We start from the raw sequence: 224,960 nt of genomic DNA on the forward strand, positions 1-224,960 counted from the left end.
AACACCCCCTACGGCACCGGTGGCCGTCTCGACGGCTACGAGATCCGCACCGCGGCCGTCGCCCGTGGCGTCCCGTGCCTGACCACGGTCCAGGCGCTGGCCGCCGCCGTCCAGGGCATCGACGCCCTCAACCACGGCGGAGTGGGCGTGCGTTCCCTCCAGGAACACGCCCAGCACCTCACCGCGGCCCGCCGACGGGATCAGCCCGAACTGGCCGGGGCCGAGGTGTCCATGGCGACCGAGACGGCCAGCAGGCCGAGCGCCGTTCCCATCATGTAGCGCTGCACCTTGAGCCAGGAGGGGCGGCGGGCGAGGAAGACGGCGATGGTGCCGGCCGCCAGGACGATGGCCAGGTTGATGGTGAGGGCCACCGCGATCTGGACGGAGCCGAGCAGGATGCCCTGGAACAGCACGTGCCCCGCCTCCAGGTTGATGAACTGCGGGATAAGGGCGAGATACATGATGGCGATCTTCGGGTTGAGCAGGTTCGTCATCAGGCCCATCATGAACAGCTTGCGCGGGGAGTCGTGGGGGATGTCCTGGGGAGCGAAGACGGAGACACCTCCGGGCTTCAGAGCGTTCCACGCCAGGTAGGCGAGGTACGCCGCGCCGGCCAGCTTCACGGCGACGTACAGCTCGGGTATCGCGATGAAGACCACGGACAGGCCGAGGTTCGTGGCGAGCAGGTAGACCACGAACCCGAGGGCCACCCCGCCGAGGGAGACGACCCCGGCACGCCGCCCCTGGGTGATGCTCCGCGAGACGAGGTAGATCATGTTCGGTCCGGGGGTGAGCACCATCCCCAGGGCCACCATCGCGACACCGAGTACTCCGCTCAACTCAACCATGGCTGCCCGCCGCTTTCTGTGCGAATCCGTGATGCGCCGTCGCACCCGAGGAGTCCTCGTGGGTGCCGGGCGGCAGCGCGGAGAGGTCGTGGACGATGTCGTGCAGGAGAGCGGATCGGCCGCACCGGGGCGGCGGGAGGGCGGTCCGGCTCGGGGTCACGCGGGCCGTGGTGTTCACCGGCGGAAGGTTCCTTCCTTGCGGAGTGTTCTCAGTTCTTCTGGTCGAACCAGCCTTGCTGTTACGGCCGTTCCGGTTGTTCGCACTGCTTCTACGGTGCTTCTACGGTGCTTCTGCGGTGCTCCGACGTTGCCCCGACGGTTTCGACTGGCTCCAACTCAAGTAATTCCAGCGGCGGTTCGGGGAACTTCCGCTCGGTTGCCGAGCCGGGCGTCGGAGCAACTCGAGTGTAAGCTCCATCCTTTCCTCGGTTCAATCCGCAATATTGAACTCGGGGCAATCCTGTGCTTCGATGCGATCGGTACGGGAGGCGAGGGCAATGACGGACTATCGGAACGTCGCGGACGCGGTGGCGGAGGAGATCAGAGCGGGGCGGCTCCGAACGGGCGACCGGCTTCCCGCACAACGGGAATTCGCCCAGCAGTACGGCATCGCGAACTCCACGGCCACGCGCGTCTATCAGGAGCTCGCCCGCCGGGGCCTCACCGTCGGCCACGTGGGCCGCGGCACCTTCGTACGCGCCGCTTCCGCCGCGACCGCCGCCCCCGCCCTGTCCGAACCCGCGGACAGCCGGGTCGACCTGGAGCTGAACTACCCGGTGGTGCCCGAGCAGCCCGGGCTGCTCGCCGCCGGGCTCGGCAAGCTGCTGCACCCCGAGTGCCTGGAGTCGGTGCTGCGGCCGGTCGGCCCGGCCGGCACCGCCGCCGCGCGCGAGGCGGCGGCGGATCTGCTGGTACGCGGCGACTGGCGACCGGATCCGGCGCGGGTACTGTTCGCCGGGAGCGGCCGGCAGGCGATCTCGGCCGTCGTCGCCGCGCTGACGCGGCCGGGCGCCCGGCTCGGTGTCGAGGAGCTGACCTACCCGGTGCTCAAGGCGATCGCCACCCGGCTCGGAGTGACCCTCGTGCCCCTGGCGATGGACGAGGAGGGGCTCATCCCCGAGGCGGTGGAGGAAGCGCACCGCGCCGGCCCGCTGCACGCCGTCTACGTCCAGCCGACCCTGCACAACCCGCTGTCGCTCACCATGCCGGAGCGGCGGCTCGATCACCTGGCCGATACGCTGCTGACCTGCGGAATCCATGCGATCGAGGACGCCGTCTGGGCCTTCCTCCGGGATGATCTGCCGCCCCTCGCCTCGCGTGCGGCCGAGCGGACGGTCCTCGTCGACAGTCTGTCCAAGCGGGTGTCCCCGGGCCTGTCGCTCGGGTTCGCGGTGGCTCCCGCCACCGTCGCGGGCGCTGTCGCCGCGTCGTTGCGCTCCGGCGGCTGGGCGCCCATGCGGTTCCCGCTGGAGGCGATGGCCCAGTGGCAGGCGGACGGAACCGTACGGGCGCTGGTACGGGCCAAGCAACGGCAGGCCGCCGCACGGCAGGAGCTCGCCGAGCGCCATCTCGGCGAGTTCGTGACGCGCGGCGATCCCCGCTCGTACTACCGTTGGTGGGAGCTGCCGAGTCCGTGGCGTGCCGACACGTTCGTCGCCGCGGCGGCGCGGCACGGCATCGCGGTGACCCCGGCCGCGGCGTTCTCGGTCGGGCGCCACCGCGCCCCGCACGCCATCCGCCTGGGCCTGGCCTCACCCGGAACGGGGACCCTCTCGCGGGCCCTGGAGACCCTGGGCGACCTCGCCCGGTCGACCCCGGACGACCTCGCCCACGACTAGCGCCGACACGGCGGGCCGCAGGACGGCAATCCGTGCCGGCACCCTCGATTCGTCTCACATTATGAGACGAATCGAGGGGAAATCACGGGCGAAAAAGGGCCTGATAGCGAATTGCGTGGTCCGTGCTCTTCGTGTGTCAGCCCCAGGCCGAGTCGTACCGCACGTGAGGGGTGGGGGGTGTGGGCGTGGAAAGGCAAGTGTGTGCAGCGCTGACGGTCCAACACATATCGTCACCTTATCGATGTGATTGTTTCCACGTTTAACGGTGCGCGGTTCCTGTGCGTGAAACTACCGGTGCTGATTCTGATGAACCGGCTTCCGGAAGGCGTCACTTCTGTTTCGTTCGGCCACTTTCTTTGCGTCACATCCATCCTGCGCATATTCCGGCGGCGATGCGAGCCTGACTGCCATCCTGATCGCGAACTGCGGCAACACGAAGGATGGGCAAATGCGTCAACATTCGGACATAGCAGCAACTTCCGAAGTGGTACGCCTGTGTGAAGAGGGGTTGCGGTGGTACCGCGAGGCGCTGGAGGCGGGGACGGTGGCGGGGGATGTGCCCCGGTGCCTCATCCGGTGCGGGCTCCTGAGGCCGCTGCCCGGGGGACAGGACCTGTACGTCCCCGTTCCTCCGAAAATCGCGGAAGCGCAGCTCACGCGACCCGTGGAGCGCGACATCGAACAGCGCCGGAAAACCCTGGAGTCGCTGCGCTCCTCCTTTCTCACAGCGGAAGCCGTCTATCGAAAAGTGCAGCGCCAAGCAGAGCTGCCCATCGAGCACCTGGGTGGCGAAGAGGTCATCGGAGAGGCGTTGCGGCTGGCCGTCGGGTCCTGCAAGGAGGAGCTGCTCACCGCGCAGCCGGGCGGCGGCCGTTCGCCCGCGCTGCTCGCCGAGGCCCTGCCCCGCGACCTCGCACTCGTACGCAAAGGGGTACGGCAGCGCACGCTCTACCAGCACAGCGTGCGGTCGCACGGCCCCACCCTCGCGTACATCGAACAGGTCCTGGCCGAGGGCGCCCAGGTGCGCACGCTGGACGAGATCTTCGAACGCGTCATCATCTGTGACCGCTCGATCGCCTTCATCCCCGGTGCACCGGAGCGGAAGAGCGCCGCACTGGCCATCCGGCACCCCGGTGCGATCGAGTTCCTCACCAAGGTGTTCGAGCACATGTGGGAGCGGGCGGAGCCCATTGCCCTCGCCACCGAACAGCACCGTCCCGACCTGCTCACCAACTCCGTCCGCAGGACCGTCCTCCGCATGGTCGTGACCGGCCACACGGACGAGACCATCGCGGCCCGGCTGGGCGTGAGCGCCCGTACCGTCTCCACCCACATCCGGAAGGTCTCCGAAGCCCTGGGGAGCCGCAGCAGGGCCGAGCTGGGGTACCTCCTGTCCCAGCGGCGGCTCCTCGAACCGGAAGGCTCCCTCTTAGGCGAGACCCCACGCCCTCAGACGCGCCCACGCCGGCAGACCACGCGCGAACACTGCGGCTGACGACCCCGCTTCCCCGCCTCCGGAACGCGTACCCGGGTGGCCTGACATCGTTGTACCGCCGCCGGTGGACCCGGCGGCGCCTTCACGTCCGTACGGCACCGGGGCGCCGACCCCGGTGCCGCCCGCTCCCGCACGGCCGCTCACCTCTGCGCGACCGCTCACATCCGCTCGGCGCCCGCCTTGATCGCCTCGCGGATACGGGGGTAGGTGCCGCAGCGGCAGATGTTGCGCAGCGAATCGAGGTCCTCCTCGGTGACCTTGCGGCCTTCCTCCGCCACCCGGCGGACCAGCGCGACGGCGGCCATGATCTGGCCGGGCTGGCAGTAGCCGCACTGCGCCACGTCGTGGTCGAGCCACGCCCGCTGCATCGGATGCAGCTCCGCGCCCACCGTGGCCGCGAGCCCTTCGATCGTGGTGACCTCGTCGGTCGGGCTCAGGTCCTTGACGGGGACCGCGCACGGGTTGACGGCCCTGCCGTTGAGGTGGCTCGTACACGCCTTGCAGACGTTGATGCCGCAACCGTACTTCGGCCCGGTGACCCCCAGGACGTCGCGCAACACCCACAGCAGCCGCACGTCGCCGTCGACGTCGACGGTGACCTGCTCACCATTGAGGCGGAACGTGTACTCCGGCACGTGATCTCCAAGTTGTCAGCGGACGTGGTCCAGGCCGTCGGTGGGGGACTGGGGGATCGGCGGGACGGTCGGTTTGGGGATGAAGGAGAGCGTGCCGTGGTTGATGGGGAAGGTGGTCGGCATGGTTCCCGTGGCACGGCCGTAGGCACAGGCGACCGCGGCCATCGACGCGGCGACCCCGAGCTCCCCGGCGCCACCGGGCTCCCCCGTGGTGTCCGGCATCACGATGACCTCCAGCTCGGGTGGCGTGTTCCACTGCCGGGTGTAGAAGTAGTTGTCCCAACTGGCCTCCAGGAAGTACCCGTCCCGCAGGTGGAGGCCGGCCGTCAGCGTCTGGGCGATCCCGTCCATGACGCAGCCCATCATCTGCGCCTCCAGCCCACGCGGGTTGACGGCGAGCCCGACGTCCACGGCGACGACCGCTTTGGTGACGCGCGGTCCCGTCACGCCGTCGCGGACGGGACGGCCGACGGTCTCGGGCCGGCAGTCGATCTCCACCAGTACGGCGCTGACGGAGTGGTACTCCGAGTGGAAGGCGATGCCCTGCGCCGTGCCGGCCGGCATGGACCTGCCCCACTCCCCGGCCTCGGCGGCCTTCTCCAGCACGGCCCGGGCGCGATCGTCGCGGAGGAACGCGCGACGGAACCGGAACGGGTCCTTGCCCATCTTCGCGGCGAGCCGGTCGACGACGAGCTCCCGGGCGCAGGTGACGTCCGGCGAATAGACGTTGCGCATGCTGCCCGTGTTGAAGCCCTTGGCGGTTTCGCTCAGCAGCCGGCTGGTGACGCCGAAGTCGTACGGCATCGACTGGGAGAGCTGGAAGAACGTTTCGGCGAACCCGATGTCGCCCACCGGCAGCTGCGCGGCCATCGCGGTGAGGATCTCGCCGAGCCCGTGGCCGAAGTCGGTGGAGACGCTCGTGTGCCGCTGCTGGTAACCGAGGACGGTGTCACCGGCGTACGCGACGCGCACGCGCGAGGTGGCCATGGGGTGGGTGCGCCCCTGGCGGGAGTCGTCGGCCCGGTGCCACATGAGCTTGACGGGCTTGCCGATCCGCCGGGAGATCTCGGCGGCCTCCAGCGCGGCGTCGAAGAACAGCTTGCGCCCGAAGGAGCCCCCGCCTTCGGTGACGTGCACCCTGACCGCGCGCGGCGGCAGCCCGAGCTTGGCCGCGATGGTCTGCTGCGCGACGATCGGGGCCTTCAGCGACGCCCAGATCTCGGCGCGGTCGGGCCGTACGTCGGCTATCGCGCAGTTGGGCTCCAGCGCGCTGTTGCCGCGGAAGTGAAAGGTGAACCGGCCTTCCGCGACCGGGGTCAGCGGCGGCAGCCCCAGGGGCAGTTCGGCGGCCCGCAACTCCTTGCGTACGGACTCGTCGGACGCGCCTTCCACGGTGCCGGGCTTCCACGACACCCGCAGGGCGCGCACGGCGTCGACGCACTGGCCGAAGGTCTCCGCGCGCACCGCCACCCCGGTGGAGACGACCGCGACATCGGTGACGCCCGGCATGGCGCCGACCTCGTCGAGGTTGGCGACCTCGCCGACCCTGCCGTTGATGGTCGGCGGACGGCAGACCATGGTCGGCTTGGCGTTCGGTACGTCCAGGTCCATCGTGAACTTCTTGCGCCCGGTGACCGCGGCGAGCGCGTCGATCCGGTCGTGCGGCTTGCCGATCACGGTGAACCGCTCACGCGCCTTCAGCTCCACGGACATCCGCTGTGTCGCGGCGCTCGCGGCCTTCCCGGACAGCTCCCCGATGCCGATGCTCCGGCCCGCCGGGCCGGTGACGACCCCCGCCTCCAGGCTGAGGTCGGTGACGGCCGCCCCGAGTTCCCCCGCCGCCGCCTGCAGCAGCCGGGCCCGGGCCAGGGCGGCCGCGACCCGGATCGGCGTGTACGTCGAGACGGTCGTGTTCGATCCGCCGGTGAGCTGGTTGAACACGAGCTCCGGGCGGGCGTCGGCCAGCGTGACCCGGACCCGTTCCACCGGTACGTCCATCTCCTCGGCGATCAGCATCGCCGTCGACGTGGTGATGCCCTGCCCGACCTCGGCCCGCGGCAGGGCGAACGACACGGTGCCGTCCCCGTTCACCTCGACCGTGATCAGGTGCGCGGTCGGCAGGGCCGCCGCGGTCATCACGTCGTTGAGGTCGAGCAGTTCGGTGAGGTCCGGTGAGGGGATGCCCGCCGACGGGACGCCCGGTGCGGGGACGCCGGCCGCGGCGGCCCCCGGCGCCGGACCGAACTCGGCGGCGGTCACCAGGGTCGGAGCGGCCAGTACGTAACCGAGGAACCGGCGCCTCCCGAGGGCGGGCGCACCGGGCACGGGCTGACTCGTACGATCAGGACCGGTCATCTCCTCATCTTCCCCTCTCGTCACTCGATCCCGCCCGGGAGCGGCGGAAACCCGCGCCCCGGCGGCATCGGTCTGGCTTGGAACGGGCGGTTCGCGTCGGGGATTTCCAGCTGCTGTGGACCGCCGCCTCCACCGCACGGCGCGGCGGCCGAGGAGACGCGGCCGCACCGCACCCCTATGGCGTAACGGGCCGCATCCTCCGCCGGGGCGCGGCGTTGGTCGGGCTGTGACCAAGACGCAACGTGTATTCGCCGCCCTCGTCCTCGCCGCCGGCACCACCGCGCTGACCGCCCCCACGGCGGACGCGGTCGGCCTCCCCATCGGGCCGAAGGGGCCGTCCCTCCTCAGCCAGGCCGAAGATCTGATGATGAGCTCCATGCCCCCGGAGCGGCGCTCCGAGGTGCCGAGGGTGTCCCAGCAGCTCGGTGGGCTCAGCGGGCTGCACCGCCTCGGAGAACTCCAGCAGCTCGTCGCTCCGGTGGCGCCCGTGCTCGGTCTGGTGCCGGGACTCCGCTGACAAGGCACCCCGCTACTGTGGACGGACGGTCTCCCGGTGCTCCCGGGCGACCGTCCGTCTGTCGTACGAGCGGTCCCGGCCGGGAGGCCCGGACCACCGGAGGGGGTGGCCCCGTGCGGGTCAAGGATTTCGACCACGTGGTGCTCAACGTGGAGGACGTCGAGCGGTCCCTGGAGTTCTACTGCGGACCCCTCGGCCTGGAGCCGGTGCGGGTCGAGGAGTGGCGGGCCGGCAAGGTGCCGTTCCCGTCCGTACGGGTCAGCCCGACGATGATCATCGACTTGTTCAAGCGGCCCCGCGGCGAGTCCAACGTGGACCACATCTGTCTGGTGGTGGACCCCGTGGACTGGCAGGAGGTCATCGACTCCGGCCGGTTCGACGTCCTGGAGGGCCCGGTCAGCCGCTTCGGCGCCCGCGGCTCCGCCCAGTCCGTCTACGTGCGGGACCCCGACGGCAACACCGTCGAACTGCGCTGGTACCCGCAGGACGCACAGGACGCGCAGGACGCGCAGGACTGAGCCGGAGCGACCGGGCCCTCTCAGCCGATGGTGACGACACGCGCCCACGCCGGCGGCGTGGCCGGGACGTAGTCGGGGTTCCGCTCGCTCCTGGCGCGGGTGGGGCGGGGGAAGAGGCCGACGACCGTGCGACAGGGCGGTGGCGCGGACGGCCAGGGCGTCTGACCGTCCGTCAGGGCGACGATGACGTCCGGGCGCGGCCCGGAGCGGAGCGCCCGGGTGAAACCGGAGCGCAGGTCCGTGCCCCCGCCGCCGATCAGCTCCATGCTCTCGGCGCGGCAGAGCGGGACGGCGATCCGGGCCGCCGCGTCGCAGGAGATCACCGACACCAGGTCGCGCCGCCCGCCCACCGCCCGCGCGATGGCCGCCACCTCCAGCAGCGCGCTGCCCAGCTCCGCGTCGCTCACCGACCCCGAGGTGTCGATCACGACGCAGACCCGGGGCGGCGTACGGCGCAGACTGGGCAGCATCACCCCGGGAACACCGGCCGAGCGCCGGGACGGGCGCCGGTAGCTGTGGTTCTCGCCCGCGCCCGGCGCACCCACCGCCGAGCGGATCGCCGCCCCCAGCAACTGCCGCCACGGCTGTGGGGGGTGGAACGCCTCCTCCGCCCACCGGCGCCACCCCTCCGGCGCGCTGCCCGGCTTCCCCTTGATGCCCTCCGCGACCCGGAAGCGGACCGCGTCCCGCTGCTGCCTGGTCAGCCCGTGTGCCCCGTCGGGCCCCAGCTCCCAGGGGCGCTCCTGCCCGTCGGCACCACTGCCGCAGTCCAGCCAGGCGAGCTCCGCGACGAGCCCGGACATCGACGCCGTGCGCAGGTACTCCTCCATCAGCAGCCCGTCGGACAGCCGCAGCATGCTCGGGAGCACCACGCCGGCGGGCCTGGGCAGGCCATCGCCGTAGATGTCGTCGTTGATCTCGAAGTCCGCCGCGATGTTGCGCCGCAGCCTCTCACCCGGCCCGTACGCCTCGTGCTCGCGCGCGTACCGCTCGCCCCGCCCGTGGTGGTCCCGGAGCAGATGCGAGACCTCGTGCACCCAGACGCCCGCCAGCTCCTCCACCGGGGTGCGGGCCACGAAGGCGGGGGAGACGTAGCAGCGCCAGTGCGCGTCCACCCCCATCGTCGGCACCGACCGGTCCTCCACCACGTGCAGGGCGAAGAGCGCGTCGGCGAGGTAGGGGCGGACCTTCACCGCGTGCAGCCGGGCCGTGAGCAACTTCTCCATGTCCAGCGGGAGTACGGGCCCGCGGGCCGGCCCGCCGGAGCGGGGCGACGGCTGCGGCGCGGGTCGGGACATCGCAGGTGGCGCCGGACGTGGCGCCGGGTACGGGACCGGGCGCGGCACCGGGCGTGGACCCCGCAGTGGGCCCGGCCCGGGCCCCGGTCCCGTCACCGGGCGCTGAGCGGCGGGCCCCGTCATCGGCGCGCCCCCGCCGCGGTTCCGGCGCCGGCCGTCGCCGCGACGCGGCCCACCGACCGGTCCGCCCCCTGGGCGAGGCCGATCACCCCGGTCAGCCGCTCCACGGCCTGCGGCACCTCCCAGTCGTCGCGCCGCAGCGCCGCCAGCGTCGTCGCCGGAGCGACCAGCAGGTCCGGGGCGCCGGTCTCCAGCGCCCGGACGAGCACCGCCCACCCCGCCTCCCACCGCTCCCGCTCCGGCCGCGCCCCGACGGCGGCCACCACCGCCTCCAGCGTCGCCTGACGCAGGTCGCCCCGCTCCGGCAGCTCGGCGGTGGCCGGATCGGCCAGCAGCGACTCCGGGTCCGGCAGGTCCATCCGGTCCAGATGGGCGAGGAGTTCGAGCCCCGGCCCGTCGCCCACGGCTCCCCGCACCAGCAGCGCCAGCACCTCCCGGGAGGCGGAGGCCGCCGTACCGAAGGCCAGCAGTGTCAGCGCGGCCTCCCAACTGCGCGGCGACGGCCAGGCGCCACCGCGCCGTGTCTCGGTACTCGGCAGTCGGTGGATCAGCGTCGGCCGCGCCTTCAGGAAGCCGCAGACCGCGCGCCGGGCGAACGCCACCGCCTCCGGCAGCAGCTCCGGCACCAGCCGGGGCAGCTCCGCCCGCGGCCAGACCCCGCCGAGCCCGCGCACCACCACCTCCCGGTCGTGCACCCAGTACAGGTGCACGAACCGGTTGGCCAGCGGCGGGCTCAGCTCCCAGCCGTCCGCCGCGGACGCGCGCGGATTGGCGGCGGCCACGATCCTCACCCCTTCGGGCAGTTGCAGCTCACCGACCCTCCGCTCCAGGACGACCCGGAGCAGCGCGGCCTGCACGGCCGGGGTGGCGGTGGACAGCTCGTCGAGGAAGAGCAGACCCCGCCCGGCCCGTACGAGCTCCACCGCCCACTGCGGCGGCGCCATCGGCACGCCGCGTACCGCGGGGTCGTCGCCCACGATGGGCAGCCCGGAGAAGTCGGACGGCTCGTGGACGCTGGCGATCACGGTCGTGAGCGGCAGGTCGAGGGAGGCGGCGAGCTGCGTCAGCGCCGCGGTCTTGCCGATGCCCGGCTCACCCCAGAGCAGTACGGGGAGGTCGGCGGCGACGGCCAGCGTCAGTGCTTCGAGCTGCTCGTCGGGGCGCGGCTCGGTGGTGGTCGTCCGCAGGAGGGCGAGGAGGTCGTCGGCGACGGCGAGCTGGGCATCGGTCGCGGCGGCGCCGGTGGCCGGGGCGGGCAGGAGCGTACTCGTGGTCATGGGCATCACCTGGGTGGGAGAAGGGGACGGGACGGCCCGTCCCGGAGGTCGTGAAGGCATGCGGCGCTCAACACGCCGTACAGGGAAGGCGGAAAGGGGGCGGCCGTGGGCCGCCGGTCAGGAGATCAGGCCGGTACGGGGCCGGGTCCGGCTGCTCCGCTTGTGGCGCAGCACGGAAGGTGTCCGGCGGTCGAGCCGCGGGCGGTGGCCGGCCTGCGGATGGCCCGCGCCCGAGGAGTTCGCGGCCGCCAGCGCCGTACCGGAAGCGGGGTGTACGGGGACCAGCCCCGAGCGGAAGAGCCCGTGGTCGACGCGGCGGTCGGCGGCCGCCCGCAGTTCCTCCCGGAGCGGCCCGTCGCGCAGGACCGCACCGGGCCCGAGCAGGCCCTCGACCACGGCGAGCGCCCCGGCGACGTCACCGTGGCGCAGCCGCTCCCGCACCGCGGGCAGTGCCTCCGGATCGCGGTGCACCGTGTCGATCGCCCGCAGGCAGGGCAGCGGCGGCCCGCCGAGCGCCACCAGGAGCGCCTCGCGGCGCAGTTGGTCCGGGTCGTGGTCGACCGCCGTCAGCACGCCGTCGCGCAGCGCGATCCGGTGGATCTCGCCCCGGCACTCCACCCGGTGCGGATCACCGGGCTCGGACACCGGGCGGACGACCGAGGCGGAGCCGTACGGCGCCAGCGCCTCGGCGACGAGCGGATGCAGCCGCTCCGGCGCGATCAGCCCGGCCCGCAGCAACTCCAGGTCGGGCAGGGCCCGGACCGCGGCCTCCGGCAGCACCGGCAGCGCCGCGGCCTCGTGCGGCGGCAGCGCCTCCCGCAGCGACCGCACCGTCGGGGCATGGCCGTCGTCGGGGGCGACGAGCGCGAACACGGCGTGACTGCGCGCCCCCAGCCGCACGGTGAAGGCCCCGCGAGCGGGCCGGCCCTCGGCACGCAACAGCGACTCCGCCTCGGCGGCCCATCGTTCGGGGAACGGACCGCGGCCTGACGGCGGCTCGCCCGTACCGCACCGCCGCGCCAGTTCGCCGCTGCGTGCGGAGTCCCAGAGGTGCCGGTGCAGGTCCAGCCGGAAACGCCGGTCGGGGTGCGGGTGCGGGTGGGCATGCGGGTGGGCATGCGGCCCCTCCCACAGGGCGAGGGCCATCCGCTGTCCGGCGTCCGCCCAGGCCGGCGGTGTCCGCACCACCAACTGCGGCGACGGGCCGCCGGGAGTCCCGTAACGGGCCAGCGAGAGGGTGAGGCCGGGCCGGAGCCGCCCGTCGGGGGCTATCCGGGGCATGTGCCAGCGCAGCAGATCCGGCGCCAGTCGGCGCAGGTCAGCACGGAGGCGGTTGGCGAGTTCGGTGCCGTGGCGGTCGCGCACGGCGCGCAGATCGAGATCGACGTCGATCCGGGCGGCGGCGCAGGCCCCCGCCCAGTCACCGACCGCACGCCGTGCGGTCGCGGTCTCGATCATGGACGGTGGCACGGCGTACTCGCGCACGCGCTGCCACATCAGCAGGCGGGTCGGAATCCCGTTCGCGAAGTGAGGTGCCATCAGCACTCACCCTGAGCGAACGAGTCCCCCAATCCGTACGAGGAGAAGTAGTTCATCACCGGCATCGTAACCATGCCGTTGACGATCTGTCAGCCTCCTTTTCCTCTGGGCGCCCTGGCCGCACCCCTCTGCTCGCTCGCCCGGGGGCGGCCGGCCTCAGGTGGCCGCCCCCGCTGAACGACGCGGACCCCGCCGCGGGCGGGTGCCGTGAGGCGCGCCGCCGCGGAGGGGTCCGAGGTCCGGAGGGGTCCGGGGCCGGGATCAGACCGCCGGGTCCGGGGCCGGGTAGGTCGGGTACTCCACCCCGGAGACGTGCTGGACGACACGGATGACCTGGCAGGAGTAGCCGAACTCGTTGTCGTACCAGAGGTAGAGGATGGCGTTGTCGCCGTCGACCTTGGTGGCGCCGGCGTCGACGATCGAGGCGTGGCGCGAGCCGACGAAGTCCATGGAGACCGCGTCGGGGGCGGTGGTGAAGTCGATCTGGCGCTTGAGCGGCGAGTGCAGCGAGACGTCGCGGAGGTACTCGAGGACCTCGTCGCGGGTGGTCTCACGGCCCAGGCGCAGGCTCAGGATGGCGATCGAGACGTCCGGGACGGGAACGCGGATCGAGCTGCCGGTGATCGGCGCCTTGAGGTCGGGCAGCGCCTTGGCGACGGCGGAGGCGGCACCGGTCTCGGTGATCACCATGTTCAGCGGCGCCGAGCGGCCGCGGCGGTCGGCCTTGTGGTAGTTGTCCAGCAGGTTCTGGTCGTTCGTGAACGAGTGGACGGTCTCGACGTGACCGCGCAGGACGCCGTACTCGTCGTCCATCGCCTTCAGCGGCGGGACGATGGCGTTGGTGGTGCAGGAGGCGCAGGACAGGACCCGCTCGTCCGGCTTGATGGTGTCGTGGTTGACGCCGTGGACGATGTTCGGGACGTCGCCCTTGCCGGGGGCGGTCAGGACGACCTTGTCGATGCCGGGGCGCAGGTGCTTGGACAGGCCCTCGCGGTCGCGCCACTTGCCGGTGTTGTCGATGAGGATGGCGTCCTTGATGCCGTACGCGGTGTAGTCGACCTCGGACGGGTCGTTCGCGTAGATCACCTTGATCGCGTTGCCGTTGGCGACGATCGTGCTGGTCGCCTCGTCGACGGTGATGGTGCCCTGGAACTGGCCGTGGATCGAGTCGCGGCGCAGCAGCGAGGCGCGCTTGACCAGGTCCTGCTCCCCGCCGCCGCGCACGACGATGGCGCGCAGCCGCAGGCCGTTGCCGGAGCCGGCCTTCTCGATGAGGAGGCGGGCGACGAGGCGGCCGATGCGGCCGAACCCGTAGAGGACGACGTCGCGTCCCTCGCGGCGCTCGATCTTGTTGGCGCCGGTGGCACCGGCGACGGCCTCGGCGGTGAACTCCTCCACCGACAGGCCGCGGCCGTCCGTCTTGTACGTCGCGGCGAGCATGCCGATGTCGATCTGGGACGGACCCAGGTCGAGCGTGGTGAGGGCGCGCAGGAAGGGCATCGTCTCGGTGACGGAGAGTTCCTCACCGGCGATCTGCCGGGCGAATCGGTGGGTCTTGAGAATGCTGACCACCGACTTGTTCACCAAGGAGCGGCTGTGCAGCAGGACGGTGACGTCCCGCTCCCGGTGCAGCTTGCCGATCATCGGGATCATCGACTCCGCGATCTCCTCGCGGGTCTTCCAATTGGTGAACGAGTCGTCGTTGACAGTCACAGGTCCATCTTTCGAGCTAGGCGGCGCTCATATGCTAACCCCATGGTTTTTTGATCGTTCATGAGGGTGCCCCCATGGCCTCGCGGGCCTCGTCGGCCCCTGTGGTGCCGGTGCCGCGGCGGCTGAAAAACGCCGCGTCGCATGCGGTTCACATGGGCATGATCGGACCGCTCGCTACGGCGCGTGACGAGGGGGTTACGTGGGGTGGAAACGCCTGTTCGGCATGGGTAAGGGCCGCGGGGCCGGCGGTCGTGCCGGTCGTGACCGAAGCCCGTGTGAATGACGTCATCAGAAAGTTGGACGGTCAGACGGGGGCGCTGACGGCGCTCTCCGGCGCGGTGGCCACCGAGCACCAGCGGACCCGTGAAGCGATCCAGGACGCTGCCGCGAGCCTGCGCCGGGATGGCCTGGATGGCCGGGATAGCCGGGAGCTGGAGGCTTTGGACGGCCTGACGGGGGAGATCCGCGCCCTGCGGTGCGACGTCGTCGAGGGGTTGGGCCGCCTCGCCGACGCGCCGCGGCCGGTCCTCGAAGGCGGCGGCGACGGTGTCACCGGTGAGCACGACGACCACCAGGAGGGGACGATGGAACGCGACGAGGAACACGCCGAAGAGGCCGGCCCCAGTGGCGACGGGGGCCGGAACGGGGGCCGGAACGACACCCCCGGCAAGGACGCGGAGCTCAAGAACGTCATCGAAGCGGCCTACCGCGGCGAGCGCGTGCCTCCCGGCCCGGCGGCCGCCGGGCCCGGCGGCGACGGCGAGGCGCCGCCCGAGCAAGACGTCGTCCACGGCGTGCTGCTGATGAAGGCGGCCGGTGTGGCCCGGGCCCAGTTGGTCGTGCACCAGCACCACTGGGAGTTCCTCGCCGGGCTCGCCGCCCACCACCCCCACTTCCGTACGCCGCACCAGGTCGAAGACCTCGGCGGAGGCAGGCTGCGGGTCACGGTGTCGGGCATGTCCCTGATCGCCCTGCTCATCAAGGTATGGCACACCCGCGCCGACGCCGAGGTGCTCGGAGCCGAGTGGGCCGTGGCCGCCACCGTCTACGGCCGCATCGCGGACCGGCTCTCGGGTGTCGGCGGCCCGGGGGAGCCCATCACCGTCGTCCTCGACGACGGTGTCGCCCAGGCGTCCGAGGACACGGCCCCGCCCGACGCCGCGTAAGGCGGCAAGGGGCCGCCGCTCCTACGATGTCCGGAGGCGAGGGAGGGGACGGCACATGGGGACCGGATGGGACGCGCACGGGCGGGTGCAGCGCGCGCAGCGGTGGTCGGCCCGGGCGTCCCTCACCGCGGCGGCGCTCGCGGCGTTGATGCCGCTGCTGTACGCGGGCGTCGGCGGCGTCCTGCTCCTCCTGGTCGGCGTCGCCGGCCTGGCCGCCACGGCGGCCGCGCTGTGGTGGGCGCTGACCACACGCGGAGCGGTACGGGTGGCGGCCGCCGCGCTGGCGGCGGCGACACCCCTCGCCGTCATCGCCCTGTTCGCGGCCGCGGGCCTGCTGAGGGCCCTCGCGGTGTCCTTCGCCCTGTGGGGCGTGGCCGTGTGGACCGGCCGGTACGCGCTGCGGAGCACGGGCCTGCGTCCCGTACGGGCCAAGGAGCACCGCACGCCGCCGCCGCGCCGGGCCGTGCTGTTCATGAACCCGCTGTCCGGCGGCTCCAAGGTGGCGCGCTGCCGCCTCAAGGAGAAAGCCGAGCGGCTCGGCGCGCGCGTGGTGCTGCTCGACCCGGTGCGGCACCAGGACGTCGCGGAGCTCGCCCGGCGCGCGGTGGCGGACGGCGCGGACCTGCTGGGCGTCGCGGGCGGCGACGGCACCCAGGCGCTGGTGGCCGCCGTCGCCGCCGAGCACGACCTGCCGTTCCTGGTCATCTCCGCCGGGACCCGCAACCACTTCGCGATGGACCTCGGCCTCGACCGCGACGACCCCGCCGCCTGCCTGGACGCCCTCACGGACGGCGTGGAACTCCGGGTGGACCTCGGCTTCGCCGGCGGGCGCCCCTTCGTCAACAACGTCTCCTTCGGCGTCTACGGGGCCGTCGTGCAGAGCCCCGCCTACCGGGAGGACAAGGTCGGCACGGCGCTGGACATGCTGCCCGACCTGCTCACCCGGCAGAGCGGCCCCCGGCTGACCGCCCGCGCCGGCGGCACGGTGCTCACCGGCCCGCAAGCCGTGCTCGTCAGCAACAACCCGTACCGCAGGGACGAGCCGTTCGGCTTCGGCCGTCGTGAGCGGCTCGACTCCGGGGTCCTCGGCGTCCTCGGCATCCGCGTGGACGGCGCCGCCGCGGCCGCCGGGCTGCTGCTCGACCCCGAGGCCAACGGGCTCACGGTGCTCACGGCCCGCGAGGTCGTCGTCGACGCCGACAGCCCCACCCTCGAGGTCGGCATCGACGGTGAGGCGCTGGTCCTGCCCGCCCCCGTCCACTGCCGCGCCGCACCGGGCGCGCTGCGCGTCCGCGTACCGCGGCTGCGGCCCGGGGTCCCCGAGGCGCCCCCCGCGCTGGACTGGCGCCGGCTGCGCAAGCTGGCGGCGGCGGTGGGCCGTACGGCCGTGACCGGACGCCCCGGGGGGAGCTCCGGACGGCAAAGGTGAGAGGTGTCCCAAAGGTGTCCCAAAGGGCTGGCGTCTTACGGGCGTTGGGGTGATCATCCCGGGATGACCTCACAGACCATCACCGCGGCGGCGTCGGGTACCTGGACACTCGGCGACCTGGAGATCAACCGCATGGGCTTCGGCGCCATGCGCCTGCCGCAGACCGGCGAGGCGTTCGCGCCCGACGCCGCCCCGCGCGACCGCGACCAGGCCATAGCCGTCCTGCGCCGCGCCGTCGAACTCGGCGTGAACCACATCGACACCGCCGCGTTCTACTTCTCCCGGCTGCGCTCCGCCAACGAGCTGATCAACCGGGCGCTGGCCCCCTACCCGGACGACCTCGTCATCACCACCAAGGTCGGACCCCACCGCGACCCCTCGGGCGAGTGGTGGCACGCCGAACCCGGGCAGCTGCGCGGCCAGGTCGAGGAGAACCTGCGCCAGCTCGGTCGCGACCACCTCGACGTGGTCAACCTGCGCATGCTCGGGAACCGTTCGATCACCGACCGCTTCGGCGCCCTCGCCGAACTGCGGGACGCGGGGCTCATCCGCCACCTCGGCGTCTCCAACGTCACCCCCGAACAGCTCGCCGAGGCGCGGGCCATCGCGCCGGTGGTGTGCGTACAGAACCCGTACGGCATCGGCGTACGGCCCGAGCACGACGCGTTCGTGCGCGACTGCGGCGAGCAGGGGATCGCGTTCGTGCCGTTCTATTCGATCGCCGGTACCGGGCGCGACGCGGGGGCCGGTGGACCGGACGGCGACGAGGTGCTCGCCGTGGCGCGCGCCCACGGCGTGAGCGCGGCGCAGGTCCGGCTCGCCTGGACGCTGCACCGCGGGCCGCACGTGCTGGCCATCCCCGGTACGGGTGACCCGGAGCACCTCACCGCCAACGTGGCCGCCGGTGCGCTGCGCCTCTCCGAGGACGACCTGGCCCTCCTGGACCGCCTCCACCGGCGAGCGGCGTGAGCCGGCTGACGCGCGGGTGCGGGCGCCGGCGCGGCTGCGCGTAGGATCAGCCGGTTCCGCCGTATCCGCGCCCCCGCGCCCTCCCCCGAGGAGCAGCCCCCGGTGTCCTCCACCCTCACCTCCCACGCGCCGCTGCCGCCCGCGCTGGCCATGGAGCGGCTCTGGCACGTGGAGGACGGCATACGGCTCCCCGCGCTGGTGTGGCGTGCGGGAGACGGCTGGCGGATGGCCAGCAGTGCGGTGCTGGGCGGCGGCATCGGGGAGCGGGCGTGGGTCCTGAACGCCCAGGTGCCGCACGGCTACCGGCGTACCGACCCCGCCCGGCACCTGGCCGCGCTCGCCCACCGCGCCGGTGCCCGCGGTGCCGGGGTCGGGCTGATGACGGCCGCGGACGTCACGCGGTGCGCCCACGCCGCCGACGGCGGCGTCGAGGCGGCCGTCACCGTCGGCCTGGGCGTGTCGACCTGGGCCGCCTCGCCGGAGGACGGCGAGGCCGGCCCGCCGCCGGCCGGGACGATCAACATCGTGGTCGCCGTCCCGGCCGCCCTGACCGACGCCGCCCTCGTCAACGCGGTGGCCACCGCCACCGAGGCCAAGGTCCAGGCGCTGCTGGAAGCGGGGCACGACTGCTCGGGCACGCCCACCGACGCCGTGTGCGTCGCCGCCCGCGTCCCCCGCCCCGGCGAAGAGCCGCACGCCTTCGCCGGACCGCGCTCACCGTGGGGCGCGCGGCTCGCCCGCGCCGTCCACCGCGCCGTCCTGGCGGGGGCCGCGGCGGAGCCGGGCCGGCGTTAGCGGCAAGCCCCCCGGCACAGTCAGACCGACGCGACCTCGGCGGACTTCTCGGGCGCCTCGGGGGCCGGTTGTGCCGGGGCGGCCGCCCCCTTCTCCGCGCGCCGCAGCAGCGCCGCGGCCAGCAGGCCGCCCACCAGCACGGCCGCCGCCCCGACCAGCTGGCTGGTCACCAGGCCGGAGGCGAACGCGTCCGCGATCCGCTCCCGCTCGCCCGCCGAGTCCGCGGCGGCCAGCGCCGCCGGGAGCGAGGCGGCCGCCGGGACCGGAACCAGCGCGGCGAACCGGGAGTTGAGCACCGCGCCGAGGACGGCGACGCCGAGGCCGTTGCCGAACTCCGTGACTGTGCCCTCGATGCCCGCGCCGACACCCGCCTTCTCGCGTGGGATCGCGTTCAGGACCGCCACCGCCATCGCCGGGTTCGCCAGCGCGCACCCCGCCCCCATCAGGACCAGCCCGACGAGCATGCCGCCGTAGCCGAAGCCCTGGGAGTCGAGCACCGCGACGACCGCGAGGCCCGCCGCGAGCAGCCCCATGCCGAGGGCGACGGACCCCGGGATGCCCACGGCCCGGCTGGCGCGGGCCGCGACCCCGGTGAAGTTCAGCAGCACGACGGTCAGCGCGAACGGCGCCGTGCGCAGCCCCGCCTCCAGCGCGCCGTACCCGTGCACGAACTGCAGCTGCTGGGTCAGCAGGTACAGCGCGCCCCCGCTGCCGAAGGTGATCAGCAGCGCCCCGGCGATGGCGCCGGTGAAGGTGCGGTCGCGGAAGAAGCCGAGGTCCAGCATGGGATGGGCGACGCGGCGCTCCCACCGTACGAAGGCGGTCGCGGTGACGGCGACGAGGGCCGCGCCCACCAGCACCGGCCCCGAGGTCCAGCCGTGTTCGGGCCCGGTGATGACGACGTAGACGAGCGACGCCATGCCCACCGTGGACAGCAGCGCACCGGGCAGATCGGGGCGCGCCCCGCCCGGAGCGGTGCTCTCCGGTACGAGCACGGCGGCCGCGACCAGCCCGAGCGCCACCACCGGCAGGTTGACCAGGAAGAGGGCGCCCCACCAGAAGTGCGCGAGGACCACACCGCCGACCAGCGGCCCGGCGGCGAAGCCCAGGGCGTTGACGGCGGCCCAGATGCCGATGGCCCGTACGCGCTCCGGCTCCGGGAAGACCTGGAGCGCGACGGCGAGCGTGGTGGTCAGCAGCAGGGCGGCGCCGACGCCCATCCCGGCGCGGGCGGCGATCAACTGGCCGGTGGACTGGGCCAGTCCGGCCGCCAGCGAGCCCAGCCCGAACAGCGCGAGCCCGGTCATGAGCATGCGCTTGCGCCCGTAGCGGTCGGCCGCGCCGCCCGCCGTGAGCAGCAGGCCCGACTGGACCAGCGCGTAGGCGTTGATGACCCACTGGACATCGGCGGCGGAGGCGCCCAGGTCCCGGGTGAGGGTGGGCACGGCGACGTTGAGGATGGTGTTGTCGAGGATCACCACGAGCTGCGCCAGGCAGATGACGCCCAGAATGAGCCAGCGCCGGGGGTGCCCCTCGGATATGACGGGGTGCTGCGGGGACACGGACGGCATGCGGCTCCTTCACGAGAATAACTTAGGGGAGCCTAACCAATCCCCGTGGGGGTCCGCGGGCGGGGTGGCCGACGTGGTGTTCCGGAGAAAGCGCAGGTGGAGGGGGGCATCCGCGTTTCTCCCGGGTCCGGGGGGACGCTCTCACGGCACAGGCGTCGTTACGCGCCCCGGCTTTCTTCGTAATCGCCGACAGGTGGTGCCGACAGGTGGTTGCGGACCGTGGCCACGGACAGCGACAGCCGCTCGGCGATCTCCCGCGTGGGCGTGCCGTCGGCGGCCATGCCCAGGACCTGCACCTCCCGCCGGGTCAGCGGGTTCTCGCCCGCGTCGAGCGCGACCAGCGCGAACTCCGGGTCGATGAACCGCTGCCCCCGCCAGCTTGCGCACGCCGTGCACCAGGCGGTCCGCCGGGGCGTTCGTGCTGATGACACCGGCGGCGTGCAGGTCCAGCACGCGCCGCAGCCGCTCCGGCGTCGCCGAGGCCAATCATCAGCAGCGTTCGGCACTCCGGCAGCCGTGCGCAGAGCTCGCCGCACGAGGCGAGCCGCTCGCCCTCCTGGGAGTCGACGTCGATCACGGCCACGTCCGGGCGGCACGGCTGCGCCCGCGCGAGCACCTCGCCGTCCCCGCCGGCCTCGGCGACCACCTCGATGTCCTCCTCGCGAGACAGGAGCGCGGCGAGCGCCCCCCCGCACGAGGCGGGTGTTATCGACGAGAAGAACGCGTATCAATGTCGCTGCCACCCGACGCGGTCGTTGCCCTGGGCCACCCCCGCGAACGCCCCTCCGCCCGTTATCTCCGCGTTCCCCGCGGATTTCAGTGCGTGCCGGGCGGCGGCGGCGCAGGAGCCAGCGCCCACCGGATCGTCCTGGTCAGCGCATGCCCGCCGGGCCGTACGCAGGCCGCCTCCACCACCGGCAGGTACGGCAGCCGCAGCAGCCCGCGCGCCCAGCGCGGCAGCGTGGAGACGGCGTTCGCGGCGAGGACGGCGTACGGGGCGCGGGCGACGGCCGGCAGCGGCGGGCGCAGCAGGAGGAAGCGCGCCGCCTCGCGGGCCTCCGGCGTGGCGCGCAGCTCCGGGCGGTAGGAGGCCAGCCGCTCGGCGAGCCCGGCCAGATCGAGGGGCGGGTCGACCACGCCGAGCGCGGCCGCGACGCGTGCCGTGTCGGCGACGTAGGCGTCGCAGCCCTCGGCGTCCAGCGGGTGGGCGCCGTAGCGCTGGTGGGCACACAGGAAGCTGTCCACCTCGGCGACGTGCACCCACGCCAGCAGGTGCGGGTCGGCGGCGTGGTACGGCTCCCCGTCGGCGGTCACGCCCTTCACCCGCTCGTGCACGGCGCGGACCCGGTCCACCGCCCGCTGGGCGTCGTCCGCGGCGCCGTACGTCGTCATCGCGAGGAAGGTACTGGTGCGCTGGAGGCGTCCCCAGGGGTCGCCGCGGTAGTCGGAATGGCCCGCCACGGCGGCCATGGCCAGCGGGTGCAGCGACTGCAGGAGCAGCGCGCGCAGTCCGCCGATGAACATCGCGGCGTCGCCGTGCACCTGGCGGATCGGCCGGTCCGCGGCGAACCAGCGGGGCCCCGGCGCGCCGTGGATACGCGCGCGGTTCGCCCGGCCACCCGGCCCCGCGACCCGGGTGAACAGCGTCGTGCCGAGCCGCTCCCGCAGCTCGGTGAGACCCGGCGCCGAGAGGTTCATCCGTCAAGTATCCGCCCGGGGCCCACCCCCTCGGCAAGAGCCATGCCGGTCGTGTTTCCTGTCCGGGGTCGCCCGTTCGGTGAGCGCGGTCCCGCCCGGGCCCCGCCCCCTGGGCGAACCCGTGCCGGTCACGTTCCCGCCCGGCCCCCGCCCCTTCGGCGGGAGCCGTGCCGGTCGAGGGCCCTCACCGCAGCGCGTGCACCCCCGCCGCGAACACCGGGGGAAGCCGGGACGCCACCGGTACGACCAGCCGGGCCGTGCCCGGCCGGCAGCTGAGCCGGACCAGCGCCTCCGTCAGCAGCCGGTGCCGCCGTGACAGCCGTCGCCAGGCCCCCTCGTACGCGCGCGGGCGGCCCGCCCGCAGACACGCCACCGCCGCCTCGGCCGACGCCAGCGCGAGCGCGACGCCCTCGCCGGTGAGCGCGTCCACGTACCCGGCCGCGTCACCCACGAGGAGCACCCGCCCGGCCACCCGGGCGCGCACCCGCTGCCGGAGCGGCCCGGCGCCGCGCACCGCGCTCGTCGGCGCCGCGCCCCGCAGCCGGCCGGCCACCTCGGGGAAGGCGTCCAGGTGCCGTTCGTACCCGCGTCGCACCGTGCTCAGCACCGCCACACCGACCAGGTCGTCGGCCACGGGCGTCACGTACGCCTCCCCGTACGGCGACCAGTGGACCTCCACGAAGTCCGACCAGGGCGCCACCCGGTAGTGCCGCCGCAGCCCGTAGCGCCGGGGCAGCCGGGGGCCCGGGAGCTCCAGGCCGAGGGCGCGTCGCACGGGGGAGTGGAGGCCGTCGGCGGCGACCAGCCAGCGCGCCCGCAGCCCCCCGGCGCTCACCCCGTCCGCGTCCTGCCGTACGTCGCCGACCCTGCCCTCCACGCACCGGACGCCCAGCTCGGCGGCCCGGCCCGCCAGCGCCGTGTGCAGGACGGTGCGGCGCACGCCGAGGCCCGTACCGTCCCGGAAGGCCGCCTGCGCGCGGTGGGGGCCGTCGACGTACCGGATGCCGCGCAGCTCCCGCCCCGCCGGGGCGAGGCCAAGCGCGCGCAGGGAGCGGACGCCGCCCGGCATGACGCCCTCGCCGCACGCCTTGTCCACCGGGCCCGGGCGCGGCTCCACCACGACGGCCTCCCAGCCGGCGAGCGCCGCGTGGATCGCCGCGGCGAGCCCGGCGGGCCCGCCGCCCGCCACCAGCAGGTCGATCACCGGGTGGCCTCCACGCACGGCGCCGCCCCGGGCGCCGCCCCCGGCGCCGACCTCAGTGCCGCCTCCTCGCACCGGACGCGTACCGACAGCAGCACGGCGTTGACCACCGTGAACACCACCGCCGTCAGCCACGCCCCGTGCACCAGCGGCAGCGCCAGGCCCTCGGCGACCACCGCCACGTAGTTCGGGTGGCGCAGCCACCGGTACGGGCCCCCGGACACCAGGGGCAGGCCGGGCACGACGAGGACCCGGGTGTTCCAGCGCGTTCCCAGCGTGCGCACGCACCACCAGCGCAGGGCCTGCGCCGCCGCGACGACGGCCACCATGGCCCAGCCGAGCACGGGCGTGAACGGCCGCCCGGCCGCCCACACCTCGGCGAGGCAGCCGGCCAGCAGCCCGGTGTGGAGCACCACCATCACCGGGTAGTGGCCCCGGCCGGACTCGACGCCGCCGCGCGCCAGGCTCCAGCGCGTGTGGCGTCGGGCGACCACGAGCTCCGCGACGCGCTCCAGACCGACGGCCAGCACCAGCACCGTGTACCAGACCATGTTCATCTCCCGACTCCGTCTCCCCGATTCACCAGCGCAGCAGGACCAGTTCGGTACAGAAGCCGGGCCCCATGGCGAGCAGCAGCCCGGGCGTGCCCGACGGCGGCCGCCCGGAGCCGGACGCCAACGTGTCGCGCAGGACGTGCAGCACCGAGGCGGACGACAGGTTGCCGACCTCGGCGAGCGTGCGCCGGCTCACGTCCAGGGCGCACCCCGGCAGGTCGAGCGCCTCCGCGACCGCGTCCAGGACCCGGGGCCCGCCGGCGTGGCACACCCACGCCGTCACGTCCTGCCGCCCCAGCCCCTGGTCCGCGAGGAAGTCGTCGACGTCCTCGGCGAGGCTCTTGCGCACGAGGTCGGGGACGGCCGGATCGAGGACGACGCGGAAACCGGAAGCGGTGACGTCCCAGCCCAGCAGCCGCTCCGTGTCCGGATACAGCCGGCTGCGGCTCGCCACCACGGTCGGGGCGGATCCGGCCGCCGGCTGCCGCCGGGCACCGCAGGCGACGACGGCACCGGCCCCGTCGCCGAACAGCGCGGTCGCGACCAGGTTGGCCGGTGACGCGTCCGCCCGCTGGAAGGTCAGGGAACACAACTCGACGGAGAGCAGCACGGCCACGTCGTGCGGGCGGCCCAGCAGGTAGTCGTGGACCCGGGCCAGCCCGGCCGCGCCCGCCACGCACCCCAGACCGAAGACCGGGATCCGCTTGACGTCCGGCCGCATGCCCAGGAGCCCGGCCAGCCGGGCGTCCACGGACGGCGCGGCGATCCCCGTGACGGACGTGAAGACCAGCAGGTCCACGTCGCGCGGCGACAGGCCGGCCTCGCGCAGCGCCCCCGTGACCGCCTCGGCACCGAGCTCGACGGCGGCCGCGATGAAGACGTCGTTGACCTGGCCGAAGTCGTCGAACCCGCCGTAGCGGTCCAGCGGCAGCACCGTGTGACGCGTGTTCACCCGCGCGCCACGGTGCAGCCGGTCGAGCGCGCGCCGGTCGGCACCGGCGGGCAGGCAGGTGCGGGCCACCATGTCGGTGATCTCGCGCTGGGTGTGCCGGTGCGGCGCCACGACTCCGTGGACGGCTGCGATCCGCGTCATCAGGGCTCCAGGTCGGGGTCGTCGTGCCCCCATGCCTGCCACCTTCCGGCGCGGTCGTACCGCCCGATCGCCCGCCCGGCGCCTACGATCCCCGCGTGGACGCCACCACCGACGCCGTACCCACCCGCCGCCGAGCCGTTCGCCCGGGCCTGCCGAGGGCCTGTCACCCGCTGCCCACGGCGGCCGTCACCCTGCTGGTCACGGCGCTGGCCGCCACGGCCGGGCACGACGCACGCGGCTGCCTCCTGGTGGCGGCCGCGGTGCTCGCGGGCCAGCTGTCGGTCGGCTGGTGCAACGACGCCGTCGACGCCCGGCGCGACCGCGCGGCCGGGCGGTACGCCAAGCCGGTGGTGTCCGGTGCGGTGAGCGTGACGGCCGTACGGGCCGCGGCCCTCGTGGCGCTGGCGCTCAGCGTGCCGCTCTCACTGGCCTGCGGCGCGCTCGCCGGAAGCGTCCACCTCGCCGGGGTCGCCGCCGCCTGGGCGTACAACCTGGGCGTGAAGGCGACGGTGCTGTCCTGGCTGCCGTACGCGATCGGGTTCTCCGCCCTGCCGTCCTTCGTCGCGCTGGCCCTGCCCGGCAGCCCGTGGCCCGCGTGGTGGGTGGTCGCCTGCGGCGCGCTGCTGGGTGTGGGCGCGCACCTGGCCAACGTGCTGCCCGACATCCCGTCGGACCTCGCGGTGGGCGTACGCGGCTGGCCCCAGCGCCTCGGCCCCGCCCGGGCGCGGGCGCTGATGCCGGTTCCGCTGGTGGCGGCGTCCGCCGTGGCGGCGCTGTCCGGAGGCGCCGGCCTCCCCGGCCTGCTCGCCCTGGCGGCGGCCGTCCTGGTCTCCGTCGCCGGCGCGGTCGCGGGGCGTCGGCGCGCCGAGGCGCCGTTCCGGGCGGCGATCGTGGTCGCGGCCGTCGACGTGGCGATGCTCGTGGGGCGGGGAGCCGGACTGACGTGACGGCCCGTCACATAGGATCCCGGGAATCATTCCGATCAGCCGGACCCGGGGGGACCATCCGTGTCACGTCACTCGCTCAGCCGCAGAAGACTGCTGGCCACCACCGCAGGCGCGGGCGCCGCGCTGGCGGCCGGCCCGGCGGCGGGCACCGCGTCGGCCGCCGACGCGCCGACGCCCAACCCGTACCAGCCGAAGCTCCCGCACCAGATCGAGGCCGAGACCCTCGTCGACTACCTGCGGCTGCGGCCCTGGAGCGACGGCGCCAACCGCTACAAGGCGGCGGGACGGTTCCCGGACGAGAACTCCGCTCTCACCTGGGGCGCGCCCGGCCACCCGGAGCAGTTCTCCGCGCTCGCCCAGTGCTCCTCGTTCCTCACCATGGTCCTGCAGCGCGCCTACGGCACCGGAACGGCGTACGACTGGGCCACCAGGGAGTACTTCGGCCAGTACTTCAAGACCGAGGCCGGGAAGTTCTACCCGACGGCCGAGAAGTTCCGCGAGGGCTTCGCGAACGCGGCGTCCATCCCGCACTTCACCGGCGTCACCAAGCCGGTGAACCTCCGGCCCGGAGACCTCGTCGCCTTCGACTACGACGCGGACGCCACCACCGAGCCGTACACGGGGCACATCGTCATGATCCGCGCCCGCAAGGGCACGCTGGCGTCCCCGGTCGACAGCCAGGTCGGCGACGGCGTCATCCCGTACGTCTTCGAGATCGTCGACTGCACCAGCGACCCGCACGGCAACCCGGCCGCCTCCGCGGGCGCCGAGGCGACCTACCGCGCCTTCCCCGACACCCGTATCGAGGAGGCGGCCGACGGCACGACGGGCTGGACGGAGCACGACGGCGTCGGCTACGGCCACATGGTCTTCTACGCGGACCCCACCACGAAGCTCTTCGCCGGCTACCGCTGGAGCGTCAACTCCTCGACCCCGCGCAAGGCGACCGACCGCCCGATCGCGGCGGCCCGCGTCCACCTGGGCTGAGCCGGCACACCACGCGGCCGGTACGGCGGGGTCGTACCGGCCGTCAACCGATCGGTTGACCGCCGGTCGAGCGCGATGGCCGATACCGCCGGCGGCCTCCGCGGACGAGTCTTGGGCCATGCCCATGATCGAGGTTCAGGACCTGCACAAGGCCTATGGCGACCGGAAGGCCGTCGACGGCGTCTCCTTCGCGGTCGAGGAGGGGGAGATCTTCGGGATCCTCGGCCCCAACGGCGCCGGGAAGACCACCACCGTCGAGTGCGTCGCGGGCCTGCGCGCCCCCGACACCGGAACCGTGCGGGTCGCGGGGCTCGACCCCGTCGCCCGCCACGAGCAGGTCACCCGGCTGCTCGGCGTCCAGCTCCAGCAGAGCGAGCTCCAGCCCAAGCTCACCGTCCGCGAGGCCCTCGGCCTGTACGCGTCCTTCTACGACCGCCCCGCCGACTGGCGCGTCCTGGTCGAACGGCTCGGCCTCGCAGATCAGTTGACGACGCGCTTCGGCAGGCTCTCCGGCGGACAGAAGCAGCGGCTGTTCGTCGCGCTCGCCCTCATCGGCAACCCGCGTGCCGTCATCCTCGACGAGCTCACCACCGGACTCGACCCGCACTCCCGGCGCGACACCTGGGCGCTGGTCGAGGACGTCCGGGCGCACGGCGTGACGGTCCTGCTCGTCACCCACTTCATGGAGGAGGCCCAGCGCCTCTGCGACCGGATCGCGGTCATCGACAGGGGCCGGGTCACCGCCCTCGACACCCCCGCCGGGCTCATCGACCGCAGCGCCGCCGCGCGGACCGTCTCCTTCGCCGCCGACACCCCCCTTGACCGCGCCGACCTGCTCGCCCTGCCGGGCGCGGCCGGCGTGGAGACCCGGGACGGCCGGACCGTCGTCACCGGCACCGACGCGACCGTCGACGCCTTCGTCCACCTCCTCGCCCGCCGCGCCGTGACCGCCCGCGGCCTGCGGATCTCCGAGGCCACCCTCGACGACGCCTACCTCGACCTCACGGGAGCCGACCAGTCATGAACGCCGCACCTGCACCTTCCCCTGCCCCCACCGCTGCGGCCCCCACCGCTGTCTCCGCCTCCGCCGCCCGGGCGGTCCTGCGCGCCGAGGTCCGCCTCTTCTCGCGCGAACCCGGCACCCTGTTCTGGGTGATGGCCGCGCCCACGGTGCTCCTCGTGGTCCTCGGCCTCATCCCCTCCTTCCGCGAGCCCTCCGCCGATCTCGGCGGTCGCCGGGTGATCGACCTCTACCTTCCCGTGGCCGTGCTCTTCGCCCTCATCATGGCCGGGATCCAGGCCATGCCGCCGGTCCTGGCCGGCTACCGGGAGCGCGGCATCCTGCGCCGGATGTCCACCACACCGGTCCGCCCGGCCGCCCTCCTCACCGCGCAGTTCGCCCTGCACGCCGCCGCCGTGCTGGTCTCCTGCCTCCTCGTCGTCGCGGCCGGGCGGCTCGTGTTCGACGTTCCCCTGCCGGGCGACATCCCCGGCTACGCCGTGGCGCTGCTGCTCGCCACGGCCGGCAGTCTCGCCCTCGGTGCGGCGGTCTGCGCGGTCTCCCGCACCCAGAAGGCCGCCACCGCGGTCGGCGCGGTCGTGGCCTTCCCGGCCATGTTCACCGCGGGCGTCTGGGTGCCGGTCCAGGTGATGCCCGGTACGCTGCGCGAGATCGTCGAGTGGACCCCGTACGGCGCCGCCTCCCGCGCGTTCGACGCGGCCGCGGGCGGTGCCTGGCCGGGGTGGGCGGTGTTCGGGGTGATGGCCCTGTGGGCGGTGGTCCCCGCCGGTGCGGCGGTCCGCTGGTTCCGCTGGGAGTGACGAGTCGGGGGGCGACGTGAGCACGAGCGTGAGCAGGGGCGGGACGACGCTCGAGGAGCGCTGGCAGCAGTTCTTCCGCTGGGGCCCGTACGGCCTCCTCACCGTCGCCACCCTCCTCGCCGCGGTCTGGGCCTCGGCCGAGGATGCGGCCATGGACGGGCCGGAGACGGCCGCCGCCGGCGCCCTGACCGGCGCCGCGCTCGCCCTCCAGCTCTGGTGGACCGCCCACCAGCGCGGGCTGCCCGCCGCCGTTCGCGTACCGGGGGAGGGCGGCGCATGCGCACGGCCCGTCCCGGTCACCCTCGTCCCGGGCGCTCCCAGCCCCGCCTCGACCGGCTACTTCCTCCTGCGCACCGCGCTCGCGTTCGCCCTCACCTGGCTCAACCCCTTCTTCGCCGTGTACGCCTCCGTCGGTTACTTCGACGCCGTCCACCTCCTGCCGGCCCGGCCCGCTCTGGCGCGGACCGGGCTGCTCGTCGTCGCCCTGACCATGGCCGGTTCCCAGTCCGGCGGGCTCCCGCCCGGATCCGCCCTCCAATGGATCGCCTTCGGCGGCCTGTTCGCCCTCAACGCCGGCCTCGCCATCGGCCTCGCCCACCTGGGCACCAAGGAGGCCGAGAAGGCCGCGGAGCGCGCCGCCACCATCGCCGAGCTCGCCCGTACCAACGCCCGCCTGGAGCAGGCCCTCGCCGAGAACGCCGTCCTGCAGGACCAACTCGTCCTTCAGGCCCGGGAAGCGGGTGTGGAGGACGAGCGGCGACGGCTCGCCGCCGAGATCCACGACACCATCGCCCAGGGCCTCACCGGGGTCATCGCCCAACTCCAGGCGGCCGACGCGCGCACCGACCCCGCACATGCCCGCGTGCACCTGCGCCGCGCGGCCGACCTCGCCCGGCACAGCCTCAGCGAGGCCCGCCGCTCCGTCCAGAACCTCAGCCCCGTCGCCCTGGAGCACGACACCCTTCCCGAGGCGCTGAAGAAGACCGTCACCGACTGGTCCGAACGCACCGGCATCACCGCCCGGTTCACCGTCACCGGCACCGAGGAACCCCTCCACGACGAGGTCGCGTCCACCCTCCTGCGGATCGCCCAGGAGGCTCTCGCCAACGCCGAACGGCACTCCGGCGCCTCCCGGGCCGGTGTCACCCTGTCGTACATGGGCGACGAGGTCACCCTGGACGTACGGGACGACGGAACCGGCTTCGACCCGGCCGCCGTCCCCTCCCGCAGCGGCACCGGCGGATTCGGCCTGGACGGGATGCGCGCCCGCGCCGAACGCCTCGCCGGCAGTCTCGTGTCGGAAACCGAACCCGGACAGGGCACCGCGATCAGCGCTCGCGTACCGTTGGCCCGCCATGAGTGAGATCACCCTCCTGATCGTCGATGACCACCCCGTCGTACGGGACGGCCTGCGCGGCATGTTCGACGCCGACCCCGACTTCCGGGTCCTCGGGGAGGCCGCCGACGGTGTGGAGGGCGTCGCGCTCGCCCAGCGCCTCGACCCGGACGTGATCCTGATGGACCTGCGCATGCCCGGCGGCAGCGGCGTCGAGGCCATCGCCGAGCTCACCCGGCGCGGCGCCCGCTCCCGGGTCCTCGTCCTCACCACGTACGACACCGACACCGACACGCTCCCCGCCATCGAGGCGGGCGCCACCGGCTACCTCCTCAAGGACGCCCCCCGCGAGGAGCTGTTCACCGCGGTCCGCGCCGCCGCCGAGGGCCGCACCGTGCTGTCCCCGGCCGTCGCGACCCGGCTCGTCACGCGCGTGCGCAACCCCGCCGCACCCGTCGACGCGTCCCTCTCCGCCCGGGAGCGGGAGGTCCTCGAACTCGTCGCGCAGGGCACCTCCAACCGCGGAATCGCCGTCGAGCTCTTCATCAGCGAAGCCACGGTGAAGACCCATCTGACGCACATCTACGGCAAGTTGGGCGTCAAGGACCGGGCCGCCGCGGTCGCCGCCGGATACGACCGGGGCATCCTGGGGCGCCGCCGAGGCGAGCCCGGAGCCGCCGAGCGGTGATCGCGGCGACCCCTGAGCGCTTTGTCCTGCGTGCGGAAGAAGTAGGGAATCCGCGTGCGAAAGGGGTTACGCGCCCGGACCAAGCCCGCTAACTTCCTTGAAATGCACCGGTCATGAGCCGACGGCCGGTGACCTTCGGCGCGACGGCGCGCGCCGGTGCTCCCCCGGCAGGCCCCTTCCCCGGCCTGCCGACCCCCACGGACACCCACGGGAGACTCTGTGCGCAGAAAACCGTTCCGGACGTTCGGTTCCTCAGGGTTACGGCAGGCCCCCGCCCTCCTCCTCACCGCGCTGCTCGCCGGCGCGTTCCTCGCCCCCGCCGGGCCGGCCACGGCGGCGCCACCCCCCGATGCGCCGGCGGCGGCCGCCGCAGCCGAGGAGTTCCAGCAGGTCACCCTCGCCAAGGGCGTCGCCGAAACGGGCGAACCCATGACCATGGCGGTGCTCCCCGACCGCTCGGTGCTGCACACCTCGCGCGACGGCACCCTCCGCCTCACCGACGCCGCGGGCACCACCAAGGTGTCGGGCAAGCTCGACGTCTACACCCACGACGAGGAGGGCCTCCAGGGCGTCGGCGTGGACCCCGCCTTCGCCGCCAACCGGTACGTCTACCTCTACTACGCGCCCAAGCTCACCACCCCGGCCGGTGACGCCCCGGCCGACGGCACCGCCGCCGACTTCGCCCCGTACGACGGCGTGAACCGGCTCTCCCGCTTCACCCTCAACACCGACGGCACTCTGAACAGCGCCAGCGAGAAGAAGATCCTCGACGTGCCCGCCAGCCGGGGCATCTGCTGCCACGTCGGCGGCGACATCGACTTCGACGCGCAGGGCAACCTGTACCTGTCGACCGGCGACGACTCCAACCCCTTCGCCTCCGACGGCTACACCCCGATCGACGAGCGCGCCTCACGCAACCCCGCGTACGACGCCCAGCGCTCCAGCGGCAACACCAACGACCTGCGCGGCAAGGTCCTGCGCATCAAGGTGGCCGCCGACGGCTCGTACACCATCCCGGCCGGCAACCTCTTCGCCCCCGGCACGGCGAAGACCCGCCCCGAGATCTACGCCATGGGCTTCCGCAACCCGTTCCGGATGAGCGTCGACAAGGCGACCGGCACCGTCTACCTCGGCGACTACGGACCGGACGCGGGCACCGCGAACCCCTCGCGCGGCCCCGCCGGACAGGTCGAGTTCAACCGCATCACCAAGGCCGGCAACTACGGCTGGCCCTACTGCGTCGGCAAGAACGCGGCCTACACCGACTACGACTTCGCCACCGGCACCTCCGGCGCGGCCTTCTCCTGCGCCGCCCCGAAGAACACCTCGCCCCGCAACACCGGCCTGACCGACCTGCCCCCCGCGCAGCCCGCGTGGATCCCGTACGACGGCGGCTCGGTCCCCGAGTTCGGCTCCGGCTCCGAGTCCCCCATGGGCGGCCCGGTCTACCGCTACGACGCCGCCTCCACCTCGCCCGTGAAGTTCCCGCAGAGCTACGACGGCAACTTCTTCGCCGGCGAGTTCGGCCGCAAGTGGATCAAGCGCATCGCCCAGACCGCCGACGGCACCGTCCAGTCCATCAACGCCTTCCCCTGGAGCGGCACCCAGGTGATGGACATGGCCTTCGGCCCCGACGGCGCCCTGTACGTCCTCGACTACGGCACCGGCTACTTCAACGGCGACGCGAACTCCGCGCTCTACCGCATCGAGCACATCACCGGAGGCCGCTCCCCGGTCGCCCAGGCCAAGGCCGACCGCACCTCCGGCAAGGCCCCGCTCACCGTGGCCTTCTCCTCGGCCGGCAGCTCCGATCCCGACGGCGACCCGCTCACCTACCGCTGGGCGTTCGGTGACGGTGCCACCTCGACCGCCGCGAACCCGTCCCACACGTACACGGCCAACGGCCAGTACACCGCCACCCTCACCGTCTCCGACTCCACGGGCCGCAGCGCGAGCGCCTCCGTCCAGGTGACCGTCGGCAACACGGCGCCCACCGTGAAGCTCGAACTGCCCGTGGACGGCCGGATCATCGACCCCGGGGCGGCGGTGCCCTTCAAGGTCACCGTGACCGACCCCGAGGACGGCACGATCGACTGCTCCAAGGTCAAGGTCACCTTCATCCTCGGCCACGACAGCCACGGCCACCCGCAGACCTCCGCGACCGGCTGCTCCGGCACCGTGCAGACCATCGCGGACGGCGAACACGACCCGAACGCCAACGTCTTCGGCGTCTGGGACGCCGAGTACACCGACAAGGGCGCGAACGGCCAGCCCGCCCTCACCAGCCACGACCAGCACATCAGCCAGCCCAGCCACCGCCAGGCCGAGCATTACGGTGCCTCCTCGGGCGTCCAGGTCGTCAGCCACGCCCCCGCCCACGGCGGCAAGACGGTCGGTTACATCGACAACGGCGACTGGATCTCCTTCACGCCGTACGCCCTCGACGACGCCGAGCGGTTCACCGCCCGCGTCTCCTCCGGCGGCGCGGGCGGCACCATCGAGGTGCGCGCCGGCTCACCCACCGGCACCCTGCTGGGCACGGTCACGGTGCCGGTCACCGGCGGCTGGGAGACCTTCCAGGAGGTCGGCACCCCGCTGACCAACCGGCCCGCCTCCACCACCACCCTCCACCTCGTCTTCAAGGGCGGCACGGGCGCGCTCTTCGACGTCGACGACTTCCACTTCACCACCCCCGGCACCGGTACCCGGACGGGTGAGGTGAAGGGCGTCAACGGCAAGTGCCTGGACGTGGCGGGTGGTTCGTCGGCAGACGGTACGCAGGTGCAGGTGTGGACCTGCACCGGTTCGACGGCGCAGAAGTGGACGGTGCCGGGTGACGGCTCGCTCCGGGCGCTCGGCAAGTGCCTGGACGTGAGCGGTGGCGGTACGGCGGACGGCACGAAGATCCAGCTGTGGACATGCAATGGCACCGGCGCCCAGAAGTGGCAGGCCCGTGCCGACGGGACGCTGCTCAACGCGCAGTCGGGCAAGTGCCTGGACGCCGAGGGAGCGACCTGGAACGACGGCACGAAGGTCCACCTGTGGACCTGCCACACCGGGGCCAACCAGAAGTGGACCCTGCCGTAACCGCCGTCCCTGAGAAGGAGGTGTCACACATGCGCAACACATTGACCAGGGTGGGCTGCTGGCTCGCCGGAGCCCTGCTGTGCACGGCCGCGGCACCCGCGCTCGTCGCGGCCCCCGCCGCCCTCCCCCGGGAAGCGGCCCCGGCCGCCCCCGTCCGGGAAGCGGTCGCCGCCGACCCCGCGTACAAGGTCCTCGTCTTCTCGAAGACGGCGGGCTTCCGCCACTCCTCCATCGACGAGGGCGTCACCGCCCTGCGCGAGCTCGGCGGCGCCCACAACTTCACGGTGGACGCGACCGAGGACGCCCAGGCGTTCACGACCGGCAACCTCGCCCAGTACAAGGCCGTCGTCTTCCTCTCCACCACCGGCGACGTCCTGAACGCCACGCAGCAGACCGCGTTCGAGGGGTACGTCCAGGGCGGGGGCGGCTACGTCGGCGTCCACGCGGCCGCCGACACCGAGTACGACTGGCCCTTCTACGCGGGCCTCGCCGGGGCGCTGTTCCACTCCCACCCGCACAACCAGACCGCCACCCTCAAGGTCGAGGACCGCGCCCACGACGCCACCGCCCACCTGGGCACGAGCTGGCAGCGGTTCGACGAGTGGTACAACTACCGCACCAACCCGCGGACCACCGCCCACGTCCTCGCCTCGCTCGACGAGTCGAGTTACACCGGCGGGAACATGGCCGGAGACCACCCGATCTCCTGGTGCAAGGACTACCAGGGCGGCCGCGCCTTCTACACCGGAGGCGGCCACACCGAGGCCTCCTACACCGAGCCGGCCTTCCGCCGGCACCTGCTCGGCGGCATCCGCTGGGCGGCGGGCATGACCGAGGCCGACTGCCGTCCCGAGTCCGGCTACACCGCGCTCTTCGACGGCTCGGGCACGACGGGCTGGCAGCAGGCGGGGCCCGGCTCCTTCGCCCTCGCCGACGGTACGCTCACCTCGCAGGGCGGCCTCGGCCTGCTGTGGTACTCCGGGAAGGAGTTCACCGGCGACTACTCCCTCAAGCTCGACTGGCGCATGACCGACGACGACAACTCCGGGGTCTTCGTCGGCTTCCCGGCGTCCGGCGACCCGTGGTCGGCCGTGAACAACGGCTACGAGATCCAGATCGACGCCACCGACACCCCCGACCGCACCACCGGCTCCGTCTACGGCTTCAAGTCGGCCGACACCGCCGTCCGCGACGCCGCGCTCAACCCGCCGGGGGAGTGGAACACGTACGAGATCCGCGTCACCGGTGAACGGCTGGAGGTCTTCCTCAACGGCCGCAAGATCAACGACTTCACCAACACCGACCCGGCCCGCAGCCTCCGCCAAGGCCACATCGGCCTGCAGAACCACGGCGACGGCGACCAGGTCTCGTTCCGCAACGTCCGGATCAAACCGACGGCCACCACACCTCCGCCCACCACCCGCACGGGTGAGGTGAAGGGCGTCAACGGCAAGTGCCTGGACGTGGCGGGGGGTTCGTCGGCGGACGGTACGCAGGTGCAGGTGTGGACCTGCACCGGTTCGACGGCGCAGAAGTGGACGGTGCCGACCGACGGCTCGCTCCGGGCGCTCGGCAAGTGCCTGGACGTGAGCGGTGGCGGTACGGCGGACGGCACGAAGATCCAGCTGTGGACGTGCAACGGTACCGGCGCCCAGAAGTGGCAGGCACAGGGCGACGGAACCGTACGCAACCCGCAGTCGGGCAAGTGCCTGGACGCCGAGGGAGCGACCTGGAACGACGGCACGAAGGTCCACCTGTGGACCTGCCACACCGGCCCCAACCAGAAGTGGACCCTGCCCTAGGAGCGGGACCGGCCCCGGGAGCCGTTCGACTCCCGGGGCCGCCTCGGGTAGCTGCTTACGTGTTCGAACCCGCTGGTACAGTCCTGGGGCTTCCTCCACCCCCGAGCGCCCACAGGAAGAACAGGACAACGTGAGCCAGGTCAGCACTCCCACGCAGCCGATCCCATGGGAGGCGCAGCCGCCGAGCGTCACCCCGGCCAAGGCCGCGGCAGCAGGGGGCCGTATATACGCGCTCGACGGACTGCGGCTGATCGCGGCGGTCGTCGTGATGCTCTTCCACTTCCTGGGAGTGGACGCGGCGCTCAAGGCCCACTGGGAGCAGTCCCCGAAGGTCTTCGCCCCCAACGCCTTCGGCGTGGCCGTGTACGGCCACTACGGCGTTCAGCTGTTCTTCCTCATCAGCGGCTTCGTCATCTGCATGTCGGCCTGGGGCCGTACTCCGCGCCAGTTCGTCAGCGCCCGCTTCGTACGGCTCTTCCCCGCCTACTGGGTCTCCGTCGTCGCCGTCGCGCTCCTGTGGCGCCTCCTGCCGGACGGCCAGCGGCGCGTGCCCAGTCTGAGCGAGTCGCTGGCCAACCTCACCATGATCCAGAAGGCTCTCGGCGCCCGGAACCTGGCCGGCGTGTACTGGACGCTGTGGGTGGAGCTCTGCTTCTACCTGCTGTTCCTCATCGTGGTGTGGAAGGGACTGACCTACGCCCGGGTCTCCTGGTTCGCCTGGCTCTGGCTGCTGGGCAGCACCCTCGTGCCGGGCAACAGCGATGTCGTTCCGCTGTACGAGATCTTCGCCTCCCCGGGGAACGCGCCGTTCTTCGTCGGCGGCATCGGCATGTACCTCCTGTACCGCTTCGGCCCCGACCTGCAGAGCGTCTGCCTGGTCGCGGCCAGCTGGCTGGTCGCCCAGTACGAGACCTACGTCAGCCTGCGGATCAAGGCCGCCGAGGCGAAAGCGGGCGCCTTCGTCGAGAATCCCTACATCGCCGTGGCCGTCATCACCGGCTGCTTCCTCATCGTCCTGGCCATCGCCCTGCACCTCCTCGACGGCGTCAAGTGGCGCTGGCTCGCCACCGCAGGAGCGCTCAGCTACCCGCTGTATCTCATCCACGCCGAGTTCGGCTGGGCCGTCATCCGCGTCCTCGACGACCGCATCGGCGTCTGGCCCACCGTGGTCGTCGCCTGCGTGTCCATGATGGTCGCGGCAGCGCTCCTCCACTGGTGTGCCGAGAAGCCCCTCGCCCGCCGGGTCCGTCGTGCCGTAGACCGCGTGGGCACGCGCCACGGCTGACGCGGCGGCCCCCCGGCGGTCACTTCCGGCAACAGCGCCGCCGAGCTCCATCCCCGCCCCCGCCGGGCGGCATAACCGGCGCCGACGTGGATAGGACCATATGGCCGACGTGACGGCCGTCGGCTTTCCTCGTCGGGAGGACTGCTGCCATGGGGCACGCCCCCTTGTTGTCGGACGACCCGCCCCTGTACCTGGAGCCGCGGCTGGCGCCCCTCGCGGCGGGGCTGCTGGAAGGGGGTGGGGCGTTTCTCCACGCGCTCGTCGACGCGCTCGGATCACCGCTCAACGTGGTGCTGCCCGACCAGATCGCCGAGAACGCCGAGCGCTTCCGCGACGTCTACCGGCACCACAGCCTCGGCGGGCGGATCTTCTTCGCCCACAAGACGAACCGGTCCAGCGCCCTGGTGCGGCGGCTCGCCGCGACCGGGCCCGGCGTGGGCGTCGACGTCGCCTCGCTCGGCGAGTTGCAGCACGCCCTCGGCGCCGGGTTCGGGCCCGACCGGATCGTGGCGACCGGGCCCAAGGACCCGGACTTCCTCTGGCTCGCCGTCCTCACGGGCGTCACCGTCAACGCCGACGGAGCCGAGGAGCTCGACCGGGCCGCCGCCCTGGTCCGTACGCACGGGTTACGCCGCGTCCGCGTGCTGCTGCGCCTGTCGGACTTCGCGACCGGCACCGGCGTCAGACGTCTGTCCCGCCGCAGCCGCTTCGGTACGCCCGCGGCCTCGCTGGACCGGCTGCTGGACACGGCCGAGCGTCACCGCGACCAACTGGAGCCCGTGGGCGTCGCGTACCACCTCGACACCACCAGCCCCGACGAGAAGGCCACCGCGCTCGCCGGCTGCCTGCACGCCATGGAGGAGTTGCACAAGCGGGGGTTCGGCCCGCGCGCCATCGACATCGGCGGCGGCTTCGGCGTCGGCTACCTCGCGCACGCCGACCAGTGGGAGCGGTACACCACGGCGCTCACCGACGCCGTCATGGGCCGTCGGCCGCCGCTCACCTGGGGCGGCCACGGCTACGGACTCCACGCAGAGAACGGCACCCTGCGCGGCTCGCTCGGCCTGTACCCGGCCCACCGCGAGGTCACCGGCGCCGCCTACCTCGACGAACTGCTCTCCCGCCCGGCCCCCGGCCTGGATCGCCCGCTCGGCACGCTGCTCCTGGAGAGCCTCCACGACCTGTACACCGAGCCCGGCAGGGCGCTGGCCGACCAGTGCGGGCTGTCGCTCGCCCGGGTGCTGGAGGTGCGCCGTACGGACGCGGGCGAGACCCTCGTACGCCTCGCGATGAACGCGGGCGACGTGAGCCTGGAGGACCACGGCGTCCTGATGGACCCCGTCCTGGTGCCCCGGGACCCCGCGCCCGCCGGTCCACCGGAACCCGTGGGCGTCCACCTCATGGGCAACCTCTGCCTGGAGGCGGACCTGATCACCCGAAGAACCGTTTTCCTGCCCCGGCTGCCGCGCCCCGGCGACCTGCTCGCCTTCGCCAACACCGCCGGCTACTGCATGGACTTCGGCGCCACCCGGGCGCAACGGCAGCCCGTGGCCCGCAAGGTCGCCGTCCACCGCGCCGACGACGGCTCCTGGCACTGGTGCCTCGACGAACAGTACTGGCCGCACACACCCCCTGGGGGACCACAGGCATGAGGTACGAGAGCATCACCGACGCCATCGGCGACACCCCGCTGGTCCGCATCGACCCGGCCGTGCACGGACTGCGCAGCATCGACCTCTACGCGAAGCTGGAGATGATGAACCCCTTCGGTTCGGTCAAGGACCGGGCCGCCTGGAACATGGTCCGCGACGGCCTCCCCGGGGCCCGGGAGCGCGGCGAGACGATCGTCGAACTCTCCAGCGGCAACACCGCCAAGGCGCTCGCCCTCATCGCGGGCATGCACGGCCTCGGGTTCAAGAGCGTCACCAACCGGATGCGCATACCCGAGATCAAGGACCTGCTCCTCCTGCTGGGCGCCGAGATCGAGGAGTTGCCCGGGCAGAGCGAGTGCCTCGACCCGACCGCCACCGACGACCCGCTCACCCTCTTCCACCAGCGGCTCGGCGCACCCGGCAGCGCCCACCTCCACACCGACCAGTACTTCAACACCCGCAACACCGAGGCGCACGCCCAGGGCACCGGCCCGGAGATCGTGGCCGACCTCGACGGCCGCGCCCCCGACTGGTTCATCGCCTGCGTGGGCACCGCCGGCTCCTCCTCGGGCGTGGCCCGGGCACTGCGGGCACACGCCCCGGGCGTCGGGATCGTGGGGCTCGTCGCCGAGAAGTCCGACTTCATCCCCGGCATCCGCACCATCGACGAGGTCCAGGAGGTCGGCCTGTTCGACCCGGCGACGTACGACACCCTCGACACGGTGGGCGCGGACGACGCCATCGACGGCATGCTGACGCTGGTCCGCCGCTGCGGCATCCTCGCCGGGCCCACCGGGGGTGCCGCCTACCACGGCGCCGTGCGCCACCTGCGGGCGCTCGACGCGGAGGGGGCCGGGGGCCGCCGCACGGCCGTCTTCATCGTCTGCGACCGTGTCGAGAGCTACCTCGGCTACGTCCGCAAGCGCCGGCCCGAGCTGTTCGGCCTGCCGCCGGCGAAGAACTCCGTGGCGACGCTCTCGGACGGCGAGGTGCGCTCGGCCACGGTCATCGACGTCGTCGACGCCCGCAAGTGGATCGCGGCGGAGAACCCCCTCGTGGTCGACCTGCGCGGCCCGTTCGCGTACGGAGCCCTCCACATCGACGGCTCCGTCAACATCGTCGACGAGCTCTTCGACGAACTGGTCCGCGGCGGCCTGCCGTTCAGCAAGAGCCGGCCCGTGCTGCTCGCCTGCCCCGTCGGGGAGAAGTCCGCCCGGTACGCGGCGCTGCTGACGCGCATGGGGCATCCGGACGTCCGGAGCCTCGCGGGCGGCATCATCGCGTGGCGTGACGCGGGCGCGCCCCTGGTGCGTGACTGACATGGCGCACGAGACGGGACACGACACCGAGGGCGACCTGAAGGAGCTGGCGGAGTGGCAGCGCCCGCTGCGCGCCCAGTTCCCCCAGATCGCGGCCCATCCCGAGTCGGCGTACCTGGACAGCGCGGCCACGGCCCAGAAGCCGCGGGCCGTCCTCGACGCCGCCCACACCTATCTGACCACCTCGAACGCGAACGCGGGCCGCGGTTCCTACCCGTGGGCCAACCACACCACCGCGCTGGTCGAGGGCGCCCGGGACCGGGTCAAGCGGTTCCTGGGCGACCCGGAGCCGGAGCGCTCGGCGGTGCACTTCACCAGCGGGGCCTCGGAGGGGCTGCGCACCGTCGCCCGCGACTGGCTGCCGGAGCTGCTCCGCGACGGTGACGAGATCGTGGTGCCGTTCGCCGACCACCAGGCCAACCTCGCGCCGTGGCGCGAGACGGAGCGGCTGCTCGCCCGGCAGGGCGTGCGGATACACCTGCGGGAGCTGCCGTACCAGGCGAGCTCGGGGGACTACGACCCCGAGGCGCTCGCCCGCGTGGTGGGCCCGCGCACCCGCTTCGTCGCGGCCACCCACGTGCACCACGTCTACGGCGCCGACATGAACGTCCACCGCGTTCGCGCGGTGGTCGGCCCCGACGTGCCGATCTGTCTGGACGCCGCCCAGAGCGTGGGCCACCTGCCCGTCTCGGTCGCCGAGCTCGACGTGGACTTCGTCGTCTTCTCCGGCCACAAGGCGCTGGCCCTGCCCGGCACGGGCGCGATCTGGACGCGCGGCCGGCGCGGTCCGGAGTTCCGGCCGGGCGGCTGGGAGGGCACCCCGAACACGGCCGGTGTCGTCAGCCTCACGGCGGCCCTCGACTGGCTGGAGGAGGCGGGCACGGACCGCATCGAACGGTGGACCGTGGCCCTGGCGGCCCGGCTGACCGACGGACTGGCCCGGATGGACGCCTACGAGGTGCTCGGCTGCCGCTCCAGCCTGGACGCCGCCTCCACGGTGCAGCGCCGCAGACACATCGTCACCTTCCGGCACCGCGGGATCGGCTCGCAGGACCTCGGCTTCATCCTCTACAGCCACGGCTTCATGGTGCGCTCCGACAGCCACTGCCAGGCGGGGACGGACCCGGAGGACGGCTCGGTGCGGATCAGCCTGCACGTGTACAACGCACCCGAGGAGATCGACGGGCTCCTCGCCACGCTCGCCAGTCTGCAATGATTTCCATGACCGTTTAGAGGTGTGGTGAGAAGGCAGGGGCGCGAGAGGACATGAGTGTCAGTACGGTGGCGGCCGCGCGATGGGTGGACCGCTGGGAGAGGCAGCAGCAGCGCTACGCGGTCGACCGCGAGGAGGCGTTCACCGTCATCGCCGACGTCGTCGAGGGCGTGACGGCGGAGCGGCGGGCGCCCTTCGTCCTCGACCTGGGCAGCGGGCCCGGCTCGCTGGCCGCGCGACTGGCCCGCCGCATGCCCCGCGCCCGGGTCGTGGCGGTCGACGCCGACCCGCGCCTGCTGGAGCTCGGCCGGGCCTACTACGGACCGGCCGTGCGGTACGTGGAGGCCGTCATCGGCGAGCCCGGCTGGCTCGACGCCGCCGGGACGGACGGGCCGGTGGACGCGGCCGTCTCCACGACGGCGCTGCACTACCTCAGCGAACGGACCCTGCGCCGGGTCTACCGCGACCTCGCCGGGCGGCTGCGCCCCGGCGGGGTCCTCGTCAACTGCGACCACATCTGTCCCGACTCCGCCAAGGTCGGCGAGCTGGCCCTGCACATCGGGCGGCGCCGGGCCGAGCGGGAACCGGCCGTCGCGGACGAGGACTGGGAGACCTGGTGGTCCGGGGTCGCCGCGGACCCGGAGCTGGCCGCCCTGTTCTCCGCCCACCGCCACCACCGGCACCCGCGCTGCGAGGGCAACGACCTGACCCTCTCCGGGCACCTCGCCCTGCTGCGCGAAGCGGGCTTCGAGGAGGCGGGAGCCGTCTGGCAGTTCGGCAACAACCACGTCCTCGTGGCCGTGCGCTGACCACGCGCCGTAGCGTCACGGCTCCTTCACGCAACCGCCCCGCCCCGCCGGTCGCGCGACCGGCGGAGCGGGGTCAGCATGGGAACGTGACATGGGCATCGTGGACGACGGTCCGGGTCTACGCCGGACGCGGTGGCGTGAGCACCGACACGGTCGGTGTCATCACCGGTGAACTCGACGTGCACACGACCTGGGTCGACGGCGAGGCGCGGGTGGCCGTGCAGCACAGCGGGGCCTCCGACTGGTTCCCGATGAGCGGCAGCCCCGTGCCGTGCTCGTCGGAGGAGGCCAGCCGCGTGCTGCACGACGCCGTCGTGGAAGCCGTACGGTCCGGCGGCGGGGCGACCGTCCCCCGTCAGTAGGCGCCCGTCAGTAGGCGCCGAAGACGTTGTCGATCGACCCGTACCGGTCGGCCGCGTAGTTGCAGGCCGCGGTGATGTTGGCGACCGGGTCGTACGGGTCGGTCGACGTGCCGGGCACGTGGTACGCCCGGAACGTCGGGTCGATGACCTGGAGCAGGCCCTTGGACGGGGTGCCCGCGGCGGCGTTGGAGTCCCAGTTGTTGATGGCCAGCGGGTTGCCCGAGGACTCGCGCATGATGTTGCGGTGAATCCCGTCGTACGAGCCGGGAATGCCGCGCTCGGCCATGATGGCGAGCGCTTCCTTGATCCAGCCGTCGAGGTTGTTCGCGTACGTCGCGGGCTTCGCGAGCGCCGGCCGCACGGTGGAGCGGCTGGCCCGCTCGGCGGCGGCGGGCGCGGCGGGCGCGGCCTTCGCCTTGGCCTTCGCGCCGATGGTGAGCTTCATGCCGGGGCGAATGAGCGACGGGTTGTCGCCGACCACCGACTTGTTGTCCTCGTACAGCTTCTTCCAGCCGCCGCTGACGCCACGGTCCGCCGCGATCTCGGAAAGGGTGTCACCCGCGACCACGGTATAGGTGGCGGGTTTCGCCGGGGCCTTTTCCACGGCCGCGGAAGGCACCGCGTTCGGCACCGCGTTCGGTGCCGCCTCGGCTGCGGTCGCGCCGAAGAGGGGAAGGGCGAGTGCGGCGCCGCCCGTGCCCGCGGCGGCGACACGGCGGGCGAGCGGATTGTTCTTGGGGCGGCGGTGCTTACCCTGTGCGGGCATGGCGGATTCCTCTCCGTCGCCTGCGAGGTGAGCTGTCGGGTTCGGGCTGGAGATGCCCGGCCGTATCCGCACGCGACCGCGTGCGCACATGACTTCACCCCAAGCCGTTCCGTATACACGGACCGGCGGCTTACCTGGTTCCCCCGCTCCTGCCGTACGTCGGTGGTGGGTGGGTGCGGTTTCCGGACGGCGGCAGGATTCGGCGGTCCGACCGGATTGCGGTGACGGTAAGCGAGAGCCTCGGGCCGGAACAAGTCGTGAAGAGCGCACGCGCGATTACGGAAATGCCATGAAGGGAGTTCTGCCGGAAAGTCAATTCCCTGTCCCAGCAGGGGAAATGCGGTGCGGAGGACGTGCACCCCGAATAACGGGAGGTGAGTCATGTCACGGCGCGAGCAAATCGCCCTCGGGGTCGCCTTATCGGAGAACCGAGGCGAGTCGGACGAACATGTGTGAAACCAGAGATGTTCGGGCGAAAGGTGCGTCTTGTGGGGCGGGGGAGCGGTGAGTGTCGTGCCGGTTACTCGCGAGGAACGTCCGACGTCAACTAAGGTGAGCGCCCCGATCGGCTCCACCTGCGGATCTCATGCGCAAGGCGGCTTCGCCATGCCGATCGAAGGAAAGTCCTCCAACCAGGACGCACATCTCAGTGCAGGGCGACGTGGTGTCGGCAACTCCGCCAGACGTCGGCTCCGTACGGGCCGGCGAGGCCTCGTCCTGACACATTCCGGGCTCCGAGGCGTCGGCTCCTCTCTCATTCACCTACCTCTCGTAAGGCAAGGCAGAGATGGCACGAGTCTCCCGACGGCACTCCGGGACGCAGACGCATCCCGTCGACGAACTGCTCCCCCTCCCGCAGCTCACGCTCTACGGCTTCCAGCACATCCTCGCGTTCTACGCGGCGGCCGTCATCGTCCCCGTACTCCTCGGCAACGCCCTCGGGCTCTCCGACGAGCAGCTGGTCCACCTGGTCAACGCGGACCTGCTCACCTGTGGCATCGCCACGATCATCCAGGCGCTCGGGGTCTGGCGGATCGGTGCGCGCCTGCCCCTGGTGCAGGGCGTGACCTTCACCGCCGTCTCCCCCATGGTCGCGATCGGCATAGGCGCGGGCGGTGGTACCGCCGGTCTGCTGGTCGTCTACGGCGCGGTCATCACGGCCGGCATCGCCACGTTCCTCTTCGCGCCGTTCGTCGGCCGGCTGGTGAAGTACTTCCCGCCCGTCGTCATCGGCACGATCCTCACCATCATCGGCATCACGCTGATCCCGGTGGGCCTCCAGAACGCCGCCGGCGGCTCCCACCTCATCGGCGACCCCGCGTACGGCTCCGGGAAGAACCTCGCCTACGCGCTCGGCACCCTGCTCCTGATCCTGGTCGTGGTCCGGCTCGGCAAGCCGTTCCTCGGCAGCCTCGCCGTGCTCATCGGGCTCGTCGTGGGGACGGCCGTCGCCTGGCTCCTGGGGGACGCACACTTCGACGCGGTGGCGGACGCCGACTGGTTCGGCGTCACCACGCCCTTCCACTACGGCATGCCGCAGTTCGAGCTGCTGCCCATCATCGCCATGGTCGTCGTCATGCTGATCACGATGGTGGAGACGACCGGCGACGTGTACGCCATCGGCGAGATCTCCCGGAAGAAGGTCGACAGCGACACCGTCACGCGCGCGCTGCGGGCCGACGGCGTCTCCACGATGCTGGGCGGAATATTCAACTCTTTCCCTTATGTGGCATTCGCGGAGAACATCGGACTCGTCCGCATGTCCAAGGTGGTGAGCCGCTTCGTGGTGGTGGCCGCCGGTGTCTTCATGATCCTGCTGGGGCTCCTGCCGAAGGCCGGCAGCCTGGTCGCCGCGATCCCGCACCCCGTGCTCGGCGGCGCGGCGATCTCGATGTTCGGCATGGTCGCGGCGGTCGGCATCCAGATCCTCGCCAAGGTGGACCTGCGCGAGGAGCGCAACGCCATCATCCTGGCGGTGAGCCTCGGCGCGGCGATGCTGCCCACGACGGTCAAGCCGTTCTTCGAGCGCATGCCGGACGACGTACGGGCGGTGCTGGACAGCGGCATTACGCTGGGTGGTCTCACCGCCCTCGTGCTGAACCTGTTCTTCAACGCGTTCACGCGGCGCAAGGCGATGGAGATCGACTGGGAGGACTACGAGGACGAGACCCCGCCCGCCGGGCCCACCCACCCCGCCGCCCAGTCGGCCCCCGGCGCCGGCGCGTGGCGCTGAGCCCTTCTCGCGACGGCGCGACAGCGCAGCGCGGCAGGACGACCGACGGCCCCCGGACATCCGGGGGCCGTCGGCCGTCCTGCGCCTCCTGCGCCTCCTGCGCCTCCTGCGCCTCCTGCGCCTCCTGCGCCTCCTGCGCCTCCTGCGCCTCAGAAGCCGCGCGGCGGCGGCTCGTCGCCCACCTCGCCGATCAGCTCCCAGAAGTGGTCCACGAGCCGGTGCAGGAACGCCGAGCGCTCCGCGGCGACCTCCTTCAGCCGGGAGTCGTCGTTGCGGGCCATCAGGTGGCCCATGTACCGCTCGGCGAACCCCGCGAACTCCGTGTGCATCGTGCGCAGGGCGTCGCCCACCGAGGTCTCGTCGACGACGACGATCTCCGCGACGGGCGTCACGTACGCCTTCCAGCGTCCCTCGATGGCCGTACGCAGCAGCCCGGCCAGCTCCTCGTCGCGGCCCATGATGCTCACCAGCCTGCGCAGGGACAGCCCCAGGGCCTCCACCAGAGCCCTGGTCTGCCGGATGTCGCCGTCCCAGCGGTGCGCCGCCTCCGCCGCCCGGTACGCGGCGGGGTCCATGCCGATCCGGTCCGCCAGCCGCTCCACGCTCAGCTGCCGGGCCAGCCGGTGTTCCGCCAGCGTGCGCGGCTCGATCCCCATGAGCGCGGTGGCGGGGCACCACAGCACGTCGGCGAGGGCGAAGAGGTGGGTTTCCGAGGGGAGATGGGAGCCCTGTTCCCAGGCGGCGATCAGGTCCGGGTGGACGGGAACACCGCACGCCGCCATGGACTGGGCCACCTGTGAGGTCGTCAGGCCCATCCGGGCTCGCGCCGCTCTGGCCTCTCGGGGGGAGAAGGGAGTGCTGTACACGAAGGACACCTAAGGGAGTGGATGAACATCCAGGAGCGGGCAGGCTAACAGATGCTCCAGTGGTAGGAAGCGTCAACTTCCCTTAGATCGCAAGGCGATATGGCTTTGTAGGCTTTCGTTCGATGGTCGAACGTTTCCGGTCGGTAGTCGGACGGCGACGGTGCGGGCGGTCTTGCCGCGAGGGGTCCGCCGGCTGGAAAGTACGGTCATGACGATGGTCGTACTGGTGGGGACCCTGGACACCAAAGGGCTGGAGTACGGATGGCTGCGCGAGCGGCTGCTACGGCGGGGCGTGGACGTCCTGGTCGTCGACACGGGGGTGGCCGGATCCCCGCGGATACCCGCCGACGTGGAGCGCGCCGAGGTGGCCCGGGCCGCCGGCGTGGACCTGGAGGCGCTCCGCGCCCGGGGCGACCGCGGCGCGGCCGTGACGGCGATGGCCAGGGGCGCCGAGGCGACCGTCCTGCGGCTCCACCGCGAGGGGCGGCTGCACGGCGTGCTGGCCATCGGCGGCAGCGGCGGCACCTCCATCGCCACCCGCGCGATGCGCGCCCTGCCGCTCGGGGTGCCGAAGGTGATGGTCTCCTCGATGGCGGCGGGCGACGTCTCGCCGTACGTCGGTTCCAGCGACATCACCATGATGTACAGCGTGGTCGACATCGCCGGGGTGAACCGGGTCTCGGCCCCGATCCTCGCGAACGCCGCCGACGCGGTCGCCGGCATGGCCGAGGGCTTCGCGGCGGCCTCCCGGGCGCTGGTCCCCGCCGAGTGGGGCGCGGACGGCGGCGCGCCGCTGGTCGCGGCGAGCATGGCGGGGGTGACCACCCCGGGCGTCGACGCGGCCCGCGAGCGGATGACGGACCTCGGCTACGAGGTCCTCGTGTTCCACGCCAGCGGCGCCGGTGGCCGCACCCTCGAAGCGCTGGCCGGGCAGCGGCTGTTCGCCGGCGTCCTGGACCTGACGGTCTGCGAGCTCGCCGACGACCTGTGCGGCGGCATCCTCACCGCCGGGCCGGACCGGCTCGCCGCCGCCGGGCGGGCCGGCGTGCCGCAGGTGGTGAGCCCGGGCGCGCTCGACATGGTGAAGTTCGGCCCCGTGGACACCGTCCCGGCGCGGATGCGCGACCGGCACGTCCACGTACACAACCCGTCCATCACGGTGGTGCGGACGACGGAGGAGGAGTGCGCCGAACTGGGCCGCCGCGTCGCGGTCAAACTGCGCGCCGCCACCGGCCCGACCGCCCTGTGCCTGCCGCTGCGCGGGCTGTCCACGCTGGGTGCGCCGGGCGGGCCGTACCACGACCCGGCCGCCGACAAGGCGCTCTTCGACGCCCTGCGGGACGGCGTGCGGGGCAGCGCGGTCGAGGTCGTCGAGGTGGACACGCACCTCAACGACCCGTCGTTCGGCCGCGCCGCCTCCGAGCTGCTGCACCGGATGATCGGCGGCCGGTGAACCTCAGACGAGGGTCTCCGACTTGGCGATGAGCAGGTCCATGAGCGAGAGCAGCGTCTCGCGCACGTCGCCCCGGCGCCGCGCGTCCAGCAGGAGGACGGGGGTGCCGGGGTCGCGCAGCCGCAGCGCCGCCTTGATCTCCTCGGCGGTGTACGGCTGTTCGCCGTGGAAGCAGTTCGCGCCGACCACGAAGGGCAGCCCGCGGCTCTCGAAGAAGTCGACGGCCGCGAAACTGCGCTCCAGGCGCCGGGTGTCGACGAGGACGACCGCGCCGAGCGCGCCGTTCAGCAGGTCGTCCCACATGAACCAGAAGCGCTCCTGGCCCGGCGTACCGAAGAGGTAGAGGACGACACCGGCGTCGGTGAGCGTGATCCGGCCGAAGTCCATCGCGACGGTCGTCACGGCCTTCGACTCGACGCCCGCGAGGTCGTCGACGCCGATCCCCGCGGCCGTCAGCCGCTCCTCGGTGCGCAGCGGCTCGATCTCGGAGACCGTCTCGACCAGGGTCGTCTTGCCCACGCCGAAGCCCCCGGCGATGAGGATCTTGACGGGGGCCGCTTCCGGGAACGAGTCCGGGGAGGAGGAGTCAGATACGGGCAAGGTTGTCCCTGATTCTCATGAGCAGGCGGGTGTTGGTGGTCTCGGACTCCTCCAGGGGCGGCCGGTGGTGGACCAGCCCGCGGTCCGCGAGTTCCCCGAGGAGCAGCGTCGTCGGAGTCAGGCGCATGTGCATCCGGGCGGCGATCTCCGCGACCGCCAGACCGTTCGGCGGCGGGCACATGGCCAAGACGGCCTGCCACTCCGTGGGCAGGCCGCTCCGCGCGTCCGCGGCGGCCGCCGCCGTGATGGTGGTGTCCATGGTCAGGGCGGTGTGCGGAGCGGCCGTACGGCCGTCGGTGAGGGCGTACAGCCGCGTCCGCCGGCGGCCCGCGTCCTGCGGCTCGTCCGTCATGACGATGTGGGCGCCTGGGTGCGTTCCGGTGTGCCCAGCCACTCCCCGAGCGCCTGCGCGGTACGCACCGCCTCACCGCCCAGCTCGCCCAGTCGCGCCTTGCGGGAGGTCACGACGATGAGCGTGCTGCCCTCGCCGCACCCGACGATGCACAGGTACCGGTCGTCCATCTCGACCAGCTGGCGGATGACCCGGCCGCCGTCGATCTCCCGGGAGATCGCCTTCATCGTGGCGGCGATGCCGGAGGACGCCGCGGCGACGCGCTCGGCCTGGGGCCGGTCCAGCAGGTAGGCGCTGAGTTTGATGCCGTCGTTGGAGAGGAGCACGGCGCCCTGGATGCCGGCGATCCGGCTCAGGTTGTTGTCCAGGACGCTGTAGATCATGTCGTTCGATGCCGTCGTCATGGCTGATCCCGTCGGAGCTCTTGTTCGACTTGCTGGGTTCCGTGTTCGTAGTCCGACCAGGCGTCGGCCACTTCCTCGGGGGTCGCCGTGTCGGGGGCGACCGTTGCTTCGGGTGCGCGCGGTTCGAGCAGCTGCCGCGCCATGTGCGTCTGGGGGACGCGCTCGGGCAGCGGCGGCCGCGCGCCGCCCTGCCGCGGTGCCGGCACGCTCTCCCGCGGCGGGTCCTCGGAGGCGCCCCGCGCCCGCACCGGAAGCCGGTCCTGTCTGCGGCGCACCGGCAGGCCGGCCTCGCCGACGTGCAGCACCAGCTCGGGCTTGCGCTCCTCGACGCGCTCCTCCGCGCGGCGCGGCTCGGGCCGCTGTGGCACGGGCACGGGCGCCGGCCGCCGTACGGGGCCGGGCTCGGGTTCGGTCGGGACGAGGTGCTCGGCCGGGATGATCACCACCGCCGACGTGCCGCCGTACACGGACCTGCGCAGGGTGACCCGGGCCCCGAGCTGGTCGGCGAGGTGCCCGACCACGAACAGGCCCAGCCGGTGGGCGTTCTCGGCGAGGACGGCGTACGGCGGCGCCGAGTGCAGGCGCCCGTTCATCTCCTCGTACGCCGCCGGCGTGACGCGCGGCCCCCGGTCCTCGATCTCGACCGACAGCCCGTCGGCGACGAGTTCGGCCCGGATGACGACCTTCGACCGCGGCGGGGAGAACCGGGTGGCGTTGTCCAGCAGCTCCGCCAGCAGGTGGCTGATCTGGCTGATCACCCGCGGTTCCACGCTGATCTCGTCCAGCGCCTGCCGCTCGATCCGCCGGAAGTCCTCGACCTCGGCGGCCGCCTCGCGCAGCAGGTCGGCGACGCGCATGGGCTCGGTGTGCGGGTCGGGGATCTCGCCGCCCGCCAGGATGAGCAGGTTCTCGATCTGCCGCCGCATGCCGACCGTCAGCTGGTCGGACCGCATCAGCTGGGCCAGTAGGGTCTCGTCGTGACCGAAGGTGTCCTGCAGCTCCTCGGTCAGGGTCAGCTGACGGCTGACCAGGTTCCCGGTGCGCGAGGCGATGCCCGAGGCGAACATGCCGAAGCCGTGGCGCTCCGCCGCGAGCTGCCGGTGCCCGTCCACGGAGACCTCGACGACCCGTGCGAACGCGTCGCTGATCCGCCCCACTTCGTCCTGGTCCCCGCTGATGCGGGGCAGGGCGTCGGCGTCGACCGGCCGGCCGCGCTGGAGCCGGGCCACGACGTCCGGCAGCGTCCGCTCGGCGACGGTCACGGTGCTCTCGTGCAGCCGCCTCAGGCGCCGCAGCACCGTACGGGTGGTGAAGGCGACACCGGCCGCGACCACCAGCAGCGCGCCCGAGCTGCCCGCGATCAGCCAGGCGACCTCGGTCTCCAGCTCGTCCGCCTTGGCGTTGGCGTGGGCGAGCAGCGCCCGTGAACGCTCGGCGTTCAGCGCGTTCAGTTCCGGGGCCCATTTCGCGTGCGCGGCCCGCCACCCGCTCACCTCGCGGGGCAGTTTCACGCCGAAGTCGAGGTCCTTGTGGTCGGACATGACCGCGTTCTCGATACGGCCCTTGGTCTGCCAGGCGTCCGAACCGACGAGCTGCGTGTAGAGCTCGTTCTCGTCGGGGGCCAGGTACGGCACGACCCAAGTGTCGTAAAGGTAGCGGTGGGCGCCGACGGCGTTGACGAAGTCGGAGAAGCGGGTGTTGCTCAACTCCCGGGAGGGGCCCGCCAGCGCGAGGAGCGTGTCCTGCCGCGCCATCATCTCCGACGCCGAGAACATGGTGACGACCACCCGGCTCTCCAGCGTCAGCTCGGCGTCCTCCGTGTGGCTGAACTCGTCCTGGTAGAAGCGGATCATCTGGCCGATCACGCCGCTGTAGTAGACGATCACGCTGTCGGCGGTGCCGCTGCGGATGTCGGTGCGTTCCCGGTAGGCGCCCAGGTCGTCCAGACCCTCCGTCACCTCCTGCAGCCGGCGTTGGGCCTGCTCGGAGCGCGCGCCCCCGTCCGCCGTGGCGGCCCGGCGGAACACCTCCGCCGCCCGGTCGGTGGCCGCCCGCTGCCGGCGCAGCTCGGCCTCCGCCGGGGAGGTGCCCGCCCACCGCTCGGCGGTCATCGCCCGCTCGGCCTGCATCTCGACCATCAGCTCGAACAGGGGGGTGCCGATCCGCTCACCGGCCGCCACGTCGGCGCGCAGATGGTGCGACTGGGCCAGCAGGCGGTCCGCGGTGATGGCGACCTGCGTGCCCATCGCCACGGTGGGCACCACCGCGAGGGCGATGAGGAGGGTGCGCAGGCGCACGGGGCGCCGCCGACGAGGCTTCGGCTGGGGGCGGGGACCTTCGGGTTCTATGGGAGACATCCGTCCTCGGAGCGGAGAAGGCGGGGACTGCCGGCAGCCGGGTGCGGCACAGCCCTGGGGAGGGGCTCGGGGACGGCCGGTCCGGCTTCGGTGGGGACGAGCGAGAAGGATGCCGATCATAACCAGCCAGGGAAAGAAATGGAGCCGTTGCCTCCAGGGATGGTTTCTGGTATGAGGCTCCGGCGGCGCGCCGCCACGCACCGGTCCCGGGCCCCTGTCGAGAACAGGTCGATCAGGAGATATCTTGATGTCGAGCAATGTTGCAGACGTGGAGCGGAGCACCCGGTGACTGACTCGACCATCATCTATACGCACACTGACGAGGCCCCGGCCCTGGCGACCTACTCGTTCCTGCCCGTGGTGCAGGCGTATGCCTCGACGGCCGGTGTCACCGTGGAGACGCGTGACATCTCCCTGGCGGGCCGGATCATCGCGGTCTTCCCGGAGCACCTGCAGGAGGGGCAGCGCATCGACGACGCCCTCGCCGAGCTGGGCGACCTGGCCAAGACCCCCGAGGCCAACATCATCAAGCTGCCGAACATCTCGGCGTCCATCCCGCAGCTGAAGGCCGCCATCGCCGAGCTGCGCGAGCAGGGCTACGCGCTCCCGGACTACCCGGACGACCCGAAGACCGACGAGGAGCGCGAGATCCGCGCCCGCTACGACAAGGTCAAGGGCAGCGCGGTCAACCCCGTCCTGCGCGAGGGCAACTCCGACCGCCGCGCCCCCGCGTCGGTCAAGAACTACGCGAAGAACCACCCGCACCGCATGGGCGCGTGGAGCCCCGAGTCGAAGACGAACGTCGCGACCATGGGCCAGAACGACTTCCGCTCCACCGAGAAGTCCACGGTCCTCGCCCAGGACGACACCCTGCGCATCGAGTTCGTCGGCGAGGACGGCACCACCACCGTCCTGCGCGAGTCGGTCCCCGTCCTCGCGGGCGAGGTCGTCGACGCGTCCGTCATGCGCGCCGCCGCGCTGCGCGAGTTCCTCTCGGCCCAGGTCGAGCGCGCCAAGGCCGAGGGTGTGCTGTTCTCCGTGCACCTGAAGGCCACGATGATGAAGGTCTCCGACCCGATCGTCTTCGGCCACGTCGTACGCGCCTTCTTCCCGAAGACGTTCGCGAAGTACGGCGAGGCGCTGGCCGCCGCCGGCCTCTCCCCGAACGACGGCCTCGGCGGCATCCTCAAGGGCCTGGAGGCCCTGCCGAACGGTGCCGAGATCAAGGCGTCCTTCGAGGCCGAGCTCGCCGAGGGCCCGGAGCTCGCGATGGTCGACTCCGACAAGGGCATCACCAACCTGCACGTGCCGTCCGACGTCATCGTCGACGCCTCCATGCCGGCCATGATCCGCACCTCCGGCCACATGTGGGGCCCGGACGGCCAGGAGCACGACACCCTCGCGGTCCTGCCCGACAGCAGCTACTCCGGCGTCTACCAGGCCGTGATCGACGACTGCCGCGCCCACGGCGCCTTCGACCCGTCGACCATGGGCTCCGTGCCGAACGTCGGCCTCATGGCGCAGAAGGCCGAGGAGTACGGCAGCCACGACAAGACCTTCGAGATCGCCGGCAACGGCACCGTCCGCCTCGTCGACCAGGCCGGCAACGTCGTCCTGGAGCAGCCCGTCTCGGCCGGCGACATCTTCCGCGCCTGCCAGACCAAGGACGCGCCGATCAAGGACTGGGTCAAGCTCGCCGTCACCCGCGCCCGCGCCACCGGCGACCCGGCGGTGTTCTGGCTCGACGAGACCCGCGCGCACGACGCCCAGCTGATCGCCAAGGTCAAGCAGTACCTCACGGAGCACGACACCGAGGGCCTGCAGATTGAGATCATGTCCCCGGTGGAGGCCACGAAGTTCTCCCTGGAGCGCATCCGCCGCGGCGAGAACACCATCTCCGTCACCGGCAACGTGCTCCGTGACTACCTCACGGACCTCTTCCCCATCCTGGAGCTGGGCACCAGCGCCAAGATGCTGTCGGTCGTCCCGCTGATGAACGGCGGCGGCCTGTTCGAGACGGGCGCCGGCGGCTCCGCGCCCAAGCACGTCCAGCAGCTGGTCAAGGAGAACTACCTGCGCTGGGACAGCCTGGGCGAGTTCCTCGCCCTCGCGGTCAGCTTCGAGCACCTCGCGAACACCACGGGCAACGCCCGCGCCAAGGTGCTCGCCGACACGCTCGACCGCGCGACCGGCACCTTCCTCAACGAGGACAAGTCGCCGTCCCGCCGCCTCGGCGGCATCGACAACCGCGGCAGCCACTTCTACCTGGCCCTGTACTGGGCCCAGGAGCTGGCGAAGCAGACCGACGACGCGGAGCTGGCGAAGGCGTTCGCCCCGCTCGCCCAGACGCTCACCGACAACGAGCAGAAGATCGTCGACGAGCTGATCGCGGTGCAGGGCAAGCCGGTCGAGATCGGTGGCTACTACCACCCGGACCCGGCCAAGTGCGCCGCCGTCATGCGCCCGTCGGAGACGTTCAACCAGGCGATCGCGACCCTGGGCTGACGTCCTCGGCGTCGCGGGCGACGCCCACGGCGTACCGCGTGTTCCGCCCCGGCCAGGCACTCCGCCCGGCCGGGGCGGACCCGTGCCTGCCCCCCGGGGGCGCTCAGGGACCGGACCGGATGGTCACGCGCGGGCCGGGCGGCGGACCCGCCACGACCACCAGGGCCGGGCGCAGCAGATGGTCGCCGACCGCGTACCCCGGCCGCAGGACGACGGTGCACGTGGGCAGGTCGAACCAGCCGCACGGGTGGTACGAGACGGCCTCGTGCACCACGGGGTCGAACGCGTCGCCCACCGCGCCCACGGGCCGCAGGCCCAGGGCGGTCAGCTCGGCCTCCAGCGCCCGCGTGACCCGCTGGAAGCCGCCGGTCACCTCGCCCTGGTCGGTGGCCGCGTCGAGGGCGTCGAGCACCGGCAGGAGGCGGATGAGGACGTTGGCCACCGCGATCTCGTGGACGGCCGCCCGGTCGCGGTGCACCCGCTTGCGGTAGTTGTCGTACTCGGCCTTCAGCCGCTGGAGGTCGGCCGTGCGTTCGCGCAGGGCCGCCTGGAGTTCGGCGTCCCGGAGCGCCGCGAGGCCCTCGGGAGGCCGGGACGCGGGAGCGCCGTCCCGGGGGGCGTCGGGCCGCCGGCCCGTGCCGGTGATCATCAGCGGCGGGCCGGGGCCGCGGGAGACGTCGGTCAGGCGGTTCACCCCGTGTCCCCCTTCGGCTTCTCGTCGTCGACGATCTCGGCGTCGACCACGTCGTCCGCACCGCCCTGGGCGGCGCCCGGAGCCTCACCGGCACCGGCGGCCCCGCCCGCGGCCTGGGCGTCGGCGTACATGGCCTGGCCGAGCTTCTGGGAGACGGCCGCGACCTTCTCGGTGGCGGCCCGGATGGCCGTGGCGTCCTCGCCCTTCAGCTTCTCCTTCAGTTCGGCGAGTGCGGACTCGACCTCGGTCTTCACCTCGCCCGGGACGTTGTCCTCGTTGTCCTTGAGGAACTTCTCGGTCTGGTAGACGAGCTGCTCGCCCTGGTTGCGGGTCTCGGCGGCCTCGCGGCGGCGGTGGTCCTCCTCCGCGTACTGCTCCGCCTCGCGCATCATGCGGTCGATGTCGTCCTTCGGCAGCGAGGAGCCGCCGGTGACGGTCATCTTCTGCTCCTTGCCCGTGCCCAGGTCCTTGGCGGTCACGTGCATGATGCCGTTGGCGTCGATGTCGAAGGAGACCTCGATCTGCGGGACGCCGCGCGGGGCCGGCGGCAGGCCCGTCAGCTCGAACATGCCGAGCTTCTTGTTGTACGCCGCGATCTCGCGCTCGCCCTGGTAGACCTGGATCTGCACCGACGGCTGGTTGTCCTCGGCCGTCGTGAAGATCTCCGACCGCTTGGTCGGGATCGTGGTGTTGCGCTCGATGAGCTTGGTCATGATGCCGCCCTTGGTCTCGATGCCGAGGGACAGCGGGGTGACGTCGAGCAGCAGGACGTCCTTGACCTCGCCCTTGAGGACACCGGCCTGGAGCGAGGCGCCGATGGCGACGACCTCGTCCGGGTTCACACCCTTGTGCGGGTCCTTCCCGGTCAGCTCCCTGACCAGCTCGGTCACCGCGGGCATGCGCGTCGAACCGCCCACCATGATCACGTGGTGGATGTCGGAGAGCCTGATGCCCGCGTCCTTGATCGCGTTGTGGAAGGGGGTCTTGCAGCGCTCCAGCAGGTCCGCGGTCAGCTGCTGGAACTGGGCGCGCGTGAGCTTCTCGTCCAGGTGCAGCGGGCCCTCGGCGGACGCCGTGATGTAGGGTAGGTTGATCGTCGTCTCGGTCGCGGCCGACAGCTCGATCTTGGCCTTCTCGGCGGCCTCACGGAGGCGCTGCAGGGCCATCTTGTCCTTGGACAGGTCGATGCCGTGACCGTTCTTGAACTGCTTGACCAGGTGGTCGACGACGCGCTGGTCCCAGTCGTCACCGCCGAGGTGCGTGTCGCCGTTGGTGGCCTTCACCTCCACCACGCCGTCGCCGATCTCCAGCAGCGACACGTCGAACGTGCCGCCCCCGAGGTCGAAGACGAGGATCGTCTGGTCCTCCTTGTCCAGGCCGTAGGCGAGCGCCGCGGCGGTCGGCTCGTTGATGATGCGCAGGACGTTCAGGCCCGCGATCGCGCCGGCCTCCTTGGTGGCGGTCCGCTGCGCGTCGTTGAAGTACGCCGGGACCGTGACGACCGCGTCCGACACGTCCTCGCCCAGGTACGCCTCCGCGTCCCGCTTCAGCTTCTGCAGGACGCGTGCGGAGATCTCCTGCGCGGTGTAGCGCTTGCCGTCGATGTCGCCGTGCTCCGGGAACCGCCAGTGCGCGTCGCCCACGTGGCGTTTGACCGAACGCGCGGTCCGGTCCACGTTGGTGACGGCCTGCCGCTTGGCCACCTCGCCGACCAGCACCTCGCCGTTCTTCGCGAAGGCGACCACCGACGGCGTGGTCCTCGCGCCCTCGGTGTTGGTGATGACGGTCGGCTCACCGGCTTCCAGAACGCTGACCACGGAGTTCGTCGTACCGAGGTCGATACCCACTGCACGTGCCATGGGGAGCGCACCTCCTCACGATCTGGATAAAACACCGCGAATGCCATGTCAAGGCCGGTCCGATCCGATGCGGCACCGGGCCCCTGATCATGGACCGCCGACGGGGGTGCATACTTCGCTGCGGCGCGACCCCTTACGACACATGAGGAGCAGCCATGGCCGAACAGCCCGCTGCGGAGAAGACGACCTTCAAGCCGGTCTTCGAGGTGGGGCCGTCCCATCGGGAGCAGGCGCGGGGCATCGAGGGCGCGTTCCAGCACGCCATCGCCCCGGCGACCGTGAACTTCGACTTCGGTGAGATCAGCCGGGCGGCGAGCGCCATCCCGAACGGCTCCACCGTGAAGATCATCCGCGGCTGGGGCCTCCAGGAGACCGCACCCGTCAGCGTCATGGTGCTCTCCCTCACCGAGGCCGTGCGCCAGGCGCTGGGGCAGCCGTTCGCCAACGAGAGCTTCTGGGCGAAGGTCGAGGAGGCGTTCACCGGCGCCTTCGTCGGCCTGGGGGAGCAGGAGGGCACGCACCTCTCCTTCTACGAGGAGGGCGAGGACCGCACGAGCTACTACTACAACGTGCTGTTCGCGCTCCAGGACGAGGAGACCGGCGACCACCTGTACGCCGTCGCCCTCTGCCTCAACGCGACGCTGGGGCTGGGCGGGGAGAAGCTGCGGGCGCTGAGCGTGGGCGACACCGCGCAGTGCCACCTGCGCGTCAACGCCATCGCCGTACGACAGCCCCTGGAGACCGCCGGTACCCCGGCCTGACCCCGTCCGGCCTCCGGCCCGCCCCCGGGAACCCCGGGGCGGGCCGGTCCCGCCCCGTGATCGCGTACGCGTCAACACGCGCTATGATCACGCCCGGCAAGGCTGTAGCGCAGAGGTCGTCGCGCCCACGCAGCGAGCAGGAGGACGTCGGTTCGAATCCGACCGGTCTTGCCACCCTTAGTCGTGTTAGTCGTGGAAGAACGTCGATGGCGTCGGTTCGTCCGGAGCGGCGGGCGGACGGCGATGCCGGTTCCGCCGGGCCCCGGGCTCCCGGCGCGGGACCGGTGGAGTGGTGATGACGCAGCCAACGCCCGTACGCTGCCCCGCGATCGAGCACCCGGACATTCCCCTCGCCGACCCGGCGGACCTGGAACCGCTGGTCGACCGGCTCCGCTCGGCGCGGCCCGTCGAGACCGACGAGACCTTCCCGCTCGGCACCGTACGCGCGGACGGCCGCGTCGACCTGTGCAAGCAGGGACTCGGACCGGCGGGCGCAGCCCGCCTGATGCCCGTCGCGGCCTCGTCCCCGCACGCCGCGCACATCCTGCTCGGCACCAACTCCATCGGGGACGACGGCGCCCGCACGGTCGCCGACGCGCTCGCGGACGGGTCCCACGGCCTGCACACGCTCTACCTCGGCTGCAACCGCATCGGCCCCCAGGGCGCCGCCGCGCTGGCCGACCGCCTGGCCGCGGACACGGGCGTCCGAGCCCTCTGGCTCAAGCGCAACCCGGTCGGCGACGACGGCGCCCGCGCACTCGCCGCCATGCTCCGACGCAACACCGCGCTGCGCACCCTCGACCTCGTCAACACCGGCCTCACCACCGGCGGCCTGCGCGCCCTGCTCGACGCCCTCACCGAGCGGCCCGGGCCCGTGGAGCGCCTCTTCCTCGGCGGCAACGGCCTGGCCGCCGACGCCGCGCCCCTCCTTGCCGCACTCATCCGCGACGCGGGCGTACGGGAGCTGTACCTGCCCGCCAACCACCTCGGCGACGAGGGCGCCGCCGTCCTCGCCGCGGCCGCCGCCGACGCCACCGGCCCCGTCCACCTGGGCCTCGGCGGCAACGGCATCGGCCCCGCCGGAGCGCGCGCCCTCGCCGACGCGCTCGGCTCCATCGAGTCCCTCGACCTCGGCCGCCCCCGCTCCGAGCGCAGCCTCGGCGCCCCCGCCAACGCCACCGGCGACGACGGCGTACGCGCCCTCGCCGCCGCCCTGCCGGGCAGCCCCCTGCGCCGTCTGGAGCTCGGCCACACGGGCCTGACCGGCCGGGGCGCCAAGACGCTGCTCGCCGCCGTACCCGACCACACCCCGCTGGAGTACGTCGGCCTGGGCCCCGGACTGCCGCGCAAGGTGAAGCGTTCCTTCGCCGCGCGCCTGCGGCCCGCCGCCCGCACCCACCCCGACCTGCGTGCGATAGGGAGCGTCTACCGGTGATCGCCCTCGCGGCCGACGAGGCGGCCTCCTGGCGGGGCATCCGCCGCTACGCCGTACCCCGGTGGATGATCGAGCGCGCCACCGAGCACCGCCTGGCCGGCGACTGGGCCGCCGCCTGCGCGACGGCCAACGTCCGCGTCGCCTTCGACCTCGCCGAGGCCGCCGCCGCGTACGGCGCCGACGTCGCCGCCGCCGTCGAGGAGGACCTGCGCCACCTCGCGCCGGACCTGCTGCGCTGGCACCTGCCCCGGCTGCTCGGCGGACGGACGACCCTCGAGGCGGGCCGGACCGTCCTCCTCTCCCGCCACGGAGACCCCCACCGCCCCGACGTACCGCACCTCCAGGTCACCACGCCCGCCATGGCGTACGGGCCGCAGCGGCTCACCCTGCGGCTGAGGCCCGCGCCCGACGCCGGCGCGGCTGTCATGGACTGGACGACCGCACGCCATCTGTGGGACGCGCGGTACGCCGGCGAGCTGCGCGAGCGGTGCGGCGGCGGCCCGGACCGGGCGCCGTTCCTCCACCCCGACGGCACGCCGCGCACCACCGCCGAGCTGTCCGCGACCGACCCCGGTGCCGACGACCCGGCCGCCCGCACCGAGTGGCTCGTCCTGCACTACACGGCGGGCGACCTGGAGGACGCCTTCGCCGCCGCGGGCATCGAGCTGGACCTGACCCCGCCGCCCACGAAGCACTACTGGTCCGCCATCGATCCGCTGGGCGCCCTGGCCGCCCTGCCGCTCAACCTGTCCCGGCTGAAGCCTGAGGCGCGCAGGCTCGCCGACGCGCTGGGCACCGACCGCCTCCAGATCGTCCACGGCTGGCGCAGCATGGTGGATCTGGAGATCGTCTCCGGCGGCGGCCTGCGCGTCAGCGTCACCGAGCGCACCTCGGGTCCCGGCGGGGGCATCCCGAAGCTGCCCGAGGCCCTGTGGCGCCTGCCCGCCGACATCGCCCTGCTGCGGGCCGGCGGCGTCGAACCCCGGCACCTGCACCCGCTGGTCGCCGCGTCCCTGCTGCCGGGCCTGCCCCCGGCGGAGGGCCCCGTCGGCCCGCCCGGCCCGACCGCCCCCGAGCCCGTACGGGTCCGGTGCCGCGGCGAATGGCACCAGGTGGTCTCCCGCGACAGGGAGCTGAGCATGCCGCACTCCGAGGAGGAGCGGCAGCGCGAACGCGCCCTGCGCGCCTTCGGCGGCGCCGTCGCGGGCTGCTTCGCCGCGCAGCAGGTGTGGACGTCCGGCGAGGGCCGCCTGCCCCGGGCCCTGCGCGCCCAGCGGCAGGAGTTGTTCCTGCGGGCCCAGCACGGCGACACCCCGGGCGTCCTGGAGCTCCTCGACGCGGGCGTCGACCCCAAGGTGCGCGACGGCGGCCGGCGCACGCTCCTGCACATGCTGCCGCACCTCGACCACGAGACGCTGCTGCCCCGGCTGCTGTCGGCGGGCGTCGACCTGGAGGCACGGGACCTGCTGGACCGCACGCCGCTGCTCACGGCCGTGGCCGAGCGCGGGTCGCGCGCCCTGGTGGAGGCGCTCGTCGACGCCGGGGCCCGCCTCGACGCCGTCGACAGCATGGAGTTGTCGGTGGAGCAGCTCCTCATGCAGTACCAGCGGACCGACCTGGCGTTCCTCAAGGAGCGGCTGGAGGAGGAGCACCCCGGCATCGGCGCCGACTGGTGGGAGGACTTCGAGGGCGAGGAGATCGAGGACTGGTGAGCACCACCGACCGCACCACCGACCGTGAGGCCGACCGCACCACCGACCGGGCGACTCACCGCGAGGCCGGCCGCGCCGCCACGGACCGCGCCCCGGGCGCCGACGGCGCGCCGCGCCGCCCCGCCGGCCGCGCCGCCGACCCCCTCGCCGCCGCCGACGCGCTCAACCGCAGGCTGCGCGCCACCCGCACCGAGCCCTCCGCCAACCCCCAACTGGAGGCGCTCGCCCTCGCCGTGACGGCCAACCAGCCCGTCCTCCTGTGGGGCGAGCCCGGTATCGGCAAGTCGGCCGGCCTGGAGCAGCTCGCCGCGGGCCTCGGGCTCCCGCTGGAGACCGTCATCGCCAGCGTCCACGAGCCGTCCGACTTCGCCGGCCTCCCCATCGTCGGCGACGACCCCGCCACCACCGGCGTCCCCATGGCCCCGCCCGACTGGGCCGTGCGGCTCGCGAAGGCCGGGCGCGGGCTGCTCTTCTTCGACGAGCTGTCCTCCGCGCCGCCCGCCGTGCAGGCCGCGCTCCTGCGCGTCGTCCTCGAACGCCGCGTCGGCAGCCTGGTCCTCCCCGAGTCGGTACGCATCGTCGCCGCCGCCAACCCGCCCTCCAGCGCCGCCGACGGCTGGCACCTCAGCCCGCCGCTCGCCAACCGCTTCGTCCACCTCCACTGGACGCACGACCCGCGCACCGTCGCCCGCGGCATGGCCGGTACGTGGCCGGCGATGACCGTCCCCGTCGTCGACCCCGCCAAGGCGCCGGGCGCGGTCGCGCGCGCCCGCGGTGCGATTTCCGGCTTCCTCACAGCCCGCCCGGGCCTCGCCCACCACATCCCCGGCGACGCCGACGCCCGGGGCCGGTCCTGGCCGTCGCCCCGCACCTGGGAGATGGCGCTGCGGCTGCTCGCCGCCGGGTACGCCACCGGCGCCGGGCGCGAGGCGGTGGCGGCGGCGCTCACCGGCGCGGTCGGCGACGGCGCGGGCATCGAGCTGCTGTCGTACCTGGAGCACCTCGACCTGCCCGACCCCGACCGGGTCCTCGCCGACCCGGACGCCTTCTCCCTGCCGGACCGCGGCGACCGGCAGCTCGCCTTCCTCATCGCGATCGTCTCCGCCATCCAGAGCGACCTCACCCGCGAGCGCTGGGAGGCCGGCTGGGCCGTGCTGGCGAAGGCGGTCGACGCGGGCGTGCCCGACGTGGCGGCCCGTGCCGCCGTGGACCTCGCGGCCCTGCGGGACACCGCCTGGCCCGTACCGCCCGGCATCGACGGGTTCCTGGACCTGCTCCAGCTGTCCGGCGCCCTGCCCGGCAGCGGCTGAGGGGGCACCTTGGACGCGCCGCACGCGGCCGCGCCGCGCCTGGACATGACGAAGCTGCTCGCCGCCCGCTACCGGGCCGCGAGCGACCGCCCCTACCTCGCCTCCGCGCTCTACGCGCTGACGGTGGTGCCCAGCCGCGACGTACCCACCATGGGCGTGGACCGGCACTGGCGGTGCTACGTGTCACCCTCCTTCGTGGAGGCGACGCCCGTCGCGGAACTCGCCGCCGTCTGGATCCACGAGGCGGCCCACCTGCTGCGCGACCACCACGGCCGGGCGGACCGGCTCCCCGCCGCCGACCAGCGCGACCACCACCGCGTCAACGTCGCCCAGGACTGCGAGATCAACGACGACCTCCTCGCCGACGGCCTCCCGCTCCCGGCCGGCCGCATGGAGCCCGGGCTCTTCGGCCTGCCGACGGGCAGGCTCTTCGAGGAGTACGTGACGACACTGCCGCCCGACGTCCGCACGCACGACTGCGGCTCCGGCGCCCACGGCAAGCCGCTGCCCTGGGAGCTGCCCGGCACCGACGGCAGCCCCGCGCGGCTCGGTGAGGCCGAGGCGCAGGCGCTGCGGCGGCACACCGCCGAGGCCATGCGCGCCCACCGGCGCAGCCGCGGCACCCTGCCCGCCGGCTGGCAGCGCTGGGCCGACGAGGTCCTGGAGCCCACCGTCGACTGGCGCCAGGCCCTGCGGGGAGCGGTGCGCGAAGCGGCCGCCTGGGCGGGCGGCGCCGTCGACTACACCTACCGCCGCCCCTCGCGCCGCACCCCCGCCCTGCGCGGGGTCGTCCTGCCGAGCCTGCGCCGCCCGCTGCCGCGCGTCGCCGTCGTCATCGACACCTCGGGCTCGATGGGCGACGACGACCTCGCCGCCGCGCTCGCGGAGATCACCGGCGTGCTGCGGGAGGTCGGCGTACGCGGCAACCGCGTCACCGTGCTCGCCTGCGACGCCGACGTCCACGCCGTCTCGCGGGTGACGTCCACCGACCAGATCGCCCTCGGCGGCGGTGGGGGCACCGACATGCGCGTCGGCATCGCGAGCGCGCTCGCCGCGCCCGACCGGCCGAACATCGTCGTCGTCCTCACCGACGGCTTCACCCCCTGGCCCGACGAGACGCCCTCCTGCCGCCTGATCGCCGCCCTCATCGGCGCGGACGCCCCCGAGCCGCCCGCCTGGGTGGAGACCGTACGCGTCCCCGGGGGCTGAACGGGACTGAACGGGGCTGAACCTCACACCTGTCCGGGGCCCAGGCCGCCCTGGAGGCGTTCCAGATCCGACGGTCGCACCTGGATGACCAGGACGGCGATCAGCGCGGCGACCACCGTGAACACCGCCGCCAGGATGAACGCCGCCGAGACGCCGGACGTCAGCACCTGGTCGGCCCACGGCGGCGGCAGCTCGTGCGTGCGCTGGAAACGCAGCCGCTCCGCAGGCGTCGCCTGGGCCAGGTACGCCGGGATCTGCCGGGTCGCCTCGTTGGAGCTGGCCGTGCCGAACATCGTCACCAGGATGGACAGACCGAGGGAACCGCCCACCTGCTGGGTGGCGTTGAGCAGCCCGGACGCCGCCCCCGACTCGTGGACGGGCACGTTCGACAGCGCCATCAGCGTCAGCGACACGAACTGCATCCCCATGCCCATGCCGAAGACGAGCATCGGCCCCAGGACGCTGCCCAGGTAGGTGGAGTGGACGTCGGTCAGCGTCAGCCAGGCCAGCCCCGCCGCGCACAGCAGTGCGCCGACCACCATGAACGGCTTCGGTCCGTACTTCGGCAGCAGCTGCGAGGCGACGCCCGCGCCGACCGCGATGATCGCGCTGATGGGAAGGAACGCCAGCCCGGCCGCCAGCGGGCTGAAGTCGAGGACGTTCTGCACGAAGAGCGTCAGGAAGAAGAACATGCCGAAGATGGCGGCGGCGAGGCTCAGCATGATCCCGTACGTGCCCGCCCGGTTGCGGTCGGCGAACATGTGCAGCGGCGTGATCGGTTGCCGCGACCGCCGCTCCACGAGGACGAAGACCACCAGGGCCACCACCGCGGCGGCGAACGACGCCACGGTCAGCCCGTCGCCCCAGCCGTCCTGAGCGGCGCGGATGAACCCGTACACCAGCAGCACCATGCCGAGCGTCGAGCTCAGCGCGCCCGTGACGTCGAAGTTGCCGGGATGGCGCTCGGACTCGCGGATCCAGCGCGGAGTGGCCAGGACGATGAGGAGCCCGATCGGCACGTTGACGAAGAACACCCAGCGCCAGTCGAGCCACGAGACGAGCATGCCGCCCGCCAGCAGGCCGATGGCGCCGCCGCCCGCCGACACCGCGGCGAAGACGCCGAAGGCCCGGTTGCGCTCCCGGCCTTCCTCGAACGTCGTACTGATCAGGGCGAGCGAAGTCGGCGAGGCGATGGCCCCGCCGACGCCCTGCAGCGCCCGCGCGGCCAGCAACTGGCCGCCGTTCTGGGCCAGTCCGCCCAGCAGCGAGGCGAGGACGAACAGCAGCACGCCGAAGACGAACACCCGCCGCCGGCCGAGGATGTCGCCCGCCCGGCCGCCGAGCAGCAGCAGGCCGCCGAAGGTCAGCGTGTAGGCGTTGACCACCCACGACAGGTTCGTCGTCGAGAACTCCAGCGAACGCTGGATGTGCGGCAGCGCGATGTTCACGATCGTGATGTCGAGCACCACCATCAGCTGGCACGACGCGATGACGAGGAGCGCCATGCCCTTGCCGCCGCCGCCACGCCGGCGGGTGGCGGCGGACTCGGTCCCTGAGGTCAGTGGCTTGCCGTTCACCCATTCGACGGTACGACCGGGGCGGGGGCGTCACCACTCGATCAAGGAGGTCCGGGGCCTCAGGGGCAGGCGCCGTCGGCGAGGCTGTACCAGCCGGTCGGGGACTCCTTCAGGGTGTGCGTGACGAAGGTGTTGTACAGGCCCATGTTCTGCTGCGAGCCCTTCGCGAAGGTGTAGCCGCCGTTCGTCGTGGCGCGACCGGCCTGGACGTGCTGGTAGTTGCTGCTCGTCCAGCACGATGCGGGCACCGGGTCCGGGCCGGGACCGGGGCCGGGGTCCGGCGGGGGCGTCCCGCCGTCCGTGCCCGTCAGGCCGAAGAACGCCGCGATCCAGTGGCTGGAGCAGATCGAGTCGAGGAAGTACGCGGCCGACGTCGAGCCGCACTCCCGCTCCCCGGTACCCGGATCGACGGGCGTGCCGTGGCCGATGCCCGGGACCCGGTTCACCTCGACGGCGACGGTCCCGCCGGCCGCCGCGTACTCCTCGTGGCGCGTCGCGTTGGGGCCGATCAGGGACGTACGGGTGGGGGTCTGTCCCAGCCCGTGCACGGCGGTCCACTGGTCGCGCAGCTCGTCCGCGTTGCGCGGCACGACCGTCGTGTCCCGGTCCCCGTGCCAGACCGCGACGCGCGGCCACGGCCCGGTCCACGCGGGGTGGGCGTCGCGCACGCGCTGCGCCCACTGGGCGGGCGACAGGTCCACACCCGGGTTCATGCAGGAGTACGCGGACGCCACGTCCCGGGCGCAGTCGTACGGCAGCCCCGCGACGACGGCCCCGGCGGCGAAGAGGTCCGGGTAGGCGGCGAGCAGGACGGACGTCATCGCGCCCCCGGCGGACAGCCCCGTGACGTACACCCGCTTCGGATCGGCGCCGTACGACGCGACGGCGTGCGCGACCATCTGACGGATCGACGCGGCTTCGCCCTGGCCGCGCCGGCTGTCCGAGGTCTGGAACCAGTTGAAGCACTTGTTGGCGTTGTTGGCCGACGACTGCTCCGCGAGGACGAGCAGGAACCCGGCACGGGCGGCGAGTTCGGGAAGCCCGGAGTGGTCCGCGTACGCCTGCGCGCTCTGCGTGCAGCCGTGCAGCGCCACCACCAGGGGTGGGGCGGCGGGCAGGGACGCGGGGCGGTGGACGTACATCGACAGCTGCCCGGGGTTGGTCCCGAAGCCGGTGACCGGGGTGAGCGGGACGGCTGCGGCGCGGGCGGCGGGGACCGGCCCGGTCAGTACCGCGGCGACCGACATGACCAGGACGGCCACGCCGGCCCACAGGCGCTGCGCCGCGCGCAGCGGAGCCTGAGGCGAGAGGGGTGGGTGGGATTCATGGGATCCGTGGGATTCGTGGGGGAGGGGGGTGTGCATGGCGGCTCCTCGATGGCATGCGATGCCCCGGGCGGCCCGCGCCGCGATCGGCCGCGGGCGGCCCGGGTGAGCGGAACCGTAAGTCGCCCTCGTACGACGGTGTATGGCACGGGCCCCCACAGTCCGGTGGCCGCATGCCGACCACCGGGGGATTGCGCCGGGTGCGGCGCGGCTGCTATGGCCGGTCGGCCCTCGACGCACGGCACAGGCAGGCGCCACCTGGGACGCCTGCCTGACGAGCGGCTGCGGCACTACACGAAGATGTACAGGGCCCACCGGGTGCCCTTGCGGATGCAGGTGTAGTCGTCACCAGCCATCGACGTGCCGGCGATGTGGCACGCGGTGCTGCTGGAGTAGTACCCGATGAACACCTGGTCTGCCGCGGCGGATGTCGCCTCTGTCCCAGAGGACGCCGCCGGCGCGGCCTGAGCGGTGGCGGCGGTGGCCGCGGTGGTCCCGAGTGCGAGTGCGGCGCCGAGCGCCACGGTTCCCAGGACGGTGCGAAGACGCATGATGACTCCTTGGTGGCTGAGGGTCCGGACGCTTTCGCCGGGCACCCGCCGTCGCCCGACGGCGCTCCAGAGCTTCCTGGCGTCGAGCGGCCGGGGACAAGACCGGTCAGGTGTCCTGGACGGACACGGAACTGTCCGGGCACGTCAACCCGCCTTCTGGACAGCGTCCAGGACACAGGCGGCCCCGCGCGGTGTCCGGACGGCTGCCTCGCCGGCGGCGGGTGCCGGCGTACGGAACGCGCCCCGATCCGCGGGCCGGGCGGCCACCGTGCCGGGGCGTGTTGTCAAGCGCTGTGGGCCCGGCAAGGATGCTCGGCATGGGGAGCGAGGATGATGTGGATCCGGGCCAGGCACACGACGCCGCCGGGTTCGTCGAGCGGATGCGGTGGTTGAAGGAACGGTCGGGACTGACCTACCGGCAGTTGGAAGAACGGGCGGCCGAGCAGGGTGAGGTGCTCGCGCGCAGCACGCTGGCCTACACGCTGCGCACCGGCTCGTTACCGCGCGCGGAGACGCTGGCGGCGTTCCTGCGCGCCTGCGGAGAGGACCGGAGACTGCGTGCCTGGCTGGAGGCGCGCGACCGGATCGCCGCGGGCTCCCCTTCCGGCGGTGCGCCGGACGGGACGGACGGCGAGCAGGAGGCGGCCGCGGTAGGCGGTAGCGGTGGCGGTGGACCGGAGCTGCCTAAGAACGGTCAGGACGCGCGGCCTTGGGAGGGCGGCGTCCGGAAGGGAACCCGTTGGATGCGGGTTGCCGCGGCCGTGGGCGTGGCAGCGGCCCTGACGGCCATCGCCGGCGTCGCCGTCACCGCCTCTCCGCCCCAGTGGACCCCGCCGGTGGCCGAGCTCCCCCCGGAGCCGAAGGACACGCGCAAGAGCTGCCGGAACGGCACGTGCAGGGGGAAGGATCCGAAGGAATACCAGTGCCTCGAAAACGCTGAGACGACGGCCGGCGTTAAGACGGAGTACGGCATGGTCACCCTGTGGTACAGCGCTGTCTGCCAAGCGCTGTGGGCGGACCTCCTGCCCACCGAGGACGAACAGGTCCTCTCTGTGTATCTGAAATCAGATACCGGGGACGCTCTGTCGCTGAAGAGCAACGCATTGCTCGGGAACGCCATCGGCAGCAGGCACACGCCCATGCTGCCGTCCGAGTTCCGGCCCGAGCATGGTGAAGTGTGCGTCGGCTACCGCGCGTTGGAGGCATGCGCCGACAGTGACGGCGTCAGCAGGGTGAAGCCGTACCCGACACCGTCGCCGAAAGTGCCCTGAACCCGCGCGCCTGCGGGACCCAGCACCCGCCATCGCTGCCAATGCCGCTGCTCTCCCGGTCGAGTCGGGGGCACGCTCGCACCTTCCATGCACCCCGGCAGCCCTGTGCCATGGCTCTTACCCGGCTGAGCGCGCTGGCCGCGACGGCCGCCCTCGCCTCCGCCGACGGCCTGATCACCTGCGCCACTCCCGCCTCCGCCGCTGTCGCACCTACGCGGCGAGTACGGTGAGCGCGGCCGGCTCGCCGAGACGGGCGGCCGCGGTGCGCCAGGCTTCCGTGACCGCGTCGTGCGCCTGCGCCGTACGCGCGGCGCGGTCGCCCGTCAGCACGATCGGCGCCCCGACATGGACGTGCAGGGCGGGGCGCCGGACCGGCGCCGTGAGCACGCCCGCCAGCTGCTTGGCCCCGCTCCCCGACATGACCCGGCGCGCCCCGGCCTGCCCGACCGGCACGACGGGCGCGCCGGTGCGTTCGGCGAGCCGCGCCAACCCGCTGCGGAAGGCGGCCGGCGCGGCTTCCGCAGCGCCCGCGCGCGGCGGGATGCCGCCCTCGGGGTAGATGAGGACCACACGCCCCTCGTCCAGCGCGGCGGCGGCGAGGTCCAGTGCCCGCGCGGCCCGCCGGTCCCCGCGGTGCACCGGGATGTGGCCCTCACGGGCGAGCGCGCCGCCGAGGAACGGTACGCGCCACAGCCCGGCGGCCGCCATGACCACCGGCTCGGCCCCGAGCCGGCGCAGCGCGGCCAGCACGATGGCGGGGTCGGCGAGCGAGGTGTGGTTCGCCGCCACGATGCTCCCCGGCGCGATGGCGGCACCGGTGCCGCCATGAGTGCCGCGGCAGGCGCCGCCGCCGGCGCCCCCGTCCGCGTCGGACGACACGGACAGGCGTCCGGCCGTGGGCACCAGGGCGTGGGCGAGGCGGCTGAGCATGTGGTTCTCCCGGTCTCGACGATGGGACCCTCATCGTCGGCGAGCCGGGAGCGGCGGTCCTGAGCACGCGTACTCAGATTCCGCCGGGTACCTCGGGCCGTCAGGTGCGCGGCGTACGCAGGGTCGCGGGAGTGGGGCCTTCGGGTCGGACGGTGATGCCGTACGACGTCTTCGTGGGAACGGAGTCGAAGGCCACGGTATGGGCCGGAAGGAGGTGCTCGAGCAGCACGGTCGTCTCCCGCAGCGCGAACTGCGCACCGAGGCAGGCGCGGGGCCCGAGGCCGAAGGGGAGGTAGGAGCCCGGCCGGGTCGGCCGGCCGTCGGGTGTGGTGAAGCGCCGGGGGTCGAACCGCTCCGGGTCCGGCCACAGAGCGGGGTCCCGATGCGTGAGGTAGGGGCAGACCAGGAGGTCGGTGCCCGCCTCGACGGCGTAACCGGTCAGGGTGTCCGCCCGGGCCGCGTGGCGCGGCAGGATCCAGGCGGACGGGTAGAGCCGCAGCGTCTCGTGGATCAGGGCCTGGATCGCGCGGCGGCGTGGCGCCGACCCCTCCGCCCCGGCGGCGAGGGCCTGCTCGCGGTGGCCGGGGTGGCGGTCGAGCAGCAGGTAGAGCCAGGTCAGGGTGGTGGCGGTGGTCTCGTGCCCGGCCACGAGCAGGGTGACCAGCTCGTCGCGGACCAGTGCTTCCGTGTACTCCGGGTGCTCGCCGGCCGCGTCGAGCAGGACGCGCAGCAGGCCCGGCCCGTCCGGCCCGGAAACCCCGCGGCGGGCGGCCTCGATGGCGCACCCCGCGACCGCGTCGATCCGCGCGAGGTCGGCGGCGACGGCCTCCCGGGCGTCGGCGGCGTCGGAGGGCAGGGTCGGCAGGGCGGCGACCACGGCCGTCACCGAGGCCAGCCGGTCCTCGGTCTCGTCGTCGAGGGCGTACCCCGTGAGCGAGCGCCAGATCGAGTCGAGGGCGAAGCGGTGCATCTCCCGCCGGACGTCGAAGGTCCGGCCGGTACGGGCGTACTCCGCCCAGCGTTCGGCGGTCGTCCTGGCGGCGCCGGTGATGCGCTCCTCGTAGCGCCGCATGCCGGTGCCGGTGAACTGCGCGTGGAGCACGCGGCGCTGGCGCTTCCACGCCTCGCCGGTGGCGGAGAGCACCCCGTCGCCGACGAGGAGACGGGCGCGGTGGGAGCGCTTGACGTAAGCGTCCGGGTGGTGGGCGAGGACGTGCTGGACCGCCGCGGGCCCGGTGACGAGGACCGTGGGCGCCGGGCCGATGCGGAACGCCGCGACGCCACCGAGCCGCTCGCGCACGTCGGTCAGGAGGTCGACCAGTTCGCCCCCTCGGGAGCGCCACCGCTCCACCAGCTCCGGCTCGGCTTCGGGGACCGGTCGCCCGGCTCCGGGTGTGTCCGGGAGGGAGTCCGCACTGGCTTCGGTGGCCACAGTTCTTCCCCTGTTCGACGGCTCGGACCCGGCCCTCGGGCGCGGCGGCGCCGGGGACCGTACGGAACAGAGGTACCCCGGCGGCGGCTCGTCCTACGCCCTCAGCTGCGCAGCGCGGCGAGTTGGCGGTTGAGTTCGGCCAGGAACCGTACGACCACCCCCAGCTCCTCGTGGGTGAAGCGGCCGCGCGCCGCGTCCGTGCCCTGGGCGAGGGGCCGGAAGTAGTCCTGGGCGAGGCGCCTGCCCGCCTCGGCGTAGTGCAGGTGCACCACCCTGCGGTCGTCGGCGGCCCTCACGCGCCGCAGGTGGCCCGCCTTCTCCAGCCGGTCCAGGCACGCGGTCATGGCGCCGGAGGTGAGGTTGAGCTGCTTGCGCAGCCTGCCGGGCGTCATCGGCTCGGAGTCGCCGTCCCGGTCGCCGTCCAGGACCGCGATCAGCGCCTGGACATCCGTCAGGTGCAGCCCCTGCGCCTGCGCGAACTCCTGGGCGATGCGGTTGAACTCGCCGTTCATCTGGCGCAGCAGTACGGCGAACGCCTGCAGGCCGGTCGGATCGTCCGGAGGGAACGGGGAAGGAGGGGTGTCAGGACTGCGCATGCCTTCAGCATATGATCTCTTCATCATCAAGATAATCGACGGTTGAGATACTTTCTCAACCGGTTCTTCAGGCTGGGGTTCTCCTTCCGATGAGAAACACACCGCGCTGGTCCCGGTGGCTGGTCCCGCTCGTCCTCCTGATCGTCTGGCTGGGCGTGGGCGGCACCCTCGGCCCGTACGCGGGCAAGCTGGGCGAGGTGTCCACCAACGACCAGGCCGCGTTCCTGCCGCGCAGTGCCGAGTCCACCCGCGTACTGGAGGCGGGGAAGGCGTTCGACCGGACCGGGACGGTCCCCGCGATCGTCGTGTGGACGGCGGAGGGCGAACAGGTCGGCGCGGCGCAGCGGCAGGCCGCCGCCCGCGCGGTCGAGGTACTGACCGGCCGCCCCGGCGTCGGCGGGCGGCCCTCACCCCCGCTCGTCTCCGAGGACGGCGAGGCGATGCAGGCGGTCGTGCCGCTGGAACGGAACCTCGGCGACGAGCTGCCCGCCGTACTGGACCAGGTCCGCGAGGCGGCCGAGGCCGTTGCCGGCACCTCCGTGCACATCGCCGGGCCGGCCGCGAGCCAGGCCGACCTCTCCGACGCGTTCGCCGGCATCGACGGGCTGCTGCTCGGGGTGGCGCTCATCGCCGTGCTGCTGATCCTGCTGCTCGTCTACCGGAGCGTGCTGCTGCCCCTGGTGATCATCCTGGGGGCGGTGTTCGCGCTGGGACTCGCGTGCGCGGTGGTCTACGCGCTGGCGCAGCGCGACCTCGTACGGGTGGACGGGCAGGTGCAGGGCATCCTCTCCATCCTGGTCATCGGAGCCGCCACCGACTACGCCTTGCTGGTCACCGCGCGCTTCCGCGAGGAGCTCGCGGTACGGAAGGACCCCGTCGCCTCCGTACGGGCCGCCGTACGCCGCTCGTTCGGTGCCGTGGTCGCGAGCGCCGCCACCGTGGCGATGGGCCTGCTGGCCCTCCTGGCGAGCGACCTCACCAACAACCGCGCCCTGGGACCGGTCGGTGCCATCGGCATCGTGTGCGCGGTCCTGTCCGTGCTGACGTTCCTCCCCGCCGCGCTCGCCCTGCTGGGCCGCGCGGCCTTCTGGCCCTCCCGGCCCAAGCCGTCGGACGCCACGGTGGAGGGGCACGGCGTGTGGCGGCGCGTCGCCGCGCTGGTGGACCGCGCGCCACGTCGGGTGTGGGTCTCCACCGCCCTGGTCCTCACCTTCTTCGCGGCACTGTCACCCGGGCTGTCCTCCAAGGGCGTCCCCCTCGACGAGATCTTCGTCAACGACGCCCCGTCCGTGGCCGCCCAGCGGACCCTCGGCGAGCACTTCCCCGGCGGCTCCGGCAACCCCGCGGTGATCATCGCGCGCGCGGACCGCGCCGGGGAGGTCGTCGCCGCCGCGCGGGACACCGAGGGCGTGGCCGCCGTAACCACCCGCTCGGCGTCCGGCCGGCCGGACGGCCCGCCGCCGGTCGTCGACGGGCGCGTACGCATCGACGCCACGCTGGCGGACGCGGCGGACGGCGACGCCGCCAAGGACACGATCCACCGCCTGCGCGAGCGCGTCCACGCCGTGCCGGACGCGGACGCCCTGGTCGGCGGCTACACGGCGCAGCAGTACGACACGCAGCGGACGGCCGCCCGGGACCGGTCGGTCATCGTGCCCGTCGTCCTGGGCATCATCCTGCTCATCCTGGTGGCGCTCCTGCGCTCGCTGCTGGTTCCGGTGCTGCTGGTCGCGACGGTCGCGCTCAACTTCCTGGCGACCCTCGGCGTATCGGCGCTGGTCTTCGAGAACCTCCTCGGCTTCAGCGGCACGGACGCCTCGGTGCCGCTCTACGGCTTCGTGTTCCTGGTGGCGCTGGGCGTCGACTACAACATCTTCCTGATGTCACGCGTACGGGAGGAGGCGCTCGCCCACGGAACGCGGAAGGGCGTGCTGCGGGGCCTGACGACCACCGGCGGCGTCATCACCTCGGCGGGCGTCGTCCTCGCGGCCACCTTCGCCGCACTGATGGTCATCCCCCTGGCGTTCCTGGTGCAGATCGCCTTCATCGTCGCCTTCGGCGTCCTCCTCGACACCCTGGTCGTCCGGTCCCTCCTGGTGCCGGCGCTGGTGATCGACACCGGCCCGAGGGCGTGGTGGCCGAGCGCTCTGACCCGGAAGCGCTGAGGGCCGGCCGCGGCGCTCACCGACGGCCCGGCGCGCCCCACGGGCCGTCGGGCACCAGGGCGCGCAGCACGTCCGGCAGCTGCGGCGGCTCGACGGGATCCGACAACGCTCCCAGCTCGGGCCACGGGACCCAGGCGTGTGTGTCCAGGCTGGCCAGTTCGGCGGGGAGCAGACCGGACCGTGACAACGGGGGCCGCTCCTCGGCGAAACGGGCCACGAAGAAGAGCTCCGTGCCGGTGTGGTGCTTGCCGTTCCACCAGGTGTCGCGGTCGACCGGCACCGACCGGTCGAGGACGGCCGCCGGGTCGAGCCCGGTCTCCTCGGCCAGCTCGCGCCGCGCCGCCACGAGCGGCGTCTCACCGGGCTCGATCCCGCCACCGGGCGGCTCCCAGAGCCAGTTCCCGGAGTGCGGATCACGCCAGCGCATCAACAGCAGGCGGTGGGCGGCGTCCAGGCATATGACCCGGGTGGCGGGCCGGTGCGTCGTCTCCATCCGCCGACCCTACGCGGTGCGGCGGGCGTGCGAACGCCCGCCGCGGGGGCGGTGGTCGGCTCAGCGGGGGAGCACCGTCATGGGGACGCGGTCGGGGTGGGCCATGGCGGAGGCTGCTTCCCGGGGCGCGGGCGTTCCCGGTTCGGGACGCAGCTTCCAGCGGGGCAGGATCGTCGCCAGCGCGATAGTCGCCTCCGTCCAGGCGAAGGTGTCGCCGATGCACTTGCGGTTCCCGGAGCCGAACGGAACGAAGTCCTCGCGTCCCAGTGAGGCGCGGCGCTCCGGCGTCCACCGGTCGGGATCGAAGCGGTCAGGGTCCTCGTACAGCGCCGGGTCGCGGTGCAAGGCGTAGAGGCTGAACGCGATTTCGACCCCCGGAGGGACGGAGAAGTCACCTAGCTGGACCGACTCGGTGGTCCGTCGCATGAGCAAGGTAACGCCGTGCAGGCGGATGACCTCGTCCAGGACCCGCCGGATCGCGGTGAGCCGGGGCACGTCCTCGATGGTCACCGGCCGGTCCCCGACCACCTCGTTGATCTCGGCGACCAGCTGCTCCTCGACCTCCGGGTGGCCCGCCAGCTCATGGAACGCCCAGGACAGTGTGGAGGCGGTGGTCTCCGTGCCGGCGAAGAGGATGGTGACGAGCTCGTCCCGCACCTCCCTGTCGGTCAACGCCTCCCCGGTGTCCGCGTCCCGTGCGGCGAGCAACACCGAGAGCAGATCGGGCTGGTCGGTACCGCCTGCGCGGCGCGTGCTGGCGATCACGTCGTCGATGACCTGCCGCATGCTCGCCGATGCCGCGTCGAAGTCGCGGTTGGCGCGTACCGGCAGCCGGTCGAGGAACGTGGGTGACGCGGCACGTATCAGCATGTTCTTGAGAATGACGGGCAGGTTCCGGCGCACCGCCTCGACGGCGCGCCGCCCGATGTCCGTGGAGAACATGGTCGCCGCCAGTGTCTCGATGGCGAACTCGCCCATCACCTGCTCGACTGCGAGGCGCTGCCCCGGCGTCCACGACTCGGCGAGCGCCCGTGCACGGCTGCTCATGATCTCGGCGTAACCGGCGATGCGCTGATGGTGGAACATCGGCTGCATCAGGCGGCGGTGCCTGCGGTGGATCTCTCCACTCGCCGTCGCCAGACCGTCCCCGACGAGCGGGCGCACCCGGTCGTAAAGGCGTCCCTTCTCGAAACTGCGGGCCTGTTTGACGGTCACCTCGTGGACCATTCGTGCCGTCGTAGCGACGTACATGGGCATCGTGCCGAGGTCGACGCGGACGAGGTCGCCGCTCTCGCGCAGGGACTTGAGAAAGCCGAGTGGGTCTCGCCATAGTTTCAGTGCGTGCCCGAGGAGGGGTATCGCTCCCGGGGCGCGGGGAACCGACTGCAATCCGACTGACACGTGAGGAAGGTTCCTTTGCTCTAGGCGGCGCGTTGAGCGGGCCGGCGCGCCGTGCCCGAGGCGGGGGATGAGGGCGGAAGCGCCCACCACCAGGCGATTACGGGGATGTCCAGCGGTGCGCTGCCGGTGTCGGTGGGCCGGTCGCTGAAGGCCGACGGCATGTTCGCCGGGTCGTCCGGCGTGGTGTAGCGCACGGAGCTGATGCCCCAGTCCTGGGCGCCCCGGATGAAACTGGCCAGGCTCGCCAGGTACCGGCGCAGCTGCGGGCTCCCGTTCCGCGAGAGGTGCTCGGTGAGCCGCAGGAACAGGCACATCACCCGGTCCCGCTGCGCGATGGCGGTGGTCAGGGCGTCCTGCGCGGTGAGCTTCTCGTGGTGCTCCAGGACGCGCAGGACGTTGAGGTAGTAGCCCGAACCGGCCTTCTCCTTGTGGTACGAGAAGATGTCGTTGTCCCAGGTGATGATGAACGACGCCATCTCGGCGGCGGCGCGCACCGCCGTGTGGTCCCGTTCGTGGGGCTGGAGTTCGTAGCCGTACCCCATCTCCAGCATGGGCAGCACCACGGAGGTCGCTCCGTCGTACAGCCGCATGAGAGTGTAGTCGTTCAGGTCGGGCACGGTGCCCGCGCGGCGGTGGGACGCCTCCCAGACGACCGAGAAGAAGTACTCGCGCAGGGCGTCCACCCAGCGGGCCGCCTGCCCGGCGGTGCCGTACCGGTCGACGCGCATGCGCAGGTCGCGCAGGCCCGCGGCGAGGGGGTCGTCCGGGAGGACGGGGGCCTCGGGGTTCTGGGCGACTCGGAGCAACTGGTGCAGGAGTCCGGCGAGGTCGCCCGGTCGGTGGCCGAGCTCGCCCTCCTCGCAGTGTCCGTCGTCCACGCCGAAGAGCCACAGCACGAAGTCCGCGAGGAGGGACACCACTTCATCGCGGCCCTCGGGGAGGATGCGGGCGCAGAACGTGCCGATGTCCTGGCGTACGAGGCGCCCGCGCAGTTCCTCGGACCCGATGCGAAAAGTTTCCGCCCAGGCGGCCGTTTGTACGTCTATCTCCGCGTGGCGGGGATGTATCGCCGGTGGGATGGGGGAGTAGAGCGGCGGAACGATGAGCCCGGGGCCCACTACGGCCTCCCTCTTGTCAGGGGGTGACGCGTGAGGTCGGCGGTGTTGCCGCCACACGCGTCTCGTTCACCCCAGAGTGATCAACTGTGGCGCATCGTAGTGACCGGATTCCGATCCTCCAATAGGACAATCACCCAGGGAAACGGCGGCTCTTACGTGGTCATCGCCCTCGCTGGAAGATCGACTTCCACCACGGCACCCGCGCCGGACGCTCCAGTTCAGCCGTGGCGGGCACGGCGACCGGCACCGCTTCCGGAAGCGGGCCCGGCATGGTGGAGGCGAAGTCGGCGGGCTTCTTCCCGTTACCCTCCAACGCCTCTTGTGGTGGCGTGAACCGTACGGGCAGCGCCTCCAGGCGCTTGGAGAGCCATGCCGCGCGCGTCGTCAACTCCTCGTCGCCGACGGCCAGCTGAAGGTCCGGCAGTCTCGACAGCAGGGTGTCGATCCCGGTGTCCGCGATCGCCCGGCCGATGTCCTGCCCGGGGCACTCATGCGGACCGCTGCTGAAGGAGAGATGGGCGCGGTTGCCCTGCAGTGGTGCGGACAGGTCGGGCCGGATCTCGGGATCGACGTTGCCGGCCGCCACCCCGAGCAGCAGCATGTCACCGGCGCTGATCCGCTGTCCTCCGAGGAGCGTGTCACCGGTGGCCCAGCGGCCCGGGATCGCCGAAAGAGGGGGCGCGTCCCACAGGACCTGTTCCAGGGCGTCGGGCAGCGTCATATGGCCACCCGCGAGACTTGCCCGGAAGCGGCGGTCGGTGAGTACCAAGTGCAGCGTGTTGGCGATCAGGTTGACCGTGGTCTCGTTGGCGGCGACGAGTACGAGCCGCAGGTGTTCCAGCACCTCGTCGTCACTGAGTTCCGCGGCGTGGCTGATGAGCCGGCTCGGCAGGTCATGGCCCGGGTGGGCCTTCTTGCGCTCCGTCAGCGTCCGCAGCGTACGGACCAGGAAGTCGTTACTGGCGAGCGCCGTCTCACTGCCCTTCATCAGGTCCAGCGCCGAGTCGACCAGTCGTGGCCCGTACTCCTCCGGCATGCCGAGGAGCTGCGTCATCACCAGCATGGGCAGCTTCTCGGCGAAGTCGCCGATCAGATCGGCTTGTCCGGTCGCCGCGAAGGCGTCGACCAGTTGGTTCGTGTACCGGATCACGTACCGCCGGATGCCCCGGCGATCGAACTGCTCCAAACTGTCGGTGACGGCGGAACGTAGCCGCTCGTGCTCCGCTCCGTCCGCGAAGACGCAGATCGGCTGCCATTCGACCATGGGGCGCAAGGGGGAGTCCGGGGCGACCCTGCCTTCCTGGAACATGCGCCAGTGGCGTGAGTCCCGGGAGAACCGCGACGGCGAGCGCATCACCTCGAGGTTCTCCCGGTGCCCCAGCACCAGCCACGCCGGCAGGTCGCCATGGAGGAGCACCGGCGCCACCGGGCCGTGTTCCTTTCGGAGCGCTTCGTACAGGGCGCTCGGGTCGGACTCGGCGACCGGGCCGTACAGCCGGTGCGGTGCGCCCGCGCCACCCATGCCGTGCGCCGGGCAGCCCGGCGGCGGGGCCGGGAAGGAGCCGGTGGTGTCGGTGGTGTGGGGGTGCGGCGTGGTCATGACGCCTCCTGCGTCGTGGCGAGGGTCTGGAGGTAGCGCATCAGCGTCATCAGGACGTCCTTGGCGGAGCCGCGCTCGCGCGCGTCGCACGGCAGGATCGGCACCGAGTACGGCAGGTCCAGCGCCGTGCGCAGCTCCTCCACCGGGTACGTCGGCGCGTCCGGGAAGGAGTTGACGGCCACCACGAACGGCACCCCGCGCTCCTCCAGCCGCCCGATCACGTCGAAGCTGACCTCCAGGCGACGCGTGTCCACCAGCACCACCGCGCCCAGCGCGCCCTCGAACAGGCCGCGCCACAGGAACCAGAAGCGCTCCTGGCCCGGCGTACCGAACAGGTAGAGCACCAACTGGTCGTTGATGCTGATGCGGCCGAAGTCCATGGCGACCGTCGTCGACGTCTTGCCGTCGACCCCGGAGGTGTCGTCGACGCCGACCCCGGCCTGCGTCATCGTCTCCTCGGTCGTCAGCGGCCGGATCTCGCTCACCGAGCCGACCAGCGTCGTCTTGCCGACGCCGAAGCCGCCCACGATGACCACCTTCACGGCGGTGGTGGCCGTCGCGGGCAGCACGTCCTCGCTCCGCGGCCCGCGCGCCACCGGCGCGCCTGCCTGCTCAGAGCCGTACTGCTCAGAGCTTTTGAAGTCCATCGATCACTGCCTCAATCAACGCGCGGTCGGGGAGTCGGGCGGGTGGGACGGGGGCGCGGGCGACGACCCGGTTGTCGGCGATGAGGTCGCCGAGCAGGACGGTGACGACACTGACCGGGAGGCCCAGGTACGCGGAGATCTCGGCGACCGACAGCGGTGCCTGGCACAGCTGGACGATCGCCGCGTGCTCCGGCTGCATCCCGGGCCGCGCGCCGGACCTGGCCACGATCAGCGTGACCAGGTCGAGGGCCGCGGCGGCCGCGGAGGCTCCGCTGCGGCCGCCCGTGATCACGTACAGCCGCTCGGGGCTCGTCTCCTCCCAGTCCGCGCCGGTGGCGCCGCCTTTGCCGCCTCCGCCGCCCGCGTCGCTCACTCGGCGTCCCGGCGCGGCGGACTGCTCAGGTGCTCTCCGATCCGCAGTACGAGGTCGCGCATGCGCTGACCCATCAGCCCGGCGTCGACGCCCTCGTCGGCGAGCACGGCGAGGTACGCGCCGGTGCCCGCCGCCATCAGGTAGAAGAAGCCGCCGTTCATCTCGATGACCACCAGCCGCATCCGGCCGTCGCTGCCGGGGAGTTCGGTGGCGACCGCGCCGGCCAGCGACTGCAGGCCGGCGCAGGCGGCGGCGAGCCGGTCCGCCGTGTCGTCGTCCGTGCCGTACTGGGCCATGCGCAGACCGTCGGCGGAGAGTACGACCACGTGCCTGGTCTGCGGCACGCCTTCCGCGAGATCCTTGAGCATCCAGTCCATATTGGCCTGCTGCTTGATCATGGCTGAGTGTTCCCCTTGCTTGCGTCGGTGGGCTCCCCGGTCAGGCCGCTCTGGAACGCGGCCAGCCACATTCCGGGTTGCACCTGAGGTGAGGGCTCCTGGTCGGGAGCGGCGGTGGGCGTCGGCGGTGCCGACGCGGCGGGTGTGCCGGACGCGCCCGGTGCGGGCTTCTTGCGGCGCCGCTGCGGCAGCCCGTTCGGGGTGCGCGCGGTCACGGCCGGCGTGTGGTCGTCCGCGACGGGGCCGGTGGCGGCGGCACGCGCGGCGGAGGAGGCGGCGGTGGTGCTTCCGGCGGGAGTGGCGGCGGGGTCGGCGGCCGGCCCCGGCAGGGCGGGCGCCTCCGGCACCGTCGTCCGCGGGACGGACGAGGCGCCGATGCCGTGGGCGAGGCCGCTCGCGGAGGCGACGGTGGTGATCAGCTCCTGCGGCACGACCACGACGGCCCGGACACCGCCGTACGCGGACGGGCGCAGCGAGACCTGGAAGCCGTACGCCTGCGCCAGCCGGCCCACCACGGCGAGGCCGAGGCGCGGCGTCTCGCCGAGGTCGTTGAGGTCGATGCCCTGCTGGGCCTGGCGCAGCATGCGTTCGGCCCGCTTGCGGGCCTCCTCGCTCATGGAGACGCCGCCGTCCTCGATCTCCACGGCGATGCCGGACTGCACCTCCACGGCGGTCAGGTGGACCTTGGTCTGCGGCGGCGAGTAGCGCGTGGCGTTGTCGAGGAGCTCGGCGAGCGCGTGGATCAGCGGCTCGACGGCCGGGCCGGTGACGGCGACCTCGGTGACGGAGTGCAGCTCCACGCGCTGGTAGTCCAGGATCCGGGACATGGCGCCGCGCAGCACGCTGTACAGGGGCACGGCCCGGCTCCACTGGCGTCCGGGGCGGGCACCGCCGAGCACGGCGATGGAGTCGGCGAGCCGGCCGATCAGCGCGGTGCCGTGGTCGATGCGCAGCAGATCGCCGAAGACCTGGGGGTTGTTGCCGTGGCGGTCCTCCATCTGCCGGAGCTCCTGGGCCTGCTGGTGCACGATGGCCTGAACCCGTCGGGCGATGTTCACGAAGGCACGCTGTGCGGACTCGCGCAGGTCCTCCTCGGCGACGACCGCGTCCACGACGACGCGTACGACCGCGCGGTGTTCCTCGGGCGCGGTGAGCGAGGCGAGCACGTCCTCGGGGAACTCGCCCCGGCGCAGCCGCTCGACGGCGTCCGGCAGCAGGGTTCCGGCCAGGTGCGCGGTCTCGGCGTTCCGCCGGGCCAGGGCCGTGTCGCGGGCGGCGACGGAGCGCTCCAGCTGTTCGATCACCCGCCCGCGGCGGGCAGCCTCGGCGCCCATGGCGGCGAGCGCGAGGGCGGCGACGGCGCCGATGACGCCGACCGGTACGCGCGCCGGGGCGGAGACCAGAGCCACCGTGACACCTGCGGCGACGGCGGTCAGAGCGGCGGGCAGAAGCCACACGAAAGAGGCCGCGGACCGCGGGCTTCCACTTCCGGGCGACGATTCCTCACGGACCATCAGCACCCTCAAACCCATCGAACGAGAAAGATCATATGACGACGGGCGGGAGCATAGCCCCTGGAAGTCAAGGGGATTGACGGCGGGTCACGCCTTTGGCGCGATCTGTATGCGGCGGCCCGCCTCCACGTGCGGCCGGGGTCATAACCGGAGGAAACGACTCCGCCCCTATCCTCCGGACATGTCGAATCGGAGAGCGATACCGGACGGGCCTTCGGAGAGCGTCCTCGCGTCGGGCGGTACCACGGCCCGCTTCGACGGCGAGCGGCTGCTCGTCACGCGGGGCCGCACGACCTGGACACTGCCGGTGCGTGCGCTCGCCTCGGCCGAGCGCACGGTCGGCGGTGTCCTGCGTGTCACGATCAGCGGGCCGCCGGGCGCCGCGGGCCACGGGCTGGGGGCGGCCGTCGAGCTGCGCGCCCCAACGACCGCGCGGTCGAGGCGTTCCTGGGCCGACTGACGGCGGCGCTCCTCGCGAGCACGCCCGACCCCGACGGACGCGCGCTCGTGCGCACGGAGACCGAGCCGCCGAGGGAGCTCACCGGAAGGACCCTGGGGGCGCTGCACCTCTCCGCGGCCTCGGTGCTGTACGTGCTCCTGCTGTTCCTGCTCGGGGTCGTCAGCCCGCAGGACCGGCTCGGCGCCGCCCTCACCCTGACCGTGGGCGGACTTCTGGGGCCGATCGGCGCGATTCCGCTGTGGCGGGTGGGGCGTCGGGTGCGCTCGCTGTGGCTGCTGCGCAGGCGGGGGATCGGCGTGGTCGGGGAGGTGACCGGCACGGTGAGGATCTGGAGCAAAGGCCCCCATCTGTGGGTCTTCTCGAAGATGACGTTCCGCACCGTCCTGTGCGTCCTGCCGAACGTCCCGGGCCTCCAGGGGTGACACCTCCGACGGTTCGGGGCTGACACCCCCACGGTTCAGGCTTTCCTGAATTCAGGTTTCCGTGTACGTTTCTCGGCGTGCTGACCCTCGCCTCGGACATCGAGACCCTCGCCCGCTTCGGCCGCGCCCTCGCCGACCCCATCCGCTGCCGGCTGCTGCTCGCGCTGCGCGAAGCGCCCGCGCACCCCGCCGATCTCGCCGAGCGACTCGGCGTCTCCCGTACGCGCCTGTCGAACCACCTCGCCTGCCTGCGCGACTGCGGCCTCGTCGTCGCCGTCCCCGTCGGCCGCCGCAGCCGGTACGAGCTCGCCGACCCCCGGCTCGCCCGCGCCCTGGACGACCTGCGCGCCGCCGTGGTGGCCGTCGCGGCGGACGCGACGTGCCCGGACGCGGACGACAAGGGGTGCTGCTGATGGCGACCGCGACCGCGACCCTGACCGCCGACCGCCGTGACCGGCTGGCCCGGCGCATACGCCTGCTGGTGGCGGCCACCATCGCCTACAACGCCGTCGAGGCGGTCGTCGCCCTCACCGCCGGAACCGCGGCCTCCTCCACGGCCCTCATCGGCTTCGGGCTGGACTCGATCGTCGAGGTCTCCTCCGCCGCCGCCGTGGCCTGGCAGTTCTCCGCGCGGGACCACGCGGTGAGGGAGGCCCGGGAGCGCACGGCGCTGCGCGTCATCGCGGTCTCGTTCTTCGCCCTCGCCGCGTACGTCGCCGTCGACGCCGTCCGCGCCCTGAGCGGCACGGGCCACGCCGAGGAGTCGCTCCCGGGCATCGTCCTGGCGGCCGCCTCGCTGGCCGTCATGCCGTTCCTGTCCGCCGCCCAGCGGCGCACGGGACGGGAGCTGGGGTCCGCGTCGGCCGTCGCCGACTCCAAGCAGACCCTGCTGTGCACGTACTTGTCGGCCGTCCTGCTGGCGGGCCTCGCCGCCCACGCCCTGCTCGGCTGGTCGTGGGCGGACCCCGTCGCCGCGCTCGTCATCGCCGCGGTCGCGGTGAAGGAGGGCCGGGACGCCTGGCGCGGCGACGGCTGCTGCGCCCCGGCCGCCCCGCCTACCCCGCAAGCCGCGCAAGTCGCCGACGCGTGCGGCGGGTGCTGCACCCCCGTTCGAGACGGCTAACGCTCGTACGGCTCGAAGACGCCGAGCTGCTGCATCAGTCCGAGGTCGTCGATGTTCCACCAGCTCTCGGCGATCTTGCCCTCCTTGCAGCGGAAGGTCGCGTGGCCGGTGCCCGAGACGTCCCGGTTGGTGGGCTCCAGGCCCCGGTACTCGCCGATGTGGCGGCCCGTGTAGGACATCCGCATGCAGACCAGGTCGCCCTCCGCCACCAGACTCTCGATGGTGCAGGTGGGGGAGAACGCCGTCATGGTCTCCTGGTTCTCGGCCTTGGCCCGCTCGAGGTCGACGTCGTACGACGACAGCGACGGGTCGTGCTCCCGGTAGTCGGCGGTGCACAGCTCGTCCGCCGCGTTGATGTTGCCCCGGTTGATGACCTCCTCGACGAACCGCTGCACCACGATCTTGTTGAGCTGCTGGTCCCCGACGACATCGAGGTCCGTGAACGACGGCTCACCGTCGCAGAGCTCCATCAGCTGCTGGTAGATCCGGTTGGTCTCCGGCAGGTTCGAGTTCCTCATCGCCTCCTCGTACGAGGGGAATTCCACGATCTCGACGACGTGCGTGCCGTCGGAGCGGTCCCGGCCGACGATGGAATGGGTGGCCGTCCGCTTACCCTCCGTCGCCTGGATCCACTGGTCCATCAAGCCGCGTAGTTCATCGACCCTGTCCGTCTTGAGGTCGATGACCTGGACGAATGACATGGTCCCTCCTGCCGCTCGGGTCACTCGGGCACCTTCAGAATATGTCTGATATGCGGCAGATGTTCGGTCGAGGCGCCCGCCCGCCGGGAAACCGGACCCTCCACCCCGCTGAACGCGGCGGCTCCGCCGTCCGTACCCAGGGGCGGACGCGTCCCCCCGGTAGCCGGCCCGGCATCCGGAGTCCGAACCAGCCGCAGGAGCCACTGAGTTGACCCACAGGCGCATCACCAAGAGAAAAGCCGTCCTCGCAGGAGCCGCCGCCACCGGCGTCGTCGCCGCGGCGATCCTGCTGCCCAACGCCAACGCCTCCCAGGGCGGCTCGGGACCCGGATCCGGCTCCCAGGCGGTCATCCCGCAGAAGATGACCGCCGCCGCCGCGGCCGGCCTGGCGAAGAAGCTGGGCGCCCGGCTCGGGGACGCCTACGGCGGGGCGTACTACGACGCGGGGAAGCAGCAGCTCATCATCAACGTCGTCGGTGACGACAACGACATCGATGTCGAGGTGGCCCAGGCGGGCGCGGTCCCCCGCGAGGTGCGCAACAGCACCAGAACGCTGACGTCCGCCGCGCGCACGCTCACCCGCGAGGCGACCATCCCCGGCACCGCCTGGGCCGTCGACCCGCGCACCAACCAGGTCCTCGTCACGGCCGACCGCACCGTCACCGGCGACCGGTGGGACCGGCTGGAGACGGCCGTGAAATCGCTCGGCGACGGCGTCGCCCGCATCCAGAAGTCCAAGGGCGAGTTCAAGCCCTTCGCCGACGGCGGCGACGCCATCTTCGGCGGCGGCGCCCGCTGTTCGCTCGGCTTCAACGTCACCACGCAGCAGGGACAGCGCGGCTTCCTCACCGCCGGGCACTGCGGGGTCGCCGCCGAGCAGTGGACCGACGAGAACGGCGCGCAGCTCGGCACCGTCCAGGCCGCCACCTTCCCCGGCGAGGGCGACTTCGCCCTGGTCACGTACGACGACCCCGGCGCGGACGCCCCCGACGTCGTCGACGTCGGCGGCGGCCGCAAGGTGCCGATCCGGGGCGCGGCCGAGGCGGCGGTCGGCCAGGAGGTGTTCCGCATGGGCAGCACCACCGGCCTGAGGGACGGTCAGGTCACGGGCCTGAACGCCACGGTGAACTATCCGGAGGGCACGGTCACCGGCCTCATCCAGACCACCGTCTGCGCCGAACCGGGCGACAGCGGCGGCGCGCTGTTCACCCGCGACGGCGCCGCCGTCGGTCTCACCTCGGGCGGCAGCGGCAACTGCGACGTGGGCGGCGAGACGTTCTTCCAGCCCGTCACGACCGCGCTCGCCGCGGTCGGCGCCCGCCTGCCGTGAGACGCGGCGCCCGTGCCCGTACGGTCAGGGCGGTGACACCCGCAGCCGTACGGGCACGGCCGCCGCGGGCACCCGCGGCAGCCACAGCCCGCCCCGGCCCGGGGTGAGGGAGCCCAGCACAGTCGCGTGCCGGGCACCGGTGCACGCCGGTACGGTGCCGGGCAGCCCGTGGGCGGTCAGGAATCCGAGAACCGCGAAGGCGTACGCCTCCTTGGCCGCCGACGGCAGCCCCAGCGCGTCCGAGTCCCGCACCGGGACACCGCCGAGCGCCGTGCGCAGCCGGGCCATCAGGACCGGGTTGCGGGTGCCGCCGCCCGAGACGACGACCTCCGTCGCCCCCGCCGACCGCACCGCGTCCGCCACCGTACGGGCGGTCAGCTCGGTGACCGTGGCCAGCAGGTCGGGCGGGGAGAGGGAGCCCCGCCCGTCCCCGCCCAGGGCGGCCAGCAGGTACGGCAGGTGGAACAGCTCCTTGCCGGTCGTCTTGGGCGGCGGCGCCGCGTAGTACGGCTCCGCCAGCAGCCGGCGCAGCAGCTCCGCGTCGACGGCGCCCCGGGCCGCCAGGGCGCCGTCCTCGTCGTACCGCAGCCGGCCGCCCGTGACGTGGTGCGCGGCCGCGTCGATCAGGGCGTTGCCCGGGCCCGTGTCGAAGGCGAGGGGCGCGCCCGGCCCGGCGGCCACCGTGAGGTTGGCGATGCCGCCGAGGTTGAGCGCGACCGGCACGCCCGGGCGGCCGCGCAGCCACAGCACGTCCACGAGGCTCACCAGCGGCGCACCCTGCCCGCCGGCGGCGACGTCCCGGGTGCGCAGGCCCGAGACCACCGGGAGGCCGGTCGCCTCGGCGATCCAGGCCGGCTCGCCGAGCTGCAGCGTGCCGCACACCCGGCCCCCCTCGACCCAGTGGTGGACGGTCTGCCCGTGCGAGACGACCAGCTCCGCCCGGCCGCCGCACAGCTCGCGGCAGGCCCGTACGGCGAGGGAGGCGAACGCCTGCCCGATGCGCGTGTCCAGCGCGCACACGTCCTTCATGGTCGTGGCCGCCGGGGGCAGCGCGGCGGCCAGCGCGGCCCGCAGCCCCTCGTCGTACCCGGCGCTCACCATGCCGAGCGGGCGCAGGACGACGGCGTCCCCGTCGAGCGCCAGATCGGCGGCGGCCGCGTCGACCGCGTCGTACGACGTGCCCGACATCATCCCGATGACCCGCACGGCTCCACTCCCGTCGTCGGTCGCGTGTTGTTCGGCGTACCGGCCGTGCGTCAGTCGCGCAGGGCGCGGCGGTGGTCGTCGCCGCGCAGCCCGGCCAGGGCGAGCGCGCTCACGGCGCAGGTGGCGGCCACGTAGTACGCGGGGACGTCGATGTCGCCGGTCCGCTCGACCGCGTGGGTGACGAGGAGGCCCGCGCAGCCGGAGAACACCGCGTTGGAGAGCGCGTACGCCAGCCCCAGACCGGTGTAGCGGACGTGCGTGGGGAACATCTCGGCGAGCATCGCCGGGCCCGGGCCCGCCATCAGCCCGACCACCGCGCCCGCCGCCACCACCGCGAGGCCCTTGGCCGCCGTCGCGGTCGCGGGGTCCTGCAACAGGTCCAGCAGCGGGAAGGCGAGGAGCACGGCGAGGACGGCGCCGGCCACCATGACCGTCCGCCTGCCCACCCGGTCGCTGAGCGCCCCCGCCGGGAGGATCGTGGCCGCGAAGCCCAGATTGGCGAGGACGGTGGCGGTCAGCGCCTGCTGGAACGTGGCGTTCAGCGTGGTCTGGAGGTACGACGGCAGGACGACCAGGAAGGTGTAGCCGGCCGCCGACCAGCCCATGAGCCGGCCGACGCCCAGCGCGACGGCCCGGACCGCCTCGCGCGCGGGAGCGGCCGGCGGGGCCGCCTCGCCTCGGACGTGGCCCCGGAACGACGGGGTCTCCTCCAGCCGGAGCCGCAGCCACAGCGCCGCGAGACCCATCGGCAGCGTCAGCAGGAACGGCAGCCGCCAGCCCCAGGAGTGAAGCTGGCCGGACGACAGGACGGCCGCCAGCAGGGCGGCCACGCCCGCGCCCCCGAGCAGGCCGAGCGCCACCGTGAACGACTGCCACGCCCCGTACAGGCCCCTCCTGCCCGGCGGGGCGGACTCCGTCATCACGGAGACGGCCCCGCCGAACTCGCCTCCCGCGGACAGTCCTTGCACCACGCGCAGGAGCGTGAGCAGCCACGGCGCCGCCGCGCCCAGCGTCGCGTACGTCGGGAGCAGGCCGATCAGCGTGGTCGCGCCCGTCATCAGCAGCACGGCGAGGACGAGGGCGGGGCGCCGTCCGGCGCGGTCGCCGAGGCGGCCGAAGAGGGCCGCGCCGAGCGGGCGGAAGAAGAAGGCGAGGGCGAAGGACGCGTACGTCCTGACGAGCGCCTCGGCGCCGCCTCCGCCGCCCTCCCCGCCGACGCCGCCGGGGCCGGCCGCCTCCGGGCTGAAGAAGTGGGCGGCGATGATCGTGGCGAAGTAGCCGTAGATCCCGAACTCGTACCACTCGATGAAGTTGCCCACCGAGCCCGCCACCAGCGCCCGGCGGGAGCGCGGCGGCGCGGCTCCGGTGGGTGGTCCGGTCGCTGTGGTCGCCGGGCCGGGTGGGGGCTGCCTCTCCATGACTGTTCGTTACATCACCGCGGCGGACCGCTGTCAACGACGTTCACCGGGGCGGTGCGGCGAACCGGTCGAGCAGCGCGTCCAGCCCCGCCGCGAGCCCCTCCTCGCCCGCCCGCTCCGCCAGGGCGGGCGCCGCGGCGCGCAGGCGGGGCAGCTCGTCGGCGGGCATCCGGTGCAGCCCGAACCGGATCGCCGGCTCGGGCTCGTCGGGGCTGTCCACCACGGCGGTCAGCTCCACGAGGACGTACCCCACCGTCCAGGCCGTCACGGCGCGGTACGCCAGCGGCGCCCGGTCCTCCTCGATGCCCGAGCGGGCGAGGAGCGCCAGGACGTGCTCGTGGGCGCGCAGCACGGCGCGGGGGCGGCGCGACAGCGGGACCGCCAGCATGCGGGTGGCCAGCAGCGGGACGACCTGCGGGTGGCGCAGCGAGAGCCGGTGGAGGCCGAGTGCGGTGCGGTGCAGCTCGGCGCGCCAGTCGGCACCGTCGCGCCCGCGCCCCGGCGGCTCCAGCGGCCCCAGCGCATCCAGGAGCTCCGTGAAGAACGCCTCGACCAAGCCGTCGAGCAGGCCCTCCTTGCCGTCGGCGTACCGGTACAGGGCCATCGCCTCGACCCCCAGCTCGGCGGCGAGCCGCCGCATGCTGAGCGCGGACAGGCCCTCGCGGTCGACCAGCGCGAGGGCGGTGGCGAGAACGAGCTCCCTGCTCAGCCGCCCGCGACGGCGCCGCCCCGGTCCTGCCTGCTGGGGCATCCCACGCCTCCGGGGGTTCCCTTGACCCTCTCGACATACAGGAGCAAAGTGTCCATATACGTTGTAAATATAGCCCGTATGGGCGTATCGGGTTCTGTGGAGGCGAGAGAAGACCAGCGGCAGGTCACCGTGGAGACGATCACACGCCACAAGAAGGGGCTCACGCCCATCGGACCGAGCCGCCGTGTGCACCGCCTGATGGTCTGTTACGTCCTGTTCGTGATCCCGCTCACGATCGTGTACCTCCTGGTGCCCACCCGGCACACCAGCATGTGGGCGCTGATCGGCCTGTCCGGTGTCGCGGCGATCCTCATCGGGATCCGTATCCACCGCCCCGCCCAGCGGTGGCCGTGGCTGCTGCTCGCCGCCGCGAACCTCACCTTCATCGCCGGCGACACCACGTACAACCTCCTCGAGGCGGTGTACGGCCGGACGAACCCCTTCCCGTCACCGGCCGACGTCTTCTACCTCTCCACCTATCCGCTCTTCGCCGCGGGCGTCCTCGGCTTCATCCGCGCGCGGTGGCAGGGCCGCGACCTCGCCAGCCTGCTCGACGCGCTGATCCTCACGTCCGGGCTCGCCCTGTTGTCGTGGGTGCACCTGATCAACCCGCTCGCCCTCGCCGAGAGCGAGACCTGGGTGGAGCGCGCGGTGGCGATCGCGTACCCCCTCGGTGACGTGCTCGTCCTCGCCATGGTGGTCCGGCTGCTCACCCTCGGCGGCACCCGCGAGCGGTCCGTGCAGCTGCTCGCCCTCGGCACGGTCGGGATCCTCACCTCCGACGTGCTCTACGGGCTGCTCCAGCTCCAGGGCACCTGGCGGGTCGGCACCTTCATGGACCTGGGCTGGGTGGTCTTCTTCACCGCCTGGGGCCTCGCCGCCCTGCACCCGTCGATGGTGCGGCTGACCGAACGGGTGCCGCAGCCCGGGCCGGGCATCGCCAAGCGGCGCCTGGCGGTTCTCGCCGGGGCCTCCCTCATCGCGCCGGTCATGCTCCTCTCGGAAGCCCTGCTCGGCAGCGTGCGGGACGCCGCCATCATCGCCGTGTTCTCCGGCGTCATGTTCCTGCTGGTCATGGCCCGCCTGTGGGAGCTGGTCTCGGAGCACCGCAGGGCCGTCACCCGGGAGCGCAGCCTCCGCCTGGCCGCCGCCTCGCTCGTCGGTGCGGTCACCCCGCAGGACGTCGCCGAGTGCGTCGAAGGCGCCGCGGACGCGCTGTTCGGCGAGGGCGCACACCACCGGTCGGTCCTCCTCGTCGTGGACGCCGACGGCAACCTGCGGCCCGTGTCCACCCCGGAGCACGGGTGGGTGTGGGAGCTCGCCCCGGAGAGGGACCGGGCGCCGGGCCACGAGCCGGACCGGGCGCCGGGCCAGGGGCCCGACCGAGAGCCGGCCCCGGCGCCGGAGCCCCACACGCCTCAGGAGCCCCACCCGCCTCCGGAGCCCGTCCCCGGCCCGGGCCCGGACCCCACGCTCCTGCCCGGCCCGCCGCTCGACGACGACGCCCGTCACTACGACCACGACCACGACCACGACCAGGACCACGACCACCACCATGCCGGCGATCGGGCCGCCGAAGCGCCGGGCCCCGCCCCCGGCGGCCGCCGCGTCCCGGCCCCCCTCACCGGCGGTACCCGGCTCCTCGACACCGCCGAGCTCGGACTCGGCGCCGCCGCCGCGCTCGCCCCCTCCACCCGAGCGCTGCTCTGCCCACTCGCCCTCCAGGCGCCCGACTCCCTCGAACCGGCGATGGGCGCCCTGCTCGTCGCGGGCCCGGCCCGCGAGCTCGACCAGCTGTCCGTGTCCGTCGAGTCCCTCGCCTCGCAGGCCGCGCTCGCCCTCGAACGCGTCGGCTTCAGCGAGGAGATCAACCGCCGCAGGAGCGAGGCGTACTTCCGCACCCTCGTCCACAACGCCTCCGACGTCATCCTGATCCTCGACGACGACGGCACCGTCCGGTACGCCAGCCCCTCCGCCCAGGTCATGTTCGGCACGCTCGTCGGCGCCACCCCGCTGCTGCGGCTCGTCGACCCCCGGGACCGCGAACGCGCCCTGCGCATCCTCGCCCGCGTACGCGACGAGGACTCCAGGGACGCCCACGACGACTGGCGCGTCCTGCGCGCCGACGGCGAACGGCTCGACGTCGAGGTGCGCTGCAGCAACCTCCGCCACGAGCAGACCGTGCACGGCATCGTGCTGACCCTGCGCGACGTCACCGAGCAGCGCCAGCTGGAGCGGGAGCTCACCCACCGCGCCTTCCACGACTCGCTGACCGGCCTGCCCAACCGGGTCCTGCTGCTGGAGCGCATCGAGCGAGCCCTGCTGCGCGGCCGCCGCGACGCCAGCCTCACCTGCGTCCTCTTCGTCGACCTCGACGACTTCAAGGTCGTCAACGACATGATGGGCCACTCCGTCGGCGACGAACTCCTGGTCGCGGTCGCCCGCCGGCTCACCTCCGCGCTGCGGCTCAGCGACACCGCCGCCCGGCTCGGCGGCGACGAGTTCGCCGTCCTCATGGAGGGCGCCAAGGCCCCGGAGGACGCCGACCGGCTCGCCGCCCACATCGTCCAGACCCTCGGCGGGCCCTTCCGCCTCACCAGCGGCTCCACCAGCGTCTCGGCCTCCGTCGGCGTGGCCACCGCCGCGGACGGCGAGGAGGCCGAGGAGCTCCTCGGCCACGCCGACCTCGCGCTGTACGCCGCCAAGACCGCCGGCAAGCGCCAGTCGCGCCGCTACCGCCCCGACCTGCACGCCGGCATGGTGGAGCGCCACGAACTCCAGGAGGGCCTGGACCGGGCCATCACGGAGGAGGCGTTCACGCTGCGCTACCAGCCCATCCTGGAGCTGGTCAGCGGCGAGGTCACCGGCTTCGAGGCGCTGATCCGCTGGCCGCACAGCCACCGGGGGCTCGTCCCGCCCGACCAGTTCATCACCCTCGCCGAGGAAACCGGCCACATCACGGCGCTCGGCGCCTGGGTCCTCCAGCGGGCCGCCGGCGACATCGCCCGCTGGCAGCGGGCCCGGCCCCGGACCGACCCCCTCTACCTCAACGTCAACGTCTCCGCCCGCCAGTTCCTCGACCCGTCCTTCGTCGACGACGTACGCCGCGTCCTCGACACCTCCGGCCTGGCGCGCGGCTCCCTCGTCCTGGAGATCACCGAATCCGTCCTGATGCGCAGCGACGAGCACATCCGCACCGCCCTGCGCACCCTCAAGGAACTCGGCGTCTCCATCGCGATCGACGACTTCGGCACCGGCTTCTCCTCGCTCAGCTATCTGCGGGAGTTCCCCATCGACGTCCTGAAGGTCGACAAGTCCTTCATCGACGACATCGTCACCAACGGCCAGCAGGTCGCCCTCGTCGAAGGCATCGTCCGCATCGCCGACGTCCTCGGCCTCCAGGTCATCGCCGAGGGCATCGAGAACCCCGGCCAGCGCGACCTGCTCGCCGCCATGGGCTGCCGTCACGGCCAGGGCTACCTCTTCGCCCGGCCCATGGCGGCCGACGAGGCCGAGCGGTACCTCCTCGTGCCCCAGGACATGGGCGAGCAGCAGGGGCGCGAGGGGCTCGCCCGCGCCGGCCGCGGCCCGGTCGGCGCACAGCTCACCCGCTCCGCCATCCGCGCCGAGCAGCGCATCGGCGACCTCGGCCGTCTGCAGAAGACCAGCAGGATGTGCGACGCCGTCATCGACGAGGTCCACGGGCGCCGCATCCGCGTCGGCGACCACTGGCTCGTCGACTTCGCCTCCTGCAACTACCTCGGGTTCGACTTCGACCCCGAGATCATGGACGCCATCGCCCCCTTCGTACGCCGCTGGGGCACCCACCCCAGCTGGTCCCGGCTCATCGGCAACCCCCGCCTCTCCACCGACATCGAGGAGCGGCTCACCGGCCTCCTGCGCGCCCCGGACACCCTCCTCCTGCCGACCATCACCCTCATCCACGGCTCGGTGATCCCGGCGCTCGCGGACGGCGGACTGGTCTGCGTCGAGGCCCGCGCCCACCGCACCATGTACGACGGCTGCGTCGTCGCCCGCGGGCAGGGCGCCTCGGTACAGCGGTTCCACGCCGACCAGCCCGAGGAGCTCGACCGGCTGCTCGCCACCGCACCGTCCGGCGTACAGCGCCTCGTGTGCCTCGACGGCGTCAACAGCATGACCGGCAACCTCCCCGACCTGACCACCCTCGCCGGGGTCTGCCGTTCCCACGACGCCCTGCTGTACGTCGACGACGCCCACGGCTTCGGCATCATCGGCGAGCGCACCCCAGACGAGACGTCGCCCTACGGCTCCCTGGGCAACGGCATCGTCCGCCACCTCGGCGAGAGCTACGAGGGCATCATGATGGTGGCGGGCCTGTCGAAGGCGTACTCCTCGCTGCTGGCGTTCGTCACCGCCCCGCCCGACCTGAAGGCCCATCTGAAGGTCGCCGCCGGGCCCTACCTCTACTCCGGCCCCTCGCCCGTCGCCTCCCTCGCGACCGCGCTCGCGGGCCTCGACGTCAACGAGCGGCGCGGCGACGCCATCCGCGCCGACCTGTACCGCAAGACGCACCGCGTCCTCGACCACATCCGCGCCCTCGGCGTCGCCACGCCCAACACCCACGGCCTGCCCATCATCGAGGTCCCGCTCGCCGACAGCTGGGACCTCGACGCCGTCGGCGACTTCCTGTGGGAGCACGGCATCTACGTCACGCTCGCCGCCTATCCGCTCGTCCCGCGCAGCCAGGTCGGCTTCCGCGTCCAGCTGACCGCCCTCAACACCGACGAGCAGATCGACCAGCTCAACGCCACGCTCACCGAGCTCGCCGACCGCTTCCCGCTCAAGCAGGCAGGCGCCCACGCCCAGCCGGACGGCGTCCTGGGCGGGTGGCGGGCATGAGGCCGGCACCCGGGGAGGGCGCCCCTGGGGAGGGCGCCCCCGACCCGCGGTTCGACGACGGGCAGGTCCCTCACTACCGGGGGCCGGGACCGGGAGCCAGGCACAACCGCGAAGCGGACTGGGACCGGTGGCCCGTCGCCGCGTACCTCACCGAGAACTACCGGCGCATGCACAGCTCGGACGCGACGGTCCTGCGCCACCACTGCGCCTTCTACCGGCGGCTGCCGGCCGACGGCATCGGCCGCTCCCTGGAGTTCGGCGCCGGGCCCAACCTGTACCCGCTGATGCCGGCCGCCGCCGTCGTCCGCCTCATCGACGCGCTGGAGCCCGGCGCCGGCAACGTCGCCTACCTGGCCGGGCAGCTGGAGCACCCCGACGCGAGCTGGCAGACCTTCTACGCGCTGTGCCGCGCCCTCGACCCCAGGCTCCCCGCCACGCTCACCGAGGCCCTGTCCCGGGTGCGTATCCTGCACGCCGACGCGACGGCCGTGCCCGAGGGTGCGTACGACCTGGCGTCGATGAACTTCGTCGCCGAGAGCGTCACCGAGGACGCCGACGAGTTCGCCGAGCTGTGCGGCATGTTCATCCGCTCCGTACGGCCCGGCGGGCACCTCGTCGCCGCGTTCATGGAGAACATGCCGAGCTATCAGATCGGCGGCGGCCTCGTCTGGCCGGCCTTTCCCGTCGACACGGAGACCGTCCGGCACGTCTTCGCCCCGCACACCGCGCGGCTGGTGGTCACCCGGGTCGACAAGGACCCGACCCTGCCCGACTACGGGGACACGGGCATGGTGCTGCTCCAGGCGGTACGCGGACCCCGCGACCGGCTCAGCTGAGCAACTCCTCGCCGAGCAACTCCCCGTAGAGGCGCGCGTACTGGGCCCCGAACCGCTCCGGCGCGAAACGCTCCTCCATCGTCGCCCGGCCCTGCTCCGACAGCACCTGCCACCAGTGCGGGCGGTCCAGCAGCTGGCGCAGCAGATGGCCCGTGCGGCGCGCGTCGCCGATCGGCGCCCGCAGCACCGTGTCACCGAGCGCCGCGAACTCCGGATGGTCGCTCAGGATCACCGGACGGCCCGTGCTCAGCGCCTCCAGGACGGTCAGCGGGATGTCCGTCCTGTCGGTCGGCTCCCACGGCACGTGCAGCAGCACGTCCGCTGACGCCACCAGGGACCACATGTCGTCGACGTACCCGAGGACCTCCACGTCCCGCAGCCCCTCGCGCTCCGCCAGGGCGCGCACCTCGTCGTCCAGCACCCGCTGGTTCTCGCCGGGACGGGCGCGCAGCGCCAGCGTCAGCCGGAACCGCGCTCCGGCGCGGGCGGCCACCGCGGCCGCCCGTACGGCCTCCTCGGCGCCACCGCCCCGCCCGTGACATCCGGTCACCAGCACCTTCGGCGTCGGCCCCGTCGGGCGGGGCATCAGCGGCCACTGGTCCAGCCGCACCACCGGGGGGACGACCACCACCGGGCCGAAGCCGGCGGTGCTCAGCTGCCGCGCGGTCGCGGAGGACAGGGCCATCGTCCGGCCGAGCGGCCGTGCGCGGCGCAGCAGCCGTGCGTCGCGGACGCCGGTCACAGTGTGGAGCACCGGCCTTCCGGCGAGCAGCGGCGACCACAGCCGGGCGCACAGGGGATAGGCGTCGCCGATGGCCAGGACCACGTGCACCAGGTCGACGCGGCGCGCCAGTACGGCGGCGGCGACGGAGATCTGCAGGTGCTGGCGCAGCCGTGGAACGCCGTCGAGGGAGAGGACGGGCACCGCCCGCCCGGGCGGGACGCGGGGATCGCGCCGCGGCGCGCCGCGGCGCGGCCACCGGGCGAACCACGTGAACTCGACACCCGGCACGGACTCCCGGAGGGCGGCGGCCAGTTCGGTGTCCGCGTCGCTCCGCCCGTCGAGCGGCCCGCCGGTGAGCAGCAGGACGCGTGGTCTGCGGGCTCTAGCGTCCATGGCCGGGCTCCCTTCCCGGCAGGACGGCTGGGCCGTGGGACCACGCGCCGGTCTCTTCGACCCCGCCCGGCGCCGGAGGCGGCGGCGCTCTGGTGATCGGCGACGGGCGGGGCGGTTCGGTGCGTCGGCTAGCGACGAGGCCGGGGGCGCAGTGGCCCGAGGTGCAGTGGCCGGGGGTGGCGCGCCCGCCGTTCCCGGCCCGGCGGTGTGGGCGCCGGACCCGGAACGGCACGGCCGCGATACCGGGCCCCGCCCCCGCGCCGGTGCCGTCCAGCCCCGGAACGGACACCGGTACGGCGGCGGCGGGCCGCGGCACCGCTTCCCCGCCGGTGGCGCGGGCGGGCGACCGCATCCGCCCGGAGCCCCGCGGCCACCCGACCGCGACCGCGACCTCGGTCGCGTGGAACAGGAGCACGGCGGCGACCGCCAAGAACAGCACCGTGGCCGTCCCCGCCGGACGCGCGGCCACAGCGGCCACGGCGGCGGTGGCGGCGGTACCGTCCACCGTGCGGGCCCTGCGCGGCCGGGGGATGGAGACGACGGCCACGGTGGCCCCCCACTGGCTCCGTGTCCGTGCACGGCCCGGAAGGTCCCGGGCCGGAGGGAAAGCCGGGTTCAGCGTCGCGCGTGCGAGCGCCGCGCGAGCGCGGTCGGCAAAGCCGCCTGAGCTACTTGAGCTACTTGAGCTGCTTGAGCTGCTTGAGCTGCTTGGGCCGCCTGAGCCGCCTGAGTCGTCAGGATCGCCTGGGCCGTCGGAGTCGTCCGCCCGGCGACGGGAGCCCGCCGGGTGCGGGACCACACGGGCCCGGCGGCGGCGGGGCGCCGCACACGGCCGGCGTGCGGCGGCGCGGCGTGCGGTGGCGGCGAGGACCAGCCGGTCGGAGGCCCTACGGGCCGGGCACGGGGCACCGGGGCCCGTGGGGGACGCCGCGGAGGTACGGCTCCGGGTACCCGCGGTGGCAGGCCAGTCCGTCGCCCGCCGCAGCGGGTGCGGAGCGAACGGCGCCGGACGGTGGCCGACCGGGAACGAGGACACGATGGACCTCTTCCTGCGAGGTGCCTGCCAGGAAATGACCTGCTGAATATCCAGCTTTAGCACGCGCGTTTTGTCCGGTCAATCACGCAGCTGAAAGGGTCGGGAAAAAATATGGAGCCCGCCGGGAACATATCCGGTGCGTGTGGGAACCGTCCGATCTCCAGCCGCTCCACGGGCTGGCCGGCCAGCGCCGGCTGACCGAGGCGTCCGCGCCGTGGCTCTCCGGCTACGAGGGCTCCTGCCCGGCCCGCTTCGGCAACGCCGCCGTCGGCCGGCTCCAGTTGGACGTCTACGGCGAGGTCCTCAACACCGTGTACTCGGCGCTGCGCGCCGGAGTGCCGATCGACGCGCAGGTGTGGCACCTCGTGGCCTCGTTCATGGACCACCTGGAACGGCACTGGCAGGAGCCGGACGCCGGACTGTGGGAAGTACGCGGCTCGGCGGAGCGCTGGCGCGCCCTGCGCCAGGAGATCCGCAAGGACGTGCTGCGGCGGGGCTGGGACGACGAACAGGGCTCCTTCGTCCAGTACTACGGCTCGCGGCGGGTCGACGCGGCGTCACTCCTGCTGCCCCGGCTCGGCTTCCTGCCCCCCCCGACGACCAGCGGCTGCGGCGGACCCTGGAGGCGGCGCGCGCCCTGGAGCACCACGGCTTCCTGCGCCGGTACGCCGAGACGGACGGCCACGTGCACGAGGTGGACGGGCTGTGCGGCGGCGAGGGCGCCTTCCTCGCCTGCTCCCTCTGGTACGCCGACGCCCTCGCCCTGACGGGCCGTTGGGAGGAGAGCCGCGACGTCTTCGAGCGGGTCCTGGACGTACGCAACGACGTCGGCCTCCTCTCCGAGGAGTGGGATCCGGTGACCCGCCGCCAGCTCGGCAACACCCCGCAGGCGTACAGCCATGTCGCCCTGGTGAACACGGCGTTCGCCCTGTACGGCACCCGCTCCGCCGGCCGCGCGGGGAACGGGCACCGGAGCGCCCGCTCCCGCGCGACGGTGGCCTAGGGGGTGTCCCGGCGGCCGACTGGGCCGATGCCCCGGGCTCCCCGCCTCAGCCGCCGCCGGTCGGCGCGTCGGCGGCTCGCGGCCGGCGCAGCAGCGCCGAGGCGGCGAGCGCCGTCGCGAGCGCGGCGCAGGCCACCGCCGCGGCGCCGGCCCAGGCGTACGAGCCGCCGAGGCTGCCCTCCAGCAGGCTCAGGTGCCCGACGCCCGCCATGGCGTGCAGGGCGACGACTCCGATGCCGGTCGCGGCGGCAGCGGCCCAGACCCGGGCGGTGTCGCGCAGGGCGAGCCAGCCGCCCACGCCCAGGCAGAGCACGGTGACGGCGAAGGACAGCAGGCCTGCGCTGCCCCCGGACCGGAGGGCGACGAGGTCGGTGGGCAGGTGCAGGAGTCCGCAGACGAGCAGCACGACGGCCGCGGGCCAGCGCAGGCCCGAACGGAGAGTGGAACGCAGGGCGGCGGAGGCCGCGTCGTCGCCGCGCCGCGAGGTGGTACGGCGCTGGGCGGTGGGTACGGGCGCCGGTCCGCCGCCGGGTTCCGGGGCCCTGCCCCGGGCGGCGGCCGCGGCCGTTCCGGTTCCGTCGGGGGCGGGTGCGCCCTCGGCGCGCGGGGCGCCTTCGGCGTCCCGGGCGCTGAGCGGCCAGCCTCCACCGTCCTCCGTGCCGAGGATGTCCACCAGCTGGGCGACGTCCTCGATGGGCCGGCCGACGGCCGCGGCGCGCAGGGTCGTGCCCGCTTCGTCGAGGTTGTGCGGAGGCTCTCCCAGCATGGCGACCAGCTGCCGGACCTCCTCCAGGGGCCGGGCCACGGCGGCCGCGCGGAGCGCCTCGTCGCCGGGGCTGGCCACCTGCTGGGTGCGCTTGAGCAGGCTCACCAGCGCGGCGACCTCCTCCAGCGGCCGGTAGGTGGCCGCGGTCCAGAGCAGGGTGCGTATGGGCTCGTCGGTGCCGTCACCGGCCGGTTTCCCGGCCGGGGGCTCCTGCTCCCGGGCGGCGCGGTCCTGCGGCGGCTCGGGGGCCTCCCGGTAGGCGCGGTCCTCCGGCGGCGCAGCGGCCTCCGGCGCCGGAACGGCGGCCGGGGGTGGTGCGGCGGCCGGGGGCGGCGCGTCGGCCGGAGCCGCCGCCGTCTGGGGGGCCGGCGGGAACGCCGGGAGGGGCGGGCTCTCGGGGCCCGGCGCCGAGGAGGCCGGCGGCGGGGCGGCGGGTGAGACCGGAGGCGAGGTCAGCGGCGCGTCCGGGGGGCCTGCCGGCGGAGGCGTAGGGGGAGTTGTCGGATGGTCGGTGGTCATGGCGCGGCTCCATTCGCCGAACGTTCGGTGAGGCACACACCGTGTCGTTGCCTCATCTAAGGGGCATTCCGTCCCATTGCGCCATCCGGGAGTGGCAGAAGAGGGGCGGCGGCGGCGCCACTTGGGGAGGGCGAGGTGGTTGAAGCGCGCACATTCAGAGAGTGATGTAGTTGGCCTTTCAGTTGATTTGCAGCTTTTGTCCGTCTGCGGTCCACTAGAAGTGGAAGTCTGCATTCCTCCTGTGAAGGGGATGGTGGCATGTCAGCCATCGAGCCAGAAGTCCGGGACCTGACGGTTTTGGACGCCGACATCGAGTCCGAACTCAACCCGGTGGAAGCTGAGGGCTTCTACCGCGACACCTACGAATGCGCGGGGCTGGCCCTCCTCCAGGGCGAGGGCAAACTCCTGCTCGCGCCCCCGACTCCCCGGCCCAAGAAGGGCTGACGGAGGGGCTGAATGGAGCAGCCTGAAACACCCACCCGTCTGACGGGCGCGGTGAGGGAGCTCGCTTCGCGCGTGGTCTCCGCCCTCAACGGCGGAGACCACTTCGTGGTGGTCGGAGGTGTCGTCGACGCCACCGACGCGGAGGGGGCCGACCGGCTCGGACTCGCGGCGGTACGCGTCCTCGGCGCCGACACCGTCCTGCCGAGCGTCCTCCTGCGCACCGCGCCCGCCCCCGGCGACCTGACCGCCTTCGAGCAGGCCGTACGCGGCTTCCCTCCCGCGCCCGACGCCTCGCCCACCTCGCGGTGGAGTCACTGGGCCATGCGCCGCACCCTGGGACTGGACGGCGCCGAGCCGGACACCACCTGGCTGGACGTGGCCCCCTGGCAGGTCCTCACCCACCAGCTCGCCGTCCTCGCCGCGCTCGCCGTCCCCGGCACCGACTCGGGCGTGGCCCGCGCGGCCGCCCGCCGACCGGTGGACGTCGCACGCGGCTTCGTCCGCGCCGTACGCCGCCGCGACTGGCTCCAGGCGGCCGGAGCAGGCCGCTGGCTCAGCCTGCTCGACGGCGTCCCGGACACCCTGGCCCTGGACACGGGGCTGGAGTTCGTGGCCCTGATGGGCGGAACCGATCCGCGCGTCGCGCTCCAAGTGCGCGCCGCACGGCTGCTGCGTGCCGGAGCGCCGGTGTGACGGCGGCCGTCGGCCTCCGGGGGGTCGACCTCCGGGGCGTGGGCGAGGCGGCCCTCGGCTGGATCTCCGGCAACCGGGCGGACTTCCGGCTGGGCGACTCGGCGCTGGACCCCGGCGCCGACGTCAACCGCATCTGGAAACCGCTCGGCGAGCTGGCCCAGGTCTGCGTCTGCGTACGCCGGTACAGCCCGCCCGGTACCCCGCTCCACGACGCGGCCACCGACCTGCTCGCCTTCGCCTGGCGCGAGACCGGTGAGGGAGAACTCTTCCTCGACCTGCAGCGGCTGGAGCCGTGCGCCATGTACCCGCTGGAGATCTACGCCGCGTTCGCCTCCGCCGGCCTGCGGCACCCGGGGTACGAGGAGTTCGCCTCGGCCATCGCCCGCACCCGCGGCTGGCGTGCCACCGAACAGCACCCGACGCGGCTGCTGAGCGTCCTCAACTCCGAGCGGCGCACCGGGCTCCCGGACCACGAGGAGATGTCCGCGGCCCTCGGGCGCACGTGGCTGGGCGCCCTCCCGGAGCCCTGGCTCTTCGAGACGACCGCCGGATACGCCACCACCCACGTGGTCTTCCACCTCACCGACTGGGGGCGTGCGACCGACGGCGTACCGCCCTGGCTCGCCGACTACCTGGAGACCTGGCTCCCGCCGTGGCTCGACACCTGCCTGGACGACCGGCAGTGGGACCTGAGCTGCGAACTCCTCGCCGTGGCGGCAAGCCTGCCGCGACCACCGGAGCGCGCCGCGATCACGGCCGCGTGGGCCGAACTGGCGGGCGCGCAGGACGCGTCGGGCGCCCTGGTGGAAGTGGGCCCGACCCGCCACCGCCCCGCCCTGCCCCACGGCTTCGCGCACCGCTACCACTCGACCCTGATGGCGGCCTTCGCCGCGGCCCTGACCCTCGCGCGCCTCGCGGAGGACGGCGCCGGACCGGAGGGACCGTCATGACCAGCACGCGCCTCATCCACTCCGTCGGCGTGGGCGCCGTCGAATGGCTGTACGCCCACCGCGACGGGTTCCGGCTGGAGACGGAGACCGACCCGGAGGCCGGCGGGTTCATGGAGCGCTTCAAACCGATCGGCGAACTCGCCGTGATCGGCCGGGTGCTGTTCCGCGAGGGTGTCTCCGGCTCCCGCCAGACCGACCTCGTCCGCCGGCTGCTCGACCACGCGTGGCGCGTGGCCCTGGACGGCGGCCGGATGCTCGTGCGCGGACAGCGCGGCGAGCCGCAGTCGCCGGTCCCCTTCGAGGTCTACCTGCCGTTCCGGGAACTCGGCTACCGCCAGCCCGAGATGGAGGAGTGGGTCCGGCTCAACCACCGGCTCGGCAGCTGGACCGCCCGCGAGCTGCAGCCCGTCCGGCGCCTCGGCCTCTCCGCGTGCGAACGCCGCTTCGGACTGCTGCCGGGCATGGAGGAGGGCGAGGCCCTCGCCCGCACCTGGCTCGGCAACACCCCCGAACCGTGGACCGTCGAGGCGCGCACCGGGTACGACATCACCCACACCGTCTTCCACCTCACCGACTGGGGCGAGAGGCCCGACGGCCTGCCGCCGCGCATCGCCGCCTACCTCGACACCTGGCTGCCGGTCTGGCTGGACGACTGGCTGGACCTGCGCCGCTGGGACCTGCTCGGCGAACTGCTCGTCGTCGACGCCTGCCTGCCCAGCCCCACGCTGGACGCGGCCGCGTGGGAGGGGTTCGCCGCGGCCCAGCAGCCTGACGGGGCGATGCCGGCGGTGCGGGAGATGCCCGAGGGCGACCCCGACGACGTCTTCGACGTCGTCTACCACTCCACGCTGGTGGCGGCCTTCGCCTCCGTGCTGGCGACGTCCCGCGCCCTCGCCCGGATGGCCGACGCATGACGGCGGACACGGGGACGCTGCTCGACGACACGGGCGGCGGCGACGCGGGCGGTGAGACGGACGTGGCGGAGCGGCTCGACGAGGCCGTACGCGCCGTGGACGCGCCCGACGTCGTCTTCGCCCTCTCCCGGGGCGGCCGCCGGGCCGTCCGCTGCGGCGGCACCGCCCCGCCCCCGCCGGTCCCGCGCGACCGGCTGCGGTACGAGCTCGGGTCGGCCTCCAAGACGTACACGGGGCTGCTGCTGGCCGAACTCGTCGGCACCGGGGTGGTCGGCGGCGGCGATCCGGCCGCCGCCCACCTGGACCCGGGCCGGACGCACGGACACCGGTCCGCCATCACGCTCACGCACCTGGTCACGCACACCTCCGGGCTGCCCGCGCTGCCCCGCGACTTCTACCGGCAGGCGTTGCCCCACTGGCACACGAACCCCTACGCCCACTACCCGCCCGAGCGCGTCGTGCGGGCCTTCCTGAGCCGCCGCCCCCCGCGCCACCGCCCCGGCACGCGCTGGCGCTACTCCAACTTCGGCGTCTCCGTCCTCGGCCACGCCCTCGCCGCGGCGACCGCCACCCCGTGGGAGGAGCTGCTGACCGCGCGGGTCATGAACCCCCTCGGCCTGACCGGCACCGCGCTGCACCCCGCCGGGGCCCCGGGCACCGACGCGACCGGGCACCGCGCCGACGGTGCGACACCGGTGCCCGGGCTGCGGACCGGCGGCTTCCAGCCCGCCGGAGCGGTCCGGGCCACCCCGCACGACCTGCTCACCTTCCTGGAGGCGCACCTGCGCCCCGAGGACACCCCGCTGGGCGACGCGCTGCGCGCGGTGGGCCGCCCGCTGCTGCGGCGCGGTGTCGGCCACCGGCACGTCCACACGCTGACCTGGTTCCGGCACCCCACCGACCACGGGCCGATGTACTTCCACGCCGGCGCGACCAGCGGCCAGCAGGCCTTCATCGGCTTCCGCCCCGACACCGGGACGGCGCTGGCCGCGCTCGCCACGCGTCGCATCCGCCTCCGGGACACGTTCGTGGCGACCGCGTACGGACTCCTGTACGGGACGCCATGATCACGCAATAGGTCACATGTTCGATTGCGGTCTAGGCTGGACACCATGGCACGGCAGCACATGCAGGGATCCCTCTTCGACCAGAGCGACGAGATCCGCCTCGGGCCGCTCGGCGGCGTACGGCGCACCGCCCTGACCGACGGGGCGTGGATCGACCTGCTCCCCGGCTGGCTGACCGGCGCCGACGCCCTCTTCGAGGAGCTCGCCGCCCACGTCCCCTGGCGGGCCGAACGGCGGCAGATGTACGACCACCAGGTCACGGTGCCGCGCCTGCTGGCCTTCTACGGCGCCGGCGACCCCCTGCCGCACCCCGTCCTGGAGGAGGCGCGCGCCACGCTCTCCGCGCACTACGCCGCCGAGCTGGGCGAGCCGTTCGCCACGGCGGGCCTGTGCTACTACCGCGACGGCCGCGACAGCGTCGCCTGGCACGGTGACCGGACCGGCCGCGGCGCGCGCCGGGACACCATGGTCGCGATCCTCTCGGTCGGCGAACCGCGCGACCTGGCGCTCCGGCCCCGGAGCGGCGGCGCCGCGTCGCTGCGCTTCCCCCTCGGCCACGGCGACCTCGTCGTGATGGGCGGATCGTGCCAGCGGACGTGGGAACACGCGATCCCGAAGACCACACGGGACGTGGGACCCAGGATCAGCATCCAGTTCCGGCCGCGGGGCGTGGGGTGAGCCGCTTCCGCGAGGGCCCGCCCCGCAGCCCGCCGGCCGACGCGTCAGGCGACCGGGCGGACCCGCTGGCTCAGGAGCTCGTAGCGCGCCCCCACGACGGCCAGCCGGCCCGCCGCCACCGCGTCGGCCAGATCGGGCTCCCCGGCGAGCCGGTCCCGTACGAGCCGCACCTGCGCGGTGATCGTCGCGTCGACGCGGGCCTGGCCGCTGTGGCTCCGGTCGATCGCCGGACGGATCTGCTCCGCGACGTACGCGATGTGCGCGGGCAGCTGCTCACCCGTCTCGTCCGCGCGCACCGCGGCCGTCACCGCGCCGCAGGACTGGTGCCCCAGCACCATCACCAGCGGGATGCCGAGCTCCAGGACGCCGTACGCGACGCTGCCGAGCACCGCCTCGTCCAGCACCTCACCGGCCGAACGGACCGTCATCAGGTCCCCGAGCCCCTGGTCGAAGACGAGCTCGGGCGGCACGCGCGAGTCGATGCAGCCGAGGACGAGGGCGAAGGGGTGCTGGCCCGACACGGCCGCCGTGCGGTCGGCCGCCGCCTCGTGCGGGTGCGTCTGGTGCCGGGTGCGCCAGCGCCGGTTGCCCCGCGTCAGCTCGCGCAGCGCGGCGGCGGGCGTCGAGGGCCTCACCGGGGCGCCCGCGGCGCCGGCCGGCCCGGCGAGGGCGAGGCCGAGGCCGGAGGCGGTGCCGAGCGCGGCGCCCCCGCCCAGCGCGCCGCGGAGCACTCCGCGCCGCGTCCACCGGTGTCGCGCGCCCCCGCTACGGGTCTCGTCCGCCGCTGTCGCGTCATCCTTCGATATCGAGGTCACGGCCGCACGGTAGGCCCGCCGTGGTGGCCCTTCGGGCCGTCTTTGACCACCGTTGGCCGGGAGTTGGGCGAATCCTGGACTCCGATGACCCCACGTGTCCGATCGGCGGCGAAAGGTCACCCATGGTCCCCGGGCCGGATGCGGTGTTACAAATGAGCGTGGTCAACGTTCGCGACCGATTCCGTGGAGCCTCGGTTCGGTCACTGGCCGACAGGCGTCCGCGGAGCGTCGCGGGGCAGGTATTCGTCCTGCAAGTGGCGCTGGTCGTGCTGCTGGTCCTGGGCGCGGTCCTGGCTCTCGTCCTCCAGTCGCGGGCCGACAGCGACCGCGAGGCCCGCAACCGATCCGTCGCCGTCGCGGAGTCCTTCGCCCACGCGCCCGGCATGCACCAGGCCCTCGCCGCGCCCGACCCCTCCGCCGTCCTGCAGCCGCTCACCGAAGCCGCCCGCGCACGCGCCGGGGTCGACTTCATCGTCGTCATGGACACCGACGGCATCCGCTACACCCACCCGCGGCCCGAGCGGATCGGCGAGCGCTTCGTCGGCACCATAGAGCCCTCCCTGGCCGGCCGCGTCCACACCGAGGACGTCTCCGGCCCCCTCGGCGACGAGGTCCAGGCCATCGTCCCCGTACGCGACGAGAACGGCCGCGTCATCGCCCTCGTCTCCGCCGGACTCCAGGTCAAGAACGTCACCGGGCTGGTCAACCGCCAGCTCCCCGTCATCCTCGCCACCAGCGCGGCGGGCCTCGCCCTCGCCACCGCCGGCACCGCCCTGGTCGCCGGACGGCTGCGCCGCCAGACCCACGGCCTCGGCCCCGCCGAGATGACCCGCGTCTACGAACACCACGACGCCGTGCTCCACGCCGTACGCGAAGGCGTCGTCATCGTCGGCGGCGACGGGCGCCTCCTCCTCGCCAACGACGAGGCCAGACGCCTCCTCCAGCTGCCGCCCGACGCCGAGGGCCGCCCCATCCCCGAGCTGCCGGGCCTCGACCCCGGCGTCGCCGAGCTCCTCGCCTCCGGCCGCGTCGCCACCGACGAGGTCGTCCTCGCCGCCGACCGGCTCCTCGCCGTCAACCAGCGGCCCACCGACCGCGACGGCGGCCCCGCCGGCACCGTCGCCACCATCCGCGACACCACCGAGCTCCGCGCCCTCAGCGGCCGCGCCGAGGGCGCCGCCCGGCGCCTCAACCTGCTGTACGACGCCGGGGTCGGCATCGGCACCACCCTCGACGTGGTCCGCACCGCCGAGGAGCTCGCCGAGGTCGCCGTCCCGCGCTTCGCCGACTTCGTCACCGTCGACCTCGCCGACGCGGTGCTGCGCGGCGAGGAGCCCACCGGCACCGGCGCCGACATGCGCCGCACCGCCGTCGCCGGTATCCGCGACGACCACCCCCTCTACCCGCGCGGCAAGATGATCGGCTTCCTGCCCTCCACCCCGCAGGCCCGCGGGTACGGCAGCGGCCGCGCCGAGCTGGTGCCCGACCTCGCCCGCGCCCCCGGCTGGCAGGCCCAGGACCCCGAGCGGGCCGGCCGCATCGTCGCGTACGGCATCCACTCGCTCATCGCCGTCCCCCTCAAGGCCAGGGGAGTGGTGCTGGGCGTGGCGAACTTCTGGCGCTCCGAGAAGCCCGAGCCGTTCGAGGACGAGGACCTCTCCATCGCCGAGGAGCTGGTCACCCGCGCCGCCGTCTGCATCGACAACGCCCGCCGCTACACCCGTGAACACGCCATGGCGGTCACCCTCCAGCGCAGCCTGCTGCCGCGAGCCCTGCCCGAGCAGAGCGCCCTGGAGGTCGCCCACCGCTACCTGCCCGCCCAGTCCGGCGTCGGCGGCGACTGGTTCGACGTCATCCCCCTGCCCGGCAGCCGCGTCGCGCTCGTCGTCGGCGACGTCGTCGGCCACGGCCTGCACGCCGCCGCCACCATGGGCCGGCTGCGCACCGCCGTGCACAACTTCTCCACCCTCGACCTGCCGCCCGACGAGATCCTCGGCCGCCTCGACGACCTCGTGGGCCGCATCGACCAGGACGACCGCGACCCCGTCGACGGTGAGCTGCCCTGCGGACCGCCCGACGCCGGAATGACCGGCGCCACCTGCCTGTACGCCGTGTACGACCCGGTCTCCCGCCGCTGCGTGATGGCCCGCGCCGGACACCCGCTGCCCGCCCTGGTCCACCCCAACGGCCTCGTGGAGTTCCCCGACCTCCCCGCCGGGCCGCCGCTGGGCCTCGGCGGCATCCCCTTCGAAACCGCCGAGCTCACCCTCGCCGAGGGCAGCCAGCTCGTCTTCTACACCGACGGCCTCATCGAGGACCGCACCCGCGACATCGACGTCGGCCTCGAACTGCTGCGCCAGGCCCTCGCCGTACCCGACCGGACACCCGACGACAGCTGCCGGGCCGTCTGCGACGCGCTGCTGCCCGCCCACCCCAAGGACGACGTGGCGCTGCTCATCGCCCGCACCCGCGCCCTCGGCCCCGACCAGGTCGCCGACTGGGACGTGCCCTTCCACCCGGGAGCCGTCGCCAAGATCCGCGCCGAGGCCGCCCGGCAGCTGGAGGAGTGGGGCCTGTCGGAGCTGGCGTTCACCACCGAGCTCATCCTCAGCGAGCTCATCACCAACGCCATCCGCTACGGTTCCCCGCCGGTCCACGTCCGCCTCCTCCGCGACCGCGGCCTCACCTGCGAGGTCTCCGACACCAGCAGCACCTCCCCGCACCTGCGGTACGCCGCCACCACCGACGAGGGCGGCCGCGGCCTCTTCCTCGTCGCCCAGCTCTCCGAGCGCTGGGGCACCCGCTACACCGGCCAGGGCAAGGTCATCTGGGCGGAGCAGCCGCCCCCCGACGCCAACCGCCCGGACACGGCCGCCGAGGGAGCGCTGCTCTTCGACCTCATGGACGTCGACCCCATCTGAACCCCGGGGCAACGCCCGTTGCCGCAACGGCAACACCGCTTGGTCCCCGCCGCCGCCCCGCTCCAGCATGAGCCGGCACACGAAACCGGCCGGACGCGTCCGGCGGACGAAAGGCGGGCCCATGACCACGACACCCCCGGCCGGACAACCCCCGCTGAGCGCGCGCGGACGGTGGACGGTGCTCGCCGTCTGCGCGCTGAGCATGTTCCTCGTCGGCCTCGACACCACCATCGTCAACGTCGGCCTCCCCGAAATCGGCCGGGGCCTGGGCGTCGGAACCCGCGGCCTGGAATGGGTCGTGGACTCCTACACCGTGGTGCTGGCCGCCCTCCTCATCGCCTCCGGCGCGCTCGCCGACCGCTTCGGCCGCCGTCGGGTCTTCCGGACCGGACTCGTCGTCTTCGGTGCCGCCTCCCTGGCCTGCGCGGTGGCCCCCTCGCTCGGTTTCCTCGTCGCGGCCCGGGCGCTGCAGGGGGTCGGCGCCTCCATGCTGAGCCCCGTGGCGCTGGCGATCGTGGTGAACGCGATGCCGGACCCCCGGGAGCGGGCCCGCGCGATCGGGGTGTGGGCGTCCGTCTTCGGACTCAGCATGGCGGCCGGCCCGGTCACCGGGGGAGCGCTCGTCGAGGCGCTCGGCTGGCGCTCGGTGTTCTGGATCAACGCCCCGGTCGTCGTCACCGCCCTCGTCCTGGTCGCCCTCTTCGTACCGGAGTCCCGCGGGCAGCGGGCCCGGCGGCTCGACCTGCCCGGCCAGGTCCTGCTCACCACGGTGCTGTGCGTCGCGGTCGGCGTCCTCATCGAAGGACCCCGCGTCGGCTGGACCTCGCCGTGGGCGCTCGCCGGTTACGCCGCGCTCGCGGCGGCGACGGCCGCGTTCATCCGGGTCGAACTCCGCAGCACCGAGCCCCTGATGGACCTCGCCCTCTTCCGGCGGCCGCGCTTCACCACGGCGGTGCTGGGCGCCGTGGCGGTGTTCGTCGCGCTCAACACGACCCTGCTGCTGACCACGCTCCACCTCCAGCACACCCGCGGCTGGACGCCGCTGGAGGCCGGGGCCGCGACCCTCCCCATGGCGCTCGGCGCCACCCTCTGCGCCCCGTGGTCCGGCGGCCTGGTGGCGCGGCGCGGACCACGCCGCCCGCTCGTCCTCGCGGGGGCGTTCACCGCGGCCGGCGGCCTGTGCATGGCGTACCCCGGCACGGACACCAGCGTCCCGCTGCTGCTCCTCGCCCACCTGCTCATCGGCGTCGGGTTCGGCTTCGCCAACGCGCCGCTCACCAACACCGCCGTCAGCGGGCTGCCTTCCTCGCGGGCCGGCGTGGCGGGGGCCGTCACCTCCACCGCCCGCCAGGTCGGCGCGGCGGTCGGTGTCGCCGCCGGGGGCGGGCTGGCCGCCGGCGCCGAACCCGGCGGCCTCGCCGACGCGTCGCGCCCGGGATGGCTGCTCGTCGCGGCCTGCGGAGCATTCCTCCTGCTCGTCGCGCGGGCCTCGGGGGAGGCCGCAGGCCCGGCCGGCCGGGGCGTCTATGCTCGGGCGTCGACCTCGGAGCACGCACACAAGGAGCCCCCATGGACGCCCGGCACTTCGACCGGATCAACGCCTTCGTCGAAGCGCGGCTGACGCCGCTCTTCGACCCCGAGACGGGCAGCGAGCACGGCTTCGGGATGGACGACACCTCCCGGGCCCTGCGCGCCCTGCGGAACACCGCGCTGGCCGCCGCGGCGGTGAAGGGCCTGGTGGAGCAGCGGGCCACGGCCGAACCGCAGCTGCGCGGCGTCATTGACCAGGCCCTGGAGCAGAACTGGGACGTCCTGCGGGGCATCGCCCGGCACTGGGAGGACCACCCGGACTTCGCCCGGGAGTTCAAGCTCGACTGGTGGTCACTGACCGAGACCCCGGCGGTCGGCGCCGAGACGAGGTAGGCCCCGTTACGCCGACACCGCCCGCAGCGCGCCCGGGCGGCGCCCGCTGAGGCCGTCCAGCGCCGCCGCGGTCGCGTCGTCCGCCGGCAGGTGCACGATCAGCCGCTGGTCGTCGTCGGCGGGCAGCTCCAGCGTCTCGTACGCCAGGCGCAGCGCCCCCGCCTCCGGGTGCTCCAGGCGGGTGACGCCCGTGGCCGCCGGGAGCCCGGGAAGCCTGCCGACCCGCTCGGTGAACTCCGCCCCGGCCGTCACGCCCAACTCGTCCGCGAGCGCGGCCACATGAGGGTCGGCCCGGAACGGCCCCTGCTTCAGCGCGGCGACCTGCTCGTCGGCGACCCGGTCCCAGTCGGGGAACGCCTCCCGCGCCCGCTCGTCGGCGAAGACGAACCGGGCCAGGTTCGGCGGGGCGCCGTCCAGCAGGCCGAGGGGTCCGGCGAGCGCCTCGTACCCCGCCGTCCAGGCCAGCAGGTCGCCGATCCGGTTCAGCAGCACCGCCGGGGCGGGCTCCAGCCGGTCCAGCAGCGCCCGTACGGTCGGCCGGACCGTGAGCACCGGTGGCGCCGAAGCGCCGCACATCGAGGTGGGGTCCGCGCCCTTGGTCAGGCGGTGCAGGTGTATCCGCTCGGCCGCCGTCAGCCGCAGCGCCTCCGCCAGCGCGGCCACCACCTGCGGCGACGGATGCCGGTCGCGGCCCTGCTCCAGACGCGTCACGTACTCCACGCTCACCCCGGCCAGCGTGGCCAGCTCCGCCCGGCGGAGCCCCGGCGTACGGCGGCGCGGCCCGGTGGGCAGACCCACCTCGGCGGGGGTGACGGCCTCGCGGCGCGTACGCAGGAACAGGCCCAGTTCGTTGTCGCTCACCCGGCCGAAGGTAGCAAGCGCCCCGGCCCGGAGGGTGGCCCTGTCCCTACCAGTCTCAGCCCGGCCTTCCTGGTGTCCGCCCGCCACGGCAGGTTGGGAGTCGTGACCGCACCGGTCATCCATCCCGACCCACCAGGAGAGCCTTCCCATGTCTTCGCAGCCCCTTCGCCTCGCGGTCCTCGTCGGCAGTGTCCGGGACGGCCGCTTCGGCCCCGTCGTCGCCCGCTGGTTCGCCGAACAGGCCGCGCTCCACAGCGGGTTCGAGGCCGACGTCATCGACCTCGCCGATGTCGAACTGCCGCTCGCGCTGCCGCCGGTGCCGCCCGCGATGGATCCCGACATGCCCCGCCCGGCCGGCATGGCGGACCTCACCCGCAGGCTGGCGGAGGCGGAGGCCGTGGTCGTCGTCACGCCCGACTACAACCGCAGCTTCCCCGCCTCCCTCAAGGCCGCCATCGACTGGCACTACACCGAATGGCAGGCCAAGCCGATCGGCTTCGTCGGCTACAGCGGAGCCAGCGGCGGCCTCCTCGCCATCGAGCAGCTGCGCCAGGTCTTCGGCGAACTGCACGCCCACACCGTCCGCGAGTACGTCAGCTTCCCCCGCTACTACCTCCTCTTCGACGAGGACGGCAACCTCAGGGACCCCGAGGAGCACGACGCCGCCGCGAAGGTGATGCTCGACCAGCTCCACTGGTGGGGCTCGGTCCTCCGCCACGCCCGCCGCGAGCACCCCTACACCGCCCGGTAACCGCCACCCCGCGACCGCCGCGCGCGGATACGTTGGACGGCGATGTTCACACCCCAGGGCCCCACCCTCCGCGAACTCGCCGTCCAGGCGCTGTCCTCCACCGAGCACGGCTACGACCTGCTCGCCCCGAAGTTCGACCAGACGCCGTTCCGCACCTCCGACCGGCTGCTCGACGCGGTCACCGACGCCCTGCGGCCCCTCGGGCGGTTCCGTACGGGCCTCGACGTCTGCTGCGGCACCGGCGCGGGCGTACGCGTCCTGCGCGAGGTCTGCGAGGAGCAGGTCACCGGCGTCGACTTCAGCGCCGGCATGCTCGCCCAGGCCCGCGCCGCCCACCCGGACACCCCCGGCGGACCCCGGCAGCGCTGGGTGCGCGCCGACGCCCGCGCCCTGCCGTTCCGGTCGGCGTTCGACCTCGCCGTGAGCTTCGGCGCCTTCGGCCACTTCCTGCCCCGCGAGCGCCCCGACCTCTTCCGCGAGGTGTACACCGCGCTGCGCCCCGGCGGCCTCTTCGCCTTCCCGGTCCCGGCGCCCCCACCGGTCGGCTCCCGGCCCTACCTCGCGCTGTGGGGCTTCGACCTGGCGATGCGGGTGCGCAACCTGCTGTGGCGGCCGCGCTTCGTCATGTACTACCGCACCTTCCGCCTCCCGGACGTCCTGCGCGACCTCGACCGGGCCGGCTTCACCACCGGCCTGACCGCGCTCCCCTCCCTCGGCACCCGCGCCGACGGGACGCCCCGCTGCCGACTGGTGGTCGCACGCCGGTAGGTTGGGTCCTCCACCCCGACCCGACCAGGAGAAACGTGCCCGCCGCCGTGCCCCGCCCCCGCCTGCTGTACGTCACCGACCTCGCCTACCAGGCCCGCGGCCGACGCTACTGCGACGAGGACGTCTTCCTGACCTCCCGGCTCCGCGAGAGCTTCGACCTCGCCCTGTGCCACCCGCGCGACGCCGCCGCCCTCATGGGCGCCTTCGACGCGGTCGTCGTCCGTAACAGCGGCCCCGTCCTCCACCACCAGGACGCGTACGACGCCTTCCGCGCCCGCGCGCTCGCCGAGGGCGTGCCCGTCTACAACCAGCTCACCGGCAAGGGCGACATGGCCGGCAAGCGGTACCTCCTCGACCTGACCGCCGCCGGATACCCCGTCATTCCCACCGCCGACCGCCCCGAAGACCTGCACCGCCTGCCCGAGGCGGACGCGTACGCGGTCAAGCCCCGGCTCGGCGCGGACTCCATCGGCCTGGAGTTCGTCCCCCGCGAACGGCTGCCCCACCTCGCCTACGGCGACATCCTCGTCCAGCCGCGCGTCGACTTCGCCTACGAGGTGTCGTTCTACTTCGTCGACCGCGCCTTCCAGTACGCCCTGTACGCGCCGCGCACCGACCGGCGCTGGGAGCTCGTCCCCTACCAGCCCACCGAAGCCGACCTGGCCTTCGCCCAGCGGTTCGTCGACTGGAACGCCATCGACCACGGCATCCAGCGCGTCGACGCCTGCCGCGCCCCCGACGGCGGCCTCCTCCTGGTCGAGCTGGAGGACCTCAATCCGTACCTCTCCCTCGACCTCGTCGGGGAGGAGACGCGCGACTCCTTCGTCACGGAGATGACGGCGTCCCTGCGCCGCCTCCTCGGCGCAACCTCGTCCGTCTGACCCCGCCTGAGGTTGCGCTTCCCGAATCCGTCCGGGCGAATGGAAACGGCACCGCGCGAAATCCCCTCTTGGGTGTCGCACCAGTAGTTTTTCGAGAGGCAGTGAACACAGCATGTCCGTCGGCGCAACGAGTGTCACCATCCCGGGCGACCCGGGCGACAGCCCGGGACCGGGCCGGGAGAAGGACGGAGGAAGACCGCCCCGGCCCTGGACCACGCTCTGGGCGACGGGCCTCGCGCTGCTGCCCCTCGGCCTGCTGGCCGTCGCCTCCTACCTCGGCCGCTACGTCCGCCCCAGCGCCGACGAGTGGTGCTTCCTGCCCGTCGTACGCGACGGGGGCGTCTGGGGCCTCGTCGAGAAGTTCTACGTCACCGACAACGGGCGCATCGCCAACGGCCTGCTCGTCGGGGTGTACGCCAAGGCCCCGGTCGCCGGCCACCAGTGGTACGCCGTGGTCAGCGGCGTCCTCATGCTGGTCCTGCTGTGGGCCGTCACCGTGTACGCGCTGCGCGCCACCGGCCGCACCGCGCCGCGCGGCGTGCCGCTGCTGGCCGCCTCGATGATCACGGCGGCCTTCCTCTTCGCCACGCCCAACACGTACAAGACCTTCTACTGGCCGGCCGCCTCCGTGTCGCACACGCTGGCTCCGGTGCTGGCCGCGGCGGCCGCCCTGCCGCTGCTGCGGTACGGCGCCGGGAGCCGCCGCAGCCGGATCACCGCGCTCGCCGTGGTGCTGGTGGCGGGCGTCTTCATGGGCACGCTCTCCGAGGAGGCGTCGGTCGTCGCCCTGGTGGTCCTCGCGGTGGCCGTGCTGTTCGCCCCGCTCCTGTTCGCCCAGCGGATCCGCCGCTACGTGCGCGTCTGGGCGCTGACCGGCATGGCGGGCGTCGCCATCGGCACGCTCCTGCTCGTGACCTCGCCCGGCTCGCGCAACCGCCGCCAGCGCTACGACGCCGAGACCGTCTCCATGCTCGCCCCCGAGTCGCTGATCGCCTCACTGCGCGCGTACGTCCGCATCCTGGAGACCATCCTGACGACCTGGGAGTACGTGGGCGTCGTCGCGGCCGGCGTGCTGCTGGGCCTGCTGGCCCGGCGCCGGGCGGGTCACCGGCCGGCCCTGATGCCGTGCCGCCCGCTGCTGCTGACCGCGCTCGGCGCGCTCACCTTCCTCGCCTGCGGCTACCTGTGCACCGTCATCACCTACCCCGCCTTCGGCGAGCGGGTGGTGCGCACCGAGCGGACCTGGAACGACTACCTGCTGGTGTACGTCCTGCTGCTGGCCGGTGCCGGCGCGCTGATCGGCCGCTCGCTGCGCCTGCGCGGTGGCGCGGGCGGCGACGGCGGCGAGGGCCCCCGGGGCCCGGGCCGCAACGGCCTGGTGATGGCGTTGGCCGCCGCCGTCTGCGCCGTCTCCGTTGCGGGGATGGCCGTGCCGCTGTACCACCTGGGCCACGACATGAAGGTGCGGGCGCAGAAGTGGGACCACCAGGACCGCTACCTGCGCGAGCAGGCCGCGAGCGGCGCCAGGACCGCCCCGTACACACCGCTGTCGGTCGGCAAGATGCTGGAGCCGTTCGGCGACCACGGGCGCAAGACCTGGCCCGCCAACTGCGTCGCCGACTACTACCACCTCGACAAGGTCACTTACGCGCCGCGGCTTCCGTGACCCCGGCCTCCGGCGGCGGCTGCGGCCCGGCCCGGCGCCCGGCCCGACGGGTCGCGGCCGCCCCGGAGGTGATGGCCCACCGGGCCAGTACGAAGGAGAGCGGGGTGACGGCGACCCCCGCCGCGAGCGCCGCGAGGTTCTCGTCCATGCCGAGCCGGCTCACGGCCAGGTGCAGCAGGACGCCGCTGCCCACGACGTTCGCCGCGCCGGAGAGCGGGTAGCGGGCGAACGCCCGCCAGGTGGGCCTCGTGCGCAGCGTGACGTACGAGTTGAGCAGGAACGAGCCGACGACGCTGACCGCGTACCCCACGACATGCGCCGCGAGGTAGGGCAGCCAGAGGTTCAGCGTGGCGTACACGGCGTAGTAGACGGCCGTGTTGGCCAGCCCGATCGCGGCGAAGGTGGCGAACTGGCGCAGGGCGGCGCCGCGCCCGCTCGGCGGGCGGCGCCGCCCCGGGTGGCCCGTGCTCCGCTTCACGTCTCCTGCCGGGCGCGGCCGGCGGTTTCCAGCGGGGCCGCGGCGCGCGCGGCGGCGGGCTCGTTCGTCTCCCGCACGACGTAGTGCGGTCGGCGCTTTGACTCGTGGTAGATCCGCCCCACGTACTCGCCGATGACGCCGAGCGTGGCGAGCTGGATGCCGCTGAGGGCCACGATGGCGGTGATGAGCGTCGCGTAACCGGGGGTGTCGACGCCGTCCAGGAGGACGTTGGCGATGATCCACAGCGCGTACGCGAACGCCGAGAGGAACAGCCACAGACCGGTGTGGATGGCCAGGCGCAGCGGGCGGCTGTTGAAGGAGAGCAGGCCGTCGATGCCGTAGTTGAGCAGGCGCCGGCCGCCCCACTTGGACTGGCCGGCGGCCCGCTCGACGTTCTGGTAGGTGAAGCTGACGGTGTCGAAGCCGATCCAGGAGAAGAGCCCCTTGGAGAAACGATTGCTCTCCGGCAGCGAGAGGATCGCCTCCACCGCGCGCCGCGACAGGAGGCGGAAGTCGCCCGCGCCGTCCGCGATCTCGACGTCCATGAAGCGGCGCACCAGGCGGTAGTAGGTGCGGCTGAACGCCTTGCGCACCGCGCCCTCGCCGGTGCGGTCGCGCTGCGCGATGACCTGGTCGTAGCCGTGCCGGTGCAGCTCCAGCATGCGGGGCACGAGCTCCGGCGGGTGCTGGAGGTCGGCGTCCATGAGGACGACGGCGTCGCCGCGCGACATGCGCATGCCGGCGAGCATCGCGGACTCCTTGCCGAAGTTGCGGCTGAAGGAGGTGTAGCGCACGCGGGGGTCCGTCGCCGCGAGCGCGCGCAGCCGGTCCAGGGTCTCGTCGCCGCTTCCGTCGTCGACGTAACACACCTCGAAGGTGGCGTCGGCGGGTTCGAGAGCCGCGGCCAGCGCGGTGTGGAAGGTGTCGATCACCTCACTCTCGTTGAAACACGGAACGACGATTGAAATATGGACCATTACCTACTCACTCCATGCACCAGTGTGCGGCCGGCGGGCCGCATGATCCGTGCCCACCGTTCAGGGAAGATGACAACCGGCTCGTCGTGGTTGCCTGGCCGTGCGGGCGACTTCGGCACGCGCCGGGTCCAGTGCATCGCGGCCGCGCCGCCCGGACAGCCCCACGCCGTCCACTCGGGTGAGGGCGGTGGAGGCGGCCCGGGCATGCCTCCGCCCCGCTCCCCGCGGGGCGGGGCGGCGGGGCGGAGGTCTTCCCTTGCTCAGGCCCGTTCAGGATTCCCTGCCCACCTCCTTGTTGATGGCGGCCGGCGAGTCGTAGTCCTTCTCCGGCAGCGATTTCAGCGCGTCCATGACCTCCCGGCTGGCCTTGTGCTTCTGCGCCGTGCCGACGATGTCCTTCTTCGACGCGGGGTAGTGCACGCCGCCGAGGGCCTTCTGCATTTCGATGGGGTTCACGTTCATGTGCGATGAATACCCGCCTAAAGGGGAAACATCACCGGAAAGCGGACAATCGCCTTGTGTGTCCACGCTGCGCGGATCCGTCACGGTTGCATCACAATGTCGGTTGAGGAGCGGACGGCGCGGGCACATCCAAGTGCGGGGATGGCGTCCCGGTCGCGGGACTGGCGCACCCGGCCTCGGGAGGTCGGCATCGGCATCCCTCCCTCTGTGTGCTGTGTGGCGTGGAAAGGCAGGTACGTTCATGCTGTTGGCGCATCCCGCGGTGCTTCAGGAGCTCGTCGCCCGTTACGAATCCCTGTGTGCCGCCGCTCAGGGGCTGTCGATCGCCCCCGACCTCAAACGCCGGCTCGACGACGTGACGTACACGCTCTGCGTGACGACCGGCACCCGGCAGCTCGACCAGGCGCTGGCCGCGGCCCGCGCCAGGCTCGCCGCCACGGCCGCAAGTGCCACGGCCGCAAGTACCTGACCGGCCGAATTAAGGCGGCCCCGGTCCAGGGGTTGACCGGGGCCGCCACGGGCATCCGAGGGGAGACGGAGTGCCCGGCGGGACACCGCGGGACCGGCGCGAGGAGGGAGCGTCGATCGAGGGTGTCCGGCCCAAGGCCCTGTCAGAGGCCTTGAGAGGGGTGTACCGGATGACCGACGTGCTCGGTCCCGGCCGTTCGAGCAGTAAATATATTTACCGTCGAGTAAGCAAGTGCATGAAAAATTTCATGCGAGCCGGTGGCGTGAAAACACCCCCGGCGATGCGTCCGTCGGACGTCGGCGGGGGTCAGTCGTCCAGGAAGAAACTGTGCTGTTCGGCGGCCTGTTCGTACCCTTCCAGCCGCAATTGCGTCCGCTCCGGATGCGCGTCCGCCATCGCCTGGAGCACGGACGCCGCCACCACCCCGGGCGCCGCGTACGAATCGAAGACGAGGCGTGATCCGGTCCCGGCCGTCAGCGTCACCTCCGCCTCGTCGACCAGCGGCCCCAGCGTCAGGTCCGTGATCAGCGCGATCCGCAGCCCCGTGCGGCGCGCCGCACGCATGGCGGCCAGCGTCTCCTTGGCGTGCCGCGGCATCGCGAACGCCAGCACCCAGGTGCCCCCCGCCTCCTTCGACTGCAGCAGCGCGTCATAGGCGACGCTGCCGCCCCGGGTCACCAGGCGTACGTCGGGGTGGATGCGCCGCGCCGCGTACGCGAAGTACTCCGCCAGCGACACCGAGATGCGCAGGCCCAGCACCGTCAGCGGTACAGACCCGGCCAGCTCCCGGCCGACGTCCAGGATCTGGCCCGGGTCCGCCACCGCACGGCGCAGCGCCTCCAGGTTCTCGATCTCCGCGTCGATGGCCGCCTGCAGCTCGTTGCGCCGGACCTCGTCGTCGGTGTCCGGCACCCCGGCGACCGCGCCCAGGGCGATGGGCTGCAGCGCCTCGCGCAGCGCCGGGAACCCGCTGTAGCCGAGGGAGGTGGCGAACCGGGTCACCGACGGCTGGCTGACCCCGACCCGCTCCGCGAGATCCGTGATCGACAGGAACGCGGCCTCGGTGAGGTGGTCGATCATGTACTGGGCGATGCGCCGCTGGGCGGGGGAGAGGCGGTGGCCGCCGAAGAGCGCCAGCACCCGGTCCGAGGGCGCCTGCCGCTCGTCCCGTTCCGGCCGCGCGTCCCGCCGGTCCGGCCCGGCCGGTTCCGCCGGCTCACCCGGCCCGGACGGCGTCGCCGACCCGCCCGGCTGGGCCGCCTCGGCCGGGCCCTGCCGGCCGCCGGTGGGTCGCCGCCCCGGCCTGATCGCGGCCGCCTGTGCGCGTGCCTGCTGCCCTGATGGCACCGGCGTGCCTCCTTCCAGTCCCGATCGTCCTCAACATACTTCACCTCCCTCGACGCCCTCCGGCCGCCGGAGCGCCCACCGATGTGCACGACCGGGCCCGGCGGGAGCATCCTGGGGGTGTCCCGTGTGTCCCCCGGTACGGCGCGGGGTCGCGGCGCCGCGACCCCGCGGGCCGGCTCCCGCTGAGAGGTGGGACGACGATGGCAGACGGCCCGCACGGCGAGCCTCGCTCACGGCTCCGGCCCGACGGGGAAGTCCCCGCCCCGCCGCCGGACGCCCCGCCCCGGCTGCGCGCCCCGGAGGTCGGCGGCCCGGCCCCGCGCTCCGCGCCCCGCCCGGCCGGCGCGGAGGCGCGGCCCGGCGCGGCACCGGCCGCCGGCGGCGCGCCCGCGGTGGGCGACGTGCAGGCGGGCGGAGCCGAGGACACCACCGGGAGCGGCCGGGCATCCGGCGGGCCGGGCGGCGGGCAGACGGCCTACGCGGGACGCGGCCGGGGCGCCGGGCCCCCGGCCACCGGGCGGCCCGTCGACGAGCTGTCCCTGGTCGCCGCGCAGGCCGCCGTCGGTGCCGTCGAGGCCGCCGGCGGGTACGTCGGCGCCGTCTATCTGCGCTCGCGGACGGCCGGACTGCTGCGGCTCGCGGTGCTGTGCGGGCTGCCGGGCCCGCTCTTCCGGCCCTGGTGGCGCATGCACGTGAACCGCCCCTTCCCCATCGCCGAGGCGTACCGCTCCTGCCGGACCGTCGCCCTCTCCGACGCCGAGGACGCCATGCGCCGCTTCCCGCAGCTGATGGCGGGGCTGCCGTTCCCCTTCGGGTCGCTGTACGCGCCCGTCGCCGTCGGCCGCGAGAAGTTCGGGGTGCTGGTGGTGCTGCGCGCCGCCACACCGGGCCGCCCCGTCGACGCGGCCGACCGCCACCGGACCGAAAGCGTCGCGCGGCGCCTCGGCGCCCGCCTCGCGGACCTCGCGCGGCGGGGCGCCGACGTCGCGTGGGACCACGAGCCCGTCTGCGTACAGCCGCCCGCGGACACGACGGCACCGGTGCGCGTCGGCCGGCTCGACTGGGACATCGGCAGCGGAGCCGTCACGGCCGACGCGGGGCTGCGCGCCCTCCTGGGCGGCGAGGGACCCGACGGCTTCCCCGGCACCATCGAGGCCCTGGCGGGACGGCTGTCGCCGGAGGACGCGTACGGACTGTGGGCGCTCGCGGCACAGACGGCAGGGACGGCACAGACGGCACAGACGGCGGAGAGGGGGGAGGCAGCGGAGACGGGGGAGGCGGGTGAGGCGGGGGAGACGGCACAGACGGCGAAGACAGCAGGGCCGGCACACACGGCAGAGAGGGGAGAGACGGCAGAGACGGGGGAGACGGCAGAGACGGGGAAGGCGGGTGAGACCAGGAACGCGGCGGAGACCAGGAACGCGAGGGACGCGGGGGAGCGGCAACGACCCGCGACCCGTGGCATCTGGCTGCGCGGAGCCGACGGGCGGCCCTGCCTCCTGGAGCTGTCCGCCCACGGCGGCCCGGCGGGCGGCCGCCGCCTCTCCGGCACCCTGGTCGACGCCGGCACCGGACCGCTCGTCGCCGCGGCGGCCGACCGGCTGCCCCGGGGCATGCTCGCCGTCGACCGGCTCGGCCGGGTCACGTACGCAAGCCGCACCGCCGAGACCCTGCTCGGGCTGGACCGCGGCCGGCTGGTCGGACGGGTCCTGTGGGAGGAGGTGGCGTGGCTGGGGCAGCCCGCGCACGAGGACCACTTCCGGGCCGCGCTCCTGTCGGACGAGCCCGTGCACTTCATGGCCCACCGTGCCCCGGACCGCTGGCTGGCGGTCTCCCTCCACCCCGGGCGCGACGGACTGACGATCACCCTCACCGCCGAGGAGCAGCCCGTGTACACACCGGGCTCCGTGACCGCGCCGGGCGCCGGTCTGGGCGCGGGCCTGGGCGGCGCGGGCGGGGCCCTGGGCGCCGGGCTCGGTTCGCCGGCCGACCGGGCGTCCGTCCTCTACCGCCCGGTCGCCCTCGCCATCGCGCTGACCGAGGCCGTCACCATCCGCCAGGTCTCCGCCGTGGTCACCGAGGAGCTGCTGCCCGCCTTCGGCGGCCGCCAGCTCGCGATCTACCTCCTGGGCGAGCGCCATCTCCACCTGGCCTGGGAGACGGGCTTCCCGCAGGGCTTCCTCGACCGGTTCGACGGCGTCGGCCTCGACGCACGGCTGCCCGGCGTGGAGACCCTCACCTCCGGGCGGCCCCTCTTCTTCGAGTCGATGCAGCGCCTGGCCCACGCCTACCCCGGCATCCCCCTCGACGCCCACGTCGGCGCCCGCGCCTTCCTGCCGCTGATCGCCTCCGGCCGCCCCATCGGCTCCTGCATCCTCGGGTTCGATCAGCCCCGCGGCTTCAGCCCCGAGGAGCGCACGGTCCTCACGGCGCTGGCGGGCCTCATCGCCCAGGCACTCAAGCGGGCCCAGCGCTACGACTCCGAGGCGGCCCTCGCCCGCGGCCTCCAGGGCGCCCTGCTGCCGCACCGCCTGCCGCGGCTGCGGAACGTCGAGATCACCGCCCGGTACCTGCCCGGCACCCAGGGCATGGAGGTCGGCGGCGACTGGTACGACGTGACCGAGACCGGCCGGAGCGTGGCCCTCGTGATCGGCGACGTCCAGGGCCACGGGGTCGCCGCCGCCGCGACCATGGGCCAGCTGCGCAGCGCCGTACGCGCCTTCGCGCTCAGCGGGCACGACCCGCAGGAGATCATGAGCGGCACCAACCGGCTCCTCATCGACCTCGACCCCGGCCAGTTCGCCACCTGCTGCTACGTCGACCTCGACCCGGATACCGGCACCGCCCGCGCCGTACGGGCCGGACACCCGCAGCCGCTGCTGCGCCACCCCGACGGCCGGGTCGAGGTCCTCGACCTGCCCGGCGGCGTCGTCCTCGGTGTCGCCCCGGACGCCACGTACCCGGTGACCGAACTGTGCCTGCCGCCGGGAGCGGTCCTCGCGCTGTTCACCGACGGGCTGGTGGAGCAGCCCGGAACCGACATCGACCTCGGCATCGAGCGTCTCTGCGGCGCCCTCGCGTCGGTCTCCACCGGCTCGCTGGCCGACGTGGCGGACCGGCTGGTCCGCGAGGCGACGACGGCCGCCGACCGCCCCGACGACATCGCCCTGCTGCTGGCCTCCCGCGCGTAGGCCTCTTCCGGCGCTCACTCCGCCGGGGGCAGGGGCGGCGCGGCCGGCCGGAGACGGGCCCACCAGGCGACGACGGCCGTCGGAGAGCCGGGCCGAGCCCCGTGTGGAGTGAGCGCGGTTGTGCGCTCCCCGGGGCCGGGCGAGCATGAGGAGACGACGAAGGCAGGTGCCATGAGCGCGGTGAACGCAGCCGAGGGTGCCGACTTCCGGGGCCCCCTCGACGTCACGAGAGCGGCGACCGCCGTCCTGGACGCCGACGGCACGGTCGTCGGCTGGAGCCCGGCGGCCCAGGCGCTGCTGGGCCACCCGGCCAAGGAAGCGGTGGGCCGCCCCATCGGCAATCTCGTCGTGGACCGCGCCGGGGCGTACCGGATGGCCGCGCGGCTGCCCGGCGCCTCCGAGGCACGCCGCCAGATCCTGCACATGCGCCACTACGACGGCCGCATCATCCGCGTCACCACCGCGACCCTCCCGCTGTTCCACACGACCGAGGGCCCGGGCGCCGACACCGGCCCCGCCCGGCTCCTCGCGCTGGCCGACGCCGACGAGACCGAGCACTGGGAGGCCCTCCAGTCGATGCTGCGCGGCCTCGCCACCCAGTCGCCCGTCGGCCTGGCCATCTACGACACCGACCTGAGGGTCGTCTGGACCAACCACGCCCTGTTCAAGGAGATGGGCACCGCCCAGTACGCGGGCCTGCGCCCCGACGACATGGTCGCCGACGGCGAGATCCTCTCCCTGGGCTACCCGCCCACGCTGGAGGAGACCATGCGGCGGGTCCTCGGCACCGGCGAGCCCGTCATCGAGCTCCATTACCGTGGCCGCCCGCCCGCCGACCCCCTCCACGACCACGTGTGGTCGTGCTCGTACTACCGCCTCCAGGACGCGACCGGCGCCACGCTCGGGGTGTGCGAGGAGACCGTCGACATCACCGACCGCTACCTCGCCCAGCAGCGCCTCGACCTGCTCGTACGGGCCGGAGGCCGCGTCGGCACCACCCTCGACATGGTCCACACGGCGCAGGAGCTGTCCGCGGTGACCGTCCCGCAGTTCGCCGACGCCGTCACCGTCGACCTCCTCGACGCCGTCCTCGAGGGCGACCACCCCAGCCCCGGCACCGCGCCCGCCCGGCGGGTCGTCCGCGTCTGGGGCGGCCCCGTCGACGGCACGCCCCCGCCCTCGCCGGGGGAACGCCACCCGGTCGACTACCCGCCCGACTCGCCCCAGGCGCGCTGCCTGGCCACCGGCCGCCCCGTCCTGGACACCCCGCCGGACGCGGACCCGGCCGCCTCCCGGCTCGTCGTACCGCTGCGCACCGAGGGCACCCCGCTCGGCGTCGTCACCTTCACCCGGGACCGCCACCCCGACCCGTTCGGCGCGGCCGACCTGCCGGTCGCCGACGAACTCGTCGCCCGCGCCGCCGTCTGCATCGACAACGCCCGCCGCTACACCCGCGAGCACACCGCCGCCCTCATGCTCCAGCGCAGCCTGCTGCCCCGCAGCCTGCCCCGGCTCACCGGAGTGGAGCTCGCCTACCGCTACCTGCCCGCCGACATCAAGGCGGGCGTCGGCGGCGACTGGTTCGACGTCATCTCCCTCTCCGGCAAGCGCGTCGGGCTCGTCGTCGGCGACGTCGTCGGCCACGGGCTGCGCGCCGCCGCCACCATGGGCCGGCTGCGCACCAGCGTCCGCGTCCTCGCCCAGCTGGACCTCCCGCCCGACGAGCTCCTCACCCGGCTGGACGACCTCATCACCCAGAGCGCCCACGAGCAGATGGCCGTCCCGCACGGCCGCGAGGAGGCGCCCGACGACGCCGCCCTCGGCGTCACCTGCCTGTACGCCGTCTACGACCCGGTCACCGGACGGTGCAGCATGGCCCGCGCCGGCCACCCGCTGCCCGCCCTCGTCGACCCCACCACCGGCACCGTCACCTACCCCGACCTGCCCGCCGGGCCGCCCCTCGGCCTCGGCGGCCTGCCCTTCGAGGGCGCGGAGTTCACCCTCCCCGAAGGGTCCCTCCTGGCCCTCTTCACCGACGGCCTCGTCCAGGGCCGCGAACGGGACCGCGACACCGAGCTCGGCGCCCTGCGCACCGTCCTCGCCGACCACCGCCGCCCCCTGGAGGACCTGTGCGACCGGGCCGTCGCCACGCTGCTGCCCGGCCCCGTCGACGACGACGCCGCCCTCCTCCTCGTACGCACCCACCTCCTCGACGCCCACCAGGTCGTCACCTGGGAGCTGTCCGACAGCCCCGAGATGGTGGGCCGCGCCCGCGCCCTGGCCACCGGCCAGCTCGGGGCCTGGGGCTACGACGGCGACGTCACCTTCACCACCGAGCTGGTCGTCAGCGAACTCGTCACCAACGCCATCCGGTACGCCGCCGGGCCCGTCCAGCTGCGCCTCATCCGCGACCGCACCCTCATCTGCGAGGTCTCCGACACCGGCCACACCTCGCCCCACCTGCGCCGGGCCGGCAGCGAGGACGAGGGCGGGCGCGGCCTCTTCCTCGTCGCCCAGATGAGCCAGCAGTGGGGCACCCGCTACACCGCCACGGGGAAGACGATCTGGGCCGAGCAGACGCTCCCGCCCTGACGCGGTGACGTTTGTGTCCGGTCGGCACCGGAAACCCGGGAGTCGTCCGCAACGTCGGGAGGAACGCCAGGAGGCACGTCATGGCAGCGTCCGATCAGATCAGCGCGGAACTGTGGGACGAGTTCCACACCGTCGTCAACATGACCTCGCGCGAGCTGCAGGAGTGGCTGAACGTCGCATCGGCCGGCGAGGAGACCGAAGTCGTGCCCGACCAGTCGGGGAAGGCCATGGGGCGGCGGGTCCTGGAGATCCTCGGCAAGCGGCGCACCGACCTCACCGAGGACGACGTCGAGGTCATGCGGCGGGTCTGCGAGATCGTCCGCTCCCAGCGCGGCCCGGACATGGAGCCCACGGCCGGCGGCGAGGGATGGCGCCACGGCCTGATGGACATCGGCCACGACCCGCTGAAGCCCGTGTAGGCCCCTGCCCGCGATCCGACCCCACCTCCCTCGGCCCCACCACCCCACCCCGTACCCCCTCGACCCCACAACCCCACACCGGCGCCCGCGGATCCTCCGGCGGCGTCCGAGGAGGTGCCCTTGCGTCTCCGCCACAGCAGGCCCACCGACCCCGGCTACACCCGCGTCCGCCACGGGCGCGGTTTCCGCTACCTCGACGCCCACGGCGCCCCGTTGCGCGACCCGGCCGAACTGGCCCGGATCAAGGCGCTCGTCATCCCGCCCGCCTGGCGGGACGTGTGGATCTGCGCCCGCCCCAACGGCCACCTCCAGGCCGTCGGCACCGACACCGCGGGCCGCCGCCAGTACCTGTACCACCCCCAGTTCCGTGCCGAGCAGGAGCAGGCCAAACACGACCACGTCCTCGACGTGGCCGAGGCCCTGCCCGCCGTACGCGAGGCCGTCGAGGGCCACCTGGGGGACCGCGGGCTCACCCGGCAGCGGGTCCTCGCCACCGCCGTCCGCCTGCTCGACCTCGGCTTCTTCCGCATCGGCAGCGACCGCTACGTCGAACTCAACAGCAGCTACGGCCTGACCACCCTGCTGCGCGAGCACTCCCGCTGCCAGAGCGGCGCCGTCGTCTTCACCTACCCCGGCAAACACGGCCGCGAGCTCATCCAGACCGTCGCCGACCCCGCCACCTGCCGCAGCCTCACCGCCCTGATGCGGCGACGCGGCGGCGGCGACCGGCTCTTCGCCTACTGGGAACGCCCCGCCTGGCGCGAGGTGACCGGCGCCGACGTCAACGCCTACCTGAGGGAACTGGCCGGGCTGGAGATCACCGCCAAGGACTTCCGCACCTGGCACGCCACCGTCATGGCCGCCATCGCGCTCGCCGTCTCCCAGCCCGTCGCCCGCAGCGAGACCGCCCGCCGCCGCGCCATCGCCCGCGCGGCGCGTGAGGTCTCCGCGTACCTGGGCAACACCCCCGCCGTCTGCCGCGCCTCCTACATCAACCCGCGCGTGATCGAGTTGTACGAGGAGGGGGTCACGGTCGCGGCGGCGCTGCCGCACCTCGGCGACGAGACCACGTACGGCATCCCCGCCACCCAGGGCCCCGCCGAGCGGGCCGTCCTGCGGATGCTGCGGACCGGGCAGGCGCCGCCGGCCTGATCACGGCCGGGGCGGCTCGGCGCCGGGCCGGCTCACGGCCAGGACGGCCCACCAAGGCTCACGGCGGGAGCGGTTCAGCGCCGGGCCGGCTCACGGCCAGGACGGCTCCTTGCGTGGCACCACCACCAGCTCGGACACGGCACTCGTCTCCGGCACCGACAGCGCGTACAGCACCGTGTCCGCCACGATGTCCGGGCTCTGGAGCAGCGACACGTCCGCGTCCGGGAAGCGCTCCAGGATGAACTGCGTCTCCATGCCGCCCGCGATGATCCCCGTGACCCCGATGCCCGGGCAGTCCCGCTGGGCCTCCTTGAACAGGGTGTGCGTGAACGCCCGCAGCCCCGTCTTCGCCGCCGAGTACGGGCCCGCCTCCGTCCAGGTGCGGTTCGACGCCGTCGACAGGATGTTGACGATGTGGCCGCCGCCCCGGGCGACCATGCGACGGTAGGTCTCCAGGCACAGGTACATCGGGCCCAGCAGGTTGGTGGTCACCACCCGGGTCACCTCCTCGGCCGTCAGGTGCTCGATCGGCTTGGAGACGTCCACGGCGGCGTTGTTCACCAGCACGTCCACCCGCCCACCGTCCGCCTCCAGCTCCGTGAACACCTCCGCGACCGCCCGCGCGTCGCGTACGTCCAGCTCCACGAACCGGGCGGCGTCCCCCAGCTCCTCGCACAGCTCGCGGGCCTGCTCCTTGCGGACGTCCGCGATCAGGACGGACGCGCCCGCTCCCGCCAGCTTCCGGGTGATCGCGGCACCGAGCCCCCGCGCGCCGCCGGTCACCAGCGCCTGCTTGCCCCGAAGGTCGACCCTGCCCATGTCCGTGCCTCCTCCTGCCGAGTCCTGCTCCTCCCACTGTGGCCTGTGCCACTACGCTCGGCATGCCGGACGGTCACTGTGAGCAAGCACACCAGAAGTGCCGTAAGCCCAGGTCAGCGCGCACATCACCGGTCGATGACGTCCCACGGCGCACCGGAGGGCCCTCTCGTCCCACTGGCACTTCTGCCACCATGGTCGACGCTGTGGAACCGCCTCCGACGAGGTGCGCAGCAGCAGACAGATCCGGTGGACCGGCCGTGCAGAGCAGCACGCGTCGTTCTCTTCCGCCGATTCCGCCATCCGAGTCCACCGGCTCGTCACCGAGTAGCCCTCCTGTGCCTTCTTCCTCCGCGTCTTCTTCCTCCACGCCTTCGGCCGCCCCTGCCGACCGTTCCCCCTGGCGTTCGCTCACGTACCGCAGCATGCGCTGGTGGTCCGTGGCGAATTTCGTCTCGAACGCCGGTACGTGGATGCAGCTCACCGTCCAGAACCTGCTGGTCCTCCAGATCACCGGCTCCGCCGCCGCGACGGGCCTCTCCCTCTCCGTCCAGGCCGCGCCCGGCCTGCTCATGAGCCTCGCGGGCGGCGCCGCCGTCGACCGCTGGCCCCGGAAGCTGACCGCCGCCGTCAGCCAGGGCCTGCTGGGCGCGGTCGCGTTCGTGACGGCGTTCCTCGTCGCGTTCGACCAGCTCAACGTGGGCGTCCTGATGGCGCTGGCCGCCGTGACCGGCCTCATCGCCACCGTCGACGGCCCCGCGTGCTCCCTGCTCGGCAACGACCTCGTCCGCCCGGAGGACGTCCCCTCGGCGATCGGCGTCGGCTCCCTCGTCCACAACGCGGGCCGCCTCGCGGGCGCGGGCCTCGCGGGCCTCGCCGTCGGCGTCTTCGGCACGGCCGCCGCGTACGCCGCGAACGGCGTGTCCTTCCTCTTCGTCGCCGCGGTCATCCCCTTCCTGCGGCCGGTCAAGGCCACGCCCGCCGCCGCGGCGCCGGCCGTCCGCGAGCCGCGCGACGACATGACGGCACGCGAGGGCCTCGCCTTCTTCGCGCGCCGCCCGCGGCTGGTCGCCCTCGCCGGCATCAGCGGCATCAGCGCGATCTTCGGCCGCAACTACGGGCTCACCCTCGCCGTCCTGGTCACCGGCCCGCTCGCCGGCGGAGCCGGGGCCTTCGGCACGGTCTCCACGGTCCTGGCCGTCGGTGGCATCGTCGGCGCGGTCCTCGGTGCGCGGCTGCGCAAGCCGTCGGTCCGCCTCGTCGGCCTCATGGCCACGGCGGGCGCCCTCCTCCAGGTCCTGGCCGGGCTCTCGCCCTCCCTCGCCGTCCTCCTGGTGCTCGTCCTGCCGATGGCCGTCGTCGAGTCGATCTCCGACACGGCCGGTACGACCGTCCTCCAGACCGACCCGCCCGCCCACATGCGGGGCCGCGTGCTCGGCGTCTGGAACAGCATCCGCACCGTGTGGTCCCTCCTCGCCCCGCCGGCCCTCGGCCTCCTCATGGAGCTCGCGGGCGCCCGCGGCGCCCTGGTGACGGGCGGCCTCCTCATCACGGCGGCCATCGCCGCGGGCCACTTCCTGCACCGCCGCCGCACACCCACGCCGGTACTGGTCCACACGGAGACCCTCACGTCCCGCCCGGCCCTGGGCACGGCGGCGTAGCGACGCGCGTCCGCGGCCGCCGAGGCGACCGACCTCGCGTCCGCGACCTGGTTGCGGCCCGATCGATTGCGGCTCCGACCCGGCGGGCGGGGTACGTGCGGCGGCCCCGCAGCCTGGAGCACCAGGAGGCACGGAGCGTTTCCCAGGCCGACCCGCGTCGTTGAGCCGCTCGCTCGGCGACGGTCAGCTTCTCCCGCACGTACACCAGGTGCGGTTGCCGGCAGCGCGGCCACGGCTCGTCGGCGGGCCACAGCGGCGCCCCGCCCACCGAGCTCTCGTACGGGCCGGGGCTTCCGGTAAAGGGCCTGAGGAGGGTCCCGGGGCGTACGTACGACGCCAAAGAGGGGAACCGGTTCAGAAGTTCGGCGACGGTGACGGTCGGTGCGGTCATCCAAGCACGCTAGGCCTGTCCCGCGGATCAGGGTCGCAGGGGCCGCCAAGATCCGCCGGACAGGGCCTGGGTCCGGTCCGGGCGGTCATGGCTCCCGGTCGGCGGAGCGTTGGGCGACCGTGATGCTGGCGAGGGTGCGCTGGAGCCGACGGGCTGCCTCTTCGGCTTCCGTGTACTGCTGGAGGGTCGGCGGGATGGCACCAAAGGTGGAGCCGTCGTCGGCAGGCAGGGCGCGCCAGTGCAGGACGGGCGTGAACGCCGTGGCAGCTGCGCCGATGAACCAGGCCAGGCGTCCGTGGACGTGGGCGAGGGCGATGGCAAGGGCGGCGAGCGCTTCCCGCAGGCGTTCCAGCCGGTCCACCGCGGGAAGGCCCTCTTGGAACTGCGAAGTGCCGATGGCTGCGTCCAGGTCGGCGGCGGCCTTCGCGGCGATGTGCTGGTCAGCGAGGGAAACGACCCACGCTCCGTCGCGGATCAGCCGTTCGGCTTCCTCCGCCAGGTCCTCAATAGCCGTCCGCATGTCCACGCCCCGCACCCTATTTCATCAGCGAGATGGGCGGCCAACGCGACTGGACGGTGGCTCGCGCCGACGGCGCGGAGCAGGGGAGTCGCCCCTGCGGAGCCGACCGGCGGCCTTCCGTCCGAGACGAGATCGCCGCGTCCCTCGCGGACGTACGACGCGGTGAAGCAGTTGGCATTCGGGTGATCTCTTCCCACAGCAGAACCGTTTTCTTGCGGAGGTCCGGCAGCCGGATGGGGAAACGTAATCCGGTCAGCAGTCCAGCAGGGACGGCCGTCGGCGGCGCGGCATCCTCGTCTGGCTCGGCGGCCGCTTCGTACAGATCATCCGATCGTTGGTCTGGTTGTGTCGTTGATTGACGCGCACTGGCACGGATTGAGCCGCCCTCAGCCGGGAAGCGGGCGGTGAACTCCTCCCACGCCAAGATCCGCGCCGTCGGAGAGCAGGCCAACGCCACCCTGAAGAGTCGGCGGCTCCTGCGCAAACTCCGTTGCAGCGCCCCCACATCAGCGACATCGTCAAGGCCGTCCTGGCCCTGCACCCCGCCACGGCAGCCTGAGATCGCTGTGGCCGGAGGCATGGACAAGGACAGCGCCACCATCAACGACAGTAAGGGGGACCGCTCACCGTGACAGACATCAGAGTGACCTACGACAAGACCGTCAACGCAGCGTACGTGTACCTCACCGAACCGCAGGCTCGCGTGACGTCCGCGCGCATGTATCCCTGCGATCCCGTGGACGTCGACGGCATGATCAACCTCGACTTCGACGAGCAGGGCCGCCTCATCGGCCTCGAGGTGTTGGCGGCCAGTTCGAAGCTGCCCGAGTACCTGCTCCAGTCCGCGGAGCGACTTGACACCGAAGGTGCATGATCAGCCGAGCACCGCGCTCGCGGCGAACAGGTTGGAGAGGCTCCGTGTCTCACGTGGTGAGTTCGACAGGTTTCTCGACCATGAGCGGTGCCTGTCCTGGCACGACCATCCGGGGCTGATCACGCCCGAGAAATGATTGTGCCGCTGCAGTGGCGTCAGCCGATCATGTGGGTATGACCGATCAGCTGGCGATCAGTACCTTGACTTTGCAGCACAGCATCCCGGACGACTGGGCGGCGGACCCTTGGGCCGAGGTGCGCCCCCTGATCGACGGCGTAGACGTCCTGAAGGGAGTCCACCCGGAAGGGTTGGCGCTCAGTTGCCGACACTGGACAGGTCCTGCCGAGAGCTGGCCGCTGGCGGTCACGCAGGAGCCGCGCAGGGTCATGATCACCGAGCCAACCTGCACCGCTGGTTGCTGCGGCGCCCTGTACGTCACCATGCGCCACGAGGGCGATCAGGTGATCTGGGATGCCTGGGAGAACACCGGCAACGTCACTGCCGTGCCCGCGGACATCTACTTCGATGCTGCCCAGTACGAAGCCGAACTCGCGCGGGCCGCAGCGGACCGCAGATGGGAAGAGCCGGTGGACACCGCCGCCCGGCTGCTCCGGCAGACCCTTGCGGACAGCGGCTGGTTCGAGCGGTGGGGCTGCGTCCTCACGGATGTCTGGCCACGACGCGAGGAGCCCGACGTCCCCGAGGAACTCACCAGCCCCGAGGGGGTCGATGTCGTGTTCCATCAGGTCCAGGCAGCGGGGGTGCGTACACGTTCCTACCAGTACGAGCTGCTCACCACCCGCGACCAGCCCGTGGAGGAGCAAGTGCGGCGGCTCGCGGCCCGCATTCTGGAGGACGATCCGCGGAAGACCGCTGAGCTTCGATAGCGCTGAGGACCAGGTGCAGGAACGCCCGAGCTGAGAGAGGCCTTAGAACTCCTAACGAAATGAGTGGCGCAGAACGCTAGGGTCAGGTGGTCACGAGTCAGAGCGGTTCATGTCGACGGTCAGGTACTTCCCACCTGCTCGACGGCTTGAGCGTCACGCAATTGCCCAGGCGGAGCCTGTCGACGAGGGCCGCCCGCTCAGAAAGCGTGTGGGGCAACCCCCACGAGTTTGAATCTACCCTCCGCAGCTACCGGCGCTCGGATCACGGGCCGTGCGCTGGAGGCGCCGTGCGGCGCGGTGCTGCTGGTGCGGGGCTGTCGGCCGACGCCCGCTGTGGTGCATCGCCGGCTGCGGGGCTGATCCCGGGCTCCGGGCCCTCGCCCTCGGCTCTCTCGCCGGACCGCACCGCTGTCGCTGTCCAGGCGGCGCAGTACAGCAGCAGCCTGGCCATGAAGTTGATCCACAACACAACGGCGACCGGCACGGCGAAAGCGCCGTACATGCTCTTCCCTGCGACACCCTGCAGATAGCCGGTCAGCAGCCACTTGAGCAGTTCGAAGCCGACCGCACCGATCAGGCCGGCCACCACGACCGCGCGCCGACCGGGATGCACCCGCGCCAGCCGGGTAAGCAGGTAGACCAGCAGCAGGAAATCGACGAGCAGGGCGATGGCCAGACCCGCGAAGAACAGCAGCGCCCGTCCCGCCCCGCCCTCGATCCCGACCTCGTCGGCGGCCCAGCCAACGGCAATGTTCGCGAACACCGAACTGCCGATCGCGACCAGCCCGACCACGCCGAGACCGACCAGCACCACGGCGTCCTTGATCTTCAGCAGGATGGGATTCCCCGGGTCCTGCTCCTTCTCCCACACCGCGCGCAGACACCCGCGCAGGGCGCCGACCCAGTTGATCCCGATCACGAGCAGCAGCACGCCCGCGATGAGCCCGACGGCTCCGGCGTTCGCGACGAGGCGCTCCAAGTCCAGCAGGTCCGAAAGGCCCGGCGCCTGGTCAGCGATCTTGTCCTGGAGTTTCCCGAGCTGCTCCTCGCTCAGCAGCTTGGCACCGATCGCCGCGCCCACAGTGATCAGCGGAAAGAGGGCGACGAAACTCGTGAAGGTAATCGCGGCGGCAAGCCGCGCCCAGTGGACCGTGACCAGCCGCTCGAACGCCCGCCACACGTGCGTACGCCTCAGCCGTGCGATGCCAGGCAGCCTCGTCAGCCATTCCATGAAGAACACCCACTCCCACCGTACTCACGGCGAGAGCAGAGGGCATCCAGCAGTGAAGCCCCATCGCATGCTGTAGCGGGGCGGGTGCGCTGCGCGTGCGGTGGTCAGCGGGCGCATAGCCCTTTCGCATCAGGATCTTGCCGGACCTGAATGTGGATCTTCCAGTGGCTCATGGATGACGACTCGCGACGGCCGACCAGCTCTCGCACTCGCTCGGCAGAGCGTGCAGTCGCCGCCAGCAGATGAGTGCGCTTCCGAGGCTGAGGAATGCTTCGTGGATGTCGGCGCGTATCTCCCAGCGGATCCGCAGGTGGCGGAACCAGCGCAGGTGGGCGAACGTGCCTTCTACGACCCGGCGTTGGGTGCCCAGGCCGGAGCCGTGCTCGGTGCCGCGGCGGGCGATCAGTGGCTCACGCCGAGGTCCCAGACGAGGCGGCGGGTACTTGTCGTGGTCGTAGCCACGGTCGCCCAGCACCACGTCCGGGCGGCACCGGGGCCGGCCACGCTTGCCGCGCACGGGCGGCACCGCCCGGAGGACCGGGATCAGCTGGGTGACGTCGTTGCGGTTGCCACAGGTCAGGGGCGCGGCAAGCGGGATGCCGGTGGCGTCGGTGATCAGGTGATGCTTGCTGCCCGTTCTGCCCCGGACAGCAGCCGTGCCCCGGGGATCTCGTGTGCGATCGCCTCGCCGTTGCCGACCGGGAAGAACCGGTTGCGGCGGCCGTGGACGACCAGCGTGGGAACCTCGATCGTGGGCAGGCGTTCGCGCCAGCGGGGCGCGCAGTCGAGCCTGGCGAACACCATGCCCAGCTGGTTGGCCATGTGGACCGGGGGTGCGCCGCCGGGCGTGCGGTCCCAGACGCGTGCGGCGAGCGCGCGTGCGGCGGCGGGGTCGTCGCCGAGGATCCCCGCGCCGGCGGCGGCGAACTCGGCGACCGCCTCGCGGTCGGTCCAGTCGGGCGTCGGACGGGCGAACAGCCGGCGCATCGTCGCCTGGTCGTGGTCGGGGAGGTCGCCGTCGGGTGGGCCGGGCGCAACCGCGCGGGTGCCGACCAGGGTGAGCGCCGAGAAGGCGCCCGGATGGTCGAGCGCGGCCACCTGGGCGACCATCCCGCCGACGCCGATCCCCGCGAGGTGCGCGGGCCGTCCGCCGAGCGCGTCGGCGAGGGCGGCCGCGTCGGCGGCGAGGTCACGCAGGGTGTAGCCGGGCGCCTCCGGGTTCGTCGTGGTCGACTCCCCGCTGTCCCGCAGGTCGTAGCGCACCACACGACGTCCGCCGGCGGCGAGGCGCTCGCACAACGCGTCGGGCCAGGAGAGCATCGTCGTCCCGCCCGCGAGCAGGACGAGTGGCGCGTCGTCGCCGCCGAACGACTCGACGCCCAAGGCGGTGTCATGGACGTGGACAGTGGTCATCGGATCACGCTCCGATGCCGGCGGTGAGGCGAGTCATGTCAGGGCAGCCCCGATCCGCCGCCCGAACTCATCGCTCCGAGGCGGTGCATCAAGGCGTGCGAGAGCGAGCAGCGGCAGGGCGGGCGATACAGTGCGCGTCGTGGACATACCCGACTGGCTCCTGTGGACCCTCGTTGGCCTGGCCGTCCTGCAGGCGCTCGCCCTCGTGCCCATCGTCCGCCGGATGGGCGGCACCGACCCCGCGGTGCGCTCCACGGCGCGTTTCGACCTGCTGGAGACCGTCGGCAGCCTGCTCCTCTTCGGCGGCCTCCTGCTGAGCGCCGTGGTCACGGAATCCTGGTTCTGGCTCGTCCCCGTCGGCTTCGTGCTCGTGACCGCCGTCTACGCCGTGAAGGGCGTCCACAAGCTCCGCGCTCGCCGTCGCCCCACGGTCTGACGCGTGCGGGGGCGGGGCCCCGGGCGGGCCCGGCCCCCGCACGCCCGTCACCGGCCCGGGGGCCGGATCGGCGTCGCCGCTTCGGCCGCGCGGCGGGCCAGCAGCGTCGTCGAGCGGCCGTCGAGGTACGGCAGGACCACCGCCTGGCCGCCCCAGGTGCGGAGGGTGTCCGCTTCCGGGAGGTCCTCGGCGGAGTAGTCGCCGCCCTTGACCCAGACGTCCGGGCGGAGCCGGCTCAGCAGCTCGACGGGGGTGTCGCCGTCGAAGACCGCGACCGCGTCGACGCTGCCGAGCCCGGCCAGGACGCGGACGCGGTCCGCGAGGGGGTTCAGCGGGCGGCCGGGGCCCTTCAGGCGGGCGACGGACTCGTCGGAGTTGACACACACGATGAGGCAGTCGCCGATCCCGCGCGCGCTCTCCAGCAGCCCGACGTGCCCCGCGTGGAGCAGGTCGAAGCAGCCGCCGGTGGCGACGACCGTGCCGCCCTGCGCGCGGACGCGCTCGGCCAGCGTGAAGGCGTCGGTCTCGGGCAGCTCGCGGGCGTGGGCGGGCGGCGGCGTACGCCACAGGGCGGGGTTGCCCGCGCCGCCCGCCGCGACGAACGCCGCCGCCTCGGCGACCGCCTGCTGGATGGCCTCCTCCGGCAGGGCCCCGTCGGCGAGCGCCGCGGCCGTCGCGGCGGCGAAGCAGTCGCCCGCGCCGCACGCGTCGCCCTCCGCGCGGTACGGCGCCGGGACCAGCATCGGCGTACCGGCGCCCGGCCGGGTCAGCAGGACGCCGCGCTCGCCGAGGGTCACGGCGACCGTGGCCACGCGCCAGTGCTCGGCGAGCTCGGCGCCGCGCTCGGCGTAGGCGCGCAGGGAGTCGCCGTCGCCGCGGCACAGGGCGCGGGTCTCGGCGGCGTTCGGCGTGACGATGCGGGAGCCGGGCACCGGTGCGTCGCCCTTGAGGTGCGGGTCCCAGACCACCGGCACCTTGGGGGCGACGGCGGCGAGGTGCTCGCGTACCGCGCTCGCGGTGTGGCGCCCGTAGTCCGCGACGAGTACGGCCTGCGCGTCGGCGAGGGTCTGGCGCACGGCGCCGTCGGGTTCGCCGGGATCGCCGCCGCCGCGGTCGATGCGTACGAGGGGCCGGCCACTGGCGAGCACCCGCGTCTTGACGGGCAGCGTGCCGTTCAGCGGCAGCTCCACGACGCGGACGCGGCCGCGCAGGGAGCGGCGTACGGCTTCGCTGGCGGGGTCGTCGCCGAGCGCGGTCACCAGCACCACGTCACGGCCGCCCCGGGTGGCGAGCGCCGCCGCGAGGCCCGCGCCACCCGGGCGGCGCTGGTCTCCGGTGACGTCCACGACCGGCGCCGGGGCGTCCGGCGCGAGCCGGCTGGCGACGCCTTCGATGTCCTCGTCGAGGAGTACGTCGCCGACGACGACGAGGGGCTTGCGTCCGGTCAGTCCGGTCATGACATCCTCCGATGGGCCGCGACGGGCGCCGCCGCGCCCGCCGCCCGCGAGGGCCGCCCGGCGGCCTCGGCCACCGGTGCGACCGCCGCGTCGAAGCACTCGCACAGCAGGTGCACGGCGAGCAGATGGGCCTCCTGGACGGTCGCCGTGGAGTCGGCGTCGACGCTGAGCGCCTCGTCGGCCGCCTCGGCGAGCGGGTTGGGCCCGGGCCCGGTCAGGGCCCACACCCGCAGCCCGGCCGCCCGGCCGGTGACGGCCGCCGCGATCAGGTTGGCGCTGCGGCCGGAGGTGGAGAGCAGGACCAGGACGTCTCCGGGCCGGCCGTGGGCCGCGACCTGGCGGGCGTACACCTGGTCGAAGCCGTAGTCGTTGCCGATCGCGGTGACGCTGGAGGTCTCGGCGTGCAGGGAGATCGCCGAATAGGCGGGGCGCTCCTGCTGGTAGCGGCCGACCAGTTCGGCGGTGAGGTGCTGGGCCTGCGCGGCGCTGCCGCCGTTGCCCGCGGCGAGCAGCCGGCCGCCCACGGGCAGCACGGCGGCGAGTTCGCCGCCCCACTGAACGATCCGGTCCAGGTTCTGCCGGCGGAAGCGGCCGAGCGCGTCCTGCAGCGACTGGCAGTGGCGCCGCGCGGCCTCGAGTGCGAGAGAAGCGAGGGGATTCGTCGGATCTGTCATGGGCTTTCGGGCGTACCGCGTCCGGGCGGACGGCGGCCGGTCCCGCACCTCCTTCGAAGGGTCACGAGCGGGCAAGGGACTCAGGCCACCTCCGTCACCGCGTTCCGCGCGGCGAGCACCGCGCCGTACACCGCCTCCGTGGCCGTCGCGACGCGCGCCCAGCCGTACCGGCTCAGCACCCGCCGCCGTCCCGCCTCGCCGCACGCGGCGCGCCGCTCGGGGTCGGCGAGCAGGTCGGCGACCGCGGCGGCCAGCGCCTCGGGATCGCGGGGCGGGACGAGCCGGCCGGTCACCGGGTCGGCCACGGTGTCGAGCTGGCCGCCCACGGCGCTGGCCACGACGGGCCGGCCGCAGGCCATGGCCTCCAGCGGCACGATGCCGAACGGCTCGTAGTCCGCCGGGCACAGCACCACGTCGGCGCTGCGCAGCAGCGGCGGTACGTCCTCGCTGCCCACGCCGCCGGTGAAGCGGACGCGGTCGGCGACGCCGACGGCCCGGGCCAGCTCACGCAGCCGGCGTACCTCCGGGTCCTGGTCGATCAGGTGCGGAGCCGGGCCGCCGACGATGACGAGCTCCGCGTCGGGCAGCCGGCCGAGCGCCTCGACCGAGACGGCGGCGCCCTTGCGGGGCACCAGCCGGCCCAGCTGGAGCAGCCGGTACCGCACGGCCGGGTTCCGCTCGGCGACCGGCCCATCGGGCCGGAACTGGTCGGTGTCGACGCCGCACGGCACGACCGCGACCTTGTCCGGGGGGATGAGCATCCGCGCCAGTTCGAGGACCTCGTCGTGGCAGGTGGCGATCACCCGGTCGGAGCCCATGCCGACCTCGCGCTCGCACGCGACGCGCTGCGGCGGGCTGGTGTCGGCGTCCCTCTGGTGCCGCCGCTTCACCGTGCCGAGCGCGTGGTACGTGTGCAGCAGCGGCACCCGCAGCCCGCGGACCGCCTGGAGGGAGGCGACGCCCGACATCCAGAAGTGCGAGTGCACCACATCGGGCGGCCGGCCCCGCCACTCGCGGGCCATGTAACGGCCGAACGCGGGCATGTGGGGCGGCAGTTCGTCCTTGGGGATCGGCTCCGGGGGGCCGGCGGGAACATGGTGCACCTCCACACCGGGGCGCAGCGGCACCCGGTCGGGCAGATCGGCGGCGTCGCGCCGCGTGAAGACGGTGACACGGTGGCCGCGGTCCGCCAGGGCGCCCGCCAGGCGCGCGACGTGCACGTTCTGGCCGCCCGCGTCGACGCCGCCGAGCGCGGCGAGGGGACTGGCGTGCTCGGAGACGAGCGCGATGGAGAGCTCGTGAGCGCCGTTGTCGTCGTCCAGTGAGGTCGTCGATGTCGATGTCATGAGCGCACCTCCGTCATCACGCGCGTCATCACGCGCTCCCAGTCGTCCAGGAAGCGCTTGAGTCCGTACCGTTCGAGCGCCGCCTGCCGCGCCCGCGCCCCGTCCTCGGCCGCCGCCTCCGGGTCGTGCAGATAGCGGCGGGCCGCCTCCGCCAGCACCTCGGGCCGGGTGGAGAGCGTCCCGGCGCCGGCCGGCACGGCCTCGATGGCCTCGGTGGTGGCCAGGGCCACCACCGGCATGCCCAGGTGCATGGCCTCCAGCAGCGACAGCCCCAGCGACGTCCAGCGCACCGGGTGCAGGTACAGCCGGCGCTCGGCCATCGCCGCGTGCAGCTCGCGCTGCGGCAGGTCGGCGGTGCGGCACCGCTCCTCGGGCAGGCCCAGGTGGGCCGCGAGCCCCTCGGTGCGCATGCCGAAGACGTCCAGCGGCGCCGCCTCGGACAGCGCCGGCAGCAGGTCCGTACCGGTGTAACGGCCGCGCCGCACCGGTTCGTTGACGACGACGGCGGCCCGCGGGACCCGGCCGGTGTACAGGTGGCCGGGGTCGACGATCCCGTGCTCGATCACCTCGGTGCGGGTCGAGCCGTTGTCCCAGAACAGCCGGTTGAAGTGGGTGACGTGGACCAGCGTCAGGTCGTCGCGGTCGGCGAAGGGGTGCCGGGTCTCCGGCACGTTCCCGTCCGGCGCGTTGTGCTCCAGGTAGACGGCCGGTACGTCACGCCCCGGCCGCCGCCCGCCGAGCCACCGCTCGGCGAGGGCGGGTTCGTGGGGCCGCTGGAGGACCACCAGGTCGACCGGCGTCTCGCGCAGCTCCTCGGGCGTGACCTCCCGTACGGAGTCGGGCCAGGAGAAGGTGCGCGCCCGGCCGAGCCCGTCCGCGTCGCGGCCGGGGGTCACGGGGACCAGGTAGGTGTGGGGCCCCTGGACGAACGCCGTCGTCCAGGAACCGTGCACGTGCCACAGCAGGATGTTCATGCCGTCCCTCCTGCCGTCACCGGGACGGACGCCGGGAGGCGTCGTCGGAGAAGAAGGCGCCGCGCCGGACCGCGTACGGCCCGATGGCGAGCAGGTCTACGGGGGAGGAGCCGAAGCACTCCAGCGCGTCGCGCGGGTCGTCGACCATCGGCCGCCCGGCCGTGTTGAGGCTCGTGTTGACCACCACCGGCAGCCCGGTGAGCCGCTCGAACTCGCTCAGCATCCGCGCCACCAGCGGCTCGGCCTGCCGGTCCACGGTCTGGATCCGCGCCGTGCCGTCCACGTGCACCACCGCCGGGATGCGGTCGCGCCACTCGGGCGCCACGTCGTGCACGAAGAGCATGTACGGGCTCGGCAGGACGCCGTCGAAGATCCCGGCGGCCCGGTCGGCGAGCACCATCGGCGCCACCGGCCGGAACTGCTCACGCCCCTTGACGTCGTTGAGCCGCTCCAGGTTGCCCGCGTGCCCCGGGTGCGCCAGCAGCGACCGGTGGCCCAGCGCCCGCGGCCCGTACTCCGAACGCCCCTGGAACCAGGCGACGATCTGGTTGTCCGCCAGCGCCTCCGCCACGGTCTGCGCGATGTCCGCCGGCCGGTCGAACGGCACCGCGGCCGTCTTCAGCCAGGCGCCCAGCTCCGCGTCCGACCACTCCCGCCCCAGGTCGGCGCCGGGCATCGGCGCGGGGTCGTCCCCGCCGCCCGCGGCCAGCAGCAGTGCGCCGCCCAGCGCGGTGCCCGCGTCACCGGCCGCCGGCTGCACCCACACCCGGTCGAAGGGGCCCTCGCGGGCTATGCGGGAGTTGGCCACGCAGTTGAGGGCCACGCCCCCGGCGAGCGTCAGCACCCGGTCGTGGGTCTGGCCGTGCAGCCAGCGCACCAGGTCCAGCAGCGTCTCCTCCAGCACGGCCTGCGCGCTGGCGGCGATATCCGCGTGGTCCTGCGTCCACGCCTCGTCGGGCCGGCGGCGCGGGCACAGCTCCGCCCACGGCACCCCGGTCGCGTGGAACCCGCCGTCGCCGGTGGGGTACACGTACCGGCGCAGCTCGGGCAGCATCCGGGGCCTGCCGTGGGAGGCGAGCGCCATCACCTTGAACTCGTCGGAGGAGCGCAGGAACCCGAGGTGCTCGGTGAGCTCCTCGTACACCAGGCCCAGCGAGTGCGGCAGGTCCTGCGCGTACAGCGCCTCCAGCCGGTCGTGGACGCGGCGCGCCGCGAGGTGCGAGGCCCGTTCGCCGCGGCCGTCGAGGACCAGCACCGACGACATGTCGGCGCCCTCGGCGGCGAACGCGCCGGAGGCGGCGTGCGCCATGTGGTGCGGCACGAACCGCACGGCGGCCGGGTCCAGGCCCGGCAGCGCGGCCTTCAGGAAGCCGGGCGCCTCACGGGCGTAGGTGATCCGCAGGTGGTCCCACGGGTCGTCCAGTCCCATCTCGGCGGTCGGGCGGGCGAGTTCGGGGTCGAAGGAGTACGCGACGGCGTCCAGGTCCTTCGGGCGCAGCCCGGCCCGCTCCAGACACCAGGCGGCGGCCTTCTCGGGCAGTTCCCACGCGGAGAACGGCACCGGGCGCTTGCCGTGCTTGCGCCGGGAGAACCGCTCCTCCTCGGCGGCGGCGACGGTCCGTCCGTCGATGACCAGCGCGGCGGCGGGATCGTGGAAGAGTGCGTTGATTCCGAGAATGCGCATGGCGTCCCAGGCCTTTCGGCGAGTCGGGGTGCGATTCGGGGGTGCGAATCGGGGGTGGGGTGGGGCGTTCGCGTTCGCGTGGGGCCCGCGGCCGGTCAGGCGCGGGTGACCTCCTGGGCGCGGAACCAGTCGATGGTGCGCCGCAGCCCCTCCTCGGCGCCGACGCGCGGCTCCCACTGCAGCTTGTCGCGGGCGAGCGTGATGTCCGGGCAGCGCACCGCCGGGTCGTCCGTCGGCCGCTCGATGAACCGGATCTCCGATGCCGAACCGGCCAATTCGATGACGAGCCTGGCCAGTTCCAGCATGGTGATCTCGTCCGGGTTGCCGATGTTCACCGGCCCCCGCAGCCCGTGGGCGGCCGCCGCGAGGATGCCGCGCACGGTGTCGTCGACGTAGCACAGGGACCGGGTCTGGCGGCCGTCGCCGGTGACGGTGAGCGGCTCCCCGGCCAGCGCCTGCCGTACGAAGGTGGGCACGGCCCGCCCGTCGTGGCCGCGCATCCCCGGGCCGTAGGTGTTGAACAGCCGCACGATGCCGGTGTCCGTGCCGAGCGCCTCCGCGTGGGCGGTGGTCAGCGCCTCGGAGAACCGCTTGGCCTCGTCGTACACGCTGCGCGGCCCCACCGGGTTCACGTTGCCCCAGTACCGCTCGTTCTGCGGGTGCTGCTGCGGATCGCCGTACACCTCCGACGTGGAGGCGAAGAGGAACCGGGCGCCGGCGCGGTGGGCGAGGGCCAGCGCGTGGCGGGTGCCGAGGCTGCCGGCCTCCAGCGTGTGCAGCGGAAGGCGCAGGTAGTCGGCGGGGGACGCCGGGGAGGCGAAGTGGAGCACCAGGTCGGGGTCGCGCGGGACGGTGAACGGCTCGGCGACGTTCGCCTCCACCACGGTGAAGCCGGGGCGGCCGCGCAGCTCGGCTATGTTCTCCGGCCGCCCGGTGCTGAAGTCGTCGACGCAGGTGACGGCCGTGCCCGAGTCCAGCAGGGCGGCGCACAGGTGCGAGCCGACGAAGCCGGCGCCGCCGGTGACGACGGCGTGCTCCCAGCTGCGGGCGAAAGCGCTGCGTGAGGAAGCGGTGTTCATTCGATCTCCTCCGTGCGTGCGGACCGAGGACGACGACGTACCGGTCCCCCCTGCGTCTGCGACCAGGCTCGGCCGAACGGGGGCGCGCGGCGCGGTGGTATAGGCCGTCCGAGTGGTTCACGGAGCGTGAAAACGCTGCCCTCACGCCGCTGAACAGCGTGCTGACCAGCGGGTTTCGGAACTCCTCAGGGCGCGACGGTCTCGGTGGTCAGCAGCTCCGCCAGGGCGGGCAGACCGCCCTCGGCGAGCACCCGCCGCTGCTGGTCCGCCGGGGTGCCCTGCTGCAGCAGCCGGTGCACGAGCGCGGCCACCTCGCGGGTGTCACCGGCCTCGGCCAGCGCGGGCGCCAGCGTGTCCAGCAGCCGGGCGAGGACGTCGCCCGCCCTGCGGGCCGTGCCCTCGGGGTCGACCAGCAGCCCGCTCAGCCCGTGCCGCGCCGCGTGCCAGTTCGCCGCCTGGAGCAGCTCGGGCGCGATCTCCGGCACCGGCTCGCCCGCCTTCTCGTCCCGGATGGCCGTGGCGATCAGGGCGCGTACGAGACCGGCGAACATCACCGCCGAGTCCACCCGCAGCTGCACGTCCGCGCAGCGGACCTCGACCGTCGGGTACTTGTCGGACAGCCGGGCCTGCCAGTAGAGCTGGCCGGTGTCGGTGATGACCCCGGAGTCCAGCAGGGCGCGCACCCGCCGCTCGTGGTCGGCGAGGTCGGCGAAGCGGGGCGGCGGCCCGCCCACCTGCCAGCGGCCGAAGATCACGGTGCGCCAGCTGGCGAACCCGGTGTCCCGCCCGTCCCACAGGGGGGAGTTGGCCGACATGGCCACCAGCACCGGCAGCCACACCCGGATCCGGTTCAGGACGGCCACGCCCATCTCCCGGTCGGGCACCGCCGCGTGCACGTGCATGCCGTTGACCAGCTGTTCGGCGACGAGCTGCGGCGCCTGGGAGCGCATCGCGAGGTAACGGGCCTTCTCGGTCACCGGGACCGGCGCCGTCTCGCGGAAGGGCGCGGTGCCGCAGGCCGCGATCCGGCAGCCGTTCTTCTCCGCCGCCGAACCGAGCGCGTGCCGCAGCCGCAGCAGATGGCCGCCCACCTCCTCCAGGTCCGTACAGACCGGGGTGGCGACCTCCACCTGCGCCTGGAGCAGCTCCGACTGCACCTCCTGGTCGTCCAGGATCGGCTCCAGGCCGGCCGCCGCCCGCACCTGCTCCGCGCGGGGCACCGGCAGGCAGGTGACCGGGTCGACCAGCAGGTACTCCTCCTCGACCCCAATGGTGATCATGGAGGGCCGGGTACCCGCCTCCTCAGCCGACATAACGCCGCGCCGTCGACTCGCGCTGGGCCTCGCTCAGCGCCCCCAGCCGCGCCTCCACCGGCGGCGGCACCACCCGCCGCTCCCGCAGCACCCACGGCAGCCCCGCCAGCGCCAGGCCGAACGCCCGCAGCGACGCCCGGTCGCGCGGCACGGTCCGGGCCAGGTCCAGCGTCCTGCGCAGCGCGGGCCGCACCGGGCGCCGCAGCCAGCAGAACCAGAGCGTGTTGCGCAGCCCGTGCACGCGCCGCAGCGTCGCGTCACGGGCGTGCGACGGAGCGTGGTGCACCGTCAGGTCGGACACGTACGCGAGCCACCAGCCACGCGTGGCGAGGTCCGTGGCGAGCAGCTCCTCCTCGCCGCCCAGCCACAGCCGCTCGTGGAACCCGCCCGCCTCCAGGAACGCGTCGCGGCGCAGCACGGTCGCCGCCGCCAGGAACGAGCCCAGCGCCGGCCCGGGCAGCCAGTCCGGCCCCCGCACCGGCGAGTCCCGCAGCTCGGCCACGATCGGGTCCTCCCGGCCGTCCGGCGCGACCAGGATCCGCGCGGTGACCGCCACCAGCCGCTCGTGCCGGTCCAGCAGGTCGGCGGCGCGGCCCAGCGATCCCGGCTCCCACCACGAGTCGTCGTCGCAGAAGGCGATGTACGGCGTACGGGCCCGGCGCACCGCGAGGTTGCGGCCGACGGCGCCGAGGTTGCGGCCGGGGGTCAGCAGCGTGACGTCCGGGTGGAGGCGCCGGACCGCCTCGGCGGTGCCGTCCGTGGAGGCGTTGTCGGTGACGATGACCGGCGGGTTCTCCGGCAGCCGCGCCAGCTTGCCGAGGGTGCGCAGCAGCTCCTCGCGCCGGTTGTGGGTGATGACGACGACGGTCGTGCGGGCATCGCTCACGCCACGGCTCCTTCCCGTTCCAGGCGGCGGGCCGCCGCCTCCACGGCCGCCGGCAGCGGCCTGCGGGCCCGCAGCGCCGCCGGGAGCCGCTCCAGCAGCTCCCGCAGCGCCGCCCGGGCCTGCGGGTCGCGCCGGGCGTCGGCGGCCAGGTCGCGGGTGTGCCGCAGGGCCACCGGCAGCGGGCGGCGCAGCCACGCGGTCAGCACGGCGTTGCGCAGCTGCCGCGCCGGGCGTCCGGTCCGTACGCCGCCGGTCGGCATGTGCACGGCAATCACGTCGGGGCAGTGGCACACACCCCAGCCGCGCGCCGCCAGGTCGTAGGCGAGGCAGGTCTCCTCGCCGCCGAAGAACAGGACCGGGTGGTAGCCGCCCGCCTCCAGGTACGCCGTGCGCCGGGCCACCGCCGCGCAGGCCAGGAAGCCCAGCACCTGCGGGCCGGGCAGATCGGGGGCCCGGCCGAGCGGGGACGCGGCCAGCATGCCGTTGAGCGGGTCCGGGCCGCCGTCCGGCCCCACCGTGATCCGGGCCGCGACCAGCCCGAGCCGGGGGTGCTCGTCGAGCAGGTCGGCGGCGCGGGTGAGGGCGCCCGGCTCCCACCACGAGTCGTCGTCGCTGAACGCCACGTACGGCGTCCGCGCGTGCCGTACGCCCAGCGTGCGGCCGACCGCGCCGAGGTTGCGGCCGGGGGTCAGCAGCGTGACGTCCGGGTACAGCCGCCGGACCGCCTCGGGGGTGCCGTCCGCGGAGGCGTGGTCGACCACGATCACCGGCGGATGCTCGGGCAGCGCCGCCAGCCGTTCCAGGGTGCGCAGCAGCTGCTCCCGACGGTCACGGGTGATCACGACGACGCTGATACGGGTCACGGGCGGGACACCTCCGGATGGTCGGAGAGGGCCTTGAGGACGTCGGCCGGACGGATGAGCAACAGCTGCGGGTCCGGCTCGCGCCCATGGGGATCGCCGGGCGGACCCGGGTGCCACAGCGCCACGTGCCGCGTACCCTCGGGCGGACCCCACAATCCAGGCGATACCGGGCCGAAAAGGGTGACGGAGGGTGTCCCGTACGCCACCGCCAGATGCGCGATGCCGGTGTCCCCGCTCACCACGGCGCGCGCCCCCGCGACCAGCGCCGCGAGCCGCCCGTACGGCAGCCCGCCCCGGAACACCTCCAGGCCGGGGACGGCGATCCGGTCCAGCAGCGCGTCCTCGCCCGGGCCGCCCGTGAGGGCCACCCGGTGCCCCCGGTCCAGCAAGGCGCGGACCACCGCCGCATAGCGGTCCGGGGGCCAGCGGCGGGCAGGGGAGTCGGCGCCCGGGTGGACGACAACCGCGCCCGGGGCGGGGGAGCGGCCCGGTGGCGGCGGGAGAAGCAGGTCGCCGGGGTCGGCGGGGATGCCGTACCACTGCAGCAGGCGGCACCAGCGGGTGCGTTCGTGCTCGTCGGCGGTCCACTCCGGGCCCGCGATCTCCGGCGTGCCCGGATGGGCGAACGCCAGCAGCCGCCCCGGGCGCAGCCTGTGCAGCAGCAGATGACTGGACGGGCCCTTGCCGTGCAGGTCCACGGCCACCTCGGGCGGCGGGCCCGGCCACTCCAGGCGTACCGGCACCGCGCGGCCCGGCGCGGAGGCGGGCAGCAGCGAGTCCACCGCCCCCGTCGCGGCGGCGACCTCCGCGAGCTGCGCCGGGGCGGCCAGCACCGTCTCGTGCCCCGGGAACGCGCGCCGCAGCGCCCGCAGCGCGGGCACACCCGTCAGCAGGTCGCCCAGCCCGAGCGCCCGCAGCACGAGCACCCGGGGCGCCGGGCGGCTCACCCGTCCGCCTCCAGCAGCTTCTCCACGGCGGCGACCACGTCCTCCGCGGTGACCTCGTTCAGACACGGATGGCCCGGCACCGGGCACTCCCGCGCCCTGCTGTCCGCGCACGGCGCCCGCTGGTCGCCCAGCAGCACGTGCGGCACCCCGTACGGGCCCCACCGCTCCGCGGGCACCACCGGCGAGAACAGCGACACCACCGGCGTACCGACGGCCGCCGCCAGATGCGCCGGCCCGGTGTTGCCCGTCACCACCGCCCCAGCGCCCGCCAGCACCGCCGCGAGCTCCGGCGGCCGTGTCCGGCCGCCCACGTCCAGCCCGTGCCTCCCCGCCACCAGCGCGGTCAGCTCCCGCTCGTCGGGCCCGCCGGTGACCACCACCCGGTGACCGGCGGCCGCCAGCAGCCGTACCGCCTGCGCGCAGCGGGCCGGGCTCCACCGGCGGGCCGCGACGCTCGCGCCCGGATGGACCACCACGTACGGCCCCGGCCCGGTCAGCTCGGGCGCGCCGCCCGCCGCGTGGCGGACCCGCAGCCGCCCGTCGTCGCCCGGGGGGCGGGGGAAACCGGCCGCCTCGGCCAGGTCCAGGGCCGCCTCCGCCTCATGGGCGTGCGGCGCCCGCCGATGGCGCACGTCCAGCAGCGAGCCGGGGAAGTCCACGCTGTCGGCCGCGAGGTGCCGTACGCCCGCCATCCGCAGCAGCAGTGCGGCCGGCAGCGGGCTCTGGTGGTACGAGGTGAGGATCAGCGCCCGGTCCACGCGGGCCGCGGCGATCCGGTTCACCAGCCGGTCGACGTCCGCCCGGTCCACGGGCGGCGGCGTGAAGCCCACCCAGGGCGCGTCCCAGACCAGCACCTCGTCCACGCCCGGCAGCATCCGCGCGGCCGGTGCGCCGCGCGGCCCGCACAGCATCGCCACCCGGTCGGCGCCGTGCGCGACCGCGCGCACGGCGGGCCCGGCGAGGACGACGTCCCCGAAGCTGTCCAGCCGGACGACGAGAGCCCTCATGACGGCCTCCTCAGGTGGTTCCCCAGCACGTACCGCACCGCGCTCAGCAGGTCCGGGCAGACGCACGGCGCGGCCGCCACCTCCTCGGGCAGCGTCCGCGCCGTCGGCACCAGCACCCCCGCCGCCCCGGCCGCCCGCGCGGCGCCCATGTCCGCGCCGATGTCGCCGATCACCACGCAGTCGGCGGCCCGGACGCCCAGCCGCCGCGCCGCCTCGACCACCAGACCCGGCGCCGGCTTGCGGCAGCCGCAGCCGTCCTCGGGCGCGTGCGGGCAGTGCACCCAGGCGTCCAGCGGCCCGAGCAGCGCGTCGATCCGGGCGTTGACGTCCCGTACGGCCGCCTCGGTCAGCAGGCCGCGCCCGATGCCGGACTGGTTGGACACCACCCCGACCGGCACGCCCCGGTCACGCAGCATCCGCAGCGCCTCCCGGGCGCCCGGCATGGGCCGCACGCGCTCCGGATCGCCGTTGTAGGGCACGTCCACCACCAGCGTGTCGTCGCGGTCGAACAGCACGGCGGCCGGGAGCGGCCCCGGGCGGTTCACAGGGTGCCGTCCCAGCCCCCGGCCCCCCGGTGGCGCACCGCGCCGCTCAGCCGGTGCCAGGTCGCGACCGCCGGGATCACCGCGCTGGTCACGGTCATCGTCAGGATCTCGTCGGCCGTGCGCGGTCCCGGCGCGATCCGCGCCCGCGCGAACTCCGCCGTGCCCAGCAGCCAGCCCGCCGCCGTCAGCGCGGCGGCGCGCCGCCGCCCGGCCGCCGCCAGCACGAGCGCGCCGAGCCCGGCGGCCGTGACCGCCGCATGGCGCCGGATCCGCCCGCGCGGCGCCGAGGCCCGCTCCCACCAGCCGGGCCCGTGCAGCCGCGCCATCAGCGCGTCGTCGGCGTTGCCCCGCTGCACCCGCACCGACACCCACCGGTCGGCGGGCCGCACCGGGTGTTCGGTGCGCCGCTCGCCGCGCCGGATCAGCCAGCCCGCGTCGAGGATTCGCAGCGCCAGGTCCGCGTCCTCGCGGAAGGCGCGCGGGAAGCGCTCGTCGAAACCGCCGACGGCCTTGAGCGCCTCCGTGCGGTACGCCATGTCGGCGGTCGCCCACAGCGCGTCGCGCAGGCCCGCCGTGTTGCGCTCCCAGTCGGTGGGGCGGCGGCCCGCGGGCAGCGGCACCTCCAGCACGCCCTGGACGCCACCGGTGTCGGGGGAGGCCTCCGCCAGGTCGCGGGCCAGTTGCTCGCGCCAGTACGCGCTCACCCGTACGTCGTCGTCGAGGAGGACCGTCCACGGCTCGTCCACCACGCGGATCCCGGTGTTGCGGGCGGCGGCCGGGCCGCGCCCGCCGCTGCGCAGCACGATCGCGCGGTCCGCGAGCGGGCCCAGGGCGCCGAGCGGCAGCTCGTCGCCGCCCGGCGCGGGGCGGTCGTCGACGAGCACGACCTGGCTCGGCTCGGGGCCCGCGCTCGCGGCGAGCGCGGCGAGGCAGTCGGCGAGGCAGGGCCGCCCGATGGTGGGGACGACCACGGCGTACGAGGCGAGCGGGGGAATCATGCGTCTGCGCCTCCAGTTCCGGGTGATCGGTTCCGTAGCGACGTACGGAATGCCCACCTTCCCTCACTTTATGCACATACAGGGCGGGTCGCAGGGGCTCGGCCGGCCTGCTCCGGCTCACTCGCCCAGCTCGCCCAGGTGCCGCCCCGGTTCACTCGCCCCGGCTCACGCGCCCAGGTGCCGCTCCAGCCAGTCGCCCGCCGCCCGGCGGAACAGCCGCCGGCTGTCCGCCCGCCGGAACTCGTGGCCCTCGTCGCGCAGCGTCAGCAGCTCCGCCGTCAGCCCCCGCTCGCGCGCCGCCCGCACGAACTGCTCCGACTCGCCCGGCGGTACGTTCGTGTCGTGCTCCCCGTGCACGGCCAGCACCGGCACCCGCAGCGCGTCGATCCGGCTCATCGGGGACAGCGCCCGCAGCAGCTCGCGGTCCCGTTCCGGATGGCCGTACTTGTGCGCGGCCGACTCCGCGAGCCACGGCTCGGTCCCGGCGAAGAACGTGGTGAGGTCCGACATGCCGCACACCGCGATCCCCGTACGGAACAGCTCCGGATGCCACACCAGCGAGGCGAACGTGAGGTAGCCCCCGTACGAGTGGCCCATCACGGCCAGCCGCCGCGGGTCGGCGCGCCCGCTGAGCACCGCGTGCGCCGCGCAGGCGGCGACGTCCTCGATCGCGGCGAACCGCCCCGTGCCGAGATCGGCGTCCACGAAGGACCGCCCGTAGCCCGAGGAGCCGCGCACGTCGGGCGCGAAGACGTCCAGGCCCCGGCCCAGCAACTCGTGGTACAGCGGTTCGAACACCGGCCGCTCCTGCTCCTCCGGCCCGCCGTGCAGATGGAGCACGCACGGCGCCGGGTCGGTGTCGGCGCGCCCGGGCGCCCGGTAGTACCAGCCGCCGAGCTCCAGCCCGTCGCGCGCCGTCAGACGCACCGGCACCGGCCGCACGGGCGGCCGCCCCGCCGGTACGGCGTCCTCGTCCCGCGACGACCACGGCGTGCGCGCGGGCGCCCCGCCGTCGGCCGCCCACCACACGCCGGGCCGCCGCTGCGACCCCGACAGGGCGAGCACCATCCCGGCCGGGCCGCCGCGCGCGACGCGCGTGACGACCTCGTGCGGCAGCCCGACGCGCCGGGCCGGCAGGCCCGACTCCACGTCCAGCAGCTCCAGTTCGCTCGCGCCCCGCACGTTCCACACCAGCGCGGCCGTACGGCCGTCCCCGAGGAACGCCAGCAGTTCCAGGTCGCTCCGCTCACGCTCCGCGACGACCGCGACGTCCTTCAACTCCCCGCGCTCGTCCAGCCCGACGGCGAGCAGCGCCGCGAACTCCCGCTCGTGGTCGCTGCGCAGCCACACCGTGCGCCCGTCCGCCGAGAAGCGGCCGATCCACGGGTCGGCGTCCGCGACCCGCAGCACACAGCCCGTCCCCAGGTCGTCGGTGCGCAGCACCACCGCCTCGCGGCGTACGCGCGGACCCCGCCGCAGCAGCGCGAGCCGCCCGTCCGGACTCAGGTCGCACACCCGCAGCGTGGCCGCGCCGGTCTCGGTGGCCAGCAGCGCGGCCGCGCCCGGCTCGTCCGGGTCCACCAGGTAGGCCGACAGCCGGTCGCGGGTGCCGCGCCGGTGCCCCACGTCACCGCGCCCGGCGCCGCCCAGCAGCGTGGCATGCCCGTCCCGCTCCGCCCACCCGGCGGGCAGGCCCGCCAGGCCCGGCTCCGGGTCGCGGTACGCGGACGGCGGCTCGGCGACCGTCACCGCGACGGCCGAGCCGTCCCGCGCCCAGCACCCGAGGTAGGCCGAACTGCCCGCGTCGGCGCCCGCGACGACCCGGCGGTCGCTGCCGTCCGGGCGCACGCACAGCACCCGGCTGTGCTCGCCGCCGCCCGGGTTGACGGTGTACGCGATCCAGCGGCCGTCCGGCGACCAGGCCACCTCCGTCACGGGCTCCGGATCCGCGTCCAGCAGGCGGACCTCGGCGCCCCCGGCACCGCCCAGGGCCGCGGTCGCCGGTCCGGTCCACAGCTGCGGCACGCCGCCGCGGTCGCAGAGGAACGCCACCCGCTCGCCGGTCGGGTCCGCCGACGGGTACCAGCACCCGTGGGACACCACGGGCTGCGGCGTGTCCAGCGGCCCCGCCGCCCCGGCCAGCGCGACCGGCACCGGGCCGGGGGCCGCGGCCGCCGAGCCGAGGGTCAGCGGATGCCGTGCGTCTGCAGCCATAGCTCCAGCAGGGCCACCTGCCACAGGGTGTTCGCGCCCCGGTGCGTACGGTGGCCGTCGGGGTCGGCGAGCAGCTCCGCCACGTACTCCTCCCGGAAGATCCCGCGCGCCCGCGCCTCGGGGGCGGTGAGCGCCTGCCGGACCCGCTCGTACACCGGGCCCGCCATGTGCATGATGGCCGGAACCGGGAAGTACCCCTTCGGCCGGTCGATCACCTCATGGGGCAGCAGCGCGCGGCCCGCGTCCTTGAGGACGCCCTTGCCGCCGTGGGCGAGCTTCAGCTCCGGCGGGCAGGCCGCGGCGAGCTCGACCAGCTCGTGGTCGAGGAACGGCACCCGGGCCTCCAGGCCCCAGTCCATCGTCATGTTGTCCAGCCGCTTGACCGGGTCGTCGACCATCATCACGTGCGTGTCGAGGCGCAGGGCCGCGTCCAGCGCCGTCTCGGCGCCCGGCTCCGCCATGTGCTCGTACACGAAACGGCGCGAGGTGTCGTGCGCGGGCAGCAGATCGGGCCGCAGCATCCGGGCGAGATCGCCGTGCGGCCGGTCGAAGTACACCTCGGCGTACGTCTCCGGCTCCTGCTCGCGCGGGACCGCGGCCATCGCCGGGTACCAGCGGTAGCCGGCGAACACCTCGTCCGCGCCCTGCCCGCACTGGACGACGCTGACCTCCTTCGACACCTGCTCCGACAGCAGGTGGAAGGCGACCACGTCATGGCTCAGCTGCGGCTCGCTCATCGCGGCGACCGCGTTGTCCAGCGCCGTCGACACCCGGTCGGACGGCACCATCAGCTGGTGGTGCTCGGTGGCGAAGCGCCGTGCGATCAGGTCCGAGTACGCGAACTCGTCGCCGTCCTCCCCGCCCTCCGACTCGAAGCCGACGCTGAACGTCGCCAGGTCCCGCTGCCCCTCCTCGGCCAGCAGCGCCACGATCAGCGAGGAGTCCAGGCCGCCGGAGAGCAGCACCCCGACCGGCACGTCGGCGACCATCCGCCGCCGCACCGCCGTGCGCAGCGCGTCCAGCACCGCGTCCCGCCAGTCGGTGGCGTCCATGCCCGCGTGCTCCGGGCGACGGGTGTAGGACGGCTGCCAGTAGCAGTGGTCGCGGTAGGTGCCGTCCGGCTCCACCACCCGCACCGTGGCCGCGGGCAGCTTGCGCACCCCGTTGAGCACGGTACGCGGGGCCGCCACCGTGGCCGACCAGCTGAGGTACTGGTGCAGGGCGACCGGGTCGAGCGAGGTGTCGACGCCGCCGCCCGCGAGCAGGGCGGGCAGCGTGGAGGCGAACCGCAGTCGGCCGGTCCCGTACGACAGGTACACGGGCTTGATGCCGAGCCGGTCGCGGGCCAGCACCACGCGGCCCGTGTCGTTCTCCACGATCACGAAGACGAACATCCCGACGAAGTGGTCCACGCAGCGCGTGCCCCACTGGTGGTACGCCTTCAGCACCACCTCGGTGTCCGACGTGGAGAAGAACCGGTGCCCCAGGCCCCGCAGCTCCTCCCGCAGCTCGCGGTAGTTGTAGATGCACCCGTTGAACACGCCGGTCAGCCGGGCCTCCCTGTCGGACATCGGCTGCGCGCCGTGCTCCGACAGGTCGATGATCTTCAGCCTCCGGTGGCCCAGCGCCACGGGGCCCTGCGACCACATCCCGCGGCCGTCGGGCCCCCGCGCGGCCAGCCGGTCGGTCATGCGCTCGACGGCGGCCAGGTCGGGCCGCCCGTCGTCGAACCGGATCTCACCACTCAGCCCGCACATACGGCACCCCCCGCGCCGCCGGCCGTATCCGGTATGGCCGTATCCGGTATCTCGTCCATCCCATCCATCTCGTCTGTCACGGTTTACTCCTCAAGAACGGTTCCCCCCGGGTTCCCCGTTGATCGCGGAGCAATCCCCGCCGCCCGCCGCCCGGCCATCCGCACCGCAGGCCCCATGGCCAGCCCCGCCCCGAGGAACAGCACCCCGAGGACCAGCCACCCGATCACGCCCCCGCCGATGACCAGCGTCGTCAGCAGCACCGGCCCCACCATCCGCGCCACCGGCATCCCCATACCGAAGAACCCCTGGTACTGGCCCTGCCGCCCGGCCGGCGCGAGGTCGAAGGAGATCTGCCACGCGCCCGCGGACTGCCGCATCTCGCCCCACACCAGCAGCACCGCCCCCGCCACCAGCACCACCAGCGACGCCCACGCCGCGATGCCCCCGGCGAGCGCGAACACCGCGCACGCGGCGAGCATCAGCGCACCGCCGGAACGCACCGCCCGCACCGCCCCGGACAGCCCCGTCACCCCGGCGGCCGTACGCACCTGGAAGAGCATCACCGCGCCCGTGTTGAGCACCAGCAGCGCCGACACCACCCAGCCGGGCGCGGCCGTGTGCTCCGCGACCCACAGCGGGAGGGCCAGGCTGATCAGCGGCATCCGCAGCAGCATGACCGTGTTGAGGACGGTGACCAGCGCGTACGGGCGGTCCCGGAACACCGTCGCCGACCGCGCCCCGGAGGCCTCGCCCACCACCGCCCCACCGGCGGGGACCCGCGGCAACCGCCCCAGCAGCACCGCGCACCCCGCGAAGGCCAGCGCGTCGAGGGCCAGGACGGAGAGGTACGCGGCCGGCGTGTCCAGGTGCAGCGCGACCGCGCCGATCCCCGCCCCCACCGCGATCCCGGCGTTGCCCGCGGCCTGCAGCCGCGCCAGCACCCCGGTCCGCGCGCCGGGCTCCACCAGCCCCGCCAGCAGCGACTGCCGCGCCGCCGCGAGCCCGCACTGCGCGACCGCGTACGCCACGACGACCAGCAGGAACGCCGCGTAGGACCGTACGAACAGCAGGCCCGCGACCGACGCGGAGGTCGCCGCCGCCAGGGCCACGGCCGCACCGCGCGGCCCGCGCCGGTCCGCGAGGTGCCCGAGCGGCACGCCCGCGACCGCGCCGACCGCCCAGGCGAGGGTCAGCCCCAGTCCGATCCGGCCGGGCGTGAGCCCCACGACCCGGGAGAAGTAGAGCGCGGAGGAGACGTAGAAGGCGCCGTCACCGACGGAGTTGACCAGCTGTGCGACCGCCAGTCCGCGGGGCGCGGAGCGCCGCGGGCGCGGCAGGGGGCCGGGGAGGGCAGGGGACGGGGATGCTGTGGGCAGGGACTCCGTGGGCAGGGACTCCGTGGGCAGGGACATGGGGCTCCTCGGTCGGAGGCATCGGCGGGAACCCCCTCAACCTAGGCGCCCGAGCGGCCCACTCCCTGGTCCATTCAGGGCCGTCGCGACTGGGCCATTGCGCGCCCCGCGGCCGGCCTCGGATGCGCGTGACGGCGGCCGCCCCGGGTAGGAATGACGGCGGAGGCCGACATCATGACCGCGCAGCCGAGGCTGATCCCGCGCGTCCACCGCCGCGAGCCCGGCGGACCGGACGACGAGCCCGATCTCGTACGCCAGTACCTCTCGCAGATCGCCGCGACCCCGCTCCTCACCGCCGGGGAGGAAGTGGAGCTGGCCAAGCGCATCGAGGCCGGTGTCTACGCCGACGAGCTCCTCCACGAGGCGGACACCGCCGCCGCGTCGGGCCGGCGCCGCGCCCTGCCGCCGCGGCGCAGGCGCGACCTGGAGGCCGTGGCCCGGGACGGGCGGCAGGCCAAGGACCACATGGTCCGCGCCAACCTGCGGCTCGTGGTCGCGGTGGCCAAGCGGCACAGCCGGCGAGGGCTGTCCTTCCTCGACGTCGTCCAGGAGGGCAACCTCGGGCTGATCCGGGCGGTCGAGAAGTTCGACTACACCAAGGGCTACAAGTTCTCCACCTACGCCACCTGGTGGATCCGCCAGGCGATCGAACGCGGACTGGCGCAGCACGCCCGCACCGTACGCCTGCCCGTCCACGTGGTGGAGGACCTCTCCAAACTCGGCCGCGCCGAACGCGCCCTCCAACCGCGCCTCGGCCGCGAACCGACCGTCGCCGAGGTGGCCGCCGCGACCGGCTTCCCGCCGGCGAAGGTCAGCCGGCTGCGCCGCGTCGGCCGTGACGCGATCAGCCTGGACACCCCGGTCGGCGAGGAGGGCGAGACGGTCGTCGGCGACCTCATCGAGGACACCGAGGTCCTCCAGGCGCCGCACGTCGCCGAGTACCGCGCACTGGCCGAACAGCTCCGCGCCGCGATCGGCACCCTGCCGCCCCGCGAGGCGATGATCCTCACCCTCCGCTACGGCCTCCACGACGGAGAGCCGCACACCCGCAAACAGGTCGCCGAGCACATCGGCCTCAGCACCGAGCGCGTGCGCCAGCTCGAACGCCACGCACTGGCGCGGCTGCGCGCCCCCGAGGGGGAAACACCCCTGCTGGCCTGGACGGACAGCACCTAACATCGCGGTCCATGGGGACGTACATCGACGGATTGATCGAGGCCCGCACGGCGGGCGGGGCGTGGAAGTTCGAGGTCAGTCTGCTCGACTTCGACCTCTGGAAGGCACGGGAGGCCCGTGAGTGCCTGTTCGGCTACGGCGGGGCCCTCGGAGTGGACCGGCCGCTGTTCGACCAGCGGGGATGGCCGGAGGACTCCTGCGACGAGGTGCCGAAGGAGTGCGACGAGCTCAACCACGGCCACTCGTACGCCACCTGGGCCGAGATCGCGGCGGTCGACTGGGACGCGCCGCTCTGCGACCGCCCCGACGGGGACCGTGTGGGGGTGTGGCTGCCGGGGCCGGACGGCGAGCTCGTCCTGGACCACCTGGTCTGGGCGCCGGTCGAGGTGCTCGACGCGGCGGAGGAGCTCTTCGGCGAGGACCTGGACCTGTACGAATGGCCGCCGGGCGGCGAGGTCCATCTGAGCGGCGCCGTGTACCGCCCGGTGATCTACACGGCCCGCATGATCGTGCCGCCGGACGGCCGTTGGGCCCCGGTGTGGGCGTCGATGCGCGCGCTGGCCGCCGAGTACGGCGACGAGAACGTCCGCCTGGTGGTCTGGTTCGGCTGAGCGAGCCGGAGCCCGGCCGGGGCTCGGGCCCGCGCCGGAGCCGGAGCCCCCGCCCGGCCGGGGCTCGGGCCCCGGCGGTTGCCGGGTCAGGCCCCCCGCCCCCGTACCGGATGCGGCGCTCAGGCCGAGTCCCGGCGCACCAGCTCCGTCGGGAGGATCACGGCCGCCGGGTCCTCGCCGCCGATCCGGGCGAGCAGCATCCGGACCATCTCGCCGCTGATCCGCTCCCAGGGCTGCCGCACCGTGGTGAGGGCCGGTCGCGTGGCCAGGGCCGCAGGGGAGTCGTCGAACCCGCCGACGGCCACGTCCTCCGGCACCCGCCGCCCGGCGCGGCCCAGCGCGTCCAGGACGCCCTGGGCCATCAGGTCCGACGCCACGAACACCGCGTCCACATCCGGCGCCCGCTCCAGCAGCAGCTCGGCCGCCGTCTCACCGCTCGCCCGGCTGTAGTCGCCCGCCACGACGAGCGACTCGTCGGCGGGCAGCCCGCATTCGGCGAGCACGTCGCGGTAGCCGGCGAGCCGCTCGACACCGCCGGGCGTGTCCGGCGGGCCCGTGACCGTGGCGATGCGCCGGCGCCCGGACGCGTACAGGTAGCGCACCATCGACCGGGCGCCGTCGCGGTCGTCGGCCGCGACGTAGCTGATCCGCGCGCTCTGCCCGAGCGGCTTGCCGCAGGCGACGACGGGGACGCCCGCGGCGTCGAGCTCGCTGCCCACCGGGTCGCCGGAGTGGCTGGAGACGAGCAGGACCCCGTCGACGTGTCCGGCGCGGATGTAGCGCAGGTTGCGGCGTCGTTCGGCCTCCGTGCCCGCGATCATCAGCAGCAGCGGGATGTCCTGCGCGGCGAGCGCCTGGGTGCACGCGCGCAGCAGGACGTTGAAGTTCGGGTCCTCGAAGAACCGCTCCTGCGGCTCGGTCAGGAGGAAGGCCACCGAGTCGGAACGGCCGGTGATCAGCGAGCGGGCGTGCCGGTTGACGACGTAACCCGTCCTGCGGATCGCGGCGTTGACGGCCGCCTGCGCCGAAGGACTCACGTAGTGGCCGCCGTTGAGCACGCGCGAGACCGTCCCGCGCGAGACACCCGCCTCGCGCGCCACGTCGTGGATCGTCACCGAACGCCGCTTGCCGTCCGTCCTACCGCGGTTCATGTATCGCGTCTCCTCTTCCCCTGCCGCTTCAGGACTTTACGGCGCCGGAGAGCAGGTCGAGGCTCCAGAACCGCTGGATGACGAGGAAGAGGGCGATGAGCGGGACGATCGCCAGCAGCGCGCCGGTGATCACCAGCGTGTAGAGGGCGGGGGTGCTGGAGCCCTGGGCGAGCAGCGTGAACAGCCCGACCGTCATGGGGAACTTGGTGTCGTCGCCCAGCATGATGTACGGCAGCAGGAAGTTGTTCCAGATCGCCACGAACTGGAAGAGGAAGATCGTCACCAGGCCCGGCGACATCATCGGGACCGCGATCCGCAGGAAGATCCGCCCCTCCCCGGCACCGTCCATCCGGCCCGCCTCGATCAGCTCCGCGGGGACGGCGGCCCGGGCGTAGACACGCCCGAGGTAGACCCCGTACGGCGAGAGGATCAGCGGGAGCAGCACGGAGAGGTACGTGTCCGTCATGTCGGCCCGCGCCATCAGCAGGTACTGCGGGATGGCGAGGATCACCGGCGGCACCAGCACGCCCGCCAGGATGGTGTGGAACACCGCCTCCCGGCCCCGGAAGCGGTACACGGCGAGCGCGTAGCCGGCGCACGCCGAGACCGCGGTGGACAGGGCCGCGCCCACGCCGGCGTAGAGGAGGGAGTTGGCCATCCACCGCCAGTAGACGCCCTCGCGGTAGGCGTTCAGGTCCGCGAGGTTGCCGGCGAAGCCGGTGCCGGGCAGCAGGCTGAAGGTGGAGAACAGCTCCGTGCCCGACTTGGTGGCGGCGACCACCACCCAGGCGACGGGCAGCAGGCAGTACAGCGCGCCCAGCAGCAGGGCGGCGGTCGGCAGCAGGGCGAACCGGCGCTGCGGGCGGGGAAGGCCCTGAGTGCCCTGGGCGAGCGTGCTCATCGGGTGTCTCCTTGTGCGGTACGGGAGTTGCCGAGCCGCAGCAGGGCGAAGGAGAGGGCGAAGGTGGCGAGGGAGAGGACCACGGCCGTGGCCGAGGCCGCGTACACGTTCCCGTTCACGAACGCGTCGCTGTACACCTTCATCAGCGGGCTCCAGGTGGTGGAGATGCCGTTCGTCAGCGGCTTGAGGGTGGTCGGCTCGCTGAAGACCTGGAGGGTGGCGATGACCGAGAAGAAGAAGGTCAGAACCAACGACGGCGCCACCATCGGGATCTTGACGCGCAGGGCGATCTGCAGGGGCGAGGCGCCGTCCAGCTTCGCCGCCTCGTACACCTCGGCCGGGATGGCCCGCAGCGAGGTGTAGATCACGATCATGTTGAAGCCGGTGCCGCCCCAGACCGCGATGTTGGCGAGCGCGAGGAAGAGCGGCCCGCCGTCGAGGAGGTCCGGCCGGGGCAGCCCCACCCGGTCGAGGGCGTAGTGGAAGGGGCTGACCTCGGGCAGGTAGAGGAAGCCCCACAGCAGCGCCGCGATGACGCCCGGGATCGCGTACGGCAGGAAGATCGCGAGCCGGGAGAAGGAGCGGGCGCGCACCCGCTCGCCGTCCAGGAGCAGGGCGAACAGCAGCGCCAGCCCGAGCATGACGGGCACGACGATCGCGCCGTACCCGAGGACCCGCAGCGCGCCGTGGCCGAGCTCGCCGTCGGTGAGGGCGGCGGCGTAGTTCTCCAGCCCCGCCCACACCTCCCGGCGGGCGCCCTTGCCCAGGCCCAGGCCGCTGATCTCGACCTTGTGGAGGCTGAGCCAGAGGGCGTAGCCGATGGGGAGGGCGAAGAAGAGGAGGAAGAGGACGGCGGCGGGGGCGAGGAAGCCGTACGGGGCGGCCTTGACCCCGTACGCTCCCGAGCGCCCGCTCCCGCGCGCCGTACGGTCCTTCACCCGTGTGCTCACGCTCACGCTCACGGAGCGACCTCGAAGCCCTGCTTCCTCAGGTCCGCCACGGTGGCGTCCTGCATGCCGGTGAGCGCCGTGTCGAAGCCGGACTTCGCCTTGGCGGCCTTGCCGAACCGGTCCTTGAAGGCGGCGTACGCGACGTTGACGTTCGGGCCCCAGGCGGCGGGGGCGGTGGTCGCGGCGATCTCGGCGGCGCGGGTGTAGAAGTCCGGCTGGTTGGCGAAGAAGTCCGGGGCCTTGGCGAGCGCGCCGCTGGTCTGGGCGGCGGTGGCGGCCGGGTAGACGCCGCTCTCCTTCACCAGGGCGGCGAGTGCCTCCGGGTCCGTGTTCAGCCAGGTGGCGAACCGGGCGGCCGCCGCCTTGTGCTTCGAGTCGGTGGTGACGGCCGTGGTCGATCCGCCCCAGCTGCCGGTGACGCGTTCGCCCGCGTTCCACTGGGGGAGCGGGGCCATGGCCCACGTGCTCTTGGTGTCGGGGGCGGCGGTGGTCAGGGTGCCCGGTGCCCAGACGGCGCTGACCCAGGCGAGCTGCTTGCCGGTGTTGAGGGCCTTGTTCCAGGCGGGGGTGTACATGGGCTGGTTGTCGATCGCGCCCTCGGCGACCAGGTCGCCCCAGAAGTCGGCGACCTTGCGGGTGGCGGGGTCGTCGATGGCGACCTTCCACTTGTCGCCCTCGACGGTCCACCACTTCGCGCCGGCCTGCTGGGCGAGACCGGCGAAGAGGCCGGAGTCGTTGGCGGAGAAGGTGGTGAGCGCCTTGTCCGGCGCCTTCTCCTTCAGGGCGCGGGCGGTCCGGGCGAACTCGTCCCAGGTGGCCGGGACGGTGAGCCCGTACTCCTCGAAGAGGTCGGCGCGGTAGTAGAACATCATCGGCCCCGAGTCCTGGGGCACCGCGTAGACGGCGTCCGTGCCGAGCGTCGTCTGCTGCCAGACGCCCGGGGCGAACTTCTCCTTCACCCCGCGGACTTCCTTCGAGATGTCGGCGAGGGCGTCGTTGCTGACCAGCGTCGGCAGCGCCTGGTACTCGGCCTGGACGAGGTCGGGAGCCTCACCCGCCTTCGACGCGGTGATGATCTTGGTGACCAGGTCGTCCCCCGACGCCTGCTTGTGCACGGTGACCTCGATGTCGGGGTGCTTCGCGTTCCAGAGCGCCGCCACCTTGTCCATGCCGGGCGCCCAGGCCCAGTAACTGAGCGAGACGGGGCCGGACTCGGTGGCGGCGTCCTCGCCGGACGACCCCGATCCGCAGGCGGTGAGTGCGGTCGCGCCGAGGGCGACGGCCGTGGCGGTGGCCGCGAGGCGGCGGCGCAGTGGCGTGTGCGACATGGGGGAGTTCTCCCTGACCGAAGGGGCCTGGCGCTCGGGTGCGCCGACCGGCCATGCATCTGTGAGCGTTCACAGTAGAGAAACGTTCCGGACACTTGTCAATGGTTGATCTCGTGCGGTTATGTTGCCCTGTCGCGGCGATACGGGTGTGTGCACGTTCCCACATCGCCTCAGTTCCCTTGCGGCCCCGGCCACGTGAGACACCATCAGGAGAGACCCATGCCGGCCCCCACCGTCCCCAGCCCGCACCGGCTCGCCTTCGGCGGGGACTACAACCCCGAGCAGTGGCCGGAGAGCGTCTGGCAGGAGGACGTCCGGCTGATGCGCGAGGCCGGTGTCACCCTCGTCAGCGTCGGCGTCTTCTCCTGGGCGCTGCTGGAACCGTCACCCGGCTCGTACGCGTTCGGCTGGCTCGACCGGATCCTGGACCTGCTGCACGACCACGGCATCCGCGTCGACCTCGGTACGCCCACGGCCGCCCCGCCGGCCTGGTTCTACCGGGCCCATCCCGACGCGCTGCCCGTCACCCGCGAGGGGGCGCGGTACACCTTCGGCTCCCGCGCGGCGATCTGCCACAGCAACACCGCCTACCGCGCGGCGTCGTCACGGGTCACCACCGAGCTCGCCCGCCGCTACGGCGGCCACCCGGCACTCGCCCTCTGGCACGTCCACAACGAGTACGGCGTGCCCGTATCCGCCTGCTACTGCGACGGCTGCGCCGCACACTTCCGCCGCTGGCTCCAGGACCGCTACACCTCCGTGGAGACCGTGAACGAGGCCTGGGGCACCGCCTTCTGGAGCCAGCGCTACGCCTCCTTCGACGAGATCGACCCGCCCCGGCTCACCCCCACCGTCGGCAACCCCGCCCAGCAGCTCGACTACCGCCGCTTCGCCGACGCCACCATGCGGGAGAACTTCGTCCGCGAACGGGACATCCTGCACGACCTCGCCCCCGGCATCCCGGTCACCACCAACTTCATGACGGCGCCGAGCCAGTGCGACTCCGTCGACTACTGGGCCTGGGGCCGCGAGGTCGACCTCGTCACCAACGACCACTACCTGATCACCGACGGCCGCCGCACCCACGTCAACCTCGCCATGGCCGCCGACCTCACCCGCTCCGTCGCGGGCGGCGCCCCCTGGCTGCTGCTGGAGCACTCCCCGTCCGGCGTCAACTGGCAGCCCCACAACCCCGCGAAGCGCCCCGGCGAGATGGCCCGCAACGCCCTCGCCCACGTGGCCCGCGGCTCTGAGGGCGCCATGTTCTTCCAGTGGCGCCAGTCCCGGCGCGGTGCCGAGAAGTTCCACTCCGCGATGCTGCCGCACGCGGGCACCGACTCCCGCGTCTGGCGCGAAGTGGTCCGCCTCGGCGCCGACATCGACTCCCTCGCCCCGCTGCGCGGCACGCGCACCGTCGCCGACGCGGCCATGGTCTGGGACTGGCAGTCGTGGTGGGCCCAGAGCCTGGAGTGGCGCCCCAGCCAAGACCTCGACGCACGCGAGCGTGCGGACGGCTTCTACGAGTCCCTCTACGACCGGCACCTCACCGTCGACTTCGCCCACCCCGAGGCCGACCTGTCCGCCTACCCGCTGGTCGTCGTCCCCGCGCTCTACCTCGCCACCGAGGCCGCGGGCCGCAACCTGCGCGCGTACGTCGAGAACGGCGGCACCCTCGTCGTCTCCTGCTTCTCCGGCATCGTCGACGAACACGACGCCGTGCACCCCGGCCCCTACCCGGGCGCGCTGCGCGACGTGCTCGGCCTGACGGTCGAGGAATGGTCGCCGCTGCTCCCCGGCGAGACGGTCCGCCTGGCCGGCCCCGGCGGGGCCGAATCGACCGGTGACGTCTGGACCGAGTTCGTCGTGCCGCGCGGCGCCGAGACCGTCTGGTCGTACGCCGACGGCCCCGCCGCGGGAGGCCCCGCCGTCACCCGCCACCGCCTGGGCCGCGGCACCGCCTGGTACGTCTCCACCCGCCTCGACGCCAAGGCGCTGGGCCCCGTCCTCGACGCGGCCTGCGCGGACGCCGGCATCGAGCCCCGTACCGGCCTGCCCACCGACGTGGAGGTGGTGCGCCGCTCCGGCGAGAGCGGCGAGTACCTCTTCGCGATCAACCACACCGACCACGACGCCAAGGTGCCGCTGGAGCGCTCCGGCACCGAGCTGCTGGGCGGCGAGCGCGCCGCCGGCCGGCTCACGGTCGAGGCCGGCGGGGTGAGGGTGGTGCGGCTGGACGCGGAGTGAGGCACCACCCCCACCGCACGGGACCACCCACACCGTCGAAAGGGACAGCGACGATGCACCCCACCCCACTACGCACCACCCGCACCCCACGGAGAGCCGCGGCGGCCGCGGCGCTCGGCGCCGCCCTGCTGCTCACCGGTCTTCCCGGCGGGCAGGCCGCCGCGGCGACCACCCTCACCAACGCCGGCTTCGAGGCCGGTACGTCGGGCTGGTCCACCTACTCGGCCGGGGGCCAGGGCTCGGCGTCGTTCGCCGAGGCGGGCGGACGCAGCGGGAGCAGCCGCCTCACGCACTGGTCGCCGTCCGCGTACAAGGTGGAGACGTACCAGTACCTGTCCGGGCTGACCAACGGCAGCTACACCCTCAGCGCCTGGGTCCGCTCCAGCGGCGGCCAGAACGCCGCGTACCTGGCCCTGCGCAACTGCGGTTCGGCGGAGCAGCGCACCGATCTGCCGCCGACGCCCAACGGGACGTGGATACGCTTGGTCACCTCGGTCAAGGTGACCGGCGGCCAGTGCACCGTCAGCGTCAACTCCGACGCCAAGGCGGGCAACTGGCTCAACGTCGACGACCTGGCCTTCACCCCGGGCTCGACCGGGCTCGCCGTCCGGGGCGTCGACGTGTCGATGCTGAAGAAGAGCGAGGACCACGGCGGTGTCTACCGCACGAGTACGGGCACCGCCGACGACGCCCTCACCATCCTCAGGTCGGCGGGCGCGGACTACGGACGCCTGAAGGTGTGGGTGAACCCGGCCGACGGCTACAACAGCAAGGCGCGCGTCCTCGGGATGGCGCAGCGGATCAAGGCCCAGGGCATGAAGCTGCTGGTCGACTTCCACTACTCCGACACCTGGGCCGACCCCGGCGCCCAGACCAAGCCCGCGGCCTGGTCCTCGCACGCGTACAGCCGGTTGACGACGGACGTGTACGACCACACCTACGACGTGTTGAACGCCCTCAAGGCGCAGGGCACCCCCGCGGACATGGTGCAGATCGGCAACGAGATCAACGGCGGCCTACTCTGGCCCGAGGGCTCCACGGACGACTGGCGGCAGACGGCGGGACTGCTCAAGTCCGGGATCTCCGCGGCCAAGGCCGTCTCCCCGTCCACGAAGATCGCCCTCCACCTCGCCCACGGCGGCGACAACGACCTCTACCGCTGGTGGTTCGACAACGCCACCGCGCAGGGCGTGCCCTTCGACGTCATCGCCCTGTCCTTCTACGGCTACTGGCACGGCGCCCTGTCGGACCTCCAGGCCAACCTGGACGACATCTCCGCCCGTTACGGCAAGCCGGTCCTGGTCGCGGAGACCGCGTACCCCTTCCGCCTGGACGGCGAGGACGCCCACGAGAACATCATCGACCTCCCCGGCGAACTGGTCCCCGGCTACCCGGCGACCCCGGCCGGGCAGGCGGCGTGGCTGCGCGACGTCATGAACGTCGTCGAGGCGGTACCCAACGGCCGCGGCCTGGGCGTCGTCTACTGGGACCCCACCTGGACCGCGGTCCCGGGCAACGGCTGGGACCCGGCCGACCCGGCGTCCGGCAACGCCTGGGAGAACCAGGCGCTGTTCGACTACGCCGACCGGCTGCTCCCGGCGGCGGCCTGGCTGCGCCACCGCTGAAGTCGGGTGGCCGCGGGCTTCACGCCCCGCGGCCGCCTGCCCTTCCTCCTCTTACGGCCCGCTCCTACAGCCCGCCCCTACAGCCCGAAGACCTCCGGCCGGTCCGCCAACTTGCGGAAGCGTTCCCGGGGATCGGCGAGGAGCCTGCGCTCGCGGAGGTCCATCAGGCCGCCCACTCCCGTGATCTCCGCGGCCACCGTGCCGTCCGCCTTCCGGATCTCCTGTTCGATGCGGAACGTCTTCCCCTCGCCCCACGCGAAGGCGCAGGTGACCTCCACCTCGTCCCCCGCCCGCAGCTCGCGGCGGTAGCGCACGGTCACCTCCAGGGCCACCGGCCCCACGCCCTGCTCCAGCAGGTCGCTCTGGCGGATGCCCGCCTCCTGCAGCATCGACCAGCGGGCGTGCTCCGCGTACTGCAGATAGACGGCCTGGTTCAGGTGCCCCTGCGTATCGGTCTCGTAGCCCCGCACGACCACCGGCACCGAAAAGGTCTCTGTCACCGCCCGAACTCCTCTCCCCGACGGCACACGAGCAGCGCCGACTCACCTGCGTAACGCGCCGGGGGTGTCTGACCATCCCGGGCGTGATGACGTCAGCCCTCGCTGCGGGGTGCCGTCGCGACCTCCAGCTGATGGTCCGCCCAGACGTAGGTCTCCGGCAGCAGGTCGGTGATGAGAACGGTGCGGATGCGGTCGCCCGCGCCGACGATGACCTTGAGGGCGGGGAAGTAGTCGAGCAGCACCTGGCGGCACCGGCCGCACGGAGGGACCACCCCTCGGTCCCGGTCGCCCACCGCGACGATCGTGTCCAGTTCGTAGGCGCCCTGGGCGGCGGCCGCGCCGATGAGGACCAGCTCGGCGCAGGGGCCTCCCGTGAAGTGGTAGGCGTTCACCGCGGTGACGATCCGGCCGTCCCGGGCGCGGGCCGCCGCCGCCATGGTGTGGTTGTCGCCCCGGCAGCGCGTACGGGCGACGTCGGCCGCGGCCTGGATGAGCTCGTGGTCGACGTAGTGTGGCTGGCTGTTCATCTTCTCCGCTCTCGTCGGGTGCGTCAGGTGACGGTGACGCGGGTGACGAGGTACCGCAAGCGAATATCCGCGCCTGGGACCGTCCGCGGGGGACCGGCTCCCCCGGGGCTCAGGAGTTGAGCGTCGGCACCCGCGTCAGCCCGCCTCCTCCCGTGCCCCCGTCACCGCGCCCAGCAAGCCCGGGAAGGCTTCCTCCACCTCGGTGCGGCGCAGGGCGTTCATCCGGGAGGTGCCGACGTAGTACTGGCGGATCAGGCCCGCCTCGCGGAGGACCTTGAAGTGGTGGGTGGCGGTGGACTTGCTGACCGGCATGTCGAAGGCGCCGCAGGCGATGTCCTCATCGGCGATGGCCAGTTGGCTGACGACGCTCCGGCGTACCGGGTCGACGAGGGCCTCCAGGACCTGCTGGAGGGTCACCTCGGACAGCTGGGGGTGGGGCGGCGTGCGTTCCATGGGGACATGGTACGACCGCCATCAAAGTTTGACGGTGGTCGAACTTGTATGGCACGGTGAACCGCGTTTCCGAGAGGGAGGACGGTTCCATGGCAAGGACTGTGCGGTTCCACGAGCTCGGCGGGCCCGAGGTGTTGCGGATCGAGGACCTGGAGACGGGCGAGCCGGGACCCGGGGAGGTGCGGATCCGGGTGGAGGCCATCGGGCTCAACAGGGCCGAGGGGCTGTTCCGCAGCGGTCGCTACATCGAGCCGGTCAAGCAGCTGCCCGCCAGGATCGGCTACGAGGCCGCGGGGATCATCGAGGCGGTAGGGCCGGAGGTGGCCGGTTTCGCGGAGGGGCAGGCCGTCAGCGTCGTACCGAGCTTCTCGCAGAACGACTACGGCGTGTACGCGGAGAGTGCCATCGTCCCGGCGGCCGCGCTCATGCCCCGCCCCGACGGGACGGACCCGGTGGCCGGCGCCGCGGTGTGGATGCCGTACCTCACCGCCTACGGCGCGATGGCCGAGGTGGGCCGGGTACGGGCCGGAGACGTGGTGGTGATCAACGCGGCCTCCAGCAGCGTCGGCCTCGCCGCCATCCAGACGGCCAACCGCCTGGGTGCCACGCCCGTCGCCGTCACCCGCGGCCGCGCCAAGCGGCAGCGGCTGCTCGACGAGGGCGCGGCCGACGTCATCGTCTCGGACGAGGAGGACGTCGCGGGGCGCGTGCTGGCGCTGACCGGCGGCAAGGGCGCCGAGTACGTCTTCGACGCCGTCGCCGGTCCCGGAGTCGTGGAGCTGGCCCGGGCCGTCGCCGCCGACGGGACGCTGTTCCTGTGGGGCGAGCAGAGCGGGCAGCCGACGCCGTACCCCGGGTTCGACCTCGGCATGCCCGCGTTGAACATGCGTACGTACTCGATGCTGGAGATCACCAGGGGCCCGCAGCGGATGCGCCGCGCCACGGCGTTCATCACCTCGGGCCTGCGCACCGGCTTCCTGCGCCCGGTGGTGGACCGCCTCTTCCCGCTGGAGGAGATCGTGCAGGCGCACGCGTACATGGAGTCCAACGTCCAGTTCGGCAAGATCGTCGTCACCGTGGGGACGTGACACACCGCTCGCACCGCGACGGGCCGCGGGCCGCACCCGGACGTCTCCGGGTGCGGCCCGCGGCCCGGTCTCTCACGCCGGGTCCTCGCCCTTCGCCTCGCGTCCGACCTCCTCCGTCTCGGCGGTGCGCTCGCCCTCCGCCTGCGAGGGCGTCGAGCGGGCCACGTCGGGGTGTTCGTCGACGCCCGGCTCCCGCTCGCCTTCCGCCTGGGAGGGCGTCGGGTAGTCCCACGCATCACTCATGGCTCGCCTCCGGGGAATCGTCCCGCGCCCGCGCTGCCGGGGCGGGAGCCGACGAGTACCCGCCGGCCGCCGGTGATACCGCCTGCGGCAGCTTGAGGAAGAGGGTCATCACGGCGCTCGCCAGGTAGAGCAGGGCGAAGATCCACATCACCCCCTGCACGCCGAGCGGCCCGAGGAAGATCCCCACCAGCGCCGGGCCCAGGAAGGTGCTGGCGCCCGCGCCCAGGTTGAGCGCCGACATCGCCTGGCCCTTGTGGGCCGGGTCGAGCGACGGCATGAGGGCCGAGAGCGGTACGTAGCCGGCGAGGGTCGCGCCGAAGAGGCCGACCAGCACCATCGCGAGGGCGTAGTGATCGCCTGCCGAGACCGTGCCGTAGTAGAGCAGGAGCGTGGTCACCGCGCAGCCGACGCCGCCGCACCAGGCGACGGTGCGCTGCCAGCCGATGCGGTCGCCGACCACCCCGAAGATCAGGTTGAAGAAGATGTTGGTGGCGAACATCGCCGACAGCAGCTGAAGCCACTCGGTGAGCGAGAAGCCCAGCGTGTCGGTGAAGAACACCGGCAGGAAGACCAGGAACCCGAACTGCGGTGCCGTGTTGATCGCCCGCACCACCGCGCCCGTGCCGATCCGCGGGTTGCGCCAGACGATGGCGAGCGAGCCGAGCAGCGTGGCGACCGGGCGCTCCCCGGCGGGTGCCAGGCGGCGGGCGCCCGTGGGCTCGCGCACCAGCAGCAGCGCGATCAGACCACCCGCCAGCACCAGGCCCAGCGAGAGCCACAGCGTTCCGTACGCGCCGATCGCGGGCACCGCGAAGCTGGCGACCAGCGAGCCCAGCGTCGGCAGGCCGCCCGTGAAGGCGAACCAGAACCAGCCCACCGCCGAGCCGAGGCGCCGCTGCGGCGTCACCGCCGTGACCCACACCAGGAAGCCGTACGCGAAGAGCGGGTAGCCGAAGCCCCGCAGGCCGTAAGCGGCCAGCAGGAGGCCGAAGTCGGCGGCCGGGACCGCGAAGACGAGGAACACCACCTGGAACGCCGCCCAGACGGCCAGGCCGAGCATCATGACGCGGCGCGGGCCCCACAGGTCGGACAGCGCGCCGGAGAACCAGGCCGCGACGCTCGCGGTCACGCCGTAGACGGTGAACAGCACCGCCACCCGCTCCTTGGACATTCCCTCGTCCAGGAGGTACGGCGCCAGATATCCGGATTCGACTCCGTCGCCGATCATGAAAATGAGAACACCGAGGAATCCCCATGCGAGAGGCCGGGGAATGCCGATCCTGTCCAGCCAATGCCTCGGGGGTGATTCCTCGGCGGGGGAGGACGAGGGATCCAGAACGACGGCCACGAGAAACCACCTTTTCCACGGGGGACGGGGGAGGGGGGTGGGTGCCTAAGGCGTCACGATGAAACGGCCGCACGGGAGGGCGGTCAATGCGCGGGGAGAAAACCTCGCCGTACGCGGACGCCGTGGCGTGAAATCGAGGGACACGCGCCCGGGCCCCGCCGCGCGAGGCGGCGGTTCTCCCAGCTCAGCGCGGTGGTCGGGGCAAGGTCGGCGCAGGGGCCCGCGTGAAGCCGATGTGATGTTCACGTGACCGTGTGACCACGTGACCGTGTGACCGCGTGACCGCGTGACCGCGTGACGAGGTGACCTCGTGGCGCACGGCCGGGGCGGCTCAGCCCGGAGGGACTCAGCCCGGCGTGCCCGACGCGTCGACCGTGCGGACGTCGACGCCTATCTCCCGCAGCCGCCGCACCTCGCCCGCCGGCGCCGCGTCGTCCACCAGCACCAGGTCGAAGTCGGCGAGCGGCGCCAGCGCGTACAGTCCCTGGTTGGCGAACTTCGTGTGGTCGACCAGCAGCACCCGCCGTGCCGCCGACGCCATCATCGCCCGCTTGACCTGCACCGTCTCCGGTGACATGTGGTAGCAGCGGCCCCCGGTCACGGCCGTGGTGGACATGAACAGCACATCCGCGCGGAACGACTCCACGCTCTGCGCCGTGTGCAGCCCCATGAACGCGTCATACGCCGGGAAGTACGTGCCGCCCAGCGCGATCAGCGACACCCCGGGCTCCCGCGCCAGCGCCGAGATCGCCGGCAGCGAGTTGGTGATGACCGTCAGCGGCGTGTGGCCCGACATCTGCTGCGCCAGGCTCAGGCAGGTGGTGGAGTCGTCCAGCATCACGATCTGCCCGGGCGCGAGCAGCCCGGCCGCCGCCCGCGCCAGCCGGTGCTTGGTCCCCGCCATCGTCGTCATGCGCTCGCTGACGCTGCCGTGGAACTGCGTGGACGGCAGGCAGCTCGCCCCGCCCCGCACCTTCCGCAGCCAGCCCTGCGACTGGAGCGCGTCCAGGTCGCGGTGCACGGTCATCACGCTCACGTCGAACTCCTCCGCCAGGTCCGCGGTGCGGACGAACCCCTTGGCGGTCACCAGATCGCGCAGCCGGCGCCGCCGCTCCTCCTGGGCGTCCATACGGGTCACGGCGTCCGGCTCCTTTCCGGTTCACTCCACCGGCGCGCCGGGAAGGGTGGGGGATGGGTGGGGTGAGGGATGAGAATCTCACGTGAAGTTAACACGACCGGAGTGCGGCGCCGCCCGGCCGACGGGAACGCCGTCGCAAACGCCCCCGCGTTTTCACACGGCGGCCCCGGCCGGTCACGGGAGGTTTTCCCAGCCGATTGACGCACCGCCCGACGGCACGTTTCCCTGACGTCCGCAAGTGCGAAGGGGCAGGTATTCCATGTCGGTTCTCACCATCGACGTCGGCACGTCGGTCATCAAATCGGTCGTGTTCGACGACCAGGGACAGGAAAGAGCGCTTTCCCGTATAGGGACCGAAGTGCTGCGCCCCCTTCCCGGCTGGGCGGAACAGGACATGGACGCCGTCTGGAACGCGGTCGTCTACACCGTCCGCAGCGCCCTCTCCCAGCTCGGCCCCGGCCACGACCCGGTATGGCTGGTGTCCTTCACCGCCCAGGGCGACGGCTGCTGGCTCGTCGACGCCGACGGCCGCCCCACCGGCCCCGCCGTCCTCTGGTCCGACGGCCGTGCGGGCGACCTCCTCACCCGCTGGGCCGCCGACGGCGTCCTGGAGGAGGCCTACCGCCGCAACGGCTCCCTCACCTGCAGCGGCATGCCCAACGCCGTGATCAGCTGGCTCGCCGCCCACGACCCGGACCGCCTGGCGCGCTCCCGTACGGCCCTGACGGCGGCCGGCTGGCTCTTCCTCAAGCTCACCGGTGTCACCGCGATCGACGAGTCCGACGCGTCGGCACCCTTCCTCGACCACGCCACCGGCGCCTACGACCCGGCCGTCCTCGACCTGTTCGGCTTCGCGGAGCACGCCCGGCTGCTGCCCCGGGTGCTCGGCGAGCACGAACGCATCGCCGAGATCACCCACCGCACCGCGGGCGAGCTGGGCCTGCCCGCCGGACTGCCCGTCGTCATGGCCCCGTACGACATCGCCTCCACCGCGCGCGGCGCGGGCGTCGTCGACCCCGGGCAGGCGTGCGCCATCCTCGGCACCACCCTCTGCACGGAGATCGTCACCCGCGAGGTCGACACCTCCGGCGAGCCCTGCGGCATCAACATCGCCTACCGCGGCCGCGAACGCCTCCTGCGCGCCTTCCCCACCCTCTCCGGCACCGAGGTCCTCGACTGGGCCTCCCGCCTCCTCGCCGTCGACGGGCCCGCCGCCCTCGGGAAGCTCGCGTTCGGCACCCCGCCCGCGCCCGGCGGCCCGGCCTTCCTGCCGTACCTCTCGCCCGCCGGGGAGCGCGCCCCCTTCCTCGACCCGCACGCGCGCGGCACCTTCTGGGGCCTGTCCCTCGACCACACACCCGCGCACCTCGCCCGGGCCGTCTTCGAGGGCCTGTCCCTCGTCGTCCGCGACTGCCTGCGCGCCTCCCGGACCGACGTCCACGAACTGCGCCTGTGCGGCGGAGGCTCCGCCAGCGACGCGTGGTGCCGGCTCATCGCCGACGTCACCGGCGTCCCCACCGCCCGCAGCGCCGACACCGAGCTCGGCGCCAAGGGCGCGTTCCTCACCGGGCTGGTCCTCAGCGGCGCCGAGCCCGGCATGCGCGCAGCCGCCGAGAAGTACGTCCGCATGCGCGCCGGCTGGGAGCCCGACCCCGGGCGCGCCGCGCACTACGACGAGCTGTACGAGGCGTTCCTGACCTGGCGCGCCGCCGCCCGCTCCCTCGGCTGGGCACCTGTTCCCGCCACCGCACGGAAAGCGCCCCATGTCTGACGCCCTCGCCACCGCACGGAAAGCGCCCCATGTCTGACGCCCTCACCGCCGACGCCGTCCACCTCGGCCTGGACCTCGGCACCCAGTCCGCCCGCGCGGTCGCCGTCGACGGCACCGGAAGGCTCCTCGCCGCCGCGTCCCGCCCCCTGACCGGCCACCGCGACGGGCCCCGCCACGAGCAGGACCCCGAGCAGTGGTGGTCCGCCCTCGCCGCCGCCTGCCGCGAGGCGCTGGCCGGCATCGACCCGGCGCGCGTCCGGGGCCTGGCCGTCGACGCCACCTCCGGCACCGTCCTCCTCGCCGACGAGCGGGGCACACCCCTCACACCCGGCCTGATGTACGACGACGGGCGCGCCCGCGCGTACACCGCACGCGTCAACAAGGCGGGCGCCGCGGTGTGGGAGGCGCTCGGCTACCGCACCATGCAGCCGTCCTGGGCCCTGCCCAAACTGCTCTGGCTTCTGGACGACACCGACTTCCCCGGCGCCCGGCTGCTCCACCAGGCCGACCTGATCACCTGGCGGCTCGCCGGCCGGCAGCTGCCGAGCGACGCCAGCCATGCCCTCAAGACCGGCTACCACCTCGTCGACGACCGCTGGCCCGACGAGGAGCTGGGCGCGCTCGGAGTCCCGCCCGGCCTCCTCCCCGACGTCGTACGGCCCGGCACCGTCATCGGCACCGTCTGCGCCGACGCCGCCACGGCGACCTCCATCCCCGCCGGAACGCCCATCGTCGCGGGCATGACCGACGGCTGCGCCGCCCAGATCGGCGCCGGAGCCCTCACTCCCGGCGCCTGGAACTCCGTCCTCGGCACCACCCTCGTCCTCAAGGGCGCGAGCCCCCACCTCGTACGCGACCCCGGGGGAGTGGTCTACTGCCACCGCGGTCCAGGGTCGACGTGGCTGCCCGGCGGCGCGTCCAGCAGCGGCGCGGGCGCCCTCGCGCACCGGTTCCCGGGAGCGGACCTGGAGGCCCTCACCGCCCGGGCCGCCGCCACCGGCTCCACCGCCGTCGCCTACCCCCTCACCGGCGCGGCCGGCGAACGCTTCCCCTTCCGCGCGCCCGACGCCACCCCCTTCGTGCTGGGCGACCCGGCCGGCGACGCGGAGGAGTTCCACGCCCTCCTCCTCGGCGTCGCCTGCGTCGAACGCCTCTGCTTCGACTACCTCGACCACCTCGGCGCCCCCGTCGACGGCCCGCTCACCCTCACCGGCGGCGGCGCCCGCAACCGCTACTGGTCGCAGCTGCGCGCCGACGTCCTCGGCCGTACGGTCGCCCTCCCCGAACACGCCGAGAGCGCCACCGGCATGGCGGTCCTCGCCGCGACCGCCTCGGGCGCCACGCTGGAACAGGCCGCGGCCGCCATGGTGCGCGTCCGCGAGCAGCTGACCCCCGACCCGTCCCGTACGGCCCGGCTGGCCCCCGTCTACCTCGGTTTCGTCGACGAACTGACCCGACGGGGCCGACTGGATCCGTCCATGGCGGCGCACGCCCGCAGAAAGGCCGAGCAGTGACCGACTTCATCCTCGTACGCCACGGCGAGACGGAATGGCACGCGGAGAACCGCTACGCCGGCCGCACCGACGTGCCGCTCACCGAACTCGGCCACAAGCAGGCCGCCACGCTCGCCGCCTGGGCCGCCGGGCAGCGGCTCGACGCCGTGCTCTGCTCCCCCCTCTCGCGCGCCCGCCTCACCGCCGAACCCGCCGCCACCGCCGTCGGCCTCACCCCGCGCGTCGACGAGCGGCTGTACGAGGTCGACTTCGGGCGCGGCGACGGGCTGACGCGCGCCGAGATGGCCGAGGAGTTCCCGGACGCGCTCGCCGCCTTCCTCGCCGACCCCGTCGCCCACCACCTGCCGGGCGGCGAGGACCCCGCGGCGGCGGCCGACCGGGCGATCGCCTGCCTGGAGGAGGCCGCCCGCGAACTCCCCGACGGGCGCGTCCTCGTCGTCGCCCACTCCACCCTCGTACGCCTCGTGCTGTGCAAGCTCCTCGGCATCCCCCTCGCCCGCTACCGCCAGGTCTTCCCGGCCCTGGAGAACGGCGCCCTGACCGAACTGCGGCTGCCGCCCGGCGGACAGGCGTCCCTGCTGCGTCTCAACGCACCCGCCGCCCTCGGCACCACCCACTGAACCCCCTCTGGAGCACCACCGTGACCACCACCGTCCTCGCCGCCGGCGACCACTTCGTCCTGCCCCGCCTGCTGACCGAGGAACTGCGCGCCGCCACCCCGGCCGCCGACCTGGACGTACGCGAGCTCGGGCTGCCGTGGCCGCACACCCCCTTCGGCACGGTCGCCGAAGTCGACGAGGCGTCCGGCACCGAGGACGAGCTGATCGAGGCGCTGCGCGGCGTACGGATCTGCCTGACCCAGATGGCCCCGCTCACCGAGCGGATCCTCAAGGCCTGCCCCGACCTGGAGCTGTTCTGCGTCAGCCGCGGAGGCCCCGTCAACGCCAACCTGGAGGCCGCCACCCGCCACGGCGTCGCCGTCTGCTACGCCCCCGGCCGCAACGCCGTCGCCACCGCCGAGCACACCCTCGCCCTGATCCTCGCCGCCGCCCGCGGCATCGGCGACGTCCACACCGACCTCAGGCACGGCACCTGGCGCGGCGACTACTACGACTACGACCGCTGCGGTATCGAGATCGACGGCGCGGTCGTCGGACTGGTCGGCTTCGGCGCGATCGGCTCGCGCGTGGCCCGCGTCCTGGTCGCCATGGGCGCGAAGGTCCTCGTCCACGACCCGTACGTCACGCCCGAGGCGGTGGACGGCATCGCCGACCTCGTGCCCCTCGACGAGCTGCTCGGCCGCTCCCGGATCGTCTCGCTCCACGCCCGGGTGACCGAGGAGACCCGCGGCATGATCGGGCGCGAGCAGATCGCGGCCATGCGCCCCGGCTCCGTCCTCGTCAACTGCGCGCGCGGCGCCCTTGTCGACTACGACGCCGTCTGCGACGCCCTCGACGCCGGCCACCTCGCGGGCGCGGGCTTCGACGTCTTCCCCGTCGAACCGGTCCCGGCCGGCGCCCGGCTGCTGTCCACACCGGGCGTCGTCCTGACCCCCCACATCGCCGGTGGCAGCCGCGAGGTCGCCCACAAGGCGGCCCGCATCGTCGCGGCCGAAGCCGCCCGCTTCCTGCGCGGCGAAACCCTCGCCCACTGCGCCAACCCGGAGGTGCTGCGGCGCCGCTAGGGGGTGTCGGCGCCCCGTGTCACATTCCGCCGGGCCGTCTCGTCGTACTGGCAGCGGGACCGGGACGGAAGCAGGCAGCGGCGATGTGCACGTCTGCGCGCGGGCCGCCTTCCGTCCCGGAGGACACCGCCCAACCGAAGGAGTACGCGATGACCACCCACGACACGACCACCCACGAGTCCGAGATCCGGGCGCTCCTGGCGCAGCGCGCCGACGCCCAGCAGACGAAGGACATCGAGCGGCTCATGTCGTTCTACGCCCCCGACGCCGTCTACTACGACGTCGTCCCCCCGCTGCGGTTCACGGGCACCGACGAGATCCGCCGCAACTTCCAGCGCTGGTTCGACGGATACGTCGGCCCCATCAGCCTGGAAACGCACGACCTCACCCTCGCGGCCGGCGGGGACACCGCGTTCGCGCACATGCTCCACCTGGACTCGGGGGAGCGGAAGGGCGGGCTCCAGGCGTCGATCTGGGTACGGGAGAGCGTCTGCCTCCAGCGGACCGACGGCAGGTGGTCGATCACACACGAGCACGTCTCGATCCCGATCGACCCGGCGACCATGACGGTCTGGCTCCCGTCCGACCGCGACCAGCTCGCCTGACACAGTGAGGAGCATCCACCATGGTCACCACCGGTTCGGCGCCCACCGCCGTCGCCGTGCGTCGGGGGAGAGGACGGAGTCCGCGCAGACGGGTGACGCTCATGAGGTTCGCCACGGCGACGCTCGCCGTGTCGGCCGCGGTCGGTGCGTGGGCCGTTGACAGTGCGAACGCCGGAACCCCGGAGAAGGCGCGTGTCGAGGTCCTCGAAGTCACGGTGCGGAACGACCAGTACACGGCTGTCGACCTCGGCCCCACGGGGCCGAGCCTGGGCGACATGGACGTCTACTCCGGCACCGCCGTCAAGGACGGGCACGCCATCGGACGCGGCGGCGGAACCTGTCAGGTCATACAGATCGAGGGCGACACACAGACGTCGCAGTGCCTCATCACGATGGAGGTCGCGCGGGGGTCGGTGACGATGCAGTCGTTGTGGACGAAGGGCGTGGGCTCCCTCGACATGGCCATCACCGGCGGAACGGGCGAGTACAGCAACGCCCGGGGCATCGCTCGCTTCTGGGACATCGCGACACCGAACGAGCGGGCGCGCCTCGAGATCCGACGCTGAGAGCACGACCTCACGCACGAGCCTCCAGGGGTGCCTCGGTGTCCTCGCTCCCCTCCTGATGTGGGCGCGACACGCTGAGACACCCCCTAGACTCGCCGCCCCGCCTTCGGACGACGGCCTCGCCGCCGCCGCCGCCCGCGCCGCCGGCCCGGTCCGGCCGCGGCGGGCGGCTCCGACAGGTAGCGCTGCCCCGCCGCCTTGAGCCGGTCGGGCACGGCCTTGACGGCCGCTCCGAGGACCCGGCTCTTCACCGAGCCCGCGACGACCCGGTTCCGGCCGCGCATCAGCGCCTCGAAGGCGTCCTGGGCGACCCGCGCCGGGTCGTCCTTGTGCCGGAGGCGGCCCAGGCGGGTGTCGTCCATGCCCGCGCGGTGGAAGAAGTCCGTCTCCGTGGCCCCCGGCATCAGCGAGGTGACGGTCACCCCCGTGTCCTTGAGCTCCTCGCGCAGCGCCTGCGCGAAGGACTGGAGGAACGACTTGGAGGCGCTGTAGACGGACTGGAACGGCCCCGGCGCCATCGAGACCACCGAGGAGGTGATCAGCAACCGGCCCTCGTCCTCGTCGACCATGGCGCGCAGCAGCCGGTGCGCGAGGTGCACCGTCCCGCTGATGTTGACGTCGATCACCCGGGCGTGGTCCGCCAGGTCGGTGTCGGTGAACGCCCCGCCCGTGCCGACGCCCGCGTTCAGCGCCGCGGCGGCGACCGGGCGGCGGGTGGCGAGCACCGCGGCGTGCAGCTGCTCGACGCCGTCGTAGGTGGCGAGGTCCGCCCGTACCGCCGTGACGTCGGCGCCGCGGCCCCGCAGCTCGTCGGCGACGGTGCGCACCGCCGCGTCCTCGGCGCAGAGCACCAGGTCGAAGCCGTGTGCGGCGAACGTGCGGGCCAGCTCGCGGCCGATGCCGCTGGAGGCGCCGGTCACCACGGCCAGAGGTCTCACGGTGTCCATGACCGCCGGGGTACCCGCCCGCCCGGCGTGCAGGCCCGTTTCGCTGGATTGATCATGGGGTACACGCGTCGCGCCACGACACCCCGGAGGTGACCCATGAGCGAGCTCGGTCAGTCGACGAACGGGACCGTCACCACGCAGGTCCCCGCCAGATTGGACCGGCTGCCGTGGTCCCGGTGGCACTGGATGATCGTGATCGGCCTGGGCACCGTCTGGATCCTCGACGGCCTCGAGGTCACCATCGTGGGCAGCATGGCCAGCCGCCTCTCCGAGGAGGGCAGCGGCCTCGCCATCAGCAGCGCCCAGGTCACCGGTGTCGCCGCCGCCCTGTACGTCGCCGGCGCCTGCTCCGGCGCGCTGTTCTTCGGCTGGCTGACCGACCGCTTCGGCCGCAAGAAGCTCTTCCTGATCACCCTCGCCGTCTACCTGGCCGCGACGGCGCTGACCGCGCTGTCGTACTCGTCCTGGTGGTTCTTCCTCTTCCGCTTCCTCACCGGCTTCGGCATCGGCGGGGAGTACGCGGCCATCAACTCCGCCATCGACGAGCTGATCCCCAGCAAGTACCGCGGCCGGGTGGACCTGATCATCAACGGCAGCTTCTGGCTCGGCGCCATGGGCGGCGCCCTGCTCTCCGTCGTGTTCCTGGACACCGCCCTCTTCCCGAAGGACCTCGGCTGGCGGATCTCCTTCGGCCTCGGCGTCGTGCTCGGCCTGGTCATCCTGCTGGTACGCCGGCACGTGCCGGAATCACCCCGCTGGATGTTCATCCACGGCCGCGCCGAGGGCGCCGAACAGCTCGTCTCCGACGTCGAGCGCGAGATCGAGCGCGAGAAGGGCACGCCGCTGCCCGAGCCCGCCGGCGCGATCACCATCAAGCAGCGGCACAGCGTCGGCTTCGTGCAAATCGCCCGGACCCTCCTCCGGACCTATCCCCGGCGGGCGGTGCTGGGCCTGGCGCTCTTCATCGGGCAGGCGTTCCTCTACAACGCCATCACCTTCGGCTTCGGCGCCATCCTGGTGACCTTCTACGACGTGCCGAGCGGCTCCACCGGCTACTTCTTCGCGGTCATCGCCGCCGGGAACTTCCTCGGACCGCTGCTGCTCGGGCACCTCTTCGACACCTGGGGGCGCCGCCCCATGATCGCCGGTACGTACCTGATCTCGGGCATCCTGCTCTACGCCACCGCCTGGCTGTTCGGTGACGGCCGACTCACGGCGACGACCCTGACGGCCTGCTGGTGCGTGGTCCTCTTCTTCGCCTCGGCGGGCGCGAGCTCGGCGTACCTCACCGTGAGCGAGATCTTCCCGATGGAGACGCGCGCCATGGCCATCGCCTTCTTCTACGCCATCGGCACCGCCGCCGGCGGGATCTCGGGGCCGCTGATCTTCGCGGGCCTCACGGAGAGCGGCGTTCCGGCCGACACCGTGCTGGCCTTCTGCATCGGCGCCACCGTGATGGTCCTGGGCGGTCTGGTGGCCCTCTTCCTGGCCGTCCCGGCGGAGCGCAGGTCGCTGGAGGACATCGCGACGCCGCTCTCGGCGCAGGCGGCGGCCACCGCGACGGCCGCCCCGGGGCGTACGGCTCCGCAGTCGGCGCTGTGAGGACCGGGACGGCGGAAGTCCTGCCGGAGGCCGATTGGCATCCTTCCGCAGGAATGGTTTATCGTTCATGCAGTCGGTTGTGAAGACGCCTTCACAACCGCCCCCTTGACTGCCCCGGCTGGTTCCCCCGTCCAGCCGGGGCTCTCTTTTGCCCGCTTCGGCTCTGCCCCGCTTCAGTCGCCGCTCGCCGGGAACCCGTCCTGGGAACGACCGACCCCGAGCCGAGGACGGTAGACAGCGATGACCGAGTACGAACGCTCCCGCACCATGCCCGCGCTGCCCGAGCACGTCTTCGACCAGGCGGCCAACATCGACCAGATGGACACCTGGCTCCCGGCCGAGCTGCACGTGCACGCCCAGGACCTGCCTGCCGTCACCGTCCACGAGGACCGCACCGACGAGGACACGGCCGCCCTGCTGCGCGCCGAGCGGGACCAGATGCGGCTCGAATGGGGCACCCGGGAACAGGGCAGCTACACCGGCTGGCTCCAGGTCGCCGGCATCGACACCGGCACCAGCGAGGTGACCGTGCACCTGTCCTTCTTCGACGAGAGCCACGACCCGGGCGACAAGGCCGTCTCCGACGCCCTCGACCGCAGCCTGGAGCGGCTGGAGCAGCAGGTCCGGCTGCGCGTCGACAACGCCGCCGGCTGACCGCCCGTGGCCCCGCGCGCCAAGCGGTACGCGGTCGCCGCCTCGGGCCGGTGGACAGACGAGGACGGCGGCCGCCGCCGACTGCCCGCGGGCGAGGTCCACGCCTGGGAACCGGGCCTCAACCAGACGGTCTGCGGCCTCTCCCTCAGCCGCTCCGAACTGGCCCGCTTCCCCCACGTCACCTGGACCGACACCTTCCCGGAGTCGGGCGGCGCCGCCGACCGCGTCCAGCGGCTCTGCCCGCGCTGCGCCTCCGTCGCCGGCCGCCGCGGCCCCGACGCCCGCCCGCGCTGGCAGCGCACCAACCCGCGGCCCTGAGCACGGGCGCGTGCCCCGGGCGGTCCCGTTTCCTGGCCGGGCGCGCGGGCACCCGCGACTACATGGATCACTCGAAGGCACCCGTACTCGACGCCCTGCGGGCGTACCACGCCGAGAACCAGACCCCCTTCACCCCGCCCGGGCACAAACAGGGGCGCGGGGCCGATCCGCGCGTGCGGGCGGTGCTCGGCGACGCCGTGTTCCTCTCCGACGTCCTGGCCACCAGCGGCCTCGACGACCGCATGTCGTCGAAGGGCATCGTCGAGCACGCCCAGGAGCTGATGGCCGACGCGGTGGGCGCGGAGCACACCTTCTTCTCCACCTGCGGCAGCTCGCTGTCGATCAAGGCGGCGATGCTGTCGGTCGCGGGCCCGCACGAGAAGCTGCTCGTGGGGCGCGACGCGCACAAGTCGGTGGTCTCCGGCCTGGTCCTGGCCGGCATCGTGCCCATCTGGGTCGACCCCCAGTGGGACGCCGAACGGCATCTGGCGCACCCCCCGTCCGCCGACGCCTTCCGCGCCGCGTTCGCCGAGCACCCCGACGCGCGCGGCGCGCTGGTGACGACGCCGACGCCGTACGGCACCTGCTCCGACCTGCCGGGTATCGCGCGCGTCTGCCACGAGCACGGCGTGCCCCTCATCGTCGACGAGGCGTGGGGCGCCCATCTGCCCTTCCACCCCGACCTGCCGACCTGGGCCATGGACGCCGGGGCGGACGTCTGCGTCACCTCCGTCCACAAGATGGGCTCCGGACTGGAACAGAGCTCGGTCTTCCACCTCCAGGGCGACCTCATCAAGCCCGAGGTCCTCAAGAACCGCGAGGACCTCCTCGGCACCACCAGCCCCTCGGTACTCGTCTATGCGGCCCTCGACGGCTGGCGCCGCCAGATGGTCGAACACGGCCACGCCCTCTACGACGACGCGCTCGCCCTCGCCAAGTCCGTACGGGCGCGGATCGCCGACATCGACGGCCTGCACGTGCACGGCCGCGACGACTTCTGCGGGCCCGGCCGCGCCTCCGACATGGACCCGCTCCAGGTCATCGTCGACATCACCGCCCTCGGTACGACCGGCTACCGCGTCGCCGACCGGCTGCGCGAGAAGCACCACATCAACCTGCACCTCTCCGACCACCGCCGCAGCAGCGCCCAGCTCACCCACGCGGACGACGAGGCGAGCGCGGACGCCCTCATCACCGCCCTGGCGGAAGCGGCCGCCCACGCCGACGAGATGCGCCCCGCCCCCGAGATCGAGGTGCCCGACCCGGCCGAGCTGCGGCTGGAGCAGGTGATGCTGCCGCGGGACGCGTTCTTCGGCCGGACCGAGCAGGTTCCGTGGGAGAAGGCCGTCGGCCGGGTCACCGCCGAGATGCTCACCCCGTACCCGCCCGGCATCCCGGCGGCCCTGCCCGGCGAACGCCTCAACGCCGAGGTCCTGCGCTACCTGCGCAGCGGCGTCGACGCGGGCATGGTCGTGCCCGACGCGGCGGACACGGAGGTCAAGAGCATCCGGGTGTCCATCGAGGACTGAGGACGCCGAGGACGCCGACGAAGCCCACGGCACCCGGGCCGGACCACCGGCGGCGGACCGGACCACCGGCGGCGGCCCCGCGTCACAGCCCGGCGGCGGCCTTGTCCCGCAGGCAGGCCCACGCCCGCTCCCTCACCTCCGCGCGCAGCAGGACGTCCGCCGCCGTACAGGCGAGCGCCTCGGCGGCCGCGAGCATGGCCCGCCGCGCACGCGGGGAAGCGGCCGCGGCCGCGAACCGCGGGGTGTGGTCCGCGCCGTCCTCCGGGTCCATGATCGAGACCCAGGGATGGATCGCCGGTACCCGGTTGCTGACGTTGCCGATGTCGGACGAGCCGAGGTAGATGCCCGGCACCGGCTCCGAGAGCCGCAGCCCCGCCCGCTCGATGTGGTCCGCGAACCGGCCGGACAGCACGTCGTTGTCGCGGAAGTGCTCGTATCCCTCGCCCACCCGCTCCACGTCCACCGTCGTACGGGTGGCGAGGGCGATGCCCTGCGCGCAGGAGCGCAGCTCCGCCTCCAGCTCCTCCCGGGCCGCCGTGGTGCCGCCGCGCAGCCCGAAGAGGCCCTCGGCGTACTCCGGGACGATGTTCGTGGCGCGGCCGCCGTCCGAGACGATGCCCTGGACGTGGGAGCCGGGCGGCAGCCTCCTGCTCAGCACCGGCAGGGTGTTGAACAGTTGGATGAGGGCGCCGAGCGCGTCGATGCCCTCCGTCGGGTTGCCCGTGGGGTGCGCGGCGCGGCCGTGGAAGCCGACCCGCAGCTGCGCGCTCGCCGTCAGCGGGGCCCACGTCCAGTCGTACACGCCCGGATGCACCATCAGCGCGGCGTCCACCTCGTCGAAGAGCCCGGCCTCCACCTCGACGACCTTGCCGCCGCCGTGTTCCTCGGCCGGCGTGCCGACGGCCAGCAACGAGCCCTCGACCCGGCCGAGCGCCGCCCCCGCGGCGAGCGCCGCGCCCAGACCGGCCGCGGCGATCAGGTTGTGGCCGCACGCGTGGCCGAGGCCGGGCAGCGCGTCGTACTCCAGCAGCAGCGCCACGCGGGGCTTCCCGCCGCCACCGGTCCGGCCGGCGAACGCCGTCGGCAGGCCGGCGACGCCCCGCTCCACCTCGAACCCGGCGGCCTCCAGCTCACCGGAGAGCAGCCGCGCCGCCCGGTGCTCCTCGAAGGCGGTCTCCGGGTCGCGGTGCAGCGCGAGGGCGACCTCCCACAACCGGTCGGCGCGCGCGGCGACCTCCTGGCGGACGCGGGCGTACACGGGCTCGAGGGCGTCGGACACGTCGGGGCCTCCTCGGGACGGCGGTCGGGCGGGCCGGCGCTCTCGCACGGCCTGGCGGACGTGTTCCACGCCTCCGCCACCCGATGCCCCCGGAGCCGTACGCGTCGGGTCAGAACGCGTACCGCACGCGCAGCCAGGGCGCGTGGGTGCCGATCAGCGCCGTGAGGCGCGCGACCGACTCACGCTTGACCTCGTTGCGGTAGCGGACGTTGCGGGCGCCGTTCTGCGAGCGCTTGGCCTGCTGCAGGGCGGGCTGCCACAGGACGTCCTCGGCGCGCGGGTGCCAGGTCCGGTTCACCTCGTGCAGCTCGCGGTTGTGGGTGAGCATGATGACCTCGGCCGCCGCCTGCGCCTTGACGGCGGGAGGCAGGACGTCGTCCATGTGGCGCAGCAGCTCGGCCCAGTCGGCTTCCCAGCCGGGCCGGACCACGACGGGGGAGAGGTTGAAGTGCACCTCGTACCCGGCGGCGAGGAAGTCGCCCGCCGCCGCGATCCGGTCCGCCACCGGGCTCGTACGGATGTCCAGGAGCCGCGAGTCGGCGGGTGGCATGACGGAGAAGCGGATACGGGTGGCGCCCCGCGGGTCGAGGCCGAGGAGCTCGGGGTTGACGTACTTGGTGGCGAAGGACGCCTTGGCGGTGGTCCGGCGCCGGAAGGCGTGGACGAGTGCGGCGGTGCCGTCGCCGATCAGCGCGTCCACCGAGCAGTCGCCGTTCTCGCCGATGTCGTACACCCACCGGTCGGGGTCGCACTGGTTGGGCTCCGGCTTGGGCCCCAGTCCGTCGATGTGGCGGTCCAGGGCCCCGATGATCTCCTCCACGTTGGTGAAGAGGGTGATCGGGTTGGCGTAGCCCTTCCGCCGGGGCACGTAGCAGTACGCGCAGGCCATGGCGCACCCGTTGGAGGCGCCGGGGGCGATCCAGTCGGCGGAGCGGCCGTTCGGGCGGACGTCGAACGACTTGCGGACGCCCAGCACGAGCGTCTGCCGCTTCACGCGCACCCAGCGGTCCGCGTTGCCCTCGTTGCCGTGCAGGTGCGGGATGTTCCAGTGAGAGCCCACCTCGATGAGGCGCGCGCCGGGGAAGCGGCTGATGATGGCGCGTCCGCGCGGGGACAGCGCGGCGGCCGGCTCGGCGTGGATCTCGGTCACGTCGAGGAGCTCGTGACCTCCCGGTTCCGGCCGGGGCTCCGGCTCCTCGGTGGTGCCCAGCAGCTCCTGGAGGCCGAAGAGGGCGTCCGGGCCATCGGGCGGCGGGGGTGGGGGCGGGCGGTGCATAGGTTCTCCACGGGGCGGCGGCACTCCCTCCAGCGTGCCACCCCCCTCTGACAGCGGCCGCGCCGAAGGCCCTCCGCCGCGGTCCCCGGGGCCTCCGCCGCCCCGCCGGCCCCGGGCCCTACGCCTCCACCCGGGGGCGGCGCTCCGCGCGGCGGCTGCGCAGCCGGCGGCCCAGGGCGAGGAACCGCGGGTGCCGCTCGCCCAGCTCGGCCGAGCGGCGGTCCAGCTCCTCCATGAGGCGCTCACTGCGCTTGTCGAGGTCCAGCTCGTCGAGGATGCGGTCGATCTCGGCGAGCAGCGCCCCGTGCAGCTGCCACTGCCGGGGGTGTTCCTGTACGTCCTCCAGGAGCATGTCGGCGACCCGGTCGCGGGTGGCCCGGCTCGCGGCGAGCGCCTCGGTCAGCTGCTCCTCGGCGCGCTCGGCGTTGGCCGCCACCTGGGTGGTGATCAGCCGGGCGAAGCTCTCGATGGCGTCGGCCATCTGCCCGAACAGCTCCTTGAGCCCGTCGGCCACGTCCGGTGGGAACAGCGACTCCTCGGTGCGGAACTTCGCCAGGTCGGTCAGGCTCCGGGTCAGCACCCGCAGCACCACGGCGCAGATCTCCAGCGTGTCCAGGCCGGTACGCAGCACGATCCGCGACAGCAGCCCCTCCCGCACCCGCGGGTTGTACATGAGGCTCTCCTCCGCCTGCCGCAGCGAGGCGTCGACCTCCACGATGTCGTGGTCCAGCCGCCGGGCCTCGTGCAGCCGGGCCGCCGCGTGCGCGAACGGGATGTGCCCCGCGCCGATCTCGTCGCCCATGGTCCGGAACATCCGGCCCATCCCGCGCGCCAGGCCGTCGATGGAGGCCCCGGCGCTCTGCACCCACACGGGCGGCGCGAACAGCAGGTTGAACAGCAGGCCGACCCCGGCGCCGATCAGCGTCTCCAGCACCCGGTGCCAGGCCATGGAGGCGATCTGCGACACACCGAGGACCAGCATGGCGCTGATCGCCACCTCCGGTACGAACTCGTCCACCCGTACCAGTCGTCCGATGATCAGCGAGGTGAAGATCGTCAGGCCGAGGCTCCACCAGGTCAGTCCGACCAGCGCCGAGAAGCCGATGGCGATGAGGACGCCGACCACGACCGAGTTCACCCGCCGGATGCCGGTGGTCAGGGTCGAGTAGAGCGTGACCTGCACGACCAGCAGCGCCGTGAGCGGCGCTGTCAGGGGAGAGGGCTGGTCGGGCAGGACGGCCAGTGCGACGACGAACGAGATGACGGCCGCGGCGGTCGAGCGAATGGTCTGAGCTGCGACAGGTTCGGTCGTCCGCCGCACCAGTTTGATCACAGGAGCTGATACTTCTGGCATTTCATTCCCCTGCCCGATCATCAGTCACTCAGTACACACGCGTCCCGGTAACCGCCCGGACGCCCGTGTTTGCCGCCCGGGTGACGTGGTACCGCCAAAGCCCTGACCACCGTCACCTGGCCACCGCCGAGTGACCACCGTCGAGTGACCACCGTCAAGGAGGAGCGATGCACTCACCCGCCCGCGATCGCGCCCACACCCCCGTCGCCGTCGTCACCGGGTCCGACTCGGGCATCGGCCGCGCCACCGCCGTGCGGCTCGCCGCCGAGGGCATGGACATCGGCATCACCTGGCACACCGACGAGGAGGGCGCCCGGCGGACCGCCGAGGAGGTACGGGCACACGGGCGCCGGGCCGCCGTCACCCACATGGACCTGACCAAGCTGCCGGACGCCGCGGGCGCGGTCGACCGGCTCGCCGAGGAGCTCGGCCGCATCGACGTCCTGGTCAACAACGCCGGCACCGGCACGGCCACGCCCTTCCTGGACATGGCGTACGAGACCGTACGCGGCGTCCTCGACGTCGACCTGATCGGGCCGTTCCTCTGCGGCCAGATCGCCGCACGCCGCATGATCGGCCAGGGCGGCGGCGGCCGGATCGTCAACGTCACCTCGGTGCACGAGCACCAGCCGCGGGTCGGCGCCGCGCCCTACTGCGCGGCCAAGGGCGGCCTCGGGCTGCTCACCCAGGTGATGGCGCTGGAGCTGGCCGAGCACGGCATCACCGTGAACGCGGTCGCGCCGGGCGAGATCGCCACGCCCATGACGGGCCAGGAGGACGAGGACGTGACACGGAAGTCCCGGCCGGGCGTACCGCTGGGCCGGCCGGGCGACGCGCGCGAGGTCGCCTCGGTCATCGCGTTCCTCGCGGGGGAGGAGTCCTCGTACGTCACCGGAGCGTCCTGGGTCGTGGACGGCGGGATGCTCCGGATGGGCCCGCAGGCCGGCTCCCACCTGGAGAGCGACGCCTGGCGCCGCCCCTGAGCCCCGCGCCGCCTCTGAGCCCTGAGCTCCGAGCCCTGAGCGCGGCGCACGACGAGGGCCCGCCCGGAACAGCCGGGCGGGCCCTGCGCCGTGCGCCGTCAGCGGGTCAGCGCGTCACCACATGCCGCTCGTCCGGCACGCAGTGCGTCATCGTCAGGCCCTCGACGTCCCGGGGCGGGTTCTCCCCGAGGTTCGCCAGCCGCTTGCGGTCCTCCTCGGTGAGGTCCTGGCTCGCGAGCGGTTCGAGGTGGGCGACGTCCTGCGGGCTGATGCCCAGGCCCTCGCCGACCCGGAGCCCGAGGTCGTTCTCGACCAGCAGGAAGTGCCAGACCATCCGCTCCTGCACGGGGCGGTCGCACTGCTTCAGCGCGTTGACGAAGTTGTGCACCAGGTCGTCGCGCTCCCACTGCTCCATCAGCAGGTACCGCTGCCCGGCCTGCAGGTAGTCGTTGGTGCGCGGGATCCGCTTGCGGGTGAGCCGGCCCCGGATCTCCGGGCCCTGCTCGTCGTGCGTGGGGTACCGCCCCTCCCGCAGCCCGCCCCTGATCGACGGCTCGTAGTTGACGTCGGGGTTCTCGCCGTGGCCGTCCTGGCGGTACGTCATGAAGCCGTCGCGCTGGTTGGTGCGCACGTCGGCGTTCTTGGCCTGGTTGACCGGGAGCTGGAGGTAGTTCGGGCCGACCCGGTAGCGCTGGGTGTCGCTGTACGAGAAGGTCCGGCCGACCAGCATCTTGTCGTCGGAGAAGTCCAGCCCGTCCACGAGGACGCCGGTGCCGAAGGAGATCTGCTCGTTCTCGGCGAAGAAGTTCTCCGGCATCCGGTTGAGCACCATCTTGCCGACCGGCTTGGGCGGGAAGTCCTGCTCCGGCCAGGTCTTGGTGTCGTCCAGCGGGTCGAAGTCCAGCTCCGGGTGGTCGTGGTCCTCCATCATCTGGACCAGCAGCTCCCACTCGGGGTAGTCGCCGCGCCCGACCGCGTCGTACAGGTCCTTGGTGGCGTGCCCGAGGTTCTCGGCCTGGACGTTGGCCGCGTCCTCCTCGGTCATGCTGCGCACGCCCTGCTTGGGCATCCAGTGGTACTTGACCAGGACCGTGTTGCCCTCCTCGTTGACCCACTTGTACGTGTTGACGCCGAAGCCCTGCATGTGGCGGTAGTCGGCGGGGATGCCCCGGGGGCTGAAGAGGTTCACCAGCATGTGCATGGACTCCGGGGTCTGCGACATGAAGTCGAAGATCCGGCGCGGCTGCTGCTGGAAGGTGACCGGGTCGGGCTTGAGCGAGTGGATCACGTCCGGGAACTTGATCGCGTCCCGGATGAAGAACACGCCCAGGTTGTTGCCGACCAGGTCCCAGTTGCCGTCCTCGGTGTAGAACTTCACCGCGAACCCGCGCGGGTCACGGGCGGCCTCCGAGGAGTCGCGGCCGCCGATCACCGTCGAGAAGCGGACGGCCAGGTCGGTGCGCTTGCCGCGCTCCTGGAAGATCTTGGCGCGGGTGTAGCGGCTGATCGGTTCGTCGCCCCAGGCGCCGTACGCCTCGAAGTAGCCGTACGCGGTGACGCCGCGGGCGTGGACGACACGCTCGGGGATGCGTTCCCGGTCGAAGTGGCTGATCTTCTCCAGGAACTGGTAGTTCTCCAGCGTCGCCGGGCCGCGGGCGCCGACGGTGCGCTGGTTCTGGTTGTCGTAGACCGGGTGCCCCTGGCGGTTGGTGAGCACCTTCCGGTCGTCGCCGGGCGCGGGACCCCGGCTCGATACGTCCGTCACGATCCTCGGCTCCTTTTGATGCCATCTCTACGGTTTGGTCCGATGTGTCGCAGTATCCTCCGTTACCCCCGCTTCGTGGAGGACTAACGCGAGCGCTGCGCCACTGCCGCGACTACCGCACCGCCCCAGCCCGCTCCCGCGTCCGCGTGCCCTCCCCGTCCCTGGACGCCGTGTGCACCGGCAGGTGGTAGATGGCGAAGGCCCGGCCGATCACCGGCTGGGCGACGTTGCGCACCCGGATCCCCTCGCTGGTCATGCCGTGTTCGACGCCCATGTGCGCGTGACCGTGTACGGCCAGGTCCGCGCCCGCCTCGTCCACCGCCTCGGCGAGCAGGTAGCTGCCCAGGAACGGGTAGATCTCCAGCGGTTCGCCCGCCAGCGTGTCCGGCACGGGGGAGTAGTGCGTCAGGGCGATCCGCACCGCGCAACCGGCCTCGTCCAGGGTCTCCAGCGACCCCCGCAGGGCGTCCGCGCAGCGCCGGGTGTAGCGGATGAACGACTTCATCTCCGGCTCGCCGAACTCACCTCCGCTGCGCCCGGCGAAACCGCCGCAGAACCCCTTGGTCCCGGCGACGCCGACCCGTACCCCGTCGATGGAGAGCACGGTGCCCTGGCCCTCCAGCACCGTCACACCGGCGGCGTCCAGCGCCGCCGTCACCTCCGTCTCCTGATCGCTCTGGTAGTCGTGGTTGCCCAGGACCGCCACGACCGGCACACCGAGACCGGCCACCTCCCCGGCGACCACCTCCGCCTCCTCGACGGTCCCGTGCCGCGTCAGGTCCCCCGCCAGCAGCAGGAGGTCCGCGCACTCGCTGAGCGTCTCGAAGGCGGGTCGCAGCGTTCCGGCGCTGTCCGGCGCCAGATGGATGTCGCCGACGGCTGCTACTCGGATCACGACAGCTCCTCGGAGTGGTCGGGCGGGTTCGCGGAGGCCACGACCAGGTCTTCGCGCAGCGGGAGCCCGGCCAGTTCCTCCTCGGCGATCCGCAGGATCTCGGTGCGGCATGCGGTGCTGGAGACGGTGCCCCACAGCATCACGCTCGTGCCCCGCTGCTCGATGCGTACGCCCAGCTCGGCGATGTCCTCGCTGGCCAGCCGGTCCCGCAAGTGGGCGATGCGGTACTCGGCGGTGTCGGCCGCGCTCATGACGGTCCCTCCCGTCGTTCGGTGACCGGTTCGATCACGTTCAGGCGCTCCAGCAGGAACAGGAACGCCTCGGGCATCGCGGACCCCCGGCTCTCGCGCCGCAGCAGCTCCCAGTCGATCTTCTCCCGCAGCGTCCGGGTGATCGGCAGGACGGCCCCGAAGTCGCAGTGGTGCTCGGAGAAGGCCGCCAGCAGGCTGCCCACGAGGTCCGTCGGCGCGAGCACCGGCATCCGCACCGAGTCGACCGGCAGGACGTCCGCGCGCTCCAGCAGGTCGGGCGTCACCGGGTGCCGGGCCAGCTCGAAGATCAGGTCGATGTTCTCGCCGTGGGCCGTCGCCTTGATCAGCCAGTCCTCCGGCGGCTTGCGCACCGGGATCCCGGCGCCCTCCAGCACCCGGGCCACCTCCTCCGCGTCCTCGCGCAGGATCGCGAAGTCGGTGTCGTGCTGGAGGTTGCCCGGCACGCCGTGCGCGTACGCCGCGACGCTGCCCGCCAGCGCGAACCGGAGCCCGGCGCCCTTGAGCAGCCCCGCCACCTGTTTGGTGGCCTCCAGGATGGCCTGCATCCTGTCCCGTGGCAGCCAGGCTTCCCCGGCCGCCCCTCCGCCACCCATGGCGACGTCCAACGGCACGGCGGTGGGGTCGCCCTCCACCGCTCTGCCCCCGGCCAGCCGCAGCCCGGCCGGTTCCTCCGGCCCCTCGGGCCGGGTGGCGTCGTGCGAATGATGTGTCACGGTGCTCCGTCCTCCCCTCCTCGGCTGCAGGAGGGGGTTCGGGTACCCGCAATCCGCGAAACGACCCCCCGTCCGAGGGGATCATTGGAAGGACACACCCGAATGGTGTCGTACGCGCCGCTGCTGATCGTCGGCTACCTCGTGGCGACGGTCGGCGCGCTGCTGCCGGCGCGGGACATGCTCCTACGGCTGCTCGGCGCGGTCGTCGCGGCGGGCGCGATGGTGTGCCTCCTGCTGTGGCGGCTGGAGTCCGTCTCCACCTGGTGCGCCTTCGCCGCCGTCGCGTCGGCGCTCCTGCTGGTCCGGGCGCTCCGTACCGACGCCGTCCCAACCTCCTAGGACCTCTCCTCGGGGCCGGGGGCCGCGGCCGGGTCCAGGATGCGGGTGAGGAAGTGGCGGGTGCGTTCATGGCGCGGATCGCCGACCACCTGCGCGGCCGGGCCCTCCTCGACGATCACGCCGCCGTCCATGAACACCACCCGGTCGGCGACCTCTCGGGCGAAGCTCATCTCGTGCGTGACGACCATCATCGTCATGCCCTCCGCCGCCAGCATTCGCATGACCGACAGCACGTCGCCCACCAGCTCCGGGTCGAGCGCCGACGTCGGCTCGTCGAAGAGCATCACCTCCGGGCCCATCGCCAGCGCCCGGGCGATCGCCACCCGCTGCTGCTGCCCGCCGGACAGCTGCGCCGGATAGGCGTCCGCCTTGTCGGCGAGGCCGACGCGCGCCAGGTTCTCGCGGGCGACCTTCGCCGCGTGCTCCTTGCCGCGTCCCAGCACCCGCCGCTGCGGCAGCGTCAGGTTCTCGGTCACCGTGACGTGCGGGAAGAGGTTGAACTGCTGGAACACCATGCCGATCCGGCGGCGTACGGCGTCGATGTCGACGTCCAGGTCCGTGACCTCCGTACCGCCGACGAACACCGTGCCCCTGGTCGGCTCCTCCAGCAGGTTCACGCAGCGCAGCAGCGTCGACTTGCCGGAGCCGGACGGCCCGATGACGCACACCACCTCACCGGTGGCCACGTCCAGGTCGATGCCGCGCAGCACCTCGTTGGCACCGAAGGACTTGTACAGCCCCCGGATCTCGATCTCGTTCTCTGGCATCGGCGTCGTCCCTCACTTCGCCCTGGCGGCACGGGCCTCGAGGCGCCGGGCCAGGAAGCTCAGCGGAATCGTCACCAGCAGGTAGCACAGCCCGGCGACGAGGATGGGCGTGGAGTTGGCGGTCTGGCTGGCCAGGTCGCGCCCGAACTTGGTCAGCTCCCGCTCCTGCAGCGTCACCCCGAGGAACAGCACCAGCGAGGAGTCCTTGAACAGCAGCACCAGCTGGTTGGTCAGCGGGGGGATGATGATCCGGTACGCCTGCGGGAGGATCACCGACACCATGGCGCGGGCGTGCGAGAAGCCCAGGGAGCGCGCCGCCTCCATCTGGCCCTTCGGCACGGCCTGGATGCCCGCCCGGATCGTTTCCGCCATGTACGCCGCGGCCACCAGCCCGAGGCCGAGGGCGACGTTGCCGTACGTACCGCCGGGGATCTCCGTACCGGGGAACGCCAGCGGTACGGCGACCCCCACGAAGATGAAGATCAGCAGGGCGGGCAGGCCCCGGAAGATCTCGATGTAGACGCCCGCGGCCCACCGGTACGGCGCCACCGACGACAGCCGCATCAGGGCGATGAGCAGGCCCAGGACGAGACCGAAGACGAACCCGGAGACGGTGTACACCACCGTGTTGCGCAGCGCCGTGGTGATGATGTCGGGGAAGAGCCGGGTGGCCAGGTCCGCCTGCGCGAACTGGTTCTGCAGGCGGTCCCAGTCCGCCAGGACGCCGAGCAGGACGAGGGCGGCGACGAAGACCGCGTACTGCACCCCCTGCGAGATCCGCCGCCGCTGGCGCCGCGTCAGGCGTGAGGTCACGAGACGCCCTTGGGCATCGGGCCGATCCACTCCTCGTACACCTTCTTGTACGTGCCGTCGGCCTTGGCGTCGGTGATCGCCTTGTCGATCGCGGCGCGGAGCTTGTCGTTGCCCTTCTTCACCGAGAAGCCGTACTGCTCACCGGTCTCGATGTTCTGCCCGAGCGCGAACGCGTCGGCGGTGGCCTTCTCCTTCAGCCAGCCCTGCACGACCGGGTAGTCGATGACGACCGCGTCGACCTGACCGGTGCGCAGCCCGTTGAGGACGGCGTCGGAGCTCTCGAACGCCACCGGGTCGAAGCCCTGGCTCGTGGCGTAGCTCTCGCCGGTGGTCTCCGCCTGCGCGCCCAGCTTCAGCTTCTTCGCCTTGACGTCCGCGAGGGTGGTGGCGCCGCTCTTCTTGCTCGCCAGGAGGGCCTGCGTGGCGTCGAAGTAGGGGACGGAGAAGTCGACGTTCTTCTTGCGCTCGTCGGTGATCGTCATGCCGGCGGCGGCGAGGTCGCACTTGCCGGAGTTGAGGAACGCGCCCGTCTTGAAGTTCTCGAACGGCGTGTCGAGGATCTTCTGTTCGACCTTGAGGTTCTTCGCCACGAGGTCGACCAGCGCCACGTCGAAGCCGACGATCTCGCCGTTCCGCTCGAACTGGAAGGGCGGGTACGGAAGATGGGTGCAGACGGTGAGCTTGCCCTTCTCGACGACGGGCACTCCGCCCGCGGCCTCACCGGGTCCCTCGTCGCCGTTGCCGCACCCGGCGACCAGCACCAGGCCGGCCACGGTGGCGCAGGCGGTGAGGACGGTACGGGGACGAGGGGCGCGCTTGCCGACGGTTGTCCTGAGCACGGTTGACCTCCATGACCGGGGAGCGGCGGACGGTACCGGGTGAGGCGACCGCCGACCATGATCGTATGCCACCCCGGCCGGGACGTCGCGGCGTTTGCGTACGCCTGTGCGGTCGCCGGTCCGGTCGCTGACCCGGCCGCTGACCCGGCCGCTGACCCGGCCGCCGGTCCGGCCGCCGGTCCCGACGCCGGCGGGGACGCCGTACGGAGCCCGGGGCCCAGGGCGTCACGGGCGGCCTGTCCCGGGGCCCCCGGGCCGGGACCGGGGCCGCATGGGGGCCGGCGCCTCATGCCGCCGGGACGCCGGGCGGCGGAGCTTGAAGGGGCGACATTCCGAACCCCACGCGATGAGTGAGCCCCCCATGATGCGCACCACTTCCGCAGCGTCCTTCGACCGCGCCATGCTCACCGGCAACGTCCACTACCCCGTCCTCGTACGGAGCGGTGACACCGGCCGCGACGAGCTCACCCGGCGCGCCGCCGGACTCGCACCGGACGCGTTCTGGCTCGTCTCGCGTGCGGGTCTGCCCGAGGCGCACACCGCCTGGGCGGAGCGCCTGCTCGGCCCGGTCGCCCCCGTGCGGCGGCTGACGGCGCCGGACACCCCCGACGCCCCCGGCAGCCCCGACGCGTCCTGGGCCGTGCGCCCCGCGCCCGGCTCCGTGGTCGTCGCGCTCGGCGGCACCGGCGTCCTCGACGCCGCGGCCCGCCTGGCCGTCCGCGCCGCCGACACCGCCCGGGGCGACCCCACCGGGCGCGGACCGCGGCTGATCCTCCTGCCTACCACCCCCCGGGCCATGACCGACACGGCCTTCACCCTGGAGCGCCCCGGCGCCCCGGGCACGGCGCCCGCGCTGGTCTGGGCCCAGCTGGACCTGCTGACCACCCTTCCACCCAGCGCGCTGCGCTCCGGCCTGGCCGCCCTCGTCAGGAACGTCCTGGCGGTCAGCCCGGCGTTCTACGACTCGGTCGGCGCCCTGCTCAGGCCGGACCTGACCGGTTACGACGCGCTGCCGCTGGCACGCGCCGTCGCCCTGAGTGCCGAGATCCGCGCCACGCTCATGTGCTACGACCCGCGCGAACAGGGCCCGGCCACGGCGTTCCGCTACGGCCGCACCGTCGCCGACGCCCTGCTGTCGCTGCGGACCGGGCTGGGCCACGGCGACGCCCTCGCGCTGGGCATGCTCGCCGCCGCCCGGATCGCCGTCCTCGCCGGGCTGCTCGGCCCGGCCGCCGAGCGGGCCCACCACGAGCTGCTGGACCGCTGGGGAGCCCCCCGGGAGCTGCCCGCCCCGCTCACCGCCGCCGACGTGGCGACCGCGCTGCGACGCGGCCCCACGGCGGGCCCCGTGCCCCTCCCGCACACCCACACCCACACCCACACCCACGGCCTGTTCACCACCGACGGCCCCGCCCCCGGCTGGACCGTCGCCACCGCCAAGCCGGTCACCTACCGCGTGCGCTTCGCGCCGGACGTGTTCGCGCCGGACAACCCGGCGCTCGCGACCGCCGGAGCCGCCGACGGAGCGCTGGCCCCCTCCCGGCGGCTGCTGGTCGTCAAGTAGCGCGTCGACATGCTCTACGGCGACGCGATCCGCGCCTACTGCGACGCCCGCGGCCACGACGCGTACGAGATCCACGTCCTGCCGGCCCACGAGCGGCTGAAGACCATGGAGTCGGTGTACTCCGTGGTGGAGGCCATGGACCGGTTCGGCGTGACACCAGCCCCATGCGCCCGGGGCGGGGAGCGAACCAGACTCGTGAGCGTCGGACCACACACCACGAGCGATACGAGGAGTTCCCCATGGCCCGCACCCGAGCCCGCACCGTGGCCGCGGCAGTGGCCGCCGCCACCGCGGCAGCCGCAGCCGTCCACAGCTGGGTGAAGCACCAGCAGGACCAGCCCCGTCAGCGGTACTGGCAGCGCTTCGGCGCCAGAGGCTCGAACAAGACCTGCTGGCCGAAGCGCTGACCCCGAGCGCCGCCCCGGGCGCCGTCCTCGAGCGCCGCCTCAGGCGCCATCCCGGGCGCTGACCCCGAGCGCCGACCACACGGGCCTGGCATCGCCGGGCCCGTTCCCCCGTACGTCGGTGACTTCTCTCCCCGGGCCGTACCCCACGGCCGCCCGCGCCTGTAGATTCACGCCGCAGAAGTGGTGTTGGCGTGGAGGTAACGGCTGTGTTGATGGTGGGCAAGATCCTGCGGTTCGACGAGGTCCGCGGTTACGGGTTCATCGTCCCCAGGGAAGGGGGCGAAGACGTGTTCATGCACGCGAACGACCTGGTGGACGACAAGTACCTGTACCGAGCGGGGCGCGAGGTGGAGTTCTACCTGGAGATGGGCGACAAGGGCCCCAAGGCCTCGGAGATCCGCCTCGTCGACCAGCCCGCGCGCCGCCCCGCGGTGCCCGCGCCCGCGCCCGCGCCGGGAGACGACCCGGACGACGACACGCTGGACGTGCTCACCACGGCGGAGTTCCAGGCCGAGCTGACCGAGGCGCTCATCGACGCGGACGGCACCCTGACCGCCGCCCAGCTCAAGCGCGTCCGCGCCAGCGTCACCGACCTGGCCCGCTCCTACGGCTGGCTCGACGCCTGACCCCCGCCGCCCCCCGCCCCGCGCAGGTCGTTCAGCGTTCCTCGTCCGGGTAACCCCACTCGATGACGCCCTTCGCCGCCGGGGCGGCCTCGGTCACGGCGAACGCGAACGAGCTCTCGAACTCCGGCTGCCAGCGGCCGAAACGGGTGATGCTGAGCGGGAACCGCGTCTCGCCCGACACGAAGTGGACACCGTCGTCGCAGGCCGTGCCGTAGCTGATCTGGTCCTCGATGCCCTCGTCGCGCAGCAGCTCGCCGATCGATGCGGCGACCGCCTCGGCCTGTGCAGCGTCCGTGAGCTGAGAGACGGTGAAGTGGATGTTGATGTTGACCGACATGCCCGCAGGCTACCTCCCGCCGTCGACGGGGCAGGCCCCGCCCACGGGCGACGGCAGGAGGCCGAGGGCGGTCTCGTGGAACCATCGGTCAGTCCCGGTCCGGAGGCGGCGCGGGGGCACGCAGCGCCGAGGCCAGCCGCAGCAGACGGGTCTCGTTCCCCCGCAGGCCCGCGCGGGCGAGGGCCTCGTCCGCCTCCGCCAGCGACGACGCCAGGTACACCCCGGCCATCGGCGCGAGCTCCGGGTCGCCGAGCACCGCCTGCGCCGCCTCCACGAGTCGTAGGTACGCCTGGGCCGCCGCGCGCTCACGCATGCCGAAGGTGGTCGTGGTCATCTCTCGCTCCTCGTCGACCGGTTGGGAGTTCCACTCTCCCGCACGGCACTGACAATCAGCGTGCGCGGACGTACCGCTCCAGCCGCTCCAGGAACTCCCGCTGCGCCGACACCAGCCGGGGCGCCGCCTCCTCGGGCGTGCACCACGCGACGCGGTCCACCTCCGGGAACTCCCGTGCCACGCCCGAGCCGCGCGGCCACTCCATGGTGAACGTGCCGGGCACCACCGCCTCCGGGTCGAGGTCGCCCTCCACCGCCCACACCGTGACCACCTTGCCGCCCGCCTGCCGCACCTCGCCCAGCGGCACCGCGTCCCCGTCCGGCACCGGCAGCCCCAGCTCCTCCACGAACTCCCGGCGCGCCGCCGCCTCGGGCGACTCGTCCGCCGCGTACTCGCCCTTCGGCACCGACCAGGCCCCGGCATCGCGCGAGGCCCACAGGGGCCCGCCCATATGGGCGATGAGTACCTCCAGGCGCCCGCCGGAGGTGCGGAACAGCAGCAGACCCGCGCTTCGCTTCACCGTCATACCGAAACGCTACCGTCGGTCCTACAGCTCGAACGGAGGACCGATGCCAGCAGAGCCCAGCTCACCCGACCAGCCGGACTTCCCCGCGTACGAGGCCGCCCGTGCCGCCTCCGTCCCCGGGCTCGACGAGCGCGTCACCCACTGCCGCGCCTGCCCCCGCCTGGTCGCCTGGCGCGAGCAGATCGCCCGCGAGGGCCGCCGCGCCTACGCGCGCTGGGACTACTGGGCCCGCCCCGTTCCCGGCTTCGGCCCCGACGACGCCGCACTGCTCGTCGTCGGCCTCGCCCCCGCCGCCCACGGCGGCAACCGTACCGGCCGCATGTTCACCGGCGACCGCTCCGGTGACGTCCTGTACGCCGCGCTGCACGGCCTCGGACTCGCCAGCCAGGCCGAGGCGACCCACCGCGACGACGGGTTGCGCCTGTACGGGGTGCGCGTCACCGCCCCCGTCCACTGCGCCCCGCCCGCCAACAAGCCGACACCCGGCGAGCGCGACACCTGCCGCTCCTGGCTCGCCGGCGAACTGCGGCTGCTGCGCCCCACCGTCCGCGCGCTCGTCGTCCTCGGCGCCTTCGGCTGGCAGGCGGTCCTGCCCGCGCTCTCCGCCGCCGGCTGGGTGGTGCCCCGCCCCCGCCCGGCCTTCGCCCACGGCGCGCACCTCACCCTGCCCGCCGCCGGGGGAGGGGAGGACCTGGAGCTCTTCGGCTGCTACCACGTCAGCCAGCGCAACACCTTCACCGGCCGCCTCACGACCGACATGCTGACCGACGTCCTCAGTCGCGCCGCCCGCGCGGCGGGACTGCGACCGTGACCCGGACCGGTCCGCCGTCCGGATCGACCCGGCCCGTCCAGCCGCCCGCCAGCATCACCGAGCGTGACGGCGCGACCGGGCACCACACCCGCTGCCGGTGCAGCACCGCACCGTCCTGATGTACCGTCACCACCGGCAGCACCAGACGCTCGCGCGTACGCAGCAGGAGACCGCCGGCCACCGGCCCGTCGATCCGGTTCGGCACCACCCAGCGCAGCGGCGCGTCCACCACGACGGGAACCGGCCGACCCGGCCAGGGAGCACGCCCGGCCAGGTGGGCCAGGACCGCCCCCGCCACCGCCCGGCCCTCCGCGGCCGCCCTCCCGGCACCCTCCACGGCGTGCAGCAGGTCGCCCACCGCGAACACGCCGGCCTCCGACGTACGGAACGCGCCGTCCACCGCCGGGCCCCGTGTGCCGGGGTCGAGCACGAGGCCGCCGTACCGCGCGAGTTCGTGCTCCGGGATCCAGTCGCCGCTGAAGACCACGGTGTCGCACGCCAGGGTCGCCGTCCGCCCGTCGCGGTGGCGCAGCCGCACGCCCGACAGGCGCCCACGGCCCAGCAGTTCGGTCACCGTCGTCTCGCCGAGCACCGGGACGCGCCCGGTCCCCGGACCGAAGGCCGCCGGCATGCCCCGCGGCTCCTCCGTGACCAGCGCGGCGACCTCCACACCCGCCCGTCGCAGGGCCCGTACCACGTGGCGGGTCACCGGCTCCTCGGCCCCGACGACCAGCGCGCGCCGGCCCCCACCGCACCCGGACGCCGTCCGCAGCACCTCACCCGCCGTCAGCACCCCGGCCGGCCGGGTCCCCGGCACCAGCCGCGCGGCGCGCGGCCGTTCCCGGGCGCCGGTCGCGAGCACCACCGCCCGCGCGGTGATCCGCTCCAAGCCGCCCGGACCCGTCGTGTCGAGGGTGCGCGGTCCCGCCCACCCGGTGGCGGTGACGCCCGTGCGCAGCACCGCGGCCCCCGGTCGCCTCAGGTCAGCGCGGGCCTCGCGCTCCAGCACCTCGACCGTGCCCGCACCCGCCGCGGCCAGCCGGGCGGCCGCGGCGCGCCCCGCCGGTCCCGCCCCGACCACCAGCACGTCGACCGTACGCGTACGACGGCTCATGGCCGGGCCTCCTCGAACAGCGCGCGCACCGCCGCCCCGCACACGGAGCCCTGGCACCGCCCGGCCCGCGCCCGCGTCCGGCGCCGCAGCCCGTCCAGCGAGGCGGGCGGGATCACAGCGGCCAGCGCGTCGCGGATCTCGCCGCGCGTCACGCGCTCGCAGGGGCAGACGATCGTCCCGTACGCGGGGTCCGCCGCGATCAGTTCGGCGTCGAGGTACGGCCGGGGGAACGCCTCGCCCACGTTCGGCATCCGCACCTTCGGCAGCTCGCGCGCGGTCCCGGTCTCCAGCCCCGCCTCCCTCAGCAGCCCCACCACGTGCGCGCCGATCGCCAGGGACGCGGTCAGCCCGGTCGAGCGGATACCGCCGACCGTCACGTACCGCTGCTCGGCGTGGCACGCGATCCGGTAGTCGCCCTCCTCGGTGGCGGCGCGCAGCCCCGCGTAGACCGCCGTGACCTCCTCGTCCAGCAGCTCCGGCAGGATCCGGCGGCCGTGCTCGCGCAGGAACGCCAGCCCCTCGGCCGTCGTGCCCGTCGCGCCCTTGTCGTCCAGGTCCTCGGCGGTCGGCCCGAGCAGCACCTTGCCGTGCACGGTGGGGGAGACCAGCACGCCCTTGCCGAGCGCGGTGGGCACCGGCAGCAGGATGTGCTGGACCAGCCCGCGCGCGAACGCGTCGAAGACGATGAGCTGCCCGCGCCGCGGCCGTACGGTGAAGTCGCGGTGCCCCAGGTGCCGGTCCAGCTCGTCGGCGTACAGCCCGGCGGCGTTGACCAGGTGGCGGGCCCGCAGCACGCCCCGCCCGGTCGCCACCTCGTGCCACCCGTGGCCCGCGCGGGCCGGGCGGACCGCCTCCACCCTGCACCCCAGGTGCAGATCGACGCCGGCGCGTACGGCCTGGGTGGCGTACGCCAGCGTCGTCGTCCACGGGCAGATGACGCTCTCGTCCGGCACGTGGAGCGCGCCGAGCGCGCCGGGGCCCAGACGCGGCTCGCGGGCATACAGCTCGGCGGCGCCGACGATCCGCGCCCGGTGGTAGCCGTTCCGCTCCGCCTTCGCCGCGAGCGCGGGCAGCGCGGCGCGCTGCTCCTCGTCCCAGGCGACGAGCAGCGCGCCGAGCCGCTCCACCGGGATGCCGGTCTCGGCGGCGTACGCGGCGAGCCGCCGGTGCCCGTCCCGGACGAGCCGCGCCTCCAGCGACCCCGGTACGGCGTCGAAACCGGTGTGCAGGATGGCGGTGTTCGCCTTCGAGGTGCCCTCGCCGACATCGGCGGCGGCCTCCACGACCGCCGTACGCAGCGGAAAGCGGGCCAGCTCGCGGGCGACCGCGCAGCCCACCACCCCCGCGCCGACGACGATCACGTCGTACGGCTCCGACGGCACCGGCCCACCCCGGGTCACGCTCCCGGTGCCGGTCATCGGGGGCCGTCCACGAGCGCCGCCACCGCAGCCCGGAAGGCGCCCATCCGCTCGGCGGCCTCACTCGCCGGGACGCGCGGCTCGTAGACGGCGGACGGCTTCCACTCCGGCAACGCCCCCTCCACGGAGAGCGAGGGGTCCAGGCCCAGCCGCGCCAGCACGGCGGCGCCGAGCGCGGTGGCGTCGGGCAACGCCGAGACCTCGACGGGGCGTTGCAGCAGGTCCGCCTGCGTCTGCATGAGCAGAGCCGACCGGGTCAGCCCACCGTCGACCCGCAGCACGTCCAGCGGCGCGCCCAACTCGGCGCCCGTCGCGGCCGCCAGCTCCACCACCTGCGCCGCGATGCCCTCGCAGAGCGCCCGCACCAGGTGCCCGGCCGTCGTGTCCAGTCCGAGCCCGGTCACCGACCCGCGCGCGTCGTCCCGCCACCACGGCGCCGCGAGCCCCGCGAGCGCCGGTACGAAGGTGACGCCACCCGTGTCCGGCACGGAGGAGCCCACCGGGTCGAGGTCGGCCGCGCCGCCGATGACCCCGAGGTCGGTGAGCCAGCGCACCGCCGAGGCGGCCGCGTACACCTGCCCGTCCAGGCAGTAGGAGGTCCGCCCGCGCAGCCGCCAGGCCACGCAGGAGACCAGACCCGAGCCGCCGCGCCGGGGCCGGTCGCCGGTCTGCGCGAGCAGGAACGCCCCGGTGCCGTACGTGCACTTCGCCGCGCCGGGGGCCGTCGCGCCCTGGGCGAGGAGCGCCGCCTGCTGGTCGACGAGCAGGCCGGTCACCGGCACGTCCGAGCCCCCGGCACCGCCAAAGCCGCCGAAGAGCGACGTGGTGCCCACCGGCCCCGCCGCGTCCACGATGGCGGGCAGCCGCTCGTCGGCCAGGCCGTAGACCTCCAGCGCGTACGGCGACCAGTCGACGGTGTCCAGGTCGAGGAGCTGGGTGCGGCCTGCCGTGGCCGCGTCGGTGACGAACGCGCCACCGCCCGTGAGCCGGTGCGTCAGCCAGGCGTCGCTGGTGGTCACCACGCCCTCGCACGTGAGCCGGCGGCGTATCCAGGCCATCTTCGGCGCGGCGAAGTACGGGTCGAGCGGCAGCCCGGTCGCCGCGCGCAGCGCGTCGCCGTGCGGCGCGAGCTCCGCGCAGACGTCCCGCGCCCGCTTGTCGTGCCAGACGATCGCGTCGGTGAGCGGCTCGCCCGTCCTGGGGTCCCAGGCCAGGACGGTCTCGCCCTGGTTGGCGAGACCCATCGCCGCGACCGGCTCGCCGGCGTCGGCCAGCGCCGCGCGCCCGGCGGTGACGACCGAGGCGAGCAGCTCGTGCGGATCGACCTCGGCCCGTCCGCCCGGCAGCCGCCGGGGCCGCACCGGGGCCGTGCCGGAGCCGATCACGCCCCGCTCGGGGCAGACCACCAGCGCCTTGGTGCCCGAGGTGCCCTGGTCGACGGCGAGTACGGGGCCCGTCATCGCCCCTCCTCTCCGGTCGTCACGTGCGCCCTTGCGGGGCCGGTAACAGGCATCGGGCTCCTCCGACTTCTGGCTGACTGCTCGGTGACTTCTCGCCAAGTTCCTTGTTTGGCCGAATGGTTACGACCTTTGTCAAAAGTGGATCGCAATCGTCCAGCACACTCTATAGTGATCGCCGATCAACGCCGCGTAATCGGCTGCCAGTTCGCTCGTCCGTTCCGTGTTCCATCTGCCACCCCCCGCTCAGAGGATCCATGACCAGCACAGCCCCACCGGCCGCTCGTCCGGCCTGTCCGCCCTCGGGGACGAGGTGATGCCCGGCCACGACTTCCGGCCGGTGTACCACCCCGCGGGACACGACACCGCCTTGCGCGCGGTGGTACAGGACCTCCGGACCGGGCGCTGGCTCTCCATGGCCCAGCTCCTCGCCGACACCACCGACTGGTCGCTGTGGACCCAGCGCACCCAGGTGCTCGCGGCCGTCGCCGCGGGCTCCGACGTCGTCCAGGCCTGGCGGGCGGAGGACCCGTACAGCGTCGCCGCCACCGTGATGCACGCCCGGGTCGCGGCCGAGCGCGCCGTACGCGCCCACCGCGAGCGGCACCCGCGCACCCAGGAACTCTGGCAGCTCGCCTGGCAGGCGTGCCACACCGCCGCCCGGGTCTCCCCGGCGGACCCCGTGCCCTGGGTGTGCCTGCTGGCGCTCGCCGTACTGGACGAGGGCCAGCGCATGGAGGAGCACCGCCTGCGCCCGCCCGGCCCGATGCTGCCGCCCGGCCCGTGGGGCCTGCTCGCGGAGGCCGACAAGCGCGACCCGCACAACCGCGAGGCGTACCACCGGATGCTCCAGTTCCTCTACGCCCGGCGCCCCGAGCCCACGTCCGGGTCGCTGTCCGAGGCCGTGAACTTCGTCCAGTGGGCGGCCGGTTCCGCCCCGCCCGGCTCGGCCCTGCACGTCCTGCCGCTGTACGTACGGGTCGAGCGCTACCGCCGCGAGCGCGGCCAGGAGAAGGCGCTCGACCTGCACTGGGTCGCCGAGGACGCCACCCGCGACGCGCTGCGCGCCCTGCTCGCCTGGTTCGACCACGCCGTCCCCGCCACCGCGTCGCTGCTCGACCTCAACCACCTGGCGCACGCCCTGTGGGGGGCGCTCCGGTTCACCGAGGCCGCCCCCGTCTTCGAGGCGCTCGGTCCGTACTACACGCCGCAGCCGTGGGCGTACCGCACGGACGACCCGGGTGACCGGGCACTCGCCGAGGAGGTGTTCCGGCGCGCCCGCACCCGCTGCCTCGGCGCGGCCCGCGACGGCTGAAGCGGCTCCGGCGACGGCCGGACCGGCGCCCGCGACGGCCGAAACGGCACCCCGCGACGGCCGAAACGGCACCCCGCGACGGGTGAACCGCCCTTCCAGGACGGCCGGACCGCTTTCCGCGGCGGCCCCACCGCTTCCCGCGGCGGCCGAAGACCGCACGACGCCCGGCCCCTACCGCCACCCCTGACGTCCCCCCTGTCACCACCACTCGGAGGTACCGCCATGTCCCGCACCCTGTGGGCCCGCCCGGAGCGGCAGGCCCCGCCCCTGGACGACGAGCAGCGGCTCAGAGAACTCGGCTACCAGCCGGTCCTGGCCCGCCGCATGGGCAGCTTCGGCAACTTCGCCATCAGCTTCTCCGTCATCTCCATCCTCTCCGGCTGCATGACCCTGTACGGCTTCGGCCTCGGCACCGGCGGCCCGGCCGTGATGCTCTGGGGCTGGGCGGGCGTCGGCCTGTTCGTGCTGTGCGTCGGCATGGCGCTCGCCGAGGTCACCAGTGCGTACCCCACCTCGGGCGCGCTGTACTACATGGCCGACCGGCTCGGCGGCCGCCGCTGGGGCTGGTACACCGGCTGGCTCAACCTGCTCGGGCTCCTCGGGGCGATAGCCGGCATCGACTACGGCGCCGCGCTCTTCACCGGCGCGTTCCTGAACCTCCAGTTCGGTTTCGTGCCCACCGCCGGCTCCACCTTCCTGATCTTCCTCTGCATCCTGCTGCTGCACGCCGTGCTGAACCTCTTCGGCGTCCGCCTCGTCAGCGTCCTCAACTCCATCAGCGTCTGGTGGCACCTGACCGGCGTCGCCGTCATCGTCGGCGCGCTCGCGCTCGTGCCCGACCGCCACCAGTCGGCCGAGTTCGTCTTCACCGAGTTCGTCAACGACACCGGCTGGGCCAACCCCTTCTACGTGGCGGCCATCGGCCTGCTCCTCGCCCAGTACACCTTCTCCGGCTACGACGCCTCGGCCCACCTCTCCGAGGAGACCTCCAACGCGTCCGTCTCCGCCGCCAAGGGCATCGTCCGGGCCATCTGGGTCTCCTGGATCGCCGGTTTCGCCCTGCTCGCCGGGCTGACCTTCGCCATCCAGGACTACGCGGGCACGCAGAACAGCGCGACCGGCGTACCGCCCGCGCAGATCCTCATCGACGCGCTGGGCACCGCCGGCGCCACGGCCCTGCTCCTGGTGGTCATCGTGGCGCAGCTTTTCTGCGGCAACGCCGAGGTCGCCGCCGCCAGCCGCATGGTGTTCGCCTTCAGCCGGGACAACGCCCTGCCGGGCTCCGCCCTCTGGCGCAAGGTCAGCAGCCGTACCCAGACCCCGGCCAACGCGGTGTGGCTCTCGGTCGCGGTCGCGGCCGTGCTCGCCGTCCCCTCGCTGTACTCGGCGACCGCCTACGGCGCCGTCACCGCCATCAACGTCATCGGCATCACCCCCGCCTACGCCATCCCGATCTACCTGCGGCTGCGCGCGGGGGACCGCTTCCAGGCCGGGCCCTGGTCGCTGGGCCGCTGGTCCAAGCCCATCGGCTGGACGGCCGTCGTCTGGGTCGCCGTCGTCACCGTGCTCTTCTGCCTGCCCCAGAAGGCACCGGTGACCATCGACTCGATGAACTACGCCGTGATCGCGCTCGCCGTGGTGCTGATCCTGGCGAGCGTGTGGTGGTACGTCGCCCGCCGCTCGTACGGCACGCCCGCGCCGTACGGCAACGCCCGCGAACAGGCGGAGATCGCCGAGGGCATCGTCTGACGCCCTCCGTGCCCGTGGCTCAGCTGGTGAACTCGTACGTCCAGGAGGCGGACTCCGGCGCGAAGCGGATGTCCGTCACCTCCAGCACGTGCCCGTGCTGGTCGCTCACCTCGCGGTGCACGGCCAGGCACGCGGAGGCGCCCGGGTCGTGGTCGACGCCGATGGACTCGCGCCGCGTCAGCCGCAGTCCGGCCCGGTGCATCCAGTGGTACAGCAGCCGCAGGTCCGGCCGGCCGGGCCGGGCCTGCGGGCGCCGGTAGCGGGCCAGTTCGGGCACCTCGGCCAGCGCGTACCGGGAGAACCGGGTCACGGCCCGCTGCCGCACGGGCGCGGAGCCCCCGCCGGAGCCGCCGAGGCCACCGGAGCCACCGGAGCCGCCGAGGCCACCGGCCGACCCCGCCCCCGGCAGCCGGTGGCGGTGGACCAGCGTCGGCTCGCCGGGCAGCAGCCCCAGCCGCTCGGCGAGCTCCGGCGGCGCGGGCTCCCAGGCGAGGTCCACCTCGGCGAGCGCGTCCGGGGCGCCGGGTCCGCACGGGAACTGCAGCAGGCCGGGCGCGAGGACCGGCTTGGGCGCCTGCGGGGCGCCTCCGGTGGCGGCGAAGGTGCCGCGCCGTTCGGTGACGACGAGTCGTTCGTCGCGCAGCAGCCGCAGGGCGCTGCGTACGGTCTGCCGGTTCACCTGGAAGCGCTGCACCAGGGAGCGCTCGGACGGCAGTCGGGAGCCCGGCGCTATCCGCCGGTGCACGAGCTCGTCGCGCAGCGCGGCGGCGACCTGGAGGTAGAGCGGGAGTGCGGGGGCCTGAGGCTCAGCCATGTTCAACCCTCAATTTCCTTCGCTCAGCGTAGCCGAGCGTGCTGTTTGGGTGAGGAATCCTTATCATTGGTCTAAACCTTCTCGGAAGGGGGGTCCGGTCTTTCCCTCGCACTCTGGCCGAAAACGGATTCACCGGCGACGCGCCCGGGTACCCGGGCCGCACCCCGCAGGAGAGCCGGTGAAGGGACACGCACGATGAGGGCCGTGACATGGCAGGGCAAGCGCGACGTCCGGGTGGAGACGGTGCCGGATCCGAGGATCGAACGGCCGACGGACGCGGTCATCAAGGTGACCTCCACCGGACTGTGCGGCTCGGACCTGCACCTGTACGAGGTGCTCACGCCGTTCATGACCCCCGGTGACATCCTCGGGCACGAGCCGATGGGTATCGTCGAGGAGGTCGGCGCCGAGGTGCCGGACCTCAAGCCCGGCGACCGGGTGGTCGTCCCCTTCCAGATCGCCTGCGGCCACTGCTGGATGTGCGGCTCGGGCCTGCCGACCCAGTGCGAGACCACCCAGGTGCGGGAGGAGGGCATGGGCGCCGCCCTGTTCGGCTACTCGCGGCTGTACGGCTCCGTGCCCGGCGGTCAGGCCGAGTACCTCCGGGTGCCGCAGGCGCAGTTCGGCCCCATCAAGGTCCCCGAGGGCCCACCCGACGACCGCTTCCTCTACCTCTCCGACGTCCTGCCGACCGCCTGGCAGGCGGTCCGGTACGCCGACATCCCGCCGGGCGGCTCCGTGGCCGTCCTCGGCCTCGGCCCCATCGGCGACATGTGCTGCCGCATCGCCCTCCACCAGGGTGCCGCCCAGGTCATCGGCGTGGATCTGGTGTGGGACCGCCTCCAGCGCGCGAAGGCGCGCGGCGTCGAGGTGTTCGACCTGACCGGCCACGACAGCCAGGACGAGCTGGTGGACGCGGTCAAGGCCCACACCCGGGGCCGCGGCCCCGACGCCGTCATCGACGCCGTCGGCACCGAGGCCCACGGCAGCCCCCTGGCCCGCACCCAGCAGCAGGCCGCCGGGCTGCTGCCCAAGTCCTGGGCGGCCAGGCTGCACCAGAAGGCCGGTGCGGACCGGCTCGCCGCCCTCTACCTCGCCATCGACCTGGTACGGCGTGGCGGCACGATCTCCCTCAGCGGCGTCTACGGCGGCGCCGCCGACCCGCTGCCGATGATGACGCTGTTCGACAAGCAGATCCAACTGCGCATGGGCCAGGCCAACGTCCGCCGCTGGGTGGACGACATCCTGCCCCTGCTCACCGACGAGGACCCGCTCGGCGTGGACGGCTTCGCCACCCACCACCTCCCGCTGGCCGACGCCCCGCACGCGTACCGGATGTTCCAGCACAAGGACGACGGCGCGGTGAAGGTCGTCATGCGCCCCTGACCCCGGGTCAGCCCCCCGTGGACTCCCGCCACATCTGCGGTTCGGTGGGCGCCTCGCGGACCGGCCCGAGCAGCACCGCCCGCGCGATCCGCGGCGCGAACAGCGCGGTCGGCGGCTCCACCAGTGACAGGACCGAGCGGAAGGCCGCGCCCACCTCCGGGTCGCCCACCGCCCGCGCCTGGACCCGACGGAGGTACCAGGCGACGGCCCGGTCGGCGGCCCGCGCCCGCGCCGCGTCGCCCTGCGCGCCCGGCATGTTCCGGTCCGCGCCCGCCGAGACGTCCCAGGCCTGCCGGGAGGCGTCGAACAGCGCCCGCTGCACCCGCCGGGTCGTCGGCGTACGCCGCGGGTCGGCGAGCGCGTCGCGCAGCGCCACCGCGGAGAGCGCGGCGACGGACATGCCCTGCCCGTAGATCGGGTTGAAGGTGCACAGCGCGTCACCGGTGGCGAGGAACCCGGCCGGGCGGCGGCCCGGACGGTCGTAGCGCCGCCGTACGTTGGCCGTGCGGCGGAAACCGTGGACCGGCCCGTCGGGCTCGGCCTTGGCCAGCCACTCGCTCACCAGGGGGTGCGGCAAGCGGGCCGCGTACGCCACGAACTCCTCGCCGTCCGTGGGCGGTTCGTCGCCGCGCAGGCCGGAGAGCGTCACCAGATGGCGGCCGTCCTCGAGGGGCAGCACCACGGCGCCGCGCGTCTGCTGCGGGTGGGGGACGATGTACTGGCCCAGCCCGTCCGTGCCGTCGCCCGCCGAGCCGGCGCGGTACAGCCGGGTCGCGTACGCGAGGCCCGTGTCCAGCGTCTCCTCGTGCGGCGGCTCGGCGCCGAGCGCCGACAGCCACGCGGCCGCGCGCGAGCCGCGCCCGGACGCGTCCACGACCAGGTCCGCCGCGAGCGACCGTGCGTCCCGCCCGGCACCCTCGCGCGCACCCGTGTTCCCGTCCTTGCCCGCGCCGGCCCCCGCGCCGGTGCTGGTTTCCGCGCCGGCCCCCGCGCCGCGCTCGCGCAGCAGTACGCCCCGCACGCGCGCGGCGTCGCCGATCAGCCCGACGGCCTCCGTGCCCTCGACGGCCCGGATCCTGGGGTCGGCCAGCACCCGTCGGCGCACCACGTGCTCCAGGTGCGGGCGGGAGCCGGTGAGCAGGTACGCCGTCGCGGGCGTGCGGCGGTACCAGCGCCCGCCCTGCCACTGCACGAGGTCGTCGGGCATGCCGACCCGGGGCGCCCCCTGGGCGCGCAGCTCGTCCACCACGCCGGGCAACAGCGTGTCCAGGGCCCGCTGGCCGCTCTCCAGCAGGACGTGGATGTGCCGGCCCTGCGGCACGCCCGCACGTGGCTGCGGCCCCTCGGGGAAGCGGTCCCGCTCGATGACGGTCACACGCTCCGCGTGTTCCGCGAGCACCCGGGCCGCGAGCAGTCCGGCGAGGCTCCCGCCGATGACCACCGCGTGCCGCACGCCGTGCGCCGTCTCCAACTGGTCGGTCATGCCCGCCCCTTCGGGTCGTCCGCCTAGGACTGCCCAGTATCCACGGCGGATTGGGGCAGATCACGCGCGCCGAGCCGAAGGTGCTCGATGTGGTACACGGCCTCGTCCAGGAGCTGGGCCACGTGGTTGTCGTAGAGGCTGTACTCGATCCGGCGTCCCTGGCGGACTCCGGTGACCAGCCCCAGCGCCCGCAGCAGGCGCAACTGGTGCGAGACGGCGGACTGCTCCATGGCGACCGACTCGGCGAGCTCGGTCACCCCGCAGGGGCCCTGGCGGAGCCGCGTGAGGATCATCAGCCGGGACGGCGTGGCGAGGGCCTGGAGCGTGGCGGCGATGGTGGCCGCGGACTCCGCGTCGAGGCGGGCTGCGGGGGTCGTCTCACCATGCACTCCGTGTCCCATGCAGGTCATCGTAACCGCGTGTTTGCTCGTACAGATGAAGACCTCTTCATGTATTCGGGTATGGTGAGGGCGTTCGCGCCGTCCCCTTCCTCTGGAGAGGTGTGCCCCCGATGGCTTCCCCGGTGCTCGACACCGCCCGGTCCGCTTCCCGGTCCGCGGCCCCGTCCGCCGCCACCGCACCCCCCGCCCGCCGGACCCGGCTCTTCGCCCTGCCCGAAGTCCGCTGGGCGGCCCTGTCCGCCGTCGCCTTCCTGGCGGCGTTCCCGCTCGACCTGGCCGGCGCGCCGGCGTGGGCCTGGGGGCCGCTCTACGCCCTCTGCTACGCCGCCGGCGGCTGGGAGCCGGGCTGGGCCGGGCTTCAGGCACTGCGCGAGAAGTCCCTCGACGTCGACCTGCTCATGGTCGTCGCGGCCATCGGAGCCGCCGCGATCGGCCAGTTCCTCGACGGCGGCCTCCTCATCGTCATCTTCGCCGTCTCCGGCGCACTGGAGGCCCTCGCGACCCGGCGCACCGCCGACTCGGTGCGCGGCCTGCTCGACCTCGCCCCCGCCAAGGCCGTACGGCTCACGGACACCGGCGAGGAGCCGGTCGACGTGGCCGACCTGCGGGTCGGCGACCTCGTCCTCGTACGGCCGGGGGAGCGGTTGCCCGCCGACGGCACGGTCCTCGACGGCGCGAGCGACGTCGACCAGGCGACCATCACCGGCGAACCGCTGCCCGTCACCAAGGCCCCCGGCGACGAGGTCTTCGCGGGCACCCTCAACGGCACCGGCGCGCTGCGTGTCCGCGTCGACAAGGACGCCTCCGCATCCGTCATCGCCCGGATCGTCGCCATGGTCGAGGAGGCCAGCGCGACGAAGGCCCCCACCCAGCTGTTCATCGAGAAGATCGAACAGCGCTACTCGGTGGGCGTGGTCGTCGCGACCCTCGCGCTGTTCGCCGTGCCCCTCGCCTTCGGCGCGGACTTCACCGGGACACTGCTGCGGGCCATGACGTTCATGATCGTGGCCTCGCCGTGCGCGGTGGTCCTCGCCACCATGCCGCCGCTGCTGTCCGCCATCGCCAACGCCGGGCGCCACGGCGTCCTCGTCAAGTCGGCCGTGGTGATGGAGCGCCTCGGCCAGGCCGACCGCGTGGCCCTGGACAAGACCGGCACCCTCACCGAGGGCGCACCCCGTGTCACCGACATCCGGCTGCTCACCGACACCGAGACGGTTGCCGACACCGTCAGCGGCACCACCCTCACCGAGGCCGAGGTCCTGTCCCTCGCCGCCGCGGCCGAGCTCCCGAGCGAACACCCCCTGGCCCGCGCGGTCGTCGCCGCCGCGCGCGAGCGCGGCCTGCCGGTCCCCGAAGCCACCGGTTTCGCCTCCACCCCGGGCGTGGGCGTGCGGGCCCTCGTCGACGGCCGGGAGGTCACGGTCGGGCGCCCCGACGCCCCGTCCGACACCGTGCGCGAGGTCGAGGCCGAGGGCCGCACCGCCGTCGTGGTCACCGTCGACTCCCTCCCCGTCGCCGTCCTCGGCGTCGCCGACCGCCTCCGCGACGGAGCCCCCGCCGCCGTCGCCGCTCTCGCCCGGCTCAGCGGCACCGCCCCCGTCCTGCTGACCGGCGACAACGAGGCCGCCGCCCGCCGCGTCGCCGCCGAAGCCGGGATCAGCGACGTACGAGCCGGGCTGCTGCCCGAGGACAAGGTGGCGGCCGTTCACGCCTGGGAACGCGCCGGGCAGCGCACCCTCGTCGTCGGCGACGGCGTCAACGACGCCCCCGCCCTCGCGGCCGCGCACAGCGGCATCGCCATGGGCCGCGCCGGCTCCGACCTCGCCCTGGAGACCGCCGACGCCGTCGTCGTACGCGACGAACTGGCCACGGTCCCGGCGGTCGTGGCCCTCTCCCGCCGCGCCCGCACCCTGGTCGTGCAGAACCTCGTCATCGCGGGCGTCTGCATCGGCGCCCTGGTGATCTGGGACCTGGCCGGCCACCTCCCGCTGCCGCTCGGCGTCGCCGGCCACGAGGGCTCCACGGTCCTCGTCGGCCTCAACGGCCTGCGGCTACTGCGCGAGTCGGCGTGGCGGAAGGGGCTCTCCGCATGAGCCGGACCCCGTACCGCCGCTGCCCGGCAGAATACGGAAGCATGACCGACACCGCACCCTCCCGGTTCCTGCGCGTCCTCCTGCGCGCCGACGCCTTCACCACCTCCACGCTCGGGACGATCACGCTGGTCGTGGTCCTGCTCACGCTCCTCTTCACCGACACCGTGGCGGGCTTCGTCGCCGCGGTGGTCCTCTTCGCCGCATGGGTCGCCGTCGGCTGGGCCGGGCGCAGGCATCAGCGGCTGAGCGGGCGGAACGGGGGATGAGGGAGTCTCGGTGACTGCACGTTGCCGCCGTTCCTGGGCGAGTTGGGCGGGATGCGCAGCATGCTGGAGGCACACGCGGTCGTGGAGACCGAGCTCGGCCGGCGGCACGCCCGCCACCTGGAGATGGCCTGGGACGGCATAGGTGCGTGGCTCGGTTAGGGAGTGTCCGCAAAGTAGCGTCGTCCGCCCGGAGGGCGTGCCAACCGCCGCCAGGCAGACGGGACTTTGCGGACACGACCTAGAGCCGCTGCCGGACGTAGGTCGAGAGGAGAGGCGGCGCCGGGCCCGAGTTCACGGTGACCGCAGCGGACCCGGGCACCGCGGCCTGGACCGTACGGTTCTGGGCCGCTCACGATGACGTACGGCGGCTGCCGTACCTCGCGGCGCGCCCAGGACCGACCCCATGCTGCCGCCCGGCGGGCCCCTCAGGGGCGGCACTCTGGTGCGCGAGGAGTACGGGAGGGGACCGCGGGTAGGCGCGGCACCCGGTGGAGTGGTGACACTGGTGGCCGGAGGCCCGACCGTGGCGCCGGACGCGTCCGCGGCCGAACGCGACCATCGGGTCAGCACCTGCCCGAGGACACCCACGTCACCAAGGGCCATGCCGGCGGTGAGACGTGGTGGATGAGCCGAGCCCCAGGGAGGCCGGGATGTTCGAGGGCTTCGAGACAGCGCGGATCGACGTCGGTGAGGCTTCCGTCTTCGTCCGCTTCGGCGGGAGTGGTCCGCCCGTGGTGCTGCTGCACGGTCATCCCCGTACGTCGGCGACATGGCACCGGGTCGCCCCGCTGCTCGTACGCGCCGGCCACACGGTGGTGTGCCCGGACCTGAGGGGGTACGGGCGCTCCCGGGGGCCGCGCTTCACGGCCGATCACGCCGGTTATTCCAAGCGTGCGGTCGCCGGGGACGTGGTGGCCGTGATGCGCCACCTCGGACACCGCAGGTTCGCGCTCGCCGGGCACGACCGCGGAGGGGCCGTGGCCCTGCGCCTCACGCTCGACCACCCGGAGGCCGTCTCCCGGGTGGCCTTCGCGGACTGCCTGCCGCTGACGGAGCATCTGTCGCGGATCACCGCCGAGTTCGCCACCCAGTGGTGGCACTGGTTCTTCTTCGCACAGCCGGACATCCCCGAGCGCGTCATCACCGTCGACCCCGTCGCCTGGTACCACGGCGACCCGGAGGTGATGGGCCGGGAGAACTACGACGAATGGCGGCGCGCCACCTCCGATCCCGAGGTGGTGCGAGCGATGCTCGAGGACTACCGCGCCGGTCTGACCGTCGACCGGCGGCATGAGGAAGCCGACCGCGCCGCCGGTGCCCGCATCGCCTGCCCGACGCTCGTCCTGTGGTCGCTCCGGGACGACCTGGAGGACCTGTACGGAGATCCCCGCGCCATCTGGCGCCGGTGGGCCACCGACGTCCGGGGCCACGGCATCGACTCGGGACACCACGTCGCCGAAGAGGCGCCCGAGGAACTGGCCTCCGCACTCACCGACTTCCTGCGGCCGGACCGGGACGGCCTCGGAGAGCGGGCCCGGTGAAAGCCTGTCGGCAGTGGCGCAGCAGCTCGCGTACCGCCGGGTTGTGCGCGCTGCGCCAGACGAGGGCCAGGAGTGCGGGTGTCGTGATGTCGTCGAGGGGGCGGGCGGTGAGGCGGTCGCGGTAGGGCCGGGCCATCGAATCGCTGAGGACGGCGACGCCGAGCCCGCGGGCGGCGAGGTCGGCGATGGCGTCCGGAGCGCTGGCCTCCAGGGCGATCGGCGGCCGGATGCCCTGGGCCGCGCAGGCGTCGTCGAACACCGTGCGCAGGCCGGTGCCGGGGGGCATGCACACCAGCGGGTGGGAGCACGCGTCGCGCAGCGTGACCCGCCGCCGCTTCGCCAGCGGATGCCCGGCCGGGACCGCGACGCAGAGCCGCTCGTCGACGAGGGTCAACGCCTCCAACCCCTCGGGAACGGCGGCCGCGGCCCCGATGAGGGCCAGATCGAGGGTGCCCGCGCGCACCGCCTCCGCGAGCCGGTCGGAGCGGTCCTCCAGCAGGGAGATCTCGACCCCGGGATGCGCTCCGCGGAACGAGGCGAGGGCGTCGAACAGCGGCGTGACGGTGCAGCCGCTGACCATCCCGACGGTCACGCGCCCCCGGACGAGGTCCGCCACCTCGCCCACCGCCTGCCCGACCGCCCGGGCGGCGGCGAGAGCGGCGCGGGCCGGTTCGAGGGCCGCCTTGCCCGCGGCGGTGAGGGTGACGATCCGCGCGGACCGGTCGAACAGCGTGGCCCCGAGCTCCCGTTCCAACTGCCGGATCTGCGCACTCACCCCGGACTGGCTGATGCGGACCCGCTCCGCGGCCCGGGTGAAGTTCCGCTCCTCGGCGACGGCGACGAAGTACTCCAGCTGCCTCAGTTCCATGACCGTGGATTCTAGTTTCCACAAGAAGCATCTGTTGGACTTCTGATACGAGGGTGACAAGGATCGGTACCGCTGACAGACCGACACCGGATCCGATCCCAGGAGGAATTCATGCCGGAGTACGAGAAGGCCATGCGCCCCGAGGACATCACCCGCTTGTTCGTCGAACGGTCCAACGCCGGTGACGCGGCCGGAGTCGCCGCGCTGTACGAGGAGAACGCCGTGGTGGCGTTTCCCCCCGGCCGGCAGACCGTCGGCCGGGAGGCGATCCGCGCCCTGTGGGAGCAGGTGCTCGCGGGCAGGCCGCGGTTCGAGCCGGAAGCGCCCCTCCCGACGCTGGTCAGCGACGACATCGCCCTCACGTCGACCCCGCCGAGGGACGGTGCCGGTGCTCGCGCGCAGGTGGTCAGGCGCCAGCCGGACGGAAGCTGGCTGCGCCTGCTGGACCAGCCGGAGTTCGTCCCGGTGCCCTGAGCCTCCTGAGGCGCCCGGCCGGATGCCCCGGCCGGGCGCCAGGGGCCGCCAGGTCGGCAGGCCCGCAGGCCGGCGGACGGGCCTGCCGGCGGACGGGCCTGCCGGCGGTTACGCCCGGCCCCGGAAGACCTCGACGAGTGCGGCATAGCTCGCACCGGCGTGGCCCGCGCCGATGGCGCGCTCGGTGAGGGCCTGGATGCGGGCCGGCCAGTCGGTGTCGATGCCGACGGCCGCACTCTCCCGCACCAGGTGCTTCATGGTCGCCAGATGGGTCTCCAGCGTGGCGTCCTCGGCCGGGTAGGCGCCGCGGTCGATCTGGTCGGCGTAGGCGCTGATGAAGCCGGTCACGCTGCCCACCCACTGGTTGGCGAAGGGCGCGAACGCACTCGCGTCGACCTTGGCCGCGCCGAGCAGCGCCGCCCCGTGCAGGAACGCGTTGAGCGTGCCCCACATGACGCCGAGCAGCGCCACGTCGTACAGGGAGGCGAGCCCGGGGTCCTCGCCGAAGAAGGTCGCCTTGCCGAGCCGGCCGAGGGCCTCGCGGTGCTGCGCGAAGGCGTCCGGTGCTCCGCTGAACAACAGGAAGGCGTCCGGGGTGCCGATCACCTCGGGGATGGCCATGATCGCGCCGTCCACGTAGTCGCCGGTCAACTCCGCCAACGCGCGGGCCTCGTCGGACGTTCCGGAGGTCAGGTTGACGAGGGTACGTCCGGCGAGATCGGCCCGGTGCGGGCCGAGCGCGTCGCGTACCGCGTCGGCGTCGCTGAGGCAGACGACGACCAGGGAGCTCGCTCGCAGGGCCTCGGCCACGGAGGGGGCGAAGGTGGCCCCGCGGGCGACCAGTTCGTCCGCCTTGCCCGCAGAGCGGTTCCACACGGTGGTCGGATGGCCCGCGTCGAGGAAGGCGCCGGCGAGGGCCCTGCCCATCAGGCCCAGGCCGATGACGGTGACGGCCTCGCCACCCGGGGCGGTGTTCGACGCGACGTCAGAAGCGGTGGTGGCAACGGAGTTCGGTGTGTTCGGTGTTTTCGTCATGACTCGACTGTGCGCGAGCGGGGTTCCGGTCCGTCTCCGGAAACGTTCCGGCGGGGTTACGGGTAACGTGACCGGGTGCGTTTCGGAGTGCTGGGCCCCCTGGAAGTGTGGACGTCGGACGGTCAGCCCGTACGGGTCCACGAGACGAAGGTCCGTGCCCTCCTGACCGCGCTCCTGGTGCACCGGGGCCGGACCGTCTCGGTGGACCGGCTCGTCGACGCCCTGTGGGGCGACGCGCCCCCGGCGAACGACGTCCGCACCCTGCGCTCCAAGGTCTCGCTGCTGCGCCGCACCCTGGAGGAGGCCGAGCCGGGCGGCCGCGACCTCATCGAGTCCCGGGCGCCGGGCTACCTGCTGCGGGCCGACGACACCGCGGTCGACGCCGGACGCTTCGAGGCGCTGCTGCGCCGCGCGCAGGCGTCCCCCGACGACCCCCGTGCCAGGGCCCGGCTGCTCCGCGAGGCCGCGGAGCTCTGGCGGGGTGAGGAGGCGTACGCCGACCACGCCGACGCCGCGTTCGTACGCGCCGAAGCCCGGCGGCTGGAGGAGCAGCGGCTGGCCGCGCTCGAGGAACTCGCCGAGGCACGGCTCGAACTGGGCGAGCACGCGCTGCTCGCGGGCGAGCTGGGCGAACTCGTCGCCGCGCACCCGCTGCGCGAGCGGCTGCGGGCCGCCCACGTCCGCGCCCTCTACCTCGCGGGACGCCAGGACGAAGCGCTGGCGAGCCTGGCCGAACTGCGCGACCGGTTGCGCGACGACCTCGGCCTCGATCCCGGCCGCGAGCTGGCCGCCCTGCACGAGGCGATCCTGCGGCAGGACGCCGGCCTCGCGCCCGCGGCCTCCGCGACGGCGGCACAGGGGGCAGGACCGCACGGGGCAGGACCGCGTCACGGGGCAGGGCTGCGTTACGGGGCAGGGCCGCGCGAGGAAGGACCGTACGAGGGAGGGCCGCGCGGGGAAGGACCGTACGCGGAAGGGCCCCACGGAGAAGGACCGTACGCGGCGGGACCGCGCGGCAACCTCCCCGCACCCCTGACCGACCTGATAGGCCGCACCGACGACGTACGGCGGATCCAGGCGCTGCTGACGCGCGAGCGGCTGGTGACGCTCACCGGCGCGGGCGGGGTCGGCAAGACACGGCTCGCCCTGGAGGCGGCCGCGCACCACGCCCGCGAACTCCCGGACGGCGCCTGGCTGGTGGAGCTCGCCCCGGCACGCACCGCCGCGGAGGTGCACGAGGCCGTCGCCGCGGTGCTCGGCCTACGGGACGACCCGCGTGTGCCGGCGCGGCCCGCGGCCGGCCGGCTCGCCGATGCCCTCAGGGGTCGCGACACGCTGCTGGTACTGGACAACTGCGAGCACGTCGTCGAACCGGTCGCCGAGCTGACCGCACACCTGCTGCGCGCCGCGCCCGCCCTGCGGGTCCTGGCCACCAGCCAGGAGCCGCTGGCGGTCGTCGGCGAACGCCTGTGGCCCGTACCGCCCCTGGACCTTCCCGGCGCCGACGCGTACGGCGTCGACCTGGACGCGCCGGACGCCGACGGACCCGAGGGCCCCGACCCGGACCGGTTGCTGCGCTCCAGCGCGGTACGACTCTTCGTCTCGCGCGCCACCGCCGCCGATCCCGGCTTCCGGCTCGACGCGGGCAACGCGCGGGCCGTCGCCACCATCTGCCGCCGCCTGGACGGCATCCCGCTCGCGCTGGAGATGGCCGCCGCCCGGGTGCGCCTCATGCCCGTGGCCGAACTCGCCGCCCGGCTCGACGACCGCTTCCGGGTGCTCACCGCCACCCTGCGCTCCACCCCGACGCGGCAGCGGACCCTGCGCGCCACCCTCGACTGGAGCTGGGGCCTGCTCGGCGAGCGGGAGCGGATCGTGCTGCGCCGTCTGGCGGTCTGCGCCGACGGCTGCACGCTGGAGGCCGCCGAAGCGGTGTGCGCCGACGGCCGGGTGCGCCGCGCCGACGTCCTCGACCTGCTGGGCCGGCTGGTCGACCGGTCGCTGGTCGGCCAGCACGACGGCCGCTACCGGCTGCTGGAATCGGTCGCCGCCTACTGCGCGGAGCGGCTGGCCGAGGCGGGGGACGAGGAGCTCCGGGGCGCGCGCGACCGCCACCTCGCCCACTACACCGACTTCGCCGTGCACGCCGACGCCCACCTCCGGGGCCACGAGCAGCACCGGTGGCTGCGACGGCTGGAGGCCGAGACCGCCAACGTCCGGGCCGCCCTCGCCCACGCGGTGCGCCACGGTGTCGGGGACGCGGCCTTGCGGCTGGTCGACGCGATGGCGTGGTACTGGTTCCTGCGCGGCCGGTTCGCCGAGGCCCGGCGCTCCTTCGACCTCGCGCTGTCGGGCGACGGCGCCCCCGAACGGAAGGCGGCCGCCCGGGCATGGCGCGCGGGAATGTCCCTGCTCCTGCTCGACACGCGGTACGACACCGATACCGACACCCAGGCCGCGGTGGCGGCGTACGACACCGTCGACGACCCGGCGGGCCGGGCCCGCGCGCGGTGGTTCCTCGCCTTGAGCAGGACCGGGTTCGGTGATGCGGCGGTCACCTGCCACCTCGCCGAACGGGCGCATGCCGGGTTCGAGGAGCTGGGCGACCGCTGGGGTGCCGCCGCGGCGCTGGCGGTCCGCGCCGAAGTCCTCGTCCACCAGGGCAGGCTGGACGAGGCGCGGGCGGACGCCCGGCGGGCGCGGGCGGCCTTCGAAGAGCTCGGCGACGGATGGGGCCGGCTCCATGCCGCGTACACCCTCGGGGACCTGGCCGAGATGGCGGGCGACTACGGCGCGGCGGAACGGCTGCGCGAGGAGGGCCATCGGCTCGCGAGCGCGCTCGACCTGTGGAACGACGCCTCCAGGATGCTGGCCCGGCTCGGCCGCACCGCCGTGCTCACCGGTGACCTCGACCGCGCCCGGGACCTCCACGAACGCGCCAGGCGACTGGCCGCCGCACACGCCTACCAGCGCGGCGAGGAGTTCGCCGAAGTGGGGCTCGGGATCGTGGCGCGGCGCCAGGGCAGGCTCGACGACGCCGCGGCCCACTTCCACGCCTGGCTCGACTGGTGCCGCCGGTGGGAAGGGGACCACGGCGTGGCGTTCATCCTCGCCGAGCTCGGGTTCATCGCCGAACAGCGCGGTGACGCCGCCACCGCCCGGGAGCTCCACCGGGAAGGCCTCGACCACGCGCGCCGCACCGGCGACCCCCGCGCCCTCGCCCTCGCCTTCGAGGGCCTCGCCGGAGCGGAGGCCCTGGCCGGCGACCTCGAGCGTGCCGCCCGCCTGCTCGGCGCCGCGGCCGGCGCCCGCGCCGCGGTCGGCACGCCGCTGCCCAAGGCGGAGCGCGTCGACGTCGACCGCATCACCGACTCCGTCCGCGCGGGCCTGACCCCGGAGGCGTACGAGCACGCCTTCACGCAGGGGGCGGCGGACTTCCCCGCGCTCGCGGGCCCGGAAAGCCGCTAGCCGCCCAGGCGCGGATGCGCGTGTTCCGGGTTCCCGTCCAAGTGGCAGGCGTCGTCGGGCCCGTGGACGTCCCACGTCGGGAACGGGTCGTCCCACGGCCCGCTCTCGTGCTCCGCCACCAGGCAGGTCTCCAGGGCGGTGTGCAGCGCGTCGGCGCGTAGTCCCGTCCCGATGAAGACCAGTTCCTGGCAGCCCTGGCCGCCGCCCTCGTCGCCGTCCTCGCGGGCGCCGGACGGCTCGAAGCGGGCGACGGCGCCGGCCTGGGACCACAGCCCGGTCACGTGGTCGCGGCCGGCGAGCCGGAAGAAGCCCTTGGAGCGCAGGATCCGTCCGTACGCCCCACTGTCCATGCCCTCGGTGACGAACCGCCACAGCCGCTCGGGGTGGAAGGCGCGGTCCGCCCGGAAGACCGTGGAGGAGATGCCGTACTCCTCGGTCTCGGGGATGTGGTCGCCGTTGAGCTCCATGACCCAGCCGGGCGCCTGCTGGGCGCGCTCCAGGTCGAACAGGCCGGTGCCGAGGACGTCCTGGGGGGCCACCCGGCCGCGCTCGGCGGTCAGGATGCGGGCGGCCGGGTTGAGCCGGGTGAGCGCGGCCGCCAGCCGGGCCGCGTCCGCCTCCGCGACGAGGTCCAGCTTGTTGAGGACGATGACGTCCGCGAACTCGATCTGGTCCATCAGCAGGTCGCTGACCGTGCGCTCGTCGTCCTCGTACTGGTCGAGGCCCCGTTCGGCGAGCCCGTCGCCGCCCGCCAGTTCGGGCAGGAAGTTGGCCGCGTCGACGACCGTGACCATGGTGTCCAGGCGGGCCAGGTCGCCCAGCGTGGCACCGTCGTCGCGCGGGAAGGCGAACGTCGCGGCGACGGGCATCGGCTCCGAGATGCCGCTGGACTCGATGAGGAGGTAGTCGAAGCGGCCCTCGCGGGCCAGCCGGTCGACCTCCTCCAGGAGGTCGTCGCGCAGGGTGCAGCAGATGCACCCGTTGGTCATCTCGACCAGCCGCTCCTCGGTCCGGGAGAGGGCCGCCTCGCCGCCGCGCACCAGGGCGGCGTCGATGTTGACCTCGCTCATGTCGTTGACGATCACGGCGACCCGCAGGCCCTCCCGGTTGCCCAGGACGTGGTTGAGCAGCGTCGTCTTGCCCGCGCCGAGGAAGCCCGAGAGGACCGTGACGGGCAGACGCGGGTCGAGCGGGTCGCGTCGCGAGTCGCGCGAGTCGCGGTGGTCGCGGATCGCCGTGGCCGTCGTCATCGCGCTCAGCCCTCCGGCTGGATCAGGCCGCGCTCGTACGCCTTCACCAGGCGCTGCGGCACCTGGTAGACGGAGCCGTCGACCGTCACGGGCACCAGCTGGGGCGTGGACGCCTTCCACTGGGCGCGGCGGTGGCGGGTGTTGGAGCGGGACATCTTCCGCTTGGGTACGGCCATGACTGCGAGACCTCCATCGTCGGTACGGTGGGGTCACGCTACCTGAAAATGATTACCGTTAACAATTCGCGTCAGACCACGGCGAGCCGGTCCACCAGCAGCTTCACCCGCGACTCGGTGTGCTCCGGCGGCAGCCGCCCCGCTCGGATCAGGGTGGCCAGCCCGTGCAGGGCCGCCCAGAACACCTCGGTGAACAGTCCCGGGTGGACGTTCTCCCCGGCGACCTCGCCGAGGCTTTCCAGCAGGGCGGCGAAGGCGTCCTTGAGGGGTTGCGGGGTGTCCTCGACCGCGAACGCCAGGCCGCCGTCGAGCTGGAACATGGCGTCGTAGACCGCCGGGTTGCGTGCGGCGAATTCGAGGTAGGCGCGCGCGAGGGCGGTGACCCGCTCGCGTGGATCGTTCGCGCGGGAGGTGGCGGCGCGTACCGCCACGGCCAACTCGGCCGCGCCCTCGAGGGCGACGGCGCCGATGATCTCCCGTTTGCCGCGGAAGTGGCTGTAGAGGACGGGCTGGCTGTACTCGATGCGCTCGGCGAGCCGGCGAGTGGTGACCGCGTCCCAGCCCTGCTGCTCGGCGATGTCGCGGGCCGTCGCCACGATGAGGCGTTCGCGCTCGGCCCGCTCGCGCTGCTTGCGTTCCTGTACCGACATGATTCGATCCTAGCACCGCTAGACAATCGAGCGGCAGTAGGACTAGCGTTGCTTCATCAGCTAGCAGTGCTAGATCCCAGGAGGGTCACCATGCTCAACGCACTCGAGGTGTTCACCACCGTGGTCGTCGGCGTGATGGTGGGGGTGGAGTTCTCCGTCGCCTTCGTCATCAACCGGATCCTCGACGCACTCCCCGAGGACAGCGGCCAACTCGGCCGCGCCCACGGAGGCCGGATGCTCGGCGCCGTGATGCCGGTCTGGTACATCACGTCGCTCGTCCTGGTCGCGGTCTGGGCCGTCGCCGGATGGCACCACTCCGGCACCGGCCTCGTCGTCACCGCCGGCGCGTTGCTGATCGTCAGCGTGATCATGTCGGTCCTGCTGCTCGTCCCGATCAACAACCGGAGCAAGACGTGGACCCCCGAGAACCGGCCCGAGGACTGGAAGGAACAGGCGAACCGCTGGGACCGCTACCACTACGTCCGCGTCGCCGTCATCATCGCCGCCTTCGCCCTGCTGGCCGCCGCCCTCGCCTAGGGCGGACAGGCGCCGCCCTGGTCGCCGCGGTCGAACTCCGCCAGCGCCTCCGTCAGCCACGCCGTCCAGAACCGCTCCAGCTCGATGCCCCCGCGCAGGACCAGATGGCGCAGCCGGTCCGCCTCGGCGGCGCGCCGCTCCGGCGGGAACTGCCGCTCCTCCATCCCGAGGTACTCCTCCAACTGCGCCCGGTGCAGCGCCAGATGGCGGCACAGCTCGTCCGCGAAGCCCTCCGTCCCCACCACCGCCGCCGCGCGCAGCCGCAGCAGCAGGGCGTCCCGGATGGGCTTGGGGTCCTCGCTCCTGCGCACCCACTCGCTCAGGGCCTCACGGCCCGCGGGCAGAACCTCGTACTCCTTCTTCTGCCCACGGGCCGGAGCCTGCGTGGGCAGGGCCCGGATGTGCCCCGCCTGCTCCAGCTTTCCCAGCTCGCGATAGATCTGCTGATGCGTGGCCGACCAGAAGTAGCCGATCGACCGGTCGAACCGGCGGGTCAGCTCCAGACCCGAGGACGGCTTCTCGAGCAGGGCGGTGAGGATCGCGTGCGGGAGTGACATGACCGCATCCTAGGGACGCGTACGACCCACGCGACCCGCGGGACGCACGCGACCCGCAGGCCGCACGGTCACAGAGCCGCCGCCAGCCGCGTCCCCTGGTCGATCGCGCGCTTGGCGTCCAGCTCGGCGGCCACGTCCGCGCCGCCGATCAGGTGCGCGGACACCCCCGCCGCCACGAGCTCCTCGTACAGGTCGCGCCGCGGCTCCTGCCCCGTGCAGAGCACGACCGTGTCGACGGGCACGGTCCGGGCCTCGCCGTCCACGGTGATGTGCAGGCCCTCGTCGTCGATCCGCTCGTACGCGGCGCCCGCGACCATGGTGACGCCCCGGTGCTTGAGCTCCGTGCGGTGGATCCAGCCCGTCGTCTTGCCCAGCCCCGCGCCGACCTTGGACGTCTTGCGCTGCAGCAGGTGCACGGTGCGCGGCGGCTTCGGGCGCTCGGGGGCGCGCAGTCCGCCGCGCTCCGCGTACGACGTGTCGACGCCCCACTGCCGGAAGTACGTCTCCGGGTCCCGGCTCGCGCCCTCGCCGCCGTCCGTCAGGAACTCCGCCACGTCGAAGCCGATGCCCCCCGCCCCGACGACCGCCACGCGCTCGCCGACCGGCGCGCCGTCGCGCAGCACGTCCAGGTAGCTGACAACGCTCGGGTGGTCGACGCCGTCGATGGCGGGCGTGCGCGGGGTCACGCCGGTCGCGACGACGACCTCGTCGTAGCCGGTGAGCGCCTCGGCGGTGGCGTACGTGCCCAGGCGTACGTCCACGCCGCTCTCGGCCAGCCGCGTACGGAAGTAGCGGAGCGTCTCGTCGAACTCCTCCTTGCCCGGCACCCGCTTGGCGATGTTGAGCTGCCCGCCGATCTCGTCCGCGGCGTCGAACAGCGTGACCTCGTGGCCCCGTTCGGCGGCGCTCACGGCGCAGGCGAGCCCCGCCGGGCCCGCGCCGACCACCGCGACGCGCTTGCGCAGCCGGGTGGGGGAGAGGACCAGCTCGGTCTCGTGGCAGGCACGCGGGTTGACCAGGCAGGAGGTGATCTTCCCGCTGAAGGTGTGGTCCAGGCAGGCCTGGTTGCAGCCGATGCACGTGTTGATGGCCTCCGGCCGGCCCTGCGCCGCCTTGGCGACGAAGTCGGGGTCGGCGAGGAAGGGCCGGGCCATCGACACCATGTCCGCGCGCCCCTCCGCCAGGATCCGCTCGGCGACCTCGGGGGTGTTGACGCGGTTGCTGGTGATCAGCGGCACGGAGACCGCGCCCATCAGCCGCTGCGTCACCCAGGTGTACGCGCCGCGCGGCACGGAGGTGGCGATGGTCGGGATGCGGGCCTCGTGCCAGCCGATCCCCGTGTTGATCAGCGTCGCGCCGGCCGCCTCGATCTCCTTGGCGAGCGCCACGACCTCCTCCAGGGTCGAGCCGCCCGGCACCAGGTCCAGCATGGAGAGCCGGTAGATGAGGATGAACTCCTCGCCGAGCCGCTCGCGCGTCCGGCGGACGATCTCCAGCGGGAAGCGCACCCGGTTCTCGTACGAGCCGCCCCAGCGGTCGGTGCGGTGGTTGGTGGCGGCGGCGATGAACTCGTTGATCAGATAGCCCTCGGAGCCCATGATCTCGACGCCGTCGTACCCCGCCGACTTCGCCAGCTCGGCGGCGCGCACGTAGTCCTCGATCGTCTGCTCGACCTCGGCGTCGGACAGCTCGTTCGGTACGAAGGGGCTGATCGGCGCCTGGATCGCGCTGGGCGCGACGAGGTCGCGGTGGTAGGCGTACCGGCCGAAGTGCAGGATCTGCATCGCGATGCGCCCGCCGGCCGCGTGTACCGCGTCCGTCACGACCCGGTGCTTCGCCGCCTCCTCCTCGGTGGTGAGCTTGGCCCCGCCCTCGTACGGCCGCCCCGCGTCGTTCGGCGCGATGCCGCCGGTCACGATCAGCCCCACGCCGCCCCGGGCGCGCTCGGCGTAGAAGGCCGCCATGCGCGCGAAACCGTTCTCGGCCTCCTCCAGCCCTACGTGCATCGAGCCCATGAGCACGCGATTGGGCAGGGTGGTGAACCCGAGGTCCAGCGGGCTGAGCAGATGCGGGTACGGGCTCGGGCTCTGGCTCCGGCGCTGGGTCGGGGTCATGGGGGCCTCCTCGGCGGGGTGTCGTCGCACCAGTTGTAGACGACGCCCGACAGCTTGTGCAACAAGTTGCATAAGGGTCCCGGCGTGACGTGCGCTACGTGCGGCGCGCCCCCGCCCTGAGGAGCTCGAAGACGGAGGAGAAGCTCTCCGCCCCCTTCCCCTCGGCCGCCCGGCCCTCCAGCAGTGCCTTCAGCGGCTCGTGCACCGCGGAGTCGACGCCGTGCGTCCGGCCGAGCCGCACGAGATGGCCGACCGCGACCTGGTTCAGGTCGACGGTGGAGACGCCGTTCGCGTACGAGCCCGAGGCGGCCTCTTCCGCGACCTCCGGCAGGAAGTCCGCCATCCCGCGCAGCCACCCCGCCGCCAGCGGGGCGAAGGCCTCCGGCGCCAGGCCCCCCACGGCGTCGAGCAGCGCGGCCGCGTGCAGGAAGCCGGTGAGCGCGGCGTACCCCGTGCCCAGGAGCGCCAGCGAGTGGATCTCCGCCAGCCCCGCGTCCGCCCCGAGGTAATGCGCCGTGGCCATCACCTCCAGCGCGGCACGGTGCCGCACGAACGCCTCCTCGGCGCCGCTGTAGAGGAAGAAGGCGTCCGGCGTGGCCACCGACTGCGGCAGCGCCATCATCGCGCCGTCCAGGTGCCGCGCGCCCTGCGCCGCCACCCACGCCGCGACCTCCCGCGCCTCCTCCGGCGAGCCGTTCGCCAGGCTCACCACCGTGCGGCCGGACAGCACCGCGGCCGCGGTCGTGAGGGCCTCCCGTACGGCGGCGGCGTCGAGGAGCGGCACGACGACCAGGTCGCCCGCTTCGATCGCCTCCCCGGCGGTCGCCGCCCCGACGGCTCCCTGGACCACCAGGGCGTCGGCCTTGGCGGCGGTGCGGTTCCACACCGTCGTGCGGTACCCGGCGGCGAGGAACGCCTCGGCGATCGCCGTACCCATGAGGCCGAGCCCCAGGACCGTCACGCGCTCCGGTTCCCCTTGCCCTTCCCGTTCCCCTTGCCCTTGTCCTTCCCCTTCCCGTTCCCGGTTCGGCTCCCGCTCGCGCTCGCGGCCGTCGTGCTGGTTCCCGGGCTCACGCATGGCGGGCGCCTTCCCGCAGGACGCGGGCGACGCTCGCGATGCCGGCCGCGCCGTACCCGTCGGCCGAGGCCCGCTCCAGCAGCGACTTCACCAGCTCCGGCAGCTCCGCGCCGACCCCCTCGGCGCGGCTCGCGAGGACCAGGTGCTCCATCGCCGCCGCGTGCACGTCCACGGTGCCGTCGTCGTCGGGGAAGCGGCCGTCCGCGAGCTGGCGGGCGTGCTCCGTCATCAGGGACGTCACGAACGGCATGTGACCCGCCGCCACCGCCGCGAACTCCGTCGGCTCCACGCCCGCCGCGCCCGCCAGGGCGACGGCGTGGTGGAAGCCCGCCAGCGCGCCCCAGGCCAGCCCGAACAGCGCCGTGTCGTACACCGCGGCCAGCGCCGGGTCCGCCCCCAGGTGCACGGAGTCGCCCAGCGCGCCGAGCACCTCGCGGTGCGCGGCGAAGGCGTCCGCGGAGCCGCTGAGGACGAACAGCGCCTCCGGCCGTCCCACCAGCCGCGTCCCGCTCATGGCCGCGCCGTCCAGGTACGCGGCGCCGAGCCCCGACGCCAGGCCGGCCATCTCGCGCGCCTCCTCCGGCGTGCCGGACGTCAGGTTCACCAGGACCTTGCCGCGCAGGCCGCCCGCCGCGCCCGCCGCGCTCGCCGGCCGGAGCACGTCGCCGACCGTGCCGTAGTCGGGCAGGCACACCACCACCAGGTCGGCCGCCTCGATGGCCTCGGCGGCACTCGCCGCCCGGACGGCTCCCTGGACCACCAGGGCGTCGGCCTTGGCGGCGGTGCGGTTCCACACCGTCGTGCGGTACCCGGCGGCGAGGAACGCCTGGGCGAGCCGCGTGCCCATCTGCCCGAGGCCGATCACGGCCACCGCGGCCGGCCCGTCGCTCTCGTACGTGTACGTGGAGGTGGAGGTGGAGTTGTCCGTCGTCATCGCAGTCCCCTTGAAAAGGCGGGTGGTTCGGTGGGAACAAGGTGCCGACCGGCCCTGTCGGAGTCCTGGCGGATCACTGTCGTTACGGTGTCACCCGTGTACTTCTCCTTATTGGGTCCGCTCACCGTCCTGACGAGCGACGGAAGACCGGTCGACATCCCCGAGGCGAAGATCCGCGCCCTCCTCGCCCACCTCCTCGTCCACGCGGGCCGGCCCGTCTCCACCGACCGGCTGGTGGACCACCTGTGGGGCGACCACCCGCCCCGCAACCCGGCCGGTGCCCTGCAGACCAAGGTGTCCCGCCTGCGCCGCGCCCTCGGGCGGGCCGAGCCGGGCGCCGAGGCGCTGGTGGAATCCCGCCCGCCCGGCTACCTCCTGCGGGTCGGCGCCGACGACACGGACGCCGGCCGGTTCGCCGCCCTCGTCGCGTCCGCGTACGGCACCGGGGACCCGGCGGCGCGGGCGCGCCTGCTCACGGAGGCCCTCGCGCTCTGGACGGGCGAGGCGTACGCGGGCCTCACCGACGGCGGCGCCGAGGCGGGCGAGGGCGCCGACGCCGTACGGAACGCCGCGCACCGGCTGGAGGAGGAGCGGCTCACCGCCCTCGAAGCGCTGGCCGAGACCCGTCTGGAGCTCGGGGAGCACCACGCGCTCGTGGGCGAGCTCGGCGAACTGACCGCCCGGAACCCCTTGCGCGAACGCCTGCGCGCCGCCCACCTGCGCGCGCTGTACCGGGCGGGACGGCAGGCCGAGGCGCTGGCCGCGTACGCCGACCTGCGGGAGCGGCTCGCGGACGAACTCGGCGTGGACCCGGGCCCGGAGCTGGCCGCCCTGCACACGGCGATCCTCCGCCAGGACCCGGAGCTGTCGCCGCCGGGCCCGGGAACTCCGGACCTGCCCGTCCCGGCCCCGGCAACCGTGGTCGCGGCGCCCCCGCAGGCCTCCCCGCCTGCCGCGCCCGGGCAGCTCACCGACCTCGTCGGCCGGGCCGCCGCCCTCGCCGCCGTACGCGGACTGCTCGCCACCCACCGGCTGGTGACGCTCACGGGGCCCGGCGGTGTCGGCAAGACCCGGCTGGCCGAGGAGACGGCCGCGAGGCTCACCGCCCCCGGGCGGCCGGACGGACCTGCCGAGGACGTCCGGTTCGTCGGCCTCGCCGCATCCGGCGACGTCGGCGAGCAGGTGAGCGCCGCACTCGGGATCCGCGAGGACGGCGGGCTCGGGCTGGAGGACGCGCTGCGCTCGCGGCGGATGCTCCTCGTGCTGGACAACTGCGAACACGTCGTCGACGCCGTCGCCGACCTGACCCACCGCCTCCTGGCGACCGCCCCCGGGCTGCGCGTCCTGGCCACCAGCAGGGAGCCGCTCGGGGTGCCCGGCGAGGCCGTGTGGACCGTTCCACCACTGGAACAGGCCGACGCCGAGCGGCTGTTCGCCGCCCGGGCCGCGGCCGCCGTGCCCGGTTTCGCCGTGGGCCCCGACAACGCCGAGGCCGTCGCGACCCTCTGCCGCCGCCTCGACCGGATCCCCCTCGCCCTGGAACTGGCCGCCACCCGGGTGCGGGCCCTCGGCGTGCACGAGCTGGCCGCGCGCCTCGACGACCGGTTCCGCCTGCTGGCCGGTGGCCGGCGCGGCGTACCGCCCCGCCAGCGGACCTTGCGGGCGGTCATCGACTGGAGCTGGGAGCTGCTCGGCGACGACGAGCGCGCCGTCCTGCGCCGGCTCGCCGTCCACGCCGACGGCTGCACCCTGGAGGCCGCCGAGGCGGTGTGCGGCCACGACCGCGACGCGCTCGACCCGCTCGTCCGCCTGGTCGACCGCTCCCTCGTCAGCGTGTCGGGCGTCAGCCTGTCGGGCGTCGGTGGGTCGGATGTCGGCGTGTCGGGCGTCGGCGTGTCGGATGTCGGCGGGTCCGGCGTAGGTGGGTCGGGCGTCGGCGGGACGGACGGCCCGGCTCCCCGCTACCGCCTGGCCGAGTCGGTCGCGGCGTACGCCCGCGAACGCCTGGCCGAGGCGGGCGAGACCGAGGCCGTGAGCCTGCGCCACCACGCGTACTACACCGCGCTCGCCGAGCGGGCCGCCCCCGGGCTCCACGGCCCCGACCAGCAGCGGTGGCTGGAGCACCTCGACCGGGAGACGGCCAATCTGCGCGCCGCCCTCGACCACGCCGTACGCCGACGGGAGGCGCCCGACGCGCTGCGGCTCGCCGTCGCCCTGACGTGGTACTGGTTCCTGCGCGGCCGGCTGGGCGAGGCCGTGCGCTCCCTCGCCCAGTGCCTGGCCCTGACCGACGGCGCCCCCGCGGACCTCCGCCGGCGTGCCGCCGCCCGGCACGCCGGCTTCACGGTGCTCGCCGGAGCCCACGCCCCGGAACCGGACGGAGCCGACGACCGGAGCCGCTGGTTCCTCGGCCACGCGCTGCTGCACAGCGGCGGCGACCTGGCGCGCAGCGAGGACCTGGTCGAGCGCGCCCTGGCCGGCTTCCGCGCCGACGGCGACCGGTGGGGCGTCGCCGCGGCCACCGGCACCCGGGCCTGGCAGGCGCTGCTGCGCGGCGACCTCGACGCCGTACGCGTCCACGGGGAGGAGAGCCTGGCGCTCTTCGGGGAACTCGGCGACCGCTGGGGCCTGCTGTCGACCACGTACCCGATGGCGGCCCTGGCGGAGATCACCGGCGCGTACGAGCGGGCCGCGCGGCTCCACCGGGAGGGGCTGCGCCTCGCCGAGGAGCTCGGCTTCCGGACGGCCGCCGCCGACCGGCTCACCGGGCTCGGCAGGCTCGCCCTCCTGACCGGGGACTTCCGGGACGCGGAGCGGCTCCACGAGCGGGCGCAGCGCCTGGCGGCCGAGGAGGGCTACACCGCGGGGGAGGTCCACGCCGAGATGGGGCTGGCCCTCGGCGCGCGGCGCGAAGGCCGCCTCGACCGCGCCGAAACGTATCTGCGCAAGGCTCTCGACTGGCACCGCGGGGTCGCCTTCGGCCCCGGCCCCGCCCTGCTGCTGGCCGAGCTCGGCTTCGTCGCCGAGCAGCGCGGCGACGGGCCGGCGGCCCTGGCCCTGCACCGCGAGGGCCTCGCCGCCGCCCGCTCCGCCGGCGACCCCCGGGCCCTGGCCCTCGCCTTCGAGGGCCTGGGCGGCGCCCACGCCCTCACCGGGCGCCCGTCCCGCGCCGCCCGCCACCACGGCGCGGCG

Annotated in this window: 202 protein-coding genes, 1 tRNA gene, 2 pseudogenes and 1 riboswitch; of the genes and pseudogenes, 97 read left to right on the forward strand and 108 right to left on the reverse strand. The window is 73.6% G+C overall.

Translation table 11 applies throughout. The features are described from left to right. The coding region (locus tag AB0A69_RS19815) for a hypothetical protein (RefSeq protein WP_361423220.1) at positions 1 to 279 on the forward strand (279 nt) is incomplete at its 5' end. Here AB0A69_RS19815 and AB0A69_RS19820 read toward each other — a convergent pair. Then, a complete protein-coding gene (locus tag AB0A69_RS19820) occupies positions 201 to 848 on the reverse strand; it encodes a LysE family translocator (protein WP_361423223.1) in 648 nt (215 codons plus the stop codon). The two genes, AB0A69_RS19815 and AB0A69_RS19820, sit on opposite strands and share 79 nt — an antisense overlap. A gap of 497 nt (positions 849 to 1,345) precedes the next feature. On the opposite strand from AB0A69_RS19820, the gene AB0A69_RS19825 reads away from it, so the two are divergent. Beyond that, positions 1,346 to 2,686 carry a PLP-dependent aminotransferase family protein gene (locus AB0A69_RS19825; protein WP_361423226.1) on the forward strand — a complete coding sequence of 447 codons (1,341 nt, stop codon included), beginning with the start codon at positions 1,346 to 1,348 and terminating at the stop codon, positions 2,684 to 2,686. A gap of 748 nt (positions 2,687 to 3,434) precedes the next feature. Then, positions 3,435 to 4,181 (forward strand): LuxR C-terminal-related transcriptional regulator, encoded by a 747-nt coding sequence (locus AB0A69_RS19830; RefSeq protein WP_361423229.1) that lies wholly within the window; start codon positions 3,435 to 3,437, stop codon positions 4,179 to 4,181. 158 nt (positions 4,182 to 4,339) lie between these two features. On the opposite strand, the gene AB0A69_RS19835 is transcribed toward AB0A69_RS19830, so the two are convergent. Continuing rightward, positions 4,340 to 4,816, reverse strand: a complete 477-nt coding sequence (locus AB0A69_RS19835; RefSeq protein ID WP_361423232.1) for a (2Fe-2S)-binding protein — start codon at positions 4,814 to 4,816, stop codon at positions 4,340 to 4,342. A 15-nt stretch (positions 4,817 to 4,831) separates the two neighbouring features. Next, the gene (locus tag AB0A69_RS19840; RefSeq protein WP_361423235.1) at positions 4,832 to 7,171 is read right to left on the reverse strand and encodes a molybdopterin cofactor-binding domain-containing protein; all 2,340 of its coding nucleotides are present in this window, start codon (positions 7,169 to 7,171) and stop codon (positions 4,832 to 4,834) included. A gap of 226 nt (positions 7,172 to 7,397) precedes the next feature. Here AB0A69_RS19840 and AB0A69_RS19845 point away from each other — a divergent pair, with 226 nt between their 5' ends. Continuing rightward, complete coding sequence (locus AB0A69_RS19845; RefSeq protein WP_361423238.1) at positions 7,398 to 7,688, forward strand: hypothetical protein; 291 nt, start codon at positions 7,398 to 7,400, stop codon at positions 7,686 to 7,688. A 113-nt stretch (positions 7,689 to 7,801) separates the two neighbouring features. Further along, the gene (locus AB0A69_RS19850) at positions 7,802 to 8,206 is read left to right on the forward strand and encodes a VOC family protein (protein WP_361423241.1); all 405 of its coding nucleotides are present in this window, start codon (positions 7,802 to 7,804) and stop codon (positions 8,204 to 8,206) included. 20 nt (positions 8,207 to 8,226) lie between these two features. On the opposite strand, the gene AB0A69_RS19855 is transcribed toward AB0A69_RS19850, so the two are convergent. The 4 genes from AB0A69_RS19855 to AB0A69_RS19870 form a co-directional block, all read right to left on the reverse strand. Beyond that, complete coding sequence (locus tag AB0A69_RS19855) at positions 8,227 to 9,432, reverse strand: VWA-like domain-containing protein (protein ID WP_361423244.1); 1,206 nt, start codon at positions 9,430 to 9,432, stop codon at positions 8,227 to 8,229. A 191-nt stretch (positions 9,433 to 9,623) separates the two neighbouring features. Then, positions 9,624 to 10,901: a MoxR family ATPase gene (locus AB0A69_RS19860; protein ID WP_361423247.1), complete on the reverse strand. Its 1,278-nt coding sequence runs from the start codon at positions 10,899 to 10,901 to the stop codon at positions 9,624 to 9,626. 117 nt (positions 10,902 to 11,018) lie between these two features. Then, on the reverse strand, positions 11,019 to 12,440 hold the full coding sequence (locus AB0A69_RS19865) for a hypothetical protein (protein ID WP_361423250.1): 1,422 nt from the start codon (positions 12,438 to 12,440) through the stop codon (positions 11,019 to 11,021). Between the two features lie 261 nt (positions 12,441 to 12,701). Beyond that, positions 12,702 to 14,153 carry a glyceraldehyde-3-phosphate dehydrogenase gene (locus AB0A69_RS19870; protein ID WP_361423253.1) on the reverse strand — a complete coding sequence of 484 codons (1,452 nt, stop codon included), beginning with the start codon at positions 14,151 to 14,153 and terminating at the stop codon, positions 12,702 to 12,704. A gap of 296 nt (positions 14,154 to 14,449) precedes the next feature. Between AB0A69_RS19870 and AB0A69_RS19875 the strand changes: the two genes are divergently transcribed. The 4 genes from AB0A69_RS19875 (at position 14,450) to AB0A69_RS19890 (ending at position 18,512) form a co-directional block, all read left to right on the forward strand. Then, a complete protein-coding gene (locus AB0A69_RS19875) occupies positions 14,450 to 15,319 on the forward strand; it encodes a hypothetical protein (RefSeq protein ID WP_361423256.1) in 870 nt (289 codons plus the stop codon). A 55-nt stretch (positions 15,320 to 15,374) separates the two neighbouring features. After that, positions 15,375 to 16,748, forward strand: coding sequence for a diacylglycerol kinase family protein (locus AB0A69_RS19880; RefSeq protein WP_361423259.1), 1,374 nt, complete (start codon positions 15,375 to 15,377; stop codon positions 16,746 to 16,748). 63 nt (positions 16,749 to 16,811) lie between these two features. Beyond that, positions 16,812 to 17,717: an oxidoreductase gene (locus AB0A69_RS19885; RefSeq protein ID WP_361423262.1), complete on the forward strand. Its 906-nt coding sequence runs from the start codon at positions 16,812 to 16,814 to the stop codon at positions 17,715 to 17,717. Positions 17,718 to 17,867: 150 nt separating this feature from the next. After that, positions 17,868 to 18,512, forward strand: a complete 645-nt coding sequence (locus AB0A69_RS19890) for an adenosylcobinamide amidohydrolase (protein WP_361423759.1) — start codon at positions 17,868 to 17,870, stop codon at positions 18,510 to 18,512. 20 nt (positions 18,513 to 18,532) lie between these two features. On the opposite strand, the gene AB0A69_RS19895 is transcribed toward AB0A69_RS19890, so the two are convergent. The 6 genes from AB0A69_RS19895 to AB0A69_RS19920 form a co-directional block, all read right to left on the reverse strand. Beyond that, entirely contained in the window at positions 18,533 to 20,083 is a 1,551-nt protein-coding gene (locus AB0A69_RS19895; protein ID WP_361423269.1) for an MFS transporter, read from the reverse strand. 158 nt (positions 20,084 to 20,241) lie between these two features. Beyond that, entirely contained in the window at positions 20,242 to 20,514 is a 273-nt protein-coding gene (locus AB0A69_RS19900) for a LuxR C-terminal-related transcriptional regulator (protein WP_361423272.1), read from the reverse strand. Between the two features lie 385 nt (positions 20,515 to 20,899). Beyond that, entirely contained in the window at positions 20,900 to 21,781 is an 882-nt protein-coding gene (locus AB0A69_RS19905) for an oxygenase MpaB family protein (protein ID WP_361423275.1), read from the reverse strand. Positions 21,782 to 21,965: 184 nt separating this feature from the next. Next, positions 21,966 to 22,985 carry an FAD-dependent monooxygenase gene (locus tag AB0A69_RS19910; RefSeq protein WP_361423278.1) on the reverse strand — a complete coding sequence of 340 codons (1,020 nt, stop codon included), beginning with the start codon at positions 22,983 to 22,985 and terminating at the stop codon, positions 21,966 to 21,968. Continuing rightward, positions 22,982 to 23,533 carry an isoprenylcysteine carboxyl methyltransferase family protein gene (locus tag AB0A69_RS19915; protein WP_361423762.1) on the reverse strand — a complete coding sequence of 184 codons (552 nt, stop codon included), beginning with the start codon at positions 23,531 to 23,533 and terminating at the stop codon, positions 22,982 to 22,984. The genes AB0A69_RS19910 and AB0A69_RS19915 overlap by 4 nt, the downstream gene beginning before the upstream one ends. A 28-nt stretch (positions 23,534 to 23,561) precedes the next feature. Next, on the reverse strand, positions 23,562 to 24,629 hold the full coding sequence (locus AB0A69_RS19920) for a 3-oxoacyl-[acyl-carrier-protein] synthase III C-terminal domain-containing protein (protein ID WP_361423281.1): 1,068 nt from the start codon (positions 24,627 to 24,629) through the stop codon (positions 23,562 to 23,564). Between the two features lie 95 nt (positions 24,630 to 24,724). Here AB0A69_RS19920 and AB0A69_RS19925 point away from each other — a divergent pair, with 95 nt between their 5' ends. The 14 genes from AB0A69_RS19925 to AB0A69_RS19990 all read left to right on the forward strand — a co-directional run bounded on the left by AB0A69_RS19925 (position 24,725) and on the right by AB0A69_RS19990 (position 41,937). Further along, on the forward strand, positions 24,725 to 25,576 hold the full coding sequence (locus AB0A69_RS19925) for a UbiA family prenyltransferase (RefSeq protein WP_361423284.1): 852 nt from the start codon (positions 24,725 to 24,727) through the stop codon (positions 25,574 to 25,576). A 60-nt stretch (positions 25,577 to 25,636) separates the two neighbouring features. After that, positions 25,637 to 26,563 carry a hypothetical protein gene (locus tag AB0A69_RS19930; protein WP_361423287.1) on the forward strand — a complete coding sequence of 309 codons (927 nt, stop codon included), beginning with the start codon at positions 25,637 to 25,639 and terminating at the stop codon, positions 26,561 to 26,563. Between the two features lie 118 nt (positions 26,564 to 26,681). Beyond that, positions 26,682 to 27,587, forward strand: a complete 906-nt coding sequence (locus tag AB0A69_RS19935) for an ABC transporter ATP-binding protein (RefSeq protein WP_361423290.1) — start codon at positions 26,682 to 26,684, stop codon at positions 27,585 to 27,587. Further along, positions 27,584 to 28,384: an ABC transporter permease gene (locus AB0A69_RS19940; protein ID WP_361423293.1), complete on the forward strand. Its 801-nt coding sequence runs from the start codon at positions 27,584 to 27,586 to the stop codon at positions 28,382 to 28,384. Before AB0A69_RS19935 ends, AB0A69_RS19940 begins: the two co-directional genes overlap by 4 nt. Positions 28,385 to 28,400: 16 nt before the next feature. Then, positions 28,401 to 29,747, forward strand: coding sequence for a sensor histidine kinase (locus AB0A69_RS19945; RefSeq protein WP_361423296.1), 1,347 nt, complete (start codon positions 28,401 to 28,403; stop codon positions 29,745 to 29,747). Further along, positions 29,740 to 30,408, forward strand: coding sequence for a response regulator transcription factor (locus AB0A69_RS19950; protein WP_361423299.1), 669 nt, complete (start codon positions 29,740 to 29,742; stop codon positions 30,406 to 30,408). Before AB0A69_RS19945 ends, AB0A69_RS19950 begins: the two co-directional genes overlap by 8 nt. A 219-nt stretch (positions 30,409 to 30,627) precedes the next feature. After that, positions 30,628 to 33,495, forward strand: coding sequence for a PQQ-dependent sugar dehydrogenase (locus tag AB0A69_RS19955; RefSeq protein WP_361423302.1), 2,868 nt, complete (start codon positions 30,628 to 30,630; stop codon positions 33,493 to 33,495). 29 nt (positions 33,496 to 33,524) lie between these two features. After that, positions 33,525 to 35,297: a lectin gene (locus AB0A69_RS19960; RefSeq protein WP_361423305.1), complete on the forward strand. Its 1,773-nt coding sequence runs from the start codon at positions 33,525 to 33,527 to the stop codon at positions 35,295 to 35,297. A 130-nt stretch (positions 35,298 to 35,427) separates the two neighbouring features. Continuing rightward, entirely contained in the window at positions 35,428 to 36,582 is a 1,155-nt protein-coding gene (locus tag AB0A69_RS19965; protein ID WP_361423308.1) for an acyltransferase, read from the forward strand. 149 nt (positions 36,583 to 36,731) lie between these two features. Beyond that, positions 36,732 to 38,234 (forward strand): Y4yA family PLP-dependent enzyme, encoded by a 1,503-nt coding sequence (locus tag AB0A69_RS19970; protein ID WP_361423311.1) that lies wholly within the window; start codon positions 36,732 to 36,734, stop codon positions 38,232 to 38,234. Further along, positions 38,231 to 39,553 carry a pyridoxal-phosphate dependent enzyme gene (locus AB0A69_RS19975; protein WP_361423314.1) on the forward strand — a complete coding sequence of 441 codons (1,323 nt, stop codon included), beginning with the start codon at positions 38,231 to 38,233 and terminating at the stop codon, positions 39,551 to 39,553. The genes AB0A69_RS19970 and AB0A69_RS19975 overlap by 4 nt, the downstream gene beginning before the upstream one ends. Position 39,554: 1 nt before the next feature. Next, positions 39,555 to 40,769: an aminotransferase class V-fold PLP-dependent enzyme gene (locus AB0A69_RS19980; protein ID WP_361423317.1), complete on the forward strand. Its 1,215-nt coding sequence runs from the start codon at positions 39,555 to 39,557 to the stop codon at positions 40,767 to 40,769. Positions 40,770 to 40,819: 50 nt separating this feature from the next. After that, positions 40,820 to 41,575 carry a class I SAM-dependent methyltransferase gene (locus AB0A69_RS19985; protein WP_361423320.1) on the forward strand — a complete coding sequence of 252 codons (756 nt, stop codon included), beginning with the start codon at positions 40,820 to 40,822 and terminating at the stop codon, positions 41,573 to 41,575. 86 nt (positions 41,576 to 41,661) lie between these two features. Beyond that, positions 41,662 to 41,937, forward strand: coding sequence for a hypothetical protein (locus AB0A69_RS19990; RefSeq protein ID WP_361423323.1), 276 nt, complete (start codon positions 41,662 to 41,664; stop codon positions 41,935 to 41,937). Between the two features lie 7 nt (positions 41,938 to 41,944). Here AB0A69_RS19990 and AB0A69_RS19995 read toward each other — a convergent pair whose 3' ends face one another. Then, a complete protein-coding gene (locus AB0A69_RS19995; protein WP_361423326.1) occupies positions 41,945 to 42,703 on the reverse strand; it encodes a LysM peptidoglycan-binding domain-containing protein in 759 nt (252 codons plus the stop codon). 4 nt (positions 42,704 to 42,707) lie between these two features. Next, a riboswitch (cyclic di-AMP (ydaO/yuaA leader) is annotated at positions 42,708 to 42,878 on the reverse strand. 612 nt (positions 42,879 to 43,490) lie between these two features. Here AB0A69_RS19995 and AB0A69_RS20000 point away from each other — a divergent pair. Next, positions 43,491 to 44,936 (forward strand): nucleobase:cation symporter-2 family protein, encoded by a 1,446-nt coding sequence (locus AB0A69_RS20000; protein ID WP_361423329.1) that lies wholly within the window; start codon positions 43,491 to 43,493, stop codon positions 44,934 to 44,936. Between the two features lie 149 nt (positions 44,937 to 45,085). Here AB0A69_RS20000 and AB0A69_RS20005 read toward each other — a convergent pair whose 3' ends face one another. Further along, positions 45,086 to 45,802, reverse strand: a complete 717-nt coding sequence (locus AB0A69_RS20005) for a transcriptional regulator (protein WP_361423332.1) — start codon at positions 45,800 to 45,802, stop codon at positions 45,086 to 45,088. Between the two features lie 208 nt (positions 45,803 to 46,010). Between AB0A69_RS20005 and AB0A69_RS20010 the strand changes: the two genes are divergently transcribed. Further along, positions 46,011 to 47,255, forward strand: a complete 1,245-nt coding sequence (locus AB0A69_RS20010) for a Tm-1-like ATP-binding domain-containing protein (protein ID WP_361423335.1) — start codon at positions 46,011 to 46,013, stop codon at positions 47,253 to 47,255. Between the two features lie 3 nt (positions 47,256 to 47,258). Here AB0A69_RS20010 and AB0A69_RS20015 read toward each other — a convergent pair whose 3' ends face one another. The 4 genes from AB0A69_RS20015 to AB0A69_RS20030 are packed head-to-tail and all read right to left on the reverse strand — an operon-like array spanning position 47,259 to position 50,908. Further along, on the reverse strand, positions 47,259 to 47,855 hold the full coding sequence (locus AB0A69_RS20015) for an ATP/GTP-binding protein (protein WP_361423338.1): 597 nt from the start codon (positions 47,853 to 47,855) through the stop codon (positions 47,259 to 47,261). Further along, on the reverse strand, positions 47,842 to 48,207 hold the full coding sequence (locus tag AB0A69_RS20020; RefSeq protein WP_361423341.1) for a DUF742 domain-containing protein: 366 nt from the start codon (positions 48,205 to 48,207) through the stop codon (positions 47,842 to 47,844). Before AB0A69_RS20020 ends, AB0A69_RS20015 begins: the two co-directional genes overlap by 14 nt. Continuing rightward, positions 48,204 to 48,611, reverse strand: coding sequence for a roadblock/LC7 domain-containing protein (locus AB0A69_RS20025; RefSeq protein WP_361423344.1), 408 nt, complete (start codon positions 48,609 to 48,611; stop codon positions 48,204 to 48,206). Before AB0A69_RS20025 ends, AB0A69_RS20020 begins: the two co-directional genes overlap by 4 nt. Then, positions 48,608 to 50,908: a nitrate- and nitrite sensing domain-containing protein gene (locus AB0A69_RS20030; RefSeq protein ID WP_361423347.1), complete on the reverse strand. Its 2,301-nt coding sequence runs from the start codon at positions 50,906 to 50,908 to the stop codon at positions 48,608 to 48,610. The genes AB0A69_RS20025 and AB0A69_RS20030 overlap by 4 nt, the downstream gene beginning before the upstream one ends. Positions 50,909 to 51,253: 345 nt before the next feature. Here AB0A69_RS20030 and AB0A69_RS20035 point away from each other — a divergent pair, with 345 nt between their 5' ends. After that, positions 51,254 to 53,473 carry an NADP-dependent isocitrate dehydrogenase gene (locus AB0A69_RS20035; protein WP_361423350.1) on the forward strand — a complete coding sequence of 740 codons (2,220 nt, stop codon included), beginning with the start codon at positions 51,254 to 51,256 and terminating at the stop codon, positions 53,471 to 53,473. Between the two features lie 103 nt (positions 53,474 to 53,576). Here the strand turns inward: AB0A69_RS20035 and grpE are convergent, their stop codons facing one another. Both grpE and dnaK read right to left on the reverse strand, forming a co-directional pair. Beyond that, a complete protein-coding gene (gene grpE / locus AB0A69_RS20040; RefSeq protein ID WP_361423353.1) occupies positions 53,577 to 54,167 on the reverse strand; it encodes a nucleotide exchange factor GrpE in 591 nt (196 codons plus the stop codon). Then, a complete protein-coding gene (dnaK, locus tag AB0A69_RS20045) occupies positions 54,164 to 56,026 on the reverse strand; it encodes a molecular chaperone DnaK (protein WP_361423356.1) in 1,863 nt (620 codons plus the stop codon). The genes grpE and dnaK overlap by 4 nt, the downstream gene beginning before the upstream one ends. A gap of 155 nt (positions 56,027 to 56,181) precedes the next feature. Between dnaK and AB0A69_RS20050 the strand changes: the two genes are divergently transcribed. The 6 genes from AB0A69_RS20050 to AB0A69_RS20075 all read left to right on the forward strand — a co-directional run bounded on the left by AB0A69_RS20050 (position 56,182) and on the right by AB0A69_RS20075 (position 62,453). Next, a complete protein-coding gene (locus AB0A69_RS20050) occupies positions 56,182 to 56,787 on the forward strand; it encodes a Type-2Aa cytolytic delta-endotoxin (RefSeq protein ID WP_361423359.1) in 606 nt (201 codons plus the stop codon). Between the two features lie 98 nt (positions 56,788 to 56,885). Further along, positions 56,886 to 56,961 (forward strand) — tRNA-OTHER (locus tag AB0A69_RS20055). A 121-nt stretch (positions 56,962 to 57,082) separates the two neighbouring features. After that, positions 57,083 to 58,222, forward strand: a complete 1,140-nt coding sequence (locus tag AB0A69_RS20060; protein ID WP_361423362.1) for a gala protein — start codon at positions 57,083 to 57,085, stop codon at positions 58,220 to 58,222. Further along, on the forward strand, positions 58,219 to 59,934 hold the full coding sequence (locus tag AB0A69_RS20065) for an ankyrin repeat domain-containing protein (RefSeq protein WP_361423365.1): 1,716 nt from the start codon (positions 58,219 to 58,221) through the stop codon (positions 59,932 to 59,934). The genes AB0A69_RS20060 and AB0A69_RS20065 overlap by 4 nt, the downstream gene beginning before the upstream one ends. Before the next feature lie 173 nt (positions 59,935 to 60,107). After that, positions 60,108 to 61,244: an AAA family ATPase gene (locus AB0A69_RS20070; RefSeq protein ID WP_361423765.1), complete on the forward strand. Its 1,137-nt coding sequence runs from the start codon at positions 60,108 to 60,110 to the stop codon at positions 61,242 to 61,244. 45 nt (positions 61,245 to 61,289) lie between these two features. Continuing rightward, the gene (locus tag AB0A69_RS20075) at positions 61,290 to 62,453 is read left to right on the forward strand and encodes a VWA-like domain-containing protein (RefSeq protein ID WP_361423768.1); all 1,164 of its coding nucleotides are present in this window, start codon (positions 61,290 to 61,292) and stop codon (positions 62,451 to 62,453) included. Between the two features lie 23 nt (positions 62,454 to 62,476). Here AB0A69_RS20075 and AB0A69_RS20080 read toward each other — a convergent pair whose 3' ends face one another. The 3 genes from AB0A69_RS20080 to AB0A69_RS20090 form a co-directional block, all read right to left on the reverse strand. After that, a complete protein-coding gene (locus AB0A69_RS20080; protein ID WP_361423771.1) occupies positions 62,477 to 63,958 on the reverse strand; it encodes an MFS transporter in 1,482 nt (493 codons plus the stop codon). Between the two features lie 131 nt (positions 63,959 to 64,089). Beyond that, positions 64,090 to 65,394 (reverse strand): PHB depolymerase family esterase, encoded by a 1,305-nt coding sequence (locus tag AB0A69_RS20085; RefSeq protein ID WP_361423368.1) that lies wholly within the window; start codon positions 65,392 to 65,394, stop codon positions 64,090 to 64,092. Positions 65,395 to 65,645: 251 nt separating this feature from the next. Further along, on the reverse strand, positions 65,646 to 65,906 hold the full coding sequence (locus AB0A69_RS20090; protein ID WP_361423371.1) for a hypothetical protein: 261 nt from the start codon (positions 65,904 to 65,906) through the stop codon (positions 65,646 to 65,648). Positions 65,907 to 66,223: 317 nt separating this feature from the next. Here AB0A69_RS20090 and AB0A69_RS20095 point away from each other — a divergent pair, with 317 nt between their 5' ends. Continuing rightward, complete coding sequence (locus AB0A69_RS20095) at positions 66,224 to 67,177, forward strand: DUF2690 domain-containing protein (protein WP_361423374.1); 954 nt, start codon at positions 66,224 to 66,226, stop codon at positions 67,175 to 67,177. A gap of 210 nt (positions 67,178 to 67,387) precedes the next feature. On the opposite strand, the gene AB0A69_RS20100 is transcribed toward AB0A69_RS20095, so the two are convergent. From AB0A69_RS20100 to AB0A69_RS20110, 3 genes are all read right to left on the reverse strand, one after another. Further along, on the reverse strand, positions 67,388 to 68,107 hold the full coding sequence (locus AB0A69_RS20100; protein WP_361423377.1) for a lysophospholipid acyltransferase family protein: 720 nt from the start codon (positions 68,105 to 68,107) through the stop codon (positions 67,388 to 67,390). 100 nt (positions 68,108 to 68,207) lie between these two features. Next, a complete protein-coding gene (locus AB0A69_RS20105; protein WP_361423380.1) occupies positions 68,208 to 69,539 on the reverse strand; it encodes a cytochrome P450 in 1,332 nt (443 codons plus the stop codon). A gap of 101 nt (positions 69,540 to 69,640) precedes the next feature. Next, positions 69,641 to 70,135: a MarR family winged helix-turn-helix transcriptional regulator gene (locus AB0A69_RS20110; RefSeq protein WP_361423383.1), complete on the reverse strand. Its 495-nt coding sequence runs from the start codon at positions 70,133 to 70,135 to the stop codon at positions 69,641 to 69,643. Positions 70,136 to 70,224: 89 nt separating this feature from the next. On the opposite strand from AB0A69_RS20110, the gene AB0A69_RS20115 reads away from it, so the two are divergent. After that, positions 70,225 to 72,300 (forward strand): MMPL family transporter, encoded by a 2,076-nt coding sequence (locus AB0A69_RS20115; RefSeq protein ID WP_361423386.1) that lies wholly within the window; start codon positions 70,225 to 70,227, stop codon positions 72,298 to 72,300. A gap of 16 nt (positions 72,301 to 72,316) precedes the next feature. On the opposite strand, the gene AB0A69_RS20120 is transcribed toward AB0A69_RS20115, so the two are convergent. The 8 genes from AB0A69_RS20120 to AB0A69_RS20155 all read right to left on the reverse strand — a co-directional run bounded on the left by AB0A69_RS20120 (position 72,317) and on the right by AB0A69_RS20155 (position 79,844). Then, positions 72,317 to 72,793: an NUDIX domain-containing protein gene (locus AB0A69_RS20120; protein WP_361423389.1), complete on the reverse strand. Its 477-nt coding sequence runs from the start codon at positions 72,791 to 72,793 to the stop codon at positions 72,317 to 72,319. A 60-nt stretch (positions 72,794 to 72,853) separates the two neighbouring features. Next, positions 72,854 to 74,194, reverse strand: a complete 1,341-nt coding sequence (locus AB0A69_RS20125; RefSeq protein ID WP_361423392.1) for a cytochrome P450 — start codon at positions 74,192 to 74,194, stop codon at positions 72,854 to 72,856. 20 nt (positions 74,195 to 74,214) lie between these two features. Then, the gene (locus AB0A69_RS20130; RefSeq protein WP_361423395.1) at positions 74,215 to 75,312 is read right to left on the reverse strand and encodes a selina-4(15),7(11)-diene synthase; all 1,098 of its coding nucleotides are present in this window, start codon (positions 75,310 to 75,312) and stop codon (positions 74,215 to 74,217) included. A 160-nt stretch (positions 75,313 to 75,472) separates the two neighbouring features. Continuing rightward, entirely contained in the window at positions 75,473 to 76,912 is a 1,440-nt protein-coding gene (locus tag AB0A69_RS20135) for a cytochrome P450 (RefSeq protein ID WP_361423398.1), read from the reverse strand. Beyond that, positions 76,909 to 77,559, reverse strand: a complete 651-nt coding sequence (locus AB0A69_RS20140) for an ATP/GTP-binding protein (protein ID WP_361423401.1) — start codon at positions 77,557 to 77,559, stop codon at positions 76,909 to 76,911. Before AB0A69_RS20140 ends, AB0A69_RS20135 begins: the two co-directional genes overlap by 4 nt. Continuing rightward, on the reverse strand, positions 77,540 to 77,932 hold the full coding sequence (locus AB0A69_RS20145; protein ID WP_361423404.1) for a DUF742 domain-containing protein: 393 nt from the start codon (positions 77,930 to 77,932) through the stop codon (positions 77,540 to 77,542). Before AB0A69_RS20145 ends, AB0A69_RS20140 begins: the two co-directional genes overlap by 20 nt. After that, positions 77,929 to 78,330, reverse strand: coding sequence for a roadblock/LC7 domain-containing protein (locus AB0A69_RS20150; protein WP_355366355.1), 402 nt, complete (start codon positions 78,328 to 78,330; stop codon positions 77,929 to 77,931). The genes AB0A69_RS20145 and AB0A69_RS20150 overlap by 4 nt, the downstream gene beginning before the upstream one ends. Then, positions 78,327 to 79,844 carry an ATP-binding protein gene (locus AB0A69_RS20155; protein WP_361423407.1) on the reverse strand — a complete coding sequence of 506 codons (1,518 nt, stop codon included), beginning with the start codon at positions 79,842 to 79,844 and terminating at the stop codon, positions 78,327 to 78,329. Before AB0A69_RS20155 ends, AB0A69_RS20150 begins: the two co-directional genes overlap by 4 nt. A gap of 181 nt (positions 79,845 to 80,025) precedes the next feature. Between AB0A69_RS20155 and AB0A69_RS20160 the strand changes: the two genes are divergently transcribed. The 4 genes from AB0A69_RS20160 to AB0A69_RS20175 all read left to right on the forward strand — a co-directional run bounded on the left by AB0A69_RS20160 (position 80,026) and on the right by AB0A69_RS20175 (position 81,849). Beyond that, entirely contained in the window at positions 80,026 to 80,304 is a 279-nt protein-coding gene (locus AB0A69_RS20160; protein WP_361423410.1) for a hypothetical protein, read from the forward strand. Between the two features lie 47 nt (positions 80,305 to 80,351). Beyond that, positions 80,352 to 80,726, forward strand: a complete 375-nt coding sequence (locus AB0A69_RS20165; protein WP_361423412.1) for a hypothetical protein — start codon at positions 80,352 to 80,354, stop codon at positions 80,724 to 80,726. A 77-nt stretch (positions 80,727 to 80,803) separates the two neighbouring features. After that, positions 80,804 to 81,139, forward strand: a complete 336-nt coding sequence (locus tag AB0A69_RS20170) for a metalloregulator ArsR/SmtB family transcription factor (protein ID WP_361423414.1) — start codon at positions 80,804 to 80,806, stop codon at positions 81,137 to 81,139. Then, positions 81,139 to 81,849, forward strand: a complete 711-nt coding sequence (locus tag AB0A69_RS20175; protein ID WP_361423417.1) for a cation transporter — start codon at positions 81,139 to 81,141, stop codon at positions 81,847 to 81,849. The genes AB0A69_RS20170 and AB0A69_RS20175 overlap by 1 nt, the downstream gene beginning before the upstream one ends. Here the strand turns inward: AB0A69_RS20175 and AB0A69_RS20180 are convergent. Then, complete coding sequence (locus tag AB0A69_RS20180) at positions 81,846 to 82,550, reverse strand: ester cyclase (protein WP_361423420.1); 705 nt, start codon at positions 82,548 to 82,550, stop codon at positions 81,846 to 81,848. The two genes, AB0A69_RS20175 and AB0A69_RS20180, sit on opposite strands and share 4 nt — an antisense overlap. A gap of 208 nt (positions 82,551 to 82,758) precedes the next feature. Between AB0A69_RS20180 and AB0A69_RS20185 the strand changes: the two genes are divergently transcribed. Next, positions 82,759 to 83,880 carry a S1 family peptidase gene (locus tag AB0A69_RS20185; protein ID WP_361423423.1) on the forward strand — a complete coding sequence of 374 codons (1,122 nt, stop codon included), beginning with the start codon at positions 82,759 to 82,761 and terminating at the stop codon, positions 83,878 to 83,880. 24 nt (positions 83,881 to 83,904) lie between these two features. On the opposite strand, the gene AB0A69_RS20190 is transcribed toward AB0A69_RS20185, so the two are convergent. Genes AB0A69_RS20190 through AB0A69_RS20200 form a run of 3 tightly spaced genes read right to left on the reverse strand, consistent with a single transcriptional unit; the run spans position 83,905 to position 87,255 of the window. Further along, positions 83,905 to 85,086, reverse strand: a complete 1,182-nt coding sequence (locus AB0A69_RS20190) for an anhydro-N-acetylmuramic acid kinase (protein WP_361423426.1) — start codon at positions 85,084 to 85,086, stop codon at positions 83,905 to 83,907. Positions 85,087 to 85,136: 50 nt separating this feature from the next. Further along, positions 85,137 to 86,504, reverse strand: coding sequence for an MFS transporter (locus tag AB0A69_RS20195; RefSeq protein WP_361423429.1), 1,368 nt, complete (start codon positions 86,502 to 86,504; stop codon positions 85,137 to 85,139). Positions 86,505 to 86,547: 43 nt separating this feature from the next. Further along, positions 86,548 to 87,255, reverse strand: a complete 708-nt coding sequence (locus tag AB0A69_RS20200) for a TetR family transcriptional regulator (RefSeq protein WP_361423432.1) — start codon at positions 87,253 to 87,255, stop codon at positions 86,548 to 86,550. Between the two features lie 129 nt (positions 87,256 to 87,384). Here AB0A69_RS20200 and AB0A69_RS20205 point away from each other — a divergent pair, with 129 nt between their 5' ends. Beyond that, positions 87,385 to 92,136 (forward strand): aminotransferase class I/II-fold pyridoxal phosphate-dependent enzyme, encoded by a 4,752-nt coding sequence (locus AB0A69_RS20205; protein WP_361423435.1) that lies wholly within the window; start codon positions 87,385 to 87,387, stop codon positions 92,134 to 92,136. Then, positions 92,133 to 92,972, forward strand: a complete 840-nt coding sequence (locus tag AB0A69_RS20210; RefSeq protein ID WP_361423438.1) for a class I SAM-dependent methyltransferase — start codon at positions 92,133 to 92,135, stop codon at positions 92,970 to 92,972. The genes AB0A69_RS20205 and AB0A69_RS20210 overlap by 4 nt, the downstream gene beginning before the upstream one ends. On the opposite strand, the gene AB0A69_RS20215 is transcribed toward AB0A69_RS20210, so the two are convergent. Together AB0A69_RS20215 and AB0A69_RS20220 are read right to left on the reverse strand one after the other, a co-directional pair. Continuing rightward, the gene (locus AB0A69_RS20215; protein WP_361423440.1) at positions 92,965 to 94,089 is read right to left on the reverse strand and encodes a glycosyltransferase; all 1,125 of its coding nucleotides are present in this window, start codon (positions 94,087 to 94,089) and stop codon (positions 92,965 to 92,967) included. The genes AB0A69_RS20210 and AB0A69_RS20215 overlap by 8 nt on opposite strands. After that, positions 94,079 to 94,636 (reverse strand): hypothetical protein, encoded by a 558-nt coding sequence (locus tag AB0A69_RS20220; protein WP_361423443.1) that lies wholly within the window; start codon positions 94,634 to 94,636, stop codon positions 94,079 to 94,081. Before AB0A69_RS20220 ends, AB0A69_RS20215 begins: the two co-directional genes overlap by 11 nt. A gap of 629 nt (positions 94,637 to 95,265) precedes the next feature. On the opposite strand from AB0A69_RS20220, the gene AB0A69_RS20225 reads away from it, so the two are divergent. Next, positions 95,266 to 95,892, forward strand: a complete 627-nt coding sequence (locus AB0A69_RS20225) for a glycoside hydrolase family 15 protein (RefSeq protein ID WP_361423446.1) — start codon at positions 95,266 to 95,268, stop codon at positions 95,890 to 95,892. After that, positions 95,811 to 96,128 (forward strand): glycoside hydrolase family 15 protein, encoded by a 318-nt coding sequence (locus AB0A69_RS20230; RefSeq protein ID WP_361423449.1) that lies wholly within the window; start codon positions 95,811 to 95,813, stop codon positions 96,126 to 96,128. The genes AB0A69_RS20225 and AB0A69_RS20230 overlap by 82 nt, the downstream gene beginning before the upstream one ends. Before the next feature lie 46 nt (positions 96,129 to 96,174). On the opposite strand, the gene AB0A69_RS20235 is transcribed toward AB0A69_RS20230, so the two are convergent. Continuing rightward, positions 96,175 to 97,413: a hypothetical protein gene (locus AB0A69_RS20235; protein ID WP_361423452.1), complete on the reverse strand. Its 1,239-nt coding sequence runs from the start codon at positions 97,411 to 97,413 to the stop codon at positions 96,175 to 96,177. 258 nt (positions 97,414 to 97,671) lie between these two features. On the opposite strand from AB0A69_RS20235, the gene AB0A69_RS20240 reads away from it, so the two are divergent. The 6 genes from AB0A69_RS20240 to AB0A69_RS20265 are packed head-to-tail and all read left to right on the forward strand — an operon-like array spanning position 97,672 to position 102,159. Beyond that, entirely contained in the window at positions 97,672 to 97,857 is a 186-nt protein-coding gene (locus tag AB0A69_RS20240; RefSeq protein ID WP_361423454.1) for a hypothetical protein, read from the forward strand. A 12-nt stretch (positions 97,858 to 97,869) separates the two neighbouring features. Next, positions 97,870 to 98,550, forward strand: coding sequence for a hypothetical protein (locus AB0A69_RS20245; RefSeq protein ID WP_361423457.1), 681 nt, complete (start codon positions 97,870 to 97,872; stop codon positions 98,548 to 98,550). Then, entirely contained in the window at positions 98,547 to 99,500 is a 954-nt protein-coding gene (locus AB0A69_RS20250; RefSeq protein ID WP_361423460.1) for a hypothetical protein, read from the forward strand. The genes AB0A69_RS20245 and AB0A69_RS20250 overlap by 4 nt, the downstream gene beginning before the upstream one ends. Next, positions 99,497 to 100,414: a hypothetical protein gene (locus AB0A69_RS20255; protein ID WP_361423463.1), complete on the forward strand. Its 918-nt coding sequence runs from the start codon at positions 99,497 to 99,499 to the stop codon at positions 100,412 to 100,414. The genes AB0A69_RS20250 and AB0A69_RS20255 overlap by 4 nt, the downstream gene beginning before the upstream one ends. Continuing rightward, complete coding sequence (locus tag AB0A69_RS20260; RefSeq protein WP_361423465.1) at positions 100,411 to 101,481, forward strand: serine hydrolase domain-containing protein; 1,071 nt, start codon at positions 100,411 to 100,413, stop codon at positions 101,479 to 101,481. Before AB0A69_RS20255 ends, AB0A69_RS20260 begins: the two co-directional genes overlap by 4 nt. A gap of 45 nt (positions 101,482 to 101,526) precedes the next feature. Then, entirely contained in the window at positions 101,527 to 102,159 is a 633-nt protein-coding gene (locus AB0A69_RS20265; RefSeq protein WP_361423467.1) for an alpha-ketoglutarate-dependent dioxygenase AlkB, read from the forward strand. A gap of 44 nt (positions 102,160 to 102,203) precedes the next feature. Here the strand turns inward: AB0A69_RS20265 and AB0A69_RS20270 are convergent, their stop codons facing one another. Further along, entirely contained in the window at positions 102,204 to 102,890 is a 687-nt protein-coding gene (locus tag AB0A69_RS20270) for a carbonic anhydrase (protein WP_361423774.1), read from the reverse strand. A 236-nt stretch (positions 102,891 to 103,126) separates the two neighbouring features. On the opposite strand from AB0A69_RS20270, the gene AB0A69_RS20275 reads away from it, so the two are divergent. The 3 genes from AB0A69_RS20275 (at position 103,127) to AB0A69_RS20285 (ending at position 107,818) form a co-directional block, all read left to right on the forward strand. Beyond that, positions 103,127 to 105,895, forward strand: coding sequence for a SpoIIE family protein phosphatase (locus AB0A69_RS20275; protein ID WP_361423470.1), 2,769 nt, complete (start codon positions 103,127 to 103,129; stop codon positions 105,893 to 105,895). A gap of 121 nt (positions 105,896 to 106,016) precedes the next feature. Next, positions 106,017 to 107,516 carry an MFS transporter gene (locus tag AB0A69_RS20280; RefSeq protein WP_361423473.1) on the forward strand — a complete coding sequence of 500 codons (1,500 nt, stop codon included), beginning with the start codon at positions 106,017 to 106,019 and terminating at the stop codon, positions 107,514 to 107,516. Continuing rightward, positions 107,465 to 107,818, forward strand: coding sequence for a hypothetical protein (locus tag AB0A69_RS20285; RefSeq protein ID WP_361423476.1), 354 nt, complete (start codon positions 107,465 to 107,467; stop codon positions 107,816 to 107,818). The genes AB0A69_RS20280 and AB0A69_RS20285 overlap by 52 nt, the downstream gene beginning before the upstream one ends. Before the next feature lie 6 nt (positions 107,819 to 107,824). On the opposite strand, the gene AB0A69_RS20290 is transcribed toward AB0A69_RS20285, so the two are convergent. Next, positions 107,825 to 108,679, reverse strand: coding sequence for a helix-turn-helix transcriptional regulator (locus AB0A69_RS20290; protein WP_361423479.1), 855 nt, complete (start codon positions 108,677 to 108,679; stop codon positions 107,825 to 107,827). Positions 108,680 to 108,827: 148 nt separating this feature from the next. Here AB0A69_RS20290 and AB0A69_RS20295 point away from each other — a divergent pair, with 148 nt between their 5' ends. The 4 genes from AB0A69_RS20295 (at position 108,828) to AB0A69_RS20310 (ending at position 112,745) form a co-directional block, all read left to right on the forward strand. Next, positions 108,828 to 109,430: an NAD(P)H-dependent oxidoreductase gene (locus tag AB0A69_RS20295; protein WP_361423482.1), complete on the forward strand. Its 603-nt coding sequence runs from the start codon at positions 108,828 to 108,830 to the stop codon at positions 109,428 to 109,430. A 42-nt stretch (positions 109,431 to 109,472) separates the two neighbouring features. Continuing rightward, complete coding sequence (locus AB0A69_RS20300) at positions 109,473 to 110,198, forward strand: class I SAM-dependent methyltransferase (RefSeq protein WP_361423485.1); 726 nt, start codon at positions 109,473 to 109,475, stop codon at positions 110,196 to 110,198. Positions 110,199 to 110,233: 35 nt separating this feature from the next. Continuing rightward, a complete protein-coding gene (locus tag AB0A69_RS20305) occupies positions 110,234 to 111,079 on the forward strand; it encodes a hypothetical protein (protein WP_361423487.1) in 846 nt (281 codons plus the stop codon). A gap of 112 nt (positions 111,080 to 111,191) precedes the next feature. Continuing rightward, positions 111,192 to 112,745, forward strand: coding sequence for a DUF6056 family protein (locus tag AB0A69_RS20310; RefSeq protein ID WP_361423490.1), 1,554 nt, complete (start codon positions 111,192 to 111,194; stop codon positions 112,743 to 112,745). On the opposite strand, the gene AB0A69_RS20315 is transcribed toward AB0A69_RS20310, so the two are convergent. From AB0A69_RS20315 to AB0A69_RS20325, 3 genes are all read right to left on the reverse strand, one after another. Then, positions 112,720 to 113,223 carry a GtrA family protein gene (locus tag AB0A69_RS20315; protein WP_361423492.1) on the reverse strand — a complete coding sequence of 168 codons (504 nt, stop codon included), beginning with the start codon at positions 113,221 to 113,223 and terminating at the stop codon, positions 112,720 to 112,722. The genes AB0A69_RS20310 and AB0A69_RS20315 overlap by 26 nt on opposite strands. Next, a complete protein-coding gene (locus AB0A69_RS20320) occupies positions 113,220 to 114,155 on the reverse strand; it encodes a glycosyltransferase family 2 protein (RefSeq protein WP_361423495.1) in 936 nt (311 codons plus the stop codon). Before AB0A69_RS20320 ends, AB0A69_RS20315 begins: the two co-directional genes overlap by 4 nt. 315 nt (positions 114,156 to 114,470) lie before the next feature. Further along, positions 114,471 to 114,662, reverse strand: coding sequence for a DUF2795 domain-containing protein (locus AB0A69_RS20325; RefSeq protein WP_361423497.1), 192 nt, complete (start codon positions 114,660 to 114,662; stop codon positions 114,471 to 114,473). A 241-nt stretch (positions 114,663 to 114,903) separates the two neighbouring features. Between AB0A69_RS20325 and AB0A69_RS20330 the strand changes: the two genes are divergently transcribed. Next, positions 114,904 to 115,131: a DUF5133 domain-containing protein gene (locus AB0A69_RS20330; protein WP_361423500.1), complete on the forward strand. Its 228-nt coding sequence runs from the start codon at positions 114,904 to 114,906 to the stop codon at positions 115,129 to 115,131. 306 nt (positions 115,132 to 115,437) lie between these two features. Here AB0A69_RS20330 and AB0A69_RS20335 read toward each other — a convergent pair whose 3' ends face one another. After that, positions 115,438 to 116,478, reverse strand: a complete 1,041-nt coding sequence (locus tag AB0A69_RS20335; protein ID WP_361423503.1) for a MurR/RpiR family transcriptional regulator — start codon at positions 116,476 to 116,478, stop codon at positions 115,438 to 115,440. Between the two features lie 200 nt (positions 116,479 to 116,678). Here AB0A69_RS20335 and AB0A69_RS20340 point away from each other — a divergent pair, with 200 nt between their 5' ends. From AB0A69_RS20340 to AB0A69_RS20355, 4 genes are all read left to right on the forward strand, one after another. Then, positions 116,679 to 119,669, forward strand: coding sequence for a SpoIIE family protein phosphatase (locus AB0A69_RS20340; protein WP_361423506.1), 2,991 nt, complete (start codon positions 116,679 to 116,681; stop codon positions 119,667 to 119,669). A 171-nt stretch (positions 119,670 to 119,840) separates the two neighbouring features. After that, positions 119,841 to 122,261, forward strand: coding sequence for a SpoIIE family protein phosphatase (locus AB0A69_RS20345; protein ID WP_361423508.1), 2,421 nt, complete (start codon positions 119,841 to 119,843; stop codon positions 122,259 to 122,261). An 80-nt stretch (positions 122,262 to 122,341) separates the two neighbouring features. Then, positions 122,342 to 122,680, forward strand: a complete 339-nt coding sequence (locus AB0A69_RS20350) for a DUF3140 domain-containing protein (protein WP_361423511.1) — start codon at positions 122,342 to 122,344, stop codon at positions 122,678 to 122,680. A 120-nt stretch (positions 122,681 to 122,800) separates the two neighbouring features. Beyond that, positions 122,801 to 123,832 (forward strand): DNA topoisomerase IB, encoded by a 1,032-nt coding sequence (locus AB0A69_RS20355; protein ID WP_361423514.1) that lies wholly within the window; start codon positions 122,801 to 122,803, stop codon positions 123,830 to 123,832. Positions 123,833 to 123,922: 90 nt separating this feature from the next. Here the strand turns inward: AB0A69_RS20355 and AB0A69_RS20360 are convergent, their stop codons facing one another. Next, entirely contained in the window at positions 123,923 to 124,651 is a 729-nt protein-coding gene (locus tag AB0A69_RS20360) for an SDR family oxidoreductase (protein WP_361423517.1), read from the reverse strand. Between the two features lie 335 nt (positions 124,652 to 124,986). On the opposite strand from AB0A69_RS20360, the gene AB0A69_RS20365 reads away from it, so the two are divergent. Beyond that, positions 124,987 to 126,309 carry an MFS transporter gene (locus AB0A69_RS20365; protein WP_361423520.1) on the forward strand — a complete coding sequence of 441 codons (1,323 nt, stop codon included), beginning with the start codon at positions 124,987 to 124,989 and terminating at the stop codon, positions 126,307 to 126,309. A 476-nt stretch (positions 126,310 to 126,785) separates the two neighbouring features. On the opposite strand, the gene AB0A69_RS20370 is transcribed toward AB0A69_RS20365, so the two are convergent. Further along, a complete protein-coding gene (locus AB0A69_RS20370) occupies positions 126,786 to 127,220 on the reverse strand; it encodes a hypothetical protein (protein ID WP_361423777.1) in 435 nt (144 codons plus the stop codon). Positions 127,221 to 127,609: 389 nt separating this feature from the next. Between AB0A69_RS20370 and AB0A69_RS20375 the strand changes: the two are divergent. The 3 genes and pseudogenes from AB0A69_RS20375 to AB0A69_RS20385 all read left to right on the forward strand — a co-directional run. Further along, positions 127,610 to 127,779 (forward strand): annotated as a pseudogene (locus AB0A69_RS20375) (IS5/IS1182 family transposase); the annotation flags it as partial. 69 nt (positions 127,780 to 127,848) lie between these two features. Next, complete coding sequence (locus AB0A69_RS20380; RefSeq protein WP_361423523.1) at positions 127,849 to 128,094, forward strand: DUF2283 domain-containing protein; 246 nt, start codon at positions 127,849 to 127,851, stop codon at positions 128,092 to 128,094. A 173-nt stretch (positions 128,095 to 128,267) separates the two neighbouring features. Beyond that, positions 128,268 to 128,981, forward strand: a complete 714-nt coding sequence (locus AB0A69_RS20385; RefSeq protein ID WP_361423526.1) for a hypothetical protein — start codon at positions 128,268 to 128,270, stop codon at positions 128,979 to 128,981. 262 nt (positions 128,982 to 129,243) lie between these two features. Here AB0A69_RS20385 and AB0A69_RS20390 read toward each other — a convergent pair whose 3' ends face one another. The 3 genes and pseudogenes from AB0A69_RS20390 to AB0A69_RS20400 all read right to left on the reverse strand — a co-directional run bounded on the left by AB0A69_RS20390 (position 129,244) and on the right by AB0A69_RS20400 (position 131,625). Then, a complete protein-coding gene (locus AB0A69_RS20390; protein ID WP_361423780.1) occupies positions 129,244 to 130,212 on the reverse strand; it encodes a YihY/virulence factor BrkB family protein in 969 nt (322 codons plus the stop codon). 169 nt (positions 130,213 to 130,381) lie between these two features. Next, positions 130,382 to 130,858: pseudogene (locus tag AB0A69_RS20395) on the reverse strand (transposase); the annotation flags it as partial. Next, complete coding sequence (locus AB0A69_RS20400) at positions 130,828 to 131,625, reverse strand: alpha/beta hydrolase (protein WP_361423529.1); 798 nt, start codon at positions 131,623 to 131,625, stop codon at positions 130,828 to 130,830. The pseudogene AB0A69_RS20395 and the gene AB0A69_RS20400, both read right to left, overlap by 31 nt. Positions 131,626 to 131,764: 139 nt before the next feature. On the opposite strand from AB0A69_RS20400, the gene AB0A69_RS20405 reads away from it, so the two are divergent. Then, positions 131,765 to 132,061, forward strand: a complete 297-nt coding sequence (locus AB0A69_RS20405; protein WP_361423532.1) for a hypothetical protein — start codon at positions 131,765 to 131,767, stop codon at positions 132,059 to 132,061. 47 nt (positions 132,062 to 132,108) lie between these two features. Here AB0A69_RS20405 and rfaE2 read toward each other — a convergent pair whose 3' ends face one another. The 16 genes from rfaE2 to AB0A69_RS20485 all read right to left on the reverse strand — a co-directional run bounded on the left by rfaE2 (position 132,109) and on the right by AB0A69_RS20485 (position 151,217). Further along, entirely contained in the window at positions 132,109 to 133,509 is a 1,401-nt protein-coding gene (rfaE2, locus tag AB0A69_RS20410; RefSeq protein WP_361423783.1) for a D-glycero-beta-D-manno-heptose 1-phosphate adenylyltransferase, read from the reverse strand. Between the two features lie 5 nt (positions 133,510 to 133,514). Then, on the reverse strand, positions 133,515 to 134,192 hold the full coding sequence (locus AB0A69_RS20415) for an SIS domain-containing protein (protein ID WP_361423535.1): 678 nt from the start codon (positions 134,190 to 134,192) through the stop codon (positions 133,515 to 133,517). Positions 134,193 to 134,272: 80 nt separating this feature from the next. Further along, positions 134,273 to 135,538, reverse strand: coding sequence for a glycosyltransferase (locus AB0A69_RS20420; protein ID WP_361423538.1), 1,266 nt, complete (start codon positions 135,536 to 135,538; stop codon positions 134,273 to 134,275). Further along, positions 135,535 to 136,512, reverse strand: coding sequence for a glycosyltransferase (locus AB0A69_RS20425; protein WP_361423541.1), 978 nt, complete (start codon positions 136,510 to 136,512; stop codon positions 135,535 to 135,537). The genes AB0A69_RS20420 and AB0A69_RS20425 overlap by 4 nt, the downstream gene beginning before the upstream one ends. Before the next feature lie 16 nt (positions 136,513 to 136,528). Continuing rightward, positions 136,529 to 138,196 (reverse strand): carbamoyltransferase C-terminal domain-containing protein, encoded by a 1,668-nt coding sequence (locus tag AB0A69_RS20430; RefSeq protein WP_361423544.1) that lies wholly within the window; start codon positions 138,194 to 138,196, stop codon positions 136,529 to 136,531. A gap of 95 nt (positions 138,197 to 138,291) precedes the next feature. Beyond that, positions 138,292 to 139,275: an NAD-dependent epimerase/dehydratase family protein gene (locus AB0A69_RS20435; RefSeq protein ID WP_361423547.1), complete on the reverse strand. Its 984-nt coding sequence runs from the start codon at positions 139,273 to 139,275 to the stop codon at positions 138,292 to 138,294. A 185-nt stretch (positions 139,276 to 139,460) separates the two neighbouring features. After that, positions 139,461 to 140,555: a glutamate--cysteine ligase gene (locus AB0A69_RS20440; RefSeq protein WP_361423550.1), complete on the reverse strand. Its 1,095-nt coding sequence runs from the start codon at positions 140,553 to 140,555 to the stop codon at positions 139,461 to 139,463. A 22-nt stretch (positions 140,556 to 140,577) separates the two neighbouring features. Further along, a complete protein-coding gene (locus tag AB0A69_RS20445) occupies positions 140,578 to 141,474 on the reverse strand; it encodes a glycosyltransferase (protein WP_361423553.1) in 897 nt (298 codons plus the stop codon). Beyond that, positions 141,471 to 142,337 carry a glycosyltransferase gene (locus AB0A69_RS20450; protein WP_361423556.1) on the reverse strand — a complete coding sequence of 289 codons (867 nt, stop codon included), beginning with the start codon at positions 142,335 to 142,337 and terminating at the stop codon, positions 141,471 to 141,473. Before AB0A69_RS20450 ends, AB0A69_RS20445 begins: the two co-directional genes overlap by 4 nt. Beyond that, complete coding sequence (locus AB0A69_RS20455) at positions 142,334 to 143,284, reverse strand: glycosyltransferase family 9 protein (RefSeq protein ID WP_361423559.1); 951 nt, start codon at positions 143,282 to 143,284, stop codon at positions 142,334 to 142,336. Before AB0A69_RS20455 ends, AB0A69_RS20450 begins: the two co-directional genes overlap by 4 nt. Further along, positions 143,281 to 144,291: a glycosyltransferase family 9 protein gene (locus AB0A69_RS20460; protein ID WP_361423562.1), complete on the reverse strand. Its 1,011-nt coding sequence runs from the start codon at positions 144,289 to 144,291 to the stop codon at positions 143,281 to 143,283. Before AB0A69_RS20460 ends, AB0A69_RS20455 begins: the two co-directional genes overlap by 4 nt. Next, a complete protein-coding gene (locus AB0A69_RS20465; RefSeq protein ID WP_361423565.1) occupies positions 144,288 to 144,836 on the reverse strand; it encodes an HAD family hydrolase in 549 nt (182 codons plus the stop codon). Before AB0A69_RS20465 ends, AB0A69_RS20460 begins: the two co-directional genes overlap by 4 nt. Next, positions 144,833 to 145,834: a glycosyltransferase gene (locus AB0A69_RS20470; RefSeq protein WP_361423568.1), complete on the reverse strand. Its 1,002-nt coding sequence runs from the start codon at positions 145,832 to 145,834 to the stop codon at positions 144,833 to 144,835. Before AB0A69_RS20470 ends, AB0A69_RS20465 begins: the two co-directional genes overlap by 4 nt. 165 nt (positions 145,835 to 145,999) lie before the next feature. Continuing rightward, on the reverse strand, positions 146,000 to 148,048 hold the full coding sequence (locus AB0A69_RS20475; protein ID WP_361423571.1) for a prolyl oligopeptidase family serine peptidase: 2,049 nt from the start codon (positions 148,046 to 148,048) through the stop codon (positions 146,000 to 146,002). After that, complete coding sequence (locus tag AB0A69_RS20480; RefSeq protein ID WP_361423574.1) at positions 148,021 to 149,805, reverse strand: N-acetylglutaminylglutamine amidotransferase; 1,785 nt, start codon at positions 149,803 to 149,805, stop codon at positions 148,021 to 148,023. Before AB0A69_RS20480 ends, AB0A69_RS20475 begins: the two co-directional genes overlap by 28 nt. An 83-nt stretch (positions 149,806 to 149,888) precedes the next feature. Then, complete coding sequence (locus AB0A69_RS20485; protein WP_361423577.1) at positions 149,889 to 151,217, reverse strand: MFS transporter; 1,329 nt, start codon at positions 151,215 to 151,217, stop codon at positions 149,889 to 149,891. A 174-nt stretch (positions 151,218 to 151,391) separates the two neighbouring features. On the opposite strand from AB0A69_RS20485, the gene AB0A69_RS20490 reads away from it, so the two are divergent. Both AB0A69_RS20490 and AB0A69_RS20495 read left to right on the forward strand, forming a co-directional pair. After that, positions 151,392 to 152,393: a sigma-70 family RNA polymerase sigma factor gene (locus AB0A69_RS20490; RefSeq protein ID WP_361423580.1), complete on the forward strand. Its 1,002-nt coding sequence runs from the start codon at positions 151,392 to 151,394 to the stop codon at positions 152,391 to 152,393. Between the two features lie 11 nt (positions 152,394 to 152,404). Continuing rightward, positions 152,405 to 153,004 carry a hypothetical protein gene (locus tag AB0A69_RS20495; protein ID WP_361423583.1) on the forward strand — a complete coding sequence of 200 codons (600 nt, stop codon included), beginning with the start codon at positions 152,405 to 152,407 and terminating at the stop codon, positions 153,002 to 153,004. A gap of 119 nt (positions 153,005 to 153,123) precedes the next feature. Here the strand turns inward: AB0A69_RS20495 and AB0A69_RS20500 are convergent, their stop codons facing one another. Genes AB0A69_RS20500 through AB0A69_RS20515 form a run of 4 tightly spaced genes read right to left on the reverse strand, consistent with a single transcriptional unit; the run spans position 153,124 to position 157,334 of the window. Beyond that, the gene (locus AB0A69_RS20500) at positions 153,124 to 154,155 is read right to left on the reverse strand and encodes a LacI family DNA-binding transcriptional regulator (protein ID WP_361423586.1); all 1,032 of its coding nucleotides are present in this window, start codon (positions 154,153 to 154,155) and stop codon (positions 153,124 to 153,126) included. A 28-nt stretch (positions 154,156 to 154,183) separates the two neighbouring features. Then, on the reverse strand, positions 154,184 to 155,056 hold the full coding sequence (locus AB0A69_RS20505) for a carbohydrate ABC transporter permease (RefSeq protein ID WP_361423589.1): 873 nt from the start codon (positions 155,054 to 155,056) through the stop codon (positions 154,184 to 154,186). Continuing rightward, positions 155,053 to 156,006: a sugar ABC transporter permease gene (locus AB0A69_RS20510; protein ID WP_361423786.1), complete on the reverse strand. Its 954-nt coding sequence runs from the start codon at positions 156,004 to 156,006 to the stop codon at positions 155,053 to 155,055. Before AB0A69_RS20510 ends, AB0A69_RS20505 begins: the two co-directional genes overlap by 4 nt. Positions 156,007 to 156,014: 8 nt before the next feature. Further along, the gene (locus AB0A69_RS20515; protein WP_361423592.1) at positions 156,015 to 157,334 is read right to left on the reverse strand and encodes an extracellular solute-binding protein; all 1,320 of its coding nucleotides are present in this window, start codon (positions 157,332 to 157,334) and stop codon (positions 156,015 to 156,017) included. Positions 157,335 to 157,553: 219 nt separating this feature from the next. On the opposite strand from AB0A69_RS20515, the gene AB0A69_RS20520 reads away from it, so the two are divergent. Then, positions 157,554 to 159,578, forward strand: a complete 2,025-nt coding sequence (locus AB0A69_RS20520; protein ID WP_361423595.1) for a beta-galactosidase — start codon at positions 157,554 to 157,556, stop codon at positions 159,576 to 159,578. 53 nt (positions 159,579 to 159,631) lie between these two features. Beyond that, positions 159,632 to 161,203: an arabinogalactan endo-1,4-beta-galactosidase gene (locus AB0A69_RS20525; protein ID WP_361423598.1), complete on the forward strand. Its 1,572-nt coding sequence runs from the start codon at positions 159,632 to 159,634 to the stop codon at positions 161,201 to 161,203. A gap of 77 nt (positions 161,204 to 161,280) precedes the next feature. On the opposite strand, the gene AB0A69_RS20530 is transcribed toward AB0A69_RS20525, so the two are convergent. The 3 genes from AB0A69_RS20530 to AB0A69_RS20540 form a co-directional block, all read right to left on the reverse strand. Further along, positions 161,281 to 161,703 carry an acyl-CoA thioesterase gene (locus AB0A69_RS20530; RefSeq protein ID WP_361423601.1) on the reverse strand — a complete coding sequence of 141 codons (423 nt, stop codon included), beginning with the start codon at positions 161,701 to 161,703 and terminating at the stop codon, positions 161,281 to 161,283. Between the two features lie 92 nt (positions 161,704 to 161,795). Then, positions 161,796 to 162,230 (reverse strand): cytidine deaminase, encoded by a 435-nt coding sequence (locus AB0A69_RS20535; protein WP_361423604.1) that lies wholly within the window; start codon positions 162,228 to 162,230, stop codon positions 161,796 to 161,798. Positions 162,231 to 162,365: 135 nt separating this feature from the next. Further along, entirely contained in the window at positions 162,366 to 162,683 is a 318-nt protein-coding gene (locus AB0A69_RS20540; protein ID WP_361423607.1) for a helix-turn-helix transcriptional regulator, read from the reverse strand. 89 nt (positions 162,684 to 162,772) lie between these two features. Between AB0A69_RS20540 and AB0A69_RS20545 the strand changes: the two genes are divergently transcribed. After that, positions 162,773 to 163,771: a zinc-dependent alcohol dehydrogenase family protein gene (locus AB0A69_RS20545; RefSeq protein WP_361423609.1), complete on the forward strand. Its 999-nt coding sequence runs from the start codon at positions 162,773 to 162,775 to the stop codon at positions 163,769 to 163,771. Positions 163,772 to 163,843: 72 nt separating this feature from the next. Here the strand turns inward: AB0A69_RS20545 and AB0A69_RS20550 are convergent, their stop codons facing one another. The 3 genes from AB0A69_RS20550 to AB0A69_RS20560 all read right to left on the reverse strand — a co-directional run bounded on the left by AB0A69_RS20550 (position 163,844) and on the right by AB0A69_RS20560 (position 166,491). Next, positions 163,844 to 164,014 (reverse strand): hypothetical protein, encoded by a 171-nt coding sequence (locus AB0A69_RS20550; RefSeq protein WP_361423612.1) that lies wholly within the window; start codon positions 164,012 to 164,014, stop codon positions 163,844 to 163,846. Continuing rightward, on the reverse strand, positions 164,007 to 165,350 hold the full coding sequence (locus AB0A69_RS20555) for an MFS transporter (protein ID WP_361423788.1): 1,344 nt from the start codon (positions 165,348 to 165,350) through the stop codon (positions 164,007 to 164,009). Before AB0A69_RS20555 ends, AB0A69_RS20550 begins: the two co-directional genes overlap by 8 nt. A 358-nt stretch (positions 165,351 to 165,708) precedes the next feature. Beyond that, positions 165,709 to 166,491: a DeoR/GlpR family DNA-binding transcription regulator gene (locus AB0A69_RS20560; RefSeq protein WP_361423791.1), complete on the reverse strand. Its 783-nt coding sequence runs from the start codon at positions 166,489 to 166,491 to the stop codon at positions 165,709 to 165,711. Between the two features lie 268 nt (positions 166,492 to 166,759). On the opposite strand from AB0A69_RS20560, the gene AB0A69_RS20565 reads away from it, so the two are divergent. From AB0A69_RS20565 to AB0A69_RS20590, 6 genes are all read left to right on the forward strand, one after another. After that, positions 166,760 to 168,271: an FGGY-family carbohydrate kinase gene (locus AB0A69_RS20565; RefSeq protein ID WP_361423615.1), complete on the forward strand. Its 1,512-nt coding sequence runs from the start codon at positions 166,760 to 166,762 to the stop codon at positions 168,269 to 168,271. Between the two features lie 29 nt (positions 168,272 to 168,300). Beyond that, positions 168,301 to 169,785: an FGGY family carbohydrate kinase gene (locus AB0A69_RS20570; RefSeq protein ID WP_361423618.1), complete on the forward strand. Its 1,485-nt coding sequence runs from the start codon at positions 168,301 to 168,303 to the stop codon at positions 169,783 to 169,785. Next, positions 169,782 to 170,405: a histidine phosphatase family protein gene (locus AB0A69_RS20575; RefSeq protein ID WP_361423621.1), complete on the forward strand. Its 624-nt coding sequence runs from the start codon at positions 169,782 to 169,784 to the stop codon at positions 170,403 to 170,405. Before AB0A69_RS20570 ends, AB0A69_RS20575 begins: the two co-directional genes overlap by 4 nt. Before the next feature lie 20 nt (positions 170,406 to 170,425). Next, positions 170,426 to 171,469, forward strand: coding sequence for a 2-hydroxyacid dehydrogenase (locus AB0A69_RS20580; protein WP_361423624.1), 1,044 nt, complete (start codon positions 170,426 to 170,428; stop codon positions 171,467 to 171,469). A 149-nt stretch (positions 171,470 to 171,618) separates the two neighbouring features. Then, complete coding sequence (locus AB0A69_RS20585; protein WP_361423627.1) at positions 171,619 to 172,074, forward strand: SgcJ/EcaC family oxidoreductase; 456 nt, start codon at positions 171,619 to 171,621, stop codon at positions 172,072 to 172,074. A 101-nt stretch (positions 172,075 to 172,175) separates the two neighbouring features. Continuing rightward, positions 172,176 to 172,640: a hypothetical protein gene (locus AB0A69_RS20590; RefSeq protein ID WP_361423630.1), complete on the forward strand. Its 465-nt coding sequence runs from the start codon at positions 172,176 to 172,178 to the stop codon at positions 172,638 to 172,640. An 86-nt stretch (positions 172,641 to 172,726) separates the two neighbouring features. On the opposite strand, the gene AB0A69_RS20595 is transcribed toward AB0A69_RS20590, so the two are convergent. Continuing rightward, complete coding sequence (locus AB0A69_RS20595) at positions 172,727 to 173,587, reverse strand: SDR family NAD(P)-dependent oxidoreductase (protein ID WP_361423633.1); 861 nt, start codon at positions 173,585 to 173,587, stop codon at positions 172,727 to 172,729. A gap of 96 nt (positions 173,588 to 173,683) precedes the next feature. Here AB0A69_RS20595 and AB0A69_RS20600 point away from each other — a divergent pair, with 96 nt between their 5' ends. From AB0A69_RS20600 to AB0A69_RS20615, 4 genes are all read left to right on the forward strand, one after another. Next, complete coding sequence (locus tag AB0A69_RS20600; protein WP_361423636.1) at positions 173,684 to 175,189, forward strand: MFS transporter; 1,506 nt, start codon at positions 173,684 to 173,686, stop codon at positions 175,187 to 175,189. Positions 175,190 to 175,429: 240 nt separating this feature from the next. Beyond that, positions 175,430 to 175,843, forward strand: coding sequence for an SRPBCC family protein (locus AB0A69_RS20605; RefSeq protein WP_361423639.1), 414 nt, complete (start codon positions 175,430 to 175,432; stop codon positions 175,841 to 175,843). A gap of 6 nt (positions 175,844 to 175,849) precedes the next feature. Beyond that, a complete protein-coding gene (locus tag AB0A69_RS20610; RefSeq protein ID WP_361423642.1) occupies positions 175,850 to 176,161 on the forward strand; it encodes a hypothetical protein in 312 nt (103 codons plus the stop codon). A gap of 62 nt (positions 176,162 to 176,223) precedes the next feature. Next, positions 176,224 to 177,690: an ornithine decarboxylase gene (locus AB0A69_RS20615; RefSeq protein WP_361423645.1), complete on the forward strand. Its 1,467-nt coding sequence runs from the start codon at positions 176,224 to 176,226 to the stop codon at positions 177,688 to 177,690. 82 nt (positions 177,691 to 177,772) lie between these two features. Here the strand turns inward: AB0A69_RS20615 and AB0A69_RS20620 are convergent, their stop codons facing one another. The 3 genes from AB0A69_RS20620 to AB0A69_RS20630 all read right to left on the reverse strand — a co-directional run bounded on the left by AB0A69_RS20620 (position 177,773) and on the right by AB0A69_RS20630 (position 181,599). Further along, positions 177,773 to 178,969, reverse strand: a complete 1,197-nt coding sequence (locus AB0A69_RS20620) for an amidohydrolase (RefSeq protein ID WP_361423648.1) — start codon at positions 178,967 to 178,969, stop codon at positions 177,773 to 177,775. 109 nt (positions 178,970 to 179,078) lie between these two features. Then, positions 179,079 to 180,245 (reverse strand): spore photoproduct lyase family protein, encoded by a 1,167-nt coding sequence (locus tag AB0A69_RS20625; protein WP_361423651.1) that lies wholly within the window; start codon positions 180,243 to 180,245, stop codon positions 179,079 to 179,081. 118 nt (positions 180,246 to 180,363) lie between these two features. Further along, complete coding sequence (locus tag AB0A69_RS20630) at positions 180,364 to 181,599, reverse strand: aromatic acid exporter family protein (protein ID WP_361423654.1); 1,236 nt, start codon at positions 181,597 to 181,599, stop codon at positions 180,364 to 180,366. 167 nt (positions 181,600 to 181,766) lie between these two features. Here AB0A69_RS20630 and AB0A69_RS20635 point away from each other — a divergent pair, with 167 nt between their 5' ends. Next, positions 181,767 to 182,582 (forward strand): SDR family oxidoreductase, encoded by an 816-nt coding sequence (locus tag AB0A69_RS20635; protein WP_361423657.1) that lies wholly within the window; start codon positions 181,767 to 181,769, stop codon positions 182,580 to 182,582. Between the two features lie 106 nt (positions 182,583 to 182,688). Here AB0A69_RS20635 and AB0A69_RS20640 read toward each other — a convergent pair whose 3' ends face one another. The 4 genes from AB0A69_RS20640 to AB0A69_RS20655 all read right to left on the reverse strand — a co-directional run bounded on the left by AB0A69_RS20640 (position 182,689) and on the right by AB0A69_RS20655 (position 186,107). Beyond that, positions 182,689 to 184,347: a catalase gene (locus AB0A69_RS20640; protein WP_361423660.1), complete on the reverse strand. Its 1,659-nt coding sequence runs from the start codon at positions 184,345 to 184,347 to the stop codon at positions 182,689 to 182,691. A 112-nt stretch (positions 184,348 to 184,459) separates the two neighbouring features. Then, positions 184,460 to 185,242 carry a metallophosphoesterase gene (locus AB0A69_RS20645; RefSeq protein ID WP_361423663.1) on the reverse strand — a complete coding sequence of 261 codons (783 nt, stop codon included), beginning with the start codon at positions 185,240 to 185,242 and terminating at the stop codon, positions 184,460 to 184,462. Further along, positions 185,239 to 185,493: a hypothetical protein gene (locus AB0A69_RS20650; RefSeq protein WP_361423666.1), complete on the reverse strand. Its 255-nt coding sequence runs from the start codon at positions 185,491 to 185,493 to the stop codon at positions 185,239 to 185,241. The genes AB0A69_RS20645 and AB0A69_RS20650 overlap by 4 nt, the downstream gene beginning before the upstream one ends. Further along, positions 185,490 to 186,107: a nucleotidyltransferase family protein gene (locus AB0A69_RS20655; protein WP_361423794.1), complete on the reverse strand. Its 618-nt coding sequence runs from the start codon at positions 186,105 to 186,107 to the stop codon at positions 185,490 to 185,492. Before AB0A69_RS20655 ends, AB0A69_RS20650 begins: the two co-directional genes overlap by 4 nt. 111 nt (positions 186,108 to 186,218) lie before the next feature. Between AB0A69_RS20655 and AB0A69_RS20660 the strand changes: the two genes are divergently transcribed. Further along, positions 186,219 to 186,566 carry a DUF6629 family protein gene (locus tag AB0A69_RS20660; protein WP_361423797.1) on the forward strand — a complete coding sequence of 116 codons (348 nt, stop codon included), beginning with the start codon at positions 186,219 to 186,221 and terminating at the stop codon, positions 186,564 to 186,566. Here the strand turns inward: AB0A69_RS20660 and AB0A69_RS20665 are convergent. From AB0A69_RS20665 to AB0A69_RS20675, 3 genes are read right to left on the reverse strand one after another with little or no spacing between them, the layout of a single operon-like run. After that, entirely contained in the window at positions 186,563 to 187,333 is a 771-nt protein-coding gene (locus AB0A69_RS20665) for an amino acid ABC transporter ATP-binding protein (protein WP_361423669.1), read from the reverse strand. The two genes, AB0A69_RS20660 and AB0A69_RS20665, sit on opposite strands and share 4 nt — an antisense overlap. Positions 187,334 to 187,345: 12 nt before the next feature. After that, positions 187,346 to 188,146 (reverse strand): amino acid ABC transporter permease, encoded by an 801-nt coding sequence (locus AB0A69_RS20670; protein WP_361423672.1) that lies wholly within the window; start codon positions 188,144 to 188,146, stop codon positions 187,346 to 187,348. Further along, positions 188,143 to 188,919, reverse strand: a complete 777-nt coding sequence (locus tag AB0A69_RS20675; protein ID WP_361423800.1) for an ABC transporter substrate-binding protein — start codon at positions 188,917 to 188,919, stop codon at positions 188,143 to 188,145. Before AB0A69_RS20675 ends, AB0A69_RS20670 begins: the two co-directional genes overlap by 4 nt. A gap of 427 nt (positions 188,920 to 189,346) precedes the next feature. On the opposite strand from AB0A69_RS20675, the gene AB0A69_RS20680 reads away from it, so the two are divergent. The 3 genes from AB0A69_RS20680 (at position 189,347) to AB0A69_RS20690 (ending at position 191,582) form a co-directional block, all read left to right on the forward strand. Next, positions 189,347 to 190,549: a hypothetical protein gene (locus AB0A69_RS20680; protein WP_361423675.1), complete on the forward strand. Its 1,203-nt coding sequence runs from the start codon at positions 189,347 to 189,349 to the stop codon at positions 190,547 to 190,549. 239 nt (positions 190,550 to 190,788) lie between these two features. After that, on the forward strand, positions 190,789 to 190,956 hold the full coding sequence (locus tag AB0A69_RS20685) for a hypothetical protein (RefSeq protein ID WP_361423678.1): 168 nt from the start codon (positions 190,789 to 190,791) through the stop codon (positions 190,954 to 190,956). Between the two features lie 206 nt (positions 190,957 to 191,162). Next, a complete protein-coding gene (locus AB0A69_RS20690; protein ID WP_361423803.1) occupies positions 191,163 to 191,582 on the forward strand; it encodes a cold shock domain-containing protein in 420 nt (139 codons plus the stop codon). A 31-nt stretch (positions 191,583 to 191,613) separates the two neighbouring features. Here the strand turns inward: AB0A69_RS20690 and AB0A69_RS20695 are convergent, their stop codons facing one another. From AB0A69_RS20695 to AB0A69_RS20705, 3 genes are all read right to left on the reverse strand, one after another. Beyond that, entirely contained in the window at positions 191,614 to 191,919 is a 306-nt protein-coding gene (locus AB0A69_RS20695; RefSeq protein WP_361423681.1) for a hypothetical protein, read from the reverse strand. A gap of 88 nt (positions 191,920 to 192,007) precedes the next feature. Further along, the gene (locus tag AB0A69_RS20700; RefSeq protein WP_361423684.1) at positions 192,008 to 192,253 is read right to left on the reverse strand and encodes a hypothetical protein; all 246 of its coding nucleotides are present in this window, start codon (positions 192,251 to 192,253) and stop codon (positions 192,008 to 192,010) included. 55 nt (positions 192,254 to 192,308) lie between these two features. Continuing rightward, positions 192,309 to 192,779 (reverse strand): NUDIX domain-containing protein, encoded by a 471-nt coding sequence (locus tag AB0A69_RS20705; protein ID WP_361423687.1) that lies wholly within the window; start codon positions 192,777 to 192,779, stop codon positions 192,309 to 192,311. Between the two features lie 43 nt (positions 192,780 to 192,822). On the opposite strand from AB0A69_RS20705, the gene AB0A69_RS20710 reads away from it, so the two are divergent. Further along, positions 192,823 to 193,590 (forward strand): uracil-DNA glycosylase, encoded by a 768-nt coding sequence (locus AB0A69_RS20710; RefSeq protein ID WP_361423690.1) that lies wholly within the window; start codon positions 192,823 to 192,825, stop codon positions 193,588 to 193,590. Here AB0A69_RS20710 and AB0A69_RS20715 read toward each other — a convergent pair. The 3 genes from AB0A69_RS20715 to AB0A69_RS20725 are packed head-to-tail and all read right to left on the reverse strand — an operon-like array spanning position 193,553 to position 197,582. Next, positions 193,553 to 194,704 (reverse strand): FAD-dependent oxidoreductase, encoded by a 1,152-nt coding sequence (locus tag AB0A69_RS20715; protein WP_361423693.1) that lies wholly within the window; start codon positions 194,702 to 194,704, stop codon positions 193,553 to 193,555. The genes AB0A69_RS20710 and AB0A69_RS20715 overlap by 38 nt on opposite strands. After that, positions 194,701 to 196,122 carry an FAD-dependent oxidoreductase gene (locus tag AB0A69_RS20720; protein WP_361423696.1) on the reverse strand — a complete coding sequence of 474 codons (1,422 nt, stop codon included), beginning with the start codon at positions 196,120 to 196,122 and terminating at the stop codon, positions 194,701 to 194,703. Before AB0A69_RS20720 ends, AB0A69_RS20715 begins: the two co-directional genes overlap by 4 nt. Beyond that, positions 196,119 to 197,582: an FGGY family carbohydrate kinase gene (locus AB0A69_RS20725; protein ID WP_361423699.1), complete on the reverse strand. Its 1,464-nt coding sequence runs from the start codon at positions 197,580 to 197,582 to the stop codon at positions 196,119 to 196,121. The genes AB0A69_RS20720 and AB0A69_RS20725 overlap by 4 nt, the downstream gene beginning before the upstream one ends. A gap of 313 nt (positions 197,583 to 197,895) precedes the next feature. Here AB0A69_RS20725 and AB0A69_RS20730 point away from each other — a divergent pair, with 313 nt between their 5' ends. Both AB0A69_RS20730 and AB0A69_RS20735 read left to right on the forward strand, forming a co-directional pair. After that, the gene (locus tag AB0A69_RS20730) at positions 197,896 to 198,894 is read left to right on the forward strand and encodes a hypothetical protein (RefSeq protein ID WP_361423806.1); all 999 of its coding nucleotides are present in this window, start codon (positions 197,896 to 197,898) and stop codon (positions 198,892 to 198,894) included. Between the two features lie 222 nt (positions 198,895 to 199,116). After that, a complete protein-coding gene (locus AB0A69_RS20735) occupies positions 199,117 to 200,643 on the forward strand; it encodes an amino acid permease (RefSeq protein WP_361423701.1) in 1,527 nt (508 codons plus the stop codon). Between the two features lie 19 nt (positions 200,644 to 200,662). On the opposite strand, the gene AB0A69_RS20740 is transcribed toward AB0A69_RS20735, so the two are convergent. Beyond that, positions 200,663 to 201,457 (reverse strand): GntR family transcriptional regulator, encoded by a 795-nt coding sequence (locus AB0A69_RS20740; RefSeq protein WP_361423704.1) that lies wholly within the window; start codon positions 201,455 to 201,457, stop codon positions 200,663 to 200,665. A 195-nt stretch (positions 201,458 to 201,652) separates the two neighbouring features. On the opposite strand from AB0A69_RS20740, the gene AB0A69_RS20745 reads away from it, so the two are divergent. Continuing rightward, positions 201,653 to 202,843 carry a zinc-dependent alcohol dehydrogenase gene (locus tag AB0A69_RS20745; RefSeq protein WP_361423707.1) on the forward strand — a complete coding sequence of 397 codons (1,191 nt, stop codon included), beginning with the start codon at positions 201,653 to 201,655 and terminating at the stop codon, positions 202,841 to 202,843. 7 nt (positions 202,844 to 202,850) lie between these two features. Here AB0A69_RS20745 and AB0A69_RS20750 read toward each other — a convergent pair whose 3' ends face one another. Together AB0A69_RS20750 and AB0A69_RS20755 are read right to left on the reverse strand one after the other, a co-directional pair. Next, positions 202,851 to 204,326: an FAD-dependent monooxygenase gene (locus tag AB0A69_RS20750; protein ID WP_361423710.1), complete on the reverse strand. Its 1,476-nt coding sequence runs from the start codon at positions 204,324 to 204,326 to the stop codon at positions 202,851 to 202,853. A gap of 23 nt (positions 204,327 to 204,349) precedes the next feature. Next, positions 204,350 to 204,727 carry a metalloregulator ArsR/SmtB family transcription factor gene (locus AB0A69_RS20755; RefSeq protein WP_355359436.1) on the reverse strand — a complete coding sequence of 126 codons (378 nt, stop codon included), beginning with the start codon at positions 204,725 to 204,727 and terminating at the stop codon, positions 204,350 to 204,352. A gap of 110 nt (positions 204,728 to 204,837) precedes the next feature. On the opposite strand from AB0A69_RS20755, the gene AB0A69_RS20760 reads away from it, so the two are divergent. From AB0A69_RS20760 to AB0A69_RS20770, 3 genes are all read left to right on the forward strand, one after another. Then, the gene (locus tag AB0A69_RS20760) at positions 204,838 to 206,820 is read left to right on the forward strand and encodes a heavy metal translocating P-type ATPase (protein ID WP_361423714.1); all 1,983 of its coding nucleotides are present in this window, start codon (positions 204,838 to 204,840) and stop codon (positions 206,818 to 206,820) included. Between the two features lie 41 nt (positions 206,821 to 206,861). Beyond that, the gene (locus tag AB0A69_RS20765; RefSeq protein WP_361423717.1) at positions 206,862 to 207,086 is read left to right on the forward strand and encodes a hypothetical protein; all 225 of its coding nucleotides are present in this window, start codon (positions 206,862 to 206,864) and stop codon (positions 207,084 to 207,086) included. A 650-nt stretch (positions 207,087 to 207,736) separates the two neighbouring features. Further along, positions 207,737 to 208,627, forward strand: a complete 891-nt coding sequence (locus tag AB0A69_RS20770; protein ID WP_361423720.1) for an alpha/beta hydrolase — start codon at positions 207,737 to 207,739, stop codon at positions 208,625 to 208,627. On the opposite strand, the gene AB0A69_RS20775 is transcribed toward AB0A69_RS20770, so the two are convergent. Further along, a complete protein-coding gene (locus AB0A69_RS20775) occupies positions 208,575 to 209,495 on the reverse strand; it encodes a LysR substrate-binding domain-containing protein (protein ID WP_361423723.1) in 921 nt (306 codons plus the stop codon). The genes AB0A69_RS20770 and AB0A69_RS20775 overlap by 53 nt on opposite strands. A gap of 111 nt (positions 209,496 to 209,606) precedes the next feature. Here AB0A69_RS20775 and AB0A69_RS20780 point away from each other — a divergent pair, with 111 nt between their 5' ends. Then, the gene (locus AB0A69_RS20780) at positions 209,607 to 209,969 is read left to right on the forward strand and encodes a nuclear transport factor 2 family protein (protein ID WP_361423726.1); all 363 of its coding nucleotides are present in this window, start codon (positions 209,607 to 209,609) and stop codon (positions 209,967 to 209,969) included. Positions 209,970 to 210,077: 108 nt separating this feature from the next. Here AB0A69_RS20780 and AB0A69_RS20785 read toward each other — a convergent pair whose 3' ends face one another. Further along, the gene (locus AB0A69_RS20785) at positions 210,078 to 211,004 is read right to left on the reverse strand and encodes an NAD(P)-binding domain-containing protein (RefSeq protein WP_361423729.1); all 927 of its coding nucleotides are present in this window, start codon (positions 211,002 to 211,004) and stop codon (positions 210,078 to 210,080) included. A gap of 75 nt (positions 211,005 to 211,079) precedes the next feature. On the opposite strand from AB0A69_RS20785, the gene AB0A69_RS20790 reads away from it, so the two are divergent. Continuing rightward, complete coding sequence (locus AB0A69_RS20790) at positions 211,080 to 214,472, forward strand: BTAD domain-containing putative transcriptional regulator (RefSeq protein WP_361423732.1); 3,393 nt, start codon at positions 211,080 to 211,082, stop codon at positions 214,470 to 214,472. Here the strand turns inward: AB0A69_RS20790 and AB0A69_RS20795 are convergent. The 3 genes from AB0A69_RS20795 to AB0A69_RS20805 all read right to left on the reverse strand — a co-directional run bounded on the left by AB0A69_RS20795 (position 214,469) and on the right by AB0A69_RS20805 (position 216,548). Then, on the reverse strand, positions 214,469 to 215,722 hold the full coding sequence (locus tag AB0A69_RS20795; protein ID WP_361423735.1) for a GTP-binding protein: 1,254 nt from the start codon (positions 215,720 to 215,722) through the stop codon (positions 214,469 to 214,471). The two genes, AB0A69_RS20790 and AB0A69_RS20795, sit on opposite strands and share 4 nt — an antisense overlap. Before the next feature lie 5 nt (positions 215,723 to 215,727). Then, positions 215,728 to 215,898 (reverse strand): 50S ribosomal protein L32, encoded by a 171-nt coding sequence (gene rpmF / locus AB0A69_RS20800; RefSeq protein WP_355359412.1) that lies wholly within the window; start codon positions 215,896 to 215,898, stop codon positions 215,728 to 215,730. Positions 215,899 to 215,969: 71 nt separating this feature from the next. Then, the gene (locus tag AB0A69_RS20805; protein ID WP_361423738.1) at positions 215,970 to 216,548 is read right to left on the reverse strand and encodes a TetR/AcrR family transcriptional regulator; all 579 of its coding nucleotides are present in this window, start codon (positions 216,546 to 216,548) and stop codon (positions 215,970 to 215,972) included. 90 nt (positions 216,549 to 216,638) lie between these two features. On the opposite strand from AB0A69_RS20805, the gene AB0A69_RS20810 reads away from it, so the two are divergent. Beyond that, the gene (locus tag AB0A69_RS20810) at positions 216,639 to 217,085 is read left to right on the forward strand and encodes a DUF1772 domain-containing protein (RefSeq protein WP_361423741.1); all 447 of its coding nucleotides are present in this window, start codon (positions 216,639 to 216,641) and stop codon (positions 217,083 to 217,085) included. Here AB0A69_RS20810 and AB0A69_RS20815 read toward each other — a convergent pair. From AB0A69_RS20815 to AB0A69_RS20830, 4 genes are all read right to left on the reverse strand, one after another. Further along, entirely contained in the window at positions 217,082 to 217,642 is a 561-nt protein-coding gene (locus AB0A69_RS20815; RefSeq protein ID WP_361423744.1) for a PadR family transcriptional regulator, read from the reverse strand. The genes AB0A69_RS20810 and AB0A69_RS20815 overlap by 4 nt on opposite strands. A 68-nt stretch (positions 217,643 to 217,710) precedes the next feature. After that, positions 217,711 to 219,756: an NADPH-dependent 2,4-dienoyl-CoA reductase gene (locus tag AB0A69_RS20820; RefSeq protein WP_361423747.1), complete on the reverse strand. Its 2,046-nt coding sequence runs from the start codon at positions 219,754 to 219,756 to the stop codon at positions 217,711 to 217,713. 94 nt (positions 219,757 to 219,850) lie between these two features. Next, positions 219,851 to 220,834, reverse strand: a complete 984-nt coding sequence (locus AB0A69_RS20825; RefSeq protein WP_361423750.1) for an NAD(P)-binding domain-containing protein — start codon at positions 220,832 to 220,834, stop codon at positions 219,851 to 219,853. Continuing rightward, positions 220,827 to 221,768 (reverse strand): NAD(P)-binding domain-containing protein, encoded by a 942-nt coding sequence (locus AB0A69_RS20830; RefSeq protein ID WP_361423753.1) that lies wholly within the window; start codon positions 221,766 to 221,768, stop codon positions 220,827 to 220,829. Before AB0A69_RS20830 ends, AB0A69_RS20825 begins: the two co-directional genes overlap by 8 nt. Before the next feature lie 87 nt (positions 221,769 to 221,855). Between AB0A69_RS20830 and AB0A69_RS20835 the strand changes: the two genes are divergently transcribed. After that, the coding region (locus AB0A69_RS20835; protein ID WP_361423756.1) for a BTAD domain-containing putative transcriptional regulator at positions 221,856 to 224,960 on the forward strand (3,105 nt) is incomplete at its 3' end.

The sequence above is a fragment of the Streptomyces sp. NPDC045431 genome, assembly GCF_040646655.1.
Taxonomy (GTDB): Bacteria; Actinomycetota; Actinomycetes; order Streptomycetales; family Streptomycetaceae; genus Streptomyces.

Excerpts from the sequence above, each read along its gene's own strand:
- AB0A69_RS19820 (WP_361423223.1), bottom strand. The coding sequence starts at position 848 with ATGGTTGAGTTGAGCGGAGTACTCGGTGTCGCGATGGTGGCCCTGGGG.
- AB0A69_RS19825 (WP_361423226.1), top strand. The coding sequence starts at position 1,346 with ATGACGGACTATCGGAACGTCGCGGACGCGGTGGCGGAGGAGATCAGA.
- AB0A69_RS19840 (WP_361423235.1), bottom strand. The coding sequence starts at position 7,171 with ATGACCGGTCCTGATCGTACGAGTCAGCCCGTGCCCGGTGCGCCCGCC.
- AB0A69_RS19855 (WP_361423244.1), bottom strand. The coding sequence starts at position 9,432 with ATGGAGAAGTTGCTCACGGCCCGGCTGCACGCGGTGAAGGTCCGCCCC.
- AB0A69_RS19860 (WP_361423247.1), bottom strand. The coding sequence starts at position 10,901 with ATGACCACGAGTACGCTCCTGCCCGCCCCGGCCACCGGCGCCGCCGCG.
- AB0A69_RS19865 (WP_361423250.1), bottom strand. The coding sequence starts at position 12,440 with ATGGCACCTCACTTCGCGAACGGGATTCCGACCCGCCTGCTGATGTGG.
- AB0A69_RS19880 (WP_361423259.1), top strand. The coding sequence starts at position 15,375 with ATGGGGACCGGATGGGACGCGCACGGGCGGGTGCAGCGCGCGCAGCGG.
- AB0A69_RS19885 (WP_361423262.1), top strand. The coding sequence starts at position 16,812 with ATGACCTCACAGACCATCACCGCGGCGGCGTCGGGTACCTGGACACTC.
- AB0A69_RS19890 (WP_361423759.1), top strand. The coding sequence starts at position 17,868 with ATGGAGCGGCTCTGGCACGTGGAGGACGGCATACGGCTCCCCGCGCTG.
- AB0A69_RS19895 (WP_361423269.1), bottom strand. The coding sequence starts at position 20,083 with ATGCCGTCCGTGTCCCCGCAGCACCCCGTCATATCCGAGGGGCACCCC.
- AB0A69_RS19905 (WP_361423275.1), bottom strand. The coding sequence starts at position 21,781 with ATGAACCTCTCGGCGCCGGGTCTCACCGAGCTGCGGGAGCGGCTCGGC.
- AB0A69_RS19915 (WP_361423762.1), bottom strand. The coding sequence starts at position 23,533 with ATGGTCTGGTACACGGTGCTGGTGCTGGCCGTCGGTCTGGAGCGCGTC.
- AB0A69_RS19920 (WP_361423281.1), bottom strand. The coding sequence starts at position 24,629 with ATGACGCGGATCGCAGCCGTCCACGGAGTCGTGGCGCCGCACCGGCAC.
- AB0A69_RS19935 (WP_361423290.1), top strand. The coding sequence starts at position 26,682 with ATGCCCATGATCGAGGTTCAGGACCTGCACAAGGCCTATGGCGACCGG.
- AB0A69_RS19940 (WP_361423293.1), top strand. The coding sequence starts at position 27,584 with ATGAACGCCGCACCTGCACCTTCCCCTGCCCCCACCGCTGCGGCCCCC.
- AB0A69_RS19950 (WP_361423299.1), top strand. The coding sequence starts at position 29,740 with ATGAGTGAGATCACCCTCCTGATCGTCGATGACCACCCCGTCGTACGG.
- AB0A69_RS19960 (WP_361423305.1), top strand. The coding sequence starts at position 33,525 with ATGCGCAACACATTGACCAGGGTGGGCTGCTGGCTCGCCGGAGCCCTG.
- AB0A69_RS19970 (WP_361423311.1), top strand. The coding sequence starts at position 36,732 with ATGGGGCACGCCCCCTTGTTGTCGGACGACCCGCCCCTGTACCTGGAG.
- AB0A69_RS19975 (WP_361423314.1), top strand. The coding sequence starts at position 38,231 with ATGAGGTACGAGAGCATCACCGACGCCATCGGCGACACCCCGCTGGTC.
- AB0A69_RS19980 (WP_361423317.1), top strand. The coding sequence starts at position 39,555 with ATGGCGCACGAGACGGGACACGACACCGAGGGCGACCTGAAGGAGCTG.
- AB0A69_RS19985 (WP_361423320.1), top strand. The coding sequence starts at position 40,820 with ATGAGTGTCAGTACGGTGGCGGCCGCGCGATGGGTGGACCGCTGGGAG.
- AB0A69_RS19995 (WP_361423326.1), bottom strand. The coding sequence starts at position 42,703 with ATGCCCGCACAGGGTAAGCACCGCCGCCCCAAGAACAATCCGCTCGCC.
- AB0A69_RS20000 (WP_361423329.1), top strand. The coding sequence starts at position 43,491 with ATGGCACGAGTCTCCCGACGGCACTCCGGGACGCAGACGCATCCCGTC.
- AB0A69_RS20010 (WP_361423335.1), top strand. The coding sequence starts at position 46,011 with ATGACGATGGTCGTACTGGTGGGGACCCTGGACACCAAAGGGCTGGAG.
- AB0A69_RS20020 (WP_361423341.1), bottom strand. The coding sequence starts at position 48,207 with ATGACGGACGAGCCGCAGGACGCGGGCCGCCGGCGGACGCGGCTGTAC.
- AB0A69_RS20025 (WP_361423344.1), bottom strand. The coding sequence starts at position 48,611 with ATGACGACGGCATCGAACGACATGATCTACAGCGTCCTGGACAACAAC.
- dnaK (WP_361423356.1), bottom strand. The coding sequence starts at position 56,026 with ATGGCACGTGCAGTGGGTATCGACCTCGGTACGACGAACTCCGTGGTC.
- AB0A69_RS20050 (WP_361423359.1), top strand. The coding sequence starts at position 56,182 with ATGGCCGAACAGCCCGCTGCGGAGAAGACGACCTTCAAGCCGGTCTTC.
- AB0A69_RS20060 (WP_361423362.1), top strand. The coding sequence starts at position 57,083 with ATGACGCAGCCAACGCCCGTACGCTGCCCCGCGATCGAGCACCCGGAC.
- AB0A69_RS20075 (WP_361423768.1), top strand. The coding sequence starts at position 61,290 with ATGACGAAGCTGCTCGCCGCCCGCTACCGGGCCGCGAGCGACCGCCCC.
- AB0A69_RS20080 (WP_361423771.1), bottom strand. The coding sequence starts at position 63,958 with ATGGCGCTCCTCGTCATCGCGTCGTGCCAGCTGATGGTGGTGCTCGAC.
- AB0A69_RS20085 (WP_361423368.1), bottom strand. The coding sequence starts at position 65,394 with ATGCACACCCCCCTCCCCCACGAATCCCACGGATCCCATGAATCCCAC.
- AB0A69_RS20090 (WP_361423371.1), bottom strand. The coding sequence starts at position 65,906 with ATGCGTCTTCGCACCGTCCTGGGAACCGTGGCGCTCGGCGCCGCACTC.
- AB0A69_RS20095 (WP_361423374.1), top strand. The coding sequence starts at position 66,224 with ATGGGGAGCGAGGATGATGTGGATCCGGGCCAGGCACACGACGCCGCC.
- AB0A69_RS20100 (WP_361423377.1), bottom strand. The coding sequence starts at position 68,107 with ATGCTCAGCCGCCTCGCCCACGCCCTGGTGCCCACGGCCGGACGCCTG.
- AB0A69_RS20110 (WP_361423383.1), bottom strand. The coding sequence starts at position 70,135 with ATGCGCAGTCCTGACACCCCTCCTTCCCCGTTCCCTCCGGACGATCCG.
- AB0A69_RS20115 (WP_361423386.1), top strand. The coding sequence starts at position 70,225 with ATGAGAAACACACCGCGCTGGTCCCGGTGGCTGGTCCCGCTCGTCCTC.
- AB0A69_RS20120 (WP_361423389.1), bottom strand. The coding sequence starts at position 72,793 with ATGGAGACGACGCACCGGCCCGCCACCCGGGTCATATGCCTGGACGCC.
- AB0A69_RS20135 (WP_361423398.1), bottom strand. The coding sequence starts at position 76,912 with ATGACCACGCCGCACCCCCACACCACCGACACCACCGGCTCCTTCCCG.
- AB0A69_RS20140 (WP_361423401.1), bottom strand. The coding sequence starts at position 77,559 with ATGGACTTCAAAAGCTCTGAGCAGTACGGCTCTGAGCAGGCAGGCGCG.
- AB0A69_RS20150 (WP_355366355.1), bottom strand. The coding sequence starts at position 78,330 with ATGATCAAGCAGCAGGCCAATATGGACTGGATGCTCAAGGATCTCGCG.
- AB0A69_RS20155 (WP_361423407.1), bottom strand. The coding sequence starts at position 79,844 with ATGGTCCGTGAGGAATCGTCGCCCGGAAGTGGAAGCCCGCGGTCCGCG.
- AB0A69_RS20160 (WP_361423410.1), top strand. The coding sequence starts at position 80,026 with ATGTCGAATCGGAGAGCGATACCGGACGGGCCTTCGGAGAGCGTCCTC.
- AB0A69_RS20175 (WP_361423417.1), top strand. The coding sequence starts at position 81,139 with ATGGCGACCGCGACCGCGACCCTGACCGCCGACCGCCGTGACCGGCTG.
- AB0A69_RS20180 (WP_361423420.1), bottom strand. The coding sequence starts at position 82,550 with ATGTCATTCGTCCAGGTCATCGACCTCAAGACGGACAGGGTCGATGAA.
- AB0A69_RS20195 (WP_361423429.1), bottom strand. The coding sequence starts at position 86,504 with ATGGAGAGGCAGCCCCCACCCGGCCCGGCGACCACAGCGACCGGACCA.
- AB0A69_RS20200 (WP_361423432.1), bottom strand. The coding sequence starts at position 87,255 with ATGCCCCAGCAGGCAGGACCGGGGCGGCGCCGTCGCGGGCGGCTGAGC.
- AB0A69_RS20210 (WP_361423438.1), top strand. The coding sequence starts at position 92,133 with ATGAGGCCGGCACCCGGGGAGGGCGCCCCTGGGGAGGGCGCCCCCGAC.
- AB0A69_RS20215 (WP_361423440.1), bottom strand. The coding sequence starts at position 94,089 with ATGGACGCTAGAGCCCGCAGACCACGCGTCCTGCTGCTCACCGGCGGG.
- AB0A69_RS20235 (WP_361423452.1), bottom strand. The coding sequence starts at position 97,413 with ATGACCACCGACCATCCGACAACTCCCCCTACGCCTCCGCCGGCAGGC.
- AB0A69_RS20240 (WP_361423454.1), top strand. The coding sequence starts at position 97,672 with ATGTCAGCCATCGAGCCAGAAGTCCGGGACCTGACGGTTTTGGACGCC.
- AB0A69_RS20245 (WP_361423457.1), top strand. The coding sequence starts at position 97,870 with ATGGAGCAGCCTGAAACACCCACCCGTCTGACGGGCGCGGTGAGGGAG.
- AB0A69_RS20255 (WP_361423463.1), top strand. The coding sequence starts at position 99,497 with ATGACCAGCACGCGCCTCATCCACTCCGTCGGCGTGGGCGCCGTCGAA.
- AB0A69_RS20260 (WP_361423465.1), top strand. The coding sequence starts at position 100,411 with ATGACGGCGGACACGGGGACGCTGCTCGACGACACGGGCGGCGGCGAC.
- AB0A69_RS20265 (WP_361423467.1), top strand. The coding sequence starts at position 101,527 with ATGGCACGGCAGCACATGCAGGGATCCCTCTTCGACCAGAGCGACGAG.
- AB0A69_RS20275 (WP_361423470.1), top strand. The coding sequence starts at position 103,127 with ATGAGCGTGGTCAACGTTCGCGACCGATTCCGTGGAGCCTCGGTTCGG.
- AB0A69_RS20280 (WP_361423473.1), top strand. The coding sequence starts at position 106,017 with ATGACCACGACACCCCCGGCCGGACAACCCCCGCTGAGCGCGCGCGGA.
- AB0A69_RS20285 (WP_361423476.1), top strand. The coding sequence starts at position 107,465 with ATGGACGCCCGGCACTTCGACCGGATCAACGCCTTCGTCGAAGCGCGG.
- AB0A69_RS20295 (WP_361423482.1), top strand. The coding sequence starts at position 108,828 with ATGTCTTCGCAGCCCCTTCGCCTCGCGGTCCTCGTCGGCAGTGTCCGG.
- AB0A69_RS20300 (WP_361423485.1), top strand. The coding sequence starts at position 109,473 with ATGTTCACACCCCAGGGCCCCACCCTCCGCGAACTCGCCGTCCAGGCG.
- AB0A69_RS20310 (WP_361423490.1), top strand. The coding sequence starts at position 111,192 with ATGTCCGTCGGCGCAACGAGTGTCACCATCCCGGGCGACCCGGGCGAC.
- AB0A69_RS20325 (WP_361423497.1), bottom strand. The coding sequence starts at position 114,662 with ATGAACGTGAACCCCATCGAAATGCAGAAGGCCCTCGGCGGCGTGCAC.
- AB0A69_RS20330 (WP_361423500.1), top strand. The coding sequence starts at position 114,904 with ATGCTGTTGGCGCATCCCGCGGTGCTTCAGGAGCTCGTCGCCCGTTAC.
- AB0A69_RS20340 (WP_361423506.1), top strand. The coding sequence starts at position 116,679 with ATGGCAGACGGCCCGCACGGCGAGCCTCGCTCACGGCTCCGGCCCGAC.
- AB0A69_RS20345 (WP_361423508.1), top strand. The coding sequence starts at position 119,841 with ATGAGCGCGGTGAACGCAGCCGAGGGTGCCGACTTCCGGGGCCCCCTC.
- AB0A69_RS20350 (WP_361423511.1), top strand. The coding sequence starts at position 122,342 with ATGGCAGCGTCCGATCAGATCAGCGCGGAACTGTGGGACGAGTTCCAC.
- AB0A69_RS20360 (WP_361423517.1), bottom strand. The coding sequence starts at position 124,651 with ATGGGCAGGGTCGACCTTCGGGGCAAGCAGGCGCTGGTGACCGGCGGC.
- AB0A69_RS20370 (WP_361423777.1), bottom strand. The coding sequence starts at position 127,220 with ATGCGGACGGCTATTGAGGACCTGGCGGAGGAAGCCGAACGGCTGATC.
- AB0A69_RS20385 (WP_361423526.1), top strand. The coding sequence starts at position 128,268 with ATGACCGATCAGCTGGCGATCAGTACCTTGACTTTGCAGCACAGCATC.
- AB0A69_RS20390 (WP_361423780.1), bottom strand. The coding sequence starts at position 130,212 with ATGGAATGGCTGACGAGGCTGCCTGGCATCGCACGGCTGAGGCGTACG.
- AB0A69_RS20400 (WP_361423529.1), bottom strand. The coding sequence starts at position 131,625 with ATGACCACTGTCCACGTCCATGACACCGCCTTGGGCGTCGAGTCGTTC.
- AB0A69_RS20415 (WP_361423535.1), bottom strand. The coding sequence starts at position 134,192 with ATGACAGATCCGACGAATCCCCTCGCTTCTCTCGCACTCGAGGCCGCG.
- AB0A69_RS20420 (WP_361423538.1), bottom strand. The coding sequence starts at position 135,538 with ATGACATCGACATCGACGACCTCACTGGACGACGACAACGGCGCTCAC.
- AB0A69_RS20425 (WP_361423541.1), bottom strand. The coding sequence starts at position 136,512 with ATGAACATCCTGCTGTGGCACGTGCACGGTTCCTGGACGACGGCGTTC.
- AB0A69_RS20430 (WP_361423544.1), bottom strand. The coding sequence starts at position 138,196 with ATGCGCATTCTCGGAATCAACGCACTCTTCCACGATCCCGCCGCCGCG.
- AB0A69_RS20435 (WP_361423547.1), bottom strand. The coding sequence starts at position 139,275 with ATGAACACCGCTTCCTCACGCAGCGCTTTCGCCCGCAGCTGGGAGCAC.
- AB0A69_RS20440 (WP_361423550.1), bottom strand. The coding sequence starts at position 140,555 with ATGATCACCATTGGGGTCGAGGAGGAGTACCTGCTGGTCGACCCGGTC.
- AB0A69_RS20460 (WP_361423562.1), bottom strand. The coding sequence starts at position 144,291 with ATGAGGGCTCTCGTCGTCCGGCTGGACAGCTTCGGGGACGTCGTCCTC.
- AB0A69_RS20470 (WP_361423568.1), bottom strand. The coding sequence starts at position 145,834 with ATGATTCCCCCGCTCGCCTCGTACGCCGTGGTCGTCCCCACCATCGGG.
- AB0A69_RS20475 (WP_361423571.1), bottom strand. The coding sequence starts at position 148,048 with ATGGCTGCAGACGCACGGCATCCGCTGACCCTCGGCTCGGCGGCCGCG.
- AB0A69_RS20480 (WP_361423574.1), bottom strand. The coding sequence starts at position 149,805 with ATGTGCGGGCTGAGTGGTGAGATCCGGTTCGACGACGGGCGGCCCGAC.
- AB0A69_RS20485 (WP_361423577.1), bottom strand. The coding sequence starts at position 151,217 with ATGTCCCTGCCCACGGAGTCCCTGCCCACGGAGTCCCTGCCCACAGCA.
- AB0A69_RS20490 (WP_361423580.1), top strand. The coding sequence starts at position 151,392 with ATGACCGCGCAGCCGAGGCTGATCCCGCGCGTCCACCGCCGCGAGCCC.
- AB0A69_RS20495 (WP_361423583.1), top strand. The coding sequence starts at position 152,405 with ATGGGGACGTACATCGACGGATTGATCGAGGCCCGCACGGCGGGCGGG.
- AB0A69_RS20500 (WP_361423586.1), bottom strand. The coding sequence starts at position 154,155 with ATGAACCGCGGTAGGACGGACGGCAAGCGGCGTTCGGTGACGATCCAC.
- AB0A69_RS20505 (WP_361423589.1), bottom strand. The coding sequence starts at position 155,056 with ATGAGCACGCTCGCCCAGGGCACTCAGGGCCTTCCCCGCCCGCAGCGC.
- AB0A69_RS20515 (WP_361423592.1), bottom strand. The coding sequence starts at position 157,334 with ATGTCGCACACGCCACTGCGCCGCCGCCTCGCGGCCACCGCCACGGCC.
- AB0A69_RS20520 (WP_361423595.1), top strand. The coding sequence starts at position 157,554 with ATGCCGGCCCCCACCGTCCCCAGCCCGCACCGGCTCGCCTTCGGCGGG.
- AB0A69_RS20525 (WP_361423598.1), top strand. The coding sequence starts at position 159,632 with ATGCACCCCACCCCACTACGCACCACCCGCACCCCACGGAGAGCCGCG.
- AB0A69_RS20535 (WP_361423604.1), bottom strand. The coding sequence starts at position 162,230 with ATGAACAGCCAGCCACACTACGTCGACCACGAGCTCATCCAGGCCGCG.
- AB0A69_RS20540 (WP_361423607.1), bottom strand. The coding sequence starts at position 162,683 with ATGGAACGCACGCCGCCCCACCCCCAGCTGTCCGAGGTGACCCTCCAG.
- AB0A69_RS20545 (WP_361423609.1), top strand. The coding sequence starts at position 162,773 with ATGGCAAGGACTGTGCGGTTCCACGAGCTCGGCGGGCCCGAGGTGTTG.
- AB0A69_RS20550 (WP_361423612.1), bottom strand. The coding sequence starts at position 164,014 with ATGAGTGATGCGTGGGACTACCCGACGCCCTCCCAGGCGGAAGGCGAG.
- AB0A69_RS20560 (WP_361423791.1), bottom strand. The coding sequence starts at position 166,491 with ATGGACGCCCAGGAGGAGCGGCGGCGCCGGCTGCGCGATCTGGTGACC.
- AB0A69_RS20565 (WP_361423615.1), top strand. The coding sequence starts at position 166,760 with ATGTCGGTTCTCACCATCGACGTCGGCACGTCGGTCATCAAATCGGTC.
- AB0A69_RS20570 (WP_361423618.1), top strand. The coding sequence starts at position 168,301 with ATGTCTGACGCCCTCACCGCCGACGCCGTCCACCTCGGCCTGGACCTC.
- AB0A69_RS20585 (WP_361423627.1), top strand. The coding sequence starts at position 171,619 with ATGACCACCCACGACACGACCACCCACGAGTCCGAGATCCGGGCGCTC.
- AB0A69_RS20590 (WP_361423630.1), top strand. The coding sequence starts at position 172,176 with ATGAGGTTCGCCACGGCGACGCTCGCCGTGTCGGCCGCGGTCGGTGCG.
- AB0A69_RS20595 (WP_361423633.1), bottom strand. The coding sequence starts at position 173,587 with ATGGACACCGTGAGACCTCTGGCCGTGGTGACCGGCGCCTCCAGCGGC.
- AB0A69_RS20600 (WP_361423636.1), top strand. The coding sequence starts at position 173,684 with ATGAGCGAGCTCGGTCAGTCGACGAACGGGACCGTCACCACGCAGGTC.
- AB0A69_RS20605 (WP_361423639.1), top strand. The coding sequence starts at position 175,430 with ATGACCGAGTACGAACGCTCCCGCACCATGCCCGCGCTGCCCGAGCAC.
- AB0A69_RS20615 (WP_361423645.1), top strand. The coding sequence starts at position 176,224 with ATGGATCACTCGAAGGCACCCGTACTCGACGCCCTGCGGGCGTACCAC.
- AB0A69_RS20625 (WP_361423651.1), bottom strand. The coding sequence starts at position 180,245 with ATGCACCGCCCGCCCCCACCCCCGCCGCCCGATGGCCCGGACGCCCTC.
- AB0A69_RS20630 (WP_361423654.1), bottom strand. The coding sequence starts at position 181,599 with ATGCCAGAAGTATCAGCTCCTGTGATCAAACTGGTGCGGCGGACGACC.
- AB0A69_RS20635 (WP_361423657.1), top strand. The coding sequence starts at position 181,767 with ATGCACTCACCCGCCCGCGATCGCGCCCACACCCCCGTCGCCGTCGTC.
- AB0A69_RS20650 (WP_361423666.1), bottom strand. The coding sequence starts at position 185,493 with ATGAGCGCGGCCGACACCGCCGAGTACCGCATCGCCCACTTGCGGGAC.
- AB0A69_RS20655 (WP_361423794.1), bottom strand. The coding sequence starts at position 186,107 with ATGGGTGGCGGAGGGGCGGCCGGGGAAGCCTGGCTGCCACGGGACAGG.
- AB0A69_RS20660 (WP_361423797.1), top strand. The coding sequence starts at position 186,219 with ATGTGTCACGGTGCTCCGTCCTCCCCTCCTCGGCTGCAGGAGGGGGTT.
- AB0A69_RS20665 (WP_361423669.1), bottom strand. The coding sequence starts at position 187,333 with ATGCCAGAGAACGAGATCGAGATCCGGGGGCTGTACAAGTCCTTCGGT.
- AB0A69_RS20680 (WP_361423675.1), top strand. The coding sequence starts at position 189,347 with ATGATGCGCACCACTTCCGCAGCGTCCTTCGACCGCGCCATGCTCACC.
- AB0A69_RS20685 (WP_361423678.1), top strand. The coding sequence starts at position 190,789 with ATGGCCCGCACCCGAGCCCGCACCGTGGCCGCGGCAGTGGCCGCCGCC.
- AB0A69_RS20695 (WP_361423681.1), bottom strand. The coding sequence starts at position 191,919 with ATGTCGGTCAACATCAACATCCACTTCACCGTCTCTCAGCTCACGGAC.
- AB0A69_RS20700 (WP_361423684.1), bottom strand. The coding sequence starts at position 192,253 with ATGACCACGACCACCTTCGGCATGCGTGAGCGCGCGGCGGCCCAGGCG.
- AB0A69_RS20705 (WP_361423687.1), bottom strand. The coding sequence starts at position 192,779 with ATGACGGTGAAGCGAAGCGCGGGTCTGCTGCTGTTCCGCACCTCCGGC.
- AB0A69_RS20710 (WP_361423690.1), top strand. The coding sequence starts at position 192,823 with ATGCCAGCAGAGCCCAGCTCACCCGACCAGCCGGACTTCCCCGCGTAC.
- AB0A69_RS20715 (WP_361423693.1), bottom strand. The coding sequence starts at position 194,704 with ATGAGCCGTCGTACGCGTACGGTCGACGTGCTGGTGGTCGGGGCGGGA.
- AB0A69_RS20720 (WP_361423696.1), bottom strand. The coding sequence starts at position 196,122 with ATGACCGGCACCGGGAGCGTGACCCGGGGTGGGCCGGTGCCGTCGGAG.
- AB0A69_RS20725 (WP_361423699.1), bottom strand. The coding sequence starts at position 197,582 with ATGACGGGCCCCGTACTCGCCGTCGACCAGGGCACCTCGGGCACCAAG.
- AB0A69_RS20730 (WP_361423806.1), top strand. The coding sequence starts at position 197,896 with ATGCCCGGCCACGACTTCCGGCCGGTGTACCACCCCGCGGGACACGAC.
- AB0A69_RS20735 (WP_361423701.1), top strand. The coding sequence starts at position 199,117 with ATGTCCCGCACCCTGTGGGCCCGCCCGGAGCGGCAGGCCCCGCCCCTG.
- AB0A69_RS20740 (WP_361423704.1), bottom strand. The coding sequence starts at position 201,457 with ATGGCTGAGCCTCAGGCCCCCGCACTCCCGCTCTACCTCCAGGTCGCC.
- AB0A69_RS20745 (WP_361423707.1), top strand. The coding sequence starts at position 201,653 with ATGAGGGCCGTGACATGGCAGGGCAAGCGCGACGTCCGGGTGGAGACG.
- AB0A69_RS20750 (WP_361423710.1), bottom strand. The coding sequence starts at position 204,326 with ATGACCGACCAGTTGGAGACGGCGCACGGCGTGCGGCACGCGGTGGTC.
- AB0A69_RS20755 (WP_355359436.1), bottom strand. The coding sequence starts at position 204,727 with ATGGGACACGGAGTGCATGGTGAGACGACCCCCGCAGCCCGCCTCGAC.
- AB0A69_RS20760 (WP_361423714.1), top strand. The coding sequence starts at position 204,838 with ATGGCTTCCCCGGTGCTCGACACCGCCCGGTCCGCTTCCCGGTCCGCG.
- AB0A69_RS20765 (WP_361423717.1), top strand. The coding sequence starts at position 206,862 with ATGACCGACACCGCACCCTCCCGGTTCCTGCGCGTCCTCCTGCGCGCC.
- AB0A69_RS20770 (WP_361423720.1), top strand. The coding sequence starts at position 207,737 with ATGTTCGAGGGCTTCGAGACAGCGCGGATCGACGTCGGTGAGGCTTCC.
- AB0A69_RS20775 (WP_361423723.1), bottom strand. The coding sequence starts at position 209,495 with ATGGAACTGAGGCAGCTGGAGTACTTCGTCGCCGTCGCCGAGGAGCGG.
- AB0A69_RS20780 (WP_361423726.1), top strand. The coding sequence starts at position 209,607 with ATGCCGGAGTACGAGAAGGCCATGCGCCCCGAGGACATCACCCGCTTG.
- AB0A69_RS20785 (WP_361423729.1), bottom strand. The coding sequence starts at position 211,004 with ATGACGAAAACACCGAACACACCGAACTCCGTTGCCACCACCGCTTCT.
- AB0A69_RS20795 (WP_361423735.1), bottom strand. The coding sequence starts at position 215,722 with ATGACGACGGCCACGGCGATCCGCGACCACCGCGACTCGCGCGACTCG.
- rpmF (WP_355359412.1), bottom strand. The coding sequence starts at position 215,898 with ATGGCCGTACCCAAGCGGAAGATGTCCCGCTCCAACACCCGCCACCGC.
- AB0A69_RS20805 (WP_361423738.1), bottom strand. The coding sequence starts at position 216,548 with ATGTCGGTACAGGAACGCAAGCAGCGCGAGCGGGCCGAGCGCGAACGC.
- AB0A69_RS20810 (WP_361423741.1), top strand. The coding sequence starts at position 216,639 with ATGCTCAACGCACTCGAGGTGTTCACCACCGTGGTCGTCGGCGTGATG.
- AB0A69_RS20815 (WP_361423744.1), bottom strand. The coding sequence starts at position 217,642 with ATGTCACTCCCGCACGCGATCCTCACCGCCCTGCTCGAGAAGCCGTCC.
- AB0A69_RS20820 (WP_361423747.1), bottom strand. The coding sequence starts at position 219,756 with ATGACCCCGACCCAGCGCCGGAGCCAGAGCCCGAGCCCGTACCCGCAT.
- AB0A69_RS20825 (WP_361423750.1), bottom strand. The coding sequence starts at position 220,834 with ATGCGTGAGCCCGGGAACCAGCACGACGGCCGCGAGCGCGAGCGGGAG.
- AB0A69_RS20830 (WP_361423753.1), bottom strand. The coding sequence starts at position 221,768 with ATGACGACGGACAACTCCACCTCCACCTCCACGTACACGTACGAGAGC.